General features: G+C 62.3%; 191 protein-coding genes, 3 tRNA genes and 2 pseudogenes (1 of these 196 cut by a window edge). 100 read left to right on the forward strand and 96 right to left on the reverse strand.

Annotation, left to right across the window (positions count from 1 at the left end; genetic code table 11):
• Nucleotides 1-128 precede the first annotated feature (128 nt).
• On the reverse strand, nt 129-1,328 hold the full coding sequence (gene tyrS / locus ABI582_RS09740) for a tyrosine--tRNA ligase (protein ID WP_016497737.1): 1,200 nt from the start codon (nt 1,326-1,328) through the stop codon (nt 129-131).
• 213 nt (nt 1,329-1,541) lie between these two features.
• Here tyrS and ABI582_RS09745 point away from each other — a divergent pair, with 213 nt between their 5' ends.
• Together ABI582_RS09745 and ABI582_RS09750 are read left to right on the forward strand one after the other, a co-directional pair.
• On the forward strand, nt 1,542-2,963 hold the full coding sequence (locus ABI582_RS09745; protein WP_442119062.1) for a peptidoglycan DD-metalloendopeptidase family protein: 1,422 nt from the start codon (nt 1,542-1,544) through the stop codon (nt 2,961-2,963).
• Nucleotides 2,964-2,967: 4 nt separating this feature from the next.
• Nucleotides 2,968-4,059, forward strand: coding sequence for an anhydro-N-acetylmuramic acid kinase (locus ABI582_RS09750; protein ID WP_442119063.1), 1,092 nt, complete (start codon nt 2,968-2,970; stop codon nt 4,057-4,059).
• A gap of 59 nt (nt 4,060-4,118) precedes the next feature.
• Here ABI582_RS09750 and erpA read toward each other — a convergent pair whose 3' ends face one another.
• Nucleotides 4,119-4,469 (reverse strand): iron-sulfur cluster insertion protein ErpA, encoded by a 351-nt coding sequence (gene erpA, locus ABI582_RS09755; RefSeq protein WP_086974427.1) that lies wholly within the window; start codon nt 4,467-4,469, stop codon nt 4,119-4,121.
• 145 nt (nt 4,470-4,614) lie between these two features.
• Complete coding sequence (argC, locus tag ABI582_RS09760; RefSeq protein ID WP_019472953.1) at nt 4,615-5,649, reverse strand: N-acetyl-gamma-glutamyl-phosphate reductase; 1,035 nt, start codon at nt 5,647-5,649, stop codon at nt 4,615-4,617.
• A 142-nt stretch (nt 5,650-5,791) separates the two neighbouring features.
• On the opposite strand from argC, the gene hemJ reads away from it, so the two are divergent.
• From hemJ to ABI582_RS09790, 6 genes are all read left to right on the forward strand, one after another.
• Nucleotides 5,792-6,217: a protoporphyrinogen oxidase HemJ gene (hemJ, locus tag ABI582_RS09765; RefSeq protein ID WP_338745906.1), complete on the forward strand. Its 426-nt coding sequence runs from the start codon at nt 5,792-5,794 to the stop codon at nt 6,215-6,217.
• Between the two features lie 28 nt (nt 6,218-6,245).
• Nucleotides 6,246-7,202, forward strand: a complete 957-nt coding sequence (locus ABI582_RS09770; protein WP_338745905.1) for an NAD(P)H-dependent flavin oxidoreductase — start codon at nt 6,246-6,248, stop codon at nt 7,200-7,202.
• 67 nt (nt 7,203-7,269) lie between these two features.
• The gene (locus ABI582_RS09775) at nt 7,270-8,052 is read left to right on the forward strand and encodes an SDR family NAD(P)-dependent oxidoreductase (protein WP_442119064.1); all 783 of its coding nucleotides are present in this window, start codon (nt 7,270-7,272) and stop codon (nt 8,050-8,052) included.
• A gap of 63 nt (nt 8,053-8,115) precedes the next feature.
• A complete protein-coding gene (locus tag ABI582_RS09780; RefSeq protein ID WP_016484636.1) occupies nt 8,116-8,454 on the forward strand; it encodes a histidine triad nucleotide-binding protein in 339 nt (112 codons plus the stop codon).
• A 65-nt stretch (nt 8,455-8,519) separates the two neighbouring features.
• A complete protein-coding gene (gene coq7, locus ABI582_RS09785) occupies nt 8,520-9,167 on the forward strand; it encodes a 2-polyprenyl-3-methyl-6-methoxy-1,4-benzoquinone monooxygenase (RefSeq protein WP_086974424.1) in 648 nt (215 codons plus the stop codon).
• A 10-nt stretch (nt 9,168-9,177) separates the two neighbouring features.
• Nucleotides 9,178-10,218, forward strand: a complete 1,041-nt coding sequence (locus ABI582_RS09790; protein WP_442119065.1) for a DUF2157 domain-containing protein — start codon at nt 9,178-9,180, stop codon at nt 10,216-10,218.
• A 122-nt stretch (nt 10,219-10,340) separates the two neighbouring features.
• Here ABI582_RS09790 and ABI582_RS09795 read toward each other — a convergent pair whose 3' ends face one another.
• Nucleotides 10,341-10,763, reverse strand: coding sequence for an OsmC family protein (locus ABI582_RS09795; protein WP_004376171.1), 423 nt, complete (start codon nt 10,761-10,763; stop codon nt 10,341-10,343).
• 189 nt (nt 10,764-10,952) lie between these two features.
• On the opposite strand from ABI582_RS09795, the gene crp reads away from it, so the two are divergent.
• A complete protein-coding gene (gene crp / locus ABI582_RS09800; protein ID WP_016497727.1) occupies nt 10,953-11,597 on the forward strand; it encodes a cAMP-activated global transcriptional regulator CRP in 645 nt (214 codons plus the stop codon).
• On the opposite strand, the gene ABI582_RS09805 is transcribed toward crp, so the two are convergent.
• The 4 genes from ABI582_RS09805 to ABI582_RS09820 form a co-directional block, all read right to left on the reverse strand.
• On the reverse strand, nt 11,594-12,298 hold the full coding sequence (locus tag ABI582_RS09805; RefSeq protein WP_442119066.1) for a lipoate--protein ligase family protein: 705 nt from the start codon (nt 12,296-12,298) through the stop codon (nt 11,594-11,596). The genes crp and ABI582_RS09805 overlap by 4 nt on opposite strands.
• A 149-nt stretch (nt 12,299-12,447) precedes the next feature.
• Nucleotides 12,448-13,281 (reverse strand): indole-3-glycerol phosphate synthase TrpC, encoded by an 834-nt coding sequence (trpC, locus tag ABI582_RS09810; protein ID WP_016497725.1) that lies wholly within the window; start codon nt 13,279-13,281, stop codon nt 12,448-12,450.
• Nucleotides 13,278-14,327: an anthranilate phosphoribosyltransferase gene (trpD, locus tag ABI582_RS09815; protein WP_442119067.1), complete on the reverse strand. Its 1,050-nt coding sequence runs from the start codon at nt 14,325-14,327 to the stop codon at nt 13,278-13,280. The genes trpC and trpD overlap by 4 nt, the downstream gene beginning before the upstream one ends.
• A 9-nt stretch (nt 14,328-14,336) precedes the next feature.
• Entirely contained in the window at nt 14,337-14,930 is a 594-nt protein-coding gene (locus ABI582_RS09820; RefSeq protein WP_442119068.1) for an aminodeoxychorismate/anthranilate synthase component II, read from the reverse strand.
• Nucleotides 14,931-15,298: 368 nt separating this feature from the next.
• Between ABI582_RS09820 and estP the strand changes: the two genes are divergently transcribed.
• Nucleotides 15,299-17,188: an esterase EstP gene (estP, locus tag ABI582_RS09825; protein ID WP_442119069.1), complete on the forward strand. Its 1,890-nt coding sequence runs from the start codon at nt 15,299-15,301 to the stop codon at nt 17,186-17,188.
• Nucleotides 17,189-17,323: 135 nt separating this feature from the next.
• Here the strand turns inward: estP and trpE are convergent, their stop codons facing one another.
• The 9 genes from trpE to ABI582_RS09870 all read right to left on the reverse strand — a co-directional run bounded on the left by trpE (nt 17,324) and on the right by ABI582_RS09870 (nt 28,240).
• Nucleotides 17,324-18,805, reverse strand: coding sequence for an anthranilate synthase component I (gene trpE / locus ABI582_RS09830; RefSeq protein WP_338745900.1), 1,482 nt, complete (start codon nt 18,803-18,805; stop codon nt 17,324-17,326).
• Between the two features lie 69 nt (nt 18,806-18,874).
• Entirely contained in the window at nt 18,875-19,693 is an 819-nt protein-coding gene (locus ABI582_RS09835) for a phosphoglycolate phosphatase (protein ID WP_442119070.1), read from the reverse strand.
• Nucleotides 19,690-20,364 (reverse strand): ribulose-phosphate 3-epimerase, encoded by a 675-nt coding sequence (gene rpe / locus ABI582_RS09840; RefSeq protein ID WP_049273746.1) that lies wholly within the window; start codon nt 20,362-20,364, stop codon nt 19,690-19,692. The genes ABI582_RS09835 and rpe overlap by 4 nt, the downstream gene beginning before the upstream one ends.
• Nucleotides 20,365-20,562: 198 nt before the next feature.
• Nucleotides 20,563-21,390 carry an ABC transporter permease gene (locus ABI582_RS09845; RefSeq protein ID WP_016497719.1) on the reverse strand — a complete coding sequence of 276 codons (828 nt, stop codon included), beginning with the start codon at nt 21,388-21,390 and terminating at the stop codon, nt 20,563-20,565.
• Nucleotides 21,391-21,401: 11 nt separating this feature from the next.
• Complete coding sequence (locus ABI582_RS09850) at nt 21,402-22,649, reverse strand: ABC transporter permease (protein ID WP_442119071.1); 1,248 nt, start codon at nt 22,647-22,649, stop codon at nt 21,402-21,404.
• Between the two features lie 66 nt (nt 22,650-22,715).
• A complete protein-coding gene (locus ABI582_RS09855; protein WP_338745895.1) occupies nt 22,716-23,750 on the reverse strand; it encodes an ABC transporter substrate-binding protein in 1,035 nt (344 codons plus the stop codon).
• Between the two features lie 40 nt (nt 23,751-23,790).
• Nucleotides 23,791-24,915 (reverse strand): ABC transporter ATP-binding protein, encoded by a 1,125-nt coding sequence (locus ABI582_RS09860; RefSeq protein WP_442119072.1) that lies wholly within the window; start codon nt 24,913-24,915, stop codon nt 23,791-23,793.
• Between the two features lie 297 nt (nt 24,916-25,212).
• On the reverse strand, nt 25,213-25,845 hold the full coding sequence (locus ABI582_RS09865; protein WP_442119213.1) for a response regulator: 633 nt from the start codon (nt 25,843-25,845) through the stop codon (nt 25,213-25,215).
• Nucleotides 25,846-25,852: 7 nt separating this feature from the next.
• Nucleotides 25,853-28,240 carry a PAS domain-containing sensor histidine kinase gene (locus tag ABI582_RS09870; RefSeq protein ID WP_442119073.1) on the reverse strand — a complete coding sequence of 796 codons (2,388 nt, stop codon included), beginning with the start codon at nt 28,238-28,240 and terminating at the stop codon, nt 25,853-25,855.
• Nucleotides 28,241-28,335: 95 nt separating this feature from the next.
• On the opposite strand from ABI582_RS09870, the gene ABI582_RS09875 reads away from it, so the two are divergent.
• Nucleotides 28,336-29,334 (forward strand): alpha/beta hydrolase family protein, encoded by a 999-nt coding sequence (locus ABI582_RS09875; protein WP_442119074.1) that lies wholly within the window; start codon nt 28,336-28,338, stop codon nt 29,332-29,334.
• 93 nt (nt 29,335-29,427) lie between these two features.
• Here ABI582_RS09875 and ABI582_RS09880 read toward each other — a convergent pair whose 3' ends face one another.
• The 3 genes from ABI582_RS09880 to ABI582_RS09890 are packed head-to-tail and all read right to left on the reverse strand — an operon-like array spanning nt 29,428 to nt 31,884.
• Nucleotides 29,428-30,195, reverse strand: a complete 768-nt coding sequence (locus ABI582_RS09880) for a TerB family tellurite resistance protein (RefSeq protein ID WP_442119075.1) — start codon at nt 30,193-30,195, stop codon at nt 29,428-29,430.
• Nucleotide 30,196: 1 nt separating this feature from the next.
• Nucleotides 30,197-30,868 (reverse strand): N-acetylmuramate alpha-1-phosphate uridylyltransferase MurU, encoded by a 672-nt coding sequence (gene murU / locus ABI582_RS09885; protein ID WP_338745890.1) that lies wholly within the window; start codon nt 30,866-30,868, stop codon nt 30,197-30,199.
• Nucleotides 30,865-31,884 carry an aminoglycoside phosphotransferase family protein gene (locus ABI582_RS09890; protein ID WP_338745889.1) on the reverse strand — a complete coding sequence of 340 codons (1,020 nt, stop codon included), beginning with the start codon at nt 31,882-31,884 and terminating at the stop codon, nt 30,865-30,867. Before ABI582_RS09890 ends, murU begins: the two co-directional genes overlap by 4 nt.
• A gap of 130 nt (nt 31,885-32,014) precedes the next feature.
• Between ABI582_RS09890 and ABI582_RS09895 the strand changes: the two genes are divergently transcribed.
• The 11 genes from ABI582_RS09895 to ABI582_RS09945 all read left to right on the forward strand — a co-directional run bounded on the left by ABI582_RS09895 (nt 32,015) and on the right by ABI582_RS09945 (nt 46,045).
• Nucleotides 32,015-34,822 carry an LPS-assembly protein LptD gene (locus ABI582_RS09895; protein WP_338745888.1) on the forward strand — a complete coding sequence of 936 codons (2,808 nt, stop codon included), beginning with the start codon at nt 32,015-32,017 and terminating at the stop codon, nt 34,820-34,822.
• The gene (surA, locus tag ABI582_RS09900; protein WP_422394556.1) at nt 34,803-36,122 is read left to right on the forward strand and encodes a peptidylprolyl isomerase SurA; all 1,320 of its coding nucleotides are present in this window, start codon (nt 34,803-34,805) and stop codon (nt 36,120-36,122) included. The genes ABI582_RS09895 and surA overlap by 20 nt, the downstream gene beginning before the upstream one ends.
• The gene (gene pdxA, locus ABI582_RS09905) at nt 36,119-37,108 is read left to right on the forward strand and encodes a 4-hydroxythreonine-4-phosphate dehydrogenase PdxA (protein WP_442119076.1); all 990 of its coding nucleotides are present in this window, start codon (nt 36,119-36,121) and stop codon (nt 37,106-37,108) included. The genes surA and pdxA overlap by 4 nt, the downstream gene beginning before the upstream one ends.
• Nucleotides 37,105-37,905 (forward strand): 16S rRNA (adenine(1518)-N(6)/adenine(1519)-N(6))-dimethyltransferase RsmA, encoded by an 801-nt coding sequence (rsmA, locus tag ABI582_RS09910; RefSeq protein WP_442119077.1) that lies wholly within the window; start codon nt 37,105-37,107, stop codon nt 37,903-37,905. The genes pdxA and rsmA overlap by 4 nt, the downstream gene beginning before the upstream one ends.
• A gap of 205 nt (nt 37,906-38,110) precedes the next feature.
• A complete protein-coding gene (gene apaG / locus ABI582_RS09915; RefSeq protein WP_016497705.1) occupies nt 38,111-38,491 on the forward strand; it encodes a Co2+/Mg2+ efflux protein ApaG in 381 nt (126 codons plus the stop codon).
• Nucleotides 38,491-39,357, forward strand: coding sequence for a symmetrical bis(5'-nucleosyl)-tetraphosphatase (locus ABI582_RS09920; RefSeq protein ID WP_442119078.1), 867 nt, complete (start codon nt 38,491-38,493; stop codon nt 39,355-39,357). The genes apaG and ABI582_RS09920 overlap by 1 nt, the downstream gene beginning before the upstream one ends.
• A gap of 14 nt (nt 39,358-39,371) precedes the next feature.
• A complete protein-coding gene (gene glpE / locus ABI582_RS09925; protein WP_016484609.1) occupies nt 39,372-39,704 on the forward strand; it encodes a thiosulfate sulfurtransferase GlpE in 333 nt (110 codons plus the stop codon).
• A 285-nt stretch (nt 39,705-39,989) separates the two neighbouring features.
• Nucleotides 39,990-41,912, forward strand: a complete 1,923-nt coding sequence (locus tag ABI582_RS09930) for a PrkA family serine protein kinase (RefSeq protein ID WP_063424405.1) — start codon at nt 39,990-39,992, stop codon at nt 41,910-41,912.
• A 131-nt stretch (nt 41,913-42,043) separates the two neighbouring features.
• Nucleotides 42,044-43,318: a YeaH/YhbH family protein gene (locus ABI582_RS09935; protein ID WP_019470207.1), complete on the forward strand. Its 1,275-nt coding sequence runs from the start codon at nt 42,044-42,046 to the stop codon at nt 43,316-43,318.
• A complete protein-coding gene (locus ABI582_RS09940; protein WP_241799534.1) occupies nt 43,315-44,883 on the forward strand; it encodes a SpoVR family protein in 1,569 nt (522 codons plus the stop codon). The genes ABI582_RS09935 and ABI582_RS09940 overlap by 4 nt, the downstream gene beginning before the upstream one ends.
• Before the next feature lie 55 nt (nt 44,884-44,938).
• Nucleotides 44,939-46,045 carry a multifunctional CCA tRNA nucleotidyl transferase/2'3'-cyclic phosphodiesterase/2'nucleotidase/phosphatase gene (locus ABI582_RS09945; protein WP_442119079.1) on the forward strand — a complete coding sequence of 369 codons (1,107 nt, stop codon included), beginning with the start codon at nt 44,939-44,941 and terminating at the stop codon, nt 46,043-46,045.
• Between the two features lie 109 nt (nt 46,046-46,154).
• Here ABI582_RS09945 and folK read toward each other — a convergent pair whose 3' ends face one another.
• Nucleotides 46,155-46,664 carry a 2-amino-4-hydroxy-6-hydroxymethyldihydropteridine diphosphokinase gene (folK, locus tag ABI582_RS09950; RefSeq protein WP_338745881.1) on the reverse strand — a complete coding sequence of 170 codons (510 nt, stop codon included), beginning with the start codon at nt 46,662-46,664 and terminating at the stop codon, nt 46,155-46,157.
• Nucleotides 46,655-47,011, reverse strand: coding sequence for a dihydroneopterin aldolase (gene folB / locus ABI582_RS09955; protein WP_442119080.1), 357 nt, complete (start codon nt 47,009-47,011; stop codon nt 46,655-46,657). Before folB ends, folK begins: the two co-directional genes overlap by 10 nt.
• Before the next feature lie 74 nt (nt 47,012-47,085).
• Between folB and plsY the strand changes: the two genes are divergently transcribed.
• Nucleotides 47,086-47,655, forward strand: a complete 570-nt coding sequence (gene plsY / locus ABI582_RS09960) for a glycerol-3-phosphate 1-O-acyltransferase PlsY (RefSeq protein WP_442119081.1) — start codon at nt 47,086-47,088, stop codon at nt 47,653-47,655.
• A gap of 17 nt (nt 47,656-47,672) precedes the next feature.
• Here plsY and tsaD read toward each other — a convergent pair whose 3' ends face one another.
• Nucleotides 47,673-48,698 carry a tRNA (adenosine(37)-N6)-threonylcarbamoyltransferase complex transferase subunit TsaD gene (tsaD, locus tag ABI582_RS09965; protein WP_442119082.1) on the reverse strand — a complete coding sequence of 342 codons (1,026 nt, stop codon included), beginning with the start codon at nt 48,696-48,698 and terminating at the stop codon, nt 47,673-47,675.
• Between the two features lie 204 nt (nt 48,699-48,902).
• Here tsaD and rpsU point away from each other — a divergent pair, with 204 nt between their 5' ends.
• From rpsU to ABI582_RS10000, 7 genes are all read left to right on the forward strand, one after another.
• On the forward strand, nt 48,903-49,118 hold the full coding sequence (gene rpsU / locus ABI582_RS09970) for a 30S ribosomal protein S21 (RefSeq protein ID WP_003255575.1): 216 nt from the start codon (nt 48,903-48,905) through the stop codon (nt 49,116-49,118).
• A gap of 303 nt (nt 49,119-49,421) precedes the next feature.
• The gene (gene dnaG, locus ABI582_RS09975; protein ID WP_019471278.1) at nt 49,422-51,404 is read left to right on the forward strand and encodes a DNA primase; all 1,983 of its coding nucleotides are present in this window, start codon (nt 49,422-49,424) and stop codon (nt 51,402-51,404) included.
• A gap of 67 nt (nt 51,405-51,471) precedes the next feature.
• A complete protein-coding gene (gene rpoD / locus ABI582_RS09980; protein ID WP_368976529.1) occupies nt 51,472-53,322 on the forward strand; it encodes an RNA polymerase sigma factor RpoD in 1,851 nt (616 codons plus the stop codon).
• Between the two features lie 228 nt (nt 53,323-53,550).
• Entirely contained in the window at nt 53,551-57,294 is a 3,744-nt protein-coding gene (locus ABI582_RS09985) for an EAL domain-containing protein (RefSeq protein WP_442119083.1), read from the forward strand.
• A 16-nt stretch (nt 57,295-57,310) separates the two neighbouring features.
• Nucleotides 57,311-57,387, forward strand: a tRNA-Ile gene (locus ABI582_RS09990).
• Between the two features lie 601 nt (nt 57,388-57,988).
• Nucleotides 57,989-60,346, forward strand: coding sequence for a membrane-bound PQQ-dependent dehydrogenase, glucose/quinate/shikimate family (locus tag ABI582_RS09995; protein WP_442119084.1), 2,358 nt, complete (start codon nt 57,989-57,991; stop codon nt 60,344-60,346).
• A 114-nt stretch (nt 60,347-60,460) separates the two neighbouring features.
• Nucleotides 60,461-61,753: a carbohydrate porin gene (locus tag ABI582_RS10000; protein ID WP_442119085.1), complete on the forward strand. Its 1,293-nt coding sequence runs from the start codon at nt 60,461-60,463 to the stop codon at nt 61,751-61,753.
• On the opposite strand, the gene ABI582_RS10005 is transcribed toward ABI582_RS10000, so the two are convergent.
• Nucleotides 61,737-62,297, reverse strand: a complete 561-nt coding sequence (locus ABI582_RS10005; RefSeq protein ID WP_338745872.1) for a serine acetyltransferase — start codon at nt 62,295-62,297, stop codon at nt 61,737-61,739. The genes ABI582_RS10000 and ABI582_RS10005 overlap by 17 nt on opposite strands.
• A 159-nt stretch (nt 62,298-62,456) precedes the next feature.
• Between ABI582_RS10005 and ABI582_RS10010 the strand changes: the two genes are divergently transcribed.
• The 10 genes from ABI582_RS10010 (at nt 62,457) to ABI582_RS10055 (ending at nt 73,369) form a co-directional block, all read left to right on the forward strand.
• The gene (locus ABI582_RS10010; protein ID WP_019471265.1) at nt 62,457-62,918 is read left to right on the forward strand and encodes an Lrp/AsnC family transcriptional regulator; all 462 of its coding nucleotides are present in this window, start codon (nt 62,457-62,459) and stop codon (nt 62,916-62,918) included.
• A 189-nt stretch (nt 62,919-63,107) separates the two neighbouring features.
• Entirely contained in the window at nt 63,108-64,790 is a 1,683-nt protein-coding gene (locus tag ABI582_RS10015; protein WP_442119086.1) for a flavin monoamine oxidase family protein, read from the forward strand.
• A 14-nt stretch (nt 64,791-64,804) separates the two neighbouring features.
• Entirely contained in the window at nt 64,805-65,599 is a 795-nt protein-coding gene (locus ABI582_RS10020; RefSeq protein WP_442119087.1) for a carbon-nitrogen hydrolase family protein, read from the forward strand.
• Nucleotides 65,600-65,742: 143 nt separating this feature from the next.
• Nucleotides 65,743-68,031: a pyrroloquinoline quinone biosynthesis protein PqqF gene (pqqF, locus tag ABI582_RS10025; protein ID WP_442119088.1), complete on the forward strand. Its 2,289-nt coding sequence runs from the start codon at nt 65,743-65,745 to the stop codon at nt 68,029-68,031.
• Nucleotides 68,032-68,202: 171 nt separating this feature from the next.
• Nucleotides 68,203-68,274, forward strand: coding sequence for a pyrroloquinoline quinone precursor peptide PqqA (gene pqqA / locus ABI582_RS10030; RefSeq protein WP_008365141.1), 72 nt, complete (start codon nt 68,203-68,205; stop codon nt 68,272-68,274).
• A gap of 79 nt (nt 68,275-68,353) precedes the next feature.
• Complete coding sequence (pqqB, locus tag ABI582_RS10035) at nt 68,354-69,265, forward strand: pyrroloquinoline quinone biosynthesis protein PqqB (RefSeq protein ID WP_442119089.1); 912 nt, start codon at nt 68,354-68,356, stop codon at nt 69,263-69,265.
• A gap of 155 nt (nt 69,266-69,420) precedes the next feature.
• Complete coding sequence (gene pqqC / locus ABI582_RS10040) at nt 69,421-70,176, forward strand: pyrroloquinoline-quinone synthase PqqC (RefSeq protein WP_012270176.1); 756 nt, start codon at nt 69,421-69,423, stop codon at nt 70,174-70,176.
• Nucleotides 70,173-70,448, forward strand: a complete 276-nt coding sequence (pqqD, locus tag ABI582_RS10045) for a pyrroloquinoline quinone biosynthesis peptide chaperone PqqD (RefSeq protein WP_338745867.1) — start codon at nt 70,173-70,175, stop codon at nt 70,446-70,448. Before pqqC ends, pqqD begins: the two co-directional genes overlap by 4 nt.
• Complete coding sequence (pqqE, locus tag ABI582_RS10050) at nt 70,420-71,580, forward strand: pyrroloquinoline quinone biosynthesis protein PqqE (protein WP_442119090.1); 1,161 nt, start codon at nt 70,420-70,422, stop codon at nt 71,578-71,580. The genes pqqD and pqqE overlap by 29 nt, the downstream gene beginning before the upstream one ends.
• On the forward strand, nt 71,546-73,369 hold the full coding sequence (locus ABI582_RS10055) for a prolyl oligopeptidase family serine peptidase (protein ID WP_442119091.1): 1,824 nt from the start codon (nt 71,546-71,548) through the stop codon (nt 73,367-73,369). The genes pqqE and ABI582_RS10055 overlap by 35 nt, the downstream gene beginning before the upstream one ends.
• 126 nt (nt 73,370-73,495) lie before the next feature.
• On the opposite strand, the gene ABI582_RS10060 is transcribed toward ABI582_RS10055, so the two are convergent.
• Together ABI582_RS10060 and ABI582_RS10065 are read right to left on the reverse strand one after the other, a co-directional pair.
• Nucleotides 73,496-73,654 carry a YqaE/Pmp3 family membrane protein gene (locus ABI582_RS10060; protein WP_003177654.1) on the reverse strand — a complete coding sequence of 53 codons (159 nt, stop codon included), beginning with the start codon at nt 73,652-73,654 and terminating at the stop codon, nt 73,496-73,498.
• Between the two features lie 152 nt (nt 73,655-73,806).
• A complete protein-coding gene (locus ABI582_RS10065; RefSeq protein WP_442119092.1) occupies nt 73,807-75,087 on the reverse strand; it encodes an aspartate aminotransferase family protein in 1,281 nt (426 codons plus the stop codon).
• 210 nt (nt 75,088-75,297) lie between these two features.
• Between ABI582_RS10065 and ABI582_RS10070 the strand changes: the two genes are divergently transcribed.
• Nucleotides 75,298-76,221 carry a LysR family transcriptional regulator gene (locus tag ABI582_RS10070; RefSeq protein ID WP_016484586.1) on the forward strand — a complete coding sequence of 308 codons (924 nt, stop codon included), beginning with the start codon at nt 75,298-75,300 and terminating at the stop codon, nt 76,219-76,221.
• A 373-nt stretch (nt 76,222-76,594) separates the two neighbouring features.
• On the opposite strand, the gene ABI582_RS10075 is transcribed toward ABI582_RS10070, so the two are convergent.
• The 9 genes from ABI582_RS10075 to bioB all read right to left on the reverse strand — a co-directional run bounded on the left by ABI582_RS10075 (nt 76,595) and on the right by bioB (nt 87,089).
• Entirely contained in the window at nt 76,595-78,373 is a 1,779-nt protein-coding gene (locus tag ABI582_RS10075) for an acyl-CoA dehydrogenase C-terminal domain-containing protein (protein ID WP_442119093.1), read from the reverse strand.
• A gap of 124 nt (nt 78,374-78,497) precedes the next feature.
• Nucleotides 78,498-79,781 carry a GGDEF domain-containing protein gene (locus ABI582_RS10080; protein ID WP_338745862.1) on the reverse strand — a complete coding sequence of 428 codons (1,284 nt, stop codon included), beginning with the start codon at nt 79,779-79,781 and terminating at the stop codon, nt 78,498-78,500.
• Nucleotides 79,782-80,047: 266 nt separating this feature from the next.
• On the reverse strand, nt 80,048-81,853 hold the full coding sequence (locus ABI582_RS10085) for a phenylacyl-CoA dehydrogenase (RefSeq protein ID WP_442119094.1): 1,806 nt from the start codon (nt 81,851-81,853) through the stop codon (nt 80,048-80,050).
• A gap of 288 nt (nt 81,854-82,141) precedes the next feature.
• Nucleotides 82,142-82,438, reverse strand: coding sequence for a pyrroloquinoline quinone biosynthesis protein PqqE (locus ABI582_RS10090; protein ID WP_174370944.1), 297 nt, complete (start codon nt 82,436-82,438; stop codon nt 82,142-82,144).
• Nucleotides 82,439-82,630: 192 nt separating this feature from the next.
• Nucleotides 82,631-83,311 carry a dethiobiotin synthase gene (gene bioD, locus ABI582_RS10095; protein ID WP_019472548.1) on the reverse strand — a complete coding sequence of 227 codons (681 nt, stop codon included), beginning with the start codon at nt 83,309-83,311 and terminating at the stop codon, nt 82,631-82,633.
• A 10-nt stretch (nt 83,312-83,321) separates the two neighbouring features.
• Nucleotides 83,322-84,140 carry a malonyl-ACP O-methyltransferase BioC gene (gene bioC, locus ABI582_RS10100; protein ID WP_442119095.1) on the reverse strand — a complete coding sequence of 273 codons (819 nt, stop codon included), beginning with the start codon at nt 84,138-84,140 and terminating at the stop codon, nt 83,322-83,324.
• Nucleotides 84,133-84,864, reverse strand: coding sequence for an alpha/beta fold hydrolase (locus ABI582_RS10105; RefSeq protein WP_442119096.1), 732 nt, complete (start codon nt 84,862-84,864; stop codon nt 84,133-84,135). The genes bioC and ABI582_RS10105 overlap by 8 nt, the downstream gene beginning before the upstream one ends.
• Nucleotides 84,857-86,029: an 8-amino-7-oxononanoate synthase gene (gene bioF / locus ABI582_RS10110; RefSeq protein ID WP_442119097.1), complete on the reverse strand. Its 1,173-nt coding sequence runs from the start codon at nt 86,027-86,029 to the stop codon at nt 84,857-84,859. The genes ABI582_RS10105 and bioF overlap by 8 nt, the downstream gene beginning before the upstream one ends.
• 1 nt (nt 86,030) lies before the next feature.
• Entirely contained in the window at nt 86,031-87,089 is a 1,059-nt protein-coding gene (bioB, locus tag ABI582_RS10115; protein ID WP_016497669.1) for a biotin synthase BioB, read from the reverse strand.
• 89 nt (nt 87,090-87,178) lie between these two features.
• Here bioB and ABI582_RS10120 point away from each other — a divergent pair, with 89 nt between their 5' ends.
• The 4 genes from ABI582_RS10120 to rarD all read left to right on the forward strand — a co-directional run bounded on the left by ABI582_RS10120 (nt 87,179) and on the right by rarD (nt 90,825).
• Entirely contained in the window at nt 87,179-87,910 is a 732-nt protein-coding gene (locus ABI582_RS10120) for a ComF family protein (RefSeq protein WP_442119098.1), read from the forward strand.
• Between the two features lie 59 nt (nt 87,911-87,969).
• Nucleotides 87,970-88,734 carry a TOBE domain-containing protein gene (locus tag ABI582_RS10125; RefSeq protein WP_442119099.1) on the forward strand — a complete coding sequence of 255 codons (765 nt, stop codon included), beginning with the start codon at nt 87,970-87,972 and terminating at the stop codon, nt 88,732-88,734.
• Between the two features lie 164 nt (nt 88,735-88,898).
• A complete protein-coding gene (locus tag ABI582_RS10130) occupies nt 88,899-89,873 on the forward strand; it encodes a serine/threonine protein kinase (RefSeq protein WP_442119100.1) in 975 nt (324 codons plus the stop codon).
• A gap of 64 nt (nt 89,874-89,937) precedes the next feature.
• Nucleotides 89,938-90,825 carry an EamA family transporter RarD gene (gene rarD / locus ABI582_RS10135; RefSeq protein WP_442119101.1) on the forward strand — a complete coding sequence of 296 codons (888 nt, stop codon included), beginning with the start codon at nt 89,938-89,940 and terminating at the stop codon, nt 90,823-90,825.
• Between the two features lie 334 nt (nt 90,826-91,159).
• Here the strand turns inward: rarD and ABI582_RS10140 are convergent, their stop codons facing one another.
• Nucleotides 91,160-91,678, reverse strand: coding sequence for a glycine cleavage system protein R (locus ABI582_RS10140; RefSeq protein WP_016484572.1), 519 nt, complete (start codon nt 91,676-91,678; stop codon nt 91,160-91,162).
• 449 nt (nt 91,679-92,127) lie between these two features.
• Here ABI582_RS10140 and ABI582_RS10145 point away from each other — a divergent pair, with 449 nt between their 5' ends.
• The gene (locus ABI582_RS10145) at nt 92,128-94,305 is read left to right on the forward strand and encodes a malate synthase G (RefSeq protein WP_442119102.1); all 2,178 of its coding nucleotides are present in this window, start codon (nt 92,128-92,130) and stop codon (nt 94,303-94,305) included.
• A gap of 120 nt (nt 94,306-94,425) precedes the next feature.
• Here ABI582_RS10145 and ABI582_RS10150 read toward each other — a convergent pair whose 3' ends face one another.
• Nucleotides 94,426-94,965, reverse strand: a complete 540-nt coding sequence (locus ABI582_RS10150) for a response regulator (RefSeq protein ID WP_132843001.1) — start codon at nt 94,963-94,965, stop codon at nt 94,426-94,428.
• Nucleotides 94,966-95,081: 116 nt separating this feature from the next.
• On the opposite strand from ABI582_RS10150, the gene ABI582_RS10155 reads away from it, so the two are divergent.
• The 8 genes from ABI582_RS10155 to ABI582_RS10190 all read left to right on the forward strand — a co-directional run bounded on the left by ABI582_RS10155 (nt 95,082) and on the right by ABI582_RS10190 (nt 106,252).
• Nucleotides 95,082-97,019 (forward strand): DUF294 nucleotidyltransferase-like domain-containing protein, encoded by a 1,938-nt coding sequence (locus ABI582_RS10155; RefSeq protein ID WP_442119103.1) that lies wholly within the window; start codon nt 95,082-95,084, stop codon nt 97,017-97,019.
• On the forward strand, nt 97,016-97,726 hold the full coding sequence (locus ABI582_RS10160) for a 3'-5' exonuclease (RefSeq protein WP_442119104.1): 711 nt from the start codon (nt 97,016-97,018) through the stop codon (nt 97,724-97,726). Before ABI582_RS10155 ends, ABI582_RS10160 begins: the two co-directional genes overlap by 4 nt.
• Nucleotides 97,727-97,838: 112 nt before the next feature.
• Nucleotides 97,839-98,357 carry an RNA polymerase sigma factor gene (locus ABI582_RS10165; RefSeq protein WP_019470547.1) on the forward strand — a complete coding sequence of 173 codons (519 nt, stop codon included), beginning with the start codon at nt 97,839-97,841 and terminating at the stop codon, nt 98,355-98,357.
• On the forward strand, nt 98,354-99,310 hold the full coding sequence (locus tag ABI582_RS10170; RefSeq protein ID WP_442119105.1) for a FecR domain-containing protein: 957 nt from the start codon (nt 98,354-98,356) through the stop codon (nt 99,308-99,310). Before ABI582_RS10165 ends, ABI582_RS10170 begins: the two co-directional genes overlap by 4 nt.
• 219 nt (nt 99,311-99,529) lie before the next feature.
• The gene (locus ABI582_RS10175) at nt 99,530-101,962 is read left to right on the forward strand and encodes a TonB-dependent siderophore receptor (RefSeq protein WP_442119106.1); all 2,433 of its coding nucleotides are present in this window, start codon (nt 99,530-99,532) and stop codon (nt 101,960-101,962) included.
• A 141-nt stretch (nt 101,963-102,103) separates the two neighbouring features.
• Entirely contained in the window at nt 102,104-103,216 is a 1,113-nt protein-coding gene (locus ABI582_RS10180) for a PepSY-associated TM helix domain-containing protein (protein ID WP_442119107.1), read from the forward strand.
• Nucleotides 103,213-103,398 (forward strand): hypothetical protein, encoded by a 186-nt coding sequence (locus tag ABI582_RS10185; protein ID WP_019470543.1) that lies wholly within the window; start codon nt 103,213-103,215, stop codon nt 103,396-103,398. Before ABI582_RS10180 ends, ABI582_RS10185 begins: the two co-directional genes overlap by 4 nt.
• A gap of 67 nt (nt 103,399-103,465) precedes the next feature.
• Nucleotides 103,466-106,252: a dermonecrotic toxin domain-containing protein gene (locus ABI582_RS10190; RefSeq protein ID WP_442119108.1), complete on the forward strand. Its 2,787-nt coding sequence runs from the start codon at nt 103,466-103,468 to the stop codon at nt 106,250-106,252.
• Nucleotides 106,253-106,270: 18 nt separating this feature from the next.
• Here ABI582_RS10190 and ABI582_RS10195 read toward each other — a convergent pair whose 3' ends face one another.
• The 8 genes from ABI582_RS10195 to glnE form a co-directional block, all read right to left on the reverse strand.
• Nucleotides 106,271-107,713: a lipopolysaccharide kinase InaA family protein gene (locus ABI582_RS10195; RefSeq protein WP_442119109.1), complete on the reverse strand. Its 1,443-nt coding sequence runs from the start codon at nt 107,711-107,713 to the stop codon at nt 106,271-106,273.
• Nucleotides 107,713-108,465, reverse strand: coding sequence for a lipopolysaccharide kinase InaA family protein (locus ABI582_RS10200; RefSeq protein WP_338745850.1), 753 nt, complete (start codon nt 108,463-108,465; stop codon nt 107,713-107,715). The genes ABI582_RS10195 and ABI582_RS10200 overlap by 1 nt, the downstream gene beginning before the upstream one ends.
• The gene (locus ABI582_RS10205) at nt 108,462-109,196 is read right to left on the reverse strand and encodes a lipopolysaccharide kinase InaA family protein (RefSeq protein WP_442119110.1); all 735 of its coding nucleotides are present in this window, start codon (nt 109,194-109,196) and stop codon (nt 108,462-108,464) included. The genes ABI582_RS10200 and ABI582_RS10205 overlap by 4 nt, the downstream gene beginning before the upstream one ends.
• Entirely contained in the window at nt 109,196-110,002 is an 807-nt protein-coding gene (gene rfaP, locus ABI582_RS10210; protein ID WP_442119111.1) for a lipopolysaccharide core heptose(I) kinase RfaP, read from the reverse strand. Before rfaP ends, ABI582_RS10205 begins: the two co-directional genes overlap by 1 nt.
• Complete coding sequence (locus ABI582_RS10215) at nt 109,999-111,123, reverse strand: glycosyltransferase family 4 protein (protein WP_442119112.1); 1,125 nt, start codon at nt 111,121-111,123, stop codon at nt 109,999-110,001. Before ABI582_RS10215 ends, rfaP begins: the two co-directional genes overlap by 4 nt.
• Entirely contained in the window at nt 111,123-112,181 is a 1,059-nt protein-coding gene (gene waaC / locus ABI582_RS10220) for a lipopolysaccharide heptosyltransferase I (RefSeq protein WP_016497648.1), read from the reverse strand. Before waaC ends, ABI582_RS10215 begins: the two co-directional genes overlap by 1 nt.
• Complete coding sequence (gene waaF / locus ABI582_RS10225) at nt 112,182-113,231, reverse strand: lipopolysaccharide heptosyltransferase II (RefSeq protein WP_086976890.1); 1,050 nt, start codon at nt 113,229-113,231, stop codon at nt 112,182-112,184.
• 226 nt (nt 113,232-113,457) lie between these two features.
• Nucleotides 113,458-116,391: a bifunctional [glutamate--ammonia ligase]-adenylyl-L-tyrosine phosphorylase/[glutamate--ammonia-ligase] adenylyltransferase gene (gene glnE / locus ABI582_RS10230; protein WP_442119113.1), complete on the reverse strand. Its 2,934-nt coding sequence runs from the start codon at nt 116,389-116,391 to the stop codon at nt 113,458-113,460.
• 383 nt (nt 116,392-116,774) lie between these two features.
• On the opposite strand from glnE, the gene aceE reads away from it, so the two are divergent.
• The 5 genes from aceE to ABI582_RS10255 all read left to right on the forward strand — a co-directional run bounded on the left by aceE (nt 116,775) and on the right by ABI582_RS10255 (nt 125,543).
• Nucleotides 116,775-119,420, forward strand: coding sequence for a pyruvate dehydrogenase (acetyl-transferring), homodimeric type (gene aceE / locus ABI582_RS10235; protein ID WP_016497645.1), 2,646 nt, complete (start codon nt 116,775-116,777; stop codon nt 119,418-119,420).
• A gap of 13 nt (nt 119,421-119,433) precedes the next feature.
• Nucleotides 119,434-121,077, forward strand: a complete 1,644-nt coding sequence (aceF, locus tag ABI582_RS10240; protein WP_442119114.1) for a dihydrolipoyllysine-residue acetyltransferase — start codon at nt 119,434-119,436, stop codon at nt 121,075-121,077.
• Between the two features lie 314 nt (nt 121,078-121,391).
• Nucleotides 121,392-124,079 carry a putative bifunctional diguanylate cyclase/phosphodiesterase gene (locus ABI582_RS10245; protein WP_442119115.1) on the forward strand — a complete coding sequence of 896 codons (2,688 nt, stop codon included), beginning with the start codon at nt 121,392-121,394 and terminating at the stop codon, nt 124,077-124,079.
• Between the two features lie 168 nt (nt 124,080-124,247).
• Complete coding sequence (msrA, locus tag ABI582_RS10250; RefSeq protein ID WP_338745842.1) at nt 124,248-124,916, forward strand: peptide-methionine (S)-S-oxide reductase MsrA; 669 nt, start codon at nt 124,248-124,250, stop codon at nt 124,914-124,916.
• Between the two features lie 3 nt (nt 124,917-124,919).
• On the forward strand, nt 124,920-125,543 hold the full coding sequence (locus ABI582_RS10255) for a glutathione S-transferase (RefSeq protein WP_041167498.1): 624 nt from the start codon (nt 124,920-124,922) through the stop codon (nt 125,541-125,543).
• A 148-nt stretch (nt 125,544-125,691) separates the two neighbouring features.
• Here the strand turns inward: ABI582_RS10255 and creD are convergent, their stop codons facing one another.
• The 4 genes from creD to rloA2 all read right to left on the reverse strand — a co-directional run bounded on the left by creD (nt 125,692) and on the right by rloA2 (nt 129,972).
• On the reverse strand, nt 125,692-127,020 hold the full coding sequence (creD, locus tag ABI582_RS10260; RefSeq protein ID WP_442119116.1) for a cell envelope integrity protein CreD: 1,329 nt from the start codon (nt 127,018-127,020) through the stop codon (nt 125,692-125,694).
• A 107-nt stretch (nt 127,021-127,127) separates the two neighbouring features.
• Nucleotides 127,128-128,564, reverse strand: coding sequence for a two-component system sensor histidine kinase CreC (creC, locus tag ABI582_RS10265; protein WP_060518016.1), 1,437 nt, complete (start codon nt 128,562-128,564; stop codon nt 127,128-127,130).
• A complete protein-coding gene (creB, locus tag ABI582_RS10270) occupies nt 128,564-129,244 on the reverse strand; it encodes a two-component system response regulator CreB (protein WP_442119117.1) in 681 nt (226 codons plus the stop codon). Before creB ends, creC begins: the two co-directional genes overlap by 1 nt.
• A gap of 227 nt (nt 129,245-129,471) precedes the next feature.
• The gene (gene rloA2, locus ABI582_RS10275; RefSeq protein WP_019470186.1) at nt 129,472-129,972 is read right to left on the reverse strand and encodes a retropepsin-like aspartic peptidase RloA2; all 501 of its coding nucleotides are present in this window, start codon (nt 129,970-129,972) and stop codon (nt 129,472-129,474) included.
• 182 nt (nt 129,973-130,154) lie between these two features.
• Between rloA2 and ABI582_RS10280 the strand changes: the two genes are divergently transcribed.
• Together ABI582_RS10280 and ABI582_RS10285 are read left to right on the forward strand one after the other, a co-directional pair.
• Nucleotides 130,155-131,042, forward strand: a complete 888-nt coding sequence (locus ABI582_RS10280) for an acyltransferase (RefSeq protein WP_442119118.1) — start codon at nt 130,155-130,157, stop codon at nt 131,040-131,042.
• 243 nt (nt 131,043-131,285) lie between these two features.
• Nucleotides 131,286-132,635, forward strand: coding sequence for an APC family permease (locus ABI582_RS10285; RefSeq protein WP_442119119.1), 1,350 nt, complete (start codon nt 131,286-131,288; stop codon nt 132,633-132,635).
• A gap of 109 nt (nt 132,636-132,744) precedes the next feature.
• Here ABI582_RS10285 and ABI582_RS10290 read toward each other — a convergent pair whose 3' ends face one another.
• A complete protein-coding gene (locus ABI582_RS10290) occupies nt 132,745-133,326 on the reverse strand; it encodes a DUF2780 domain-containing protein (RefSeq protein WP_442119120.1) in 582 nt (193 codons plus the stop codon).
• A gap of 194 nt (nt 133,327-133,520) precedes the next feature.
• On the opposite strand from ABI582_RS10290, the gene ABI582_RS10295 reads away from it, so the two are divergent.
• On the forward strand, nt 133,521-134,276 hold the full coding sequence (locus tag ABI582_RS10295; protein WP_442119121.1) for an RHS repeat-associated core domain-containing protein: 756 nt from the start codon (nt 133,521-133,523) through the stop codon (nt 134,274-134,276).
• A gap of 189 nt (nt 134,277-134,465) precedes the next feature.
• Here ABI582_RS10295 and fdhA read toward each other — a convergent pair whose 3' ends face one another.
• From fdhA to ABI582_RS10330, 7 genes are all read right to left on the reverse strand, one after another.
• A complete protein-coding gene (fdhA, locus tag ABI582_RS10300) occupies nt 134,466-135,665 on the reverse strand; it encodes a formaldehyde dehydrogenase, glutathione-independent (protein WP_442119122.1) in 1,200 nt (399 codons plus the stop codon).
• A gap of 189 nt (nt 135,666-135,854) precedes the next feature.
• Nucleotides 135,855-136,712, reverse strand: coding sequence for a formyltetrahydrofolate deformylase (purU, locus tag ABI582_RS10305; protein WP_016484540.1), 858 nt, complete (start codon nt 136,710-136,712; stop codon nt 135,855-135,857).
• A gap of 12 nt (nt 136,713-136,724) precedes the next feature.
• Nucleotides 136,725-137,357, reverse strand: coding sequence for a sarcosine oxidase subunit gamma (locus tag ABI582_RS10310; RefSeq protein ID WP_012270121.1), 633 nt, complete (start codon nt 137,355-137,357; stop codon nt 136,725-136,727).
• Nucleotides 137,358-137,499: 142 nt separating this feature from the next.
• Nucleotides 137,500-140,514: a sarcosine oxidase subunit alpha gene (locus ABI582_RS10315; RefSeq protein WP_016497630.1), complete on the reverse strand. Its 3,015-nt coding sequence runs from the start codon at nt 140,512-140,514 to the stop codon at nt 137,500-137,502.
• Nucleotides 140,511-140,846, reverse strand: a complete 336-nt coding sequence (locus ABI582_RS10320; protein WP_016484537.1) for a sarcosine oxidase subunit delta — start codon at nt 140,844-140,846, stop codon at nt 140,511-140,513. The genes ABI582_RS10315 and ABI582_RS10320 overlap by 4 nt, the downstream gene beginning before the upstream one ends.
• Nucleotides 140,847-140,860: 14 nt before the next feature.
• Nucleotides 140,861-142,111, reverse strand: coding sequence for a sarcosine oxidase subunit beta family protein (locus tag ABI582_RS10325; protein ID WP_016484536.1), 1,251 nt, complete (start codon nt 142,109-142,111; stop codon nt 140,861-140,863).
• Nucleotides 142,112-142,126: 15 nt separating this feature from the next.
• On the reverse strand, nt 142,127-143,380 hold the full coding sequence (locus ABI582_RS10330; RefSeq protein WP_016484535.1) for a serine hydroxymethyltransferase: 1,254 nt from the start codon (nt 143,378-143,380) through the stop codon (nt 142,127-142,129).
• Nucleotides 143,381-143,704: 324 nt separating this feature from the next.
• Between ABI582_RS10330 and ABI582_RS10335 the strand changes: the two genes are divergently transcribed.
• Nucleotides 143,705-144,745: a threonine aldolase family protein gene (locus ABI582_RS10335; protein ID WP_019470190.1), complete on the forward strand. Its 1,041-nt coding sequence runs from the start codon at nt 143,705-143,707 to the stop codon at nt 144,743-144,745.
• A 106-nt stretch (nt 144,746-144,851) separates the two neighbouring features.
• On the opposite strand, the gene mcpH is transcribed toward ABI582_RS10335, so the two are convergent.
• From mcpH to ABI582_RS10350, 3 genes are all read right to left on the reverse strand, one after another.
• The gene (gene mcpH, locus ABI582_RS10340; protein ID WP_442119123.1) at nt 144,852-146,789 is read right to left on the reverse strand and encodes a methyl-accepting chemotaxis protein McpH; all 1,938 of its coding nucleotides are present in this window, start codon (nt 146,787-146,789) and stop codon (nt 144,852-144,854) included.
• Between the two features lie 188 nt (nt 146,790-146,977).
• Nucleotides 146,978-147,280, reverse strand: a complete 303-nt coding sequence (locus tag ABI582_RS10345) for a cell division protein ZapA (RefSeq protein ID WP_016484532.1) — start codon at nt 147,278-147,280, stop codon at nt 146,978-146,980.
• The gene (locus ABI582_RS10350; protein ID WP_338745828.1) at nt 147,277-147,507 is read right to left on the reverse strand and encodes a hypothetical protein; all 231 of its coding nucleotides are present in this window, start codon (nt 147,505-147,507) and stop codon (nt 147,277-147,279) included. Before ABI582_RS10350 ends, ABI582_RS10345 begins: the two co-directional genes overlap by 4 nt.
• Before the next feature lie 291 nt (nt 147,508-147,798).
• On the opposite strand from ABI582_RS10350, the pseudogene ABI582_RS10355 reads away from it, so the two are divergent.
• Both ABI582_RS10355 and ABI582_RS10360 read left to right on the forward strand, forming a co-directional pair.
• A pseudogene (locus tag ABI582_RS10355) lies at nt 147,799-148,554 on the forward strand (MCP four helix bundle domain-containing protein); the annotation flags it as partial.
• The gene (locus tag ABI582_RS10360) at nt 148,546-149,409 is read left to right on the forward strand and encodes a methyl-accepting chemotaxis protein (RefSeq protein ID WP_406669825.1); all 864 of its coding nucleotides are present in this window, start codon (nt 148,546-148,548) and stop codon (nt 149,407-149,409) included. The pseudogene ABI582_RS10355 and the gene ABI582_RS10360, both read left to right, overlap by 9 nt.
• 132 nt (nt 149,410-149,541) lie before the next feature.
• On the opposite strand, the gene gbcB is transcribed toward ABI582_RS10360, so the two are convergent.
• A complete protein-coding gene (gbcB, locus tag ABI582_RS10365; RefSeq protein ID WP_086976911.1) occupies nt 149,542-150,642 on the reverse strand; it encodes a glycine-betaine demethylase subunit GbcB in 1,101 nt (366 codons plus the stop codon).
• 308 nt (nt 150,643-150,950) lie between these two features.
• Between gbcB and gbcA the strand changes: the two genes are divergently transcribed.
• Nucleotides 150,951-152,243, forward strand: a complete 1,293-nt coding sequence (gene gbcA / locus ABI582_RS10370; RefSeq protein WP_442119124.1) for a glycine-betaine demethylase subunit GbcA — start codon at nt 150,951-150,953, stop codon at nt 152,241-152,243.
• A gap of 48 nt (nt 152,244-152,291) precedes the next feature.
• Here gbcA and ABI582_RS10375 read toward each other — a convergent pair whose 3' ends face one another.
• Nucleotides 152,292-153,038 (reverse strand): RHS repeat-associated core domain-containing protein, encoded by a 747-nt coding sequence (locus ABI582_RS10375; RefSeq protein WP_442119125.1) that lies wholly within the window; start codon nt 153,036-153,038, stop codon nt 152,292-152,294.
• Nucleotides 153,039-153,649: 611 nt separating this feature from the next.
• On the opposite strand from ABI582_RS10375, the gene ABI582_RS10380 reads away from it, so the two are divergent.
• Nucleotides 153,650-153,859, forward strand: a complete 210-nt coding sequence (locus ABI582_RS10380; protein ID WP_442119126.1) for a hypothetical protein — start codon at nt 153,650-153,652, stop codon at nt 153,857-153,859.
• A gap of 111 nt (nt 153,860-153,970) precedes the next feature.
• Here ABI582_RS10380 and etfB read toward each other — a convergent pair whose 3' ends face one another.
• The 6 genes from etfB to ABI582_RS10410 all read right to left on the reverse strand — a co-directional run bounded on the left by etfB (nt 153,971) and on the right by ABI582_RS10410 (nt 161,805).
• Nucleotides 153,971-154,741 (reverse strand): electron transfer flavoprotein subunit beta, encoded by a 771-nt coding sequence (gene etfB, locus ABI582_RS10385; RefSeq protein ID WP_016484524.1) that lies wholly within the window; start codon nt 154,739-154,741, stop codon nt 153,971-153,973.
• Between the two features lie 10 nt (nt 154,742-154,751).
• Nucleotides 154,752-155,984: an electron transfer flavoprotein subunit alpha gene (gene etfA, locus ABI582_RS10390; protein ID WP_338745823.1), complete on the reverse strand. Its 1,233-nt coding sequence runs from the start codon at nt 155,982-155,984 to the stop codon at nt 154,752-154,754.
• Complete coding sequence (gene dgcB, locus ABI582_RS10395; RefSeq protein ID WP_442119127.1) at nt 155,984-157,936, reverse strand: dimethylglycine demethylation protein DgcB; 1,953 nt, start codon at nt 157,934-157,936, stop codon at nt 155,984-155,986. The genes etfA and dgcB overlap by 1 nt, the downstream gene beginning before the upstream one ends.
• A 207-nt stretch (nt 157,937-158,143) precedes the next feature.
• The gene (gene dgcA, locus ABI582_RS10400) at nt 158,144-160,204 is read right to left on the reverse strand and encodes a dimethylglycine demethylation protein DgcA (RefSeq protein ID WP_016484521.1); all 2,061 of its coding nucleotides are present in this window, start codon (nt 160,202-160,204) and stop codon (nt 158,144-158,146) included.
• A gap of 15 nt (nt 160,205-160,219) precedes the next feature.
• Complete coding sequence (locus tag ABI582_RS10405; RefSeq protein WP_016497619.1) at nt 160,220-160,750, reverse strand: DUF5943 domain-containing protein; 531 nt, start codon at nt 160,748-160,750, stop codon at nt 160,220-160,222.
• A gap of 77 nt (nt 160,751-160,827) precedes the next feature.
• Nucleotides 160,828-161,805 carry a dipeptidase gene (locus ABI582_RS10410; RefSeq protein WP_009682902.1) on the reverse strand — a complete coding sequence of 326 codons (978 nt, stop codon included), beginning with the start codon at nt 161,803-161,805 and terminating at the stop codon, nt 160,828-160,830.
• Nucleotides 161,806-162,089: 284 nt separating this feature from the next.
• Between ABI582_RS10410 and ABI582_RS10415 the strand changes: the two genes are divergently transcribed.
• Nucleotides 162,090-162,491 carry a lysozyme inhibitor LprI family protein gene (locus ABI582_RS10415; RefSeq protein ID WP_442119128.1) on the forward strand — a complete coding sequence of 134 codons (402 nt, stop codon included), beginning with the start codon at nt 162,090-162,092 and terminating at the stop codon, nt 162,489-162,491.
• A gap of 166 nt (nt 162,492-162,657) precedes the next feature.
• On the opposite strand, the gene ABI582_RS10420 is transcribed toward ABI582_RS10415, so the two are convergent.
• Nucleotides 162,658-163,602 carry a GlxA family transcriptional regulator gene (locus ABI582_RS10420; RefSeq protein ID WP_442119129.1) on the reverse strand — a complete coding sequence of 315 codons (945 nt, stop codon included), beginning with the start codon at nt 163,600-163,602 and terminating at the stop codon, nt 162,658-162,660.
• Between the two features lie 147 nt (nt 163,603-163,749).
• Between ABI582_RS10420 and choX the strand changes: the two genes are divergently transcribed.
• From choX to ABI582_RS10440, 4 genes are all read left to right on the forward strand, one after another.
• The gene (gene choX, locus ABI582_RS10425; protein ID WP_442119130.1) at nt 163,750-164,694 is read left to right on the forward strand and encodes a choline ABC transporter substrate-binding protein; all 945 of its coding nucleotides are present in this window, start codon (nt 163,750-163,752) and stop codon (nt 164,692-164,694) included.
• Between the two features lie 107 nt (nt 164,695-164,801).
• Nucleotides 164,802-165,686 (forward strand): 3-keto-5-aminohexanoate cleavage protein, encoded by an 885-nt coding sequence (locus tag ABI582_RS10430; protein WP_442119131.1) that lies wholly within the window; start codon nt 164,802-164,804, stop codon nt 165,684-165,686.
• A gap of 18 nt (nt 165,687-165,704) precedes the next feature.
• Entirely contained in the window at nt 165,705-166,670 is a 966-nt protein-coding gene (locus ABI582_RS10435) for an L-carnitine dehydrogenase (RefSeq protein WP_442119132.1), read from the forward strand.
• Between the two features lie 10 nt (nt 166,671-166,680).
• Entirely contained in the window at nt 166,681-167,151 is a 471-nt protein-coding gene (locus ABI582_RS10440; RefSeq protein WP_442119133.1) for a thioesterase family protein, read from the forward strand.
• 75 nt (nt 167,152-167,226) lie between these two features.
• On the opposite strand, the gene ABI582_RS10445 is transcribed toward ABI582_RS10440, so the two are convergent.
• Together ABI582_RS10445 and ABI582_RS10450 are read right to left on the reverse strand one after the other, a co-directional pair.
• Nucleotides 167,227-168,822 carry a M12 family metallo-peptidase gene (locus ABI582_RS10445; RefSeq protein ID WP_442119134.1) on the reverse strand — a complete coding sequence of 532 codons (1,596 nt, stop codon included), beginning with the start codon at nt 168,820-168,822 and terminating at the stop codon, nt 167,227-167,229.
• A gap of 369 nt (nt 168,823-169,191) precedes the next feature.
• Nucleotides 169,192-171,195 carry a hypothetical protein gene (locus tag ABI582_RS10450; protein ID WP_442119135.1) on the reverse strand — a complete coding sequence of 668 codons (2,004 nt, stop codon included), beginning with the start codon at nt 171,193-171,195 and terminating at the stop codon, nt 169,192-169,194.
• Nucleotides 171,196-171,594: 399 nt separating this feature from the next.
• On the opposite strand from ABI582_RS10450, the gene ABI582_RS10455 reads away from it, so the two are divergent.
• The gene (locus ABI582_RS10455; protein ID WP_012316666.1) at nt 171,595-171,852 is read left to right on the forward strand and encodes a hypothetical protein; all 258 of its coding nucleotides are present in this window, start codon (nt 171,595-171,597) and stop codon (nt 171,850-171,852) included.
• A 198-nt stretch (nt 171,853-172,050) separates the two neighbouring features.
• Here ABI582_RS10455 and ABI582_RS10460 read toward each other — a convergent pair whose 3' ends face one another.
• From ABI582_RS10460 to ABI582_RS10490, 7 genes are all read right to left on the reverse strand, one after another.
• Entirely contained in the window at nt 172,051-173,718 is a 1,668-nt protein-coding gene (locus ABI582_RS10460) for an ABC transporter ATP-binding protein/permease (RefSeq protein WP_442119136.1), read from the reverse strand.
• Complete coding sequence (locus tag ABI582_RS10465; protein WP_442119137.1) at nt 173,715-176,498, reverse strand: insulinase family protein; 2,784 nt, start codon at nt 176,496-176,498, stop codon at nt 173,715-173,717. Before ABI582_RS10465 ends, ABI582_RS10460 begins: the two co-directional genes overlap by 4 nt.
• Before the next feature lie 25 nt (nt 176,499-176,523).
• The gene (locus tag ABI582_RS10470) at nt 176,524-179,355 is read right to left on the reverse strand and encodes a secretin and TonB N-terminal domain-containing protein (protein WP_442119138.1); all 2,832 of its coding nucleotides are present in this window, start codon (nt 179,353-179,355) and stop codon (nt 176,524-176,526) included.
• 252 nt (nt 179,356-179,607) lie between these two features.
• A complete protein-coding gene (locus ABI582_RS10475) occupies nt 179,608-180,570 on the reverse strand; it encodes a FecR family protein (protein WP_442119139.1) in 963 nt (320 codons plus the stop codon).
• Between the two features lie 88 nt (nt 180,571-180,658).
• Complete coding sequence (locus tag ABI582_RS10480) at nt 180,659-181,159, reverse strand: sigma-70 family RNA polymerase sigma factor (protein ID WP_442119140.1); 501 nt, start codon at nt 181,157-181,159, stop codon at nt 180,659-180,661.
• Nucleotides 181,160-181,350: 191 nt separating this feature from the next.
• Entirely contained in the window at nt 181,351-182,457 is a 1,107-nt protein-coding gene (locus tag ABI582_RS10485) for a GlxA family transcriptional regulator (protein WP_085625951.1), read from the reverse strand.
• 383 nt (nt 182,458-182,840) lie between these two features.
• Nucleotides 182,841-184,217 carry an L-serine ammonia-lyase gene (locus tag ABI582_RS10490; protein ID WP_259139819.1) on the reverse strand — a complete coding sequence of 459 codons (1,377 nt, stop codon included), beginning with the start codon at nt 184,215-184,217 and terminating at the stop codon, nt 182,841-182,843.
• Between the two features lie 453 nt (nt 184,218-184,670).
• Here ABI582_RS10490 and ABI582_RS10495 point away from each other — a divergent pair, with 453 nt between their 5' ends.
• The 3 genes from ABI582_RS10495 (at nt 184,671) to choV (ending at nt 187,723) form a co-directional block, all read left to right on the forward strand.
• Entirely contained in the window at nt 184,671-185,618 is a 948-nt protein-coding gene (locus ABI582_RS10495; protein ID WP_063423977.1) for a choline ABC transporter substrate-binding protein, read from the forward strand.
• 81 nt (nt 185,619-185,699) lie between these two features.
• A complete protein-coding gene (gene choW / locus ABI582_RS10500; RefSeq protein WP_169725175.1) occupies nt 185,700-186,548 on the forward strand; it encodes a choline ABC transporter permease subunit in 849 nt (282 codons plus the stop codon).
• The gene (gene choV, locus ABI582_RS10505; protein ID WP_012270095.1) at nt 186,545-187,723 is read left to right on the forward strand and encodes a choline ABC transporter ATP-binding protein; all 1,179 of its coding nucleotides are present in this window, start codon (nt 186,545-186,547) and stop codon (nt 187,721-187,723) included. Before choW ends, choV begins: the two co-directional genes overlap by 4 nt.
• Nucleotides 187,724-187,842: 119 nt before the next feature.
• Here the strand turns inward: choV and hisF are convergent, their stop codons facing one another.
• The 6 genes from hisF to ABI582_RS10535 all read right to left on the reverse strand — a co-directional run bounded on the left by hisF (nt 187,843) and on the right by ABI582_RS10535 (nt 192,765).
• A complete protein-coding gene (gene hisF, locus ABI582_RS10510) occupies nt 187,843-188,613 on the reverse strand; it encodes an imidazole glycerol phosphate synthase subunit HisF (protein WP_027594274.1) in 771 nt (256 codons plus the stop codon).
• A 10-nt stretch (nt 188,614-188,623) separates the two neighbouring features.
• Nucleotides 188,624-189,361 carry a 1-(5-phosphoribosyl)-5-[(5-phosphoribosylamino)methylideneamino]imidazole-4-carboxamide isomerase gene (gene hisA, locus ABI582_RS10515; RefSeq protein WP_016484508.1) on the reverse strand — a complete coding sequence of 246 codons (738 nt, stop codon included), beginning with the start codon at nt 189,359-189,361 and terminating at the stop codon, nt 188,624-188,626.
• A gap of 27 nt (nt 189,362-189,388) precedes the next feature.
• Nucleotides 189,389-189,649: a DUF2164 domain-containing protein gene (locus ABI582_RS10520; protein ID WP_043203968.1), complete on the reverse strand. Its 261-nt coding sequence runs from the start codon at nt 189,647-189,649 to the stop codon at nt 189,389-189,391.
• The gene (gene hisH, locus ABI582_RS10525) at nt 189,650-190,288 is read right to left on the reverse strand and encodes an imidazole glycerol phosphate synthase subunit HisH (RefSeq protein ID WP_016497603.1); all 639 of its coding nucleotides are present in this window, start codon (nt 190,286-190,288) and stop codon (nt 189,650-189,652) included.
• A complete protein-coding gene (gene hisB, locus ABI582_RS10530; protein ID WP_023532883.1) occupies nt 190,289-190,882 on the reverse strand; it encodes an imidazoleglycerol-phosphate dehydratase HisB in 594 nt (197 codons plus the stop codon).
• A gap of 221 nt (nt 190,883-191,103) precedes the next feature.
• Nucleotides 191,104-192,765, reverse strand: a complete 1,662-nt coding sequence (locus ABI582_RS10535) for an OFA family MFS transporter (RefSeq protein ID WP_442119141.1) — start codon at nt 192,763-192,765, stop codon at nt 191,104-191,106.
• 386 nt (nt 192,766-193,151) lie between these two features.
• On the opposite strand from ABI582_RS10535, the gene ABI582_RS10540 reads away from it, so the two are divergent.
• The 4 genes from ABI582_RS10540 (at nt 193,152) to ABI582_RS10555 (ending at nt 196,909) form a co-directional block, all read left to right on the forward strand.
• Complete coding sequence (locus ABI582_RS10540) at nt 193,152-195,410, forward strand: AsmA family protein (protein WP_197898354.1); 2,259 nt, start codon at nt 193,152-193,154, stop codon at nt 195,408-195,410.
• Nucleotides 195,407-196,474: an A/G-specific adenine glycosylase gene (gene mutY / locus ABI582_RS10545; protein WP_442119142.1), complete on the forward strand. Its 1,068-nt coding sequence runs from the start codon at nt 195,407-195,409 to the stop codon at nt 196,472-196,474. The genes ABI582_RS10540 and mutY overlap by 4 nt, the downstream gene beginning before the upstream one ends.
• A complete protein-coding gene (locus ABI582_RS10550) occupies nt 196,471-196,743 on the forward strand; it encodes an oxidative damage protection protein (protein ID WP_016484501.1) in 273 nt (90 codons plus the stop codon). The genes mutY and ABI582_RS10550 overlap by 4 nt, the downstream gene beginning before the upstream one ends.
• A 90-nt stretch (nt 196,744-196,833) precedes the next feature.
• Nucleotides 196,834-196,909, forward strand: a tRNA-Phe gene (locus ABI582_RS10555).
• 134 nt (nt 196,910-197,043) lie between these two features.
• Here ABI582_RS10555 and ABI582_RS10560 read toward each other — a convergent pair.
• On the reverse strand, nt 197,044-197,346 hold the full coding sequence (locus tag ABI582_RS10560) for an addiction module antidote protein (protein WP_442119143.1): 303 nt from the start codon (nt 197,344-197,346) through the stop codon (nt 197,044-197,046).
• 190 nt (nt 197,347-197,536) lie between these two features.
• Between ABI582_RS10560 and ppk2 the strand changes: the two genes are divergently transcribed.
• Nucleotides 197,537-198,517: a polyphosphate kinase 2 gene (gene ppk2, locus ABI582_RS10565; RefSeq protein ID WP_442119144.1), complete on the forward strand. Its 981-nt coding sequence runs from the start codon at nt 197,537-197,539 to the stop codon at nt 198,515-198,517.
• 104 nt (nt 198,518-198,621) lie between these two features.
• Nucleotides 198,622-199,065, forward strand: a complete 444-nt coding sequence (locus ABI582_RS10570; protein ID WP_132842886.1) for a hypothetical protein — start codon at nt 198,622-198,624, stop codon at nt 199,063-199,065.
• Between the two features lie 195 nt (nt 199,066-199,260).
• Here ABI582_RS10570 and gabP read toward each other — a convergent pair whose 3' ends face one another.
• On the reverse strand, nt 199,261-200,646 hold the full coding sequence (gene gabP / locus ABI582_RS10575) for a GABA permease (RefSeq protein ID WP_016497595.1): 1,386 nt from the start codon (nt 200,644-200,646) through the stop codon (nt 199,261-199,263).
• Nucleotides 200,647-201,285: 639 nt separating this feature from the next.
• Between gabP and ABI582_RS10580 the strand changes: the two genes are divergently transcribed.
• The 5 genes from ABI582_RS10580 (at nt 201,286) to ABI582_RS10600 (ending at nt 205,592) form a co-directional block, all read left to right on the forward strand.
• Nucleotides 201,286-202,059, forward strand: a complete 774-nt coding sequence (locus ABI582_RS10580; protein WP_016484496.1) for an ABC transporter ATP-binding protein — start codon at nt 201,286-201,288, stop codon at nt 202,057-202,059.
• An 11-nt stretch (nt 202,060-202,070) separates the two neighbouring features.
• Nucleotides 202,071-202,823, forward strand: a complete 753-nt coding sequence (locus ABI582_RS10585; RefSeq protein ID WP_063423983.1) for an ABC transporter substrate-binding protein — start codon at nt 202,071-202,073, stop codon at nt 202,821-202,823.
• A 54-nt stretch (nt 202,824-202,877) separates the two neighbouring features.
• The gene (locus ABI582_RS10590; RefSeq protein WP_016497593.1) at nt 202,878-203,570 is read left to right on the forward strand and encodes an ABC transporter permease; all 693 of its coding nucleotides are present in this window, start codon (nt 202,878-202,880) and stop codon (nt 203,568-203,570) included.
• Nucleotides 203,570-204,259, forward strand: a complete 690-nt coding sequence (locus ABI582_RS10595) for an ABC transporter permease (protein ID WP_259139838.1) — start codon at nt 203,570-203,572, stop codon at nt 204,257-204,259. The genes ABI582_RS10590 and ABI582_RS10595 overlap by 1 nt, the downstream gene beginning before the upstream one ends.
• A 127-nt stretch (nt 204,260-204,386) precedes the next feature.
• Complete coding sequence (locus tag ABI582_RS10600) at nt 204,387-205,592, forward strand: methyltransferase (RefSeq protein ID WP_442119145.1); 1,206 nt, start codon at nt 204,387-204,389, stop codon at nt 205,590-205,592.
• A 364-nt stretch (nt 205,593-205,956) separates the two neighbouring features.
• On the opposite strand, the gene ABI582_RS10605 is transcribed toward ABI582_RS10600, so the two are convergent.
• Nucleotides 205,957-206,226 (reverse strand): DUF3077 domain-containing protein, encoded by a 270-nt coding sequence (locus tag ABI582_RS10605; protein ID WP_016497590.1) that lies wholly within the window; start codon nt 206,224-206,226, stop codon nt 205,957-205,959.
• A 519-nt stretch (nt 206,227-206,745) separates the two neighbouring features.
• Here ABI582_RS10605 and ABI582_RS10610 point away from each other — a divergent pair.
• The 3 genes from ABI582_RS10610 (at nt 206,746) to ABI582_RS10620 (ending at nt 207,702) form a co-directional block, all read left to right on the forward strand.
• Nucleotides 206,746-206,994, forward strand: a complete 249-nt coding sequence (locus ABI582_RS10610) for a hypothetical protein (RefSeq protein WP_258911051.1) — start codon at nt 206,746-206,748, stop codon at nt 206,992-206,994.
• Between the two features lie 98 nt (nt 206,995-207,092).
• Nucleotides 207,093-207,168 (forward strand) — tRNA-Thr (locus tag ABI582_RS10615).
• A 69-nt stretch (nt 207,169-207,237) separates the two neighbouring features.
• On the forward strand, nt 207,238-207,702 hold the full coding sequence (locus tag ABI582_RS10620) for a hypothetical protein (RefSeq protein ID WP_442119146.1): 465 nt from the start codon (nt 207,238-207,240) through the stop codon (nt 207,700-207,702).
• A gap of 249 nt (nt 207,703-207,951) precedes the next feature.
• Here ABI582_RS10620 and ABI582_RS10625 read toward each other — a convergent pair whose 3' ends face one another.
• Both ABI582_RS10625 and ABI582_RS10630 read right to left on the reverse strand, forming a co-directional pair.
• Nucleotides 207,952-208,404 carry a DUF2442 domain-containing protein gene (locus tag ABI582_RS10625; protein ID WP_019471290.1) on the reverse strand — a complete coding sequence of 151 codons (453 nt, stop codon included), beginning with the start codon at nt 208,402-208,404 and terminating at the stop codon, nt 207,952-207,954.
• Nucleotides 208,392-208,622: a DUF4160 domain-containing protein gene (locus tag ABI582_RS10630; RefSeq protein WP_081237919.1), complete on the reverse strand. Its 231-nt coding sequence runs from the start codon at nt 208,620-208,622 to the stop codon at nt 208,392-208,394. Before ABI582_RS10630 ends, ABI582_RS10625 begins: the two co-directional genes overlap by 13 nt.
• Nucleotides 208,623-209,542: 920 nt before the next feature.
• On the opposite strand from ABI582_RS10630, the gene ABI582_RS10635 reads away from it, so the two are divergent.
• Together ABI582_RS10635 and ABI582_RS10640 are read left to right on the forward strand one after the other, a co-directional pair.
• Nucleotides 209,543-210,523 carry an integrase domain-containing protein gene (locus ABI582_RS10635; RefSeq protein WP_442119147.1) on the forward strand — a complete coding sequence of 327 codons (981 nt, stop codon included), beginning with the start codon at nt 209,543-209,545 and terminating at the stop codon, nt 210,521-210,523.
• Nucleotides 210,520-210,852, forward strand: a complete 333-nt coding sequence (locus ABI582_RS10640; protein ID WP_442119148.1) for a hypothetical protein — start codon at nt 210,520-210,522, stop codon at nt 210,850-210,852. The genes ABI582_RS10635 and ABI582_RS10640 overlap by 4 nt, the downstream gene beginning before the upstream one ends.
• Before the next feature lie 66 nt (nt 210,853-210,918).
• On the opposite strand, the gene ABI582_RS10645 is transcribed toward ABI582_RS10640, so the two are convergent.
• Nucleotides 210,919-211,641 carry a retron Ec48 family effector membrane protein gene (locus tag ABI582_RS10645; RefSeq protein WP_442119149.1) on the reverse strand — a complete coding sequence of 241 codons (723 nt, stop codon included), beginning with the start codon at nt 211,639-211,641 and terminating at the stop codon, nt 210,919-210,921.
• 11 nt (nt 211,642-211,652) lie between these two features.
• Complete coding sequence (locus tag ABI582_RS10650; protein WP_442119150.1) at nt 211,653-212,849, reverse strand: reverse transcriptase family protein; 1,197 nt, start codon at nt 212,847-212,849, stop codon at nt 211,653-211,655.
• 870 nt (nt 212,850-213,719) lie between these two features.
• Between ABI582_RS10650 and ABI582_RS10655 the strand changes: the two genes are divergently transcribed.
• The 3 genes from ABI582_RS10655 (at nt 213,720) to ABI582_RS10665 (ending at nt 217,830) form a co-directional block, all read left to right on the forward strand.
• Nucleotides 213,720-214,235, forward strand: a complete 516-nt coding sequence (locus ABI582_RS10655; RefSeq protein ID WP_219735896.1) for a sigma-70 family RNA polymerase sigma factor — start codon at nt 213,720-213,722, stop codon at nt 214,233-214,235.
• Nucleotides 214,232-215,215 (forward strand): FecR domain-containing protein, encoded by a 984-nt coding sequence (locus ABI582_RS10660; RefSeq protein WP_442119151.1) that lies wholly within the window; start codon nt 214,232-214,234, stop codon nt 215,213-215,215. Before ABI582_RS10655 ends, ABI582_RS10660 begins: the two co-directional genes overlap by 4 nt.
• 98 nt (nt 215,216-215,313) lie before the next feature.
• Nucleotides 215,314-217,830: a TonB-dependent siderophore receptor gene (locus ABI582_RS10665; RefSeq protein ID WP_442119152.1), complete on the forward strand. Its 2,517-nt coding sequence runs from the start codon at nt 215,314-215,316 to the stop codon at nt 217,828-217,830.
• Between the two features lie 165 nt (nt 217,831-217,995).
• On the opposite strand, the pseudogene ABI582_RS10670 reads toward ABI582_RS10665, so the two are convergent.
• Nucleotides 217,996-218,070: pseudogene (locus ABI582_RS10670) on the reverse strand (helix-turn-helix domain-containing protein); the annotation flags it as partial.
• A gap of 79 nt (nt 218,071-218,149) precedes the next feature.
• Between ABI582_RS10670 and ABI582_RS10675 the strand changes: the two are divergent.
• Complete coding sequence (locus tag ABI582_RS10675) at nt 218,150-218,356, forward strand: DUF3079 domain-containing protein (protein ID WP_191087164.1); 207 nt, start codon at nt 218,150-218,152, stop codon at nt 218,354-218,356.
• 335 nt (nt 218,357-218,691) lie between these two features.
• On the opposite strand, the gene ABI582_RS10680 is transcribed toward ABI582_RS10675, so the two are convergent.
• The gene (locus tag ABI582_RS10680) at nt 218,692-220,989 is read right to left on the reverse strand and encodes a TonB-dependent siderophore receptor (RefSeq protein ID WP_442119153.1); all 2,298 of its coding nucleotides are present in this window, start codon (nt 220,987-220,989) and stop codon (nt 218,692-218,694) included.
• A 140-nt stretch (nt 220,990-221,129) separates the two neighbouring features.
• On the opposite strand from ABI582_RS10680, the gene ABI582_RS10685 reads away from it, so the two are divergent.
• The 3 genes from ABI582_RS10685 (at nt 221,130) to ABI582_RS10695 (ending at nt 225,158) form a co-directional block, all read left to right on the forward strand.
• Nucleotides 221,130-221,852, forward strand: a complete 723-nt coding sequence (locus tag ABI582_RS10685; RefSeq protein ID WP_442119154.1) for a response regulator — start codon at nt 221,130-221,132, stop codon at nt 221,850-221,852.
• A gap of 1 nt (nt 221,853) precedes the next feature.
• Nucleotides 221,854-223,221, forward strand: a complete 1,368-nt coding sequence (locus tag ABI582_RS10690) for an ATP-binding protein (protein WP_442119155.1) — start codon at nt 221,854-221,856, stop codon at nt 223,219-223,221.
• Nucleotides 223,222-223,490: 269 nt separating this feature from the next.
• Nucleotides 223,491-225,158 (forward strand): FMN-binding glutamate synthase family protein, encoded by a 1,668-nt coding sequence (locus ABI582_RS10695; RefSeq protein ID WP_442119156.1) that lies wholly within the window; start codon nt 223,491-223,493, stop codon nt 225,156-225,158.
• Between the two features lie 30 nt (nt 225,159-225,188).
• Here the strand turns inward: ABI582_RS10695 and ABI582_RS10700 are convergent, their stop codons facing one another.
• Nucleotides 225,189-226,508: an OprD family porin gene (locus ABI582_RS10700; protein WP_059394988.1), complete on the reverse strand. Its 1,320-nt coding sequence runs from the start codon at nt 226,506-226,508 to the stop codon at nt 225,189-225,191.
• Between the two features lie 475 nt (nt 226,509-226,983).
• Between ABI582_RS10700 and ABI582_RS10705 the strand changes: the two genes are divergently transcribed.
• A complete protein-coding gene (locus ABI582_RS10705) occupies nt 226,984-229,059 on the forward strand; it encodes a TonB-dependent receptor (protein ID WP_442119157.1) in 2,076 nt (691 codons plus the stop codon).
• A 177-nt stretch (nt 229,060-229,236) separates the two neighbouring features.
• Here the strand turns inward: ABI582_RS10705 and ABI582_RS10710 are convergent, their stop codons facing one another.
• Together ABI582_RS10710 and aguA are read right to left on the reverse strand one after the other, a co-directional pair.
• Nucleotides 229,237-229,434: a hypothetical protein gene (locus tag ABI582_RS10710; RefSeq protein ID WP_442119158.1), complete on the reverse strand. Its 198-nt coding sequence runs from the start codon at nt 229,432-229,434 to the stop codon at nt 229,237-229,239.
• A gap of 184 nt (nt 229,435-229,618) precedes the next feature.
• Nucleotides 229,619-230,686 carry the 3' portion of an agmatine deiminase gene (aguA, locus tag ABI582_RS10715; RefSeq protein WP_016497575.1) on the reverse strand. Its footprint extends 39 nt past the window's final position, so only the last 1,068 of its 1,107 coding nucleotides appear in the window; its start codon lies off the right edge, out of view; it ends in the stop codon at nt 229,619-229,621.

Raw genomic sequence — 230,686 nt, forward strand, 5'->3', positions numbered from 1 at the left:
CTTTAATTTCAGTTATTTGGAATATTCCTGGCGAAGGCCGTGTCAAGGCCCCAAGGCGAACACCCCCAAAAACAAAGCGGGGAGGCCTTTCGGCCTCCCCGCTTCTATATAGCTACACCTGAAAGCACTCACTCAGCCTTGAGGGTAACCCGCGCAAATGACTTCTTGCCCGCCTGGCACACATGGGTCGCACCCAGCGCAAACACGAAGTCACGATCAACTACCGCACCGTCGACCTTAACAGCGCCGCCACTCAGCAGGTCCCGCGCCTGAGCCGAGTTCTTCACCAGGCCAGCCCGGTTCAACACGGCCGCAATCGGCAAGTCTTCCGCTGCAGCCACTTCGACTTCCGGCAGGTCTTCCGGCAACTCGCCTTCTTTCATGCGGTTACCTGCACCACGGTGAGCGTTGGCCGCAGCCTCCTCACCATGGAAGCGCGCAACGATCTCTTCGGCCAGCTTGATCTTGATGTCGCGCGGATTGGCACCCTTGGCGACGTCAGCACGGAACTGCTCGATCTCTTCCATCGAACGGAAGCTCAGCAGCTCGAAGTAACGCCACATCAACGTATCCGGGATCGAGACCAGCTTGCTGTACATCACCCCCGGCGCTTCCTGGATACCTACGTAGTTGCCCAGCGACTTGGACATCTTCTTCACGCCGTCGAGCCCTTCGAGCAACGGCATGGTCACGATGTTCTGCGCTTCCTGGCCATAGGCACGTTGCAGCTCGCGCCCCATCAGCAAGTTGAACTTCTGATCGGTACCCCCCAGCTCGACGTCCGCCTTCAGCGCCACCGAGTCATAGCCCTGCACCAGCGGGTAGAGGAACTCGTGAATGGCGATCGGCTGGTTGGTGGTGTAGCGCTTGTCGAAGTCATCGCGCTCAAGCATGCGCGCCACGGTGTACTGCGACGCCAGGCGAATGAAGTCGGCCGGGGTCAGCTTGTCCATCCAGGTGGAGTTGAACGCAACCTCGGTCTTGGCCGGGTCGAGAATCTTGAACACCTGCTGCTTATAGGTCTCGGCATTGTCCAACACCTGCTCACGGGTCAGCGGCGGGCGCGTTGCGCTCTTGCCGCTGGGGTCACCGATCATGCCGGTGAAGTCACCGATAAGGAAGATGACCTGGTGGCCAAGCTCCTGGAACTGACGCAGCTTGTTGATCAGCACCGTATGGCCAAGGTGCAGGTCAGGCGCAGTCGGGTCAAAGCCGGCCTTGATGCGCAGAGGCTGGCCGCGCTTGAGCTTCTCCACCAGTTCCGACTCGACCAGTACTTCTTCCGCGCCGCGCTTTATAAGCGCCAGCTGCTCTTCAACCGACTTCATAGACAAACCCGCAAGGCTCAGATTCAGGGGGAGCCAACCATACAAGATCGGCCGTCAAATACAAGTTTCGCAAAGGAATGTGACCCGGGCACCGGCTTGCGGCGTCTACGCGCCCTTGCGTGAAAATGGATTTGGTTATATTTTATACAGTTATTTCATCTTCATCATGTCATTCATCTTTTCCATTTCACTTTTTTCAAAGTCACCTTACCCATGACCAACGAACCGCCTAAAGCGCCCCCGCTTTATCCGAAAAGCCATCTGTTGGCCGCCAGCGGCATTGCCGCCCTGCTCAGTCTGGCTCTGCTGGTATTCCCTTCAAGCGAAGTGGAAGCCAAGAAAACCACCCTCAACCTCGAGCTGGAGAGCCCTGCCGAGCAACTGAAAGACGAATCCCGCGCTGCGCCGCTGGTGCAGGCCGAAGGTGAGCAAGGCTCGCCATTCGCCCAGATCGAACAGGCCGCCCCCGAGACCCAGAAGGCCGAGCAATCAACCCCTGCCGCCGAGCCTGTCGCCGAAGCCGCCAAGGAGCCTGGCCACCGCGAGGTGACCGTAGCCCGTGGCGACACACTGTCCACCCTGTTCGCCAAGGTCGGCCTGCCGAGCAATGCCGTGCACGACCTGCTGGCAAGTAACAAGCAGGCCAAGCAGTTCAGCCAGCTCAAGCACGGCCAGGTGCTGCAGTTCGAGCTCGACAAAGATGGCCAGCTGGCCAGCCTGCACAGCAAGGTCAGCAACCTCGAAACCATTCGCCTGACCAAGTCCGCCAAGGGCTACACCTTCAACCGTGAAATCAGCAAGCCGGTGGTGCGTACCGCCTACGCCCACGGCGTGATCAAGAGCTCGCTGTCGGCCTCGGCCCAGCGCGCCGGCCTGTCCCACAGCATGACCATGGACATGGCCCGGGTGCTGGGTTACGACATCGACTTCGCCCAGGATATTCGCCCGGGCGACGAGTTCGACGTGGTCTATGAGCAGAAGGTGATGGACGGCAAGGTGGTCGGCACCGGCAACATCCTGTCCGCCCGCTTCACCAACCGCGGCAAGACCTACACCGCCGTGCGCTACACCAACAAGCAGGGCAACACCACCTACTACACCGCCGACGGCAACAGCCTGCGCAAGGCCTTCATCCGTACGCCGGTGGACTTCGCCCGTATCAGCTCGCGCTTTTCCGCCGGCCGCAAACACCCGATCCTGAACAAGATCCGCGCCCACAAAGGCGTCGACTACGCCGCCCCGCGCGGTACGCCGATCAAGGCTGCCGGTGACGGCCGCATTGAACTGGCCGGGCGCCGTGGTGGTTACGGCAACACCGTGATCATCCAGCACGGCAACCGCTACAAGACGCTGTACGGCCACATGCAGGGCTTTGCCAAAGGCATCAAGACTGGCAGTTCGGTGAAACAAGGCCAGATCATCGGCTACATCGGCACCACCGGCCTGTCCACCGGCCCGCACCTGCACTACGAGTTCCAGGTCAACGGTGTGCACGTCGACCCGCTGAGCCAGAAAGTACCGATGGCCGACCCGATCACCAAGGGCGAACGCCAGCGCTTCCTGCAGCAGAGCCAGCCCCTGATTGCCCGTATGGATCAGGAAAAGGCCACCCTGCTCGCAGCGAACAAGCGCTAAGGCCATGGCGCTCTACCTAGGGGTGATGTCCGGCACCAGCCTCGATGGGCTGGACATTGCCCTGATCGAACAAGGCGAGCAGCTTGAACTGCTCGCCACCCATTACCTGCCAATGCCCGGCGATTTGCGTCAGGACCTGCTTGCACTGTGCAGCAGCGGCCCTGACGAGATCGCGCGCGCGGCGCTGACAGAAAACCGCTGGGCCAGCCTGGCAGGTGAAGGTATCCGCCAACTGCTGGCCCGTCAGGGGCTGCAGGCCGATGCCATCCGCGCCATCGGCAGCCATGGCCAGACCATCCGCCACGAACCCGCACGCGGTTTTACCGTACAGATCGGCAACCCGGCGCTGCTCGCAGAACTTACAGGCATCAGCGTGGTTGCCGACTTCCGCCGGCGCGACGTGGCTGCTGGTGGCCAAGGTGCCCCCTTGGTACCGGCCTTTCACGAAACCCTGTTCGGCCACCTGGGCCAGCGCCTGGCAGTCCTGAACGTGGGGGGTTTCAGCAACCTCAGCCTGATCGAGCAGGACAAGCCGGTCCACGGCTTCGATTGTGGCCCAGGTAACGTGCTGCTGGATGCCTGGATAGAGCGCAAGCGCGGCCAGGCCTACGATGCCGATGGTGCCTGGGCGGCCTCGGGCGTGGTGCAGGCGGGCTTGCTCGGTGTATTGCTGGCCGACCCGTTCTTCGCTGGCAGCGGCCCGAAAAGTACAGGCCGCGAGGTGTTCAACCTGCCTTGGCTGGATGGTCACCTGGCGGGCCTGCCCGCTTACCGGGACGAGGATGTCCAGGCGACGCTGCTGGAGCTTACCGCTCGTAGCATCATCGACTCGCTGAGCAATGCCCAGCAAGGCACCAAGGCGTTGCTGGTGTGTGGTGGTGGCGCGCGTAACGGCGCCCTGATGGCCCGCCTCGGCCAGCTGCTACCCGAGGCCCGTGTCGCCAGCACCGGCGCCCATGGCGTAGACCCTGACTGGGTCGAGGCCATGGCCTTTGCCTGGCTGGCTCATTGCTGCCTCGAAGGCATCAGCGCCAACCGCCCAAGCGTCACAGCGGCCAAGGGCCTGCGGGTGCTGGGCGCAATCTACCCGGCATAACCGCTACACCTGAAAGCAAAACGCCGCGCATTTGCGCGGCGTTTTCGTGTGGCCAGGCCTCAGATCGAGAACGAGGACCCGCAACCGCACGTAGTAGCAGCGTTAGGATTCTTGATCACAAAGCGCGATCCCTCCAGACCTTCCTGGTAGTCCACCTCAGCACCAGCCAGATACTGGAAGCTCATCGGGTCGACCACCAGCGACACGCCTTCGCGCTCGACGATGGTGTCGTCTTCGGCCACATCCTCATCGAAAGTGAAGCCGTACTGGAAGCCCGAGCAACCACCACCGGTCACGAACACCCGCAGTTTCAGACGCTCATTGCCTTCCTCATCGACCAGGTTCTTCACTTTCTGGGCTGCCCCATGGGTGAATTCCAGACCGGTAGGGGTGAAGGTTTCGACGCTCATGTTGACTCTCCCGGCGCAGTTGCCGCCTTAAAACTCGATGACGCGCATTATCCGCTTTCCCGAGAAAATCGGTCAACAATTGTGCGGCTTTAGTCGCGACAACAAATTGGCCCGCACGAGGCGGGCCATTTCGACAGCGGCTTGCTTACGGCAACAAGCCCGCGTGGGACAGGCCCATGCGCTCATCCAGACCAAACAGGATGTTCAGGTTCTGTACCGCCTGGCCCGACGCGCCCTTGACCAGGTTGTCGATCACCGACAGCACCACCACCAGGTCACCACCCTGCGGGCGATGGACGGCAATGCGGCAGACGTTGGCGCCGCGCACACTGCGGGTTTCCGGGTGGCTGCCCGCTGGCATCACATCGACGAACGGTTCGTCGGCGTAACGCTTTTCGAACAGCGCCTGCAGGTCTACCGAGGTGTCGACAACGTTCGCGTACAGGGTGGCGTGGATGCCACGGATCATTGGCGTCAAGTGCGGCACGAAGGTCAGCCCGATGTCCTTGCCAGCGGCCAGGCGCAGGCCCTGGCTGATTTCCGGCAGGTGACGATGGCCCTTGACCGCATAGGCCTTCATGCTTTCGCCGGCCTCGCAGAACAGCGAACCGACTGCGGCACCACGACCCGCGCCACTGACACCCGACTTGCAGTCGGCAATCAGGCGCGACGGGTCGGCCAGGCCCGCTTCCAGCAGCGGCAAGAAGCCCAGCTGGGTGGCGGTCGGGTAGCAACCCGGCACGGCGATCAGGCGCGCCTGGCGAATCTTCTCGCGGTTGACTTCAGGCAGGCCATATACCGCGTCCTTGAGCAGTTCTGGCGCGCCGTGCGGCTGGCCGTACCACTTGCCCCACTCGGTAGCATCCTGCAGGCGGAAGTCGGCCGACAGGTCGATCACCTTGGTACCGGCCGCCAGCAGTTCGCCAGCCAGGGCATGGGCAACACCGTGCGGAGTGGCGAAAAACACCACATCGCAGGCGGCCAGGGCCTTGCTGTCCGGCACGCTGAACGCCAGCCCGTCATAGTGGCCGCGCAGGTTCGGGTACATGTCCGCCACAGCCACGCCCGCCTCGGAGCGCGAAGTGATGACCGCCACTTCGGCCTGTGGATGCTGTGCCAGCAGACGCAACAGTTCGACGCCGGTGTAACCCGTGCCGCCGACGATACCGACCTTGATCATAACGCTTGCCCCTTATCAACGAGCCGTCTGGAAAGCGCACGATAATAGGGGCGCGAAGCGCCTGTAACAACTCTTCGGGTGACCCTTCGGGCGCTTGACCACTACTATCTGACGACCGTGAATACCTGAAGGAACTCCCTCCATGCTTTACCTATGGATCAAAGCGCTGCATATCGTCAGCGTGGTCTGCTGGTTCGCCGGCCTGTTCTACCTGCCGCGGCTGTTCGTCTACCACGCCCAGAGCGAGGACAGCATCAGCAAGGACCGCTTCGTCACCATGGAACGCAAGCTGTACCGCGGCATCATGAACCCGGCAATGATCGCCACCTACGTGTTCGGCGCCTGGATGCTTTACCTCACCCCCGGCTGGCTCAGCCAGGGCTGGCTGCATGCCAAGCTGACCCTGGTCATCCTGCTGACCGGCTACCATCACATGTGCGGTGCCCAACGCAAACGCTTCGCCAACGGCAACAACACCCGCAGCCATGTCTACTATCGGTGGTTCAACGAAGTGCCCGTGCTGTTCCTGCTGGGCATCGTAATTCTGGTGGTGGTCAAACCGTTCTGACATAGCCACCCGTTCAAGGAGCCTTGCCATGTCGCTACCTGCCTCGCTCGAACAACGCCTGCGCCTGCCTGTGGTTGCGGCGCCGATGTTCCTGATCTCCAACCCGACACTGGTGCTGGCGTGCTGCGCCAGCGGCGTGGTCGGCAGTTTCCCGGCCCTCAACCAGCGCGACAGCGCCGGCTTCAAGGCCTGGCTGGAGGAGATCGAGGCAGGCTTGGCGCAATTGCAGGCGCCAGCCCCCTATGCCGTCAACCTGATCGTGCACCCGACCAACCCACGCCTGCAGGCCGACCTGGCTTTGTGCGTGGAACATCGCGTGCCGATCGTCATCACCAGCCTGGGGGCGGTCAAGGAAGTGGTCGATGCCGTGCACGGCTACGGCGGCCTGGTGTTCCACGATGTCACCACCCGCCGCCATGCCGAGAAAGCCGCCGAAGCGGGTGTCGACGGGCTGATCGCCGTCGCTGCCGGCGCAGGCGGCCATGCAGGCACCTGGAGCCCGTTCGCCCTGGCCGCAGAGATTCGCCAGTTCTTCGACAAGACCCTGCTGCTGGCCGGCTGCCTCAACCACGGCCACGAAATCCTCGCCGCACAATTGCTGGGCGCCGACCTGGCTTACATGGGCACGCGCTTTATCGCTACTACAGAAAGCCAGGCTCAGGATGCCTACAAGCAGATGCTGCTCGATGCGCACGCCGCCGACATCATTCACACCCCGGCGGTGTCCGGCATCCCTGCCAGCTTCCTGCGCCCGAGCCTGGAGCAGGCTGGCTACGACATGAACGCCCTCAAAGGCGGCCACGAGCAAGGCAAGCTCAAACCTATCGACGACGAAGCCAAAGCCTGGAAGACCGTATGGTCGGCGGGCCAGGGCGTCGGCGAAATCCATGACCTGCCCAGTGCCAGTGCATTGATCGAACGGCTCCACAGTGAGTACCGGGAAGCCCTTGAGCGCTGCCAGATTCTGCGCGCCCGCACCTTGTAGCAAAACGCAACACCTTGCCCGGCCAAGCTGTACACTAGGCGCCCTCTTTCGCCCCCAGGAGCCCAGCATGACCCGTTACGCCATGATCACTGGTGCTTCCAGCGGCCTGGGCCTGGCCCTGGCGGAAGCGCTGGCACGGCGCGGGCGCAACCTGATCCTGGTGGCACGTCAGCGTGAAACGCTGGAACCCGTGGCCATCGAACTTACCCAGCGCTTCGGTGTCGAGGTGCTGTTCCGCGCCTGCGACCTCAGCCAGCCGCTGCGCCTGTCGGGCTTCGTGCTGGAACTGGAAGAAGGCGAACGGCGTATCGACCTGCTGGTCAACTGCGCCGGCTTGCGCACCTACGGGCCTTTTCTGGCCCATGAGTGGGCCGACGAACAGGACCTGCTGGAGGTCAACGTTCTGGCCCTGAGCCGCCTGTGCCACGCCATCGGCAACCTGATGGCCGTGCAGGGTGGCGGGCAAATCCTCAACGTCGCTGGCCTGGCCGGGGTGGCACCGGGCCCGTGGATGGCGGCCTATGCCGCCAGCAAGGCGTACGTGCTGAGCTTTTCCCAGGCACTGCGCGAAGAGCTCAAGCGTGCCGGCATCAAGGTCTCGGTGCTGTGCCCCGGGCCGGTACGCTCCCCGCGCCGGCGCATTGCCCGCCTCGACGGCAAACCCCGCTGCCTCAGCCCCGAGGAAGTCGCGCTGTACACAGTACGTGCGCTGGACAAGAACCGCGCGCTGATCATGCCCGGCCGGCGCAACCGCTGGCTGGCATTCGTCCCGCGCCTGCTGCCGCGCTGGCTGGTGTGCAAACTGGCCGGCGCCATCCACCGCCGCTATTGCCCGGCCGGCATGGAATAGCCACTGGGCGAGCGGCGCTCGGCTGAGTACACTCGGCCCGACCCTCACCATGGAGCAAGTGCTGTGGACGATCTATTCCTCAAAATCATCAACCGGGAAATCCCGGCGGATATCATCTACGAAGACGACCAGGTCCTGGCCTTCAAGGACATTGCACCCGCGGCACCGGTACATTTTCTGGTCATCCCGAAAAAACACATCCGCACGCTCAATGACCTGACCGAAGAAGACAAGGCCCTGGCTGGCCACATCCTGTTCACCGCCCAGCGCCTGGCTGTGGAGCAAGGCTGCGAGGAAGGTTTCCGCGTGGTCATGAACTGCAACCCGAAAGGCGGCCAGACCGTCTATCACATCCATATGCACGTGCTTGGCCAGCGCCAGATGAACTGGCCACCGGGCTGATCCACGGCAAGCGACCCCGCCGCTATTGCGGTAAACTGTCGGGCACATTCTTGCGGAGGTGCCCGATGGCTACCGAACGTCACTACTCGCCGCTCGACCGCTTGTTGCTGCAGGCCGATACCGCCATGCGCACCCTGCTGCCCTTCAGCGGCCAACCCGCCCGGCCATCACCGGCCATTGTCCAGCCGGACGCAGATCTGGACGAGCAGCAGACCCGCCACATCGCCGGGCTGATGCGTATCAACCACACCGGTGAAGTGTGTGCCCAGGCGCTGTACCAGGGCCAGGCGCTGACCGCCAAGCTGCCCCAGGTACGCAAGGCCATGGAGCATGCTGCCGAGGAAGAAGTGGACCACCTGGCCTGGTGCGAGCAACGCATTCGCCAGCTGAACAGTCACCCAAGCGTGCTCAACCCCCTGTTCTACGGCATGTCGTTCGGCATCGGCGCACTCGCCGGCCTGGTCAGCGACAAGGTCAGCCTGGGCTTCGTCGCCGCCACCGAGCACCAGGTGTGCAAGCACCTCGACGAGCACCTGGAGCAGATCCCGCACGAAGACGAAAAGTCCCGGGCCATTCTCGAGCAGATGCGCATCGACGAAGAGCAGCACGCCGAGTCTGCACTGGAAGCCGGTGGTTATCGCTTCCCGGCCCCTGTCCGCTTTGGCATGAGCTTGCTGGCCAAGGTCATGACCAAGAGCACCTACCGTATCTGAAGGCATCGCCATGACGGACCGTTTCGACGCCAAGGACCTGGCGCGCGCCGTGCAAGCCGGCATTCTCCAGCCGGGCCAGGACCAGGCCCTGCTGGTGTTCCTGCGCCAGGAACCGGCACACCGGGGCAGCTTCCAGCTGGCCCATGTCGCTTTCTATTTCGGCGCCATGCTGATCATGGCGGCCATGGGCTGGTTGCTCACCGAAGCCTGGATGAGCATCGGTGACAGCGCGCTGTTGGTCATCGCCAGCCTCTATATCCTGCTGATCACCTTGTTCGCCCTCAACCTGCAGCGCCGCGGCCAGCCCGTGGCTGCAGGGGTGCTGGCGGCCGTCGCTGTCAGCATCGTGCCACTGGCAGTGTTCGCCATCGAACGCCTGGTGGGCTGGTGGCCACTGGACGACGCGCAAGCCAACTATCACCAGTACTACACCTACGTGCAGGGCGGCTGGCTGGCGATGGAGGCGGCCACGGTGCTCGCCGGGCTGCTGATGCTGCGGCTGATCCCCTACCCGTTCGTCGTGATGCCGATAGCCGTGGCCTTGTGGTTCATGTCGATGGACCTGAGCGAATGGTTCTTCGGCTCGCCGTTCAGCTGGGAGCAGCGCCGCGAGGTTTCGCTGTGGTTCGGGTTGGCTTTGCTGGTGGTGTTCCTGGTGATAGACGGCCGCACGCGAGAGGACTATGCCCGCTGGGGCTACCTGGCCGGGCTGGCGGCATTCTGGGGCGGGCTGACGCTGATGGACAGTGGCAGTGAGTTGGGCAAGGCCCTGTACTGCCTGATCAACATCGTGCTGATGGGCATGGCGGTGCTGCTGCGCCGGCCGGTGTTCATGGTGTTTGGTGCGCTGGGGGTGGCGGCTTACCTGGGGTACCTGTCGTACGAGGTGTTTGCCCAGTCGCTGCTGTTCCCGGTGGTGGTGACCTTGATCGGGCTGGGGGTTATCTGGCTGGGGCTGGTTTACCAGAAGCGGCGGGAGCGGTTGAGCCAAGTGATGCGAGGATGGCTGCCAGGGTGGGTGCAAGCTGCACTGCCCGCGCTTCGGAGCTGACATTGTCGGGGCTGCTTCGCAGCCCATCGCGACACAAGGCCGCTCCTACAAGGGAGCGCGTACTTCCTGTAGGAGCGGCCTTGCGTCGCGATGGGCCGCGAAGCGGCCCCAAAATTTCAGCTTTAACCCAGCTCTACAATCTCGTACCCATGGGTAATCTCCACCCCGGCACGTTCGAGCATGATCGAAGCCGAGCAGTACTTCTCTGCCGACAGCTCCACCGCCCGCTTTACCTGCGCTTCTTTCAGCCCACGCCCCTTCACCACGAAGTTCATGTGAATCTTGGTGAACACCTTCGGGTCTTCGCTGGCGCGCTCGGCTTCCAGAAACGCCTCGCAGCTTTCAACCGCCTGGCGCGACTTCTTCAGGATGCTCACCACGTCAAAGCTGCTGCAGCCACCCAGGCCCAACAGCAACATTTCCATCGGGCGCACACCCAGGTTGCGGCCGCCGGCCTCGGGCGGGCCGTCCATCACGACGACATGACCACTCCCCGATTCGCCGAGGAACATGGCCTCACCGGCCCACTGGATACGTGCCTTCATCTACCCGGACTCCTGATATTCGGAAAAGGGTGTCAGCTTAGACCTTGTGCGGCTGTGGGAAAAGCACGAGACGTGTCGGTTTAGTACCGAAACATCCGGTGACGTCTGATAAGCTGGCGCCAAATGAATGGCGCTTGCGCCAGACAGCCTTATAAAAAGCCTACGGGTCGTATCGAACAGGATTTCGTGATGGTTGCCTCCGCCCTACCCGCCAAGATCAAGAACATCGACAAGCTGCTGGTACACTGCCAGCGCCGCCGCTATACCGCCAAGAGCAACATCATCTGCGCCGGCGACCGGGCCGAGACACTGTCGTTCATCATCAAGGGGTCGGTGACCATCCTCATCGAAGACGACGACGGCCGTGAAATGATCATTGCCTATCTCAACAATGGCGATTTCTTTGGCGAGCTGGGGTTGTTCGAGCCGGTTGACGGCGAACAGCAGCGCAGTGCCTGGGTGCGAGCCAAGACTGAGTGCGAAGTGGCCGAGATCAGCTACGAGAAGTTTCGCGAACTGGCGCGCCAGGACCCGGAAATCCTCTATGCCCTGGGCAGCCAGATGGCCCAGCGCCTTCGCAACACTACACGCAAGGTCGGCGACCTGGCATTTTTCGACGTCACCGGGCGGGTTGCCCGTTGCCTGCTGGAATTGTGCAAGCAACCCGATGCCATGACCCACCCCGACGGCATGCAGATCAAGATCACCCGGCAGGAAATCGGGCGAATCGTCGGTTGCTCCCGGGAAATGGTCGGCCGCGTCCTCAAGGACCTTGAAGAGCGCAGCCTGGTGCAGGTCAAAGGGAAGACCATGGTGGTCTACGGCACCCGTTAATCTTTGGGCAGGTCTGCAAGCACCTTGGCGTAGGCCTGCGACAAGCGCTCGAACCAGGGCGCCGCAGGCGCCACTTCATGCAAGGCGATGTGTGCATCGGCGCGGCAGCGTTGCTCCAGCTCGCAGCACTCGTTGAAGCGGTTGACCGCCGCCACCATCGACTCACGCTCGTTGTCCAGCAGCAACGCACCGTGCACCAGCACTACCGGGCGCTTGCCACCCAGGCCCTGACGCCAGCGCTGGGCGGTGCCCACCAGCTTGCGGCCATTGAGGTTGACGTTGTAACGGCCATCGCAGAACGCCCCGTCGATTTCACCCACCGACGCCACCCCGCCCCACTCGCGCAATACATCGCACAGCGGAAGGCACAGGCGCTCGTAGGCGCTTTCGATACGGCCGTGATCGCCTTCGCTGCGCGGGGCAACGTAGACCAGTGCAACGTTCACGGTGGAATGGGATTGAGGCACCGGCTCACCGCCAGTCTCGCGCAGCAGCACCGGCCAGCCGGCAATCGCCAGCTCCGAGCAGGCGGCTTCGAAGTTGTCCAGGCGGCTCATGCGCCGGGGCATGACCAGGGCATGGTCGGTAGGGCGCCAGAACAGCACGCCACTTTCGCGTTCGCCGCGGCACACTGCGGCCAGCAGGTCCTGTTCGGCGTGCAGGCCTTGCTCGACGGTCATGGCCAGGGGTTGATCGGTCATTGATCCACCTTTGATGTTGTTTTTGATGGCCTCTTCGCGGGCATACCCGCTCCCACATGTCTAGCACAGGGCTTAAGCGTGGTGAAGCACCCGCGAAAGGGCCATGTCAGGCATACAAAAAAGCCGGCAAAAACGCCGGCTTCATTTGATCAGTCCAGGTGCTGAACTGTCTTCTTCACTTGTTCGGGGAAGAACAACCGCTGCAACTCCAGCCCAGGCTGCTCAGCGCGCATGAACGCCTCGCCCACCAGGAACGAGTAAACCTCGTTGATTGCCATCAGCTCGACATCGGCCCGGTTGAGAATACCGCTCTCGGTAATCGCCAGGCGATCACGCGGAATGCGCGGTAGCAGGTCAAGGGTGGTTTCCAGGCTGACCTCGAAGGTGTGCAGGTTGCGGTTGTTCACCCCCACCAGCGGCGTATCCAGGGTTTTCAACGCGCGCTCAAGCTCATCGCCATCGTGCACTTCCACCAGCACGTCGAGGCCGACGTCTTTTGCGGTCGCGGCCAGTTCGGCCATTTTCACGTCGTCCAGCGCCGAGACGATCAGCAGCACGCAGTCCGCGCCCAAGGCCCGGGCTTCGACGATCTGGTAAGGGTCGACCATGAAGTCCTTGCGGATCACCGGCAGCGAAACGGCAGCGCGTGCCTGCTGCAGGTACTCATCGGCACCCTGGAAGTAATCGACATCGGTCAGCACCGAGAGACAGGTAGCGCCGCCCTTCTCGTAGCTGACAGCGATTTCCGCCGGCACGAAGTGCTCGCGGATCACGCCCTTGCTCGGCGAAGCCTTCTTGATCTCGGCGATCACCGCTGGCTGCTTGCGCTTGGCCTGCTCGATCAGCGCATTGGCGAAGCCCCGCGGGGCATCGGCAACCTTGGCCAGGCCTTCCAGTTCGGCGAGGCTGACGCGCGCGCTGCGCTCGGCCACTTCCTGGAACTTGCGGGCAATGATCCTTTCCAGCACCGTCGGCACACTCATGCTTCGTTCTCCACCTTGAATACTGCAGTAAAGGCACCCAGTTCCTGCAGCTTCTCCCAGGCCAGCCCGGTGTGCAGTACGTCGTGGGCCAGTTCCACACCTTGAGCCAGGGTCATTGCATGATCGGCGGCATACAGTGCCGCGCCTGCGTTGAGCACGATCATTTCCGCAGCCTTCTGGCCGTTTTCGGTCTTGCGCCGGCCCAGCGCATCGCGGATCAACTCCAGCGACGCCTGCGGGTTCTCGACGGCAAGGCCATGCAAGCTCTGGCTCTTCATGCCGAGGTCTTCCGGTTCGACCCAGTATTCAGTAATTTCGTCGTTTTTAAGTTCGGCAACGAAGGTGGGTGCAGCCAGGCTGAACTCATCCAGGCCGTCCTTCGAGTGCACCACCAGTACATGCTTGCTGCCCAGGCGTTGCAGTACCTCGGCCAACGGGCGGCACAAGGCCTGGGCGAACACGCCGACCACCTGGTGCTTCACTCCGGCCGGATTCGTAAGCGGGCCGAGCATGTTGAACAGGGTACGCAACCCCAGGTCGCGACGCGGGCCAGCGGCATGCTTCATGGCCGAGTGATGGCTTTGTGCGAACATGAAGCCGATGCCGAGGCTGTCAATGCAGCGGGCCACCTGGGTTGGCGTCAGGTTCAGATAAATGCCTGCAGCTTCCAGCAGGTCGGCACTGCCGCTCTTGCCCGACACTGCGCGGTTGCCGTGCTTGGCCACGGTGCAGCCCGCCGCCGCCAGGACGAACGAAGACGCGGTGGACACGTTGAAAATATTGGCGCCGTCACCGCCGGTGCCGACGATATCCACCACGCCATCCAGGCTTTTCAGTTCAACCTTGTCGGCCAGCTCACGCATCACCGACACCGCGCCGACGATTTCGTCGATGCTTTCACTCTTCATGCGCATGCCCATCAGGAAGGCGCCGATCTGCGCCTCGCTGCACTGGCCGGTCATGATCTGGCGCATGACATCGCGCATTTCTTCGGTAGACAGGTCCAGCTGGCCGACGATACGGCTCAACGCGCTCTTGATATCCATGTTCGATCCTTAGCGGCGGCCGCCGGTCTGCTTGAGGAAGTTGGCGAACAGCTCGTGGCCCTGCTCGGTCAGGATCGACTCGGGGTGGAACTGCACCCCTTCGATATTCAGCGTTTTGTGGCGCAGGCCCATGATCTCGTCGACCGAACCGTCTGCATGAGCGGTCCAGGCAGTTACTTCCAGGCAATCGGGCAAGGTTTCGCGCTTGACCACCAGCGAATGGTAGCGGGTCACGGTCAGCGGTTTGTTGAGGCCGGCGAATACGCCCAGGTCACGGTGGTGTACCGGGCTGGTCTTGCCGTGCATCACCTGGCGGGCACGCACCACGTCACCGCCAAAGGCCTGGCCGATGGACTGGTGCCCCAGGCACACGCCCAGGATCGGCAGCTTGCCGGCAAAATGCAGGATGGCCTCGATGGACACACCCGCTTCGCTGGGCGTGCACGGGCCTGGGGATACGACGATGCGCTCGGGGTTGAGGGCTTCGATCTGGGCGATGGTCATTTCGTCATTGCGAATGACCTTGACCTCGGCACCCAGCTCGCCAAGGTACTGAACGACGTTGTAAGTGAATGAGTCGTAATTGTCGATCATCAGTAACATGGTGTTAAACCTCTTGAATTTACTGACTTCAAAATTCGAACCTTCTTGCAGCCGCCACAGGCACGGCTTCGCCACAAAGGGCTGTAAAGAAGAAGGCAAACAGGGGCGGGCCGGGCGGGCCGGCAGGGGATAGAGTCAGGCGCGCCAACGCCAGCGGGCGTGGGCCTTGATTACGCGCATCAAGAGTTTACTGACGATCAACACAGGATAGGTCTCGCTCATACGTCCCGGCACAGTAGCTTACCGGGGCGGCGGGCGCAATATGCCTGTAAACACGGGGAAACGAATGGACTTGGGAGGGATGCACTGCGATTTGCTAAGGTCGATTGCGCAGCCCTTCATAAAAACAAAGAAAAGGATGTTCCCTGATGCGAAAAGCCCCGTTATTGCGCTTTACCTTCGCTTCACTGGCCCTGGCCTGCAGCCAGGCGTTCGCCGCACCCTCGCCCTACTCAACCCTGATCGTGTTTGGCGACAGCCTCGCCGATGCGGGGCAGTTTCCCGACCTGAGCGGCGGTACCTCAGGCCTACGGTCCACCAACCGCGGTGCCGATGGCAACTTTGCCCCGGTGTCACCGATGATCCTCGGTGGCCGACTGGGGGTCACACCAGACGACCTGAACCCTTCAACATCGATAGGCATCCGCCCCGATGGCAACAACTGGGCTGTCGGCGGCTATACCACCCAGCAGATCCTGGATTCGATCACGACCACGTCCAAGACCGTCATCCCGCCAGGGAACCCCGGCGGCGGGCAGGTACTGCGAGAAAAACCCGGCTATCTGGCCAACGGCCTGCGCGCCGACCCCAATGCTTTGTACTACCTGACTGGCGGCGGCAACGATTTCCTGCAAGGCCTGGTGAACAGCCCGACCGACGCCGTAGCCGCCGGTGCCCGCCTTGCGGCCAGCGCCCAGGCGCTGCAACAAGGTGGCGCCCGCTACATCATGGTCTGGCTGCTGCCCGACCTCGGCCAAACGCCCAACTTCAGCGGCACGCCGCAGCAAAACCCGCTATCACTGCTGTCTGGCGCGTTCAACCAGTCACTGATCAGCCAACTGGGTCAGATCGATGCCGAGATCATCCCGCTGAACATCCCCGTGCTGCTGAGCGAGGCATTGGCCAGCCCCACCCAGTTCGGCCTGGCCAGCGACCAGAACCTGGTCGGTACCTGCTACAGCGGCGCCAGCTGCGTGGAAAACCCGGTGTACGGTATCAATGGCACAAGCCCAGACCCGACAAAGCTGCTGTTCAACGACTCGGTGCACCCGACCATCGCTGGCCAGCAACTGATTGCCGACTACGCCTATTCGATCATCTCCGCCCCGTGGGAACTGACGCTACTACCGGAAATGGCCCACGCCAGCCTGCGCGCCCACCAGGACGAACTGCGCAACCAATGGCAGACGCCCTGGCAGGCCGTTGGCCAATGGCAGGCCTTCGTCGCCACCGGTACCCAGGACTTGGACTTCGACAGCCAGCGCAGCTCAGCCAGCGGCGATGGCCGCGGCTATAACCTGACCGTGGGCGGCAGCTATCGCCTGAACGACGCCTGGCGTTTGGGCCTGGCCGGCGGCGCATATCGGCAAAAGCTGGAGGCCGGCGCCAATGATTCGGACTACAAACTGAACAGCTACCTGGCCAGCGCCTTCGCCCAGTACCGCCAGGACCGCTGGTGGGCCGATGCTGCGCTGACCGCCGGGCACCTGGACTACAGCGACCTCAAGCGCACCTTCGCCCTCGGCGTGAACGAGCGCAGCGAAAAGGGCGACACCGACGGCGAGGCCTGGGCGATGTCCGGGCGGCTGGGCTACAACCTGGCGGCAGACAGCAGCAGTTGGCAGCTGGCGCCATTCATCAGTGCCGACTATGCGCGCGTGAAGGTGGATGGCTACAACGAGAAGAGCGGGCGCTCGACAGCACTGGGCTTCGACGACCAGGAACGCACGTCACGCCGCCTGGGGGTGGGGCTGTTGGGCAGTGTCCAGGTGCTGCCAGGCACTCGGCTGTTTGCCGAGGTAGCGCAGGAGCATGAGTTCGAGGATGACCAGCAGGATGTGACGATGCACCTGACCAGCTTGCCGGCCAACGACTTCACCCTGACCGGTTATACCCCGAACAGCGACCTGACCCGGGCGAGCCTGGGGGTGAGCCATGAAGTGGTGGCAGGGGTGCATTTGCGCGGGAACTATAACTGGCGCAAGAGTGATGAGTTGACGCAGCAGGGGGTGAGCCTGGGGGTGAGCGTGGACTTCTGAATTGCTGGGGCCGCTTTGCGGCCCTTTCGCGGCACAAGGCCGCTCCTACAGGGACCGCGCAGGTCCCGGGATTTGCGCGATTCCCTGTAGGAGCGGCCTTGTGCCGCGAAGGGCTGGACAGCAGCCCCAATCTGTTTATTCAGCCGACGTCTGCTCTGCAAGCGCCACCGCACGGAACATGGCCCGGCGCTTGTTGATGGTTTCTTCCCATTCCAGCGCCGGCACCGAGTCGGCAACAATGCCGCCCCCGGCCTGTACATGCAGTTCGCCATCCTTGATCACGGCAGTACGGATGGCAATCGCGGTGTCCATGTTGCCGTTCCAGGCAAAGTAGCCGACTGCACCACCGTAAACCCCACGTTTGACCGGCTCCAGCTCGTCGATGATTTCCATCGCGCGAATCTTCGGCGCACCCGACAGGGTGCCAGCCGGCAGGATCGCCCGCAGCGCATCCATCGCCGTCAGCCCTTCACGCAGCTGGCCGGTGACGTTGGAGACAATGTGCATCACGTTGGAGTAACGCTCGATCACCATCTTCTCGGTCAGGCGCACACTGCCGGTCGAGGACACACGGCCGACGTCGTTGCGGCCCAGGTCGATCAGCATCAGGTGTTCGGCGATTTCCTTGTCGTCCGACAGCAGGTCGTCTTCCAGCGCGCGGTCGGCTTCTTCGGTCGCGCCACGCGGGCGGGTACCGGCAATCGGGCGCACGGTGACCAGGTTGTCCTCGACCCGCACCAGCACCTCGGGCGAGCTGCCGACCACATGGAAGTCGCCGAAGTTGAAGAAGTACATGTACGGCGTCGGGTTGAAGCAGCGCAGCGCACGGTACAGGTCGATGGGCGCAGCCTTGAAGTCGATCGACATGCGTTGCGACGGCACCACCTGCATGCAGTCGCCGGCCAAGATGTACTCCTTGATACGGCCAACCGCGTTCTCGTAGTCGTCGCGGGTATAGCTGGAGCGGAATTCCGGCTCGGCGGCCTGCGGGCCACTCAGGTCCAGGCCGCGGCGCGGGGTGATCGGCTGACGCAGGGTTTCCAGCAGGCCTTGCAGGCGTGCATGCCCCTGTTCAAAGGCCTGATCTTCAGCCGGGTCGACCAGCACGATGGCGTGCATCTTGCCTGCCAGGTTGTCGAACACCACCACCGCATCGGACACCATCAGCAGGATATCCGGCACGCCCAGCGGGTCCGGGTTGGGGCTGGCGCCCAGGCGCTTTTCCACATAGCGCACGCAGTCATAGCCGAAATACCCTACCAGGCCGCCATTGAAACGCGGCAGGCCGGGGATGTCGGCAACCTTGTAGCGGTCCTTGAAGGTTTCAACAAACGCCAGCGGGTCTTCGACATCGTGGCTTTCAACCTCGATGCCATCCTGCAGGATGCTGACGTGGTAGCCGTGCACACGCATCACGGTGCGCGACGGCAGGCCGATCATCGAATAACGGCCCCATTTCTCGCCACCCTGTACCGATTCGAGGAGGTACGAGTTGGGCTGGTCAGCCAGTTTCAGGTAGATCGACAGCGGCGTGTCGAAGTCGGCCAGGGTTTCGCAGGCCAGGGGGATGCGGTTGTAGCCGGCAGCGGCCAGGCGCAGGAATTCTTCGCGGTTCATGAGTAGCCTCGTGGCAAGCAGCAATAGGTCAGGCAAACGGACGGGCCGGCACGCGCCGGCAGGCTGAAGTCAGGCGCGCCAACGCCAACGGGCCAGGGCCTTGATGACTTTCATCCAGAATTTGCCAGTAACCACCACGGTGGGCTCTCTGTCTTGTGAGGCTTGAAGGTTGGCCAACGTTATCCCAGTGGCCGGGTCTGCGCAACCGGGCAACAATGCGCGCAGGTCGTCGATCACCAGGTTGGGAGATTCATCGTGGATCGGCCGGCCATGGTTGTAGCCGTAGGTCAGCCCCACGCACTGCACGCCAGCCGCCTTGGCCGCCAGTACGTCACTGCGCGAATCGCCGATGAACAGCGACTGCTGCGGGGTAACGCTGGCCATCTGCATGACAAACAGCAAAGCCGCCGGGTCTGGCTTTTTCTGCGGCAGGGTGTCGCCGCCAATGATCCAGCGGAAGTAGTTGCCGATTTTCATCTGGTCCAGCAGCGGGCCGACGAAGCGCTCGGGCTTGTTGGTGATCAGGGCCATTTCAACGCCCCGCTTGCGCAGCCAGCGCAGGGTGTCTTGCACACCGGGGTAGACCACGGTCAGCTCATGGCTTTGCGCATAAGCGTCCATGAACAGCGCCAGCGCCTGATCAGCCAGCGCATCGTCCACGGCGGCGTGGTCTATGCCACCCGCCAGTGCACGGCGCACCAGCACCTGGGCGCCATTGCCAACCCAGTGGCGTACTGCCTCAAGGCCGGCGGGCGGGCGCCCCAGTTCGAGCAGCATGCGGTCCACGGCGGCGGCCAGGTCTGGCACGGAATCGATCAGGGTACCGTCCAGATCGAACATCACCAGCTTCGGCAGCGTCCCCGGGAACAGCTGCTCGAAGCCACTCATGGGCGGGCCTGAGCCAGTTCGGCGCGCATCTTGGCGATGACTTCCTGGTAGTCCGGGGCGTTGAAGATTGCCGAACCGGCCACGAAGGTGTCGGCGCCAGCGGCAGCGATCTCGCGGATGTTGTTGACGTTCACGCCACCGTCGATTTCCAGGCGGATATCACGGCCACTGGCGTCGATCAGCGCACGCGCCTCGCGCAGCTTGTCGAGGGTGCCCGGGATGAACTTCTGCCCGCCAAAGCCTGGGTTGACGCTCATCAGCAGCACCATGTCGACTTTGTCCATCACGTACTTCAGGGCATCCAGGCTGCTGGCCGGGTTGAACACCAGGCCGGCCTTGCAGCCGCCGTCCTTGATCAGTTGCAGCGAACGGTCGACGTGCTGCGAGGCTTCCGGGTGGAAGGTGATGTAGGTGGCGCCGGCTTCGATGAAGTCGCCGATGATGCGGTCGACCGGGCTGACCATCAGGTGCACGTCGATCGGCGCGGTAACACCGTACTTGCGCAGGGCGGTGCAGACCATCGGGCCAATGGTCAGGTTGGGAACGTAGTGGTTGTCCATGACATCGAAGTGGACGATGTCGGCACCCGCAGCCAATACCTTGTCGACGTCCTCACCCAGGCGGGCGAAATCGGCGGAGAGGATGGAGGGGGCAATAGCGTAGGGCTGCATGGCGCACCTGTTGGCAGAATCACGGTGGCGCGCATTGTAACCCAGGCGAACGGGTAGAGGCTGATTGGTATCAATTGGTGTCGACCAGCTGTTTCAACCTGTGCCGGCCTCTTCGCGGCTAAAGCCGCTCCCACAGGGGCCGCACAATCCTGTGGGAGCGGCGTTAGCCGCGAAGAGGCCGGAGCAGGCGACCCATCATCAGGCCGGTTGCTGGGTTCTCAGCTTCTCGCTGCGCCCACGCAACCACTCCAGGGTCAGCAGCAACACCACCGAGAACGCAATCAGCAAGGTCGCCGCCGCAGCAATGGTCGGGCTCAGGTTTTCGCGGATACCACTGAACATTTGCCGCGGCAGGGTCGCCTGCTCCGGCCCGGCCAGGAACAGTGTCACCACCACCTCGTCGAACGACGTCGCAAAGGCAAACAGCGCCCCCGAGATCACCCCGGGCGCAATCAGCGGCAGGGTCACCCGACGGAAGGCCAGCAGCGGCGACGCACCCAGGCTGGCAGCGGCCCGCACCAGGTTGTAGTTGAAGCCCTGCAAAGTTGCCGACACGGTAATGATGACGAACGGTACACCCAGCACCGCATGCACCAGAATCAGCGAGGTGAAGCTGTTACCCATACCCAGCGGGGCAAAGAACAGGTAGCTGGCCACACCGATGATCACTACAGGCACCACCATCGGTGAAATCACCAGCGCCATTACCAGCGACTTGCCGGGGAAATCGCCACGGGTCAGGCCAATGGCCGCAAGGGTGCCGAAAACCATGGCCAGCACCGTGGCCGCCGGGGCGACGATGATGCTGTTTTTAAGTGCCCGCATCCATTCGGCCGAGCCGAAGAAGTCCTGGTACCACTGCAACGAAAAGCCCTGCAGCGGGTAGACCAGGAAGCTGCCACTGTTGAACGACAGCGGCACGATCACCAGCACCGGCAAGATCAGGAACAGCAAAACCAGTCCGCAAAGAATGCGCAGGCTGTAGAACCAGACCCGCTCCACGGGCGACATATAGGGGCTCAACATGGCAAGGCTCCTCAGCTCAGGCGCAGGCGGCTGGCGCCGACCAGCCAGCTATAGATCAGGTACAACAGCACGGTAGCCAAAAGCAACAGCCCACCCAGCGCGGTGGCCATGCCCCAGTTGATGCTGGTGTTGGTGTAAAAGGCCACGAAGTAGCTGACCATCTGGTCGTTCGGGCTCCCCAGCAGCGCCGGGGTGATGTAGTAGCCGATGGCCAGGATGAACACCAGCAGGCAACCCGCGCCAACACCGGCATAGGTCTGCGGGAAATACACCCGCCAGAAGCTGGCGAACGGGTGGCAGCCCAGCGAGATCGCCGCACGCATATAGCTGGGCGAAATGCCCTTCATCACGCTGTACAGCGGCAGGATCATGAACGGCAGCAGGATGTGCACCATGGAGATGTACACACCGGTGCGGTTGAACACCAGTTCCAGCGGCTGGTCGATGATGCCCATGGCCATCAGTGCACTGTTGATCAGGCCACCCGACTGCAGCAGCACGATCCACGCTGCCACCCGCACCAGGATCGAGGTCCAGAACGGCAGCAGCACCAGAATCATCAGCAGGTTGCTCTGCCGGGTCGGCAGGTTGGCCAAGAGGTAGGCCAGCGGGTAAGCCAGCACCAGGCAGATGGCGGTAATCACCACACCCATCCACAGTGTGCGGGCAAAGATATCCAGGTAAATGGCTTGGTCCGGCGTGGCCTTGGCCAGCTCGCCCAGGTCGTCGATGCGGTGGTCGACGGAAGCCAGCAGGTAGAACGAGGTCACCGTACTGGTATTGCGGCGTATCGCCTGCCAGTAGGCTGGGTCGCCCCAACGCTCGTCGACGGCCTGCAGGGCGTCTTTATAAGAGGCAGGCTCGGCCTTGAATGGCAGTGCGCGGGCGGTCTTGGTCAACAAGCTGCGGTAGCCGGCCAGTTCCATGTTCAGGCGCTTGGAAAGGTCGCCAAGGGTCTGGTTCTTGCGCGACTCGGCCAGGTCCTGGCTCAGCGCCTTGTACACATCCTCGCCCGGCAAGCTCTTGCCATCCCACTGGCTGATGATGTCTACCGTGCGTGGCAGGCCGGCGGCCACTTCCGGGTTGCCGACGCTCTTGTACAGCAGCGCCGCGATCGGCACCAGGAACACCAGCAGAAGAAACAGCGCCAGCGGCGCGATCAACGCCTGCGCCTTCCAGCGGTTGACCCGTTCGGCGTGTTTCAGGCGCTGCTTGAGACTAGGACCTGCGCCTTCGTTGAGGGGCACTGCAATGGCCATGGCGAACTCCGCAAAACAGGGAAACGGGGAGCACCGGCCCAAAGGCCAGCGCCCCTTTGATGCGCCTTACTTCTTCGCCGCCCAGGCGTTGAAGCGTTGCTCCAGCTGCTCGCTGTTGTCGGCCCAGAAGGCCACGTCGATCTGCACCTGGTTGGCAATGTTCTCAGGCGTGGTCGGCATGTCCTTCTTCACCTCATCCGACAGCAGGCTTACGGCCTTGGAGTTGGCCGGGCCGTAGGCGATGTTCTCGGAGTAGATCTTCTGCTGCTCGGGCTTGACGCTGTAGGCGATGAACTTCTTCGCCTCTTCGACGTTCTTGGCACCTTTAGGGATCGCCCAGGCGTCAAAGTCGTAGATACCGCCGTTCCACACCACCTTGAGGTTGCTCTCTTTCTGCACAGCGGCAATACGGCCGTTGTAGGCAGAGCTCATGACCACGTCGCCTGAAGCCAGGAACTGCGGTGGCTGTGCACCCGCTTCCCACCACTGGATGCTGGGCTTGAGTTCATCGAGTTTCTTGAAGGCGCGGTCCTGGCCTTCTTTGGTCGCCAGCACCTTGTAGACGTCCTTGGGCGCAACGCCATCGGCCATCAGTGCAAATTCCATCGTGTACTTGGCGCCCTTGCGCAGGCCACGCTTGCCCGGGAACTGCTTGGTGTCCCAGAAATCGGCCCAGCTGGTAGGTGCGGTCTTGAGCTTGTCGGCGTTGTAGGCCATGACCGTGGACCAGACGAAGAAGCCCACGCCGCAAGGTTGGATGGCACCAGGCACGTAATCGGCCTCGCTGCCGAACAGGGCTGGGTCAAGCTCTTCGAACATGCCCTCATCGCACCCGCGCGCCAGCTCTGGCGACTCAACCTCTACCAGGTTCCACGACACGCTCTTGGTGTCGACCATCGCCTTGACCTTGGCCATTTCGCCGTTGTACTCACCGGCGACGATCTTGCCATTACCCGCCTTCTCCCATGGCTCGTAGAACGCCTTTACCTGGGCAGCCTTGTTGGCGCCCCCGAACGAAATCACGGTGAGGTCTGCGGCCATGGCCTGGCCAGCGGCGAACAGCCCCAGGGCCAGGGCGGTCAGTTTCAACGGCTTGCGCATTCTTGTTCTCTCCACAGTACAGGGTTGGTGAAGCAATCCATCAATGGGCTTCGGCAATCGGATCGAGCGCGCGGGCGTGCTCCACCTCCCAGCCCAGCGGTACCACATCGCCCACGGCCAGGGCCGGGTCGAGCTCGGCAATCGGCTGTTTCACGAAGAAATCGGCCTTGCCGCAAACTTCCAGGCGCACCCGCACGTGGTCGCCCAGGTAAATGAATTCGGCCACCCGGCCAGAGAAGCGGTTGACGCAGCGCTCGCTGTGGCCATTCAGGCGCACACGCTCCGGGCGAATCGACAGGGTTACCGGCTCGCCGGCCTGGCCGACGTTCACCGCCAGCGCTTCGACCCGCTCGCCGCGCGGCAGCTGCACCTGGCAGCGCTTGCCATCGCTGGCCAGCAGGGTGCCGTTGATACGGTTGTTCTCGCCGATGAAGTTGGCGACGAAGGTATTGCAGGGTTCTTCGTACAGCGTGCGCGGGTCGGCGATCTGCTGGATCTCGCCCTGGTGGAACACTGCCACGCGGTCGGACATGGTCAGCGCTTCGCCCTGATCGTGGGTCACGTACACCACGGTCACGCCAAGGCGCTGGTGGATGTGCTTGATCTCCATCTGCATGTGTTCACGCAGCTGCTTGTCCAACGCGCCGAGCGGTTCGTCCATCAGCACCAGCTGCGGCTCGAACACCAGCGCACGGGCCAGGGCCACACGCTGCTGCTGGCCACCGGAAAGCTGGCCGGGGTAGCGCTTGGCAAACGCATCGAGCTGGACCATGTTCAGCACGCGCTTGACCCGCTCGCTGATGTCGGTCTTGCTCAGGTTGCGCACGCTCAGCGGAAAGGCCAGGTTCTCGGCCACAGTCATGTGCGGGAACAGCGCGTAGTTCTGGAACACCATGCCGATGTCGCGCTTGTGCGGCGGCACGTTGTTGATCGAGCGCCCGGCCAGCTGGATTTCACCGGCAGTAGGGGTTTCGAAGCCGGCCAGCATCATCAGGCTGGTGGTCTTGCCCGAGCCGGACGGGCCAAGCAGGGTAAGGAACTCGCCCTTGCGGATGTCCAGGTTGAGGTCTTTGACGATCAGCGACTCGCCGTCGTAGCTCTTCTGCACACCACGGAAGCTGACCAGCGTTTCGCTGCTTGCAGCGTTCGACTTCGCCTCGCTCATGCCTGCACCTTCTTGTTGGATGACTGCGTAGGCAAAAGAGTAGAAGAGCCGCAAGCGCCCGAAAATCGGGGGCACTGAGAGAATGCCATCATCCGGATGGAAGATTCGTTGTAGGGATTGCCCTACAAAGATGGCGGGATTTGAATACTCGTCCTGAGCATCACACTGTCCCCTGTGGGAGCGGGTTCACCCGCGAAAGGGCCAGGCCTGCCATGTGAGGTGCCTGGGCAGGCCTCTTCGCGGGTGAACCCGCTCCCACACGAGGCTGGTGCAGGCGGCGAAAAGCCTATGTCGCAATCAGACCAGCTTGTGTTCCATGGCGTACTTCACCAGCTCCGCCAGCGAGTTCACTTTCAGCTTTTGCATCAAGCGCGCCTTGTGGGTGCTGATGGTCTTGCTCGACAGCGCCAGCTGCTGGGCAATGTCGTTGACGTTGGCGCCCTGGGCCAAGCGCTCGAACACCGAAAATTCCCGCTCCGACAGCAGCGTGTGCAATGGCCGGGACTCGGTCAGCCCCACTTCGAACACCATGCGGTCGGCCAGTGACGGGTCGATGTAACGCCCGCCACTTGCCACCCGACGTATCGCGGTCAGTAGCAGCGCCGGGTCACTGTCCTTGGTGGCATAGCCCGCCGCACCAGCCTTCAGCGCCCGCGCCGCCATCTGTGCCTCGTCGTGCATCGACAGCATCAGGATTGCCGGCGCATCGTGCAGGGCACGGATCCGCGGGATCGCCTCCAGGCCGTTCACCCCCGGCATCGAGATATCCAGCAGCACCACTTCGCACGGCGTGTGGCGCAGGGCTTCGAGCAACTGCTCACCATTCCCGGCCTCCCCCACCACCTGCATGTCCTTGGCCAGGCCAATCAACTGCTTGATGCCTTCACGGACAATGGTGTGGTCTTCGGCCACCAGTACTCGAATCACGATTGCTCTCCTACTCCAACGGAATGGCCACACTCAGGCTGGTGCCTTCGCCCGGTTCACTGTCCAGCGCCATGCTGCCCCCCAGCATCAGCACCCGCTCGCGTACACCCACCAGGCCAAATGAAGTGGGCCGGGTCTGCTCGCGGCAAAAGCCTTGGCCATCATCGCTGACGGTCATGCGCAATCGCCCTTCCTCACGCACCAGTTCGATCTCCACGCTGTGCGCCTGGGCATGACGCATCACGTTGGTCAGCGCCTCCTGCAGGATACGGAACAGGCCGGTGGCCTTGGCATCACTCAATGCGGGCAGATTATCCGGCACTTGTACCAGGCAGGGGATCTGCGTGCGTGCTTCAAAGCGCCGTGCCTGCCATTCGATGGCCGAGGCAATGCCGGCATCGAGGATCGGCGGACGCAAGGCAGTGGCAACATCACGCACCAATTGGAACAGCTGGGCAATCAGACGTTTCATGCTTGCCAGGCGCTCATGCAGGCCGGGGTCCAGCTCGGCAAACGCCAGCTCGCACATCGACACCTCCAGCTTGAGCACAGTCAGCATCTGCCCCAGCTCATCATGCACTTCCCGGGCGATGCGCGCCTTTTCTTCCTCGCGCACGCTTTCCAGGTGGGCCGACAGCTCGCGCAGCTGCTCCTGGGATTTCGCCAACGCCAACTCGGCCCGCTTGCCCTGGGTGATGTCCCATACCACGCCATCCCACACCACCTGGCCGTTGGCCAGGCGCCGGGTGCTAGCCTTGATGTCGGCCCAGCGTTGCTCACCCTGGCGGGTCAGGATGCGCCCCTGCCAGGACCAGTCCTGGTCGCTGGCCAAGGCCAGGTCCTGGACCCGGTGGTAATCGGCGCGGTCTTCGGGGTGAACCAGGTTGCGCAGGCCCATCTGTGGGTGCTGGATCTCGACAGGCGCATAGCCCACCAACGCCTCGCTGCCCTCACTGATATAGGGGAACTCCAGCTCGCCCTCGGCCGGGTCACGCTCTAGGCGGAACACCAGCCCCGGTACGTTGCCGGCAATGCCCTTGAGCCTCGCCTCGCTCTCGCGCAGTGCCGCCAGGGCGCGGTGGCGCTCGGTGACATCGGCGAGGTAGACCACCAGGTATTCGGAATCTCGAAAACGCAGAAAACTCAGTGATAGCTCGACCGGCAGCAGGCTGTTGTCGGCCCGTCGGCACTGCGCCTCGAACTGGCCAACACCGCCCTCACCCGTGCGTGCGCCTTTCCACAACTCCAGCCAGCGGTCCATGTTCAGGCTCGGCTCGAAGGTGCTCAACGGCCGCTCCAGCAGTTCGCCATCGCCATATCCCAGCATGCGCTCGGCGGCGTGATTGGCGTAGCGTACGTGGCTGTCCCAGTTGACCCAGAGAATGCCCACCGTGCTCTGGTCGATGGCGAACTGGCTCAGGCGCAGGGCCTCTTCACGCACTTGCCGCTCCACCAGGCTTTCCCGCGTGGTCAGCAGGCTGCGCTCCAGCTGGCGCTGCTGGCGGCGTTGCCACACCAGGGTGGCCAAGGCACACAACAGCAACAAACCGAACAGCAAGGCCAGGTTCTGCCAAAAGCCTGGCGACTCGCTAAGGCGTGGGTACTTGGGCTGCAACCAGCGTTGGTGCAGTTGCTCCAGCTCCTTGGCCGGCAGCGCCTGCAGGCCGCGTTCGAGCACATCGGCCAGCAGCGGCCAGTCGCGCCGCGAGCCGATGCGCAACAACTGCGGCAGGCCGATATCGCCGACCACCGCCAGCTCACTGAACTCGCTCTCGCGTGACAAGCGGCTGAGCTGGGCTTCATCCAGCACCGCGAAACTGGCCTGGCCACCTATCACCAGTTGCAAGGCCTCACGTTCGTTGGGCACCCCCTGCAGGTTGAGGTTGCCGTAGTTGCCGCGCAGGTAATCGGCCAGCTGGCTGGGCATGCGCACTGCCACCCGCTGCTCAGCTTCAAGCTTTTCCAGCTCCACGGCCATGGCCCCGGTGCGCGGCCCTACCACCAATTGCGGCACGCGCATGTACGGGTCGCTGAACAGCCACAGCCGCAGGCTGGCCGGCGTCTGGGTAAGGCCGGGGGCGAAGTCGATTTCGCCGCTCTGCAGGGCATGTTCCAGGCTGGCCTGGTCGCTGAAGTTGCGCCAGGTAAGGTCCAGGCGCAGCGCCTGCGCCAGGCTGTTCACCAGTTCTACGTTGGCCCCGTACAGTTGCTGCAGGCGCCGGTCGAACTGGGCATAGGGTGCCTGCAGCACCAGGCCGACGCGCAAGCTGCGGTGCGCGTCCAGCCACTGCTGCTGCGCAGGCTCCAGCGTAACGGTGGGCACCGCCTCGGGCCTGGCCAATGCAATCAAGGGCAGCCACAAGCAGCCGATAACCAACAGGCGACGCACTCGCTTCATCTAAACGCTCGTCTTGGCAAAGGCGGCCATGCAGCATGGCCGTCGCGGGCAAATACTATTAGGCTGCCGGTATCATTCTGGCCTTGGGTTGACTCATGTCCACACTTTATCGCACGACGCTGGCAATGTGCTGCCTGGCCTCGATCCTTCCACTCGGCGCCTTGGCCGCCGATGCCGAAAAAACCACCACCACCGAAGCTCCAGCCGCCGAAGCCCCTCGCCCGCCCCTGCTGGAGCGCAGCCAGGAAGATGCACAGGCGCTGCAGCGGCTGGTGCCAAAGGCCGAGCAGCAGACCCTGCAGGCCGGTGCCGACAGCTTCCTGGCCCTGTGGAAACCGGCCAACGACAACGACCCGCAAGGGGCAGTCATCATCATCCCGGGTGCAGGCGAAACCGCCGACTGGCCAAATGCGGTCGGCCCACTGCGGCAGAAATTCCCGGATGTCGGCTGGCACAGCCTGAGCGTGAGCCTGCCCGACCTGCTCGCCGACAGCCCGCAGGCAAGGGTCGAGGCCACACCGCCTGCCGATCCTGCGAAAGAGCAAGGCGAAAGCGCCCCGGCCAAGGATGTGCCGGCCGATGCCAATGCCAACGTCGCCCAGGCCACGGCGGCCGATGCCGATGCGGCAGAAAGCACTGACGCCGAACAGGCCAGCGAGCAGGCGGACCCGGCAGATGCCGAACGTATCTTCGCCCGCCTGGATGCCGCCGTGGCGTACGCCCAGCAACACAACGCCCGCAGCATCGTGCTGATCGGCCATGGTAGTGGTGCGTATTGGGCGGCCCGTTACCTGAGCGAGAAGCAGCCACCACCCCAGGTAGAAAAACTGGTGATGGTCGCCGCACAGACACCGGCGCGCGTTGAGCATGACCTGGAAAGCCTGGCGCCGACCTTGACGGTGCCAACTGCCGATATCTATTACGTCACCCGCAGCAGCGACCGCAACGCGGCCGAGCAGCGCCTGCAGGCCAGCAAGCGGCAGAAGAACAGCCAGTACCGGCAGTTGTCGTTGATTGCCATGCCGGGGAACAAGGCGGCGGAACAAGAGCAGTTGTTCCGCCGGGTACGGGGGTGGATGAGCCCGCAGGGTTGAGTTAGCTTGATTCTTGTGGTGGGGCATGAACCGAGCGCCGCGCGGGCGGCGCTCGATATACGCATCACCTCAGCACTCAAGACAGCCACCCTGTTACAGGCCCCGCCGCTTACGAATCATGGCATAGGCCTGATGCAACTCACGGGTACGCTCGGTCGCTTCACGCACCTGCGCCTCGCTGGCACCGGTACCCGCCAGCTTGTCCGGGTGATGCCGGCTCACCAGCCGGCGATAAGCCTGCTTGACCTTGTCGGCCTCGGTGTCCCCCTCAACCGCCAGCAAGCGCAACGCCGCGGCATAGGTCATGGCCACCCCTTCCGTTCCGGCTGCCTTGCGCGGCTCGTACTCCAGCGACATCGCCTGCACCTGGCGCCGGCTCAGGCCCAGCTTCTGGCCCCAGTCCAGCAGCAGCTCACGTTCCTTGTTGCCCATCTTGCCGTCTGCCCAGACCATGCGCCAGCAGGCGCGCAAGGTGCCTTCCGCCGCATGCGGCTGCTGGCGAATGCGGCGCAAATGGCTGCCCAGCCGGTCCTTGCCCGCCTTGCCGCGGTTGAACGCGGCTATCGCGCGCAGCCGGGCCGCTTCGGCCAGGTCCAGGCGCACCATTTCCTGGCGCGCCTGGCGGATATGCTGCTCAGCCACGCGGCCATCGCATTTGGCCAGGCGCCCGAGCATCACGAACAGCAATTCGTCGTCACGCAAGGCCGAGCGACCGCCCAGGCGTTCGCGCATGTCTTCCCAGCCCTGCAAGCGCAGGCGGCGGTCCATGGCCTGCCCGAGCAACCCACCCAGCAAGGCCCCCGGAATGCTGGCAACAGCAAAACCGGCACCCACACCAATCAGCGTGCCTGGCCACCACATATCAGGCGCGCTCGCCAATCAAACGCTCAGCCTCGGCCAGGCGCTCAGGCGTGCCAACATCCACCCAGTGCCCACGGTAGTGTTCGCCAGTGACCTTGCCATCCGCCATGGCCTGACGCAGCAGCGGCGCCAGCTTGAAGGCACCGGGCTGGCAACCGTCGAACAATGCCGGGTGCAGCACTGAAAGCCCACTGAAGGTGAGCGTGCCCGGTGCATCATCGCCATCGACGACCTGCTGGCCTACCAGGCGGAAGTCACCACGGCCGTGATGGCCAGGGTTATCGACCAGTACCAGGTGAGCAAGACCTTGCAAGGGGCCCGGCAGGCATGTGAAGTCGTAATCGCTCCAGACATCGCCGTTAACCAGCAGGAACGGCGCGTCGCCCAGCAATGGCAGGGCCTTGAAGATGCCACCACCGGTTTCCAGCGGCTCGCCCTCAGGTGAATAGCGGATGCTCAGCCCGAAGCGGCTGCCGTCGCCCAGGTGGACTTCGATCTGCTGGCCGAGCCAGGCATGGTTGATCACCACCTCGGTAACACCCGCCGCCGCCAGGGCGTGCAGGTGGTACTCGATCAGCGGCTGGCCGGCGACCGGGATCAGTGGCTTGGGGGTATGCAGGGTCAACGGGCGCATGCGCTCACCCTTGCCCGCTGCCAGGATCATTGCCTTCATGCACGCGCTCCGGCCTGCAACTCGGCAATCAGCTCACCCAGCTCCGCCAATTCGGGCCGGCGGCCGATCACTTCTTCTATATAGGCGAAGAAACGCGGCACGTCGCCCAGGTAGCGCGGTTTGCCATCACGGTGGCAGATACGGGCAAAAATGCCGATAACCTTCAGGTGGCGCTGCACACCCATCAGGTCGCTGGCACGCTGGAATGCTTCAAAGTCGTCCTGCACCGGGATGCCCTGCGCCTTGGCCTGCTGCCAGTAGTCTCGCAGCCAGCCTTCTACCCGTGCCTGCGGCCAGCTGAGGAAGGCGTCCTTGAACAGGCAGGTGATGTCGTAGGTCACCGGGCCATACACCGCATCCTGGAAGTCCAGCACACCAGGGTTGGGGGTGCTTTGCATCAGGTTGCGCGGCATGTAGTCGCGGTGCACCAGCACCTTGGGCTGCGCCAGGGCACTGTCGATCAGCAACTGGCTGACGCGCTGCCAAGTGGCTTTCTGCGCTTCGCTCAAGGCCAGGCCGAGCTCACGCCCCACGTACCACTCGGGGAACAGCTCTACTTCACGGCGCAGCAGGGCATCATCGTAGCTGGGCAGCGGCGCACCCGTTGGCAGGCGCTGCAAGGCCAGCAAGGCCTCGATGGCGTCGGCAAAAAGGCCATCAGCGTTGTCGGCATCAATAACATCAAGATATGTCTGGTGGCCCAGATCACCCAGCAGCAGGAAGCCGCGCTCCAGGTCCTGGGCATGGATCAGCGGCACATGCACACCCGCGCTGGCCAGCAGGTGATCAATGGCGACGAACGGTCGGCAGTTTTCTTGCGGGGGGGGTGCGTCCATGATCACGAAGCTACGGCCCGCGCCCTGCCAGCGGAAGTAGCGGCGGAAGCTGGCATCGCTGCTGGCGGCGGTCAGGCTCCCTGCGGGCACTTCGCCCCAGGCGTTGTTGCGGAAAAGATCACTGAGCTGCTCATCGAGCCACACCGTCAGTTGTTGCAGGCGTACATCGTGTTCAGGCATTACAAGGGTCTCCGACGGCCCTAGCCGTCAAGCGGGTCATGCTTTATTATCCAGCATCTTTTTCAGACCATCGAGAGGCGTGCGGCCCCACACGCGGGCAGATGGCACGCAGGAAGCCCGGACTAATAAGATGGCATTGAAATCCCCCGCGTTTCGTAGAAAGTTTCCGTTGCTGGTAACCGGCGGTCTGCTGGCCCTGCAACCTTTGGCCACCTCATATGTAGTGGCAGCCGAACAATTCGACTGCCAAGTGTCCGCCTCCGGTGGTTGGGACTGCAAGCCCAAAGCGCCAGTCAACAACCTGCCGCCGCGCCCGGTGCACGAGGGTGCGGCCGTCAGCTCCGGCACAGAAGCCGCGAGCGAAGCCGACACCGCGGACCGGCCGATGCTGGTTACCGAGGCCAAAGGCCGTGGCCTGAAGTCGCGCAGCGAAGACTACAGCCACCTGGACTGGGTGCCGCGTGAAAAGCTCACCGCCGCGCAACTGGCCGAAACCGGCCCGTACTGCGGTGGCGCCTATATCGAGCCAACCCGCCCAGGCATGGCCGATACCACGCCGAAGGATGAGTCGCCGACCTACATCAATGCCAAGGTGTCCAAGTACCAGCAAGAGCAGCAGATCGCTACCCTCGCCGGTGACGTTGTAATGCGCCAGGGCAGCATGCAGGCCGAGGCCGACGAGGCCAACCTCTATCAGACCGAAAACCGTGGCGAGCTCAAGGGCAACGTCAAGATCCGTGACAACGGTTCGCTGGTGGTCGGTGATGAGGCACAGATTCAGCTCGACACCGGCGAAGCCCAGGTCGACAACGCCGAATACGTGATGCACAAGTCGCACATCCGCGGCAGTGCCCTGTACGCCAAGCGTGGCGAAAACGCCATCATCCGCCTGAAGGACGGTACGTACACCACCTGCGAACCGGGCAGCAATGCCTGGCAGCTGAAGGGCAACAACATCACCCTTAACCCGGCCACCGGTTTCGGTACTGCGACAAACGTTACCCTTCGGGTCAAGGATTTCCCGGTGTTCTACACACCGTATATCTACTTCCCGATCGACGACCGTCGCCAGTCCGGCTTCCTGCCGCCATCGTTCAGCACCAGCAGCGATACCGGCTTCATGCTGGTCACGCCGTACTACTTCAACCTGGCGCCCAACTACGACGCCACGTTGTACCCGCGTTACATGACCAAACGCGGCCTGCTGATGGAAGGCGAGTTCCGCTACCTGACACCTTCCAGCGAAGGCCAGTTTGGCGGCGCGTACCTTAACGACAAGGACGACGACCGCAAAGACCAGACTGACTACAAAGAACAGCGCTGGATGGTCAACTGGCAGCACAAGGGCGGCCTGGACGAGCGCCTGATGACCGAGGTGAACTACACCGACATCAGCGACCCGTTCTACTTCCAGGACCTGGAATCCGACCAGATCGGCGTTGAAAACAAGGACTTCCTCGATCAGCAAGGTGCGTTGACCTACCGCGGCGACAGCTACACCGCGCGGTTGAACGTGCATGCCTACGAGGCGGCGACCATTTCGCAGATCACGCCTTACGATCGGCTGCCGCAGATTACCTTCAATGGTGTGCTGCCCTATCAGCCGGGTGGTTTGAACTTCGCTTACGAAACCGAGGCTGCACGCTTCGAACGTGACTTGAAGAACGACTTCGTTCGTGACAAAGATGGCAACCCGGACTTCTCTGCCGGGGTGGCCGGTCGCCGGCTTGATGAGAACATCCAGGGTATTGAACGTGCCAACGGAACACGTCTGAACATCGCGCCGTCGATCAGCTACCCGATGAGAGCCAGCTACGGTTTCCTTACGCCCAAGTTGAAGTATGCCTACACCCAGTACGATCTCGACCTGGACAGTAAAGGGAAAGCCGACGCGATCGCCTTGCAAAACGCGAACCCAAGCGCCTACGGCAGCTACGACAGCTCTCTGAATCGCGACGTTCCGATCTTTAGCGTGGACAGCGGCCTGTATTTCGACCGCAACACGTCGCTGTTCGGTACCAATTACAAGCAGACCCTCGAGCCGCGCCTGTACTACCTCAACGTCCCGTACAAGGACCAAAAGGACATTCCGCTGTTCGATACCGGCGAAACCCTGTTCAGCTACGACTCGCTGTTCCGGGACAACCGCTTCAGTGGCACCGACCGCATCGGCGACGAGAACAAGCTTTCGCTGGGCGTGACCACCCGCTGGATCGAAGACAACGGTTTCGAGCGCCAGAATTTCAGCATTGGCCAGGCTTACTACTTCAAGGACCGCAAGGTCCAGTTGCCAGGTATCGACTACCGCACCCGCAAAGATTCGCAGTCTGACGTGTCGCCGTATGCACTGGTTTACAACTACTACTTCAACCGCGACTGGCGCTTCAATTCGGACTTCAACTGGGACCCGGACAGCCGCAGCACCCGCTCGGGCAGCGCGATGTTCCACTACCAGCCTGAAGACAACCCGAACAAGGTGGTCAACCTCGGCTATCGCTACCGCAACGACACCATTGCCTTCGACTCGACCACAGGTACCTGGAAAGTGGGCGGCGGCGACTATGGCACGCCGGGCGATCCGAACTACATCAAGGACTACTACAAGATCCAGCAGCATGACTTCTCGGTCATTTGGCCGATCGTTCCGCAGTGGAGCGTCATCGCTCGCTGGCAGCATGACTACAACCGCAACCGCACCCTGGAAGCCATGGGTGGTTTCGAGTACGACAACTGCTGCTGGAAGCTGCGTCTGATCAACCGCTACTGGATCGATTACGACGACTTCAGCCAGGCGCTTCCGCAGAACGAAAAAGGCGACCACGGCATCTTCCTTCAGATTGTTCTGAAAGGTCTCGGTGGCGTAGTGGGCAACAAGGTCGAATCTTTCCTCGACCAAGGCATTCAAGGTTACCGTGAACGTGAAGACCAAGCTTATTGATCGTCTGCGCCCAGTGTTGCTGGGCGCCGCATTGCTGAGTGGCGCGGTGCATGCCGCGGTACAACCTCTTGACCGCGTAGTGGCCATCGTCGACAACGACGTGGTCATGCAAAGCCAGCTGGACCAGCGCGTCCATGAGGTACAGCAGACCATCGCCAAGCGCGGCGGCGGCGTTCCGCCGACCAGCGCCCTTGAACAGCAGGTACTGGAACGCCTTATCGTCGAAAACCTGCAGCTGCAGATCGGCGAGCGCTCCGGCATCCGCATTACCGACGAAGAGCTGAACCAGGCCATCAGCACCATTGCCCAGCGCAATGGCATGTCGCTGGACCAGTTCCGTGCAGCCCTGGCCCATGACGGCCTGTCGTTCGACGACGCTCGCGAGCAGGTCAAACGCGAGATGATCATCAGCCGCGTGCGCCAGCGCCGCGTGGCCGAACGCATCCAGGTGTCGGAGCAGGAAGTGAAGAACTTCCTCAACTCCGACCTGGGCAAAATGCAGATGTCGGAAGAGTACCGCCTGGCCAACATCCTCATCCCGACCCCGGAAGCCGCCAGCTCGGATGATATCCAGAAGGCTGCGCGCAAGGTGGGTGACGTGTACCAGCAACTGCGCCAGGGCGCCGACTTCGGCCAGATGGCAATTGCCAACTCGGCCAGTGAAAATGCCCTGGAAGGCGGCGAGATGGGCTGGCGTAAAGCCGGCCAGCTGCCACCAGACTTCGCCAAGATGCTCAGCAGCATGCCGGTCGGTGAAATTACCCAGCCTATTCGCATCCCCAACGGCTTCATCATCCTCAAGCTCGAGGAGAAGCGCGGTGGCAGCGAGAACGTGCTGCGGGACGAAGTGCATGTACGCCACATCCTGATCAAGCCAAGTGAAATCCGCAGCGAAGCAGCCACCGAGCAACTGGCCGAGCGCCTGTACGATCGCATCAAGAACGGCGAAGATTTCGGCGAACTGGCGAAAAGCTTCTCGGAAGACCCGGGTTCGGCGCTCAACGGCGGCGACCTCAACTGGGTAGACCCGAACAGCCTGGTACCGGAGTTCCGCGAACAGATGGCCAACGCCCAGCAAGGCGAAGTGACCAAACCGTTCAAGACCCAGTACGGCTGGCACGTTCTGGAAGTGCTGGGCCGCCGCGCCACCGACAGCACCGAACAGGCACGTGAGCAACAGGCCCAGAGCGTCCTGCGCAACCGCAAGTACGACGAAGAGCTGCAAACCTGGCTGCGCCAGATTCGCGACGAAGCCTACGTTGAAATCAAGCTGCCTGGCGCTGACCAGGCCGCCCAGTGAAGCCCCAGCGCTTCGCCGTCACCCCTGGCGAGCCTGCCGGCATAGGTCCCGACCTGTGCCTGCTGCTCGCCGCAGACGCCCAGCCTCACCCCCTGATCGCCATCACCAGCCGTGACCTGCTCGCCGAGCGGGCCACGCAGCTGGGGCTGGCCGTCAGCCTGCTGCCAGTCGCCCCGGGCCAATGGCCCGACCGGCCAGCACCCGCGGGCAGCCTGTACGTGTGGGATACCCCTCTTGCAGCCCCGGTAGTGCCAGGCCAGCTCGACAAAGCCAACGCGGCGTTCGTGCTGGAAACCCTGACCCGCGCCGGGCAAGGCTGCCTCGATGGGCATTTTGCCGGGATGATCACCGCCCCCGTGCACAAGGGCGTGATCAACGAAAGCGGTATCGCCTTCTCCGGGCATACCGAGTTCCTTGCCGAGCTGACCCACACCGCGCAGGTAGTAATGATGCTGGCCACCCACGGCCTTCGTGTGGCCCTGGTGACCACGCACCTGCCGCTGCGTGATATTGCCAACGCCATCACTGCCGAGCGCGTCGAACGTGTAACCCGTATCCTGCATGCCGACATGCGCGACAAGTTCGGCATTGCCAACCCGCGCATACTGGTGTGTGGCCTCAACCCGCACGCGGGCGAGGGCGGCCACCTGGGCCGCGAAGAAATCGACATCATCGAGCCGACCTTGGCCCGCCTGCGCACCGAAGGCATGGACCTGCGCGGGCCGCTGCCGGCCGATACCCTGTTTACCCCCAAATATCTGGAGCACTGCGACGCGGTGCTGGCGATGTACCACGACCAAGGCCTGCCTGTACTCAAGTACAAAGGCTTCGGCGCTGCAGTCAACGTGACCCTGGGCCTGCCGATCATCCGCACGTCGGTCGACCATGGCACCGCCCTGGACCTCGCCGGCACCGGCAACGTCGACACCGGCAGCCTGCGCGTCGCGCTGGAAACCGCCTACCAGATGGCCGAGAACCGACCATGAACGAGCAATACCAACACCGGGCGCGCAAGCGCTTCGGCCAGAACTTCCTGCACGACGCCGGCATCATCGACCGCATCCTGCGTGCCATCAATGCCAAGGCCGGCGAACACCTGCTGGAAATCGGCCCGGGCCAGGGCGCCCTGACCGAAGGCCTGCTGGGCAGCGGTGCACAACTGGACGTGGTGGAACTGGACAAGGACCTGGTGCCGATCCTGCAGCACAAGTTCGCTGACCGCAGCAACTTCCGCCTGCACCAGGGCGATGCCCTGAAGTTCGACTTCAACCAGCTGGGTGTGCCACCGCGCAGCCTCAAGGTGGTAGGCAACCTGCCCTACAACATCTCCACCCCGCTGATCTTCCACCTGCTCAGCCATGCCGGCCTGATCCGCGACATGCACTTCATGCTGCAAAAGGAAGTGGTCGAGCGCATGGCCGCCGGCCCTGGTGGTGGTGACTGGGGCCGTTTGTCGATCATGGTGCAGTACCACTGCCGCGTCGAACACCTGTTCAACGTGGGCCCTGGCGCCTTCAACCCGCCGCCGAAAGTGGACTCGGCCATCGTCCGGCTGGTGCCGCACGAAGTGCTGCCGTTCCCGGCCAAGGACCACCTGTTGCTCGAGCGTGTGGTTCGCGAAGCCTTCAACCAGCGTCGCAAGACACTGCGCAACACCCTGAAAGGCCTGCTCGACAGCGCGGCCATCGAGACAGCCGGCGTGGATGGCAGCCTGCGCCCCGAACAGCTGGACCTGGCCGCCTTTGTGCGCCTGGCTGACCAGCTGGCTGATCAGCAAGCCTGATATCGCTTGTACCGGCCTCTTCGCGGGTTAACCCGCTCCCACAGGTACGCCACAGCCTTCAAATTCTGTGCAATCCCTGTGGGAGCGGGTTCACCCGCGAAGAGGCCGGCGCAGACAACAAAGGCCGCAAGCCCCACACCGCTGGCCCTCCCCCCTCACAATGGCCTAGACTGCATTATTGCGTCAGCTCGCCCAAGGCCATTGCATGTCCGATCCTCGCTATCTGATCGACGTCAGCGTCGTGACCCGCTACCTGAAAGAACAATCCGACCCCGAAAACAGTCGTTTCGCCTTCGCCTACACTATCACCGTGCACAACAGCGGCTCGCTCAAGGCCAAGCTGCTGTCACGCCACTGGCTGATCACCAATGGTGACGGCGAGGTCGAGGAAGTGCGCGGCTCCGGCGTGGTCGGCCAACAACCCAACATCGATCCGGGCCAGAGCCACACCTACAGCAGCGGTGCGGTAATCACCACCCGTGTGGGCACCATGCAGGGCAGTTACCAGATGTTCGCCGAGGACGGTAAGCGCTTCGACGCCGAGATCGCCCCCTTCCGCCTCGCGGTGCCCGGGGCACTGCACTGATGGCAACCTACGCCGTCGGTGACCTGCAGGGCTGCCTGCAGCCCCTCAAGTGCCTGCTCGAACGTGTCAGCTTCAACCCGGCCGTCGACCGCCTGTGGCTGGTCGGTGACCTGGTCAACCGCGGCCCCGAATCACTGGAAACCCTGCGTTTCCTGTATTCGATCCGCCAGTCGCTGGTCTGCGTGCTGGGCAACCATGACCTGCACCTGCTGGCCGCCTGGCACAACGTCGAGCGCCTGAAAAAAAGCGACACGCTGCGCGAGATCATCGAAGCACCGGACGCCGACCTGCTGTTCCACTGGCTGCGCCAGCAAAAACTACTGCATTACGACGAGGCACGTGGCATTGCCATGGCGCACGCGGGCATCCCGCCACAGTGGACGCTCGGCCAGGCCCTTGGTCTTGCGGCCGAGGTGGAAGAGGTACTGCGCGACGATGGCCGCCTGAAGCTGTACCTCGACGGCATGTACGGCAACGAGCCGAACAAGTGGAGCAAGCACCTCACCGGCATCGAACGCCTGCGGGTCATTACCAACTACTTCACACGCATGCGCTTCTGCACCGCCGAGGGCAAGCTCGACCTCAAGAGCAAAGAAGGCCTGGGCACCGCGCCCAAGGGTTACAAGCCCTGGTTTGCCCACAAGGACCGCCGCTCGCGGCATGTGAAGATCATCTTCGGCCACTGGGCTGCCCTCGAAGGCCGCGTCGACGAGCCAGGCGTCATCGCCCTGGACACCGGTTGCGTGTGGGGCGGCGCCATGACCCTGTACAACGTCGACAGCGGCGAATACCACCGCTGTGACTGCGCCGACGACGGCACCCTGCGCCCGCCGGCACAACCCACTACACTCAACGACCACACCTGAAGGAAGTAGTACCCATGAGCGAATTCAAGCGCATCCCTCCCGAGCAGGCCTTGGAGCTTCGCAAGCAAGAAGGTGCGGTCGTCGTCGACATTCGTGACTCGCAAGCCTTCGCTGCGGGCCACATCACCGGTGCCCGGCACCTGGATAACCATTCGGTTGCCGATTTCATCCGCAATGCCGACCTCGACGCACCCACCCTGGTGGTCTGCTACCACGGCAACTCCAGCCAGAGCGCTGCCGCCTACCTGGTAGGGCAGGGCTTTTCCGACGTATACAGCGTGGACGGCGGCTTTGAACTGTGGCGCGCTACCTACCCGGCCGAGACCGCCCAAGGCACCGCCGAATAAATATTTTCATTTTTACTGCAGCCCGCGCCCTGTGCGGGCTTGCGGCTTATCGGACGAACGGTCGTTCGCAACTTCTCCGCCCCGCCCCCTTGAACTTACCGATAACCAACTATTCTTAAGCGCAGGCCATCCAGAAAAAGGGGAGAGCCGGTACACCGGCGTGCGGGTCATCGGTAGCGTTACAGGGTGTTCTGGGGGGTATACAGCAGCCGGCCAAAACCGGTTGCATGCCAGCATCAGCTGACTGATCCGGCGTCGTCTCCACGTATCGAGCGAGGTGACGTCATGAGTATTTTTAGCCACTTCCAACAACGTTTCGAGTCCACGCGCCAGGAAGAGCTCTCGCTGCAGGAGTACCTCGAGCTGTGCAAAGAGGATCGCAGTGCCTACGCATCGGCGGCCGAACGGCTGTTGCTGGCCATAGGTGAGCCAGAGCTGATCGACACCTCTACCAACTCCAGGCTGTCGCGCATCTTCTCCAACAAGGTTATCCGCCGCTATCCGGCCTTTGCCGACTTCCATGGGATGGAAGAGTGCATCGACCAGATCGTGTCTTATTTCCGCCACGCCGCCCAAGGCCTGGAAGAAAAGAAACAAATCCTCTATCTGCTGGGCCCGGTCGGCGGCGGCAAGTCGTCTCTGGCCGAGAAACTCAAGCAGCTGATGGAAAAGGTACCGTTCTACGCCATCAAGGGCTCGCCGGTATTCGAGTCGCCGCTGGGGCTGTTCAACGCCACCGAAGACGGGGCCATCCTCGAGGAAGAGTTCGGCATCTCGCGGCGCTACCTGAACACCATCATGTCGCCCTGGGCCACCAAGCGCCTGCAGGAGTTCGGCGGCGACATCAGCAAGTTCAAAGTGGTCAAGCTGTACCCGTCGATCCTCAACCAGATCGCCATCGCCAAGACCGAACCTGGCGACGAGAACAACCAGGACATTTCCGCCCTGGTCGGTAAGGTCGATATCCGCAAGCTCGAAGAATTTCCGCAGAACGACGCCGATGCCTACAGTTATTCGGGCGCGTTGTGCCGGGCCAACCAGGGCCTGATGGAATTCGTCGAGATGTTCAAGGCGCCGATCAAGGTCCTGCACCCACTGCTCACGGCCACCCAGGAAGGTAATTACAACAGTACCGAGGGGCTGGGTGCCATTCCCTACACCGGCATCCTGCTGGCCCACTCCAACGAATCGGAGTGGCACACCTTCCGCAACAACAAGAACAACGAGGCGTTCATCGACCGGATCTACATCGTCAAGGTGCCGTACTGCCTGCGCGTCAGCGATGAGATCAAGATCTACGACAAGTTGCTGATCAACAGCTCGCTGGCCAAGGCCCATTGCGCGCCAGACACCCTCAAGATGCTCGCCCAGTTCACTGTACTCTCGCGCCTCAAAGAGCCAGAGAACTCCAACATCTACTCCAAGATGCGCGTCTACGATGGCGAGAACCTCAAGGACACCGATCCGAAGGCCAAGTCGATCCAGGAGTACCGGGACTCGGCAGGCGTCGACGAGGGCATGAACGGCCTGTCGACCCGTTTCGCCTTCAAGATCCTTTCCAAAGTCTTCAACTTCGACCCACACGAGATTGCGGCCAACCCGGTTCACCTGCTGTATGTGCTTGAACAGCAGATCGAACAGGAACAGTTCCCTGCCGAAGTGCGCGAACGCTACCTGCGCTACCTGAAGGAGTACCTGGCACCGCGCTATATCGAGTTCATCGGCAAGGAAATCCAGACTGCCTACCTGGAGTCCTACAGCGAATACGGCCAGAACATTTTCGACCGCTACGTGCTGTACGCCGACTTCTGGATCCAGGACCAGGAATACCGCGACCCGGAGACCGGCGAAATCCTCAACCGTATCGCTCTCAACGAAGAGTTGGAGAAGATCGAGAAACCGGCGGGCATCAGCAACCCGAAAGATTTCCGCAACGAAATCGTCAACTTCGTGCTGCGTGCCCGTGCCAACAACAACGGCAAGAACCCGAGCTGGCTCAGCTATGAAAAGCTGCGGGTGGTGATCGAGAAGAAAATGTTCTCCAACACCGAGGACCTGCTGCCGGTCATCAGCTTCAACGCCAAGGCCAGCAAGGAGGACCAACAGAAGCACAACGACTTCGTCACGCGCATGGTGGAGCGTGGCTACACCGACAAACAGGTTCGTCTGCTGTCGGAATGGTACCTGCGGGTCAGGAAATCGCAATAAAGCGACAAGCTACACACTGCGCGCCCAAGGCTGGCAAGCCAGCCTTGGGCGGCAGCAGCTGCCTTGCTGCCATTAGGTGCAGCGAGCCCGTAGCTTGAAGCGTGCAGCTGTTCCCAGCTACCGGAGGGACCATGAGCTACGTTATAGACCGACGCCTGAACGGCAAGAACAAGAGCACGGTCAACCGCCAGCGCTTCCTGCGGCGGTACCGTGAACACATCAAGAAGGCCGTCGAAGAGGCGGTAAGCCGCCGTTCCATCATGGACATGGAACATGGCGAGCAGATCAGCATTCCGGGGCGCGACATCGACGAACCCGTGCTCCACCACGGTCGCGGCGGCAAACAGACCGTCGTGCACCCGGGCAACAAGGAATTCACTGCCGGCGAACATATCCCCAGGCCGCAAGGTGGTGGCGGAGGTGGCGGCGGCCGCGGCAAAGCGGGCAACTCCGGCGACGGCATGGACGACTTCGTCTTCCAGATCACCCAGGAAGAATTCCTCGAATTCATGTTCGAGGATCTCGAACTGCCCAACCTGGTCAAACGTCACCTGACCGGCACCGACACCTTCAAGACCGTGCGTGCGGGCATCGCCAACGAGGGCAACCCGTCACGCATCAATATCGTGCGCACCCTGCGCTCGGCCCATGCCCGGCGTATCGCCCTGACCGGCAGCAGCCGCGCACTGCTGCGCGAAGCACAAAAGGAACTCGACCGCCTGCGGGTCGAGGAGCCGGACAACTTCACAGATATCCAGGAAGTCGAACAGGAAATCGAACGCCTGAAGGCACGCATCAACCGCTTGCCCTTCCTCGACACCTTCGACCTCAAGTACAACCTGCTGGTCAAGCAGCCCAACCCCAGCTCCAAGGCAGTGATGTTCTGCCTGATGGACGTGTCCGGCTCCATGACCCAGGCCACCAAGGACATCGCCAAGCGCTTCTTCATCCTGTTGTACCTGTTCCTCAAGCGTAACTACGACCGCATCGAAGTGGTGTTCATCCGCCACCACACCAGCGCCCGGGAAGTCGACGAGGAAGAGTTCTTCTACTCGCGGGAAACCGGCGGCACCATCGTCTCCAGCGCCCTCAAGCTGATGCAGGAGATCATGGCCGAACGCTACCCGGCCAGCGACTGGAACATCTACGCCGCTCAGGCTTCTGACGGCGATAACTGGAACGACGACTCGCCGATCTGCCGCGACATCCTGTCCAAGCAGATCATGCCGCACGTGCAGTACTACACTTACGTCGAGATCACCCCCCGTGAGCACCAGGCGCTGTGGTACGAATACGAACGCATCGGCGAAGCCTTCCCCGACACGTTCGCCCAGCAGCAGTTGGTATCGGCCGGCGATATCTACCCGGTCTTCCGTGAACTCTTCCAGCGCAGGTTAGCCACATGACCGCCAGAGCACAGAGACGCCAACCCATTTCCACCGGGTCCGAGTGGACGTTCGAGCTGATCCAGACCTACGACCGGGAAATCGGCCGCCTGGCCGAACGGTACGCCCTGGACACTTACCCCAACCAGATCGAGGTGATCACGGCAGAGCAGATGATGGACGCCTATGCCTCGGTCGGCATGCCACTGGGTTACCACCACTGGTCCTACGGCAAACAGTTCCTCAGCACAGAAAAGTCCTACAGCCGTGGCCAGATGGGCCTGGCCTACGAAATCGTGATCAACTCCGACCCCTGCATCGCCTACCTGATGGAAGAAAACACCATGTGCATGCAGGCACTGGTGATTGCCCACGCCTGCTATGGCCATAACAGCTTCTTCAAAGGCAACTACCTGTTCCGCACCTGGACCGACGCCAGCTCCATTATCGATTACCTGGTGTTTGCCAAGCAGTACATCGCCCAGTGCGAAGAGCGCCACGGCATCGACGCCGTGGAAGACTTGATCGACTCCTGCCATGCCCTGATGAACTACGGCGTGGACCGCTACAAGCGCCCCTACCCCATCTCCGCAGAAGAGGAACGGCGGCGCCAGAAGGAACGTGAGGAGCACCTGCAGCGCCAGATCAACGACCTGTGGCGCACCATCCCGAAAAGCGCCGAAAGGGGCAATGAACGCGATGAGGGGCGCTTCCCCGCCGAACCACAGGAGAACATCCTGTATTTCATCGAGAAGAATGCACCGCTGCTCGAACCCTGGCAGCGTGAAGTGGTGCGCATCGTGCGCAAGATCGCCCAGTACTTCTACCCGCAGCGCCAGACCCAGGTTATGAACGAAGGCTGGGCAACCTTCTGGCACTACACGCTCATGAACGACTTGTACGACGAGGGGCTGATCACCGAAGGCTTCATGATGGAATTTTTGACGTCGCACACCAGCGTGGTGTTCCAGCCCGGGTTCGACAGCCCCTACTACAGCGGCATCAACCCCTACGCACTGGGCTTTGCGATGTACACCGACATCCGCCGCATGTGCGAAAACCCAACCGATGAAGATCGCCACTGGTTCCCCGACATTGCCGGCAGTGACTGGCTTTCTACCATCAAGTTTGCCATGAGCAGTTTCAAGGACGAGAGCTTCATCCTGCAGTACCTTTCGCCCAAGGTGATGCGCGACCTCAAGCTGTTCAGCATCCTTGATGACGACCAGCGCGACGACCTGCTGGTGCCCGCCATTCACGATGAAGCTGGCTACCGGGTCATTCGTGAGCTGCTGGCCGCGCAGTACAACCTGGGCAACCGTGAGCCGAACGTGCAGATCTGGAGCGTCGACCGTCGCGGTGACCGCTCGCTGACCCTGCGCCACCAGCAACACAACCGCAAACCGCTGGGCGACTCCACCGAGGAAGTGCTCAAGCACCTGCATCGCCTGTGGGGCTTCGATATCCACCTGGAAACCGTGCAGGGCGAGCAAGTGATGAAAACCCACCACATGCCACCCCGTGGCGAGCACGGCGAAAGCGCCGACTACGGGCGCATGGACCTGGCTGTCATCCACCACCTCTAGTGCACCGCCATAACCGCCGACGGGTTATCCTGTCGGCAGTTATGGAGAGCTGCACATGCACATTTACAAAGTCGGCGGCGCCGTGCGCGACCGCCTGCTCGGCCGCCCCGTCAGCGACATCGACTGGCTGGTGGTAGGCGCCACCGTCGAAGAAATGCACGCCAAGGGCTATCGGCCGGTGGGCGCCGATTTTCCGGTGTTCCTGCACCCGAAAACCGGCGAGGAATACGCCTTGGCTCGTACCGAGCGCAAAAGCGGGCGCGGTTATGGCGGGTTCACTTTTCACGCCAGCCCTGACGTCACCCTGGAAGAAGACCTGATCCGCCGTGACCTGACCATCAACGCCATGGCCGAGGACGAGGCGGGCCAAGTGTACGATCCCCACCATGGCCAAGACGATCTCGAAAAGCGCATTTTGCGCCACGTTTCTCCGGCATTTGCCGAAGATCCCTTACGCGTTCTGCGCGTTGCACGCTTTGCCGCCCGGTATGCACCGCTGGGTTTCAGGGTTGCCGAAGAAACGCTGGAACTGATGCGCCAGATCAGCGCCTCTGGCGAACTGCAGGCGTTGACTGCCGAGCGCAGCTGGAAGGAAATCGAGCGGGCGCTGATGGAAGCACAGCCCCAGGTGTTCTTCCAGGTGCTGCGCGATTGCGACGCGCTGCCGGCTCTGCTGCCTGAACTTGTTGACGATGCCAAGGCGTTAGCGGCGCTGGAGCAGGCAGCGGCGCATGAACAGCCCCTTCACGTGCGCTGGGCCTGCCTGCTGCGCGGGCTGGCACCGGCATCGATCAAAGCCGTCAACCAGCGCCTGAAAGCGCCACGGGAATGCCAGGAACTGGCCCTGCTGACAGGCGAATGCCTGGCGCAGGCCAATCAGGCGCTGGAACTGCCTGCCACGGCACTGCTGGAGCTTTTGCAGAAGTTCGATGTTTACCGACGACCGCAACGGTTCGAGGATTTTGTGGCGGTATGCAAGATGGCATCGCTTGGCGAAGGCAAGCAGGGTTATCCACAGGCCGATTACCTGCGCGGCGCAGCAACAGCGGCGCGAGCGGTGGATGTGAAGCCGTTGGTGCAGGCCGGGCTGACTGGGCAGGCACTGGGCGAAGCGCTCAAGGCTGCGCGGCTGAAAGCGCTTGAGGCTTACCAACTCGACTGACCATACCGGCCCCTTCGCGGCTAAAGCCGCTCCCACAGGTACAGCGTGGGCCCGAAACCTGCGCGGTACTTGTGGGAGCGGCTTTAGCCGCGAAAGGGCCGGAACAGGCTTAAGCAGGAGTCAGCTGCAACCCGCGCCACTCAAAGGGGACCGGGGCCAGCACTTGGTCAATCTGTGCCTCTTGCCACAACTGGGCCATGGTCTTGCCCGCGCCCGGATGCATCAGGTGAGGGGCCAGCAGCGACAGCGGCCATAGCACGAAAGCGTTCTTCAGGATCTCGGCCCGGGGCAACACCAGCCCATCGAACGTGCCGTGCAGATCGTCATACATCAGCACATCGATATCCAGCGGCAGCCCTTTGCGGTCCGGCGCATAACGGCCGTTTTCGGCCTCGATGAACTTCAATCGACGGTCCAGCTCGATCAGCGGCAGCGCGGTTTGCCCGGTCACCACGAAATTGATGAACGGCCCGCTCTTGATCCCCACCGCCTGGCTTTCGAACACCGGCGAGCAGCGCATGTCGGTGAGGATGCCCGCCAACGCATCGAGCCCCGCGCACAAATGCGCCTCACGGTCGATGTTGCTGCCAAGGCCGAGGTAAACCGTGCTCAGAGACATCCGCGCTCGATCTCCACGCCAACACCGCCACGGGCCGCCGGTACCGCACCCGGCTTGGTCAGTTTCAACCGCACCCAGGGGATATTGAATTCTTCCATCAAGGTTGCCACCAGGCGCTCGGCAAAGGTTTCCACCAACTCGAAACAGGCCTGCTCGGCAAACGCCTGGATACGCGCCGAGACGCTGGCGTAGTCCAGCGCCAGGTTCAGGTCGTCACCCGCTGCGGCCGGGCGGTTGTCCCAGGCAAAGCTCAGGTCCAGGCGCAAGCACTGGCGAATATCCCGCTCCCAGTCATAGGCACCGATGACGGTATCGACTTCCAGGCCTTCGATGAACACTCTGTCCAAGCACTTCTCTCCACAGCACGACAAGGGCGACTGGCGCCGTTAGAATCAGGGCGTCCTCGCCCGGAATAGTTAGCATGTTTTGGTTACTGGCGTTGTTCGCCTACCTGCTCGGCTCGCTGTCCTTCGCCATTCTCCTCAGCCGCATTTCGGGCAGCCCGGACCCGCGTTCCAGCGGCTCAGGCAATGCCGGCGCCACCAACATGCTACGCCTGGCAGGCCGCAAAATGGCGATCCTGACCCTGCTTGGCGACCTGTGCAAGGGCCTTTTGCCGGTATTGCTCGCCCGCTTTGCCGGGCTGGACCTGCAAGCGCAGGCCTGGGTGGGCGTATGCGCGGTGCTGGGCCACCTGTTCCCCCTGTACTTCCGCTTCAAGGGCGGCAAGGGCGTGGCGACGGCTGCCGGCATGCTCATGGGCCTGTATTTCCCGGCCGCGCTGCTGGCCATCGGCGCCTGGCTGCTGACGTTCTACCTCACCCGCACCAGCTCGCTGGCGGCGCTGATTGCCACGCCGCTGACCTTGCCATTGCTGGCCTGGCGCGAGCCCGAAGCCCTGCTGCCGATCACCGTACTGACCGTGATGATCGTATGGCGCCACCGCAAAAACCTGCGCGACCTGGTCGCCGGGCGCGAACGGCACTTCTGAGCTTTGGGCTTCACACGTTACAGCGGCGGCAACTGCTCCATCGGCCAGCGTGCCTGCACGCTGATCGCCAGGTCCTGGTGCTGCCCCGCCAGCAGGCGCTGGCAACCGGCGTAGGCGATCATTGCGCCGTTGTCGGTACAGAACTGCGGGCGCGCGTAGTACACGTTGCCCTTGATGCTGGCGAGCATGTCTTCGAGGGACGCGCGCAAAGCCTTATTGGCACTCACACCACCCGCGATGACCAGGCGCTTGAGGCCGGTCTGCTTGAGCGCCCGCTTGCACTTGATGGTCAGAGTCTCCACCACCGCCTGCTGGAATGCCAGGGACAGGTCGCAACGGGTTTGCTCACTGTCGTCGCCAGCGTTCTTGCATTGCTGCCAGGTGTTGAGGGCGAAGGTCTTGAGGCCACTGAAGCTGAATTCCAGGCCCGGGCGGTCGGTCATCGGCCGCGGGAACACGAAGCGCCCAGGTGCGCCCTGCTCGGCCAGGCGCGCGATTTCCGGGCCGCCGGGGTAGTTGAGGCCGATCAGCTTGGCGGTCTTGTCGAACGCTTCGCCGGCGGCATCGTCCAGGCTCTCGCCCAGCAATTCGTATTGACCGATGCCATCGACGCGTACCAGCTGGGTGTGTCCGCCTGAAACCAACAAAGCGACGAACGGAAACTCAGGTGGGTTTTCTTCCAGCATGGGCGCCAGCAAGTGGCCTTCCATGTGGTGCACGCCAATCGCCGGAATGTCCCAGGCAAAGGCAAGCGCCTGGGCGCAGGAGGCGCCCACCAGCAATGCGCCGACCAGGCCAGGACCCGCGGTGTAGGCTATGGCGTCGATCTCGGTGGCGACGCAACCGGCCTCGTCCAGCACCTGGCGGATGAGCGGCAACATGCGCTTCACGTGGTCACGCGAGGCAAGCTCGGGCACCACCCCGCCAAACACGCGGTGCAGGTCGATCTGGCTGAACAGTGCGTCGGCCAACAAGCCGCGCTCACTGTCGTATAATGCGACGCCAGTTTCGTCGCAGGATGTTTCCAATCCCAGTACTAGCATGGGTTCGTCCCTTGTGGGGGCTGAATTCGAAGGCGCGCATGATAGTCCCCGTGTCGGATGCCGACCAGCGGTTTTCGATCAGAGGCTTTGCATTCCGGCTTGCTAAGGGTTAACATCCGCAACCCTTGAAAACCGACGTTCTCCAGCACACCTTTGTTTTGCCAGGAGCACGTCTACCCCGGTAATGAATTAAGGTAGCCCTGGATGCCAGCCGTCAAAGTTAAAGAGAACGAACCCTTCGACGTAGCTCTGCGTCGTTTCAAGCGCTCCTGCGAAAAAGCCGGTGTACTGGCTGAAGTTCGTAGCCGCGAGTTTTACGAGAAGCCGACCGCCGAGCGTAAGCGCAAAGCAGCTGCTGCTGTTAAGCGTCACGCCAAGAAAGTACAGCGCGAACAGCGCCGCGCCGTTCGTCTGTACTAATACAGACGTTCTACGCAAAGCTTCTGCCCTGCCCGGCTAACCGCCGGGTGATGGCAGCGGTTGTTTCAAACTTGAGCAGCTAGCTCAAGGCCCCGCACAAGCTTCACGCGAAGTGCACAGGGGCAACCTGCCTGAAACGTCAGAGCTGGTCTTTCTTGCTGTATGACCAGACGTGCACGTCCGACTGACGGGCCCTTAGGGGCTGGCGACGAGCACACATTCCCTCGCACTTCCCCAAGCATCACCTGCCCCATTCGGCGCGCGAGCGATTAGACTTGCCAGTTGCCAGATGACGAGACTGCCATGGCCGGGCTGATTCCCCAGAGTTTCATTGACGACCTGATCAACCGCCTCGACATCGTCGACGTGGTGAGTTCGCGCGTCCAGCTGAAAAAAACCGGCAAAAACTACTCAGCCTGCTGCCCGTTCCACAAGGAGAAGACCCCTTCCTTCACAGTCAGCCCCGACAAGCAGTTCTACTACTGCTTCGGCTGCGGTGCCGGCGGCAACGCCCTGGGCTTCGTCATGGACCACGACAACCTGGACTTCCCCCAGGCTGTCGAAGAACTGGCCCGCGCCGCTGGCATGGAAGTGCCCCGCGAGCAAGGCCGCCGCGACCAGAAGCCTCGCCAGCCAACAGACTCGCCGCTGTACCCGCTGCTGGATGCTGCCTCGGAGTTCTATCGCCAGGCGCTGCGCAGCCACCCGACCCGCAAGGCCGCAGTGGACTACCTCAAGGGCCGTGGCCTGTCCGGGGAGATCGCCCGCGATTTCTGCCTGGGTTTCGCCCCGCCCGGCTGGGACAACCTGCTCAAGCACCTGGGCGCCGACACCCTGCAGCAAAAGGTGATGATCGATGCCGGCCTGCTGATCGAGAACGCCGAAAGCGGCAAGCGCTACGACCGTTTCCGCGACCGGGTAATGTTCCCCATCCGCGACAGCCGCGGGCGCATCATCGCCTTCGGCGGCCGGGTCCTGGGCGATGACAAGCCCAAGTACCTGAACTCCCCGGAAACCCCGGTGTTCCACAAGGGCCAGGAACTGTACGGGTTGTACGAAGCGCGCAAGCACAACCGCAACCTCGACGAAATCATCGTCGTCGAGGGCTACATGGACGTCATCGCCCTGGCTCAACAGGGCCTGCGCAATGCCGTGGCTACCCTTGGCACCGCCACCAGCGAAGAGCACCTCAAGCGCCTGTTCCGGGTAGTGCCCAGCGTGCTGTTCTGCTTCGACGGCGACCAGGCCGGGCGCAAGGCCGCCTGGCGTGCGCTGGAATCGACGCTGCCCAACCTGCAGGACGGCCGCCGTGCGCGTTTCCTGTTCCTGCCCGAAGGCGAAGACCCGGACAGCCTGGTGCGCGCCGAAGGCACCGATGCCTTCAGGGCCCGCATCAATCAGCACGCGCAGCCGCTGGCCGATTACTTCTTCGAGCAACTGGGCGTGGAAGCCGACCCGCGATCACTGGAAGGCAAGGCGCACATGGCGACCCTGGCCGCACCGTTGATCGAAAAAATCCCCGGTGCCAACCTGCGCCAACTGATGCGCAACCGCCTGAAGGAAATCACCGGCCTGGACCCGCAACAGGTCGAGCAACTGGCGCAACAAGCTCCGCCAGCCAGTAGCGTGCCCGACTACGACCCTGGCTACGACTACGACGCCATGGCCAGCTACACCCCTGACTACGGCGACATGCCGCAGCACGACTTCGCCCCCGTTCAGCAGGAACAGGCGTGGAAGCCGAACAAGGGCGGTGGCAAAAAGCAGTGGAGCGACAAACCCTGGGACAAGAACCGCAAGGGCGGCAAGCCCTGGCAGCAACGGGACGAAGCGCCACCGCGTGTACCAGCGCCGGTCGAACCGCCCACCCTCGCCGCCCTGCGCACCCTGCTGCACCACCCGTTGCTGGCCGGCAAAGTAGAAGATGCCAGCCACTTTGCCGACGAAGAACACCTGTACAGCCAGCTGTTGGTGGCATTGATCGAAGCCGCACAGAAAAATCCTGGGCTAAGCTCAATGCAACTGATCGCACGTTGGCATGGCACCGAACAGGGCCGCCTGCTGCGGGCCCTGGCCGAAAAGGAATGGCTGATCGTGGCCGACAACCTTGAACAACAGTTTTTCGACACTATAACTAGCTTGTCCGCCCGCCAACGCGAGCGCAGCCTGGAACAACTGCTCAGGAAATCACGTCAAAGTGAATTGACCAGCGAGGAAAAAACCCAGCTCCTCGCCCTGCTGAGCCGGAATGTTCCCGCACAAACGCCGACCTCATCTGGCGCGTGAGGCCCATGCTCGGGTATAATCCTCGGCTTGTTTTTTGCCCGCCAAGACCTTCAGTGGATAGGGTGTTATGTCCGGAAAAGCGCAACAGCAGTCTCGTATCAAAGAGTTGATCACCCGCGGTCGTGAGCAGGGCTACCTGACTTACGCGGAGGTCAACGACCACCTGCCTGAGGATATTTCAGATCCTGAACAGGTGGAAGACATCATCCGCATGATCAACGACATGGGGATCAACGTATTCGAGAGTGCTCCGGATGCGGATGCCCTTCTGTTGGCGGAAGCCGACACCGACGAAGCCGCGGCCGAAGAAGCCGCTGCTGCGTTGGCGGCAGTTGAAACCGATATCGGCCGCACGACCGACCCGGTGCGCATGTACATGCGCGAAATGGGTACCGTCGAGCTTCTGACCCGCGAAGGCGAAATCGAAATCGCCAAGCGTATCGAGGAAGGCATCCGTGAGGTGATGGGCGCCATCGCTCATTTCCCGGGTACTGTCGATTACATTCTCGGCGAATATGACCGCGTCACCACCGAGGGTGGCCGTCTGTCCGACGTGCTCAGCGGTTACATCGACCCTGACGACAACATCGCCGCGCCGACCGAAGAGGTGCCGATTCCTGGCGCCAAGGCCGCAGCCGCGAAGGAAGAGTCCGACGACGAAGAGGAAGAGTCCGAAGGCAGTGACGACGAGGAAGAGACCGAGAGCGGTCCGGACCCGGTAGTTGCGGCCCAGCGTTTCGGCGCGGTATCCGACCAGCTTCAGGCGACCGTCAAGGTCGTGAAGAAGAACGGTCGTGCCCACAAGGAAAGCATCGAGGCCCTGCAAGCCCTTGCCGACCTGTTCATGCCCATCAAGCTGGTACCCAAGCAGTTCGAGGTGCTGGTAGAGCGCGTTCGCGATGCACTGAACCGTCTGCGTCAGCAAGAACGCGCCATCATGCAGCTGTGTGTGCGTGATGCCCGCATGCCGCGTGCCGACTTCCTGCGCATGTTCCCGAGCAACGAAACCGACCAGACCTGGAGCGGTGACCTGGCCAAGCGCAACACCAAATGGGCTGCCGCCCTGGGTGAAAAGGACGCCGCCATCGTTGCTTGCCAGCAGAAGCTGATCGACCTTGAGACCGAAACCGGCCTGACCGTTGCCGAGATCAAGGACATCAACCGTCGCATGTCGATCGGTGAAGCCAAGGCCCGTCGCGCCAAGAAAGAAATGGTCGAGGCGAACCTGCGTCTGGTGATCTCCATCGCCAAGAAGTACACCAACCGTGGCCTGCAGTTCCTCGACCTGATCCAGGAAGGCAACATCGGCTTGATGAAAGCGGTGGACAAGTTCGAATACCGTCGCGGCTACAAGTTCTCGACCTACGCCACCTGGTGGATCCGTCAGGCGATCACCCGTTCGATCGCCGACCAGGCACGCACCATCCGTATTCCGGTGCACATGATCGAGACGATCAACAAGCTCAACCGTATTTCCCGCCAGATGCTGCAGGAAATGGGTCGCGAACCGACCCCGGAAGAGCTGGGCGAGCGCATGGAAATGCCTGAGGACAAGATCCGCAAGGTACTGAAGATCGCCAAAGAGCCGATCTCCATGGAAACCCCGATCGGTGACGACGAAGATTCGCACCTGGGCGACTTCATCGAGGACTCGACCATGCAGTCCCCGATTGATGTGGCCACGGTCGAAAGCCTCAAGGAAGCCACCCGTGACGTGCTCTCGGGCCTGACTGCACGCGAAGCCAAGGTGCTACGCATGCGTTTCGGTATCGACATGAACACCGACCACACCCTCGAAGAGGTGGGCAAGCAGTTTGACGTAACGCGTGAGCGGATCCGTCAGATCGAAGCCAAGGCGTTGCGCAAACTGCGCCACCCGACTCGCAGCGAGCATCTGCGCTCCTTCCTCGACGAGTGATGACGAACCCCGGCCCAGGCCGGGGTTTTTCTTTTCTGCCTTTTGAAACACTCGCGGTCCCTGTAGGAGCAGCCTTGTGCTGCGAAGAGGCCATACGGGCCACCGAACACCTGGGCCCATACCGGCCCTTTCGCAGCAAAAGACTGCTCCTACACGTATCTCGCTTCCCCCACGCTTGCGCAATGCCCGTCTACACTCGACGTCAGACCCCAAGAATGCGAGGCTGCTATGCCACTTATGCCGGCCATTCTGTTGCTGCTCCTGGTTTTGTGGAACACGACGGCCGGCGCCCTGACCCTGACAGACGAGGAAAAAGCCTGGTTGGCTGCCCACCCGCAGCTGAGCCTGGGCGTAGACGCCTCTTGGCCACCGTTCGAGTTTCGCGACCAGGAGGGCCGGTACCAGGGATTGGCCGCCGATTACATCGCTGCGATCCAGCAACGCCTTGGCGTGACGCTCAAACCGGTCGAACCCAGCAGCTGGACCGAGGTGCTGGCGCAGGCGCGCGAAAGCCACATCGACCTGCTGCCCGGCATCATGTCCACCCCCGAACGCCAGGGCTACCTGGCCTTCACCCGTCCGTACCTCGACTTCCCCATTGTCATCCTTGCCCACAAAGGCGGCGCACAACCACGCAAGCTGGATGACCTGTACGGGCTGAAAATCGCCGTAGTCGAGAACTACGCGCCGCATGAACTGCTGCGTACCCACCACCCGGACCTCAACCTGGTGGCCATGCCCAACGTCAGCTCCACGCTGCAGGCCCTGGCCACCGACCAGGTAGACGCCGTGGTCGGTGATCTGGCGTCCAGTATCTGGAGCCTGCGCCAACTCAAGCTCGACGGCCTTTACGTCAGCGGCGAAACGCCTTACCGCTACCAGCTGGCGATGGCCGTTCCCCGCGACAAGAACGTGCTGGTCGGCATTCTCGACAAAGTGATGGCCGACATGAGCAGCAGCGAAATCAGCCAGATCCAACAGCGTTGGGTGGGTAATGTGGTCGACCAACGGATGTTCTGGTCCGACCTGCTGGTGTATGGCCTGCCAACGGTACTGTTGCTGATGGCCGTGCTGGCCGTGGTGATCCGTATCAACCGTCGGCTCAGCTCGGAAATTTCCCGGCGTATCGCCCTGGAGCAGGAGCTGCGCAGCAGCGAGTACCACTACCGCGGCCTGGTCGAGAGCCTGTCCGCCATCGCCTGGGAAGCCGATGCCAACGACTTCACCTACAGCTACGTCTCCCCACATGCCGAAGACCTGCTTGGCTACCCGCTGAGCGACTGGCTCAGGCCGGGCTTCTGGCGCAGCATCCTGCACCCGGAGGACGCCCTCTGGGCCCAGGCCTACTGCGACAGCGAAACCGCAGCCGGACGCGACCATAGCCTGGACTATCGGGTAATACGCGCCGACGGCCAGCCACTGTGGATACGCAACATCGTCAGCATGATCGAACACGGGCACCAGCCCGTAATGCGCGGGCTGATGATCGACATCAGCGAAACCAAGCGTACCGAGGACGCCCTGCGCCTTTCCGAGCAAAAGTTTGCCTCGGTATTCCAGCAGTGCCCCGACATACTGCTGATTGCCCGCCACAGCGACGGCTGCCTGCTGGAGGTGAACGAAGCCTTCGAAGAGCAGATTGGCATGACCCCGGACCAGGTGCTTGGCCGCAGCGCCACCGACCTCAACCTGTGGGGCGTCGAAGGCTCCGGCCCGCCGCTGCTCGAGCGCCTGCACCAGGGCGGCATCCGTAACCTGGAAATGAGCTTCCGCCGCAGCAACGGCCAACTCTTTACTGGCCTGACTTCGGCCGAAACCTTCGAGCTGGACGGCACCCCCGCACTGGTAGTGGCAGTACGCGACATCAGCCAGCTCAAGGAGACCCAGCAGCAGCTGCAAACTTCGGAAGAAAAGTTCGCCAAGGCCTTCCACGCCTCGCCCGACGGCCTGCTGCTGTCGCGCCAGAGCGACGGTTTGCTGCTTGAGGTGAACGAAGGCTTCTGCCGCCTGACCGGCTACGACCTCAACCCGACCATCGACCAGACCTCGCTGGATCTGGGTATCTGGGTCGACCTCAACGAACGCAAACGCATGGTCGACCAGCTCAACCGCGACGGCTTCGTGCGAGACTTCACTTGCCACATCCGCCGCAGCGACGGGCAGATCCGCCTGTGCGAGCTGTCCGCCAGGCCTCTGCCAATTGGTGGCATCGATTGCATGCTGACCATCGCCCGCGACATCACCGAGCGCCACCTGATGCAGGAAAAACTGCAGCTGGCCGCCACCGTGTTCGAGAACACCGCCGAAGGCGTGCTGATCACCGACATCGACCAACGCATCAGTGCCGTCAACCGCGCCTTCAGCGAAATCACCGGCTACAGCGAGATCGAAGCCCTCGGCCAGACCCCGCGCCTGCTTGCCTCCGGCCAGCACGACAGCGCCTTCTATGCCGCCATGTGGCACCAGCTTACCGCCGAGGGCCACTGGCAAGGCGAGATCTACAACAAGCGCAAGAACGGCGAACTGTACCCCGGCTGGCTGACCATCAGTGCCGTGCGCAACAGCGAACGCGAGATCACCCACTTCGTTGCCGTGTTCGCCGACATTTCCAGCCTCAAGCACGCCCAGGCCAAGCTCGACTACCAGGCCCACCACGACCCGCTGACCGGCCTGCCCAACCGTGCCTTGTTCGAGAACCGCCTGCAGGCCGTGCTCACTTGCGCTCAGGTGTCCAACCGCCAGGGCGCGGTGCTGTTCCTTGACCTCGACCGCTTCAAGCACATCAACGACAGCCTCGGCCACCCGGTCGGCGACCTGCTGCTCAAAGGCATTGCCCAGCGCCTGAAAGAACAGGTGCGGGACGTCGACACCGTGGCCCGCCTGGGCGGCGACGAGTTCATCATCCTGCTGCCCGGCCTGCACAAGCCCAGTGATGCCAGCACCATCGCCAACAAGCTGCTGGCCTGCTTCGTCGCACCGTTCCAGGCCGGTGAACACGAGTTCTTCACCAGCGCCAGCATCGGCATCAGCCTGTATCCGCAGGACGGCACCGACGTGGCTACGCTGATCCGCAACGCCGACGCTGCCATGTACCGCTCCAAAGCCAAAGGCCGCAACCGCGTCGAAGCCTACACCCGCGACCTGACCGCCCAGGCCAGCGAGCGCATCGCCCTGGAGCACGAGCTGCGCCGTGCCGTGGAACGCAACGAAATGAGCCTGTGCTTCCAGCCCAAGCTCAGCCTCAAGACGCAGAGCCTGGTCGGCGCCGAGGCGCTGATCCGCTGGAGCCACCCAACCTTTGGTGAAGTGCCTCCGGAGCACTTTATCCACCTTGCGGAGGAGAACGGCACCATCCTCCAGCTTGGCGACTGGGTACTGGAACAAGCCTGCCGGCAAATGCAGGCCTGGAAGCAGCACTACCAGCCCTTCGGCCCATTGTCGATCAACCTCGCCGGCGCCCAGCTACGCCAGCCTCACCTGGCCCGGCGCATCGAACAGTTGCTCAAGCACTACCAGCTCAAGGCGGGTGACCTGCAGCTGGAGATCACCGAAAACTTCATCATGAGCCAGGCTGAAGAAGCCCTGGCCGTGCTGTACCAGTTGAAAAAACTGGGCGTGCAACTGGCTATCGACGACTTCGGCACCGGCTATTCATCGCTGAGCTATCTCAAGCGCCTGCCGCTGGACATTCTCAAGATCGACAAGTCGTTCATCCGCGGCCTGCCGGACGACCCCCACGACGCCGCCATCGCCCGTGCGATCATTGCCCTGGGCCGCAGCATGCAACTGACCATCATTGCCGAGGGCGTGGAAAACCAGGCTCAGCAACGCTTCCTGGCGGCCGAGGGCTGCGAGCAGATCCAGGGCTACATCGTCAGCCTGCCGCTGCCACCAGGCGAGTTCGCGGCAACGTTTCTTCGCATAGCACTATCGGATCTTTCAGATGGCACAGGTGCGAAACCCTCGTTATAATCCGGCCACTTACTGAGGGCCTATAGCTCAGTTGGTTAGAGCAGAGGACTCATAATCCTTTGGTCCACGGTTCAAGTCCGTGTGGGCCCACCAAATACGAAAGCCGCGCAAATGCGCGGCTTTTTCGTTCTCGCGTCTTCCCTACAGGGCTCTCCAAGACCACGCCACTCTCACTAAGTGCTCCCTGCAAAAACGGGCGGTGAGGCAGCTTGGCGAAAATCCATTCCGGCATCCGCGCGCCGAGGGCAACAGCAGCGGCCCACACAAATTGTTACCAATTCAAAAATACTCTTTTCCAGCCTGCTTGATTTATCCGGTCCGTACAGCGCTTTAAACTAAAAACAACGCCAACATGCTCTACCCGGCACCGGGTATCGAACGCCTCGTCAAACTTTGTTTTAACCCACCACGGAACACCACCGTGCTTACCTGCAGCCAGGATCATTGGCATGCCTTCTATCGCACTGACGTCCATGGCGAACTTTGCCTTTGGCGCAACCGTGCACCGCGTTCTAGTACGCACCACCCGCAACAACTGAAAACGGCCCACTTCCTGGCCTGCTTGCTCGCACCCTGAGGGAACAGCCATGTACTCACCAACTGAGCTTACACAACTATGACGGATGACAATTATTCCAACGCCGGGAGGCGCTCGTTAAGCAATGCCGCGCGACTGCTTTTTTCGCTACTTGTAATGGGTGTAGCGGTGGCATTGATTTACGGCGGCTCCAAACTTCTGGCACTGGGCGGTTCAAGTTACTACTTGCTAGCGGGACTTGCCTACGCCGTGCTGGCCGTACTGGTATTCCTGCGCAAGCGCATCAGTATTGTAATTTCCATCCTGATATTCCTTGCTACCTGCGCCTGGGCATTTTACGAGGTGGGCCAGTTCAGCTATTGGCAACTGCTGCCCCGCCTGGTCGTTCCAGCCATCATCCTGACCCTGAGCCTGTGGGTGGGTGGTGCACTGCCCAACACCGCTTCGGGCACACGCCGAGCTGCCAATCGCTGCGGCTTTGCCGTGTTTCTGGCATTGATCGCTACGTTCGTCGCCGCCTTCTTCCCGCATGGCGGCATTTCGAACCCGATTGCAGCAGTCAGCCAGCCAAACGCGGACGCAATGCCCACAGCCCCGGAAAACTGGGAGTTCTTCGGGCGTAACGCCTCGGGGACCCGCTTTGCCCCCTACACCCAAATCACCCCGGAAAACGTGAAGGACCTGCAAGTTGCCTGGACCTACCGCACCGGCCGCAGAACCACCGGTGCTGGTGCTGGTGTCGACGAGAACACGCCTTTGCAGATCGGCAACGTCCTGTACTCGTGCACACCGGAAAACCTGATCACTGCGCTTGATGGCGATAGCGGCAAACCCCTCTGGAAGTTCGACCCTCACGCCAAAAGCGCAGAGCACGTTACTTGCCGTGGCGTGGGCTATTACGACATCGATAGCGACGACAGCCTGAGCGCCGAGGTAAAAGCCTCTCACGCCAGCGAGCAGCAATGCCGCCAGCGCATCCTTGTGTCGTCGGTCGATGCCCGGCTGTTTGCCCTGGATGCACACACCGGCGCCCTGTGCCCCAACTTCGGCGAGGCCGGTTACGTCGACCTCAAGAAAGGCATGGGGCCAACGGAAAACAGCAAGCGCTACCACCCTACCTCTCTGCCTGTAGTCATGGGCCACCTCACGGTGGTGGGTGGTTGGGTGCGTGACATCGTTGCCGGCGAGCCTTCCGGTGCCGTGCGCGCATTCGATGTGCTGACCGGCGCGCTGGTATGGGCCTGGGATGTCGGTGCCCCCGATGGCGCGGACACAGCGGCGGCTGACCATCAGTTCGCGCTTGAAACACCAAACGTATGGACCATTCCCACCTACGACAAAGAACTGAACCTGGTCTACCTGCCCACCGGTAATGGCCCTCCTGACTATTGGGGCGGCGACCGTAACCAGGTGAAAGAAAAGTTCGGTACAGCCATTGTCGCGGTAGACGCTTCGACAGGTAAGGCTAAGTGGGTTTACCAGACTGTCCATCATGATGTCTGGGACTATGACCTGCCTTCGCAACCCGTGCTTTACGAGATGAAGAACGCACAAGGGGTGAAGACCCCGGTCCTGATCCAGACCACCAAGACCGGCCATATCTTCGTGCTGGACCGCCGCACTGGCGAGCCAGTCACTGAAGTGCAGGAGCGCCCTGTTCCGACTTCACCGGCTGCAGAAGGTGAACACTTGTCACCGACCCAACCTTATTCGGCTGGCATGCCAGTGATTGGCGCAGATCCGCTGACCGAACAGTCTATGTGGGGCGTATCCACGTTCGACCAGCTCTACTGCCGCATCATGTTCAAGGACTCGGTGTACGTCGGCCCGTTCACGCCGCCTACTGAAAAGCCGTACATCGAATGGCCCGGGCTGTTGGGTGGCATGAACTGGGGTGGCATTTCGATTGATGAAAACACCGGCATGATGTTCGTCAACGACATGCGCATGCCGCTGCGCATGTCGTTGGTGACCAAGGAAAACACCCGCAAATACAAAGTGTCGACCGATGAAGTACCTGGCTTCATGGGCACTATCCGCCCACAGGTCGCGGGTATCTACGGCGGTGTGAAAATCGACATCCTCCAGTCTCCGCTGGGCGTGCCTTGCAATACGCCACCCTTTGGCAGCATGAGCGCCATTGACCTCAATACCCAGAAGCTGGTGTGGCAGGTGCCACTGGGCACGGTTGAGGATACCGGGCCCCTTGGGATCAAGACCCACATGCAAATCCCGCTGGGTATGCCGACACTTGGCGGCCCAACATCGACTGCATCGGGCCTGGTGTTCTTCGCTGGCACCCAGGATTACTACCTGCGCGCCCTCGATTCGGCCACCGGCAAAGAAGTGTGGAAGGCCCGCTTGCCAGTAGGTGCCGTAGCAGCACCGCTGATCTACAAGTCCCCCGCGACCGGCAAGCAGTATGTGGTGATCTCTGCGGGCGGCATGAGCCATTCGCCAGATGTGGGCGATTACATCATCGCCTACGCCCTGCCTGACAGCATCAAGCCGTAACGGCTCGTTGCATGACGAAAAATCCCCGCTCGCGGGGATTTTTTTCTGCCAATGCCCCATCACGCAAATGCCTGAACTGCTCAACCATTTCTCAAGCAAGGGAGCCCGCCCAAAATGTCATTACCCTTCCGCGCCGCGCTGACCAGCAGCCTGTGCAGCGGTTTGTCTCTCTGCCTTCTGCCTGTGTCCTGCGCACTGGCCGATACTGCCAACCTGATGACCCAACCTACACTCACCGGCAACTGGGGCGGGCAGCGCCAGAAGCTGGCAGACCAGGGCATAAAGCTGACGGGCGACTACACCTCGGAAACCCTTTCCAACCTGCATGGCGGTATCAAGCGCGGTACCCGCTATGCCCAACAGATACGTTTGGGCGCGCAGTTTGACTTGAGCAAACTGCTCGACATTCCAGATGCCGGGCGCGTGCAAGTGCTGATCAACGATCGCCGCGGCCATAGCGCCACGGAAGACCTGATTGGCAATCGCATGTCCGCGCAAGAAATCTACGGGGGCGAATACACTCGGCTGACTGAACTGAGTTACCAACGCAATCTGTTTTCGCCAGACCTGTCCGCCAAAGTCGGCTACATGGTCATGGGTACCGATTTCGGCGGCATGCCGATCCTGGCAAACTTTGTCAGTGCCGGTTTTTGTGCCCATCCGCTTACCATGTCCAGCGGCAGTGGCTGGGGCAACTACCCGACAGCACACTGGGGTGGCGAGTTGCGCTATGACGTCAACCCAGCGCTGACGCTGCAAACGGCTCTGTTCCAGGTAAACCCGGATTACAACGCTCGCGTCTCCAAAGCGTTCGCCATGCCCAGCAACGGCACAACCGGCGCTATCCTGCCACTGGAGGCGATCTTCAATAACCGCGCATTCCTTGATGGCCAGTATAAAGTTGGCTGGTACTACGACACGTCCGACTACCCCAAGATTGGCGGCACTGATAAAAGCAGCAGTCGCACCGGTGCTTACCTGCTGGTCGACCAGGCGATCTGGCGTAATGAGCAGGACCCGGCGAGTGTCCTGAGGTTGTTCGGGCAAGCAGCCACCAGTAATGCCGCGACATCGCCAATGCGCCGCTGGTACTCGCTGGGTCTGGTCAAACAGAAGCCGTTTGCCAGCCGCCCGCATGACTCCATTTCCTTCGGCTATGGCCGCGCCGTCATCAACCCGCGGACGCGGGATGCCCAGGAAGCTGCTGCAGCATCCACAGAAGACTTTACCGTCGTTGCCGGCTTAGATAGCGGCGAGCAAGTGCTGGAACTCAACTACGGTGCGCAAGTAACACCGTGGCTACTGCTGCGCCCGGACCTTCAGTACTACATCGAGCCAGGGGCGTTCTTTGGCAAGCAAAGGGGCAATGCGCTAGCGGCTGGTTTGCAGATCAAGATGACGTTCTGACTGGCCGCATCTCGACCTGCCGCGGGTTGTAGAAGGTCATGCCCGCCGGAATATCCCGCGTAACCAGCGACATGGCGCCAATCACCACGTCGTCACCGATGTCGATGCGGTCGGCGACGATGCAGCTGTTGGCGCCCATGCTCACATTGTCGCCAATGCGCAGCGCGTATTCCGTCAACCCGAGGGTCTTGATGCCGATCGAGCAGTTCTGCCGAACAAAGAAATTGCGCCCGATGCTCACGTACCGGGTGATCACCACCCCCGGCAGGTGCGCGATGCGCAGGCCGGGCGCGATCTGTGCGCCGATGTCGATGTCCACCGCGTACTTGAGGTTGAGCCGCTGTTGCATGCGCTGGGCGTGACGCCGGAGCAGGCCGCCGCGGGCGTCGAGGTACTGGGCCAGGCGAAAGGCAAACAGAAAGCGCAGCTTGTTGTCCTTGCGTACACGGCGCAGCAGGTTGAACAGAAGGCTGGTACGGCGTGTGGGCCCTTTTTTGTTAGAGACTTCCAGTCGCCAACATTCGAGCAGGTGGTCGAGGTTCACACTGAGGTTTCCGGTGGACTAGCGCTTCATCATGCCGAAGGCACAGCCACCAGGCCAGCGCAGTCGTTGTAGGAGCGCGTCGGATTGGTCAGCTGTGCCCGGCCTTGCCCTGATTGGCACTCGCTGGCTAGGCTAGCGGGCCAACCGTAGAGACTCGCCATGTCGGATTCCCGCTCCATCACGCTGGATGAAATCGATCGCCAGCTGATCGCCCTGCTGCAAATCAACGCCCGCGAAAGCGTCGCCACCCTCGCACGCCAGCTGGGCATCGCCCGCACCACCGTGAACTCGCGCCTGGAACGGCTGGAGAAGAACAAGGTCATCTCAGGCTATGGCGTGCGCTTGGGTCAGAGTGTGATAGGTGGCGGGCTGCAAGCGTACGTGGGGATCAAGGTGCAGCCGCGCTCCGGGAAGGAAGTGGTACGGCGCCTGAGTGCCATGGGCCAGGTGCAGCAGCTGTGTGCGGTGAGCGGCGAATTCGACTATGTGGCCTGGCTGCGTACAGACTCGCCCGAGCAACTGGACCAGCTGCTCGACCAGATCGGCAGTGTTGACGGGGTGGAGAAAACCACCACGTCGATCATTCTCAGCAGCAAGGTGGATCGCGGTCAGCCAATCTGATTGGAACACGTGGCACCTCTGCCCTTACTCGTCATAATTGATCTTCTACTAGTAAATATGACGACATAAGCTACATTCAGACACCACTCTGAACCTTAATTACGAACGCCCTACTCCCTAAAATGACCGCCAGGCATCTCCTATACTCAGGCTCCGCTCCCTGCGCAGCCTCTCTGGCAAGGTCACTTCATGAACAAGAAAAACCGCCACCCCGCCGACGGCAAGCAGCCCATCACCATCTTTGGCCCGGACTTCCCCTTCGCCTTCGACGACTGGCTGGAACACCCCGCAGGCCTGGGCAGCATTCCAGCAGACCGCCATGGTGAAGAAGTGGCCATCGTGGGTGCCGGTATCGCCGGACTGGTGGCGGCTTACGAGCTGATGAAGCTGGGCTTGAAGCCGGTGGTGTACGAGGCGTCCAAGCTGGGTGGCCGGCTGCGTTCGCAAGCCTTCAACGGCACCGACGGGATCATCGCCGAACTTGGTGGCATGCGCTTCCCGGTGTCATCCACTGCCTTCTACCACTACGTGGACAAGCTGGGCCTGGAGACCAAGCCCTTCCCCAACCCGCTGACCCCGGCCTCGGGCAGTACGGTGATCGACCTGGAAGGCCAGACCTACTACGCGGAAAAAACCTCCGACCTGCCCAGGCTGTTCCACGAAGTGGCCGACGCCTGGGCCGATGCCCTGGAAAGTGGCGCCCAGTTCGCCGACATCCAGCAAGCCATCCGCGACCGGGATGTACCGCGGCTCAAGGAGTTGTGGAACAAGCTGGTGCCGCTGTGGGACGACCGCACCTTCTACGACTTCGTGGCCACCTCGCGCTCGTTCGCCAAACTGAGCTTCCAGCACCGCGAAGTGTTCGGCCAGGTCGGTTTTGGCACCGGCGGTTGGGACTCGGACTTCCCCAACTCGATGCTGGAAATCTTCCGCGTGGTGATGACCAACTGCGACGACCACCAGCACCTGGTCGTAGGCGGTGTGGAGCAGGTGCCGCAAGGTATCTGGCGCCATGTGCCGGAGCGCTGCGCCCACTGGCCGGAGGGCACAAGCCTGAGCGGCCTGCACGGCGGCGCGCCGCGCACCGGGGTCAAGCGCATTGCCCGTGCCGCCGATGGCCGCCTGGCGGTCACCGACAACTGGGGCGACACCCGGCACTACGGCGCCGTGCTCGCCACCTGCCAGACCTGGCTGCTGACCACCCAGATCGACTGCGAGGAATCGCTGTTCTCGCAGAAAATGTGGATGGCCCTGGACCGCACCCGCTACATGCAGTCGTCGAAGACATTCGTCATGGTCGACCGGCCGTTCTGGAAGGACAAGGATCCGCAAACCGGCCGCGACCTGATGAGCATGACCCTCACCGACCGCCTCACCCGCGGCACCTACCTGTTCGACAACGGCGACGACAAGCCGGGGGTGATCTGCCTGTCCTACGCCTGGATGAGCGACGCGCTCAAGATGCTGCCGCACCCGGTGGAAAAGCGTGTGCAGCTGGCCCTGGATGCGCTGAAGAAGATCTACCCCAAGACCGATATCGCCGGGCACATCATCGGCGACCCGATCACCATTTCCTGGGAGGCCGACCCGCACTTCCTCGGCGCCTTCAAGGGCGCACTGCCGGGCCACTACCGCTATAACCAGCGCATGTACGCGCACTTCATGCAGCAGGACATGCCTGCCGAGCAGCGCGGCATGTTCATTGCCGGTGACGACGTGTCGTGGACCCCGGCGTGGGTGGAAGGCGCGGTGCAGACGTCGCTGAATGCGGTGTGGGGTATCATGAACCACTTCGGTGGCCAGACCCACCCGGACAACCCCGGCCCGGGAGATGTGTTTGACGAGATCGGCCCGATCGCCCTGGCAGACTGACACAAGGAGGCACCATGCGCATTGCTCTGTTCCAGGGCGCCCCCCAGCCATTGGACGTGCCCGGCAACCTGCAACGGCTGCGCCACCAGGCGCAGCTGGCAGCCGAACGCGGCGCTCAGCTGCTGGTGTGCCCGGAAATGTTCCTGACCGGCTACAACATCGGCCTGGCCCAGGTCGAGCGGCTGGCCGAAGCCGACGATGGCCCGGCGGCGATGGACGTGGTGGAAATAGCCCAGGCGCACCGCATCGCGATCGTCTATGGCTACCCCGAGCGTGGTGATGATGGGGCGATCTACAACAGTGTGCAGTTGATCGACGCGCACGGGCGCAGCCTGAGCAACTACCGCAAGACCCACCTGTTCGGCGAGCTGGACCGCGCGATGTTCAGCGCGGGGCCAGACCACTTCCCGGTGGTGGAACTGGACGGTTGGAAAGTCGGCCTGCTGATCTGTTACGACATCGAGTTCCCGGAGAACGCCCGACGCCTGGCGCTGGGTGGTGCCGAACTGATCCTGGTGCCAACGGCGAACATGGCCCCGTACGACTTCGTCTGCCAGGTGACCGTGAGGGCGCGGGCGCAGGAAAACCAGTGCTACCTGGTGTATGCCAATTATTGCGGCTCGGAAGACGAGATCCAGTATTGCGGGCAGAGCAGCATCATAGGCCCGGATGGCAGCCTGCTGGCCATGGGTGGGCGGGATGAATGCCTGCTGCTGGCGGAGCTGGAGCATGAACGGGTGGTGCAGGGGCGGGAGGCATTTCCTTACCTGACAGACCTGCGCCAGCAACTGCACCTGCGTAAAAGCTGACGTCCCATTCGCGGGCATGCCCGCTCCCACAGGATTGGTGTCAGTCTGCAAGCGACACCATACCTGTGGGAGCGGGCGCGCCCGCGAAGAGGTCGGGCCTGCTCATGCAAATGGGTTAGCATGAACACCTAACCGGAGTTTCCATGCCTGACGCCACCCGCCACCTCACCCTCGCCAACGGCCTGCAGCTGACCCTGCGCCACGCTCCGCGCCTGAAGCGCTCGGCCGCCGCATTGCGGGTGCACGCGGGCAGCCATGACGCTCCCGTCGGGTGGCCCGGCCTGGCCCACTTCCTCGAACACCTTTTCTTCCTCGGCACCGCGCGGTTCCCCCTGAACGACGGCCTGATGCGCTACGTCCAGGCCCTCGGTGGCCAGGTCAACGCCAGCACCCGGGAACGCGCCACCGATTTTTTCTTCGAAGTGCCGACCAATGCCTTGGCCGGGGGCCTTGAGCGCCTGTGCCAGATGCTGGCCGAACCGGACCTGGGCATCGAGCGCCAACGCCGCGAACGCGAAGTGATCCACGCCGAGTTCATCGCCTGGTCGCGCAACCCGCAGGCTCAGCAACAGTTCGCCTTGCTGCAATCGGTGTCGCCGGGCCATCCGCTAGGGGCTTTTCACGCCGGTAACCGGCACACCCTGGCCTTGAAGAATCCTGCCTTTCAGCAAGCCCTCGAAGGTTTTCACCAACGCTATTACCAGGGCGGCCAGATGACCCTGAGCCTGTGTGGCCCACAGTCACTGGATGAACTGGAACAGCTGGGCAGGCAGCATGCCAGCCTGTTCGCACCGGGCACGCAGGCGCCACAAACGCTGCCGCCGCCACTGTCGCCACCGAACGCGCGCCTGGTGTTCACCCATGAAAAGCTCCCGGCAGGTGCCGAGCAGGCCCTGGAATTACTGATCAGTTGCCTGGGCGACAACCGCCCGGGTACCTGGCTGCATGCGCTGCGCCAACGCGGCTGGCTGCAAAGCTTCAAGGCCGAGATGCTGTACAGCTTCGCCGGGCAGTTACTTTGGCACATAGACCTGCAGCTCAGCGCCAGCGCCAACCCGGACGCAGCAGATGCCCTGCTGCAAGGTTGGTTCAGCTTCATCCGCCAAGCCGACCTTGAGCAGATGAACCACGCATTCGGCCTGCTGCAGCGCAGCCGCGAACGCAGCGTCGGCGCGCTTGAGCTGGCTCGCCGGGACAGCACGGGCCAGCCGTTCGCCAAGCTGGATGCGCAAGGTCTGCAGGCCCTGGGCGCACTGCTGAAAGGCCTGCCGGGCCACGTGCATGGGCAATGGCAACTGCCCCCCGTCGACCCCTTGCTCATGGCTGATTTGCCCATTGCCTCGGCGCAGCCTCCACCGGCGGCCCTGAAGACCAGCGACCTGCTGCCTGGTACCCGTCAGTACGCCGCGCTGTACCTGCGCTGGCACGTGCCTTCGCCCTTGCGCCAGCGCTTGCAGGGCGTGCTGGAACAGGCGCTCGCCCCACTGCAGGAGCGCTGCGAACGCGCGTCGGTGCAACTGTTGTTCAGTGCCGTTGGCGAATACTGGCAATTGCGCTGCGCCGGGCAACCGGCAGCAGTGCTTCGGGCAGTGGAGCAGGCCTTGGCCCTGATGCTCAAGCCGGCAGCCAGTTGCTGGCAGCCCAGCACGGCGACGCCACCGCCACTGATCCCCATCAGGGCTTTGCTCAAGCAACTGCCCGACGGGGTATTGGGCGCCCACCCCGCGAGTGCGCCTGCCGGCATGCCGACGCAGTCGCAACTCGACAGCCTTTGGCAGCACGCCCACTGGCATGGCCTTGCCACGGGTTTCGACGATGCTGCTTTGGCCGCCTTGGGGGCTGCGTTGCAGCACTGCCCTGGGCAAGGCTCGTTGCCTGGCCCCCCGCCCACATGGGCCAGCCACCGTTGGCAGCACGCCGAAGTACCCGGCAGTGAACACGCCCTGTTGCTGTTCTGCCCGCTCCCTGCGGCCAGCGAAGCCAGCGGCCGCGTGCTTGCGCAATTGCTGCAAGGGCCGGTTTACCAACGGCTGCGGGTAGAGCTGCAACTCGGCTACGCGGTGTTCAGTACCTTTCGTCAGGTCGAGGGTGTCGGCGGCCTGTTGTTCGGGGTGCAGTCGCCACATACCCGCCAAGCGCAGATTCTCGACCACCTGCTCACCCTGCTGAGGCAAGGCATCACGCTGGATCCGGGCGCTCGCATGGCTTTGGCCGAGCAATTCGACGAGCCCGCCATGGCTAACGCCGACGTTGCCGAATGGGCATGGCAGACACACCTGGCTACACAACCCGGCACGCTGGATGCGCTGCGCAAGGCTATCTTGAAGACGCGGCAGACGGATCTGGACCAGCTGCTGGGCACCCTGCTCGATAAGGATTGCCCTTGGCTCTGCTTGGCCAACGCTGCCGCGCCATCCCTTGAATGGCAGTGAACAACCTCCCGATTGTTACGCCAATTGCAACGGCGCTTTTCGAATAATTAACCTTTCGGTACAAATTTTTCTTGTAAGATAGCGCAATCCCAGTTTCAGGGAACTGCCGGCCCATGGCGGTACCCAAGTAGTAGCTGAGCAACCCAACCCTCATTCGGAAGGAGTAATTCCATGTGGACCAAACCTGCTTACACTGACCTGCGTATCGGTTTCGAAGTCACCATGTACTTCGCAAGCCGCTAAGCCAGGCTTGCGCCTCAACGCCTCGGCCCGCCGGGGCGTTTTCGTTTTTACGACACGGTTTTCTGCATAGAGAGTGGCCATGTACATCCAGGTTCTCGGCTCCGCCGCCGGTGGCGGGTTCCCGCAGTGGAACTGCAACTGCGTCAACTGCAAGGGCTACCGTGACGGCACCCTGCGGGCCACGGCGCGCACCCAATCGTCCATCGCCCTGTCCGACGACGGCGTGCACTGGGTGCTGTGCAATGCCTCGCCCGACATCCGCGCCCAGCTCCAGGCCTTTGCGCCGATGCAGCCGGCCCGGGCGCTGCGCGACACCGGCATCAACGCCATCGTGCTGCTGGACAGCCAGATCGACCACACCACCGGCCTGCTCAGCCTGCGTGAGGGCTGCCCGCACCAGGTGTGGTGCACCGACATGGTCCAACAGGACCTCACCACGGGTTTCCCGCTGTTCAACATGCTCAGCCACTGGAACGGTGGCCTGCAGTGGAACCGCATCGAGCTGGAAGGCAGCTTCGTGATCGACGCCTGCCCCAATCTCAAGTTCACCCCATTCCCGCTGCGCAGCGCCGCGCCGCCCTACTCCCCGCACCGCTTCGACCCGCACCCGGGCGATAACCTGGGTTTGATGGTCGAAGACACCCGCACCGGCGGCAAGCTGTTCTATGCCCCGGGCCTGGGCCAGGTAGACGAAAAGCTGCTGGCGATGATGCACGGTGCCGACTGCCTGCTGGTGGACGGCACACTGTGGGAAGACGACGAAATGCAGCGCCGTGGCGTGGGCACCCGCACCGGCCGCGAGATGGGTCACCTGGCCCAGAACGGCCCTGGCGGCATGCTGGAAGTGCTCGACGGCTTCCCGCGCCAGCGCAAGGTACTTATCCACATCAACAACACCAACCCGATTCTCGACGAAGACTCACCCGAGCGCGCCGAAGTCCTGCGCCGGGGCGTCGAAGTTGCCTTTGATGGCATGAGCATCGAGTTGTAACACCCAGATCGCACAAGCAACAAAGTCCCCCTGTGGGAGCGGGTTCACCCGCGAAGAATCCAACACAGTGTATGGCACCGGCTTCGCCGGTGTTCGCGGGTAAACCCGCTCCCACAGGGATCGAGCCGAGACTCAGCTTTACAGGAGCCAGCCGAATGAGCGACGCACTGCCAATGTCCCCTGCCGAATTCGAGCAGGCCCTGCGCGCCAAGGGCGCCTATTACCACATCCATCACCCGTACCACGTGGCGATGTACCAGGGGCGCGCCACCCGCGAGCAGATCCAGGGGTGGGTAGCCAACCGCTTCTACTACCAGGTCAACATCCCGATGAAGGATGCCGCGATCCTGGCCAACTGCCCGGACCGCGAAGTACGCCGCGAGTGGATCCAGCGCCTGCTCGACCACGACGGCGCACCCGGCGAGGACGGTGGCATCGAAGCCTGGCTGCGCCTTGGCCAGGCGGTCGGCCTCGATCCGGACCAGTTGCGCTCCCAGGAACTGGTACTGCCTGGCGTACGCTTTGCCGTGGACGCCTACGTCAACTTCGCCCGCCGCGCCAGCTGGCAGGAAGCGGCCAGCAGCTCGCTGACCGAGCTGTTCGCCCCGCAAATCCACCAGTCGCGCCTGGACAGCTGGCCGCAGCACTACCCGTGGATCGACCCGGCAGGCTACGAGTACTTCCGCACCCGCCTGGGCCAAGCCCGGCGTGACGTGGAGCACGGCCTGGCGATTACCCTGCAGCACTACACCACCCGCGCGGGCCAGGAGCGTATGCTGGAGATCCTGCAGTTCAAGCTGGATATCCTCTGGAGCATGCTCGACGCCATGAGCATGGCCTACGAGTTGAACCGCCCGCCTTATCACTCCGTCACCCAGGACCGGGTGTGGCACAAGGGGATCACCCTATGAGTCTTGATCGCAAGCAGGTGCCGAACTGGCGCCCTGGCTACCGCTTCCAGTACGAGCCGGCGCAAAAGGGCCATGTATTGCTTTACCCCGAGGGCATGATCAAGCTCAACGAAAGCGCCAGCCTGATCGGTGGCCTGATCGACGGCCAGCGTGACGTGGCAGCAATCATCAGTGAACTCGAACAGCAATTCCCCGATGTCCCGGAAGTAGCCGAAGACATCGAGCAGTTCATGGAGGTGGCCCGTGCCGAACACTGGATCGTCCTCGCCTGAAGTACCGCCCACGCCCGAGGTCGGCCTGCCCCTGTGGCTGCTGGCCGAGCTCACCTACCGTTGCCCGCTGCAGTGCCCGTACTGCTCCAACCCGCTGGACTTTGCCGCCCAGGGCCAGGAGCTGAGCACCGAACAGTGGTTCAAGGTGATGGCCGAAGCGCGGGAAATGGGCGCCGCGCAAATCGGCTTTTCCGGCGGTGAACCGCTGGTGCGCCAGGACCTTGCCGAGCTGATAGGCGAAGCCCGCCGCCTGGGTTACTACACCAACCTGATCACCTCGGGTATCGGCCTGACCGAAGCGCGCATTGCCGATTTCAAGAAGGCCGGCCTGGACCATATCCAGATCAGCTTCCAGGCCAGCGACGAGCAGGTCAACAACCTGCTGGCCGGCTCGAAGAAGGCCTTTGCGCAAAAGCTGGCGATGGCCCGTGCCGTAAAGGCCCACGGCTACCCGATGGTGCTCAACTTCGTCACCCATCGGCACAACATCGACAAGACCGACCGCATCATCGAGCTGTGCATTGCCCTGGAAGCCGACTTCGTCGAGCTTGCCACCTGCCAGTTCTACGGCTGGGCGCACCTCAATCGCCTGGGGCTGCTGCCAACCCGCGAGCAACTGGAGCGGGCCGAGCGCATCACCAACGAGTACCGGGAAAAGCTCAAGGCCGAGGGCAACCCGTGCAAGCTGATCTTCGTCACCCCGGACTACTACGAAGAGCGCCCCAAGGCCTGCATGAAAGGCTGGGGCAACCTGTTCCTCACCATTACCCCGGACGGCACCGCGCTGCCCTGCCACGGCGCCCGTCAGCTGCCCGTGCAGTTCCCCAATGTACGCGACCACGACCTGCACCATATCTGGTATGAGTCGTTTGGCTTCAACCGCTTCCGTGGTTATGAGTGGATGCGCGAACCGTGCCGCTCGTGTGACGAAAAAGAAAAGGACTTCGGCGGCTGTCGCTGCCAGGCCTTCATGCTGACCGGCGATGCCAGCAACGCCGACCCTGTGTGCGCCAAGTCGGCCGAGCACGGCATCATCCTCAAGGCCCGCGAGGAGGCGGAAACCGCCCATCTCGCCATTGAACAGATGACCTTCCGCAATGATCGAAACTCCCGTGTCATCGCCCGCGGCTGAATTCAGCGCGGCCCAGGCAGTTGCCGCCGGTACCGACTTCGCCGAACTCAAGGTCAGTGCCGACGGGCTGTTCTGGGTCGAATTTCGCCCCGCCGACGGTGCTTGCCGTATCTGGCACTGGCTGTACCACCAGGCCCGCTGCCTGACCCCGGATGGCTTCAGCGTGCGCAGCCGGGTCTACGAGTACGGCGGTGGCAGCTTTTGCCTGGGTGGCGACGGGCTGGTGTTCGTCAACGAAAAGGACCAGCAGGTCTACACCCAGCCGCTGGACGATGTGCCACCGCGTGCGCTTACCCAGGATGCCAGCTGCCGCTACGGCGATGTGCAGTGGCACGATGGCCAGGTGCTGGCCGTCGAGGAACGCCATGCCGAGCAGGTGGAGCATCGCCTGGTGGCTTTGGCTGAGAGCAGCCGCGAAGTGCTCGCCGAGGGCGCCGATTTCTACGCCTCACCCACGGTGAGTGCCGATGGCATGCGCCTGGCGTGGGTCGAATGGGACCGCCCGGCGCAGCCCTGGACCCTCACCCGATTGATGTGCCGCGTACGCGACAGCAGTGGCCACTGGGGGCCCGCGCAGTGCGTGGCCAGCGATGATGAGTCGCTGCAACAGCCGCGCTTCGATGCCGAAGGCCGGCTCTACTGCCTGTCCGACCGCAATGGCTTCTGGCAGCCCTGGGGTGAAGTCGATGGCCACTGGCAGGCGTTGCCTGCCGGGCCTGCGGACCACGCGGCTGCGCCTTGGCAACTGGGCACCTGTACCTGGTTGGCGCTGGGGCCGCAAAGCTACCTGGCCAGCTGGTTCAAAGATGGCTTCGGGCAATTGGGGCTGCGTGCTGAAGATGGCCGCATGGCGCGTTACGCCAGTGCCTACACACGCTTTCGCAGCCTGGCCATGGACAGCGAGCACCTGTATGCCATTGTCGCCTCGCCCATCAGCCCGCCGGCAGTGATTGCCATCGACCGCCGCAACCACGAGGTACGCGTGCTGGCCGGTGGTGCCGAGGTGCTGCCGGCAGCCCAGATCAGCCTGCCGCAGTCGATCCACTATGGCAGGGACGGCGAGCAGGCCCATGGTTTCTTTTACCCGCCAGCGCAGGGGCAAGGCGCCGCACCGCTGGTGGTGTTCATCCACGGCGGGCCGACGTCGGCCTGCTATCCCGTGCTGGACCCACGCATCCAATACTGGACCCAACGCGGCTTTGCCGTGGCCGACCTGAACTACCGGGGCAGCACCGGCTATGGCCGGGAATACCGCCAGGCATTGCACCTGCGCTGGGGCGAGAGCGATGTGGCCGATGCCTGCGCGGCGGTCGAATACCTGGCTGCTCAAGGCCTGGTCGACAAGCACAAGGCGTTTATCCGCGGCGGTAGCGCCGGTGGCTACACCACCTTGTGCGCCTTGGCGTTCCATGACGTGTTCCGCGCCGGCGCCAGCCTGTACGGGGTCAGCGACCCGGTTGCCCTGGGCCGTGCCACCCACAAGTTCGAAGGGGATTACCTGGACTGGCTGATCGGCGACCCGCAGCAGGATGCCGAACGCTATCGCCAGCGCACGCCGCTGCTGCATGCAGGGCAGATCAAGGTGCCGGTGATTTTCTTCCAGGGTGAGCTTGATGCTGTGGTGGTGCCAGAGCAGACCCGCGCGATGCTGGCGGCGCTCCAGGCCAACGGTATCGAGGCTGAAGGGCACTTCTATGCGGGTGAGCGGCATGGGTTCCGCCAGGCTCAGAACCTGGCGCATGCGTTGGAAGAAGAGTGGAAATTCTATTGCCGGGTTTTGGCGCAGTAAGCCGAGCTAGCCCTTTGTAGGAGCAGCCTTGTGCTGCGAAAGGGCCGTCACAGGCAGCGCATTTGCTGCGCCTGTAATGGCCTCTTCGCAGCACAAGGCTGCTCCTACAGGGACCGTGTTCGCCGCTTACCGTTTGGCGATGATGTACACCGCGTGCACGATCCCCGGAATGTAACCCAGCAAGGTCAGCAGAATATTCAGCCAGAACGCCCCGCCAAACCCCACCTGTAGAAACACGCCCAGCGGTGGCAGAAGAATGGCGATGATGATGCGAATAAAGTCCATGCGAGTCTCTCCTGAAGGGTTACATCAAAGACTAGCCGCCCGCCACAGAGGTTCCACAGGCAAAAAAAAACGCCCCGGGCCGAATGAAACAGGCCAGGGGCGATGCGCAGGAACGCCAGACGGTTCGTAGAATTCTCGGTCTTGCCAAACAGCTACGCCGGCATTTCGCGGCGGGCCTGCTGCTGGGCATGCAGGCGGGCAAAGGCGCGGGCCAGGCGCAGCAGCATTTCGTCGATGTTGCCCTTGCTCACGGTCAGCGCTGGCGACAAACGCAACACATCCGCTTGCGGTGCATTGAGCAGCAGGCCTTCATGCAGGGCCGCTGCCACCAGCTCTTTGGCCAGGTTTTCTTTCAGTTGCAGTGCCCACAGCAGGCCTTGCCCGCGCACCTCACCCTGCCCATAGCGCCCAGCCAGGCGGCTCAGGCCTTCACGCAGATGGCGGCCGTTATCCTGCACCTGGGCAAAGAAGCCAGGCTCCAGCACGGTGTCCAGCACAGCCAGGCCGGCGGCGCACATCAGCGCATTGCCATGGTGGCTGCCTTCCAGTTCGCCAGGCTCGGCGCAACATGCCGTGCCCCGGGCGAGCAAGGCAGCCAGGGGCACACCGCCGCCCAGGCCCTTGCCCAAGGTGATGATGTCGGCGCGCACGCCATACAGCTCCTCGGCCAGCAGCGCGCCACAGCGGCCAATACCGGTCTGCACCTCATCGAGGATCAGCAGGATGCCCAGTTCACGGCACAGTGTTTCCACGCCCTTGAGGTATTCCTGGGTGGCGGGGATAACACCCGCCTCGCCCTGGATTGGCTCAAGCATGATGGCCACGGTGCGCGAATCCACGGCGGCGTGCAGGGCCGCCAGGTCATTGAACGGCACCTTGCTGAAGCCCGGCAGGCCAGGCTCGCAGCGGTTGCACGGCAGTGGGTCGGACGCCGACAGCGCGCCCAGGCTACGGCCGTGGCAGGCCTGGGTGGCAGTGATGATGTGGTAGGCGCCGTTGCGGTGCAGCTGGCCCCACTTGCGCGCCAGTTTGATCGCACCTTCACAGGCCTCCGCACCGCTGTTCAGCAGGTAGGCTTGCTCGCTGCCGGTGCTCTGGCACAGGCGGTTGACCAGCCCCAACAGGCCACGGCTGTGGAAGCCCGAGCCCGGGTTGATCAGCGCCTGGGCCTGGTTGCCCAGTGCCTTCACCAGCACGCTGGGGCTATGGCCCAGGCTGTTGACTGCACCACCCTGGGTAAAGTCCAGATAGGCACGCCCTTCGTTGTCCCACAACCAGGAGCCCTGACCACGCACGAACACCTGCGGTGCCCGTTCGGCGCTGGGCATCAGGCGATCACGCGACAACTCATCAGCGTGCGGCACGATCACCGGCGCGCGCTTGGGCTCGGCGACAGCGGCAGGGGCCGAGCGGCGCAGGTTGAACAGGTTCATCAGGGCTCCAACCAATCACGGTAAAGGGCGGCTACGGTGCGGTCTTGGTGCCGACACTCGATATTTTGCCTTGCCTATCAAAAGTGTTTTTCATCCGGGGTAACAATCGACCTAATGATCGCTGTAACCCGTTGGAATACGGCGATAGACTAGGCCTCGCGAGGGTTTTCGACCATTTCGTTTTTCCAGCATTTTCGATAAGTGTTACTTATGGATTTCCGCCAACTGCGTTATTTCGTCGCGGTGTACGAAGAAGGCCACGTGGGCCGCGCCGCCGAGCGCCTGTCACTGTCCCAGCCGGCACTCTCCCAGCAGATCCGCCAACTGGAACACAGCCTCGACCTGAGCCTGTTCGAGCGCAGCAACAAGCGCCTGCTGCCCACCCTGGCTGCCCACACCCTGTACAACCACGCCTTGCCATTGCTCGATGGCTTGCAGCGGGCCCACGAGGCCATGCGCAACTTCAAGGGCCAGTCGCTTCGCACCCTGGCTATCGGCGTGTTGCAGACCGTGCGGCCAAGCCTGGTGCCACAACTGCTCGAACGGCTGCGCAAGGCACAGCCGCACCTTGTCGTGCAGATCTACGAGTTGTCGGGGCTGGAGATCGAGCGTCGGCTGCTCAACGGCAGCCTGGACATCGGCATCAGCTACCTGCCACCGCGCCAACCTGGGCTGCATGGCCTGCTGCTGTACGAAGACGAGCTGCAGCTGGTGATCCCCGATACCCACCCGCTGAAGGATTTCAAGAAGGTGTCCATCCGCCAGGCCGCCGAGTTACCCATGCTGATGCTGGGCGAAGAGTTCCAGATCCGCCAGATCTGGCAGGCGCAGCTGGCCAGCCAGGGGCGGCGGCCACACGTGCAGGCAGAGATGAACAACATGGCGGGGATTCTCGACAGCTTGGCGCACACCGCACTGGCCACCATCCTGCCGGGCCGGGCCAAAGAAGCCGCCGAGGATGATCAGGGCCTGCTGTGGAAGCCGTTGAGCGAGCCGCGGGTGCCGCTGAAGGTTGGCCTGGTGTTTCGCGATGCCCAGCGCCAGCAGGCGTCTGTGGAGCTGCTGCGCACCCTGCTGGAGGAAGAGACTGACGCCCGCCTGTTGGGCGCATCGCCGCTGGATGTGCTGGCCTGAAAAAATACGCGCACAAAGAAAACCCCGCCGAAGCGGGGTTTTCCAGACTGTTTCCCTGTGACATCCGTATCGCCCCGCCATCCTGGCAGGTGGTCCTTCGTCGTCTTCCTTGATCTGTCCTTTGCGCTTCCTGCGCAACGTCCATGTGGTAAAGATTAACCGTGGATCCAATCTGAGAACAGTGGTGAAAAGTCACCACGTCGTGTAGGAAAATGCTTACAAAGAGGATTCATGCCGTGAATTGGGGCTGCTGCGCAGCCCATTCGCGGCACAAGGCCGCTCCTACAGCGACCGCACAATCCTTACGACGCGCGCGGTGACTGTAGGAGCGGCCTTGCGCCGCGAATGGGCCGCAAAGCGGCCCTAAAATCTGTCAGAACTGCTCAGCATCCAGCAGGTACAGCGACTCACTCCCCGCCTTCACCGAAGCCACCAGCGAATCCACCCGTGGCAGCAACCGCGCAAAGTAGAAGCGCGCCGTCCCCAGCTTGCCCGAGTAGAACGCCTCGTCCCCCTCACCCGCCTTGGCCGCCCGCGCCATCAGCGCCCACATGTAGGCATAGGCCACATAACCAAAGGCATGCAGATACTCGACCGACGCCGCGCCGATTTCATTCGGGTTGCCCTTGGCCTGTTCCAGCACCCATTCGGTCAGCCCGTCGAGCTGGTCGAGGCTGGCAGCCAACGGCTTGGCAAACTCGTCCAGTTCGCTGCCCGCACTGGCAATGAACTGGCGGATCTCATCAGAGAACAGCCTGTAATACGCCCCACCGCTGGCCACCACCTTGCGCCCCATCAGGTCGAGGGCCTGAATGCCGTTGGTGCCTTCGTAGATCTGCGTAATGCGCACATCACGCACCAGCTGTTCCTGCCCCCACTCACGGATATAGCCATGCCCACCGAATACTTGCTGCCCGTGCACCGTGCTCTCCAGCCCCAAGTCGGTGAGGAAGGCCTTGGCCACCGGGGTCAGCAGTGCCACCAGCTCTTCGCTGCGCTTGCGCACGGCAGCGTCTTCGCTGTACTTGGCACTGTCCAGCTGCATGGCTACATAGGTGGAAAAGGCGCGGCCACCCTCGATCTGTGCCTTCATGGTCAGCAGCATGCGGCGCACGTCCGGATGGACGATGATCGGGTCGGCGGCTTTTTCCTTGGCTTGCGGGCCGGTCGGGGCGCGGCTCTGCAGGCGGTCGCGGGCATATTCCACCGCGTTCTGGTAGGAGCGTTCGGCCGAGGCCAGGCCCTGGATGCCAACGCCCAGGCGCTCGTAGTTCATCATGGTGAACATGGCCGCCAGGCCCTTGTTCGGCTCACCGACGATGTAGCCGACTGCCTCGTCGAAGTTCATCACGCAAGTAGCCGAGGCCTGGATGCCCATCTTGTGCTCGATCGAGCCGCAAGTAGCCGGGTTGCGCGCCCCCAGGCTGCCGTCTTCGTTGACCAGGAACTTCGGCACCAGAAACAGCGAAATGCCTTTCGCCCCTGCCGGTGCATCCGGCAGCTTGGCCAGCACCAGGTGAATGATGTTCTCGGTCAGGTCGTGCTCGCCACCGGTGATGAAGATCTTGGTGCCGCTGACCTTGTAGCTGCCGTCGGCCTGCGGCTCGGCCTTGGTGCGGATGATGCCCAGATCGGTACCGGCATGCGGCTCGGTCAGGCACATCGAACCTGCCCAAACGCCGGCGTACATGTTCGGCAGGTACTTTTCCTTCAGTGCTTCGCTGGCGTGGGCATTGATCGACAGGCAGGCGCCAGCGGTCAGCATCGGGTACAGGCCAAACGCCAGGCTGGAGGCGTTGACCATTTCCTCGACCTGGGCCGAGATGGCCTTGGGCATGCCCATGCCGCCGAACACCGGGTCGCCGCCCACGCCTACCCAGCCGCCTTCGGCGTAGGTGTTGTAGGCCTCGATGAAACCGGCCGGTGTGCTTACCGCACCGTTGTCCCAGTGGCAGCCTTCTTCATCGGCGGCGCGGCTGAGCGGCGCGATGCTCTTGGCGGTGACCTTGCCGGCTTCTTCCAGCACGGCCATGGCCGTATCGGCATCGACTACCTCAGCCAGCCCGGGCAACTGCGCCCACTGCTCGGCCACATTGAAGACTTCATTCAGTACGAAGCGCATGTCGCGCAGCGGCGCTTTATAGTCAGCCATGACAACCTCTCGCTAGTCGGGTCGGGGCGGTCTCGGGGAACCGCGACACTGGGGTTACTGGCAGTGTAACCGAACAACTTTTACGAGACATAGGGTCATCAACTGACCGATCAGTCTTACCCAGTCACGCCGTACGCACTGCACCACGCTGCGATTGTTGCCCATGCACCATCACACAATTGCGCCCCGCCCCTTTGGCGCTGTACAGCGCCTGGTCAGCAGACTTGAGCACCGCCTCTGGGTTACGGTGGTCAACCTGGCGCTCGGCCACCCCGATGCTGATGGTGACCGACACCGTCCCGCCGCTGTTGCCCGCCCGGCGCTGGCGCCCGCTTGTATCGTCCTGTGGGCGGCTGCTCTGGTCGCGCAGGTGCATCACATAGTTGGCAATCACCTCGCGCACGGCCTCCACGTGGGGCACACATTCCTCGGCGGTCTTGCCGGCGAACACCAGGGCGAACTCCTCACCACCATATCGATAAGCGCGCCCACCGCCGGTCACCTTGGACAAGCGGCTGGCGACCAGGCGCAGCACCTGGTCGCCCACGTCGTGCCCGTGGGTATCGTTGAATTTCTTGAAGTGGTCGACATCGGTCATGGCGATCACGTAGTTGCGCCCCAGGCGTTGCATGCGCTCGTTGAGCGCACGGCGCCCCGGCAGGCCGGTCAGCTCGTCACGGAAGGCCATCTGGTAGGCCTCGTGGGCAACCGCAGCGGCGATCATCAACATCACCTGGCTGCACATGATGTTCAGGGTGAACGGCAGGATGAAGGTTTGCGGCAGCATCCAGAAAATACCCACCAGGCCCGTTATCAACGCGGCGTGCAGCGGCCGCGGTGCGCGCAGGTATTGCACCACCAGCAGGATGAACACGCCGAGGAACAAGGGGTAGACCATCTGGATCAGGCTCATCCACTGGCCATGCAAGGTTGGCCAGCGGATCTCCGCCAGCCAGGTCAGCAGCGCTTCGGGGTAGCTTTGTTCGAGGGCTACCGCCACGCTGCCCACGGCGAACAGCACGGCGCCGCGGGCGACCATGTCCTGCAGCAGGTGGGTACGTTCCTGCCAGGCACCGTACAGCCCGAACAGGGCGGGCAGCAGCAGGCACACCAGGTGGAAGATCACGGCCGCGTCCTCGCGCACGCGGCCATGGTCACGGTAGAAGTCGGTCTGGGTGTCGAGCAGGTAGTAGGCGATGTACACCGTGAGCATCATGAACAGCTCACGCTGGCGGCGGTACACCGCGCAGTAGGCACCGCCCAGCAGCAGCACCAAGGTAGGCAGGACGTTGAACAGCGATGTGAAAAAGACACTGAGGTCTCTCACATAGGCTGCGGCGAGCCCTGCCAGCAACAGGATCAGCGAAGGCAGGAAGTGGCTTGCGCGAACAGCGTTAAGACGAAACAAGGGTAATCTCCAACCCGGCAGATCAATAGTGGCATTGTGCCCTTACTTCATCGGCAGTGCACATGAACAGTTGAATTTCGGTTCCGACGCGGCCCCTGTAGGAGCAGCCTTGTGCTGCGAAAGGGCCGGTATGACAGAAGGTTTGCTTTGGCAGTTATGGCCTCTTCGCAGCACAAGGCTGCTCCTACAAGGGATGGCATCCGGCTGCAGAATGAAAAAACCCGCCTGCCGGTAAGGGCAGGCGGGTTTTGGGTACAGCGGGTGAATCAGTACGACAGGCCGAAGTGCTCTTCGTCCATCGCCATCAGGTTGTTGGCACCCGACAACATGGTCGCCACATGCGTACGGGTACGCGGCAGGATGCGCTGGAAGTAGAAGCGCGCAGTCTGCAGCTTGGCGGTGTAGAAGGCCTCTTCGCTGGTGCCGGCTGCCAGCTTCTCGGCGGCCAGGCGGGCGATATCGGCCCAGAAGTAGGCCAGGCAGGCGTAGCCGGAGTACATCAGGTAATCCACCGAGGCAGCACCCACTTCTTCGCGGTCCTTCATGGCGGCCATGCCCACTTTCATGGTCAGCTCGCCCCACTCCTTGTTGATGGCCGCCAGCGGTTCAACGAACTCCTTGACCGCTTCATTGCCTTCTTGCGCCTGGCAGAACTTGTGCACGATCTTGGTGAAGCCCTTCAGAGCCTCGCCCTGGGTCATCAGCACTTTGCGGCCGAGCAGGTCCAGCGCCTGGATGCCGGTGGTGCCTTCGTACAGCATGGAGATACGGCTGTCGCGCACGTTCTGTTCCATGCCCCACTCGGCGATGAAGCCATGGCCGCCGTAGATCTGCACGCCGTGGTTGGCCGCTTCGAAACCGACTTCGGTCATGAACGCCTTGGCGATCGGGGTCAGGAACGCCAGCAGGGCGTCAGCCTTTTTGCGCTCTTCTTCGTCCTGGCTGTACTTGACGATGTCCACCTGCTTGGCAGTGAAGTACACCATGGCGCGGTTGCCTTCGGCAAAGGCCTTCATGGTCAGCAGCATGCGGCGCACGTCCGGGTGGACGATGATCGGGTCAGCAGCCTTGTCCGGTGCTTTCGGGCCGGTCAGGGAGCGCATTTGCAGGCGCTCGCGGGCGTACTTCAGGCCACCCTGGAACGCCACCTCGGCGTGGGCCAGGCCTTGCAACGCAGTACCCAGGCGAGCCGTGTTCATGAAGGTGAACATGCAGTTCAGGCCTTTGTTGGCCGGGCCGATCAGGTAGCCAGTTGCCGCATCGAAGTTCATCACGCAGGTGGCGTTACCGTGGATGCCCATCTTGTGCTCGATGGAACCGCAGCTCACGCCGTTGCGCTCACCCACGCCGCCTTCGGCATTGGGCAGGAACTTCGGCACGATGAACAGCGAAATGCCTTTGGTGCCGGCTGGTGCGTCCGGCAGACGGGCCAGGACGATATGGACGATGTTGTCGGCCATGTCGTGTTCACCGGCCGAAATGAAGATCTTGGTGCCGGACACTTTGTAGCTGCCGTCGGCCTGTGGTTCGGCCTTGGTGCGCAGCATGCCCAGGTCGGTACCGCAGTGCGGTTCGGTCAGGCACATGGTGCCGGTCCACTCGCCGGACACCAGTTTGGTCAGGTAGGTGTGCTGCTGATCGGCAGTGCCGTGCGCGGAGATGGTGTTCATCGCTCCATGCGACAGGCCTGGGTACATGCCCCACGACCAGTTCGAACCGCCGACCATTTCGCTCAGGGCCAGGCCCAGCGATTCCGGCAGGCCTTGGCCGCCATGCTCGACGTCATGCGCCAGGCTCGGCCAGCCGCCTTCGACGAACTGCTCGTAGGCCGCTTTGAAGCCAGTCGGGGTTTTAACGCCCGATTCGCTCCAGGTGCAGCCTTCCTGGTCACCGACGCGGTTCAGCGGCGACAGCACCTGCTCACAGAACTTTGCGCCCTCTTCGAGGATCGCGTCGACCATGTCGGGCGTGGCGTCCTGGCAGCCCGGCAGGCTCTGATAGTGCGCCTCATAGCCAAGCAGTTCGTCGCGAACGAAGCGGATATCACGCAAGGGGGCTTTGTAATCAGGCATTGCGATGAACCTCTGGGTCAGTTCTGTGGGGGTGACCAGCTCTTGGCGGCCGTCTATCAAACAGTTGTTTGAAACTTACGTTTAGCTCCGGCTTATGTCAAGGAGGGACTATGGTGCCATTTACGCCACGAAAAATGGCGTTTGCGCCAAGGCAAGGCGCAACCCCTGTGGGAGCGGGTTTACCCGCGAATAGGCCCGCGCCAGAAAAATAAGTTGTCTGGGCTGACGCATTCGCGGGTAAACCCGCTCCCACAGAGATAGCGGTAGATTTAGGGGAGAGGCCAACAATCAGGCGTAGGTGTCGATGATCCGGCCGAGCATTTCGTCGGATGCCTTGACTACCTTTGCGCCAAGCTCGACTTCGGTTTTGCCAACAGCCATTTGCACGGTGCTGGTGGCCAGGTCCATCTGCTGGCTGCGATCTACTGCGCGCAGGCGTTCAGCCTGAAAATCGCTGGACTGGCTGGTGGCCGTACGTTCGGCTGTGGTGTTGGCGATCTGACCGGCGGCCTGATCGACGCGGTTCTGGCCGGTTTGAATAGCACTCAGGCCCGCGTAATACGCGGAGCTACCGGTGATTTCCATGTCAGGACTCCATTGATGCTGGATGACGAACAGGCCTAATTAAAGCAGGCTGGGCGCGAAAAGGCCCGTTTAAAAGCCTAATGGCCTGGTGCCAGTTGATAGGCCTTGGGTATTCCTGCTCCGGCCCTATCGCCGGCAAGCCAGCTCCTACAAGAGCGGTTTCCCCCGCGAGGGGGCCGGGCGTGGAAACGGCTAATCCAGCAGATCCAGCTGAAGGTGCTCAGCCACCATGTCGGCACTGGCCTGCTTCAGTTTGGGCACCCGCCCAAGGCAAGGCGCCGGCAAGCGCTCTGCCAGGCTGGCAAGGTTCTCTTCAAGACGCGAAGTACGCGGCTCGATGATGTTCGCCACCCACCCGGCCAATTGCAGCCCATCCCGCTCGATCGCTTCGGCGCTGAGCAAGGCATGACTGATGCAACCCAACCGCACCCCCACCACCAGAATCACCGGCAACTGCAGGGCAACGGCGAGGTCGGAAAGATTCTCCAGGCCCGACAGCGGCACACGCCAGCCACCGGCCCCTTCGACCAAAGTGAAATCGGCATTTTGTTGCAGCACATTGCGCATTGCCGCCAGCAGCTCCGGAACCGCCAGCGTCACCCCCGCCTCGCGCGCCGCCACATGCGGGGCAATGGCAGGCTCGAAGGCAAACGGGTTGACCTGCTCGTATGGCAACTTGATCGTGCTTTCGTCGATCAGCGCCTGGGCATCACTGTTGCGCAAGCCCTTCGGTGTCATGGTGCAGCCCGAGGCCACCGGTTTGGCCCCCAGTGTGCTCATGCCCTGCAAGCGCGCCGCGTGCAAAAGCCCGGCGGCGATGGTGGTCTTGCCGACATCGGTATCGGTACCGGCAATGAAATAGGCCTGACTCATCTCGCTCCCCTTACGCCTGTGGCTTGCGCAACACACCATAGACCACCTGATAGGTGGCTGGCAGCCCCTCGGGCTGGCGAAATGCTTCGTAGGCCTGCAACAGGCCCTGCATACGGGCCCGACCGGTGAGGCCTGAAGGGCGGCCCGGGTTTAGGTTGTGCGCACCCAGCGCCTTCAGCTCATGGGTCAGGCTGCGAACATCCGGGTAGTGCAGCACATGCGGGCAGCGCTGCAGCCCAAGTTGTTCAAAGCCGCTGTCGGCACACAGGCGCTGGTAATCCTCAAAGCGGCGGAAGCGGTTTACATGCACCAGGCCATCCACGGCCTGCCAGCTGGCACGCAACTCGTCGAGCGTACCCACGCACAGGCTGCTGAAAGCCAGCACGCCACCCGGGCGCAGTACCCGCAACGCCTCGGCCAGCACACTGGCGAACTGGTCGCACCACTGCACCGCCAGGCTGGTAAACACCAGGTCCACACTTGCATCGCGCAGCGGCAAGCGCTCGGCGTCGCCGGCCACGTGGTAGAGCGCCCCACCTTGTTCATCCCGCGCGTGGCGCAGCATGCCTTCGGCGATGTCCACTGCCACACCGCTGGCCTGCGCGAAACACTCGGCCAGCTTTCGGCTGAAATGGCCGGTGCCGCTGCCCAGGTCCAGCCAGTGCGAGGGTTGCAAGCCGGCCGGCAACTGCTCCAGCAGGTTCAAACCTACGGCGCGCTGCAATGCCGCCACGCTGTCGTAGCTGGCCGCAGCGCGGGAGAACGAAGCCGCCACCTGGCGTTTGTCGGGCAAGGCGCCGGGCAGGGTCGGACGGGAAAGGTCAGTCATCGCCACTCTCATGCAGAAAACTCTTGATGCCCGCCGCCAGCTCCTGCGGGTACTCCAGCAGGAACGCGTGGGAACTGTCTTCAACCAGGCCCACTTCCACATCCGGCAGCAGCTCGCTCAACGCCTTGGCTGCCTCTGCCGGCACCAGCGCATCGCTGCCGGCGAACAGGTGCAATTGCGGGCCGCCATAGGCCTGCAATGCTTCGCGGGTGTCGAGCTGGGCCAGCACCTCAAGGCCGGTTGCCAGATACAGCGGGTCGGTGTCCGGCACCCCGACACCCAGTTGGCGCAGCAACGTGCGTGGCTGTTGGGCGCCATCACTGCACAAGGTACGGAAGCGCTTGAGGGTGACTTGTGTATGGCTGCGGCAGCCGTCGAGGAAGGTGCCGAAGGTGTCTTCGGGCATGCCGTGGGGCCAGTCTGGCCGGGCGACGAAGCTGGGGTTGCTGGCCAGGGTCAGCAGGCCACAGCAGTGGTCGCCGCGCTGGTGCGCCAGCGCGCTGGCCAGCATGCCACCCAGCGACCAGCCACCCAGCCAGACATCGCTGGGCAGCTTGCGGTCCAGGTGGTCGACCCAACCCTGCACATCGCTGTGGTCCAATTCGGGCAGGGGCATCAGCTCTACCTGCAGGCGGGCATCCTGGGCGCGCAGGCTGGCTGCCAGCGGCTCCAGTGAAGCAGTGCCCAGGCCCCAGCCGGGCAGCAAGACAAGACGATTACGCATCGGCGTTCTCCAACTGTGGATAACACTCGGCCAATGCATTCAACAATAGCTGCACCTGCGCCTCGCTGTGCGCGGCGCTCAGGGTCACCCGCAGGCGTGCGCTGCCAACTGGCACGGTGGGTGGGCGGATGGCCGTCACCAGCAAGCCGCGCTCGCGCAACATGCGTGACAGGCGCAGGGCCTGTGCGCTGTCGCCGATCATGATCGGCTGGATCGGCGTCGGGCTGTCCATCAACGCCAGCCCGATCTGCTGCGCGCCTTCGCGGAACTGGCGAATCAACGCTGCCAGGTGCTCACGACGCCAGGTTTCGCGGCGCAGCAGCTCCAGGCTCTTGAGCGTGGCGCAGGCCAGCGCCGGTGGCTGGCTGGTGGTGTAGATGTAAGGGCGGGCGAACTGCACCAGCGCCTCGATCAGCTCTTCGCTGCCGGCAACAAAGGCACCCGCAGTACCGCAAGCCTTGCCCAGCGTGCCGATCAGCACCGGTACGTCATCCACGCCCAGGCCGAAGTGCTCGACGATGCCACCGCCCTGTGCGCCAAGAGTGCCCAGGCCATGGGCGTCGTCGACCATCAGCCAGGCGCCGCGGGCACGGGCGACCTCGGCCAGCGCCGGCAGGTTGGCCAGGTCACCGTCCATGCTGAACACGCCATCGGTCACCACCAGCGTATTGCCAACGGCCTTGTCCAGGCGGCTGGCCAGGCTGGCTGCGTCGTTGTGCAGGTAGCGGTTGAAGCGGGCACCGCTGAGCAGCCCGCCATCCAGCAGCGAGGCGTGGTTCAGGCGGTCTTGCAACACCGTATCGCCCTGCCCCACCAGCGCGGTGATGGCGCCCAGGTTGGCCATGTAGCCCGTGGAGAACAACAATGCACGCGGGCGCCCGGTCAGTTCGGCCAGCGCCTCTTCAACCTGGTGATGCGGCGTGGTGTGGCCGACCACCAAGTGCGAGGCACCGCCACCGACACCCCAGCGCTCGGCGCCGGCCTGCCAGGCGGCGATGACTTCGGGGTGGTTGGCCAGGCCCAGGTAGTCATTGCTGCAGAAGGCCAGCAACCGCTGGCCGTCGACCACCACTTCCGGCCCCTGCGGGCTCTCCAGCAGTGGCCGCTGCCGATACAGGTCTGCGGCGCGCCGTTCGGCCAGGCGCGCCGCCAGGTCGAAGGCCATGTCAGGCCGATGCAGCGTTGTAGAACATCTCGCTGCTGCGCTGTTCGACCAACGCCTGCTCGATGGCCGCCTGATGCACTTCGTCGGCGTGCTCTTCACGCGCTTCGGGCTTGATGCCCAGGCGTGCGAACAATTGCATGTCCTTGTCGGCCTGCGGGTTGGCGGTGGTCAGCAGTTTTTCGCCGTAGAAGATCGAGTTGGCACCCGCCATGAACGCCAGGGCCTGCATTTGCTCGTTCATCTGCTCACGGCCGGCGGACAGGCGCACGTGCGACTTGGGCATCAACAGGCGGGCGACGGCCAGCATGCGGATGAAGTCGAACGGGTCGACGTCCTCTTCTTCGGCCAGCGGCGTGCCGGCAACCTTGACCAGCATGTTGATCGGCACCGACTCCGGGTGCTCGGGCAGGTTGGCCAGCTGGATCAGCAGGCCGGCGCGGTCGTCCAGCGACTCGCCCATGCCCAGGATGCCGCCGGAGCAGATCTTCATCCCCGCATCGCGCACGTAGGCCAGGGTCTGCAGGCGCTCGCTGTAGGTGCGGGTGGTGATGATGCTGCCGTAGAACTCCGGCGAGGTGTCGAGGTTGTGGTTGTAGTAGTCAAGGCCAGCCTGGGCCAGGGCTGCGGTCTGCTCCTGGTCGAGCTTGCCGAGGGTCATGCAGGTTTCCAGGCCCATGGCCTTTACACCTTTGACCATCTCCAGCACGTAGGGCATGTCTTTGGCCGACGGGTGCTTCCACGCCGCGCCCATGCAGAAGCGGGTGGAACCGATGGCTTTGGCGCGGGCAGCCTCTTCCAGCACCTTCTGCACTTCCATCAGCTTCTGTTTTTCCAGCCCGGTGTTGTAGTGGCCGGACTGTGGACAATATTTGCAATCTTCCGGGCAGGCGCCGGTCTTGATCGACAGCAGGGTCGAAACCTGCACCCGGTTAGGGTCGAAATGCGCGCGGTGCACGGTCTGCGCCTGGAACAGCAGGTCATTGAACGGTTGCTGGAACAGCGCCTTGACCTCGGCCAGGGACCAGTCGTGACGTGTTGTTGCAGTTGTGCTGGCGCTCATCGGCGTTTCCTTGTTTAGGCTGTAGCTGGCGCCGGGACAGGAAAGCCCACAAGCGCATCACGGATAGCTGGCATAGTTACGGAAGGCCCATGAACTGTCAACCACACTGGAAAAGATTGGTTTACAAGTGCTCACTTATTAACCAACTGTGTTTATTGTGTGATGAACCGGCCGAGCAGCACTACCCATTGTGCACCGCCTGCGAGCAGGAACTGCCCTGGCTGGCTGATCACTGCCTGCAATGCGCCCTGCCCTTGCCCATGGCCGGCCTGATCTGCGCCCAGTGTTCCCGCCGCTTGCCGCCCTTCGAACAGGTCATTGCACTGTGGCAATTCGGTTTTCCGGTAGACACGCTGATCAGCCGCTTCAAGCACAATCGTCAATGGCCGTTGGGGCGCCTGATGGCTGAACTGCTGGGGTATGGGCTGCTGCATCGCTTTGCAGAAGGCCTACCCCGCCCTGACCTGCTGTTGCCTGTGCCCTTGGCCAAGCGTCGACTGCGCGAGCGCGGGTTCAACCAGGCCGGGATGCTCGGGCGGTGGTTGTCCACGCAACTTGGGCTACCGTGCGATGAGCGATTGTTGCTGCGCACGCGCGAGACGCCTGCGCAGCAACAGCTGGATGCCCGGGCAAGGCGGCGCAATTTGCGGCAAGCGTTTGCGCTCTCGGGTGAACTGACGGGCAAACATGTCGCTATTGTCGATGATGTGTTCACCACCGGTGCCACCGCGCAGGCCATCGCCGAGGTGCTGCGCAAGGCCGGAGCGCGGCGGGTGGATGTGTATTGCCTGGCGCGCACGCCCAAGCCGGGGTATGCATGACCCTGCGCAGTCCTCCACAATCCGCTTTCAGGACCTTCACCTACAACGACTCAATGCCCATGCCCCTACCCACCCTGCTTACCCAGCACATCGCCCGCCGCCCCCAGCGCATCGCCCTGCTGCAGCACATTGCCGAGCAAGGCTCGATCACCCGAGCCGCCAAAGCCGCAGGCATTAGCTACAAAGCCGCCTGGGATGCCATCGACGAGCTGAATAACCTGGCCAGCCAGCCCTTGGTCGAGCGCAGTACCGGTGGCCGTGGCGGTGGCGGTGCGCGTTTGTCGCCGGAAGGCGAGCGGGTGTTGCGTCTGTATCAGAGGTTGCAGGCCCTGCAGGCGCAAATTCTCGAGGCCGCCGAAGAATCCAGCGACCTCGACCTGCTCGGTCGCCTGATGCTACGTACCAGTGCGCGCAACCAGCTCCAGGGCCAGGTCAGCGGCCTGCGCCGCGAGGGCCGGTATGACCGCGTCAGCCTGGCATTGGGCGGTGGGCTGGAGATTGATGCGCTGATCACCCACGACAGTACCGCGCGGCTGGAGCTGACACTGGGGACGATGGTGGTGGCGCTACTCAAAGCCGGGTGGGTAAGGTTGCTGGCGGAGGGGGAAGCAGCCGACGCGGGCAGCAACTGCATGAGTGCAACGGTGGAAGAAGTGTTGGCAGAGGATGAGGGGCCCAGTGAGGTGCGGCTGGCGTTGGGCAATGGGCAGACGTTGTGTGCCATCGCCGAGGCGGATTGGTTGGCTGGGCAGCCGGTGGCGGCGGGCAGTGCGGTGCGGGTGCAGTTTCATCCGTCCTATGTACTGATTGGAGTTCCTGCATAGCCTGGCCGCGCTTCAGCGCGGTTCGCGGGTAAACCCGCTCCCACAGGGAACGCGCCGCCTGAGACATGTGCACAAACCCTGTGGGAGCGGCTTTAGCCGCGAAGAGGCCGGTACAGGCATAACGCGTTACCATGGCCCCACGCTGCTTACCCTCCGGAGCCACCATGTCCCACCCCTTCGACACCCTCACCCCCGACCTGGTCCTGGACGCAGTGGAAAGCATCGGCTTTCTCAGCGATGCCCGGGTGCTGGCACTGAACAGCTACGAGAACCGCGTCTATCAGGTCGGCATCGAAGACGCGCAGCCGCTGATCGCCAAGTTCTACCGCCCAGGCCGCTGGAGCGATGCGGCGATCCTCGAAGAACACAGCTTCACAGCCGAACTCGCCGAGTGCGAGGTGCCGGTGGTTGCGCCGATGCAGCACGACGGCCGCACCTTGTTCGAGCACCAGGGCTTCCGTTTCACTCTGTTCCCCCGCCGCGGCGGCCACGCTCCGGAGCCGGGCAACCTCGACCAGCTCTACCGCCTTGGCCAGTTGCTCGGCCGCCTGCATGCCGTGGGCGCCACCAAACCATTCGAGCACCGTGAGGCCCTGGCTGTGGACAACTTCGGCCACGCCTCGCTGAACACCCTGCTGGACGGTGGTTTTGTCCCTCGCGAACTGTTGCCCGCCTTCGAGTCCGTGGCCCGCGACCTGTTAAAACGTGTCGAGGATATCTACGCCCGCACACCGCACCAGCTGATCCGCCTGCACGGCGACCTGCACCCCGGCAACCTGATGCACCGTGACGAGGTGTACCACGTGGTCGACCTCGACGACTGCCGCATGGGCCCGGCGGTGCAAGACCTGTGGATGATGCTGGCCGGCAGCCGCGAGGAGCGCCTGGGGCAACTGGCCGAGCTGATCGACGGCTACAACGAGTTCCACGACTTCGACCCGCGCGAACTGGCCCTGATCGAGCCCCTGCGCGCCCTGCGCCAGCTTCACTACAGCGCATGGCTGGCACGGCGCTGGAGCGACCCGGCGTTCCCGCCCAGCTTCCCGTGGTTCGGCCAACCCCGCTACTGGGGCGACCAGATCCTCGCCTTGCGCGAGCAAATGGCCGCGCTGGATGAAGCACCGCTGAAATTGTTCTAGAAGCATGCCTGCCTCTGTCTACAATAGGCGTCGCTTTATTTAGCTACCTAAGCAAGGATTCTGCATGCACGCCGCAAACCCGCGTCGCGGGTACATCCTGGGCCTGAGCGCCTACATCATCTGGGGCCTGTTCCCCATCTATTTCAAGGCAATCCAGAACGTTCCGGCGGTCGAGATCATTGTCCACCGGGTGCTCTGGTCGGCGCTGTTCGGCTCGCTGCTGCTGCTGGTGTGGAAACACCCCGGCTGGTGGCGCGAACTGCGCGACAACCCGCGCCGGCTGGGCATCCTGGCGCTGAGCGGAGCATTGATTGCGGGTAACTGGCTGACCTATGTGTGGTCGGTAAACAACGGCCGAATGCTCGAAGCCAGCCTGGGTTACTACATCAACCCGCTGATCAATGTGGTACTGGGCATGCTGATTCTTGGCGAGCGACTGCGCCGCCTGCAATGGCTGGCGGTGGGCATGGCCGCCGTAGGTGTAGCCCAGCAGGTGTGGCAGGTAGGCAGCCTGCCTTGGGTGTCGCTGGTGCTGGCGCTGAGCTTCGGCTTCTACGGGCTGATTCGCAAACAGGCGCCAGTGGCGGCATTGCCGGGCCTGGTGGTGGAAACCTGGATGCTGGTGCCGCTGGCCCTTGGCTGGCTACTGCTGCACCCGGCGGCGATGAGCGCCCAGGGGGCGTTCTACTCCAGCAGCGAAGCACTGTGGCTGATGGCCGCGGGGCCGGTAACGCTGGTACCGCTGGTGTGCTTCAACGCTGCAGCACGGCACCTGCCGTATACCACCCTGGGCTTTCTGCAGTACCTGGCACCGACGCTGGTATTGCTGCAGGCAGTGCTGTTGTTCGATGAGCACCTGTCCTCAAGCACCTTGGTCGCGTTCATGTTCATTTGGGCAGGCTTGGCAATTTACAGCGTCGACGCGTGGATGAATTTACGCAAGCGGCGCTGATCAAAAAACGATCAAAACCCTGCAAGCCATACGGCTCGTGGCCTACAGCGACATCTCCAAAGGTTATCCACACCCTCGTCCCCGTGCTTTGTGCACAAGCTGCTGATTATTGGGTGTTTTTTGATCAAGAGCGTGCAAGGCATGTGGGATCTGGGCTGGAGAGGTACACCCCCAAGTTATCCACAGGGCCTTCCCCGTGATATTGGGATAACCGCAAGGGGCTGCGATGCAGCCCGTTCGCAGCACAAGGCTGCTCCTACAGGGAATTGCATAACGCCTGTAGGAGCAGCCTTGTGCTGCGAATGGGGCGCAAAGCGGCCCCGGCAATATCGGATCAATCCTCCGCCCGCAACTTCAACTCCACCATCAAATCATCCGCCAGGCTCTCCAGCTTCTGCTGCAGTTCATCCAGCGAAAGGGTCAACGGCAGCGCCAGCAAAGCATCTGCATGAAACAGCGGCTCGCTGCTCATCGGTGCCGGCCGCACCTCAGTGGTAAACCGCTCAAGGTTCACCCCCAGATCCGCCAGCAGCCGGGTAATGTCCCGCACGATGCCCGGTCGGTCATTACCCACCAGCTCCATGGCAATCGGCTTCCAGGTACACGACGGCTCGATGCCGCTCTCGGCAATCAGCACGCGAATGTCATACCGGGCCAGCCCCTGCAACGATGCCACCAGTTCAGCGTAATTCTCAGCCGGCACCGCCACCCGCAAGATGCCGGCAAACTGCCCGGCCATACGCGACATGCGGCTTTCCAGCCAGTTGCCACTGTGGTCGGCGATGCACTGGGCAATGCGTTCGACCTGGCCGGCCTTGTCAGGGGCGATAACAGTCAGTACAAGATGATCCACAAGCCCTTCCTCGTGTCGGGCCGCGCCCGGCGGCAGAAAATCGGGGGATCGAGTCAGTATAGGCAAGGCGCGGCAACCTGCCGCAGGGCGGCCAGCACAACGAATCGTGTACTGTTTCAAGATTTATCTGGAACAATCCACCTGTTTTTTGCGAACATACCCACTCCCAGCGTGACCATACGCGACCAACGGGTCGCATAACGGCGCTTTTAGTCTGATTTTGCCCCGCCTACTGCTTCATGTAGTATCCCGTGGCGCGGACTACAAAACGTCGTTTGGATGTCTGCCAAGGCGCCTGTGAAAATACGCACACTGCCTGCCGGCCTGTCTGGCAAGCCGCACCCAGCCGCGCCCGGTACAGCCCGGGGGCACGCACTGGTGCCGTGTTTAGAGAAGCGCTACAGGCTTAATACAGAAGAGCGAAATAGCTGAGCAGAGTGAGGCAAGCAATGACTGGATACGTTCAAGTCGGTGGCCTTCAGGTCGCCAAGGTCCTGTACGACTTCGTGAACAACGAAGCCATCCCCGGGACCGGCATCGTCGCCGAGCAGTTCTGGGCGGGTGCAGAGAAGATCATCAATGACCTCGCTCCAAAGAACAAAGCCCTGCTCGCCAAGCGCGACGAGCTGCAAGCCAAGATCGACGCCTACCATCAGGCACGCAAAGGCCAGGCCCACGACGCCGTCGCCTACAAAGCATTCCTCCAGGAAATCGGCTACCTGCTGCCACAAGCCGACGATTTCCAGGCCACCACCCAGAACGTGGACGAAGAAATCGCCCACATGGCCGGCCCGCAGCTGGTGGTGCCGGTAATGAACGCCCGCTTCGCCCTGAACGCCGCCAACGCCCGCTGGGGTTCGCTGTATGACGCCCTGTACGGCACCGACGCCATCAGCGATGAAGGCGGCGCCGAAAAAGGCCAGGGTTACAACAAGGTCCGTGGCGACAAGGTCATCGCCTTCGCCCGCGCCTTCCTCGACGAAGCCGCGCCACTGGCCGCCGGTTCGCACGTCGATTCCACCGGCTACCGCATCGAAGGCGGCAAGCTGGTTGTTGCCCTCAAAGGCGGCAGCAACAGCGGCCTGCGTGACGACGCCCAGCTCATCGGCTTCCACGGTGACGCCGCCGCACCAACCGCCGTGCTGCTCAAGCACAATGGCCTGCACTTCGAAATCCAGGTCGATGCGAGCACCCCGGTCGGCAGCACAGACGCCGCTGGCGTCAAAGACATCCTGATGGAATCGGCACTGACCACCATCATGGACTGCGAAGACTCGGTCGCTGCCGTCGACGCCGACGACAAGGTAATCGTCTACCGCAACTGGCTGGGCCTGATGAAAGGCGACCTGGCCGAAAGCGTTAGCAAGGGTGGCAAAACCTTCACCCGCACCATGAACCCGGACCGCGAGTACGCCGCGCCCAATGGCGGCAGCGTTACCCTGCATGGCCGTTCGCTGCTGTTCGTGCGCAACGTTGGCCACCTGATGACCAACCCGGCGATCCTCGATGCCCAGGGCAACGAAATCCCCGAAGGTATTCAGGACGGCCTGTTCACCAACCTGATCGCCCTGCACAACCTCAACGGCAACACCAGCCGCAAGAACACCCGCACCGGCAGCGTGTACATCGTCAAGCCGAAGATGCATGGCCCGGAAGAAGTCGCTTTCGCCGCCGAAATCTTCAGCCAGGTCGAAGACCTGCTGGGCATGCCACGCAACACCGTCAAGGTCGGCATCATGGACGAGGAGCGCCGGACCACGGTCAACCTCAAGTCCTGCATCAAGGCTGCCGCCGAGCGCGTGGCGTTCATCAACACCGGTTTCCTCGACCGCACTGGCGATGAAATCCACACCTCGATGGAGGCCGGCGCCGTGGTGCGCAAAGGCGCCATGAAAAACGAGAAGTGGATCGGTGCCTACGAAAACAACAACGTCGACGTTGGCCTGGCCACCGGGCTGCAGGGCCGCGCGCAAATCGGCAAAGGCATGTGGGCCATGCCCGACCTGATGGCTGCCATGCTCGAGCAGAAGATCGCCCACCCGCTGGCCGGTGCCAACACCGCCTGGGTGCCGTCGCCGACTGCCGCCACCCTGCACGCCCTGCACTACCACAAGGTGGACGTGCAGGCGCGCCAGCGTGAGCTGGCTTCGCGTACCCCGGCATCGGTGGACGACATCCTCGCCATCCCGCTGGCCGCCGACACCAACTGGTCGGACGAAGAAATCCGCAACGAGCTGGACAACAACGCCCAGGGCATCCTCGGCTACGTGGTGCGCTGGATCGACCAGGGTGTGGGTTGCTCGAAGGTGCCGGACATCAACAACGTCGGCCTGATGGAAGACCGTGCCACCCTGCGCATTTCTGCCCAGTTGCTGGCCAACTGGCTGCGTCATGGCGTGGTCAGCCAGGAGCAGGTGCTGGAAAGCCTCAAGCGCATGGCCGTGGTGGTCGACCAGCAGAACGCCGGTGACGCCCTGTACCGCCCGATGGCGCCGAACTTCGACGACAACGTCGCGTTCCAGGCGGCTGTAGAGTTGGTGGTGGAAGGTGGCAAGCAGCCGAACGGCTACACCGAGCCGGTACTGCACCGCCGCCGCCGCGAGTTCAAGGCGCGTAACGGGTTGTAAACCGCAAGGGGCCGCTTTGCGGCCCATTCGCGGCACAAGGCCGCTCCTACAGGGGAATGCATAACCCTTGTAGGAGCGGCCTTGTGCCGCGAATGGGCTGCAAAGCAGCCCCTTTCTGCATCACTCTATTTTCAGTTCTTTCTTCACCAGTTCCAGCAGCTTGCCCAGGTCCACCGGCTTGAGCAGGAAATCCACCACTCCCAGGTGCATCACGTCCACCGCCTCTTTCACATCGGTGTCGCCCGACACCACGATGATCGACAACGCTGCGCGCTCCGACTCGCGAATCTGCCGGATCAGGTCCAGGCCGTCCTCTGGCTGCATGCGCAAATCGGTGATCATCAAAGCAATCCGTTGCTGGTAATGCAGGTACAACCTGGCTTCTTCGGCCCCGTCCGCCCCTACGGCATCAATACCCCGGCTTTTCAGGTAAAGGATCAGTGCCTCGCGGTTCACCGCGTTGTCATCCACCACAAGCACCAATGGCTTGGGGGCGGCAGGCGCACTCACTATGGCCAAGGCCTCGCGCTCGGCGTCACTCAGGATGTCGGTGTGCTCAGGCATGCTTGTCTCGTCAAAATAATTCCGCTTCAGCCTTAGGACCACATTACTCGCGTAACCCGTTTCGCCTTTCGTCGGGTCTTTGACAGGGGCGTTCATAGACTTACGTCCAATGGGCACCACCCCGCCGCGAGCCGACCATGGAGGCAGAGAACAACAAGGCCGGCACCTATATATAGATATATATAGTTCGGCGTAGCGATACGGTCAGTTTCATGAGCAAAAAGGACGCCTACAACCAGGCGGGCAGGACAGCAGTACTGCAGAACATCCAAGGCACCCTGCAGTTCCTGCAGCGCTTTCCGCCGTTCAACCAGATGGAGCACAGCCACCTGGCCTACCTGGTCGAGCAGTGCCAGCTGCGCTTCTATGCCTGCGGCGAGAGCATCGTCAAACCTGCCGACGGGCCGGTCGAGCACTTCTACATCGTCAAGCAGGGCCGCGTGGTTGGCGAGCGCCAGCACCTGGTCAAGCCTGGCGTGGAAACCACCTTCGAAATCACCAGTGGCGAGTGCTTCCCGCTGGCCGCCCTGCTGGGCGAGCGAGCCACCCGCACCGAGCACCTGGCCGGTGAAGATACCTTCTGCCTGCAGTTGAACAAGGCCGCGTTCATCCGCGTGTTCTCGATGTCTGAAGTGTTTCGGGATTTTGCCCTGCGCGGGGTCAGCAGCCTGCTCGACCAGGTCAACCAGCAGGTACGACAGCGCGCTGTGGAAACCCTCGGCACCCAGTATTCGCTGAACACGCCCTTGGGTGAGCTGGCCATGCGTCACCCGGTGGTGTGCGCTGGCGACACGTCCCTGCGCGAGGCCGTGCGGCTGATGCACGAGCAGCAGGTCGGCAGCATCGTGGTGGTCGACGCGCAGCGCTACCCCACCGGCATCTTCACCCTGCGCGACCTGCGCCAGGTGGTGGCCTCGGCGGATGCCGACCTGGGCGCGCCCATCGAGCGGCACATGACCGTCAAACCCTTCTACCTCAGCCCCCAGGCCAGCGCTTTCGACGCGGCCATGGCCATGACCGAGCGGCATATCGCCCACGTGTGCCTGGTGGAAAACCGGCGCTTGTGCGGGGTGGTTTCCGAACGTGACCTGTTCTCGCTGCAACGGGTCGACCTGGTGCACCTGGCGCGCACCATCCGCCATGCGCCCCGGTTGGACACCCTGGTTTCGCTGCGCGGGGAAATCAGCCAGCTGGTCGAGCGCATGCTCGCCCACGGCGCATCGTCCACGCAGATTACCCAGATCATCACCCTGCTCAACGACCACACCGTGTGCCGGGTGATCGAGCTGGCGCTGGCCGAGCGCGGCGACCCGGGCGTGCCGTTCAGCTGGTTGTGCTTTGGCAGCGAAGGGCGCCGCGAGCAGACCCTGCACACCGACCAGGACAACGGCATCCTCTTCGAAGCCGCCGACAGCACCGAAGCCGACGCCATCCGTGCCCGCCTGCTGCCGCTGGCGCAGTACATCAACCAGTGCCTGGCCCAGTGCGGCTTTACCCTGTGCAAGGGCAACGTCATGGCCGGCAACCCTGACTTGTGCCTGTCGCGCAGCGAGTGGGCACGGCGCTTTGCCGGCTTTGTTCGTGAAGCCAGCCCGGAAAACCTGCTGGGTTCGAGCATCTACTTCGACCTGCGCGTGGTGTGGGGCGATGAGCAAGGTTGCGAGCAACTGCGCCAGGGCCTGCTGGACCAGGTGGCCGACAACCGCATCTTCCAGCGCATGCTGGCTGACAATGCCCTGCGCCAGCGCCCGCCGGTGGGTCGCCTGCGCGAGTTCGTGCTGACCCGCCAGGGCAACGACAAGGCCGCCACCCTCGACCTCAAGGTCCAGGGCCTGACGCCCTTCGTCGACGGTGCCCGGCTATTGGCGTTGGCCAATGGCGTCGGCGCCTGCAATACCCTGGAGCGGCTGCGCCAGCTGGTGGCCAAGGGCGTGATCGAGCCACTGGATGGCGCGGCCTATGAAGAGGCTTACCACTTCATCCAGCAAACCCGTATGCAGCAGCACCAGCGCCAGGCTCGCGACAACCTGCCTTACTCCAACCGCCTCGACCCGGACAGCCTCAACCACCTGGACCGGCGCATCCTGCGCGAGGCGCTGCGCCAGGCCCAGCGCCTGCAAAGCAGCTTGAGCCTGCGGTACCAGCTATGAGCCTGTTCGCCTGGCTGCGCCCCAGCGCGCCCGAACTGGACCACGCCACACGCCAGCGCCTGGCCCGGCTGCCCAAGCCCGCGCCGCTGGGGGTATGTACCCTGCGCGAACAGCGCTGGGTGGTGCTGGACCTGGAAACCAGCGGCCTCAACCCCAACCGTGACCAGGTATTGTCGATCGGGGCAGTGGCTATCGAGGACGGTGCCATCGACTTTGCCCAGCAGTTCGAGCGTACGCTGCACCGGCCTTTGCAGAAGACCAACGCCAGCGTGCTGATCCATGGCCTGGGCCCCAGCGCCCTGGCCGCCGGTTGCGACCCGGCCGAGGCCTTGCTCGATTTGCTCGATTTCATTGGTAACAGCCCGGTGCTGGCGTTTCATGCGCCCTTCGACCAGCGCATGCTGGCCCGGGCGTTGAAGGAGAGCCTTGGGCATCGCTTGCAGTCACTGTTCCTCGACGTTGCCGAACTGGCGCCGATGCTCAACCCCGACACAGTGCTGCGCGAGGCCGGGCTGGATGACTGGGTGGCGCGGTTTGGCTTGCAGGTGGAAGAGCGCCACCATGCCAGTGCCGATGCCCAGGTGACCGCAGAGCTGGCGCTGATCCTGTTCAGCCAGGCCCGGCGCCAGCAGCTGGACAGCCCGTTGCAGGTTGAGCAGCGGTTGCGCGGGTGGCGGCGGCGCCAAGCACAGAGCCATGGGTTGTAGGGCTTTTCCATGATGGCAATCCGATAAGCGTCCATTGCACCCACCCCCTCCCCTCTGCAACAATCGCGAATAGTTATCGTTAGTTAATGCATTCGTTCCGGGGGGACGCTGCTTGTCTTCTGCACACAGCCCACACGCCGATCTGGTCGGTGCGCTATACCGCGACCACCGCGGCTGGTTGCTCGCCTGGCTGCAGCGCAGCATGGCCTGCCGCCAACGTGCCGAAGACCTGAGCCAGGACACCTTCGTGCGCCTGCTCGGCCGTGAGCAGCTGGACACGCCCCGCGAACCTCGCGCTTTTCTGGCCGCCGTGGCCAAGGGGCTGATGTTCGACCACTTCCGCCGCGCCGCGCTGGAACAGGCCTACCTGGCCGAGCTGGCGCTGATCCCGGAAGCCGAACACCCTTCACCAGAAGTGCAGCACCTTATCCTCGAAGACCTCAAGGCCATCGACCGCCTGCTCGGCAAGCTGTCGAGCAAAGCCCGCGCAGCGTTCCTGCACAACCGCCTGGACGGCATGGGCCATGCCGAAATCGCCGAGCGCCTGGGCGTTTCGGTATCGCGGGTGCGCCAGTACATCGCCCAAGGCATGCGCCAATGCTATGTGGCCCTGTACGGGGAGCCGACGTGAGCAATGCACCGGTTTCGTCCCAGGTACTGGAAGACGCCATCGCCTGGAAACTCAGCCTCGGCGACGCCAGCGGCACGGCCGATGAACGCAGCGAATTCATGCGCTGGCATGCCGCCAGCGAAGAACACGCGCGTGCCTGGCGCCAGCTCGGCGCCATGGACCAACGCGTCAGTGCGGCAGCCGGCCCGGCACGCCAGGCCTTGTTGCAATCACGCGCCGGCCTGCGTCGACGCATCGGCAAGGTGGGCGGCGGGCTGGCCGGCATGTTCCTGCTCGGCTCGCTGCTGGCGTGGGTCGGTGCCCCGGCGCTGGCCCCCAGCTACTGGCTGGCCGACCAGCGCACGGCCACGGGCGAACTGCGTACCCTGCGCCTGGAAGACGGCACACTGCTGAGCCTGAACACCCACACCGCCGTGGACATCGACTACGCGGGCGAGCAGCGGGTAATCGTGCTGCACCAGGGCGAGATCTCGGTCGAAACCGGCCACCAGGACCCGCGCCCGCTGCTGGTACGCACCGACGACGGTCGCCTGCGCCCCCTTGGCACGCGCTTCCTCGTGCGCCGCGAAGCCGCCGGTACGCGCCTGGAAGTACTGCAAGCCTCGGTCGCAGCCATGCCGCACAACAGTGGCGACGAGCAAGTGCTGCGCGAAGGCCAGCAGGTGCTGATGAATGCCAACGGCCTCGGCCAGGTCGGCACGGTGCCTGCCGGCGCCGATGCCTGGACCCGCGGCATGCTGGTAGTGGACAACGTGCGCCTGGGCGACCTGCTGGCCGAACTTGGCAAATACCGCAGCGGCTACCTGGGGGTAGACGAGCAAGTCGCCGACCTGCGCGTGACCGGCAGCTTCCCGCTGACCAACACCAACCTGGCGCTGGAGTCGCTGGTCCCGGCCTTGCCGGTGAAGATCGAGCGGCATACCCAGTGGTGGGTGAACGTCGTTCCCAAATAAACCTTCTCTGGCCTCTTCGCGGGCTCGCCCGCTCCCACAGGTGTTTCACAGTGCCTGGCCCCGTGGGGTCCCTGTGGGAGCGGGTTCACCCGCGAAGAGGCCAGTGCAGGCAAATATTCATTTCAAATAATTCTCAATATTTTTCAGATTCACCCTGTCACTTTTCAATTCTCGCTCGGCAAGGAAGCAGCAAGCACTTACCCGTCGAGGAACCGCCGCATGTCCCGTGCCGTTGATCGTATCCTGCGCCCCAGTTTGATGGCCCTGGCCATCGGCCTGGCTGCCCCGCTGGCAAGCCCCGCCTTGTTCGCCGCCGAGCAATCCACTGCCCGCGCCTACAACCTGCCCAGCGCGCCGCTAGCCACCACCCTCAACCAGATCGCCAGCCAGGCCGGCATTGCCCTGGCCATCGATCCGGCACTGGTCAGCGGCCGCACCTCGGCCCCGGTAAGCGGCCAGTACGACGGCCTTGGCGCCCTGCAAGCAGCCCTGCGCGGTACCGGCCTGCAGTTGCAACAGAGCAGCGTGGGTAGCTACAGCCTGGTGGCTGTGCCGGATGGCACCCTGGCGCTGCCGGAAACCACCGTGGACGCCGCCAGCGTTTCTGAAAGTGCCTGGGGCCCGGTAGAGGGTTACCTGGCCAAGCGCACTGCCGCTGGCACCAAGACCGACACCGCGCTGGTGGAAGCCCCCCGTTCCATCTCCATCGCCACCCGCGAGCAGATGAAAGACCGCGGTGTGCACAGCCTGGATGACGCCGTGCGCTACATGCCCGGCATCGTGTCGGCCAGCTTCGGCAGCGACACGCGCTATGACTGGATGCGCGTGCGCGGCTTCGAGCCCACCCAGTTCCTCGATGGCCTGCCGCTGCCACGCGGCGTGTACGCCAACCCCAAAGCCGAAACCTGGAACCTCGACCGCCTCGCCCTGCTGCGTGGCCCGGCCTCCTCGATCTATGGCCAAACCCCGCCCGGCGGCCTGCTGGACATGGTCAGCCGTCGGCCGCAGGCCGAAAGCGAGCACGAGATTGAACTGCAGTACGGCAGCGACAACCACCGCCAGATCAACTTTGCCAGCACTGGCAAGATCGACGATGAAGGCCGCTTCCTTTACGGCGTCAGCGGTGTGATCCGCGACGGTGGCACGCAGATCGACCACATCGACGACAAGCGCTACAACATCGCCCCAAGCCTGACCTGGAACATTGACGAAGACACCACTCTGACCTTCCTCACCCAGTTCACCCGCGACGATACCGGCGCCACCAGCCAGTTCCGGCCAATCCAGGGCACCAAGATCGACATGCCGTTCGGCAAGATCTCGCACCACAAGAACCTGGGTGACCCTGATTACGAGTTCTACGACCGCACTTATTACGCACTGGGCTACGCCTTCGAACACCGCATCAACGACGTGTGGCAGTTCCGTCAGAACCTGCGCTACACCAAGTCGGACCTGGCGTTCCAGACCATCACACCAGGCAGCTACTACCAGCCCGGTGGCCCGGTGAAAGACGATGGCACGGTAAGCCGCATGTCCACCAACACTGACGAAGACATCAGCCAGTTCGCCGTGGACAACAACTTCCAGGCCGACTTCGCCACCGGGGACATTACCCACACCCTGCTGATCGGCCTGGACCACCAGCGCGTCAATACCAACTACCTGTCGATCTTCGGCTTCAACGTGCCGGACAGCAACGTCAACAATCCAGTCTACGGGCTGCCGATCACCCGCCCGGATCGGTCGACCGCGTTCTACGACTACAACCAGAAATCCCGCCAGACCGGCCTGTATGTTCAGGACCAGATGGCGCTCGGCAACTGGCGCCTGACCTTGGGCGGTCGTGAGGACTGGGTACATACCGGTACCAGGTATCTCAACCAAGGTGATGCCACCAATACCCAGCGCGACAAGAAGTTCAGCGGCAACGCGGCTCTCAGTTACGTGTTCGATTCGGGCTTCGTGCCGTACCTCTCGTATGCCGAGTCCTTCCAACCTGCCAGCAATGCCAGCGCTTCTGCGACCGAGTCGTTCAAGCCGACAGAGGGCCAGCAGTGGGAGTTGGGCGTCAAGTACCAGCCACCGGGCTCCAACACGCTGCTGTCGGCAGCTGTGTATGACCTGACCCAGAAGAACGTCTCGGTCACCAACAACGTGGGTGGCGTAACCGTCACCAGCCAGAGCGGCGAAGTGAAAGTCCACGGCCTTGAGCTTGAAGCGGTTTCCGACGTTACCGAAAACCTGAAAGTGATTGCCGCTTACACCCTGGCCAAATCTGAAGTGCAGGACGGCCTCTACAAAGGTAACCGCTTGCAATTGATGCCTAACCAGCAAGCCTCGGTATGGAGTGACTACACCTGGCACTCCGGCGTGCTCGACGGCTTCGGCATTGGCCTGGGCGCGCGTTATACCGGCAATACCTACGGTGACCAGGGCAATACCTACCTGGGCAAGGCCAAGGCCTACACCGTGTTCGATGCGTCGGTGCATTACGACCTGGGTCGCCTGAACAGCAGCCTGAAGGGCGCGTCGGTGGCGGTCAATGCCACCAACCTGCTGAACAAGGATTACCTCTCTACCTGTGACTCGTACTACTGCTACTACGGCGATGAGCGCAGCGTTGTCGCCAGCGCCACTTACAAGTTCTGAGTGAGCGGGGGCCGCTTTGCGGCCCTTTCGCGACACAAGGCCGCTCCTACAGGGGATCGCATTCTCATGTAGGAGCGGCCTTGTGTCGCGAAAGGGCTGCGCAGCAGCCCCACGATCCAACAGACAAAAATCGGTACCGTGATGAAAAGCCCAACCATCCGCCGCTGGTCCGTGATCCATACCTGGAGCAGCCTGGTCTGTACCCTGTTCCTGTTGCTGCTGGCACTCACCGGCCTGCCGCTGATCTTCCACCACGAACTCGAACAACTGCTCGGCGACGCCCCCGAACTGCGCGTAATGCCGGCAGGCACCCCGCACCTCGACCTGCAGCAGCTTGTAGTCAAAGCCGAACAGCACCGCCCCGGCGAGGTGATGCAGTACTTTGGCTACGACGAAGACGAACCCAACGGCGTGGTCGCCATAACCGCAGCCACGGCCGACACCGATCCCAACCTGTCGCACACCTTCATGCTTGACGCCCGCACCGGCGAAGCGGTGGCCATGCCGGCTGCCAATGGCGGTTTCATGATGATCATGCTGCGCCTGCACGTGGACATGTTCGCCGGCCTGCCCGGCAAGCTGCTGCTGGCCTTCATGGGCATACTGTTCATTGTCGCGATCGTATCCGGCACCGTGCTCTATGCGCCGTTCATGCGCCGCCTGGACTTCGGCACCGTGCGCCACGAAAAGTCGCGCCGCCTGCGCTGGCTCGACCTGCACAACCTGCTCGGCGTGGTCACCCTGGCCTGGGCGTTGACGGTGGGCGTGACCGGTGTGATCAGCGCCCTGTCCGACTTGGTCATCGCCGCCTGGCGCAACGACAGCCTGGCCACCATGGTCGCGCCTTACCGCGATGCCCCGCCGCTCACCGAGCGCGCGCCAGCCACACGCCTGCTGGAGATTGCCGAACAGGCCGCCCCCGGCATGCGCCCGGACTTCATCGCCTTCCCCGGTACGCGCTTCTCCAGCGAGCACCACTACGCGGTGTTCATGAACGGCTCCACCCATCTGACGTCGCACCTGTTCACGCCGGTGCTGATCGACGCCCGCACCCTTGAAGTGACTGCGGTAGGCGACCGCCCCTGGTACATGGACGCGCTGGGCCTGTCGCAGCCGCTGCATTTTGGCGACTACGGCGGCCGGCCGATGCAGATCCTCTGGGCCGTACTGGACGTGCTTACCATCATCGTGCTCGGTAGCGGCCTGTACCTGTGGTGGGGCAAGCAGCGCAAACCCAGAGAGGCGCGAACATGAGCCACAAGTCGCAATCCACTGCGCGCCTCTTCGCCTGGCCAGCGTTGATCGCCCTGCTGGGCTTTCTGGGGCTGTTCGCCGCCCTGCTGGGCGACGGAGGTTGGGATGTGCTGGCCTGGGCCGGTTTGGGCCTTCCGGCCCTGCTGAGCCTGCGCGGGCTTTTCTGGCGTCGGCGGCGCTAGCCGGCTACCACCGCGCAGCCACGGGTATTGCCAAGCATGGGGCTTTCCTCAACCAAGGATCAGCCCCATGCGCCCCCTCGAACTCCTGGAACAGATCGACCAACAGATTGGTGACCTGCTCGACGGCCTCCCCACCCTCGACCTCAAACAACCCATTACCCCCGCCACGCGCACCTGGCTGCACGGCGAACTGGCCAGTTTCTGGACCACGGCCGATGAGCAAGGCATCACACCCCGGCAGCAGCTGCTGACACTGCGCAAGGCGCTGATGCTGAGCGAGATCGAGTTGCGCCTGGCCGACCAGACCTTGAGCAACGGGCTGGCCGGGCAGTTGCGGGCCTGCCTGGAGCAGCCGCTGCCCTCCCAACGCCGGCACCTGCCCCTGGCCGAGCGGCCGCAGGTCTACCGCGTCCTGCTGGAAGACAGACAGCCCAACTGGCGCAGTTACCTGCCAGGCACGCTGGTCATCGTTGCCAGTACCACAGAGGGGCATATGCTCACGGCTGAAGACTCCACTGGCAGCGCGCTGCTGTGCAGCTTGTCACAGGGTATCGAGGCCTTCGATTCCCTTACCGCATTGCACAAAGAGCTCTGCGAACGCCTGGAGGATCCGCTCCAGAGCAGGCCACTGCTGCACCTGTACCTTGATGAACAGGCCGACCGCGCTCGCCGCTCACAACGCCTGCGCTATGACTGGTACGCCGACAGCCTGCTGGAAGCTCAGGTCGACTGCGTGATCGAGGCCCAGCGCCAGCGGTTGAGTGAACCTGGTTTGTGGGGCATCGATACAGCCGACCAGCACACCCGCTTGAGCAAGGCCATTGCGCTTGGAAACGAAGTCGGCGCCAAACCCATACTGCAGACACGCTACTCGCAACTGCTTGAAAAGAACCTGCCAAACTGGCTGCGCAATACCTCGGCACAAGGCTTGAGCCATATCATGCAGACTCTGCAGGAGCTGGTGGCCACCGCCGAGCGGGCTGCAGCACCCGGGGTGCTAAGCCTCAACGATTTCAAGCAACGCAACAGCCTGCTGGCCTGGGCCAATGCACGCTTGCGCGAGCGCCTGAGCCATGACCTGGGGTACGACACAGACCCTCGCGAGATTCAGGTCAGCATCGTCCGCGCCCGTCGCATCGGAGCCATCATGCATCCCTTCGCTACCTCCTCCTATGTCGCTTATGCCGGCATGCAACGGCTGGGGGACGAGATGGTGGAAATGGTCGAGGAAAGCAACACCCTCGAACAACTGGCGCTGAAGAACCTGCCATGGTTCGATACCGACTACTGGCTTACCGCACGCGTTGTCCATGCCCATGGGAATGTCATACCAGCTGGGCTCACGCCGCCCTATGTGAAAAGCATGATCCGGGAGCTGAACGTGGGCGACAGTTATGCAAAGTACCTGCACACCCAGCTGATCAGCTCTCGAGCGGGCAAGTGGCGCCAGACCGCACACAGCCGGGTAAACCTGGCGCGCATGCGCGCAGAAGCAGTCAAGGCGCGCTATGCCGGGCACTTCGGCGATGACCCCTTCGAGCATGGCTACAACTGGGTATGCGCAGTGCTGGACCAACCGCACAATGCCTTGCGCGCCCCGGTAGCGGGCTACCCGGTCACGGTTCGGCAACCGAACATCATGGGCCACACCCTGCAGGGCGTGCTGTTGCTAAATTGCCCCGCCTACAAGTCCCAGGCATGCGTGCTGTACACACCCGATGCCCCTGACCGCAGGGCCTGGCGCCGCTTTCGCACAACCCGCGACCTGCTTCGTACCTTGCGCCAGCAACCTGTGTTGAAAGCGTACGTGACACAGCGCCTGCCCTTGCTTCCCGCTGCCACGGTGCAGCGCCTGATGGACAAGGGGCGCCTGGGCACCCATGTGAAAACCCCTGCGGTCAACGACGACCTGTTCTTCGCCTGCTACCGGGCCGAGGTTCAGGCGCTGATTGCCCAGGCCGATGCCGACAGCATGACAACACGGGAAGTGAATGCTCAATCTGTCATCGCGCTGAGCTGGCGCCTGGTGGACTTCATCAGCCTGCTCCTGCCCAGTCGCGCCCTGCTGGCGTTGTCGATCGGCCGCATGGCCATCGACATCTGGGACGGCGCGCAGGCTTTCAAGCAGGAGGATGCCGAAGGGGTGATGCGACACGCCTACAACGCCCTCAGCCACCTCAATGATGCAGCGATCAGTTATGTAGGCTCCGGCCTGCTGCGACGCTCGTTGCGTGGCATGCCCAAACAACCGCCATTGCCATTGCCCGCGCGCTTACAGGCACAACCCGACAGCAGCAACCTGCGCTATCGCATAGACGGGATCTACGGTGAAGGGGTGTACGAACAGCGCTCGGCTTTTGGCGGGCTGTCGTTGTACTTCGTCAAGGATAACCACAACCGTTACTACAAAGTGAGCTTCGACGGCTACCGCTGGCGGGCCATCGACCCTGACCAGCCGGATGCCTACTTGCACCAGCCGCTCAAGCGCCAAGCCGACGGGCAATGGGTAATCGACTCTCCGTTGCACTGGTACGACGGGCTACCCGACCTGACGCAGTTGCTGCAGGCCTGTTACATGCAAGCGCCACTGGCGGGCACACCCCTGAACATCGAACAGGGGTTGTACCTGGCTGACGATCAGCTGTACCTGGCGCTCGAGGGCGGGCAGTTACCTTTACGCAGCCACCTGCTGCCGGACCGTTACCATTTGCAGATTGCTGTCGCCATCAATGCTGGCGTGGTGCCTTGGGCGGTGCTGCGCCATGAGAACGGCCAGTGGCTGATACGCGTTCGCCAAGCGGGGCGCAGCAGCGACTGGCTGGCATTGCCCGATCAGCCACTGCCAGCCCGCTGAATGGCCGAACTGCGGGCCTTACTCGCCCAGCTTGGGCAATAACCGGTCCAACCGTTGATGCAAGGCACTGCCACTCGGCCAGTTACGCAGCAGCCGTGCCCGGTCACGGGCATAGGCCGGGGCGAAGCTGAGCTGGGTGGCGTGCTGGCACATGGCATCAAGGTCGATCAGCGACCACCGGCCATTGTCCCAGAACAAGTTGTGGCCCTTGAAGTCGCCATGGCTGATGCGTTCGCGAATCAGCTGTTGCATCACATGCACCAGGGCATCCACCTGCTCTTCAGGTGCATCACCGTTTTCAACGTAGGGTGCAAAGCATGCCGTCAGGTCCGGGCCATCGACATACTCGGTGACCAGGTAGGCACGGCTGCGCAGCCCCATGACCCGTTGTTCCAGCACCGCCAACGGCTTGGGTGTGGCGATGTCGAGGAACTCCAGGCGGTGGCCTTCGATCCACGAATGCCAGGCCCGGCTCGGGCGCCAGAAGCGCTTGAACCAGTGCGCGGTGTTCTTGATGTTATAGCGCTTGAGCACCAGCTTGCGACCGTTCACCTCGATGCGCGCCACGCTGGCGGCACCACCGGTCTTGTACAGGTGGCCCTTGTCGATCAGCGCATCGGCCTGCTCCAGCACCGGCTGCATGGCGTCGACTTCGCTGCGGCGGATCGCCTGCAAGCCCGAGAGGCTGCGCTGGACGCTGAACAGGCTGCACTCGCGGCCCGCTTTGTCCAGGTAGTCCTTCTGGCGCCAGTTGCGCACCTTGTCCACCTGCTTTTGCAGGGCTTCCAGTGGCAACGCATGCTCGGCGTTGGCCAGCAGGTAGTGCACCAACAGCTCTTCGATAAACGGTTCCAGGCGCTTGGGCAGCTGGGCAAAGAAGATGCCGAGATTTTCCAGTACCCGTGGGCGTGACAGCTGCTGGCCCGGCGTTTCAGCCTTGATGCCGGCCCCATCGATCAGGTACAGCTTGCCGCCATGGCGCAGCAGGTTGTCCAGGTGCAGGTCTTCTTGCCACAGGCCCTGGGCGTGCATGTGCGCGACAGCAGTCAGCGCTTCGCCCAGCACCAGGTGTTGCTCGTCAGCCAGCACCGGCAGGTTTTCCACCGCCGCCCAGGCATCGGCCAGGCTTTCGGCACCGTCGAGGAACTCGAACAGCAGCCAGCCACCCTCGCCTTCCTTGAGGCCATCGGCCAACAGCTTTGGCGTGGTCAGGCCTTGCTCGGCCAGCAGTTTCACACCTTGCAGCTCACGCTGGAAATGCCGGGCGGCGTTACCGCCCACCAGCAGCTTGGCCAGCACCGGGGTACCGCGCCACACTCCGGCGCCAACATAGCGCTGGCCCGGCAACACGCGCAGCAGGCTGAGCAGTTGCAGCTCGGCGCTGCCGGCGGCATCCGCCAAAGTGATACTCAGGGGCAACGACGGGCTGCGCCCGGCATCTTTCAGTTCGGACAAACGCATCAGCGGGTCTCTTTTTCACGACGGCGTTGCGTCAGGCGTTGCAACCAGGTGTTGACCAGCGTGCTGTCAGCCGGCTGCGCCAGGTAGGTCGCCAGCATTGTGCGCACATCGGCCTCGCTCCAGGCCGGGGCGCGGCGCAGCAGCGGCTCCAGGTCCTTGAGGCGGTCACGCATGCCGAACAGCAATGGCCGGGTCTTTTCCAGGTCGATCAGTTGCGCGTCCCAGCCTTCACGGCGCTGGCGCAGGAAAATGTGCTTGGGGTAGAAGCAGCCATGCACCTGGCCGGCGCTGTGCAGGGTGCGCGCCAGCTGGCCGCACGCCTTGAGGATGCCATTGCGTTCGGCATCGCCCAGCTGTGGCCACTGGGCCAGCAGGCTGTCGAGGTCGGCCCACTCGTCCAGCGCGCGGGTCATCAGGATGGCCCGGTGCTTGCCGCCCTGCTTGCGCTCGCCATAGAACACCGCCTGCAAGGCCGGAATGTGCAGCTTCTGGTAGCGGCTGATGTTGCGGAATTCGCGGGCGAAGGTGGGCTCGCCAAACGGCCGGTGCAGGGTGCGGGTCAGGTAGTCGCTCTGGCGCTTGAGGTAGTAGCCCTTGCCTTCGAGCTCCAGGCGGAACACGCTGCTCCAGCCGCCACGGCCGGTGTTGGGTTCATCCACTGCCTCAAGTTGCAAGGCCCACAGCGCCTCGAAGTCGTCCAGGCCATGGCGTTTGAGCAGCGCGAGGTCCGCGCTGGCCAGGTAATCGGTCATTCCCTTCCCTCGAAAAAGCCCAGCACCTGGCGAATGCGCTTCTTGTCACGCTCATTCAGCCGGTCGCGGCCACGGTATTGCAGATAGAAACGCAGGCGCTGGGTGGCCGACAGATGGTATTTGGCCACTTTGTCCAGGCACGCCAGGTCCTTGATCATCCGGTGCCGCCACATGAAGCCGCGCCAGAAGTCGCCGGTGGGGCAGTCGATGAAGAATAGCGTGCCCTGGTCATCGACCAGCAGGTTGCGCCACTTCAGGTCATTGTGAGCAAAGCGGTGCTCGTGCATGACCCGGGTATGGCGCGCCAGCTGGCGGCTGAGGTGGTCGACCCAGACCCGGTCGGCCAAGCGCGCATCGTTGCGCTCGGCCAGCGCCGACAAGTCTTCTGTGTTCGGCAGCTCGCGGGTGATCATTGCCCCGCGAGCAAAGGCCAGGCCATTGCGCTCCAGGCCCCAGGCCACCACTTCGGCGGTAGGGATGCCCCACTTGGCGAATTGCTTGAGGTTCTGCCATTCGGCCTTGATGCGCGGCCGGCCCAGATAGCGGCGCATGTGCTTGCCGGCCCCGGTGTAGCGCTTGACGTAGTAGTTGACCCCATCACGCTCGATGCGCACCACCTCGCTGAGCGGGTCGCGGGTCAGGCGTTCGCCTTGCAGGGCAAATACCGCATCGAGGCTGCCGAAGTCCGTCGCCAGGTGTTCGTAACCCGGCGCCAGTGTCCAGCCCGCCATCAGAGCGCATCCCCGTAGCGTTGCTTGCGGTTGTAGAGTTTCTGCGCCTTGCGCTCCAGCCAGGCGAGCAACTGGGCTTCGTCCTTCAGCACTTGGCGCAGCGGGCGCTGGAAGTAACCCCGCAAAAAGCGCAGCTTGTCGCGCTGGGTCAGGCCGATGTCCAGCGCCGAGAAGTACAGCGCGGCCAGGTCCTTGTCGCGCCAGCGGCGGCTGATTGTCGGCCGGGTCTGAGCGCGGTGCAGGTCGATGACCGACAGCCTGAAGTCATCCGCCGTCACCGGGCGGTCGGTGTGCAGCAAGAAATGGCAGATGTAGCAGTCGCGGTGGTTGACCCCGGCGCGGTGCATGCCGCCGGTCATCTTTGCCACTTCGGCGATCAGCGCACGCTTCAGGCGCGGCTCGGGCGGCTGCTTGACCCAGTCGATACTGAAGTCTTCCAGGCTGATGGTCGGCGCCAATTCTTCGGTGATGATGAACGAGTGCTGCGTGGCCGGGTTGCTGCCACGCTCACCATAGGCCACTGCGGTCATGGTCGGCACACCCACCTCGTGCAGGCGCTGGATAGCCCGCCATTCCTGGCCGGCACCGAGCACCGGCAGCTTGGCGGTGAACAGGTTCTTGAAGATCTCGCCCCAGCCGATGCCGCGGTGGATTTTGACGAAAAAGCCCTCGCCAGCCACTACGGTACGCAGCGTGCGGCGCCCTTCCAGCTCGCGATAAACCTCGCCTTGCAGCGCTTCTACGGCATCGAAGGCATCACGCCCGGCCCACAGGCGCTTGAACGGTTCGGCCAGTATCAGCTTCATACGGTTTTCTGCCCCAGGATCACGTCGGCAGCATGCTGCGGCATGCTGTACAGATCGGCGGTTTCAGCAAAAGCCAGGCCGTTGCGCGACCAGCTGTCGCGGGCCTGCGGGTCTTCTAGCATGCGTTGCAGGTAGCCGTTGAGCTGGTCCTGTTCGAACGGTTCGTCCAGCACCAGGCCACAATCGGCCTCGGCAATGTAATGGGCGTAGCCGCACACCTTGGACACCAGCACCGGCAGGCCGGCCACCAGCGCTTCCAGCAGCACGGTGCCGGTGTTTTCGTTGTACGCCGGGTGAATCAGCAGGTCGGCACCCAGCAGGAAGCGCGGGATGTCGCTGCGGCCCTTGAGGAACTGCACCTGGTCGCCCAGGCCCAGGGTGGCGCTTTGCAGCTGGAACACCTTGGGGTCGTCCTGGCCGATCACCATCAGCTTCGTGCGTTTGCGCAGGGCCGAGGGCAGCGCGGCCAGCGCCTTGAGGCTGCGGTCGACACCCTTGGTCTTGAAGCCAGAGCCAATCTGTACCAGCAACAGGTCGTCATCGCCCAGGTTGAATTCCTTGCGGAACCCGGCGCGGATCTCGGCGGCATTGGTCGGCGCACGGCGGTCCTGGGAAATGCCCGGCGGGAGCAGGTGGAAGCGCTCCACCGGGGTGCCGTAATGCTTGATGAACAGCGGCTGCTGCACCTCGGAAATCATCAGCACTTCGGTGTGGGCGTCCTTGGCGAACACCGCACGCTCGTACTCGGCAAAGTGCCGGTAGCGGCCCCAGCGGCGGTACAGGCCGCCACGCAGGGTCTGCGCCTTGTCTTCGAAGCAGCCGTCGGCGGCGTAGTACACGTCCAGCCCCGGCATCTTGTTGAAGCCGATCAGGCGGTCGACCGGGCGCTTGGCCAGGTCGGCGGCCATCCAGGCGCTGAGCTTCTCGTTGCGACGGTGGTTGAAAATGGCCTTCACCGGCGCCACCAGCACTTCGAAGCCCGGCGGAATGTCACCCTCCCAGATCAGCGTGTACACACGGATCTGGTGGCCCCGCTTCTGGCATTCCAGGGCAATGCGCATGAAATCGCGCTGCAGCCCGCCAAAGGGGAAATATTTGTAAAGCACGAAAGCCAGTTGCATCAACGGACATCCTCAGCCAGCAGCAACGCGCTCAAGCGGCCCGCCACATGCTCGGGATTCAGGCGAGTGAAGCACAGCGGCCACTCGCGTTTCAGATCGAACCGGCGCAGGTCGTCAGCGCTCGGTTTATAGGTGCACTTCTTCTGCAGGCAGGGAGCGCAAGGCCAGTCACTGGCCTGGTGAATCTGGGTCCGTCCGTAGGCACCGGTCAGGCCCGGGTTGGTCGGGCCGAACAGCGAAATGGTCGGCACATCGAGTGCCGCTGCCAGGTGGCCAAGGCCGGTATCGACCGCCACACAGGCTTTTGCCGCCGCCAATACACGGGCAACGCCGGCAAGGTTCAATTTGGGGAGCACCTGGCAGTTGTTCAAGCCCTGTGCAATGCGCTCGGCGCGCGCCTTTTCGGCCGGGTTGCCCCAAGGCAGGCGCACTTCCAGCTTGCGCCGGCCCATGCGCTCGGCCAGCTCGCGCCAGTAGGCTTCGGGCCAGTGCTTGGTCGCCCAGGTGGTGCCATGCAAAAACACCACGTAAGGCGCGGCGGGCGGCAATTGCAGGCGCTCCAGGTCCAGCCCGTAGTCGCCAATGCCTTCTGGCAAGTCGTAGGCCAGGGCCATGGCGAACAGCTGGCGCACCCGCTCCACCGCGTGCTGGCCGGTGGCAACCGACAGGCGCCGGTCATAGAAGCGGCTGGCCCAGCCTTCGCGGGCCGAGTAACGGTCCAGGCCGGCGACCGGGGCCTTCACGTAGCGGGTCAGCCAAGCCGACTTGACCAGGCCCTGGGCGTCAATCACCAGGTCGTACTTGCGCTCGCGCACACGCTGCTTGAACGCCTTCCACTCGCCGCTCTTGAGGGTTTGCCAAAGGTTCTTGCGCCAGCGGCGGATGGCCACCGGGATAACCTGGTCGACCGCAGGGTGCCAACTGGGGATTTCGGCGAAGCCTTCTTCCACCACCCAGTCGAAACGAATGCCCGGGATGGCGTGGGCAGCATCGGTGAGCGCCGGCAGGGTGTGGATCACATCACCCAGCGACGAGGTCTTGATGATCAGTACCCGCACTTAGTCGACCTCAGCCACGGTATCGATCAGGTCCGGCCCGCTCAGGCTGTGCAGGGCGGCGATGACTTTGCCAGGTTCCAGCAGGCGCAGGCAGTTGTAGTGGCCGAAACGGCAGGTGCGGTCGAAGCATGGGCTGCACTCGATACCAGTGCGCACCACCTCTACCTGGTCGGCCAGCGGCGGGGTGAAGCCGGGCGACGTCGAGCCGTACACCGCCACCAGCGGGCGGTTCAGCGCGGCGGCCACGTGCATCAGGCCGGAGTCGTTGGACACCACGGCATGGGCACAAGACATCAGGTCGATGGCCTCGGCCAGCGAGGTTTCACCGGCCAGGTTGGACGATTCTTCGCGCAACCCCGGGATCAGCCGGTCACGGATCTGCTCGCCGACCGGGTGGTCGTTCTTCGAGCCGAACAGCCACACCTGCCAGCCCTGGCGGATCATCGCATCGGCCACGGCAGCGTAATGCTCGACCGGCCAACGCTTGGCTTCGCCGAACTCGGCGCCCGGGCACAGCGCCAGCACCGGGCGGTCCAGCTCCAGGCCGAACTTGGCCAGTGCGGCATCGCGGCTTTGCGCTTCGATCTGCAGGCTGGGGCGCGGGTACGGCTGCGGCAGCTCGGCGCCGGGCGCGTAGGCCAGGGCCATGAAGCGCTCGATCATCAGCGGGTAGCGGGCCTTGTCCAGCTTGCGCACATCGTTCAGCAGGCCGAAGCGCAGTTCACCGCGCCAGCCGGTACGCTTGGGGATGCCAGCGAAGAACGGCACCAACGCCGACTTCAGCGAGTTGGGCAGCAGGATGGCCTGGTCGTACTGGCCGACCAGGGATTTGCCGATGCGCCGACGCGTAGCCAGCTCCAGTGCGCCGTGGCCGAGCGGGAAGCTCAAGGCTTGGCGTACCTCGGGCATACGCTCCAGGATCGGCCGGCTCCACTCGGGGGCCAGCACGTCGATCACGCAGTCGGGGTGCTGCTGTTTCAGGCACTGGAACAAGGTCTGCGCCATCACCATGTCGCCGACCCAGCTGGGGCCAATGATCAGTATTCTCATGCTTAGTCCAGAAACGCTCGGGGAGGCTACAGGCTGCGGTACAGCCTGGCCTCCCCTCTTTATATTCAGGCTATGTGGCGGACAGTGTACCACCGGTGGTGAGGCATGAGCCTTTGGGGCTGCTTAGCAGCCCATTCGCAGCACAAGGCTGCTCCTACAAGGGATCGCGTTCCCCTGTAGGAGCAGCCTTGTGCTGCGAATGGGCCGCAAAGCGGCCCCAGCAATCTCAAGTCAACCCCAGTTCACCCCAGATCCGCCGCACTTCACGGCGTTCATCGGCAAACTGCGTCGCATCGATCACCCCGGCCTGTTTCTGCAGGGCCTGGCGGTGCGAGGCCGAGCGGAACGCCTTGTACACTTCACGCAACAGCACCGCGTCACTGGCCGGCATCAGGTTCGCCTGCTCCAGCTCTTCCAGAATGCGGATGTTATCGGTCCATCGCAGTATGGCCGGATGGTCGTGGGACCAGGCCAAAGCGGCGTATTGCACCATAAATTCGATATCGACGATACCGCCGGCATCCTGCTTGATATCAAACGGCACGCCGGCCTCGAAGGCGTTGGCCGCAGTCCCGGCAGCCGTGGCCTTGGTACCGAGGTTGCCGCGCATCTTGGCGCGCATTTCACTCACTTCGGTGCGCAGTTTCTCCAGGTCGCGTGCCTGGCCCAGCACCTTGGCGCGCACGCCTTCGAACGCCGCGCCCACCTGCTTGCAACCCACCAGCACGCGGGCCCGCACCAGCGCCTGGTGCTCCCAGGTCCAGGCTTCGTTCTGCTGGTAGCGCTCGAATGCGCCCAGCGAACTGACCAGCAGGCCGGAAGCACCGGACGGGCGCAGGCGCATGTCCACGTCATACAGCTGGCCGGAGTTGGTCTGGGTGGTCAGCAGGTGAATGATGCGTTGGCCCAGGCGGGTGAAGAATTGCGCACTGTCGATAGGCTTGGTGCCGTCGGTTTCCGCCTGCGGGTCGCCGTCGTGGATGAACACCAGGTCCAGGTCCGAGCCATGGCCCAGTTCCAGGCCGCCGACCTTGCCGTAACCAATGATGATGAACCCTGGGTCGCACAGGCTGCCGTCGCTGCGCTTGGGCTGGCCGTGGCGGGCCACGGTCTGGCGCCAGGCCAGGGCAAGCACCTGGTCGAGGATGGCTTCGGCCAGCCAGGTCAGGTAGTCGCTGACTTTCATCAGCGGCAGGTTGCCGCTGATTTCCGAAGCCGCCACGCGCAGGCTGTGCGCCAGCTTGAAGTGGCGCAGCGCTTCCATCTGCTGCTCCAGGTCGTCCTCGGGAATGCGCGTCAGGCGTTCGCGTAACTCGCTGGCCAGCTCTGGCGCCAGGGGCGGGCTGAACAAGCGGCCTTCATTGAGCAGTTCGTCGAGCAACAGCGGGTAGAGCGCAATTTGCTCGGCAATCCACGGGCTGGCGGCGCACAACGTCAGCAGGCGGCGCAAGGCGCCCGGGTTTTCGGTCAGCAGTACCAGATAGGCAGAACGCCGCGCCACGGCCTCGACCAGCGGCAACACACGCTCAAGCACCAGGTCAGGGTTGTCATGTTCCACCGCCTGGGCCAGCAGCCGTGGGATGAAGGCATCCAGGCGCTCACGGCCGATACGCTGCATCGAGCGCAGCTGTGGGCTGGAGCGCAACCCGGCCAGGCGCCGCAAGGCTTCGACGGGCTGCTTGAAACCGGCCTCTTCCAGCTGCCGGCCAGCGGCTTCCTCGTCCTGTGCCTGCTCCCACAGCGGCGACCATTCGCCGCCCACCACCAGTTCGCCCTCACCGTCTTCGTCATCCGGGTCGGCGATCACCTGGCGGAAGTGCCAGTCAATACGGCCACGCCAGTACATCAGCTGGTCGTGGAAGCTCTGCCAGTCGGCAAAACCGAGCATGTAGGCCACCCGCGCCTGGTCGGTCTCACCTTCCGGCAGCATTTGCGTCTGGCGGTCGGCGATGGCCTGGATGGCGTGCTCGGTGTAACGCAGAAACTCATACCCCTCGCGCAGCTCGGCGACCACTGCCGGCGGCAGGTAACCCTGGCCCTCGAGGGTGGCCAGCACCTTGAGCAATGGCCGCTGCTGCAGGCTGAGGTCGCGCCCGCCATGGATCAGCTGGAAGGCCTGGGCGATGAACTCCACCTCGCGGATGCCACCGGCACCCAGCTTGATGTTGTCGGCCATGCCCTTGCGCCGCACTTCCTGCTGGATCAGCTGCTTCATGGTGCGCAGCGCTTCGATCGCGGAAAAGTCCAGGTAACGGCGGTACACGAACGGCCGCAGCACCTCCTGCAACTGCGCCCCGGCCGCCTGGTCGCCCGCCACCACCCGCGCCTTGATCATCGCGTAGCGTTCCCAGTCGCGGCCCTGGTCCTGGTAATACTGCTCCAGGGCATTGAAGCTGAGCACCAGTGCGCCGGCCGAGCCATAGGGGCGCAGGCGCATGTCGACGCGGAACACGAAGCCGTCGACGGTCACCGGGTCCAGCGCCTTGATCAGCCGCTGGCCAAGGCGGGTGAAGAACTCCTGGTTTTCCAGCGAGCGCTTCACCCCTTCGGTTTCGCCACCTTCAGGGAAGCCGAAGATCAGGTCGATGTCCGACGACAGGTTCAGCTCCACCGCCCCCAGCTTGCCCATGCCCAGCACCACCATGTGCTGCGGCTGGCCGCTGCGGTTGCCGATGGGCGTGCCGAACTGCTGGCAATGGCGCGGATACAGCCACTGGTAGGCTTCGTCGATGGCGGCATCGGCAAGGTCCGACAGGTCGCGGCAGGTTTCGCCAAGCTCTGCCTGGCGGGTGATGTCGCGCCAGATGATGCGCAGCTGCTGGCGGTTGCGCGCGCGGCGCAGGTTACGTGCAAGCTCGTCGTCGCTCTGCGCAGCCTGGGCGGCCGCAGCGATTTGCCCACGCAGCTCACCCGGCGCATAACGCCGCTCCAGCTCGCCACTGGCCAGCAGCTCGAACAGCATGGCCGGCTCGCGCTGGGCCAGGCCCAGAACAAAGTCGCTGGCGGCGGCAACCTGGTCGAATTGTTGCCGGTGCACCGGGCTCCAGGCATTCAGGTCAAGGTCTGGGTGCGCGGCCACTGCATCGTTGAGGAATTGCTGGTTGCGAGCGACCAATGGCTGGAGGGTGGCGGGCAGATCGGACGGCAAAGGCAGGCGCATGGTCTATCCTTGATCGGCGTGAAATAGAAGGGAAAAAGCGGCCAAGGGGAAGCCGGACCACGGTTGGACTGTCGTACAAAAGTTGGAAATAGCTGAAAAAAACGAAAACTTGGCAACAAACATCAAGAAGTACCCGTTCGCGTCACAATGCCAACCACCATGAACGTTTTTCCTCACAAGCCAAGGTGCGACCAAACGTCGCAGAAATGTAGTTTTACTACTACCCATGTCGTGCAAAAGCATGAAATGCGCAAGCAAATGTAGTAAAACTACACGGCGCCGGATGACACCCCGGTAATCCAAGAATTCACGACGTCTGCCCATAAGGCCAGTCGCAATCTCAGGCAATCGATTCTGGTTGCCTTTCCGCCCTGGAGCAAGCCATGCAAGACCTCGATCCAATCGAAACCCAGGAATGGCTGGATGCCCTGGAGTCGGTCCTCGACAAAGAAGGCGAAGACCGCGCTCATTACCTGATGACCCGTATGGGCGAGCTGGCCACCCGCAGTGGCTCCCAGCTGCCGTATGCGATCACCACGCCATACCGCAACACCATCCCTGTCACCCACGAAGCACGCATGCCTGGCGACCTGTTCATGGAACGCCGCATTCGCTCGATGGTGCGTTGGAACGCCTTGGCCATGGTCATGCGCACCAACCTGAAAGACTCGGACCTGGGCGGACACATCTCCAGCTTCGCCTCCAGCGCCACCCTGTACGACATCGGCTTCAACTACTTCTTCCAGGCCCCGACCGAAGAACACGGCGGCGACCTGATCTTCTTCCAGGGCCACGCTTCGCCAGGCGTCTACGCCCGCGCCTTCATGGAAGGCCGCATCAACGAAGACCAGATGAACAACTTCCGTCAGGAAGTGGACGGCAACGGCCTGTCTTCGTACCCGCACCCATGGCTGATGCCTGACTTCTGGCAGTTCCCGACCGTATCGATGGGTCTGGGCCCGATCCAGGCCATCTACCAGGCGCGCTTCATGAAGTACCTGGAAGCCCGTGGCTTCATCCCGGCAGGCAAGCAGAAGGTCTGGTGCTTCATGGGCGACGGCGAGTGCGACGAGCCGGAATCCCTGGGCGCAATCGCCCTGGCCGGCCGCGAAAAGCTGGACAACCTGATCTTCGTCATCAACTGCAACCTGCAGCGCCTCGACGGCCCGGTTCGTGGCAACGGCAAGATCATCCAGGAACTCGAAGGCGTGTTCCGTGGCGGTGGCTGGAACGTCAACAAAGTGGTCTGGGGCCGTTTCTGGGACCCACTGCTGGCCAAGGACACCAACGGTGCCCTGCAGCGCCGCATGGACGAAGTCATCGACGGCGAGTACCAGAACTACAAAGCCAAAGACGGCGCGTACGTTCGTGAAAACTTCTTCAACACGCCAGAACTCAAGGCCATGGTCGAAGACCTGTCCGACGACGAGATCTGGAAGCTCAACCGTGGCGGCCACGACCCGTACAAGGTCTACGCGGCGTACCACCAGGCTGTGAACCACAAAGAGCAGCCGACCGTCATCCTGGCCAAGACCATCAAGGGTTATGGCACCGGTGCTGGCGAAGCCAAGAACACCGCGCACAACACCAAGAAGGTCGACGTCGACAGCCTGCGTCACTTCCGTGACCGCTTCGACATCCCGGTCAAGGATGCCGACCTGGAGAACCTGCCGTTCTTCAAGCCGGAAGAAGGTTCTGCCGAAGCCAAGTACCTGGCCGAGCGTCGCGCTGCCCTGGGCGGCTTCGTACCACAGCGCCGTGCCAAGAGCTTCAGCGTACCGACCCCATCCCTGGAAACGCTGAAAGCGATCCTGGACGGTTCGGGCGACCGCGAAATCTCCACCACCATGGCCTTCGTGCGTATTCTGGCGCAGCTGGTCAAGGACAAGGAAATCGGCCAGCGCATCGTGCCGATCATCCCGGACGAAGCCCGTACCTTCGGTATGGAAGGCATGTTCCGCCAGCTGGGTATCTACTCGTCGGTCGGCCAGCTCTACGAGCCAGTCGATAAAGACCAGGTGATGTTCTACCGCGAAGACAAGAAGGGCCAGATTCTCGAGGAAGGCATCAACGAAGCCGGCGCCATGTCGTCGTTCATCGCTGCCGGTACCTCGTACAGCTGCCACAACCAGCCGATGCTGCCGTTCTACATCTTCTACTCGATGTTCGGCTTCCAGCGCATTGGCGACCTGGCCTGGGCCGCTGGCGACAGCCGCACCCGTGGCTTCCTGATCGGCGGTACCGCCGGCCGTACCACCCTGAACGGTGAAGGCCTGCAGCACGAAGACGGTCACAGCCACATGATGGCGGGTACCATCCCGAACTGCCGCACCTACGATCCAACCTACGGCTACGAGCTGGCGGTGATCATCCAGGACGGCATGAAGAAGATGACCGAAGAGCAACAGGACATCTTCTACTACATCACCGTGATGAACGAATCCTACCAGCAGCCAGCCATGCCGGCCGGTGTCGAGGAAGGCATCATCAAGGGTATGTATCTGCTGGAAGAAGACACCCGCGAAGCTGCGCACCACGTACAGCTGATGGGCTCCGGCACCATCCTGCGCGAAGTCCGCGAAGCGGCGAAGATCCTGCGTGAAGAGTTCAACGTCGGTGCCGACGTGTGGAGCGTCACCAGCTTCAACGAACTGCGTCGCGACGGCCTGGCCGTAGAGCGCGCCAACCGCCTGAAGCCTGGCCAGAAGCCACAGCAGACTTACGTCGAAGAATGCCTGGCCGGCCGCAAGGGCCCGGTCATCGCCTCTACCGACTACATGAAGCTGTTCGCCGAGCAGATTCGCCAGTGGGTGCCGAGCAAAGAGTTCAAAGTCCTGGGTACCGACGGTTACGGTCGCAGCGACAGCCGCAAGAAGCTGCGTCACTTCTTTGAAGTCGACCGCCACTTCGTGGTACTGGCTGCCCTGGAAGCCCTGGCTGACCGTGGCGAGATCGAACCCAAGGTTGTGGCTGACGCCATCGTCAAGTTCGGCATCGACCCGGACAAGCGCAACCCACTGGACTGCTGAGGAGTATTTTTAAGTGAGCGAACTCATTCGCGTACCTGACATCGGCAGCGGTGAAGGTGAAATCATCGAGCTGTTCGTCAAGGTCGGTGACCGTATCGAGGCTGACCAGAGCCTGCTGACCCTGGAGTCCGACAAGGCCTCCATGGAGATCCCGGCCCCCAAGGCCGGTATCGTCAAAGAACTCAAGGTCAAGCTGGGCGACCGCCTGAAAGAAGGCGACGAGCTGCTGGTCCTGGAAGCCGAGGGCGCTGCGGCGTCCGAGGCTCCGGCCGCGGCCCCTGCACCTGCCGCTGCTCCGGCTGCCGCTGAAAAGCCGGCTGCCGAAGCTGCCCCTGCGCCAGCCGCAGCCCCGGCTGCTGCCAGCGTGCAGGACATCCACGTGCCGGACATCGGCTCATCGGGCAAGGCCAAGATCATCGAAGTGCTGGTCAAGGTCGGCGACACCGTCGAAGCCGACCAGTCGCTGATTACCCTGGAGTCCGACAAGGCCTCCATGGAAATCCCGTCGCCGGCTGCCGGCGTGGTCGAAGAAGTACTGTGCAAGCTGGAAGACGAAGTCGGCACTGGCGACCTGATCTTCAAGCTGAAAGTCGCGGGCGCTGCCCCGGCTGCTGCCCCGGCACCTGCTGCTGCACCGGCGCCAGCCAAGGCTGAGGCTGCTCCGGCCGCCGCGCCTGCCGCTGCTGCCCCTGCTGCTGCCCCTGCACCGGCTGCTACCGCACCGGCTGCTGGCAACAATGCCAAAGTTCACGCAGGCCCGGCTGTTCGTCAGCTGGCCCGTGAATTTGGTGTCGAGCTGGGCGCAGTGGCTGCCACCGGCCCGCACGGCCGTATCCTGAAGGAAGACGTGCAGGTTTACGTCAAGGCGATGATGCAAAAGGCCAAGGAAGCCCCGGCAGCCGCCGGTGCAACCGGTGGCGCTGGCATCCCGCCGATCCCGGTAGTGGACTTCAGCAAGTTCGGTGAAGTGGAAGAAGTGGCCCTGACCCGCCTGATGCAGGTCGGTGCCGCCAACCTGCACCGCAGCTGGCTGAACGTGCCGCACGTTACCCAGTTCGACTCCGCCGACATCACCGAGCTGGAAGCCTTCCGCGTTGCGCAGAAGGCCGTGGCCGAGAAAGCCGGCGTGAAGCTGACCGTGCTGCCACTGCTGCTCAAGGCCTGCGCCTTCCTGCTCAAGGAACTGCCGGACTTCAACAGCTCGCTGGCAGCAAGCGGCAAAGCCATCATCCGCAAGAAGTACGTGCACATCGGCTTCGCCGTGGACACCCCGGACGGCCTGCTGGTCCCTGTGATCAAGAACGTCGACCAGAAGAGCCTGCTGCAACTGGCTGCCGAAGCCGCTGCACTGGCCGAGAAGGCGCGTACCAAAAAGCTGTCGGCCGACGACATGCAAGGTGCCTGCTTCACCATCTCCAGCCTCGGCCACATTGGCGGCACCGGCTTCACGCCGATCGTCAACGCGCCTGAGGTGGCTATCCTGGGCGTCTCCAAGGCGACCATGCAGCCAGTGTGGGATGGCAAGGCCTTCCAGCCGAAGCTGATGCTGCCGCTGTCGCTGTCCTACGATCACCGTGTGATCAACGGCGCTGCCGCCGCGCGCTTCACCAAGCGCCTGGGCGACGTGCTGGGCGATATCCGCACCATGCTGCTGTAAGGCAGCCCGCTGCCCCTCCCTGGAGGGGCAGTACCCTTTTCGAGCTGCCACGCTCGTACCTCAACCCCGCCAATTGGCGGGGCTTTTTTTGTCCGCCGATAGGGTTTTGCCGCCTGGGAGATCGAGCGCCGCCCGCGCGGCGCTCGATCTCCCAGGCGCCAAAATTCTCGAGGCGAACTAACATTTCCGGCCCAACAGCCGATAACCTGTCCACAGCATCAAGCATGGCCGCTTGCCAGCCCTCGGGACATGATGCAACCTTGCCGAATCCGCCGCCGCTACAAGGCCGCGCTCCCTGTTCAAGCGAGTCTTCGATGAAAAGCCAACCCGATGCCGCCAGCCGTGTGGCGGCCGAGGTCGTCACGCCGTTACCCGTGCCCTCGCGGCTCGGTATGCTGCGTTTCGAAAGGCTCAACGAAGCGACCTGGGCCATGCTCTACCTTGACCCGGCCTGCGAGCGCCAGTTCGGCCTGCACGCCGCCGACCTGTGTGCCCTGGTGGACGCGCCCTACGCCAGCCTGATGGAGCCCGAGGCCCGCTACCGGCTGCACGACGAAATCCAGCTGCAACTGGCCCAGCGCGGCTACTACCGCGTGCGCTACTCCCTGCACACGCCAACCACCTCGCTGCGCCTGCTGGAAACCGGTGAAGCCTACAAGCAGCACAACCGCCAGCTGTTGCGCGGTTACCTGAGCGTGCTCGACGACCAGCCCGACGACGCAGGCGAGAGTGCCAGCGACCTGGAGTCGCGCAACAACCGCCTGCAACTGGCCCTGCAACTGAACCAGCGTGCCCAGCAGGAACAACTGGAACACCTGGAGCGGGTACGCGGCCAACAGGACCTGATCCTGCGCCTGGCGCGCCAGCGCTACAGCGCCGAGAACTCCCTGCTGGAAGCCGCCCAGCTGATCACCCAGAGCGCCTGCGAAATTTACAAGGTCGACAGCGCCAGCATCTGGCACCTGGACGACCAGCGCCTGGACCCGATCACCGCGTGGTACCGCGACGCGCAGGAGCATCGCCAGCCCGAAGCCATCGATGCCAGCCGCTTCCCCGACTACCTTGAAGCACTGCACGCCAGCCGCGCCATCGACGCCCACAACGCCGGCCACGACCCGCGCACCCGCGCCCTGACGCAAAGCCTGCGCCCCGAAAACAAGGCCATGCTCGATGCCAGTATCCGCGTCGATGGCCAGGTGGTCGGCGTGTTGTGCCTGGAGCAGAGTGGCCAGCCACGGGCCTGGCAATCGGACGAGATCGCCTTTGCCGGCGAGCTGGCCGACCAGTTCGCCCAGGTCATCACCAACCACAACCGGCGCGCCGCGGCCAGCGCATTGCACTTGTTCCAGCGTGCGGTGGAGCAAAGCGCCAGCGCCTTCTTGCTGGTCAACCGCGATGGCCGGGTGGAGTACGTCAACCCAAGCTTCACCGCCATCACCCAGTACAGCACCGACGAAGTGCAAGGCCGCCACCTGGGCGAGCTGCCTGCACTGGAAAACCTGAGCGAACTGCTGTTCGACTCACCCTCCAGCCTGGCCATGGGCAATAGCTGGCAGGGCGAATTCAAGAGCCGGCGTAAAAACCTGGAGCCCTACTGGGGCCAGTTGTCGATTTCCAAGGTGTACGGCGACAACCGTGAGCTGACCCATTACATCGGCATCTACGAAGACGTCACCCAGACCAAGCTGGCCCAGCAGCGCATCGAGCGCCTGGCCTACACCGACAACCTGACCAACCTGGGCAACCGGCCGGCGTTCATCCGCAGCCTGGACGAGCGCTTCGTCCGCGATGGCGAAAGCGCAATGTGCCTGCTGCTGGTAGACATCGACAACTTCAAGCGCATCAACGACAGCCTCGGCCACCAGACCGGCGACAAGCTGCTGATCAGCCTGGCCCGGCGCCTGCGCAACAGCCTGCACAGCGGTGGCATCCTGGCGCGCTTTGCCAGTAACGAGTTCGCCGTGCTGCTCGATGACACCAGCCTGGAAGATGGCCAGGGCGTTGCGCTGCAGTTGCTGAGCACACTCGACAAGCCGATGTTCGTCGACAACCAGCTGATCAACGTCACCGCCTCGGTAGGCCTGGCTTGTGCACCGCTGCACGGCGTCGACCCCGCCAGCCTGATGAAAAACGCCGGCCTTGCGCTGCACAAGGCCAAGGCCAACGGCAAGCACCAGGTACAGGTGTTTACCGAGGTGCTCAACGCCGAGGCCAGCTACAAGCTGTTCGTCGAGAACAACCTGCGCCGCGCCCTGACCCAGAACGAGCTGGAGGTGTTCTACCAGCCCAAGATCTGCCTGCGCAGCGGCCGCCTGCTGGGGCTGGAGGCATTGCTGCGCTGGAACCACCCCGAGCGCGGCATGATCCGCCCGGACCAGTTCATCAGCGTGGCAGAAGAAACCGGCCTGATCATACCCATCGGCAAGTGGGTGGTACGCCAGTCGTGCCGCATGAGCAAGCAACTGCGCGAGGCCGGGCTGGGCAACCTGCACGTGGCCATCAACCTGTCGCCCAAGCAGTTCTCCGACCCGGACCTGGTGGCGTCGATCAGCAGCATCCTCAACGAAGAAGCCCTGCCCCCGCACTTGCTGGAGCTGGAGCTGACCGAAGGCCTGCTGCTGGAAGCCAGCGAAGACACCCACCGCCAGCTGGACGAACTGAAGGCCCTGGGCCTGACCCTGGCCATGGACGACTTTGGCACCGGTTATTCGTCGCTGAGCTACCTGAAGAAGTTTCCGATCGACATCCTCAAGATCGACCGCAGCTTCATCAACGAAATCCCCGACAACCAGGACGACATGGAAATCACCTCGGCGGTGGTCGCCATGGCCCATAACCTCAAGCTGAAGGTGGTGGCCGAAGGTATCGAGACGCCGGAGCAGCTGGCGTTCCTGCGCCGGCACCGTTGCGACGTGGGCCAGGGCTACCTGTTTGACCGGCCGATTCCGGGGCGCGAGCTGGCCGAACGGCTGAAGCGTTATCCGCGCGGCCCGTTGGCCTGACAGCAGCGTAATCCTCGGGCAATATAGAACCCATTCGGGCCCTTTCGCGGGCGCGCCCGCTCCCACAGGAACACCACAATCGTTGAAACCTGTGCTGTACCTGTGGGAGCGGGCATGCCCGCGAATGCCCCAACACCTATCCCACTGAATAAACACAGAGGAACGGCCATGGTCCTGCGTTCGGAAATCCTGGTGAACAAAAACGTCATGCCAACTGCGGAACAGGCCCTGCCTGGCCGCGAAACGCCAATGAGCCTGCCTGAGTTCCACTACGTGTTCGAAGGCACCCCGCTGCTCGGCCCCTTCTTCGAAGGCGCCATCGACTTCGCCATCTTCGGCCTGGGTTGCTTCTGGGGCGCGGAGCGGCGCTTCTGGCAGCGTGAAGGCGTGGTCAGCACCGTGGTCGGCTACGCCGGCGGTTTCACCCCGCACCCTACCTATGAAGAAGTCTGCTCGGGCCTGACCGGCCACACCGAAGTGGTGCTGGTGGTGTTCGACAAAGACAAGGTCAGCTACCGCGAGCTGCTGGCGATGTTCTGGGAACTGCACAACCCGACCCAGGGCATGCGCCAGGGCAACGACGTCGGCACCCAGTATCGCTCGGCCATCTACTGCACCAGCCCTGAACAGCTGGACCAGGCCAAGGCCAGCCGCGACGCCTTCCAGGCGGAACTGAACAAGGCCGGCTTCGGTGAAATCACCACCGAAATCGACCAGGCACCGACCGTATACTTCGCCGAGGCCTACCACCAGCAATACCTGGCCAAGAACCCGCAAGGCTACTGCGGCATCGGCGGCACCGGCGTATGCCTGCCACCCAGCCTGCAGGGCAACTGAACCATGGCCACGATGACCCTGTTCCACTCGCCATTGTCGCCTTTCGTGCGCAAGGTCATGGTGGTGCTGCACGAGACCGCCCAGCTTGAGCGCGTGACGCTGCAACCGGTCAACATCAGCCCGGTCAGCGGTGACCCGCAGCTCAACCACGACAACCCGATCGGCAAGATCCCGGCCCTGCGTCTGGACGACGGCACCGTGCTGCATGACAGCCGGGTGATCTGCGAATACCTCGACCTGCAACATGTCGGCCTGCCATTGCTGCCCCGCGAGGGCTCGGCGCGCTGGCGGCGCCTGACGCTGGTGTCGCAGGCCGATGCGATCATGGATGCGGCGGTGTCGTCGCGCTATGAGAGCTTCCTGCGGCCAGAAGACAAACGCTGGGACGGCTGGCTGCAGGCGCAAGGCGACAAGATCCGCCGTAGCCTGGCCAACCTGGAGCAGGAGCACCTGCCCGAGCTGGTGTCCGGGTTCGACCTGGCGGCGATTGGCGTGGCCTGTGCCCTGGGGTATCTGGATTTGCGTCAGCCCGAGTTTGGCTGGCGTGAGCGCCAGCCAGGCCTGGCTGCCTGGTATGCCGAAGTGGCCAAGCGGCCGTCGATGGTCGCCACAGCACCGACAGCCTGACAGGGACATTCGCAGCACAAGGCTGCTCCTACAGGGGATGCGACCGCCTGTAGGAGCAGCCTTGTGCTGCGAATTCCTCACTTGGCTGTCACAGGAAACAGCTGCCCAATCCTGAGGGCCAGCCACCGCCCGATTTCTCTGTCCTCCCTCATGCCGACCTCCCCACCCGCGCCCAGTCCAGCCGCCGGGTCAGCACCATGAACCCCCCCAGCAAGCCAAAGCACAGCAGCGAGCCCATCAGCAGCGCATAGTCCTCGGCACTCAGCAGCCCGTACAGCAGCGCATACAGCGCCGCCAACCCCGCCGCAAACCCCACCCCTCGTGCCAGGCTGCGCAACACATGGCTGAGGTAGAAGCCGATCAGCAGCACACACGCCGAAGCCGACAGCCCGTACGCCAGGCCAAAGCCGATGTGCTCGGACAACGACAACAGCAGCAGGTAGAAGAACGCCAGCGCCACACCCACCAGGATGTACTGCACCGGGTGCACACTCAGGTTTTTCAACACTTCGAACAGGAAGAAGCCGGCAAAGGTCAGCGCGATGAACAGCAACGCGTACTTGATCGCCCGCTCGCTCTTCAGGTACTGGTCCACCGGGTCGACAAAGCTCACGCCGAAGCTGCGCTCGCTGAAGTCTTCGCACTGGCCGGCGGTGGCACATTGGCGCAGGGCATCTTCGAGGTTGGTGGCGAAGAACGACGTCTGCCAGTGGGCGCTGAAGCCTTGCGCATCGATGTCGCGGCGGTTGGGCAGATAGCTGCCGACGAAGCTCGGGTGCGGCCAGTTGGCACGCATGTCCACGCTGCTGGTGCGGCCCACCGGCACGATGTGCAACTGGCCGGTGCCTTGCAAAGCAAGGTCAAAGCCGTAGCTGAATTCCCGTGCCTGCATACCGTCCAGCCCCGGCAGGCTGGCATGCACGCCACCGCGCATCCAGTCGAGCTGGGTGCCGGCCTCGAACGGCACCTTGTGCTCGTCCATGCTCAGTTCCAGGCCATTCTCGATGCCGCGGATATCGCTGATGCCCACCACCAGGAAGGGTTTGTCGAAGCGGTAGTCGTCGAAGTCCTTGTCGATGCCCCAACGCTCCGGGAGCTTGAAGCGGCCGCTGATACGCCCCTTGGCGTGGAACAGCCGGGCCTGATAGATGCCGCGGGCACGCAGTTCGGTGTCCACGCCCAGGTCGGCGGCGAAGGTTTCCGGCAGGAAGTACAAGTGGCCGGCAATGGTGCTGGTTTCCTGGGTGCGCTCGCCGTCCTTTTCGATCCAGCGGCGCTGGTACTTGCGGTACGGCACCACCAGCAACGGGCCGCTGAGCTGTTGGTCGAAGCTGGCACTTTGGGCAATGTCGCGCAGCACGTTGTCGCGCAGAGCCTGGCGTTCATCGATCAGGCCGTTGATCAGCAGCAGCGGAATGAGCAGCAGCAATATGAGTACGGCGATCATGCCGAGTTTGTAACCGAGGGTCTTGGTCATGGGGCCTCCTGTGGCAGTGGGCGCAGTGTCTGCGCCTTGCGTGGAGGCCTTGGGGAGACTGTGTGGAGATTGTGTGTTTTTGGGGCTGCTTTGCAGCCCCGGCTATTTCAGCTGATACGCCGCACCGGCAGCCACAACCGCACCCGCACACCGCCATCGACGTTATCCACCGCCAGCGCCCCGCCATGCAGCTGCATCACCTCGGCCACAAAATTAAGCCCCAGCCCGGTGCTCTTGCGCCCGCTTCCCGGCCGCGGCAGCGAGTAGAAGCGCTCGCTGACCCGCCCGATGGCATACGCCGGTATCGCCTGCCCCTGGTTGAACAGGCTCAATGCCACCCGCTCGCCATCGCGCTCCAGGTCAAACAGCAGTGCGCCACCTGCGGGGGTGAAATCCAGGGCGTTATCCAGCAGGTTGGCCAGCGCCTGGCGCATCAGGAACGGATCACACAGCAAACGCAAACCCGCCGGCACCCGCTGCCGCACGTGCAAACCGGCGCCTTCGATCCGCGCCCCATGAGCCAACAGCAACTCGTCCACCAGCGCCGCCAGCGCCACCTGCTGTTCATCCTCCAGGGCCTGCATCTGCTCGACCCTGGCCAGGTTGAGCAGGCGCTCGACCATCTGCTGCAAGCGCTCGCTCTCGCGCTCGATATTGCCGGCGAAACGCGCGCGCTGGTCGGCGGGCATGCCCTCGTCCTGCAGCAGCTCGCAAGCCCCACGAATGGCCGCCAGCGGGCTTTTCAGTTCGTGCGTCAGGGTATGCACATAGCGCTCGACATAAGCCTTGCCCTCCAGCTGGGTGCGCATGCGTTCCACCGCCTGGGCCAGGTGCGCCAGCTCGCCGCCCTTGTAGTGCGGCAACGCAGCCCGCTCACCCTCACTGACCGCCTGGGCATAACGCGCCAGCCGGCGCAGCGAGCGCGCCAGCCACCACGAAAGCGCCGCGCCAATCAGCAAGCCCAGGCCGATCAGCCCCAGGCCCAGCGTGAGCAGGCGCCGCTCGGAACGGTCGATGTACGGCTGCAGCGAGCTGTTGGGTTTGGCCACGGTGACCACGCCGATGATCTTGCCGTCGTCGATGATCGGTGCGCCAACGTGCATCACCGAGGTGCTTTCATCATTGGGGTCGCTGCGGGTGGAGCGGGCGCCGTACTGGCCGCGCAGGGTCAGCAGCACGTCATTCCACTGCGAGTAATCCTTGCCCAACGCCTCACCGCTGGAGTCCAGCAGCACGATGCCCTTGGCGTCAGTCACATAGATGCGGTGGCTGACCTGGTTCTTGGCCAGGCCCCAGATCTGCGCACCCGGGCTGCGCGAGCCGTAGGCCTTGAGTACTTGCGGCAGGCGGCTCTGGCTCAAGGTGCCGGCCTTGACGTCATCGCGCAGGATCTCGGCCAGCAGGTTGGCGGTGTCGACCAGTGTTTCTTCGGAAGACTGGCGTACCACCGGGCGGATCTGTTCACGCACCGTGTTGAGCAAAAAGTAGCCCGCCAGGCCGACGAACAGGAAGTACACCAGGAAGATCCGGATGCCCAGGCGCATCAGGCATGGTCCGGGCTGTAGCTGTAGCCGAGGCCGCGGTGGGTCTGGATCGGCTCGGCGTCACCCGCGACCTGGCGCAGCTTGGCGCGCAGGCTTTTGATATGGCTGTCGATGGTGCGCTCGTACCCTGCATCGGAGGCCACCCCCAGGGCATCAAGCAGCTGTTCCCGGCTGAACACCCGCTGCGGCTGCTCCAGCAGCGATTGCAGCAGGCGAAATTCGTGGCGGGTCAGCGTGAGTGGCTGACCGCGATAGGTGATCTGCATGCGCAGGGTGTCGAGCTGGAACAATGCCGCATCGGTAGCCGGGTCGGCCCTGGGGCCCATGCGCTTGAGGATCGCCCGCACCCGCGCAGCCACTTCACGCGGGCTGAAGGGTTTGACCACGTAGTCGTCGGCACCGATTTCCAGGCCCACCACCCGGTCGATTTCACCGTCACGGGCGCTGAGGAACATCACCGGCACCTCGCTGAAACGGCGCAATTGCCGGCAGGTTTCGAACCCACTGATGTCGGGCAAGCCGATGTCGAGGATGATCAGGTCGGCCGGGCGCTGGCGCTGCTGGTCGAGGGCGGCGCTGCCCAGGGTCACCCATTCGGTACTGTGGCCGTCGGCCTGCAGGGCGTAGACCAGGGTGTCGGCGATGGCGGCTTCGTCTTCGACGATGAGGATATGGGGCATGGATGCGCGGCCTGTGCAGATGTCGATGGCGACGCACTATTGTGTAGGAGCGGCCTTGTGTCGCGAAAGGGCCGCAGAGCGGCCCCGGCAATATCTGCTTCAGCGCTGAGATCATGGGGCCGCTTTGCGGCCCATCGCAGGCAAGCCAGCTCCTACAAGTACGGCGACAGCGGCGTTATCCTGTGGGAGCGGGCATGCCCGCGAAGAGGCCAGCGCAGGCAACCTGATCAGCAGTCAGGCTTGCCAGCGGTAAACTTCTTGGCCGGGTTGACTGCGGCCTTGAACTCGCGCAGCGCCTTGGAACCCACCAGCAGCGGGTAGTTGAAGCTGCTGCGGTCCACCAGGTTCACTTCCACGGTGCGCTTCACGTCACCCAGGCAAAGCTCCAGGTCCACCACCGGGCGCTTGGAGATTTCCGGCGCATCGCCCTCTTCCTCCTCATCGGCACGGCCCTTGATCTTGCTGATGCGCGACACCTTGTGCTCGTACACCTTGCCGTCCGAGTCCTTGGTCGCCAGGCGGAAGCGTACCCACTCGTCGCCATCGCGGCTGAACAGCTCGATGTCCTTGGCCGACAGCGACGCGGTGAAGGCACCGGTGTCCATCTTGGCCTTCAGGGTTTCGCCTAGCTCGGGCAAGGCGATGTTCTCGTACCGGCCGTAGATCGTAGGTTCGGCGGCCATTACGGGTAGCGCCAACAGTGACAACATGGCAAACAGAGATTTCACAAGCAGGCTTCCTTGAGAAGGGTCAGTGCTTAGACTGCACTGGCAGGATAGGTTCGCTGTCCCAAGCCTAATCAACATAATGTGAAACATTTGTTGCCGCCGCAGGGCATTGGACATTTGGCGTAGGCCACTGCCCTGCTTATCATTGCCAGCCGTTTATCTCCCACAACAAGAGTCTCTTTATGCGTCGCCTGCTGACCGGCATTCTTACTACCACTCTGCTGCTGCTCAATACGGTGGTGTTGATCTGCCCGCTGCTGGTCTTTGCCCTGCTCAAGCTGGTGTTGCCCGGCCGTGGCCGAGACTATGCCTCGTGGGCAGTGATGTGGGTGGCCGAAACCTGGTCGGAAATCGACAAGGCCATCTTCGCCCTGTGTATTCCTACAAAGTGGGACATCCGCGGCGTAGAGAACCTGCGCAAGGACACCTCCTACCTGGCGGTAAGCAACCACCAGACCTGGGTCGATATCCCGGCGTTGATCGAAAGCCTCAACCGCCGCACGCCGTTCTTCAAGTTCTTCCTGAAAAAGGAACTGATCTGGGTGCCGCTGCTGGGCCTTGCCTGGTGGGGGCTGGATTACCCGTTCATGAAGCGCTACAGCAAGGCGTTTCTGGAAAAGCACCCCGAGCTCAAGGGCAAGGACCTGGAGATCACCAAGGCAGCCTGCGAGCTGTTCAAACGCCAGCCGGTGACCGTGGTGAACTACCTGGAGGGCACCCGCTTTACCGAAGCCAAGCGCCAGGAACAGCAGTCGCCGTATCGCTACCTTCTTAAGCCCAAGGCGGGTGGCGTGGCGTTCGTGCTGGCGGCGCTCGGCGAGCAGCTGGACGCACTGCTGGATGTGACCATTGTGTACCCCGGCAACCAGGCACCGGGGTTCTGGGCGTTGCTCAATGGCAGCATTAGCCGGGTGATTATCGACATTCAAGTGCGAGAGCTGGACCCGGCATTGTGGGCGGGGGATTACGAGAATGATCCTGAGTTCCGGCAGACCGTACAGGCCTGGGTGAACCAGCTGTGGTCGGCCAAGGACCAGCGGATCGAGCAGCTTAAGGCCGAAATGGGCTGATATGTTTATCGTCTGACCTGGCCTCTTCGCGGGTAAACCCGCTCCCACAGGGAGGGCGCCGCACTCTAAGGCAGTGCAGTACCTGTGGGAGCGGGTTTACCCGCGAAGAGGCCAGGACAGGCAAAGCACAATCCCCATTAAAACCCAGGCTAATAATCGACATTAGGATTACTTCTTTGTCACACCCCACCTAAGTGGATAAAAATCGATCAAAGCACAATTACAAAAAGCCTGGATCGATCAATGGCCAACCAACCTAGCTCCGCCCCGCCCCAGCTCCGCCGTGTCCTCGGCTTGCCCGCCCTGGTGTTCTTCGGCCTGGTCTACATGGTCCCGCTGACCATCTTCACCACATACGGCATCGTCACCGAACTCACTGGTGGGCGCACAGCCGGCGCATACCTGGTCACCCTGGTGGCCATGCTGTTCACCGCAGCGTCCTACAGCTTCATGGTCAAACGCTTCCCGGTGGCGGGCTCGGCGTATTCCTACACCAACATGGCCTTCGGCCCCAACATCGGCTTTCTCGCCGGCTGGTCGCTGCTGCTCGACTACCTGTTCCTGCCGATGATCAACTACCTGCTGATCGGCCTGTTCCTCAACATCGCCTTCCCGGCAGTGCCCGCCTGGGCCTTCGTGCTAGCCGGCATCGCCCTGGTGACAGTGCTGAACGTGGTCGGCATCAACTCGGTGGCCAAGACCAGCAACCTGATCGTCGGCGCGCAAATCGTGTTCATCGGCGTGTTTGTCGCGCTGTCCTGCCAAACGCTGGCCGGCCAGCCACTCGACCTGCTGTCGCCGCTGCTGGGTGACGGCAGCAAACCGGGCTTCGGCCACCTGATGGCTGGCGCAGCGGTGCTGTGCCTGTCGTTCCTCGGCTTCGACGCCGTATCGACCCTGGCCGAAGAATGCCGCGACGCACGCCGCGACGTGCCACGGGCGATCATCCTCACCACCCTGTTTGCCGGCTTGCTGTTCACCCTGCTGGCCTATGCCAGCCAACTGGTGCTGCCGGGCAGCAGCTTCGCCAATGCCGATGCAGCGGCCAACGAAGTGATGTTCAAGGCTGGCGGGCAGTTCCTTACCAACTTCTTCACCGCCGCTTATGTTGCAGGCAGCCTGGGTTCGGCGCTGGCCTCGCAGGCGGCGGTGTCGCGCATCCTGTTCACCATGGGCCGCGACAACGTGCTGCCACGCCGTAGCTTCGGCTACCTGTCGCCGCGCTTTGGCACGCCAGTGTTCGCGATCTTGCTGGTGTCGGCGTTCTCGCTGCTGGCGCTGGTGATCGACTTGGCTACCCTCGCCTCGCTGATCAGCTTCGGCGCGCTGGTGGCGTTCTCGGCGGTGAACCTGGCGGTGGTGAAGACACATCTGCTGGATGATGCCAGCCAGCGTAACGCCAAGGGGCTGTTGAGCTATGGCGTGGTGCCGCTGGTGGGCTTGGCGCTGACACTGTGGCTGTGGACCAGCCTGTCAGCGCTGACGCTGGTGATTGGCCTGTGCTGGTTTGCCTTGGGCCTGGCCTACTTGGCGGTACTGACCGCGGGCTTCCGCCGCCCAGTGCGCCTGGTGGACTTCACAGAAGCCGCCTGACCCAATATCCCGAGGCCTGCGCTGTCCCTTGCAGGGGCGGCCTTGTGCCGCTCCTACAGTTACAGCGCAAGTCTTCACAGACTGGGATGCCAGCGCTGCCCTACAGACCTCAGACTGAAGGTTGGGCCAACGGCGCCGGCGTCGTCCACAAACTCCCCAGGTTTTGCAACAGCGAACCAGCAATCCCCTGCTGCCCCAGGTACTGCAGAATCAACGGCGCAAACTGCCCGATCATCCCGGTATCCATCCCCAGCGCCTTGAACGCACTGTCCAGGTCGCTGCGGTTTTCCACGTTGTTGCCCAGTGCGTTGCTCAGGGCCGATTGGCTTTCGCTGTTCTTACCCAGCAAATCGCCCAAGCCACTCAAGCCACCCAGCGCATTTGCCCCGGCCAGCAGGTCTAGCCCCGGGACCGCCTTGGTCAGTTGGCCGTAGTCATCGCTGCTCAGGTTGTTACGGGCTAGCCCCAGCATTGCCCCTGCCCCGCCCACGGCCTGTTCGGGGGTGATCTTCAGTTCACTGCCCAAGGTATTGAGCAGATTCGCCTGGGCCTCGGGTGCCTGGACCTGGGCTTGCTGGCTCTGATTCTGGTTTTGCATCGCCGACACGGCGTTGGCGGCGTCGCTGAGGTTGAAGGCAAACACCGGGCTTGCGGCCAGGGTCATCAGGGTTGCCAGGGTGAATGCTTTCATCGGGAGGAACCTCATGGGCCGGGATGGCCGGGGAAACGAGGCTTTTGACTCGGCGTTCCGGGGTTTGTTCCAGGCCGGTGGTCGAGACTATCAAACGAACCTAGTCAGTGGCACCAACCTGTTATTTCTGCCAGTAGCGGCATGCGCTGGACGTAGGGATACTGCTATCACTAACCTACATCAAGCAGGCCACGATGATGAGGCAACAACCTGACTCTGCCCAAATCCGTCACTTCTCTGCGTACACGCCTTACGGCTATGCCATCAATGCACCCGAACAGGTAAGCCTGCTGGCATTCAATAGCCAGCACCGAGATTCTTTGACAGGCACCTATCTCTTGGGTAATGGTCATCGCTGCTACAACCCCGCCCTGCAGCGATTTCAAGCAGCTGATGTGTTGAGCCCCTTTGACGCAGGCGGTATCAATGCATATGCCTATTGTGGTGGGGACCCGATAAATCGCACGGATCCATCAGGCCGAAGCTGGATGGGTTTTTTTAACAGGATCGCCAACTTATTCCGGCGGACCAGAGGTCGAGATCGAGTCCCTGTAGCTCCAACAGCACCCACCGCCCATGAGCTACACAGGGCTCGACTCGAAGGCAGAATTCCACCATCCATTGAGCAAGCTGAATCTGAGGATCTACTGCTTCCAAACTATCAATACGTTGAAGACAACCTCCCCTCAAAGGTACAGCAGAGCCTTGCACAAATCCGGGAAGAAAGACGAATAATCAATGCCGACTTGAGATACATGAAAATTCGTCGCGCAAACGCTCCTGAGGATACGAAGCGTAAACTAGAGCGTCTCGACCAGAAATCGTTGCGCCTTCGCAGTCGTTCAGCCAACGATCTCACGCAACCGGTCAATTTCCCGCCAAATTATTCAACTGCCATTATTGAAACTGCGCCCCCAGCTCAAATAACTAGGCACATCAGACGTAGCTAGTAATCCGCAGGCAGGTTCACTGCGGAGCGTCCCCAAGAACTTGGTGCAAGAGCTCATAGCGTTGGGGCTGTTTCGCAGCCCTTTCGTGACACAAGGCCGCTCCTACATCGGGCGATGCATACTTTAAAATCGATAATGCGGCCGTAAAAAAGCCCCTCGATTGGAGGGGCTCTTGTTAGCAGAGGCTGATTACGCCGCGCCCCACATCTTGTGCGGGTCGATCACAAACTTCTTCGGCACACCCGCATCAAACTCGCCATACCCTTCCGGCGCCTGATCCAGGTTGATCACCTGCACCCCCACCACTTCAGCAATGTTGATACGGTCCCACATGATCGCCTGCATCAGCTGGCGGTTGTATTTCATGGTCGGGGTCTGGCCGGTGTGGAAGCTGTGCGATTTTGCCCAGCCCAGGCCAAAGCGAATGCTCAGCGCGCCAATCTTGGCGGCGGCATCTACCGCGCCCGGGTCTTCGGTCACGTAGAGGCCCGGGATACCGATGTTGCCGGCAACGCGGGTAACCTGCATCAGCGAGTTCAGCACGGTGGCCGGTGCTTCATGCTTGGCACCTTCGTGGCCATGGCCACGCGCTTCGAAGCCAACGGCGTCGACGGCGCAGTCCACTTCCGGCTCACCGAGAATGTCGATGATCTGCTCGTGCAGCGGGGTGTCCTTGGACAGGTCGACCACTTCGAAGCCCTGGGACTTGGCGTGGGCCAGGCGCGCGGGGTTGAGGTCGCCGACGATGACACAGGCGGCGCCCAGCAGGCGGGCAGAGGCAGCAGCGGCCAGGCCGACCGGGCCGGCGCCAGCTACATAAACGGTGCTGCCTGGACCAACGCCGGCAGTCACGGCACCGTGGTAGCCGGTGGGCAGGATGTCGGACAGGCAGGTCAGGTCACGAATCTTCTCCATGGCCTTGTCGCGGTCCGGCAGTTTCAGCAGGTTGAAGTCGGCGTATGGCACCAGCACGTATTCAGCCTGGCCGCCGGTCCAGTCGCCCATGTCGACGTAGCCGTAAGCACCACCGGCGCGGGCTGGGTTGACGGTGAGGCAGACGCCGGTGTGCATCTCTTTGCAGGAGCGGCAGCGGCCGCAGGCAACGTTGAACGGCACCGACACCAGGTCGCCGATTTTCAGGCGTTCGACGTCACGCCCGATCTCGACGATTTCACCCGTGATTTCGTGGCCCAGAACCAGGCCGACCTGGGCAGTGGTGCGGCCACGGACCATGTGCTGGTCGGAGCCGCAGATGTTGGTGGAGACCACCTTCAGGATGACGCCGTGCTCGATCTTCTTGCCACGCGGGTCCTGCATTTTCGGGTAGTCGATGTGTTGCACTTCGACCTTGCGGGCGCCGAGATATACCACTCCACGATTGCCAGACATGCTCTTACCTCGCTTGATTTTTATTTATGCAGCGGTGGTTGAACGCGCCGCCATCCATGGGCGGCTTGTGTTACTGGAATGCAGGGAATTGTGGGCCTGATGGGGCGAGATGCACTGACTGAAAACGACAGGGGGATACCTTTTTACGGCAGGCCAAAAGCTGGGGCCGCTTTGCGGCCCCAGAATGGTTCAGAGCACGACCGTGCGGTTGGCGTTGAGGAACACCCGCCGCTCGATGTGATACCCCACAGCCCGCGCCAGGGTCAGGCATTCGATATCCCGCCCCTTGGCAATCAGGTCTTCCGGATAGTGGCTGTGGTCCACCACCTCGACCCCTTGGGCAATGATCGGCCCTTCGTCGAGGTCGTTGTTGATGTAGTGCGCCGTGGCACCCACCATCTTCACGCCCTTGTTGTAGGCCTGGTGGTAAGGCTTGGCGCCCTTGAACCCTGGCAACAGCGAGTGGTGAATGTTGATCGCCCAGCCATCCAGGCGCCGGCACAGCTCGGGCGACAGCACCTGCATGTAACGGGCGAGGATAACCAGCTCGGCACCCGTCTCCTCGATCACCTGCAGCACCTTGCGCTCTTGCCCCGCCTTGTCGTTGGGGTCGAGGGCGAAGTGGTAGTAAGGGATCTTGTGCCAGTGCGCCAGGGGTTCGAGGTCGGGGTGGTTGGACACCACCGCAACCACGTCCATGCCCAGCTGGCCGATGCGCTGCCGGTACAGCAGGTCGTTCAGGCAGTGGTCGGCCTTGGACACCATGATCACCACCTTGGGGCGGTGATTGGGTGCGGTCAGCTCGAAGGCCATGCCGAACGCTTCGCTGCGCTCGGCCAGGCCCGCACGGAAGCCCGTTTCATCGAAATCGTCCGGCTGGCGGAATTCGACGCGAATGAAGAAGCGCCCCGACTGCCGGTCATCGAAGGAGTGGTGCTCCGTCACGTAGCAGCGCTGCTCGAAGAGGTAACGCGTCACCACGTCGACGGTGCCGAGCATGCTCGGGCAGTCGGCGGTGAGAATCCAGGTATCCGGTGCCCGACTCATGTTCTGCTCTCCTTAAGCTTCGATGCTCAGGCCGTATTCGGCCGAAGCGTCCTGCAGCCACAGCCACCAGTAGTCGGCGAAGCTGCGGCGAATCACCAGTTCCCAGGTGTCTTCGGCGGTTCGGCGGATCACCAGTTGCGACTTGGCGAACACGGTGCCTACGGCCTTGCCTACCGGGAAGTTGTTCGGGTGAACATCATAGCTGGTGGACTTCATCAGCACTTCGCGCACGTTCGGGCCGCGCAACTCCAGCAGGCTTTGCCCGCCGCTGACGTTGACCACCTGGATGTGCTGGCCATCAAGGGCCGCGCGCAGCTTTTGCTCGACCGCCAGTTCCTGGCCACCGGGCACGATCAGCAGCCACTCGTCGGGGCCGACCCATTGCAGCGACATGTCGTTGTTAGCGACCACGGTCAGGGCCACTGGCAGCTCCAGGCCCAGGGCCTTGTGCACGCCGGCGGCGAATTCCGGGTTGTGGCCATCGCCACGCAGGGTCAGGTGGCCAAGGAATTTGCGTTCACGCAGGGTCACGCCTGCGTTCTTGCGGCCTTTGCCAACCAGGCTGGCCAGGTCGGCGTGGTGCAGTGGCGACTGGGCCTTGGCCTCGGCGCCGGGGTTTTGCTGGAAGACGTTGATAGCGCTCATTTCTTACCTGCCTTGAATTCTGTAGTTCCGAGCAACGCCGAACCTGTGGGAGCGGGTTCACCCGCGAAGAGGCCAGTGAGGCCAACATCGCATTCGCGGATAAACCCGCTCCCAAAGGGTTCGGCGCCACCATCCGGGGGCCTTAGACGTTCTGCCGCTCACCCTTCGGATCGAAGAACACCGAAGACACGATTTCCGCCTCGATCACGCTGCCATCTGCCTGCGGCGAGTAGACACGCTCGCCCATGCGCTTGAGGCCGCCTTTGACCACACCCATGGCGAACGAATAGCCCAGGGAGTTGGACGCGTAGCTGGAGGTAACGTGGCCAACCATGTCCATCGGGATCGGCTGTTTGGGGTCGAACACCAACTGGGCACCTTCCGGCAGCCACTTGGTCGGGTCGACCGGCTTCAGGCCTACCAGCTGTTTGCGGTTCTCGCGCACGCAGTCTTCGCGGTTCATGCCACGCAGGCCGATCCACGAATAAGGCTTGTTGCGGCCCACACACCAGCTCATGTTCAGGTCGTCCGGGTTCATCGAACCGTCGGTGTCCTGGCCCACGATGATGAAGCCCTTCTCGGCACGCAGTACGTGCATGGTCTCGGTGCCATACGGGGTCAGGTTGTACTTCTTGCCCGCCTCGATGATCTGTTCCAGCACGCCCATGGCGTAGTTGGCCTGCACGTTGACTTCGTACGACAGCTCACCGGTGAACGAGATGCGGAACACACGGGCCGGCACGCCGCCGACGTTGCCTTCCTTCCAGGTCATGAACGGGAAGGCTTCCTTGTCCATGTCGATGTCGGTCAGCTCGCTGAGCAGCTTGCGGCTGTTGGGGCCGGACAAGGTCATGGTGGCCCAGTGGTCGGTGACCGAGGTGAAGTACACCTTCAGCTCCGGCCATTCGGTCTGGTGGTACAGCTCCATCCACTGCAGCACGCGGGCGGCGCCGCCGGTGGTGGTGGTCATGATGAAGTGGTTATCGCCAACGCAGGCGGTTACGCCGTCGTCGAAGACCATGCCGTCCTCTTTGCACATCAGGCCGTAGCGGGCCTTGCCCACGTCCAGCTTGGTCCAGGCGTTGGTGTAGATGCGGTTGAGGAACTCGCGCGCGTCCGGGCCCTGGATGTCGATCTTGCCCAGGGTCGAGGCGTCCAGCAGGCCCACGCTGTCGCGCACGGCCTTGCACTCGCGGGCGACGGCGGCATGGATGTCTTCACCGGCTTTGGGGAAGTACCAAGGGCGCTTCCACTGGCCGACATCTTCGAACTCGGCGCCGTTCTTCACGTGCCAGGCATGCAGGGCGGTGAAGCGCACGGGCTCGAACAGGTGACCACAGTGACGGCCCGCTACTGCGCCGAAGGTGACCGGCGTGTAGTTGGGGCGGAACATGGTGGTGCCCATTTCCGGAATGGTGATGCCGATCGAACGGGCGGCGATGGCCAGGCCGTTGATGTTGCCCAGCTTGCCCTGGTCGGTACCGAAGCCCAGCGCGGTGTAGCGTTTTACGTGCTCGACCGACTCGAAGCCTTCACGGGTGGCCAGCTCGATACCAGCGGCGGTCACGTCGTTCTGCTGGTCGACGAACTGCTTCGGCCCCTTGCTGCCTTTGTCGTGCGGCACCTGGAACAGCGCCACGGTGGCCTCTTCCTTGCGCGCCACGGTTTTTGGCAGGGTGCCGACAGAGGCTTTGAAGCCCGCCTCGGTGGCTGCGCGAACGCCGCCTTCGAAGCCATCGGCAATCACATCACCAAGGGCGTAGACGCCATTGATGCCACCCACGCACTCGCGTTTCTGCGGCGCATCCCCCGGTACGAAACCGAGGATGTCGTCACGCCATACCGGGCGACCGCCCAGGTGCGAAGCCAGGTGCACGATCGGGCTGTAACCACCGGAGGTTGCGATCAGGTCGCACTCAAGGGTTTCGCCTGGGCTGGTGACTTTGTGCGCCTGCACATCGATGGCCGCCACGCGGGCGCCGGTGACATGCTTGCTGCCTTTGGCCTCGACCACGGCGCTGGAGGTGAGGATGCGGATGCCTTTGGCACGCGCTTCTTCAACCAGCGAGCCACGTGGGTTGTGGCGGGCATCGGCGATGGCGACTACTTGCAAGCCTGCGTCGTGCCAGTCCAGCGCGGCGCGGTAGGCGTGGTCGTTGTTGGTCGACAGCACCAGTTTGCGGCCCGGGGCCACGCCGTAGCGGCGCACGTAGGTGGAAACGGCACCGGCCAACATGTTGCCCGGTACGTCGTTGTTGCCGTACACCAGCGGGCGCTCGTGGGCGCCGGGCGCCAGTACCACGCGTTTGGCGCGTACACGGTGCACACGGTGGCGTACTTGGCCGATCGGGGCGCGGTCGCCGAGGTGGTCGGTGAGGCGCTCGTGAATGGTCAGGAAGTTATGGTCGTGGTAGCCGTTGACCGTGGCGCGTGGCAGCAGGGTCACTTCCGGCAGGCCTTCCAGCTCTTTGATCACGGCGTTGACCCAGTCGGCGGCAGGCTTGCCGTCGAGGGTTTCGCGGCTGTCGAGCAGGCTGCCGCCAAACTCTTCTTGCTCGTCAGCCAGGATCACACGGGCGCCGCTGCGCGCAGCAGCCAGTGCAGCGGCCAGGCCAGCAGGGCCGGCGCCGACGATCAGCACATCGCAGTGCTGGTTCATGTAGTCGTAGCTGTCCGGGTCGTTCTGCAGCGGTGCACGGCCAAGGCCTGCAGCTTTGCGGATGTACTTCTCGTACGTCATCCAGAACGATTTGGGGTACATGAAGGTTTTGTAGTAGAAGCCCGGCGGCATCATGCTGCCGCCCACCTTGCCGAGGATGCCCATGACGTCGTTGTTGACGTTCGGCCAGCCGTTGGTGCTGGTGGCAACAAGGCCTGCGTACAGCGCCTGTTGGGTGGCGCGCACGTTCGGAATCTGGGTGGCTTCGCTGGATCCGATCTGCAGGATGGCGTTCGGCTCTTCGGTACCGGCAGCGATGATCCCGCGTGGGCGCGAGTACTTGAAGCTACGGCCAACGATGTCGACGCCGTTGGCCAGCAACGCAGCAGCCAGGCTGTCACCGGCATAACCCTGGTAGGTCTTGCCGTTGAAAGTGAAGTTCAGGACCTTGCTGCGGTCGATGCGGCCGCCGCTGGCGAGGCGATAGGTCTGGCTCATACTTTTTCCCCTTGGCCTTTGACGGTCGACGGTGCGTTTGCAGCTTTACCGTTGGCGGTCACTTGCGGCTTTTCGCCAATCTTGTAGGTTTCCAGAATTTCGTAGGTCACGGTGTCGCGGGTGACGTTGAAGTACTGGCGGCAACCGGCAACGTGGTCCCACAGTTCATGGTGAATACCGCGAGGGTTGTCACGGTAGAACATGTAGGTACCCCACTCCTCGTCGGAGCAGGCGGCAGGGTCCAGCGGGCGGGCGATGTGCGCCTGGCCAGAGGCGTGAAACTCTTCTTCGGAGCGCAGCTCGCCGCAGTGGGGACAGAAAATATGCAACATGACGGTGTCTCCGGTTAGTGGGCGACGGCGGCGGCGCCGTGTTCGTCGATCAGTGCGCCGTTGTAGAAACGGTCCATGGAGAACGGCGCGGCCAGTGGGTGCATTTCGCCCTTGGCCAGGCTCGCAGCGAAGACGTTGCCCGAACCCGGGGTCGCCTTGAAGCCGCCAGTGCCCCAACCGCAGTTGAAGAACATGTTCTTGACCGGGGTCTTGGTGATGATCGGGCAGGCGTCCGGCGAGGTGTCGACGATGCCGCCCCACTGGCGGTTCATGCGCACGCGCGAGAGGTTGGGGAACATCTCGACGATGGCCTGCAGGGTGTGCTCGATCACCGGGTACGAACCGCGCTGGCCGTAGCCGACCCAGCCATCGATACCGGCACCGATTACCAGGTCGCCCTTGTCGGACTGGCTGATGTAGCCGTGCACGGCGTTGGACATGATCACGCTGTCGATGATCGGCTTGATCGGCTCGGATACCAGCGCTTGCAGCGGGTGCGATTCCAGCGGCAGGCGGAAGCCGGCCAGCTTGGCCATGTGCCCGGAGTTACCGGCGGTGACCACGCCGACGCGCTTGGCGCCGATGAAGCCTTTGTTGGTTTCCACACCAATGACCGCGCCGTTTTCCTTGCGGAAACCGATCACTTCGGTCTGCTGGATCAGGTCCACGCCCAGGGCGTCGGCAGCGCGGGCATAGCCCCAGGCCACGGCGTCGTGGCGGGCTACACCACCACGGCGCTGAACGGTTGCGCCAAGGATCGGGTAACGGGTGTTCTTCGAGCAGTCCAGGTACGGGATTTCGGCCGCGACCTGGGCGGTGTTCAGCAGCTCGCCATCGACGCCGTTGAGGCGGTTGGCGCTGACGCGGCGCTCGGAGTCACGAATGTCCTGCAAGGTATGGCACAGGTTGTACACGCCGCGCTGGGAGAACATGACGTTGTAGTTGATGTCCTGGGACAGCCCTTCCCACAGCTTCATGGCGTGCTCGTACAGCTGCGCCGACTCGTCCCACAGGTAGTTGGAACGCACGATGGTGGTGTTACGGGCGGTGTTGCCGCCGCCCAGGTAACCTTTCTCGATCACGGCAACGTTGGTGATGCCGTGCTCTTTGGCCAGGTAGTAGGCCGTGGCCAGGCCATGGCCGCCACCGCCGACGATAACCACGTCGTACACCTTTTTAGGGGTTGGCGTGCGCCACATGCGCTGCCAGTTTTCGTGGTGGCTGAGGGAGTGTTTGAAGAGGCCGAAGCCCGAGTAGCGTTGCATGGTCGTTTACTCCACTCAGCGGTAAACAGGGAAGTCTGCGCACAGCGCCGCGACGTTTTTCGCCACATCGGCTTCGACGTCTGCGTCACCGAGGTTGTCGAGGATGTCGCAGATCCAGCCGGCCAGGGCCACGCACTGCGCAACCTTGAAGCCGCGGGTGGTGACGGCCGGGGTGCCGATGCGCAGGCCCGAGGTGACGAACGGCGACTGGGGGTCGTTCGGCACGGCGTTCTTGTTGACGGTGATGTGCGCGCGGCCCAGGGCGGCGTCGGCATCTTTGCCGGTGAGGCCCTGGCGGATCAGGCTGACCAGGAACAGGTGGTTGTCGGTGCCACCGGACACCACGTCGTAGCCGCGGTCGATGAACACCTGGGCCATGGCCTGGGCGTTTTCGATCACTTGTTGCTGATAGGCCTTGAAGCCAGGCTCCAGCGCTTCCTTGAAGCACACGGCCTTGGCGGCAATCACGTGCATCAGCGGGCCGCCCTGGGCGCCCGGGAATACAGCGGCGTTCAGCTTCTTCTCGATCTCTTCGTTGGACTTGGCCAGGATCAGGCCGCCACGAGGGCCGCGCAGGGTCTTGTGGGTGGTGGTGGTCACCACATCGGCGAACGGGATCGGGTTCGGGTACAGGCCAGCGGCAACCAGGCCGGCTACGTGGGCCATGTCGACGAACAGCAGCGCACCGACCTTGTCGGCAATGGCGCGGAAGCGTGGGAAGTCGAGGGTTTTAGAGTAGGCCGAGAAACCGGCAACGATCATTTTCGGCTTGTGCTCGACCGCCAGGCGCTCGACTTCGTCGTAGTCGATCAGGCCGGTGTCGGTGTTGATGCCGTACTGCACGGCGTTGTACAGCTTGCCCGAGGACGACACTTTGGCGCCGTGGGTCAGGTGGCCACCGTGGGCCAGGCTCATGCCGAGGATGGTGTCACCGGCCTGCAGCAGGGCCAGGTAGACGGCGCCGTTGGCCGACGAGCCGGAGTGCGGCTGGACGTTGGCGTAGTCGGCACCAAACAGCTGCTTGGCGCGCTCGATGGCCAGGGCTTCTACCTTGTCCACGTGCTCGCAGCCGCCGTAGTAGCGCTTGCCCGGGTAGCCTTCGGCGTACTTGTTGGTCAGGCCGCTGCCTTGGGCCTGCATGACGCGCTTGCTGGTGTAGTTTTCCGAGGCGATCAGCTCGATGTGATCTTCCTGGCGCTGTTCCTCGGCATTCATCGCCGCCAGCAGTGCGTCGTCGTAACCCTGGATCTGGTCTTGCTTGCTGAACATCGTGTATCTCCCGGCAGCGATCGTTTTTTGTCGTGGGGCACTGTGGCCCTTTGTGGCGATGGTATGACTGGCGGGGTCGGGTCAGATGCCTGCGCACGCCTTGCAATGGCGCGTTTACGACATTGCCTTTGGGTTGATGCTGCCGGCCTCTTCGCGGGGCAAGCCCGCTCCCACAGTGATTGGCGTGTGCACGACCATTGTGGGAGCGGGCGTGCCCGCGAAGAGGCCGGCACAGAATGAACAGAAATCGCTGTACGGGTTGTATAGGCAACCGCTGAATCGATGGTTTAGAGTGCTGCTCTGCGTCGTTCACAGGACCGTGTCATGACAGATAAGAGCCAACAATTCGCCAGCGACAACTATTCCGGTATCTGCCCCGAAGCCTGGGCGGCGATGGAGAAGGCCAACCACGGCCACGACCGCGCCTATGGCGACGATCAGTGGACGGAGCGCGCCTCGGAATACTTCCGCAACCTGTTCGAAACCGACTGCGAGGTGTTTTTCGCCTTCAACGGTACCGCCGCCAACTCCCTGGCCCTGGCCTCGCTGTGCCAGAGCTACCACAGCGTGATCTGTTCCGAGACTGCCCACGTCGAAACCGACGAATGCGGCGCGCCGGAGTTTTTCTCCAACGGTTCCAAGCTGCTGACGGCGGCCAGCGTCAACGGCAAGCTGACCCCGCAGTCGATCCGCGAAGTGGCACTGAAGCGCCAGGACATCCACTACCCCAAGCCGCGCGTGGTAACCATCACCCAGGCCACCGAGGTAGGTACGGTGTACCGCCCCGATGAGCTCAAGGCGATCAGCGCCACCTGCAAGGAGCTGGGCCTGAACCTGCACATGGATGGCGCGCGCTTTACCAATGCCTGCGCGTTCCTGGGGTGCAGCCCGGCCGAGCTGACCTGGAAGGCCGGCGTCGACGTGCTGTGCTTTGGCGGCACCAAGAACGGCATGGCGGTGGGCGAGGCGATCCTGTTCTTCAATCGCCAACTGGCCGAGGACTTCGACTACCGCTGTAAGCAGGCCGGGCAACTGGCGTCGAAAATGCGCTTCCTGTCCGCGCCGTGGGTGGGCCTGCTGGAAGATGGCGCCTGGTTGCGCCATGGCAACCACGCCAACCATTGCGCACAGCTGCTGGCGTCGCTGGTGAGTGACTTGCCGGGGGTGGAACTGATGTTCCCGGTAGAGGCCAACGGGGTGTTCCTGCAAATGCCGGAGCCTGCGATTGAAGCCCTGCGCGGCAAGGGCTGGCGGTTCTATACCTTTATCGGCAGCGGCGGGGCACGGTTCATGTGTTCCTGGGATACCGAGGAAGAGCGGGTGCGCGAGCTGGCTGCGGATATCCGCAGCATCATCACCGCCTGACAGGCCGCATTCGTGGGCATGCCCGCTCCCACATGGACCACACAAGGCTGAGGCCTGTGGCGATCCTGTAGGAGCTGGCTTTGCCGGCGATGAAGCCCACGCCGATCTAAAGCCTGAACCCACCCATCTGCCGCGCCAGGTCATCAGCCAAGCCACGCAACGCCTGGCACTCTTCTCGGCAGCCCTGCACCTCTGCCGCCGTCTCCCGCGCCAGGTCGGAGATACCCTGCACCGTGCGGTTGATCTCTTCGGTCACCGCCGACTGCTCCTCGGTCGCCGTGGCCACCTGATGGTTCATGTCGCTGATGTGTTCCACCTGGTCGGTAATCGCCCCCAGCGACGCCCCGGTACGCTGGCTCGATTCCACCCCACTGCCGGTCGCCTGCTGCCCCGCCTGCATCGAGCTCACCGCCGAACCCGCGCCCTGCTTCAGGCGCTGGATCATCTGTTGCACTTCGTCGGTGGACAGCTGCGTGCGCCGCGCCAGCGTGCGCACTTCGTCGGCCACCACAGCAAACCCGCGGCCCATTTCGCCTGCCCGCGCAGCCTCGATGGCGGCGTTCAACGCCAGCAAATTGGTTTGTTCGGAAATGCTGCGGATAACCGCCAGAACCTCATCGATAGAGGCGACTTCGTCGGCCAACTGGCTGACTGCATCGGCTGCCTTGCCGATGTCGCCCGACATGCCCTCGATGCCCTGAATCGAACGCCGTACCACCTCGCGCGCCTGCAAGGCCTCATCCCGTGCCGACTGCGAGGCCTGCGCCGCATCACCGGCATTGCGGGCAATATCCTGCACGGTCAGGCCCATTTCGTGTACGGCGGTGGCAACCATTTCGGTCATTTCCTGCTGCCGCCCGGAGCGCTCGGCCGTGTTGTCCACCACTTGGGTCACCTGCTCAACCGCCCGATGCAGCCGTTCGGAAGTCTGCAACACCTCGCCAATCAGGCTGCGCTGGCTGTCGAGAAAGCGGTTGAAGCCCCGGGCCAGGTCACCCAGTTCGTCTTCGCGCGAATCATCCAGGCGGTGGCTGAGGTCGCCTGCGCCACTGCCAATCTGTACCAGCGCAGCGGTAACGCGGCGCACAGGCCGCACCAGGCCCCGCGCCAGCAGCACCACCAGCAGCAGCGACACAAGCGCCACGGCGCCACCGATCAGGCTGGTCAGCCATACCGCCTGATGCATTTGTGCGTAGATTTCCGACTCCGGCACCTCGGCCACCAGCGTCCAGTTGAGGTCCCGCAGGGGCAGGCCGAGTGCCAGGTAACGTTCGCCGTCACGGCTGAAACGGCTGTTGCGCAGGCCTTCGCCGCCGGTCATCACGGCCTTGGCAGCGTCCGTGCCGAGCTGCTCGGCGAGCTGGCGCTTGCCGCTGAAAGCCGCGTCCGGGTGCACCTGGATCAGGCCGTCGTTGCGCACCAGGAAGACCTTGCCATGCTCACCAAAGCTGAAGTCGTGGATCAGCTGCGACAGCTCGGTCATGCGCAGGCCCATGCCGGCCACGCCCACCAGTTGGCCATTTTTTTCCACGCGGTAATCGATGAACAGCGCAAGCTCGCCGGTGGCACCGTCAATGTCGATATTGATAAACCGCTCGGCGCCGCTGTCGATGTAGCCGTAGAACCATTTGTCCTTGGGGTTGCTGCGGCTGAGGGTGCGGTCCAGGCCATTCTCGTTGTAGTAATGGCCGGTTTCGGTCGAGGCAAACAAGGTGGTGAAGGCGCGGTTGCGCTGTTTGGCGGCGTTCAGGTATTCGATGAATGCCGCGGCCTGGGCGGGGTCTTCACCAGCCGCTAGCCAGTCGCGCAGCAGGGTGTTGCCGGCAATATCCGCCGCGGCCACAAGTGGCTGGCCGAGCATACGCTCGATGTCGTTGCGGATGGCCTCGACACTGGCGGGAAGGGCAGTGTCGACCAAGTAGCGGTCGGTGAGGCGGTTGAGCGCCACGGTGAAAATGATGACCACCACCAGGATGCTGGCCAGCAGGGCGGCGCCCATGCTGGTGATCAACTGCCACTGGATGCTTTTACGCCAGATACGCATGCCCCTACTCCCCCGCACATTATTGTTTTGCGGGAAGTGTATACACTTGAGTATCCAGTTAATCCAGTGACCTGGGACAATGAGTTGGGGCTTTGGGGCTGCTGCGCAGCCCATTCGCAGCACAAGGCTGCTCCTACAGGGGAACGCATAACCCTTGGAGGAGCGGCCTTGGGCCTTTCAGCTATCGATCAGGACTCTGCAATGGTCCGCACGATGGCGTCCACCGTGGCGTCGATCTGCGCCTGGGTACGCGCAAGGGTCTGCTGGTGTTCTTTCTGCAGTTCAACCTGTTTGGAGCACAGGTTAAGGGCAGCCAGCACCAGCAATTTGTCACCGATCAGGGTCGGGTACTGACGCTTGGTTTCGTTCAGGGCGGTGTTGAGCATCCGCACCGCCTGGGCCAGGGTTTCTTCCTGGCCTTCGGGCGCCTTGATCGAATAGTCGATGCCGAGAATCGACACCACATTGACCGGCTGCTCTTGCAATCTCATGCGCCAACAACGCCAGCGCTGGCGCGATCAACCAGGGCCTGCAGGCGAGCGGCGGTGCTGCCGTTCTTCTCTTCCTGCTCCATCAGCGACAGCTGCAGGGTTTCGTTCTCTTCCTTGGCCTGGGCCAGTTGCGTGCCCAGGGCGGTGTTCTGCTCGGTGAGTTGAGCGTTCTTCTGCATCAGGTCGCTGACCAGTTGCTCGATTTGATTCAGGGAAGCTTCCAGCATGGGTCTATCTCAGGTTGTTGCGAGGGGCGCACACGATAAAGAAAAGCGCGGCCCATCGCCATTAAAAATCGGATTCACAAGGTGTCTGGCCCGCAGATTGACAGGGTAATCCCCCCCTTGTTCCGACTTGGGTCAACCGCCGGTCAGGAAAAGGTTAGCTGCCTCACAATTTTTGCGGGTTGCACTCAAGACTGGCCAGTCACGACCGATAGCCCGGCAAGTCATGTTTTGTCGCACTTTGCGCACTCTTTATCCCCTGCCTGGATCCTCCTCTCCATGTCTCTACGTAACATGAATATCGCCCCGCGCGCGCTGCTCGGCTTCGCGCTTATCGGCCTGCTGATGCTCGGCCTCGGTATCTTCTCGCTGGTGCAGATGGGCAACATCCGCCAGGCGGGCGTGGCCATCGAGCAAGTCAGTGTGCCCAGTATCAAGATCCTCGACGAAATCACCGCGCTCAACCTGCGCATGCGCACCCTCTCCTACCGCCTGCTGACCAACCGCGAGCCTGCAATCCAAAGCGATACCCTCAACCTGCTGGCCCAGCGCAACAGCCAGATCGACCGCGCACGCCAGGCCTACCTGCCAATGATCGGCGCCGCCGACGAACAGGCCGCGTTCGACCAGTACGGCCAGTTGCTTGAGCAGTACCGCCAACTGGAATCGCGCATGCGCAGCCTGAGCCAGGCCGACCGCGTCGACGAACTGCGCGACCTGCTTAACCGCGACCTGCTGGCCAATTCCGAGCAGATCAACAAGGTCATGGACACGCTGGTGCGTATCAACACCGACCAGACCCGCGCCACCAACGAGAAAGCCGCCAGCCAGTACGCTGCGGCATTCGCGCTGGTGATCGGCCTGCTGGTTGCCGCCACCGTGCTGACCTTCGCCTGCGCCTTCCTGCTGACCCGCAGCATCGTCAAGCCGATCGATGAGGCGCTCAAGTGCGCAGAGCAAGTCGCCGACGGTGACCTTACCCACGTCATCCGCGCCGAAGGCACCGACGAAGCCGCCCGCCTGCTGCGCGCCATGGCCCGCATGCAGGACAAGCTGCGTGACACCCTGCAGCAGATCGCAGGCTCTGCCACCCAGCTGGCCTCAGCCGCCGAAGAGCTGAATGCCGTCACCGACGAAAGTGCCCGTGGCCTGCAACAGCAGAACAACGAGATTGAACAGGCCGCCACCGCCGTCACCGAAATGACCAGCGCTGTAGAAGAAGTGGCGCGCAACGCCGTGAGCACCTCAGAAGCGTCCAGTGAAGCCAGCCGCTCCACCGGCGACGGCCGCGACCTGGTGATGGAGACCGTGGGGGCCATCGAGCGCATGAGCGGTGATGTGCAGGCCACTGCCAAGTTGATCACGCACCTGGCCGAACAGTCGCGTGACATCGGCAAAGTGCTGGATGTGATCCGTGGCCTTGCGGACCAGACCAACCTGTTGGCACTCAACGCCGCGATCGAGGCAGCCCGTGCCGGTGAAGCAGGCCGTGGCTTTGCCGTGGTGGCGGACGAGGTGCGCGCACTGGCGCACCGTACCCAGCAGTCGACCAGCGAGATCGAACGGATGATCGGCAGCATTCAAGGCGGTACGGAAGAGGCGGTGGAGTCGATGCGCACCAGCACCGAACGTGCCGAGTCGACACTGAACATTGCCCGTGGCGCAGGCATGGCGCTGGATACCATTGCCGGGGCCGTGGCGCAGATCAACGAGCGTAACCTGGTGATTGCCAGCGCGGCGGAAGAGCAGGCACAAGTGGCGCGGGAAGTGGACCGCAACCTGGTGAACATCAATGACCTGTCGGTGCAGAGTGCTACCGGGGCACATCAGACTAGTGCGGCGAGTGCTGAGCTGTCGCGCCTGGCGGTTGACCTTAATGGTCTGGTAGCCCGTTTCCGCACCTGAAAAAGTTGGGGCCGCTTTGCGGCCCATCGCCGGCAAGCCAGCTCCCACATCGACCACGTGTGCAGTACCTGTGGGAGCTGGCTTGCCGGCGATGGGCTGCGAAGCAGCCCCCAGCAATCTCGGATCAGTGGATCAGTAATCGATCCGCACATCCCCTTTCGGCACGCTGCAGCAGGACAGGATGTAGCCCTCGGCTTCGTCCTCTTCGGTGATGCCGCCGTTGTGCTCCATCTCCACTTCGCCACCCAGCTTCAGCACCTTGCAGGTGCCGCAGATGCCCATGCCGCAAGCTTTCGGGATCATCAGGCCAACCTTGGCTGCCGCCGCATGCACCGTCTCGCCAGGGGCAACGCGGATACTCTTGTCGCTGCCGATGAACTCCACCAGGTTGAGGTCGGAAACATCCAGCTCCGGTGCATCGGCCGCCTGCTCGGCGTGCTCCACTGCATCGGCCTTGGCCTCTGGTGGCGTCGCGCCGAACGACTCCTCGTGGTAGTTCTTCATGTCGAAGCCGACGGCTTCGAGCATGCGCTTGACTGCCGTCATGTAAGGCGTCGGGCCGCAGCAGAACACCACGCGCTCCATGTAGTCCGGCGCAATCAGCTCCATCAGCCGCTGGTTCAGGTAACCGCGGTACCCCGCCCATGGCTCGCCCAGGCCATGCTTTTCGCAAATGATGTGCAGGCTGAAGTTGGGGATGCGCGACGCCATCTGTTCCAGCTCGCGGTGGTAGATGATGTCTTTCGGTGAACGGGCGCTGTGCACAAACACCATGTCGACATTGGCGTTGGTGTCGTAGAACCAGCGCGCCATCGACATCACCGGGGTAATGCCCACACCGCCCGACAGGTACAGCGCCTTGCCCGCCGGGAAGTCGATGGCGTTGAACAGCCCCACCGGGCCGTGCACCGGCAGCTCGGCGCCTTCGTGCATGGTGTCGTGCAGGAAGTTGGACACCAGGCCGCCCGGCACACGCTTCACGGTGATCGAGAAGCTGTACGGCACCGACGGCGAACTGGAGATGGTGTAGGAGCGCATCACCGGCTTGCCTTCGATCTCCAGCTCCAGGGTGACGAACTGCCCGGGCTTGAAGAAGAACATGATCGGCTGATCAGCCATGAAGCAGAAAGTGCGCACGTCCCAGGTCTCCTGGATGACCTTGACACAGCGCACGATGTGGCGGCCGTTGGCCCAGGTCTGGGTGGTGACCGGATTGAGGAAGGTATCGGACATGTTCATCTCCAGCAGCCGACTATCGGGCTTTTTATGGCTTGGATAATGCGCAAGCTGAGAGCGACGTACATTCCTGCCAGCGACATCGGCGTGCTTATCGCGACCAGCCCCGCGCTACAAGGGCTGGCGCGTCGTAATTCAATTCGGCCATGTCGCCCATGGATACGGTTCGCGGCGTCTTCGGACGCACACTCCACGGCAAATAAACATGCCTGCTGTTTAAACCAAAAGCCGCTGATAAAAGCCTTGCGGCAACAACAACGATTAGCCACCTTTTGCCGGCCGCACACGGCCCCGAGGAATACACGATGGACGTCACCGCAACCCTGAGCCTGGGCGATCCACTGGAACCTGCACGCAAGGCCACCGCCGAGATGCTGCAGACCCGCGAGCGGACCTACTCGCTGCCCCAGCCTTTCTACACCGACGAGCGTCTGTTCCAGATCGACATGCAGGAGATCTTCCAGAAAGAATGGTTGATCGCCGGCATGACTTGCGAAATTCCGGCGAAAGGCAACTACATCACCCTGCAGATCGGCAAGAACCCGATTCTGGTTGTACGGGGTGCCGAAGGTAAGGTGCACGCCTTCCATAACGTTTGCCGCCACCGTGGTTCGCGTTTGTGCGTAAGCGACAAAGGCAAGGTGGCCAAGCTGGTCTGCCATTACCACCAGTGGACGTATGAACTGGACGGCCGACTGCTGTTCGCCGGCACCGAAATGGGCGCCGACTTCGACATGAAGGACTACGGCCTGAAGCCGGTACACGTGAAGGTGGCCGGCGGTTACATCTTCATCAGCCTGGCAGAAAACCCGCCTGCCATCGACGAGTTCCTGGCCACCCTGGAACACTACATGGAACCGTACGACATGGAGAACACCAAGGTGGCGGTGCACACCACCTTGATGGAAAAGGCCAACTGGAAGCTGGTGCTGGAAAACAACCGCGAGTGCTACCACTGCAGCGGTTCGCACCCGGAGCTGCTGCAAACCCTGCTGGAGTGGGACGACACCAACGACCCGCGCGCCAGCCAGGAATTCAAGGACCACGTGGCCGCTTCGGCCGCCGCCTGGGAAGCCGAAAAAATCCCGTACCTGCACAAAAGCCACGGCCTGCGTAACCGCATCGTGCGCATGCCGCTGCTCAAAGGCACGGTATCGATGACCATGGACGGCAAGCAGGCCTGCCAGAAGCTGATGGGCCGCATCAAGAACCCGGACCTGGGCTCGATGCGCATCCTGCACCTGCCGCACTCCTGGAACCACTGCATGGGCGACCACATGATCGTGTTCACCGTGTGGCCGATCAGCGCCCAGGAAACCATGGTCACCACCAAGTGGCTGGTGCACAAGGACGCCGTGGAAGGTGTCGACTACGACCCTGAGCGCATGCGCAAGGTGTGGGACGCCACCAACGACCAGGACCGCCGCCTGGCGGAAGAAAACCAGCGTGGCATCAACTCCACGGCGTACCAGCCTGGGCCTTACTCGAAGACTTACGAGTTTGGTGTGGTCAACTTCATTGACTGGTATAGCGGGCGGTTGCTGAACAACCTGGGGGCGGAGCCGGCGCCTTATTTGAAGGAAGTGCAGGCGCAGTAATACCTGCACACCCGCCATGCTTCGGCAGCAGTCCGAAGCATGGCGCCTTTACACCTCTGTCTCCTGCAGCTGTGCTCCGTTACGCACTTGATAAGCGGTCGGTCGTATGGGATAGCGCCGTTCGGCAGACGACGTTGCCAACCCATAAAGCTCATAAGCTGACAGGGCCGTCGCAACAGAGGCCACCCCAAAATCAACCCAGCCCAACACTTCGGCCTCCGGTGTGAACAGCCGTCCGCTAGCCGTGCCAATACTTACTGAGGCGGTGATGACCCCAGCGGCCGATAGTGCCTTTTCCTTCACAGTCCAGGGTGCGATGGGCTGCTCTGGCGTGCCGTACGTGACAATCCCAGCCCGGCTTGCCGGGAAACCACTCGACAAGGCGAAGTCTCGCTCTAGACGGTAGTTGCGGTACACCTTCACGGCACTGATGGCCAGGTTGATCACCCCCGAGACGATGCTCCTGATTGGCGCGATGATCGCGGGGAAACGACCACTTGGGTCAACAAAGTTGACAGGGTCGCCTTGGCAGTAGGCGTAAGCATTAAGCCCCCCTTTGCCGAACGGGCTTAGCGAGTCAGGGCGGATGAACCGCCTCAGGCGCGGGCTGTAGAAGCGGTGGCCATTGCCCAATGGATAACTGCCTGTCCGCAGATCCAGGTGTTGGCCGCAGAAAGCCAGCCCCGGTGGCGGGCATGCGCCCAGACCACCGTAAGGCGCGTAAGCACGCGGCTCGTAACGCCCCCTACCCAATACAGATTGCTGCCGGTCAATGTTAAGCAGGAATTTCGTCATGGTTATCCACAGTTCTTGCAAGTTGTGGAAAGGGTAATAGGTGACCGTCCGTTTGCGTACTGGCAAAAATAACAGGCCTACGACTGCTCACTATTCGACCAATCCCGTCAAGGCCGCACGCTTTCTGGGCTTCAGCGATGTTCATACACCTTGTCCACAGAGACACCAACAGAGTTTGTGAGCAGAACTCGAACGTCTAGAGCCTTGGTTGTGGATAAACGATTCAAGGCCTTGATAATCATGGATCAGGAGACATTCACCCCCATTTGATCATTTTCTGATCAACTCTCCACAAGCCTTGACCTGTGCGGCTTTCAGCTAGTGCCGAACAGATTATCCACAGACCCGCTAACAGCGATTGTGGGCAAAACCAGACAACGCCACGCCAATCTGTAGCTGATGAGCCGAGGCAGTGCTGATCACTTTCTGATCAAAACTCTGTAAGCCCCGCTATTCAAGGCCCACAGCCATGCGCCAACACTTTATCCACACCTTGGCGAACAGATTCCGTGGGCAAAACACAGGCCCACCTGACATTTCTGCCAGTTTCGTGAAATTCCGCGATGTGATGGGGTAATGGCTACTACTTTGGCATTATCCAGGAGTGACTTATGCACAGCCGCCAGGAGGGCACTGTGAAGTGGTTCGATGAAGGCACTGGAATTGGGGTTATCAGCGTCGAAGGTCAACCACGGGAATACCTGGTTCTACGCTGCGCAGCGGTGAATGTGGGGTTGTCGAAGGGGATGCGGGTGTCATTCAACCCTGTGACCGAGGCATTGGGCTGCTGGGCGTTCAATGTGGTCAGGGAACAACATTAGCCTGTCAGGGTTAATCGCCGGCAAGCCAGCTCCCACAGGTATTGCACTGAACCCGTAGGCAGTGGTGATCCTGTGGGAGCTGGCTTGCCGGCGATGAGGCCAGTAAACGCCTTAGCGCAGCACGCCTTCTTCCACCAGCAGCTTGAGAATTGCCTCAGCACCTTCCTGTGGCGAAACATCCTTCAGCACCTTGCCACCGCCGCCACTGGCCTTGGCCGTTGCTGCTTTCATGCGGTCTGCACCGCTCTTGGCCTTGATCACCTTCAGGCGCTTGGGCCGAGGACGGGCCGGTTGCAACTCGGCATCGGCCAACAACTCATCTTCGACAATGGCCACATTACGCGCCGCCAGCACACCACGTCGCGCGGGCCCGAATGCGCTCTGGCGCGGCTTGGGCGCAGCGTTATCCACAGTCGCCAGCAACGGCAGGCGCACTTTCAGCCGGCGCCGCTGACCACGCGGCAAGGCCTGCAATACCTGGGCGGTGCCGTTTTCTATCGACTCCACTTCGGCCAAACCCACGATCAACGGCCAACCGAGTTTTTCGGCCAGCAGAAATGGCAACATGCCCGACCCTTCACCCGTCTCGGCCTGGCTACCGGTCAGCACCAGCTGTGCCCCGGCGTCGCGCAGGTAATCCCCCAGCACGCCCAGCACATCGGCACCGGCCGGCTGCTCCAGCACGTCAAGATGGTCCAGGCCCATGCCCAGGTAGGCGCGCAGCGCTTCTTCCTGCGGGTTGCCGGCATGTACCACCTGCAAGTTATCCCCAGCCAGCTGCAAACCCAGCTCCACAGCGCGGGCATCCTGCTCGGCGCGGCGGGCGCGGCCGGAGCTTGGGTGGGCACCGATGGATACCAGGCTGATCACTTTCGTACTCATGCTCGTGCCCTTATGCCGCGTCGCGCTGGCCGCCGCTGCGGTAGTTGTCCACCGCCTCGATCAGTGCCTTGAGAATCGCCGAGCTGTCGCCAATCACCGACAGGTCGGCCCGTTTGATCATGTCGCAGCCCGGGTCCATGTTGATCGCCACCACCTTGTCGCAAGCGCCGATACCCTGCAGGTGTTGGATGGCACCCGAGATACCCACAGCCACGTACACGCGTGCGGTGACCCAGGTACCGGTGGCTCCCACCTGGCGGTTGCGCGGCATGAAGCCGTCGTCCACCGCCACCCGCGAGGCGCCTTCAGTGGCGCCAAGGGCTGCGGTGGCCTGGTGGTACAGGTCCCAGTCCTTGACCCCGTTGCCGCCCGAGATGATGAACTCGGCCTCGGCCATGGCAATGGTGGCCGGGTCCACGGCCACCGAGCCCAGGTCTTCGATGCGCGAAAGGCTGCGCGCTACGCCTGTGGACAACTCCACCGGCAACGCTTCGTGGCGGGTTTCGCTGACCGGCTCGGCACACTCGGCCGCTGCCAGGATCAGCCGTGGTACAGCGCGTTGCAGGTCTTGCTGGCCGGCACCGGCGCGGCCGATGCACTGGCCGTCCTTGACCTGCCACACCCGCGTGGCCGGGCGCTCGCCCAGCGCCGCGCCCAGGCGTCGACCCAGTTCGCCGCCACCGGTGCGGCTGTCGGGCAGCAGCCAGTGGCGCGGGGTGAACTGGTTATCCACAGCCCGCAGGCCCTGCACCAGTTGCTCCGGTGCATAACCCTCGAAGGCCTCGCCCTCGATGACCAGCAGGCGGTCGACACCGGCTGTGGAAAAGTTGCTTTCCTTGTGCTCGCCAAACACCACCGCCAGCACCGCGCCATCGCTGCCGGCCAGGCTGTGGGCCAGGCCGAGCAAGTCGCGGTCGTGGCTGCTCAGGCGGCCACCGACCATGTCCGGCACCACGGCGATGTAGAACGCCGGCGCCGCCACCTGGTGCAGCGGCAGCTTGACCTCTGCCGCCGCCGTGCGCCGCCCACCCACACCCGTGCCCTGCTGAGCGCCGCTGCGGTCGATGCGCTTGATGCCGGCCGGGCCGATAAAGCCTGCGGCAATCGCATGGGGGTTCTTGCGGATCAGGCCATTGGGCCCCATCCAGCTGGTCTGTTGCGTCTGCATGGCCGCATGCAGCGGGTGCAGGCGGTTACGGGCGATCCACTCGGCGCGTGGGTCGCGGCGGATAATGTCGCTCATCAGTGCACCTCCGCAGGTTCACGTTTAGCCGTTTGCGGCTTTGGGGCAGTGGGCGCGTCCTCTTCGATCAGCACGTCGGCCACCAGCTCGGCCAGGTCCTTGATCTGCGGGCGCGGCTCGACCACGCCTTCGAGCATGGCGGTGCACTGCGGGCAACCCACGGCCACCAGCTCGGCCTCGGTTTCGCGAATGTCGTCCATGCGCATGTCGGGGATACGCTGCTTGCCCGGGATGTCGGTGATCGGCGCACCGCCGCCACCGCCGCAGCAACGGGAACGGAAGCCCGAGCGCTGCATCTCGCGCACTTCGATACCCAGCGCCTTGAGCACTTCACGCGGCGCTTCGTACTCACCGTTGTAGCGGCCCAGGTAGCACGGGTCGTGGTAGGTGACGCTGCCGCCCTTGTGCTGGCCCAGGTTGAGCTTGTTGGCCGCGATCAGTTCGGCAATGTAGGTGCTGTGGTGCTGCACCTGGTACTCGCCACCCAATGCGCCGTACTCGTTCTTCAGCACATGGAAGCTGTGCGGGTCGCAGGTGACGATGCGCTGGAACTTGTACCTGGCCAGGGTCTGGATGTTGCGTTTGGCCAGTTGCTGGAAGGTCGCTTCGTCGCCCAGGCGGCGGGCAACGTCGCCACTGTCGCGTTCTTCCAGGCCGAGCACGGCAAAGTCCACGCCCGAGGCCTTCAGTACTTTGACAAACGAACGCAGGGTGCGCTGGTTGCGCATGTCGAAGGCACCGTCGCCAACCCAGAACAGCACTTCGGTGGTTTTCACCTCCGACAGCAGTTTCAGGTTGAGGTCGGCAGCCCAGTTCATGCGACCGCCCGGGGCGAAACCGCCGGGGTTGTCGGTGGCGATCAGGTTGTCCAGCACCTCGGCGCCCTTGTTTGGGGTGGCGCCCTTTTCCAGGGTGAGGTGGCGGCGCATGTCGACGATGGCATCGACGTGCTCGATCATCATCGGGCATTCCTCGACGCAGGCACGGCAGGTGGTGCACGACCACAGCGTTTCAGCGTCGACCAGGCCATTGACGATCGGCTGGTGCGGGTGGCCGCCGTGTTCACCGATCGGCTTGCCCGGGTAAGGGCTACCGGCGAACTTGGCGTCCGTGCCACCGGCCAGGCCGATGACCATGTCCTGAATGAGCTTTTTCGGGTTCAGCGGCTGACCAGCGGCAAAGGCCGGGCACATGGCTTCACATTTACCGCACTGCACGCAGGCATCGAAGCCCAGCAGTTGGTTCCAGGTGAAGTCCGCCGGCTTTTCCACGCCCAGCGGCGCGTTGGGGTCTTCGAGGTCCAGCGGCTTGAGGCCGGTGGAGCGGCCGCCGCCAAAGCGCTCGGCGCGGCGGTGCCAGGCCAGGTGCAGGGCACCGGCGAAGGCGTGCTTCATCGGGCCGCCCCAGGTCATGCCGAAGAACAGCTCCGACACACCCCACAGCACGCCCAGGCCGAGCACAGCAACCATCACCCAGCCACCCGTGTTGGCGGGCAGGATACCGGCGACCGGCAGGGTGGCAATGAAGAAGCTTGCGGCGAACACCAGCAGGCTCTTCGGCAAACGCATCCACGGGCCCTTGGACAGGCGTGCAGGCGGGTTGAGGCGGCGCTTGAAGACAAAGAGGGCGCCGGTAAACATGATCACCGTGGCTACCAGCAACGCGTAGCCGAGGATTTTGCTCTGCAGGCCAAAGCCATGCACCAGGATCGCCAAGGCAGCCGACAGCACGAAGCCGCCAGCGGTGGCCACGTGGGTCTTGGACATGTACTTGTCGCGCTCGACCACGTGGTGCAGGTCCACCAGGTAACGGCGCGGCATGGCCAGCAGGCCGCCGATCAGGTCGACCTTGGAGGCCCGGCCCCGCCGCCACATGCGCACCCGGCGCAGGGCGCCGAGCACCGCCAGGCCAAGGGCAGCGAACAGCAGAACGGGTAGAAGGGTGTTCAACATGGGAGGCTCCCACAACAGCTAAATTCTTGCGCCACCCCAAAGGCCAGCGCGGACCCCTGTAGGAGCGGCCTTGTGCCGCGAAAGGGCTGCGTAGCGGCCCCAGCATCCTTGATACCGATGAAATGCTGGGGGCCGCTTCGCGACCCTTTCGCGGCACAAGGCCGCTCCTACAGGGGGGCCAGTCCCGCCTCTAGAAAGACGGTGCGATCAGAAATCCTTGCACAGGCGCAAGGCGTCGTAGATCGCCGCATGCACGTTGCGCTGGGCCACGCAGTCGCCGATGCGGTACAGCAGGTAACCTTCGCCCGGCTGGCTGAGGATCGGCTGTGGCTTGATGGCAAACAGCGCCTCCACATCGATCTGGCCCTTGTTGCGCGAGCCGTCCTTCAGCGCGTAGTACAGCGCTTCATCAGGCCGCACGCCGTTCTCGATCACCACCTGGTCGACCACGCGTTCTTCCTTGGCGCCGGTGTATTCGTTCTCCAGCACCGCCACCAGCTTGTCGCCTTCGCGGTAGACCTTTTCCAGCATCATGTCGCCGGTCATGATCACTTCTTTCGGGTACATGCTGCGGTAGTAGGTCGGGAAGGTCGTGCCGCCCATGGCCACGCCCGGCTTGATGTCGTCGGTGACGATTTCAACCTGGCTGCCTTTGTCGGCAATGTAGTCTGCTGCCGACATGCCGGTGAATTCACAAATGGTGTCGTACACCAGCACGTTCTTGCCCGGCGCAACCTTGCCGTCGAGCACGTCCCAGCTGCTGACCACCAGCCCTTCGGCAGCGCCCCAATGCTCGTTCTGCTCGACGAACGGATGGCCGCCCACCGCCAGCACGATAACGTCCGGGCGCAGGTCCTGGATGGCGTCCACGCTGGCAGCGGTGCCCAGGCGCAGGTCCACTTTCAGGCGCGCCAGCTCCAGCTGGTACCAGCGGGTGATGCCGGCAATCTGGTCACGCTGCGGTGCCTTGGCGGCAATGGTGATCTGCCCGCCGATCTGGTCTTTCTTCTCGAACAGGGTCACATCGTGGCCACGTTCGGCAGCCACGCGGGCCGCTTCCATGCCGGCGGGTCCGGCGCCAACCACCACCACCTTGCGTTTGACGCCGGTGGTCTTCTCGATGATGTGCGGCACACCCATGTATTCACGGGAGGTCGCGGCGTTCTGGATGCACAGCACATCCAGGCCCTGGTACTGGCGGTCGATGCAGTAGTTGGCACCGACGCACTGCTTGATCTGGTCAATCTGGCCCATCTTGATCTTGGCGATCAGGTGCGGGTCGGCCATGTGCGCACGGGTCATGCCGACCATGTCCACGTAGCCGCCTTCAAGGATGCGCGTGGCCTGGTTCGGGTCCTTGATGTTCTGCGCGTGCAGCACCGGGACCTTGACCACTTCCTTGATGCCGGCCGCCAGGTGCAGGAATGGCTCTGGCGGGTAGCTCATGTTGGGGATGACGTTGGCCAGGGTGTTGTGGGTGTCGCAACCCGAGCCGACCACGCCAATGAAGTCGAGCATGCCGGTGCCGTCGTAGTAGGCGGCAATCTGCTTCATGTCCTCGTGGCTGAGGCCATCGGGGTGGAACTCGTCACCACAGATGCGCATGCCCACGCAGAAGTCGTCGCCCACTTCGGCGCGCACGGCTTTGAGTACTTCCAGGCCGAACTTCATGCGGCCTTCAAACGTGCCGCCCCATTCGTCGGTACGCTTGTTGACCCGCGGGCTCCAGAACTGGTCAATCATGTGCTGGTGCACGGCCGACAGTTCGACGCCGTCCAGGCCGCCCTCTTTGGCACGCCGCGCAGCCTGCGCGTAGTTGCCGATAACCCGCCAGATCTCTTCCACCTCGATGGTCTTGCAGGTGGCACGGTGCACCGGTTCGCGGATGCCCGACGGCGACATCAGGGTCGGCCAGTTGAAGCCGTCCCAGCGCGAGCGACGGCCCATGTGGGTAATCTGGATCATGATCTTGGCGCCATGCTTGTGCATGGCGTCGGCCAGGTTCTGGAAGTGCGGGATGATGCGGTCGGTCGACAGGTTGACCGAGGCCCACCATTCCTGCGGGCTGTCGATGGCGACGACGGACGAGCCGCCGCAGATCGCCAGGCCGATGCCGCCCTTGGCCTTCTCTTCGTAGTACTTCACGTAGCGGTCGGTCGTCATGCCGCCGTCAGTGGCGTAGACCTCGGCGTGCGCGGTGCTGAGCACACGGTTGCGGATGGTCAGTTTGCCGATCTGGATCGGCTGGAACATTGCTTCGAATGCCATGACGCTATCTCCGGCTTACAACGGCTTTGTAACGAACAGGCCATCTTCGTGGCCTTCTTCCGACCCGCCGTAGACCTGTTCGGCCACGGTGCGGATCGAGCTGCCGCGGGCAGCGAGAATCTGGTCCATTGCGCCGGCGAACCAGCCGGTGAACATGTAGTCGACCTTGCGGCCAACCTTGCCGTACACGTACACAAACGCCGAGTGCTTGAGCTTGACGCTGCAGGTGCCTTTGTCCAGGTCGATGTCCTGGATCTCGAACAGGCCCCAGCCACGCTGGGACAGGCGCTTCATGTAGTGCTCGAACACCGCCACGCCTTCCAGGCCATGGCACTCGGCTTCTTTTTCACACCAGTGCCAGGCGGACTTGTAGCCGGCTTTGTAGAGGATCTCGGCATAGGCGTCGGCGCCCAGCACTTCCTCGATGCCGATGTGGTTGTTGACGAAGAAATGGCGCGGCACGTACAGCATCGGCAAGGCGTCGCTGGTCCAGACACCGGTCTCGCTGTCGACTTCGATTGGCAATTGCGGGGCGATCTTGGCCATGGAAACTCAACTCCATACAAATTTTTATGTGGGTGCCCCGGCGTTGCTGGCAGGGGCTATCAGGCTTGGAGAGCGGCTTACTCGCCCCAGACGTCCTTGAGGACGTTGACCCAGTTCTCGCCCATGATCTTGCGCACCACACGCTCGGAGTGGCCGCGCTTGAGCAAGGTTTCGGTGAGGTTGGGGAATTCGCCCACGGTGCGGATGCCCAGCGGGTTGATGATCTTGCCGAAGTTGGTCAGGCGACGGGCATAGCCCTTGTCGTGGGTCAGGTACTCGAAGAAGTCCTGGCCATGGCCCTGGGTGAAGTCGGTGCCGATACCGATGGCGTCTTCACCGACGATATTCATGGTGTACTCGATAGCTTCGGCGTAGTCGTCGATGGTCGAGTCGATGCCTTTGGCCAGGAACGGCGCGAACATGGTTACGCCCACGAAGCCGCCGTGGTCGGCGATGAACTTCAGCTCTGCGTCCGACTTGTTGCGCGGGTGCTCTTTCAGGCCCGAAGGCAGGCAGTGCGAATAGCACACCGGCTTTTTAGATTCGAGGATGACTTCTTCGGAGGTCTTGGAGCCGACGTGGGACAGGTCGCACATGATGCCGACACGGTTCATTTCCGCGACGATCTCGCGGCCGAAGCCAGACAGCCCGCCGTCGCGCTCGTAGCAGCCGGTGCCCACCAGGTTCTGGGTGTTGTAGCACATCTGCACGATGCCCACGCCCAGTTGCTTGAACACGTCCACGTAGGCGATCTGGTCTTCGAACGCATGGGCGTTCTGGAAGCCGAAGAGGATGCCGGTCTTGCCCAGTTCCTTGGCCTTGCGGATGTCGGCAGTGGTACGCACCGGCATCACCAGGTCGCTGTTGTCGCGGATGAGCTTCTGGCTGGCGGCGATCTGGTCGACGGTTGCCTTGAAGCCTTCCCAGACCGACACTGTGCAGTTGGCCGCAGTCAGCCCGCCTTTGCGCATGTCCTCGAACAGCTCGCGGTTCCATTTGGCAATGATCAGGCCGTCGATGACGATGCTGTCGGCGTGAAGTTCGGCTGGGCTCATCAGGCTGTCCCCTTTTATTGAATGGTTGGCGCCAAACCTTGTGCCGGCGCTTTGGGGCCAGCATATGCCTGTGCCCAAAGGCGCCCCGATGCAAAAACGACAGGGGGTTTGCCGAAAGCGTCAATGCGCGACAACACGCCCTCTGGCACGCCGTCTGGCGATGAGAGACAGTCTCGATAACGACCTTTCCGGCGGCTTTATGAACATTTGGACAGGTAGCTACCACCGCGCCTTCGTCTGAGCGAGAATCCCTGCGATTCGTCAGCCTGTTGAGGAGAAAAGGGATGAAATCATTGGCATGGCTGGTATTGCTGGCCGTCGTATCGGGCGCCCAGGCCGGCGAGGAAGAAAGCACCCCGTGCGACAACGTCGACACCGACCAGCAGACCTACGCCTGCGCTGCGTTCAACAAGCAGACGGCCGAGCGGGAGCTGAAGTCGGCTTACGATGACTTGATCCAGCGCATCCGCGATCAATATGCCGACGAAGGCGACCAGGCCACTGCCCTGATCGGGCGCATGGATGCAGCCGAGAAGCTGTGGACGCAGTTGCGCGATGCTGATTGCAAGGTCGAAACCTATGCCGAAAAGGCGGGGAGCAAGGCGTTCCAGGCGGCCTTGGATACCTGCATGGCCCAGCGCAGTGATGACCGCTCGGAGTATTTGCAGTCTATTGGCCAGCAGTAATGGCTGACTGCAACGCTATCCCCTGTAGGAGCGGCCTTGTGTCGCGATAGGGGCGCGAAGCGGCCCCACATTTTCAGCTTCGCCGCGGAAATAGCCGGGGCCGCTTTGCGGCCCTATCGCGACACAAGGCCGCTCCTACAAAGGTCAGCGATCGGCTGCAAGAACCTCATACAACTCTGACCAGGCGGTCCTCCCGCGGGCAACGCTGGTACCGCGCCCGGTAACAGCGGGTAAAGTACGAAGCCGACTCGAACCCGCAAGCCACCCCCACCTCCAGCACACTCATGTCGGTCTGGCGCAACAACTGCCGGGCCTTGTCCAGCCGCAGTCGCAAATAGAAACCACTGGGCGTGTCGTTCAGGTGCACACGAAACAGCCGCTCCAGCTGCCGCCGTGTCACCTGCACCACTTCTGCCAGCACCTGGGTATTGAGTGGCTGCTCGGTATTGCGCTCCATTTCGCCAATCACCTTCACCAGCTTCTTGTTGCTGATGCCATAGCGGCTGGCGATCTGCATGCGCTGATGGTCCTGTCGCTGGCGGATACGCCCGAGCACGAATTGCTCCGACACCTGCACCGCCAGTTCACTGCCGTGGGCCTGGGCAATCAGGTCGAGCATCAGGTCAATGGACGCCGTGCCGCCAGCGCAGGTGATGCGCCGCCGGTCAATCTCGAACAGCTCCTGGGTCGCCTGCAGGCTCGGGTAGTTTTCCTTGAACGCTTCCAGCGCCTCCCAATGCACGGTGGCACGATGGCCGTCGAGCAGGCCCGCCTCGGCCAGCACCACTGCACCCGTGTCGATGCCGCCGAGTATCACCCCTTCATGATCCAGGCGGCGTAGCGCCTGTTGCAGCGCCGGGCCATAACAGGCCAGGGGATCGAAACCGGCCACGATCAGCACAATGCCGGCAGGCTCGCCCGCGGCCAGCGCCGCATCGGCGTTTACCGACATGCCGTTGCTGGCCTGCACCGCACCGCCATCCAGGCTCAGTACCTGCCAACGGTAGGACGGCCTCTTGAACCGGTTGGCTACCCGCAGGGGTTCCAGGGCACTGATGAAGCCCATGGCCGAGAACCCGGGCAACAGCAGAAAGTGAATGTTTTGCAGCATTGCATGCTCCACGGCAAAGGTGGTCGCCTCCGTGCAAGTGTTGGTCGCCAGGGTGCGATTTTTCACCCTGCGTGCAGCGTAGCGTGTTCACACGGCCCAGAGAGGTCCGAACCCCATAACAATATGCACTGCCGATGGAGAGCCACCATGCACAGCTTGATCCGCCGCAGCCTGTTGACCCTTGCCCTGAGCAGCATCGCCACCTCCCCGCTTTACGCCGCAGAGCCTGCGGCCTGCAAGAACGTCCGCCTGGGCGTGGTCAACTGGACCGACGTCATCGCCACCAGCGCCATGGCCCAGGTGCTGCTTGATGGCCTGGGCTACCAGACCAAGCAGACCAGCGCTTCGCAGCAGATCATCTTTGCCGGCATCCGCGACAAGCGCCTGGACATGTTCCTGGGTTACTGGAACCCGATCATGACCCAGACCATCACCCCGTTCATCGATGCCAAGCAGGTGAAGGTGCTGGAAAAGCCCAGCCTGGAAGATGCCCGGGCGACCCTGGCAGTGCCGAAGTACCTGTATGACAAAGGCCTGAAGACCTTCGCCGACATCCACAAATTCGAGAAGGAGCTGGGCGGCAAGATCTACGGCATCGAGCCCGGCTCCGGCGCCAACACCCAGATCAAGGCGATGATCACCAAGAACCAGTTCGGCCTGGGCAAGTTCCAGCTGGTCGAGTCCAGCGAGGCCGGCATGCTCGCTGCCGTCGACCGCGCCGTGCGCCGCAAGGAGGCCGTGGTGTTCTTCGGCTGGGCGCCGCACCCGATGAACGTGAACATCGACATGGCCTACCTGGGCGAGAGCCAGGACGCCCTGGGCCCGGACGAAGGCCGTGCGACGGTGTGGACGGTGACCGCGCCGGACTACGCCGATCGCTGCCCCAACGCCCACCGCCTGCTGGCCAACCTGAACTTCAGCGCCGAGGACGAGAGCCGCATGATGCAGCCGCTGCTCGACCACAAGGATGCGCTGGAATCGGCCCGCCAGTGGCTGAAAGACCACCCCGATGACAAGGCGCGCTGGCTTGAGGGGGTGACCACCTTCGATGGCAAGCCGGCTGCGGACAACCTCAAGCTTACTGCCAACTGATCCGGCCCTTTTCGCGGGCACGCCCGCTCCCACAGGGTTCACGCGGACCCTGTGGGAGCTGGCTTGCCGGCGATAGGGCCAGCACAGATAACACAAGGAACCCCGCCATGAACCACGACGTCATCATCACCTGCGCCCTCACCGGCGCCGGTGACACCGCTTCGAAAAGCCACCTGGTCCCGGTCACCCCCAAACAGATCGCCGAAGCCGCCGTCGAAGCCGCCAAAGCCGGCGCCACCGTGGTCCACTGCCACGTTCGCGACCCGCAAACCGGCCGTTTCAGCCGCGACGTAAACCTTTACCGCGAAGTCATGGAACGCATCCGCGAAGCCGATGTGGACATCATCGTCAACCTTACCGCCGGCATGGGCGGCGACCTGGAAATCGGCCCAGGCGAAACGCCACTGGAGTTCGGCCCGGGCACCGACCTGATCGGCCCGCTGGAACGCCTGGCCCATGTCGAGGCGCTGCTGCCGGAAATCTGCACCCTCGACTGCGGCACCCTCAACTTCGGTGACGGCAATTCGATCTACGTCTCCACCCCGGCGCAACTGCGCGCCGGCGCCAGACGCATCACCGAACTGGGCGTGAAAGCCGAACTGGAAATCTTCGACACCGGCCACCTGTGGTTCGCCAAGCAGATGATCAAGGAAGGCCTGCTCGAAGACCCGCTGTTCCAGCTGTGCCTGGGCATTCCATGGGGCGCACCGGCCGACACCACCACCATGAAGGCGATGGTCGACAACCTGCCCGCCAATGTCACCTGGGCCGGCTTTGGCATCGGCCGCATGCAGATGCCGATGGCCGCGCAAGCTGTGTTACTCGGCGGCAATGTGCGGGTCGGGCTCGAAGACAACCTGTATCTGGACCGTGGCGTGCTGGCCAGCAACGGCCAGTTGGTCGAGCGCGCGAGCGAGATCATCACCCGCATGGGTGGCCGCATCCTGTCCCCGGCAGAAGGCCGGGAAAAAATGAATCTCAAGCGCCGATGATCACTTCAGGAGACTGACATGCCCTTCATCACCGAGATCAAGACTTTCGCCGCTTTGGGTAGCGGCGTAATTGGCAGCGGCTGGGTTGCCCGCGCCCTCGCCCACGGCCTGGACGTGGTCGCCTGGGACCCGGCACCCGGTGCCGAGCAAGTACTGCGCAAGCGCATCGCCAACGCTTGGCCGGCGCTGGAAAAACAAGGCCTGGCCCAAGGTGCATCACAAACCCGGCTGAAGTTCGTCAGTACCATCGAAGAATGCGTACGCGACGCCGATTTCATCCAGGAAAGCGCGCCGGAGCGGCTGGACCTCAAACTCGACCTGCACGCAAAAATCAGCGCCGCCGCCAAGCCCGAGGCCATCATCGGTTCCAGCACTTCAGGCCTGCTGCCCAGCGAATTCTACGAGTCGGCTACCCACCCCGAACGCTGCGTGGTCGGCCACCCGTTCAACCCGGTGTACTTGCTGCCGCTGGTCGAGATCGTCGGCGGCAAGCGTACCGCGCCTGAAGCCATCGAGGCGGCAAAAACCATCTACACCGCACTGGGTATGCGCCCGCTGCATGTGCGCAAGGAAGTGCCCGGTTTCATCGCCGACCGCCTGCTCGAAGCGCTCTGGCGTGAGGCCCTGCACCTGGTTAACGACGGCGTGGCGACCACCGGCGAGATCGACGATGCCATTCGCTTCGGTGCAGGCCTGCGCTGGTCGTTCATGGGCACCTTCCTCACCTACACCCTGGCCGGTGGCGATGCTGGCATGCGCCACTTCATGTCGCAGTTCGGCCCGGCCCTCAAGCTGCCCTGGACTTACCTGCCGGCGCCGGAGCTGACCGACAAGTTGATCGACGATGTGGTGGACGGCACCTCCGAGCAACTGGGCGAACGTAGCATCGCCGCGCTGGAGCGCTATCGTGATGACACCCTGCTGGCGGTGCTGGAGGCAGTGAAGACCAGCAAGGCCACACACGGCATGGCCTTTGGCGATTGAGGAATAAGCAATGCCCGCACTGATCACCTACCGCACCCCAGTCCAGAAGGACTGGGTGGACTACAACGGGCATCTGCGCGATGCCTTCTACATGCTCATTTTCAGCTACGCCACCGATGCGCTGATGGAGCGCATCGGCCTGGATGCCGACAGCCGTGGGCAGAGCGGAAATTCCCTGTTCACCCTGGAAGCGCACATCAACTACCTGCATGAAGTAAAACTGGGTAGCGAGGTCTGGGTACAGACGCAGATCATCGGCTTTGATCGCAAGCGGCTGCACCTGTATCACACTTTGCACCGGGCCGATTTTGAGGACGCATTGGCTGCCAGTGAACAGATGCTGCTGCACATAGACTTGGCCGGCCCTAAATCGGCGCCATTTACCCAGAAGACCGAGGCGGCTCTGCAAAGCCTCCTGGATTCACAGATGGACATGGCGTCACCCGAGCACGTCGGCAGAGTGATGCGTTTCGCCCGGTAGAAGATTCGCCAGGCATTCAGGCGTGGTGCCTGTAGTGCCTGAATACCTGGCAGTGTCCAGTGCTACAAAATCACTTCACCGGGAGTTTGACAAGCGTTGCAGCAGGTCATCGGCACGCCCGCCCCATACGCGCTCTACACCTGCCGGGAAGTTAGGGGCCTTATTCATCGTAGGCACATCAAGTTCGCCGGTGAACGTCCTACTATAAATACGGGTCTGGCTTACACCATCTGGCCAAAGTTCAATAGTCAGCCCAGGTACAACACCGCCAATCCGCAGGGACGATACCTTACGGTCCCATCCACTGCCACACCGACTCGTTAAATAACTGGTTTCCATGTCACCGTGCATGATGGTGCAAGACTGGCCTTGATAGTTTTCATGTTCATACAACGTATAAGTCACGACGTGCGGATAGAAATTTTCCACCGTTTCCCGACGTTCATTGAAGCGGCGCGCCGCATCGTGGTGTTCGACAGTGCCCAAGGCCACCCCTTGATAGGTAATTCTAGGATTCGAATGATAAGGAACTTTCGGACAGGTCCCTCCTGAGCAATCGTAGGACATCTGTGTACGAAATCGCGGAGTACCTGTATAAGGATATCCAAACATATAAGGCGGGTTTCTCTCATTGTCTCCAGGCTCCCAGTTATGAGTTGCACCCAGATTGTGCCCCAATTCATGCCCCATCGAAGATAAGCAAGCAACCACCGAGAAGCCAGTTGTACGGCCAGATGTCAGATAGCCCATTCCGCAATAGGCTCTAGTGGTCGAATACATAGTGACCAAATCAGCTCTGAGCGCGTCGCGCACTGGCGCAACGGAGGCTCCCAATGGTCGAGAAGTCGCCTTCAAATCGCCTAGCTGACTACTTTTTCCTGTCTCCTCGTAGTCAGCATCGAAATAGCCGGCCAATTCATATGTGATATTCACACGACTGTTGGCCATGTAGGCATTGGCATCCTGCAACGCCCCTGCCATCGCCGCTCTGTAACTAGAGTTGGCGGCACGAGCCTCGTTGGTCGATACCATCAGCACCCGAATAATGCTATGTTCGGAGGCAGGGGTGACTGTGCGCGCCATCTTGTTGTTCTCAGACACCCCAACAAGCGGTTCTGCTTCTGGTGGCAATTTACTCTCGTCGACTTTGATAAAGGCATATTTTCCAGGAGCCAAAGTTTCAAGCCGGTAGCGTTGCCCGTCTATAATCACGCTACCCACTACCGTATTACCCTCTCGTACCAGCGACAGGTAATACAGTGGGTCAATATCAATTTCTGTAGGGCCTGAGCTGTGCTGCTTCTTCCATTCAGAGGATTTATAACCTACCCACCCATCAATACCTGGAGTGATAGTTTTGTAATCATGCAAGTTAAACTGCGCCGCCTTGCCATCCGGCAGTGTGACCATCAAGCTTTTGGTGTTATTGCTGACTACTGTCGGATCGACATCAACCAAGGTAATTTCCTGGTTCGCCGGATCCGCAAGTAAAGTGACCAAGTTTCCACTGGCTGTTTTTCGCAATATGCTGCGATCAGGGGTTGGTTCAGGCGTGAACAGTTGCCTAACCGTGCTTGACGTGTTGTTGTCCGATGCTGTCGATGACGAGCAAGCTGAGGTCATTGCCAGACTTGCCCCTAGCCCTATGACCACCCAGATATTCTTATTCACATTTTCCGCTCCTGTGGAAATCCATCCCCTCAAGAAGAGCAAAAAATTCTGCAGCCCGTCATCTGGCAAAAATGCTAGGTGTATGGTTGTACAGGTGGAACAAGCAGAATAAAAATAACCCCGCAAAGCCGTGAGCTAGCGGGGCCAAGAGCGAGCAACATCCACTGTGCATGAGCGAGGGTGACCAAACACTCAGGGTACCGTGAATGGCTTCAGTGTATGGGCTTGTCGGGCGGGGGACGGTGCGCCAGGCTCGCGACATGCAGCTGTTGCCGACCCTGTCGCGACGCGCCTGATTACTCCTGTTCCGGTTGGGTGGATGCTCCCCACAATGAGAGATTCAACGCTCAAGGGGCTCCATACAATGCCTTATCTGGCAGCTTGCGTGCCATTTTTTAGCCCTACGCCCTGTACCGTGTTTTGTACCACAGTGAAACGTCTATTTAACGACCACCCTGAATGGCTGCCATTATCGGAGCTTCTTGCACTAACAGTGTGGGTACCTAACGACAGGCCTGGAATCTTGACTTCCCAACGCCCCATGGCATTAGCGGTGGTCGTAGCCAAAAAATCGGAAGGTCTGCCTTGAGGCACTATAACAACAATCGCACCCGGCAAAGCAGTCCCCGACATGATCACATTATCCGCTTCAATTTCTGTGTTGGCCTCAGGGGCTTCAATTTCCGGGGCTTCCAGCGTGCTGATAACATTGAATTGTACATTGTCCCCCCATGCGGAAGTTTGCCCACCCCGTTTCTGCCTACCGGAAATCGAGTAACTACCTGCCGGAAGCGGCTCCGTTATTTTAACCGACCACTGGCCACGCTCATCAGCTTCTGTCCGCGCCAGGATCCGGTCGTCAAAACTTTTCGCCACGCTAACCTCAGCACCAGGAACCGCCCGTCCGGTGACTAAGGGATATCTTCCTACCTTCGCCCCAAGCAACGGCGCTGTGATCAACGCCTTGTTCAACTCAGAATGTTTGACTCGATACTTACGACTCTCAGAGTATTCGGATACCAGCATAGGGCCGAGAGCCTGCCTAACACGAAATGAGTATTCACCCTCCGGCCTGATCTCATTATCCACATAGCGCCAGTGCCCCTGCGCGTCAACAACGGTTGACGCCGTCTTTTCCGAAATACTAATTTCAACGCTAGCGCCGGGGATGCCAGTACCGGCGAACACTGGAGCAATCAATACATCTTCCCCTTGTTCTGGGGAAGCAACAAGCGGAACGTCTGGAGTCGCAGTGCATTCTGGCAATCGCTCATTGTTCACCGAAACCACAAAGAATCGGCCCTTCCCGGCGGTGATGCAGACACGCAATTTAACCCCGGCCGCCTCGTCAATCAACACTCTTGATGGAAGCAGTGCGGGCTTAGCAAACGTACCGTCTTCAGGGTTTGCATTCAGTAGAATGCTGTACACATTCGCACCAATAGTGGAATATCGTACCCAGACACCAATACTGCGATTATCATCTGCAGCAAAATCATACGGTGGATTTGCCTGCCGATGCTCCAACATTATGTACTCATTCTTCCCCGGCCTTCTAATCGCATACGACTGCGGGCCTGGCTCACCGAGTGCACTCAGCTTGTAAATTCCCGTTTTGGTAATTTGTGACGACTGTCTTTCGTCAAGCCATCCTGCAAAAGCTCTGTTAACAGCAGGATACAAGCCAGTGCCGCCTCCCACGGGATCGCCGGAGTCGGTAATTGACGATACGGTACAGCCCTCTGGCGCGTAAACAGTGTCGCCCGAACGACGGCAATCTGCATAAGTTCTGGGGTGATTGATACCAAGATTATGACCATACTCATGTAGAAAAACATGACTTGACCCGCCTTGCCCAAACAGGATCATCCTGTTTCCGGGCATAGTAGCATTCGCGCCACCTTGGCACGCGACTGCCACTATCAACTGATCATAATCATCCTTTTTTACGCCCGCTGCTTCTATGGCACGTTCTGCCCGCGAATAGATATCACTATTACTGCAGTTGCCGCTAGGCTTCTCACCAAAACTCGGAGTGAGAAAACTGATTTGTTCGAGGCTTAACTTATTGTCCGAGGACGCTAGCACAAAAGAACGCAATGACCGCGGATCACCAGAAAAAAGCTGCTGCCGGATCACAGCAGGGTCGACATTGCTGGAATTACTCCATTGACCGACCACCACCACAACTCGCCGCTTGCCCAGCACTGGAAATTTCGGGATCTCACCGTTGGTAAACACTGTGCTTGCAGGCAACGCCTCTACATCATCTAGAAAGTCGTCATTTCCAGCGCTGGCATTTACCGCCGCACAACCCAGAGATACCGCCAATGCCAAGCTCGTCAACAGCCTATTACACGTGTTGATATTCATCTCGTTCTGCTCCGCAGGCAAAGGATGTACCTCATCGGAGATACTTGCAGTAGAACATCAAAAATGAACTAGCCTGTCAGCTGGCAGAAATACCAGGTGGATGGATGAACAGGTCATGTCGCAGCAGCGTTCCCCAAAAAAATAACCCCGGAAAGCCGTGAGCATCCGGGGCCAAGAGCGAGCAACATCCACTGTGCATGAGCGAGGGTGACCAAACCCTCTGGTACCGTGAATGGCTTCAGTGTGCGGGCTTGCCGGGTTGGCGATTTAGCCGTAAACGACCTGTTCTTAGCCAAAGCAGTCATGGCGACATGTTGTTGTTGCGGGCATGTCGCGGTCGTCACAGAATCGGTCGTAAATCACAGCAGCACTCTCTTAGCGATAAAAGGGACAACAGCCATGATGCATGCGGATTTGATTGATCAGGACGACCTGGCAGGCCACCTGCGCGCACGCGGGTTCGAGATTCCGGCGGGCGCCAGTGCCGAGCAGGCTTGCGAAGCGGTGGTGCGTGGGCTGACAGAGCCTAATGCGCGGGCGCTGAAGGGTATGGTCGAGCAGATGTATACCGGGAGTGCGACGATTCTGCCGGCGGTGCGCCAGGCCATAGACAAACAGCTGTTGCCAGCGCTGGCGAGTTTCAACAAGCGGGCCTGATTCATTTTTCCTGTACTGGCCCTATCGCCAGCAAGCCAGCTCCCACAGGAATTATTCAAGGCCGAGGCCTGTGCAGTATCTGTAGGAGCTGGCTTGCCGGCGATAGGGCCAGGCCTGCCTTACAGGAATTACACAAAGCCCAAGGCCTGTGCAGTACCTGTAGGAGCGGGCTTGCCCCGCGAAAGGGCCAGGCCTGCCTTACACAGGCTCGGCCACCTTCTCCAGTTCTGCAGTCCGGTCAAACAGCCTTGCCAGCCCCTCCTGGTGTGTCACCCCCACCACCGTACACCCCGGCAACTCCCGCCTGAGCATTTCCAGCAAACCCCGGGCACTGCCCAGATCCAGCTGGCTGGTCGCCTCATCCAGGTACAAGGTATCCGGCCGGTACAGCAACGCCCGCGCCAGGCTCAACCGCTGCTGCTCCCCGCCGGAGAGCACGCGTTCCCACTCAGCCTGCTTGTCCAGTTGCCCAACCAGGGCTCCCAGCCCCACCTTGCCCAGCACACCGATCAACTGCACGTCGTCTATCGACTGCACCTGTGGATAAGCCAGTAACGCGCGCAGGCTCATGTGCGGCATGTAGGGCTTCTGCGGCAGCAGCAAGCTGCGCCCCGGTGGCAGCTGCCACTCGCCCAGGCAGTAGGGCCAAAGCCCCTGCAAGGTGCGCAGCAAAGTCGACTTGCCAACCCCACTGCGCCCACTCAGCCGTAACCACCGGCCCTGCCCTGCTTGCAGGTCTAGGTCGCGCAGCATGGCACTGCCATCCGGCCGGCAAAGCGTCAGCCCGCTTGTGCACAGGCAGTCACCCTTTGCAGCAGTAATTGCCTGCCCGCGGCTGGCTGCAATCGCTTGCTCGAACTGTTCCAGCCGCTGCAATGCAGCGCTCCAGCGCACCAGCTTGTGATAAAGCTTGATGAACCAGCTGAGCGAGCCGTGCACCGCGTTGAAGGCACTGCGGATCTGCATCAGCCCACCCAGGGTGATGGCCTTGGCCATGAAGGCTGGCAAGGCGGCAAACACCGGGATGATCAGGCTCAAGCGTTCGTAAGAGACGGTGAACAGGCTGAGATTGCGTTCACGCCCCATCAGCTGCCGCCAGTTGTCGGCGATGGCGCGAAAGCGCTCGGCCAGGTGCTCGCGCTCGACCGCCTCGCCGCGGTACAGCGCAATCTGTTCGGCATGGTCGCGCTTGCGCAGCAGGCTGGCACGAAAGTCCGCTTCGCGGTGTTCACGCTCATAATTCAACGCATGCAGTGGCTTGCCGATCAGGTGTGTCACCCAGCTGCCGGCCAACGTGTAGCCCAGCACGATCCACACCAGGTAGCCGTGAACCGTGAATGTCTCGCCCAACAGGCTGAAGGTTTGCACCCCCGACAGGTTCCAAAGGATCACCATGAACGCGCCGACCTGCGCCAGGTTGATCACCAGCGAGGCCACTAGCTCGATACTCAAGCCGACCATCAGGTCGATGTCCTGGGCAATGCGCTGGTCGGGGTTGTCTGGCTCGCCAGTCAGCCCCAGGCGGTAGAAGGCCTGATCGGCCAGCCAGGCATCGGTCAGGCGCCCGGTCATCGCCTGGCGCCAGCGCAGCTCCAGCCCTTTGCGGATGTAGTCCATGGCCACGACGATCAGCACATAGCTACCCAGATACAGCGCGTACTCGCCGACCAGGCCGTACAGCCCCGTGGTGTCGAACGCGGCCAGAGTGTCGTAGAAGACCTTGCTCCAGCTGTTGATCAGCACGTTGATCTGCACCACCAGCAACCCCAGGCCGATCACCGCCGCCAGCATGAGCCAGGCCAGCCATTGCCCACGGTCGTGCCAGAACGGGCGGCTGAGGCGGTAGAAGGTGCGCAGGGTTTTCACAGTGCCTGCTCCAGCGCCGCAGCAGAGGGCAACAGGCGCAACTGCACCTGGTTGCCCCGTGGGAACAGCTGCCGTGCCTGTTGTTGCAGCTCCGGCAGGGTCAGTGCCGCAGGCAACTGTGCCTGGGTCTGCAGGTAGCGTGGGTCGTGCCAGCGGCGGTCGCTGAGGACCAGGCGCTTGAACTGGGTTTGCGGGTCTTCGCGGCGTTTGCTCTCCTGGCGCAGCAGCTCACGGCGCTCGGCCACCAGCCACTCGGCATCTGGCTGCAGGCTGGCGAGGGTATTCTGCGCCATGGCCCACAGCTCATCGGCCCGGGCCGCGTCGCAGGTGAAGCTGAGGCTGCTCTCGACACGCTGCGTATCGGCATTCAGCTCGCTGTCGAAACGCAGGCGGTATACACCCGAGGCCTCGCCACGCAACTGCGCCTTCAGCCGCTGGTTGGCCAGGTCGCGCAACACCGATACCCGCACCGCCGCCTCCGGGCTCCAGGCTTGCGGCTGGAAGCTGCTGGCCTGCAACACCACACGCGGTTCCAGTGCGATGGCCAGGTCCTCACGGCGCTGGCCGGGCTGCTGCAAGGCCTGCTGGCTGGCCAGCGAAGAATTGCGCGGGAGGGTCGCGAGCATTTCACGGACCATTTTTTCCAGCGGTTCCGGCGCCGTATCCGCCATCAGGTAATAGGTCACCGGCGCACCGGCCAAAAGCTTCCAGTCGGCAGTCAGCTGTTCGGCGGTCAATTGTTCGAGGGCGCGGGTATCCGGCGACTGCCAGTGGTCCACACCGTACTTGAGCACACGCTGGCGGCTTTCCTGCACCCCGCGCACGTCATCCGGTCGGCTGCGCAGACGTTGCAGCAATTCGTCACGGGACTGGGTGAACAGCGCCTGGTCTACGCTGGCCAACTGACTCGTGCGGTAGCTTTGCATTAGCGCCAGCAAGTGTTCAGGTTCGGCGCCAAGGTTGAGCGTCAAACGCTGGGGCTGATGATCGAGGCTGAGCGTGGCGCGTTGCGTCTGGCGCCATGTGGCCAGTGCCTCTGGGTCCATACCCGGCAGGCCGCTGCGGGCACCAAGCTGCGCAGCCATTTGCAGGCGCCAGACCGGTACGCCCTCAAGGGAGTAGCCTGCTGACGAGTCGGCTTGCAGCAGCCATTTGCCGTCCGGGCCATTGCGCTTGAGCCAGACCAGGCGATCCCCGTTGCTCAGGCGCCAATGTTCCACGTGCTGTTCCGGGAAGGTCTTGCGCGCAACGATAGCGGCAGCGGGTGGCGCAGCGGGCATTTTCAGGATGGGTGCCGAAGCGATTTCCGGCGCTGTCTGCACGGGTGGCGTAAGCGATCTGCCGGCCAGTTCGACTTGCCGCGCCTCAACCTGCGCCACGTTCGGCAAGGCAACTACGGAGTTGCCCGCCGCGCTCACCTGCAATACCCGGTCAGGGCTGGCCAGCCAGCGACGCAGGCGGTCGTTCAGGTCATCACGCGAGATGTTCCCCAGCACTTCCAGATAGCGCGCAGCAGTGGCATGCCGCTCGGTGACGGCATTACCCTGCACGGCGGCATTGTTGAGTTGTTCCACCCACTGCTCGAAGGTGCGCGGGTCTTGCTTGGCCAGGGTCTTTTCGCCCAGCGCGTGGATATGCTCGCGCTCGCGTTGCAGGTCCGTTTCGCTGAAACCGTGCTGGCGCAGGCGCTCGATCTCGGTCAGTAGTTGCTGCAGCGCTTGGTCGTGAGCCTGGCCCTCGACGCCTGCGGCGATACCAAGCACGGTGGAGTGCTCACCGATCAGGGTTTTCTGCGCGGTAAGGCTGCGTACCCCGGCCGCTTGCGGTTGGCGACGCAGGCTGTCGAGCATGGCGGCGAGGGTCATGCGGTCGATAAGTCGCTCGCGCAATGCGGCGCGGGTGGTGCCGCGGCTATCCGGCTCATGCAAGCGGAACAGCATCGCTACCTGGTTGCTGCCCGATTGCGGGTCCTGCAGGCGGAACACTTTCAGCTTGTCGTCCAGCAGCAGCTCCCGTTGCTCTCGGCCCGGCACTTGGCCCGCCTTGGCCCCGCCGAAGGCCTGCTCGATCTGGGCGCGCATGGCCTCGGGGTCGAAATCGCCAACTGCCGACAGCACCATGTTGTTGGGCAGGTACCAGCGGTTCTGGAAGGCTTGCAGGTTCTGCAGGCTGGCCGAGCGGATCGCCGCTTCGTTGCCGATGGTGCGGTGCCCGGGGTAGCGCGAGCCCACCCGCTGCGAGGCAGTGCGCTGCTCGTTCATGCGTTGGGCCACGCCCAGGCCGCCGCGCCATTCCTCGATCACGATGGGCCGTTCGCGCTCCAGGTCCTGGGCGTTGTAGTCACGGGCGAACGCCAGGTCGGCCAGGGCCTGCAATGCCTGTGGCGCCTGGCGCACGCCAGCGGGTGGGCCAATCAGGTACTGGGTGCGTTCGTAGTTGGTCACGGCATTGAAGTGCCGGCCCTGCACCCAGCCCAGGTCGGTCATGCGCTGGCGCAGGTTTTGCTGGCGGCCGGCGCGGCTGTGAAAGGCCAGATGCTCGACCATGTGGGCAACGCCAACCTGGTCGTCTGCCTCGTCGACCGAACCGGCCTTGACGGTCAAACGCAGGTCCAGCCGCCCAGGCTGCGCAGTTTCACGCACCAGCCGGTAGGCAAGCCCGTTGGCCAGCTTGCCCTGGATAACCTGGCGGTCCCAGGGCAAGGGTGCGTCGGGTTCAGGTATCGACGCGCAGGCGCCGAGCAACAGCGGGCCGAGCAGGCCCGCGATGAGCTTTTTCATCAGGGTATCCACGGTTTTTATAGGGTCAGAAGCGGTAGCCGACTTCCAGCCAGTACTGGCGGCCGACTTCGTAGCGGGTCACGGCCTGGCTGCCGGAACTGACGGTGGGGTTGATCTTGTCGGCGACGTTGGTGATGTCGACCGAGGCAAACACGGCCTGGTCCTTGGCCGTAGGCAGCTCCCAGTACACCTGCATGTCCCAGGTCATGGCGCTGCCAACCGCTGCGGCCTCGTACACGCTAAGGGTTTCGTCATCGAGGTCGACCGTGCGCCCGGTATCGATGATCTGCTTGTACTTGCTGCGAAAACGCAGGAAGTTGCTGATGCTCATGTGCCAGGCGGGGATCTCGGTAATGGTCGTCAGCCGTGCGGTCCATGGGCGGTTGAAGTTGTTTGGCGGCAGTTGCACAAAGTCCATACGCTTGCCGTCGTACAACACCGCATTGCCGTCGTATTCCTCGCTGTTGAGGATCGAGTCGTAGTCGGTGTACGAGTCCTCACTCCGCTGCCAACCTGCGGCGAACTGCATGCTGGTGCTGCTGCCCAGCAACTTGAACTGCTGCTGCGGGGTGATTTCCAACGTCACCGTGTCGCTCTTGCTTTCGCCCTGGTTGGTATAGATGTAGTAATTGCTGGTATAGCCATCCAGTTCCGGCAGGCCTTCGACGCTGTGGTACGAGCGCACGATCTTGTCGCGACCTTTGCGGTTCACGTACTTGAGCTTGAACAGGGTATCGAGCCAGATTTGTTCCAGACCGACGGTCAGTTCATCGTCATAGGGTATGTTCAGGGTCGAGAAACGCGTGTCGTTCTTCGCACGTGACACTTCCACCCATGGCGAGTCCTGGCTGGACCGTGTGTAGCGAACGTTGTACTGGTCACGACCGTCGTTCAGACGCATCTTGAACAGGTTGCGACCGTAGTAGCGGTTGGCACCGAAGGTCAGCACGGTCGAGCGGTCGCCGAAAAAGTCGTAGTCGCCGGCAAAGCGCGGGGCGATGGTTTTGCGTTCCATGTAATCATCGCCTTCAAACCGCAGGCCCGGCCGCAGGCTCAGCTTGCCGAGCTGCAAAGTGTCCTGAAGGTAGAACGCATACTTGCTCTCTTCGACGCTGATATCAGCTGCCTTGTAAACGTTCATCGCCGAAGCCCATTGCCGGGTGCTGCCATTCAGCAACAGGCCTGTAGAGCAATAAGGGTCATTGCCACAGGCGGTCCCGCTGTCACGCTTGAACGTGGTGACACTACTGGCATCGCTGGGGCGCTCCCAGGTAGCGCGTTTGTAGGACAGGTCGATCCCGGTCACCAGCGAATGCGTCACGCCTCCGAGGGTGAACGGCAGCCACTGCGCTTTTACTGCATAGTCCAGACCTTTCTGGGTCTGCTCCAAGTCCCCGTAACCGCCTTCTGCGCTGCTGGAGGTGTTGCTCAGTGGCCGCCCCCAGTTCTTGGTTTCGGAGTAGTACCACTTGATGTAGTCATCCTGCTCCGAGTCTCTCGAGCTGGTCAGGTTGGTCAGCGCGAGGGTGTGGGTCCAGGTGGCACTCGGGGCCAGCCAGGTGGCCTTGATGGAGCCTTGATACCCTCCCTCCTCGGTCACGAAGGCCGAGCTGCGCTGATTGGCGCGAAAGTAGGTGTTCTCGCCTGGGCCGTAGACAAAGGATGAATCCAGGCTGAGCTGGTCGTTCACGCTCCAGTAGGTCTTGAGCATGTAGTTGGTCAGTTCGCGGGTCTGGTCCTTGCGGTTGGCTTCGGTCGGGCTGCTGTATCCGTCCGAGTAGGCGTTCAGTGGCAGCACCGAGCGTTTCTGCGAGAACGCCAGGATGGCACCGAAGTCATCGGTCAGGTGGCCTTCGAGCATGCCGCGCACGGTGGTTTTCTCGAACTCTGGCTGGTACTGCTCGTCCGAGGCCTGATCGAAGTTTTCCTGATCGGCTTCGGTGATGTGGTAGCGGGTCCACGCCGATCGGCTGAGGGCGTACGAGAGCTTGCCGTGAAAATCCTTGCTAGGACGGCGGGTGATCGCATCGACTACACCCCCGTTGAAGCCACCATACTCGGCCGGCACGTTGCTGTCGTAGACCTTCACTTCCTGCAGCAAGTCCGCATCCAGCGCAATACCGTGGGAGCGGCTGGGGGTGGAGTCGAACTGGCGCACATCGTTGAAGTCATGGGCGCCAGGGTCGAGGTCATTGTTGATCGAGATCCCGTCGATCATGAAGTTGTTCTGGTAGTACTTGGCGCCGTTGATGCTGATATCCGCCGGGGCAATTTCGCCCGGCGTGTTGGAGTTTTGCTGGCGGGTGCTGAATTGCACGCTGGGGTGCATCTGCAGCAGTGTGGTGATGTCGCCATTGGCGCCCGGGAAGGCTTTGATCGCCTTGCTGCCGATGACCGTAGCGCCCATGTAGCTGTTCTCTTCGGTCTGCCCCAGCACCACGGTGTTGTGCAACTCCAGCGGGCCTTGGCCGTCGCTGTGCAACAGGCGGAAGATGAACGTACCCGCCTCGAACTCCCACGTGATGCCACTGCTTTGCAGCAATCGCGACAGTGCAGCCTCGCTGCTGAAGTTGCCACTGACCGCGGTGGACTCCAGGCCCTCCAGCAGGTCCGGGTCGACGCTGACCTGCAGCCCGCTTTGCTGGCCAAAAGTGATCAGGGCGATGGCCAGGTCCTGGCTGGGGATGGTGAACGCATGTACCTGGGTGAGTTGGGCATGCTCAGCATCTGTCTGTGCATGGGCTGGCGGCTGATCCAGCAGGGCACACAGCCCCAACATGCCCGCGCCGCCAACATGCTTCAGGCGCAACGACCAACCCCGCGCACTGCGCGGCTTCCGGCTTGATGTTTCAGTCATCCCACATCCCCACCCCCGGCAATCGCCGGGCTGCAAAATAGAATACGAATCGGTATCAGTTGTTGCGCGCGGGGGAGAAGACGGGGCAGTGCGGGGATTTTTCAGAAATTTCGGAAATTATTTTTCAAACAATGAATTGGGGTTGCTGTACCGGCCTCATCGCCGGCAAGCCAGCTCCCACAGGTACTGCACCTGCCGCTCTTTGTGGGAGCTGGCTTGCCGGCGATGGGCTGCGCAGCAGCCCCGGCAATTTCAAGGTTTGCTCAACACCCACAGCCAAGGCCCATAGCTACGCACCTCGCCACCATGCGGCCGGATTACTGCGCGCAAGGCCGCCTCGGGCTTGCGCAGGTCATACACACCCGTCACCCGCTTGGCACCCAGTGCATCGTCACGCAGCATCACTTTGCCTGGCATATACGGCGCCAGCGCCTGCACCAGCTCGGCCACTGTCTGGTCGTCGGCAATCAGCTGCCCCTGCCGCCATGCGGCGGCTTGCGTGGGCACGAAGGCATGCAGTTGCACCCGACCATCGACATACCGCAGCCGCTGCCCGGCCGTCAGTGCAGCAGCCAGCACCTGCGCATCGGCAGTGTCTTCGACCCGTACCGAGCCATGCTGCACATCCACCCCTACCCGCCCAGGCCGCAGCTCGACATTGAACGCCGTGCCGGTCACCGTCACCCGCACATCCTCGGCACGCACATGGAACGGCTTGGCCTTGTCGGGCTTCACCTCGAAAAACGCCTGGCCGGCGAGCAGCTTCACATCCCGATGATCGCCGCTGTAGTCCACAGCGATGGCGGTATCGCTGTCCAGCTGCACCACGCTGCCATCAGCCAGGGTGATGTCGCGGGTCTCGCCCTGTGCGGTGCGGTAGTCAGCCTGAAAGCGCAGGCTCAGGGAAGGCGCGACAGCTACCAATAAACAGGCCGCCACCCCCGCCCCCAGCCACCAGCGCGGCCGGGGCTTGCGCTTGACCGGTAGCGGCAGCACTTCGGCCTTGGGCCACAGTTGGGTGGTGGTCGGCGCCAGCTGGCCGGTGAGCTGCCACACCCGTTCGGCCTTGTGGTAGGCCTGGGCGTTGGCCGTATCGCTGGCGCACCATTGCTCGAACTCACTCCGTAGCTGAGGGTCGTCAGGCGACTGCTGCAGGCGCAGGAGCCAGTCCAGGGCCTGCTCGCGGCGGCTGGATAGGGGGGCTGCGGACGTCATGCCGGGCAAGTCTCCTGAGGGCTGAAGGGCGCGCAGGGTCGCACAGAGCTGCCCTGCTCGGCAAAGGACGCACCAGCCTCGCGTTTTTTCACAGGTCATCCTCCAGGCGCGCCATGCAATGGCTCAGCGCATCGCGCACCAGCTGGTGCACCAGGCTGACGGACACATTCAGGTGGCTGGCCACCTCTTGCAGGGTGTGGCCGCCCAGGCGGTGCATTTCGAACGCGACGCGGGTGCGCTGGGGCAATTCCTCGAGGGCGCGGCTGATGGCGCTGAGTTCATCTTGCTGGGTGACCGCCTGCTCGGGCGACGCACTGGTCGAGGGCAGCTCGGCGAGAATCTCATCACCGTTGGGTTGGGCTTTTTCGGTGGCGGTACGGCGGGTCTGGTCGAGCGCCAGGTTGCGCACGATGCGGTACAGGTAGCTGGCCGGGTGGCGAATGTCGGCATGTTCCTGCTGGCGGCTGAAGCGCAGCCACGCTTCCTGCACCACGTCTTCGGCGCGGGCGCGGCAGCCGACGATCGGCGCGGCATAGTCAAGCAATGCCGCCCGGTGGGCCAGGTAGAGCTGGAGTTTTTCGTCCGCCACGGAGGGGTATGCCAGAGGGTTTCGGGGGCGGCGATGTTACCTGTAGTCGAGAATCATTATCAACAGGTGCATTTTTATTGCCAGTGCCGGCCTCTTCGCGGGTGAACCCGCTCCCACAGGGTAATCACAGTTTTCGAGACTTGTGATGCACCTGTGGGAGCGGGTTTACCCGCGAAGCAGGCGGCGCGGTGTCAGAGCCTTACGCTGGCAAAGGTCGACTCGTTGCGCGCCTGGCTCAGGGCCGCCATCGGCCCGCTGTGCGGCGACAGGGTCATGGCCTGCGGGATCGGCATCATCGCTACCTGCTGCGCGGTGTTGGAGCCCACGCGCTCGTCACGCGGCGGAATGCCAAAGTACTCGCGGTAGCACTTGGAGAAGTGCGGCGTGGACACAAAGCCGCACACCGACGCCACCTCGATGATCGACATCGGCGTTTGCTTCAGCAACTGCCGCGCACGGATCAGGCGCAGCTTCAGGTAGTAGCGCGATGGCGAGCAGTGCAGGTACTTCTGGAACAGCCGCTCAAGCTGGCGTCGCGACACCGACACGTACACCGCCAGTTCGTCTAGGTCGATCGGCTCTTCGAGGTTGGCCTCCATCAGCGCGACGATTTCCTGCAACTTTGGCTGGTTGGTACCCAGCATGTGCTTGAGCGGCACGCGCTGGTGGTCCTGCTCGTTGCGGATGCGCTCGTAGACGAACATCTCGGAAATGGCCGCCGACAGCTCGCGGCCATGGTCGCGGCTGATCAGGTGCAACATCATGTCCAGCGGCGCAGTGCCGCCGGAGCTGGTGAAGCGGTTACGGTCGAGGGTGAACAGGCGGGTGCTCATGTTCACTCGCGGGTAGGCCTCCTGCATGGCCGCCAGGCACTCCCAGTGCACACTGCAATCAAAACCGTCGAGCAGCCCGGCACAGGCCAGGGCCCAGCTGCCGGTACACACCGCGCCAAGGCGGCGCGACTGACGGGCCTGGGCCTGCAGCCAGGTGACATGCTCACGGGTAACAGTGCGCTGGATGCCCACGCCACCGCAGACGATCACGGTATCGATGGGCGGCGCGCTGTGCATGGCAGCATCGGGGGTGATCTGCAGGCCGTCGCTGGCCCAGACCTGGCCGCCGTCCACCGTCAGGGTGTGCCAGCGGTACAGCTCGCGGCCGGACAGCTGGTTGGCCATGCGCAGCGGCTCGACCGCCGATGCCAGGGAAATCAGGGTGAAATTGTCCAGTAGAAGAAACCCGATGGACTGGGGTGCTGTGCGGTTCTGGGTTGGGTTCCCGGAGGTGTACGACGTCATCGCGATTTCTCCTCACACAAATGCAGGGTGTGCCTCAGGCGGGCACTGATTTTTGTTATGGCCCCCGGTTCGGGGCTTATGCCAATCACAACGCAAACGCCGTGCCGGAAATTGAACAGCTATCCAAAAAAACCTGAAAACGACGCCTTCATTCGGCAAATCAGGGGCTTCCATCAAGCTGGCAGAGCTTCCGGAACCGCCGTGCTAGGCGTGCTACGTGTCACTGCTGAGCAGTTTGGTGACATGTACCTTGGTGGTTGCCCAGAAACGACACTTTTAAGTGTCACCGACAATGCCCACACTCATCGCGACATCTGACGGCCGGTCAAGCACAAACGCCCCAAGATGGGGCGTCGTGATGACTGCAGAGCCAGGTTAGCGCATCAGCACTCGATGGCACTGACCGCCAGGCCACCGCGCGAGGTCTCTTTGTACTTGTCGTGCATGTCGGCCCCGGTATCGCGCATGGTGCGGATCACCTGGTCGAGGGAAATGAAGTGCTCGCCGTCACCGCGCAGCGCCATCTGCACCGCGTTGATGGCTTTTACCGCAGCAATCGCGTTGCGCTCGATGCAAGGCACCTGCACCAGCCCGCCGACCGGGTCGCAGGTCAGGCCAAGGTTGTGCTCCAGGGCAATCTCGGCGGCGTTCTCTACCTGTGGCGGGGTGGCACCGAGCACTTCGGCAAGGCCCGCCGCGGCCATGGCGCAGGCTGAGCCGACTTCACCCTGGCAGCCCACTTCGGCACCGGAGATCGACGCGTTCTTCTTGCACAGGATGCCCACGGCAGCCGCAGCCAGGAAGTAATCGACAATGCTGGACTCGTTCACCTCATCACTGAAGCGCATGTAATAGTGCAGCACTGCCGGAATGATGCCGGCCGCGCCATTGGTGGGCGCGGTAACCATGCGGCCACCGGCGGCGTTCTCTTCGTTGACCGCCAGGGCGAACAGGTTGACCCACTCCATGGCGCTCATCGTCGAGCCGATCACGTTGGGCTTGCCGATCTCTTGCAGGCTGCGGTGCAGCTTGGCGGCGCGGCGGCGCACGTTCAGCCCGCCGGGCAGCGTGCCTTCGTATTTAAGGCCGTTGTTGACGCATTCCTGCATGGCTTCCCAGAGCTTGTGCAGGCCGGCGCGGATCTCTTCTTCGCTGCGCCAGACCTTCTCGTTGGCCATCATCAATTGCGACACGCTGAGGTCGTTTTGCTTGCACAGGCGCAGCAGTTCGGCGGCGCTGTTGAAGTCGTACGGCAGCACCGTCTGGTCGGCATCCAGCACGCCACTGGCGGCCTGGGCAGCGTCGACCACAAAACCGCCACCCACCGAGTAGTAGGTGTCGCGGTGCAACTCGCCCTGCTCGCCTTCGGCAACCAGGGTCATGGCGTTGGGGTGGTACGGCAGGTTTTCGTCCAGCAGCAGCATGTCGCGGGCCCAGACGAATTCGATGGGCAGGCGGCTGTCCAGCTGCAGGGTGTTGGTTTCGCGCAGGTCGGCAATACGCGGCACGATCTGGGTCGGGTCAATGGCGTCAGGCCACTCGCCCATCAGGCCCATGATGGTGGCGTTGTCGGTGCCGTGACCGATACCGGTGGCCGACAGCGAGCCATACAGGCGCACCTCGATCCGTTTCACACGTTCCAGCTCGCCGCGTTCGCGCAGGCCCTGAACAAACAGGGCGCCAGCACGCATGGGGCCGACGGTGTGGGAGCTGGAGGGCCCGACACCGATCTTGAACAGGTCGAACACGCTGATGGCCATTGTCGAATCACCTCTTGCTGGGCTTGTCTCTGCGCGCCATGCGCAGGGCGGGGCAGCTGCTAGGCTCAAACAGCGGGCCGCCTTGAATGCCAGCATCATCGGGCTTTTACCGCACCCCTCGCCGTCTGCAACCGACGTACTTTTGTCCAGCCGCGCCGCGCTGTTTTTGCTCAACGAGCGGCCCTCGCCACGCCGCTTTCCGGCGGCCAGGTGACGCAAAAATGCGGCCGAGGGGGTGGATAAACCCATAAGCGACATCGCCCTTACTGGATACGACCCGTTCCGTACTGGATACGACCCTACCAGTAGGCGATTGCCCGGCGCTGGAGGATTATCGAAAGCGACTCGTAAAGCACGGCCACGCATCCTGCCCTCTGCAGGCCTGGTCGACCGGACCCTCAGAAAGCCCGGCGACCCACGCGAACCCGAAGACAATATCTCAGGAGTCCATCCATGAAAGGTTCACCCTCGCTGTTGCTGGTTGCGTTGCTGTCCACGCCCTTGCTGGCCCAGGCCGCCGAACCCGAGCAGTGTCAGACGGTACGTTTCTCCGATGTCGGCTGGACCGACATCACAGTCACGACCGCGACCACCAGCGTTGTGCTCGAAGCCCTGGGTTACAAGACCCACACCACCATGATCTCGGTACCGGTGACCTACAAGTCGCTGGCCACCGGCAAGGACCTGGACGTGTTTCTCGGCAACTGGATGCCGACCATGGAGAACGACATCAAGCAGTACCGCGACGCCGGCACCGTGGAAACGGTGCGCGCCAACCTGGAAAACGCCAAGTACACCTTGGCCGTGCCCCAGGCGCTGTACGACAAGGGCCTGAAAGATTTCGCCGACATTCCCAAGTTCAAGCAGGAACTGGACGGCAAGATCTACGGCATCGAACCTGGCAACGATGGCAACCGCACCATCCAGAGCATGATCGACAAGAACGCCTTCGGCCTGAAGGACGCCGGTTTCAAGATTGTGCAATCGAGCGAGGCCGGCATGCTGTCGCAGGTCGACCGCGCGCAGAAACGTGGCGAGTCGGTCGTGTTCCTGGGCTGGGAACCGCACCCGATGAACACCCGCTTCAAGATGCAGTACCTGACCGGCGGGGATGAGTTCTTCGGCCCCGATTTCGGCAAGGCGACCGTATTGACCAATACCCGCAAGGGCTACGCGCAGGAATGCAGCAACGTTGGCCAACTGCTCAAGAACCTGTCGTTCGAGCTCAAGGATGAAAGCACCATGATGGGCTATGTCCTGGACGACAAGATGAAACCCGAAGCAGCCGCCAAGAAGTGGCTCAAAGACAACCCCGGCAAGCTGGACACCTGGCTTGCCGGCGTTACCACTGTTGATGGCAAACCCGGCCTTGAGGCGGCCAAGGCCAAGCTGGCGCAATAACGAACCACGCAATAGCGCTACCTCGGGGCAGGACCGTGCCTGCCCCGGGTTGATTTCAATCTATGCAGGTGGAAGCTCGCTATCATGCTTATCGATCAGAAAATACCCCTGGGCCAGTACATCGCGTCGTTCGTCGAGTGGCTGACCCAGAACGGCGCGAATTACTTCGACGCCATCGCGCAAGGCCTGGAATTCATGATCCATGGCGTCACCAGTGCCCTGACCTGGTTCAACCCTTTCGTCCTCATCGCCCTGTTCGCCGGCCTGGCGCACCTGATCCAGCGCAAGTGGGGGCTGACCGCATTCGTTGCCCTGTCATTCCTGCTTATCTTCAACCTGGGTTACTGGCAGGAAACCATGGAAACCCTGGCGCAGGTGACCTTCGCCACGGTGGTGTGCGTGGTGATTGGCGTGCCGCTGGGCATCCTCGCTGCGCACAAACCGATGTTCTATACCGCCATGCGCCCGGTACTCGACCTGATGCAGACGGTGCCCACCTTCGTCTACCTGATCCCTACCCTGACCCTGTTCGGCCTGGGCGTGGTACCGGGGCTGATCTCTACGGTGGTGTTCGCCATTGCGGCGCCAATCCGCCTCACCTACCTGGGCATCTGCGACGTCCCGCAGGAGCTGATGGACGCCGGCAAGGCCTTTGGCTGCTCGCGGCGCCAACTGCTCACCCGTATCGAACTGCCGCATGCGATGCCAAGCATCGCCGCCGGCGTCACCCAGTGCATCATGCTGTCGCTGTCGATGGTGGTGATCGCCGCCCTGGTGGGCGCCGACGGCCTGGGCAAACCTGTGGTCAACGCACTGAACACCGCCGATATTTCCCTGGGCTTCGAAGCGGGCCTGGCGATCGTGCTGCTGGCAATCATGCTCGACCGTATCTGCAAGCAACCGGAACTGCCGGTAAGGGGTGAGGCATGAGCATCATTCGTTTCGAAGACGTCGACGTCATTTTCTCCAACAAGCCGCGCGAGGCACTGTCGCTGCTGGACCAGGGCAAGACCCGCGAACAGATCCTCAAGCAGACTGGCCTGGTGGTCGGCGTCGAAAAGGCCAACCTTGATATCAACAAGGGTGAGATCTGCGTGCTGATGGGCTTGTCCGGCTCGGGCAAATCGAGCCTGCTGCGCTGCATCAACGGCCTCAACACCGTCAGCCGCGGCAAGCTGTTTGTCGAGCACGAAGGCAAGCACATCGACATTGCCCACTGCAGCCCGGCCGAACTGAAAATGATGCGCACCAAGCGCATTGCCATGGTGTTCCAGAAGTTTGCCCTGATGCCCTGGCTGACGGTGCGCGAGAACATCAGCTTTGGCCTGGAAATGCAGGGCCGCCCTGAAAAGGAACGGCGCAAGCTGGTGGACGAGAAGCTTGAGCTGGTGGGCCTGACCCAGTGGCGCAACAAGAAGCCGGACGAGCTGTCGGGCGGCATGCAGCAACGCGTGGGCCTGGCCCGGGCGCTGGCGATGGATGCCGACATCCTGCTGATGGACGAACCGTTCTCGGCACTGGATCCGCTGATCCGCCAGGGCCTGCAAGACGAGCTGCTGGGCCTGCAGGCCAAGCTGAGCAAGACCATCGTGTTCGTCAGCCACGACCTGGACGAGGCACTAAAGCTGGGTACCCGCATTGCGATCATGAAGGACGGGCGGATCATCCAGTACAGCAAGCCGGAGGAGATCGTGCTCAACCCGGCCGACGAGTACGTGCGTACCTTCGTCGCCCACACCAACCCGCTGAACGTGCTGTGCGGCCGCAGCCTGATGCGCAGCCTGGACAACTGCAAGCGGGTCAATGGCTCGGTGTGCCTGGACCCGGGTATCGATTCGTGGCTGGACCTGGGCGAAGGCGGCGCGCTCAAGCGTGCACGCCAGGGCCAGAACGGGCTGGACATGCAGAACTGGGCACCGGGGCAGGATGTGGAGCTGCTGGAGCGCAGGCCGACCGTGGTGCACGCCGACATCGGCATGCGCGAGGCGCTACAGATTCGTTACCAGACCGGCAACAAGCTGGTGTTGCAGGATAACGACAGGGTGGTGGGGATTCTTGGGGATACCGAGCTGTATCACGCGTTGCTCGGCAAGAACCACGGGTGATGCCCCGGGGCCCGCTTTGCGGGCCATTCGCAGCACAAGGCTGCTCCTACATGGGAATGCGTATCCCTGTAGGAGCAGCCTTGTGCTGCGAATGGAGGGCAAGCCCTCCCGGCAATCTGTCAGCGAACGACGATACCGCGCGATGCCATGTAGGCCTTGGCCTCCGGCACCGTGTACTCGCCAAAGTGGAAGATACTGGCCGCCAGCACCGCGCTGGCATGCCCTTCCAGAATGCCGTCAGCCAGGTGCTGCAGGTTACCCACACCCCCCGAAGCAATCACCGGAATGCCCAGCGCATCACTGATGGCGCGGGTAACACCCAGGTCGAAGCCGTTCTTCATGCCGTCCTGGTCCATGCTGGTCAGCAGGATCTCGCCAGCGCCCAGGCCTTCCATCTTCTTCGCCCACTCGACTGCATCCAGCCCGGTCGGCTTGCGCCCGCCGTGGGTGAAGATTTCCCAGCGCGGCGTTTCACCTGGCGCGGACACCTTCTTGGCATCGATGGCGACAACGATGCACTGCGAACCGAAACGGTCCGCCGCCTCGCCCACAAACTCCGGGTTGAACACCGCAGCCGTGTTGATCGAAACCTTGTCGGCACCGGCGTTGAGCAGGTTGCGAATGTCCTGCACGGTGCGCACGCCACCGCCCACGGTCAGCGGGATGAACACCTGGCTGGCCATGCGCTCGACGGTATGCAGGGTGGTGTCGCGGCCATCGACGCTGGCGGTGATGTCGAGGAAGGTGATTTCGTCGGCACCCTGCTCGTTGTAGCGACGGGCAATTTCCACCGGGTCGCCGGCATCACGGATGTTCTCGAACTTGACGCCCTTGACCACCCGGCCGTTGTCCACGTCCAGGCAAGGGATGATGCGCTTGGCCAGTGCCATGGTTCAGTCCTCAGCCTTGGTAGTTGTCGCAGAAGGCCTGGGCCTCGGCGACATCGAGGGTGCCTTCGTAGATGGCACGGCCGGTGATGGCGCCGATGATGCCGGGTGCCTTGGCGTCCAGCAGGGCCTTGATGTCGCCCAGGTTGTGGATGCCGCCCGAGGCGATCACCGGAATGCGGGTGGCTTCAGCCAGTGCCTTGGTGAAAGGCACGTTGCAGCCCTGCATCATGCCGTCCTTGGCAATGTCGGTGTAGACGATCGCCGAGACGCCATCGGCCTCGAAACGCTTGGCCAGGTCGATGACCTGCACGGTGCTCACTTCGGCCCAGCCGTCGGTGGCGACGAAGCCGTCCTTGGCATCCAGGCCAACGATGACCTTGCCCGGGAAGGCCTTGCACGCTTCTGCCACGAACTCTGGCTGCTTGACCGCCTTGGTGCCGATGATCACGTAGCTGACGCCAGCCTTGACGTAGTGCTCGATGGTTTCCAGCGAACGGATGCCACCGCCGATCTGGATCGGCAGGGTCGGGTAGCGTTTGGCAATGGCGGTAACCACTTCACCGTTGACCGGCTGGCCTTCGAAGGCGCCGTTGAGGTCGACCAGGTGCAGGCGGCGGCAGCCCCCCTCAACCCACTTGGCGGCCATGCTCACCGGGTCGTCGGAAAATACCGTGGAGTCTTCCATGCGGCCCTGGCGCAGGCGCACGCAAGCACCGTCCTTCAGATCGATAGCGGGGATAATCAGCATCTTGGGAACCTGTCTCTTCTTGGGGTTTCAGGGCTTTTCGAGCGCCCACAGATCGCTTTCGATGCTCTCGAACCGCTCCTTGAGGTGCAGCTGAACATCGGCAATCGCCCTGTTGTAGTAAAGGGGTGCAATTTCTTTGCTGAACAGCTCAAGTACCTCGGCCACCTCGAACGACCCCAGCTCCAGCTCGAAACGGTCTTCGAGGAAGCGCTTGAGCGTGTCGAGCGCATCGCGCTCCTGCTCGGGGGCCAGCGTGATGACCGGGGCCTTGGCTTTCGACCTGCTCATTTACCAGCGCCCGTCCCAGGCGACGAAGTTCTGCAGCAACTGCAGGCCATGGGTATGGCTCTTCTCCGGGTGGAACTGCACGGCAAAGCGCGAGCCGTCCGCCAGCGCAGCGGCGAAATCGACGCCATAGTGGCCGCGGCCGACTACCTGGCCCGGCTTGCCGGCATTGATGTAGTAGCTGTGCACGAAGTAGAAACGCGCCTGGTCGGGGATGTCATGCCACAGCGGGTGGTGGATGGTCTGGCTGACTTCGTTCCAGCCCATGTGCGGCACCTTCAGGTGCTCGCCGTCTTCTTGCAGGTCTTTGCCGAAGAAGCGCACCTGGCCCGGGAACATGCCGATGCAGTCGACACCGGCGTTTTCCTCGCTGTGTTCAAGCAGCGCCTGCATGCCCACGCAGATACCGAGAAACGGGCGGTCCTGGCTCACTTCGCGCACCAGGCTGTCGAAGCCCAGGCGGCGGATTTCGGCCATGCAGTCGCGGATCGCGCCCACACCCGGGAATACCACGCGGTCAGCTTCACGGATGACAGCAGCGTCGCTGGTGACCAGCACCTTGCCGGCACCGACGTGTTCGAGCGCCTTGGCCACCGAGTGCAGGTTGCCCATGCCATAGTCGATTACGGCTACCGTCTGCATTTACAGGCACCCTTTGGTCGACGGCATCTGCCCGGCCATGCGCTCGTCGAGGGTGACAGCCATGCGCAGCGCGCGGCCGAATGCCTTGAACACGGTTTCGATCTGGTGGTGGGTGTTGTGGCCACGCAGGTTGTCAATGTGCAGGGTTACCAGTGCGTGGTTGACGAAGCCCTGGAAGAACTCCTGGAACAGGTCGACATCGAAGCCGCCAACGCTGGCACGGGTATACGGCACGTGCATCTGCAGGCCTGGGCGGCCGGAGAAGTCGATGACCACGCGCGACAGCGCTTCGTCCAGCGGCACGTAGGCGTGGCCGTAACGGAAGATACCCTTCTTGTCACCGATGGCCTGGGCGAATGCCATGCCCAGGGTAATACCGACGTCCTCGACGGTATGGTGATCGTCGATATGCAGGTCACCCTTGCACTCGATATCCAGATCGATCAGCCCATGGCGGGCAATCTGGTCCAGCATGTGTTCAAGGAAAGGCACACCGATATCGAATCGGGCCTTGCCACTGCCATCGAGGTTGATCGAGCACTTGACCTGGGTTTCCAGGGTATTGCGCTCGACGGAAGCCTTACGTTCGACCATCACCAGCTCCGCAAAATCATTGGGCGAAAAGGGCTCCATTATAGGCCCAGAACGCGCCAGCTTGAAACGCGGATGACATATGGCAAAGCAAGCAATTACGGGGGCTGGATGCCGCTACAGGTCTATACAACCGTGCAATTGGGGCAGCCGCTCACCTGTGGGAGCGGCCTTGTGCCGCGAATGGGGCGCAAAGCGCCCCCGTGGGCCTGCCCAGGATTACATCAATGGAACAGCACCGCGGTCTTCTGCAAGGTAACCCACACACCCCAGGCCAGCGGCACGACCACCACCGCCCAGGCCAGCAACACCAGCGCCAGGCTGCCCGGGGCCGCCTTCCACTCCAGCGACCGCGCCCCATCGGCGCCCTTGTCATGGCTCAGCGCGCGCTCGGCCGCCAGTTCGGCATCACTCATGAAGTGCTTGTCGGCCACCGGGCGTACCAGCATGTTGCAGATAAAGCCCAGCACCAGCAGGCCCGCGAGGATGTACAAAGTCATGTCGTAAGCCGCTGCCCGCTCTACCCCCGCTGCCAACTGAGACTCGCGCAGGTAAGTGATCAATACCGGGCCCAGCACCCCCGCCGCTGCCCAGGCGGTCAGCAGGCGACCATGGATAGCGCCGACCATCTGCGTGCCGAACAGGTCAGCCAGGTACGCCGGCACGGTCGCGAAACCGCCGCCATACATCGACAGGATGATGCAGAACGCGGCCACGAACAGCGCCACGTTACCCAGGTGCCCCATGTTCGGCACCAGGCTGTAAAGGCCGACGCCCAAGGCGAAGAAGGCAAAGTAGGTGTTCTTGCGCCCGATGTAGTCGGAGAACGACGCCCAGAAGAACCGCCCGCCGATGTTGAACAGGCTCAATAGGCCGGTGAAGCCGGCGGCAATCGCGGCAATCTGTGCCAGCTGGGCCGCATTCAGCTGGCTGAAGGTCAGTTCGTTGCCCAGCAATTTGCCGGCGAACACTTCCTGCAGCAGGGGCGACGCCATGCCGAGAATACCGATGCCCGCCGACACGTTCAGGCACAGCACAAGCCAGATCAGCGCGAACTGAGGGGTTTTCCAGGCCACACTGACGTGCACATGGCGGTCGGTAACCATGGTGTTACCGGCTTTTTTCGCCGGGGCGCTCCAGCCTTCAGGCTTCCAGCCGGTCGGCGGTACGCGGTAAGCCAGGGCGCCGGCCGTCATGAATACGAAGTAGATCGCCGCCATCGCGACGAAGCTCTGCCATACGCCCACTTCGTGCTCGTTACCAAAATGCCCCATCAGTGCAGTGGCGAGCGGTGCACCCACCATCGCCCCGCCGCCGAAGCCCATGATCGCCATGCCGGTGGCCATGCCGCGTTTGTCCGGGAACCATTTGATCAGCGTGGATACGGGCGAGATATAGCCCAGGCCCAGGCCGATACCGCCGATCACGCCGGAGCCCAGCCACATCAGCCACAGCTGGTGGGTTTTTACGCCAATGGCCGAGATCAGCATGCCGCCGCACCAGCACAAGGCCGAAACCAGGCCGGCCTTGCGTGGGCCGGCGTGCTCCAGCCAACCGCCCAGCACCGCCGCCGAGCAGCCGAGGAAGACGAAGAACAAGGTGTAGATCCAGCTCAGCATCGAGATCGGCCAGTCGCATTCGGCGCTGAACATCCGGGCCATGAAGCCCATGTCTGGCGCACAGGCAACCGGGGCGGTGATGCCAAGGGCTTGCGACAAAGGCAGCCAGAACACCGAAAAGCCGTAGGCCATGCCGATGCACAGGTGGATGGCCAGGGCGGCTGGCGGGACCAGCCAGCGGTTGAAGCCCGGGCGGGCGATGATGCGCTCCTTCGACAGGAAGCCTGGCGCACTGGCCAAGGCCCCCGCCGCGACGGTACTGGTCATGGATCTGATCCTTCTTATAGGGTGGGTGCTCGCAAAGCGGCGCAAGATTAGCAGAGCCAAGTGGCGTGAAAGCAATCTGATATCGTGATTTTTTGCTCGGCTGAAACGGTCATGTTCGCTGTACCAGCCCTATCGCCGGCAAGCCAGCTCCCACAGGTACGGCACCGGCCTGGAAGGCTGTGAGCTGCCTGTGGGAGCTGGCTTGCCGGCGATAGGGCCGGTACAGGCCATACATTCGGAACTGGCAAAATCCTGGCTGTCGAAAGCCGTACCATCTGCTTCAACCGTAGGAAATGCCCTGTATCTCTAGTCGAATAAGCAGGGACAACCCCCGCGGCGTTATACTCTGCCGCCTGAATTCACTAACGGACTACAAGGACTCGCCCATGAAAGCGTTCGGCAAAATCCTGGGACTGGGGCTTCTCGGGTTGCTGCTGATCATCGTGGCGCTGGGCTTCGCCCTGACCCACCTCTTTGATCCCAACGACTACAAAGACGAGATTCGCCAGTTGGCACGGGACAAGGCTCACGTCGAGCTGACCCTCAACGGTGACATCGGCTGGAGCCTGTTCCCATGGCTGGGCCTGGAGTTGCATGAAGCAAGCATTGCCACCTTGGTCAAACCCAAAGAGCCGTTCGCCGACCTGCAGATGCTCGGCCTGTCCGTGCGTGTGCTGCCGTTGTTGCGCCGCGAAGTGCAGATGAGCGACGTGCGCGTCGAAGGCCTGAACCTGACCCTGGCCCGCGACGAGCAAGGCCATGGCAACTGGGAAGACATCGGCAAGCCGCTGCCCGCGCAGAACGCCACCCCTGCCGATGCGCAGGCCAATGCCCCCGCCCAGGCAACTGCCGAACAGAAGCCGGCGCCGGTGAACGGCAACGAGCGTGCCGTCAAGCTGGACATCGACAGCCTGACAGTGAACAACGCCCGCGTGCAGTACACCGATGCCAAGACCGGCCAGAGCTACAGCGCCGAGAGCATCCAGCTGAGCACGGGGCCGGTCCACGAAGGCGCCAACATTCCGCTCAAGGCCAGTGCCTTCATCAGCGCCAGCGAGCCGAACATCAAGGCCCGCACCGAGCTGGCCGGCGAGCTGCGTTTCGACCGCAAGCTCAAGCGCTACAACTTCGAAGACATGCGCCTGTCGGGCGAAACCTCGGGTGAGCCAACCGGCGGCAAGACCGTGACCTTTGCCGCCCAGGGCCAGCTGCTGGTCGACCTGGCAGCCAATGTCGCCTCGTGGAACGGCCTGAAAGTCTCGGCCAACCAGCTGCGCGCCCTGGGCGAGCTGAATGTGCGCGACCTGGACAAGGCACCACAGCTGAGCGGTGGCCTGTCCATCGCCCAGTTCAACCTGCGCACCTTCCTCGACAGCATCGGCCGCCCGCTGCCGGCCACCAACGACCCGGCGGCCTTCGCCAAGCTGGAGCTGGTGACCCGTCTGCAGGGCACGGCAAACAGCCTGGCCCTGGAAGACCTGGCCGTGAAGCTGGACGACAGTACCTTCAGTGGCCGTGTGGCCGTGGAAGACTTCGCCAAGCAGGCCCTGCGCCTGCAACTGAAGGGCGATACCTTCGACGCTGACCGCTACCTGCCCGCCAAGAGCGAAGAGGCCAAGGGCGCCACTGCCGCGCGCCAGGCCGAGGTGAAGCAGCAAGAAGCCAGCGCCGTGGCCGGTGCCGGCACTACACCGCTGCCCAACGCCCCGACCCAGGTGGCCTGGAGCGACGACAAGCTGCTGCCTGTCGACCGCCTGCGCGCCCTCGACCTGCAAGCCGACCTGGCCTTTGGCTCGCTGACCGTGGACAAGCTGCCGATCGAAGACGCCCAGCTCAAGGCCATCGGCCAGGGCGGCCTGCTGACCCTGCAAACCCTGCGCGGCGAACTGTACAACGGCACCTTCGAAGCCAAGGGCACGGTCGACGTGCGCCCTGCCGTACCGCAACTGGGTGTGAACACCAACATCCAGCGGGTGCCGGTAGAGCACTTCATCAAGACCGAAGGCAAGGACCAGGCACCACCTGTCAAAGGCCTGCTGACCCTGACCAGCGACCTGACCGCCAGCGGCAACAGCCAGAAAGCCCTGGTCGACACCCTGAACGGCAGCGCCAACTTCACTATCAATGACGGTGTACTGGTCAACGCCAACCTGGAACAGCAACTGTGCCAGGCCATCGCCACCCTCAACCGCAAGACCCTGAGCGGCGAACCTCGCGGCAAGGACACCCCGTTCCAGGAACTGCGCGGCAGCCTGGTGGTGCGCAATGGCGTTGCCAGCAACCCGGACCTCAAGGCGCGCATCCCGGGCCTGACCGTCAACGGCCATGGCGACCTCGACCTGCGCGTGCTGGGCATGGACTACAACGTCGGCGTGATCGTCGAAGGCGACCAGCGCGCCATGCCGGACCCGGCTTGCCAGGTCAACGAACGCTATGTGGGCGTTGAAGTGCCCCTGCGCTGCCGTGGCCCGCTGGAGCTGGGCGCCAAGGCCTGCCGCCTGGACCAGGGCGGCATGGGCAAAGTTGCCGCCAAGCTGGCCGGCAACCGCCTGAAAGACAAGATTGATGAAAAGCTCGAAGAGAAACTTGGAGATAAAGTGAGCCCGGAAGTAAAAGACGCACTCAAGGGGCTGTTCAAGCGATGAGCCCCGAGCAGTTCTCCAGCGCTGTGCTGGCCTGGTACGACGAGCACGGCCGGCACGACCTGCCTTGGCAACAGGGCACCACCCCGTACCGGGTGTGGGTGTCGGAAATCATGTTGCAGCAGACCCAGGTCAGCACCGTGCTCAACTACTTCGACCGGTTCATGCAGGCCCTGCCAACCGTGCAGGCCCTGGCCGAGGCGCCGGAGGACGAAGTGCTGCACCTGTGGACCGGGCTGGGCTACTACACCCGCGCACGTAACCTGCAAAAGGCTGCAAAGATCGTCGTCGCGCAACATGGCGGTGAGTTCCCGCGCAGTGTCGAGCAGCTCACCGAGCTGCCCGGCATCGGCCGCTCCACCGCCGGCGCCATCGCCAGCATCAGCATGGGTATTCGCGCGCCAATCCTGGACGGTAACGTCAAGCGCGTGCTGGCCCGCTTCACCGCCCAGGCCGGCTACCCTGGCGAGCCCAAGGTGGCCAACCAGCTTTGGGCCACGGCCGAGCGTTTTACCCCGCAGCAGCGCGCCAACCACTACACCCAGGCCATGATGGACATGGGTGCCACGCTGTGCACCCGCAGCAAGCCCAGTTGCCTGATCTGCCCATTGCAACGCGGCTGCGAGGCGCACCTGCACGGCGAAGAAACCCGCTACCCCGAGCCCAAGCCGCGCAAGGCGCTGCCGCAACGGCGCACGCTGATGCCACTGCTGGCCAACCACGAAGGCGCCATCCTGCTTTATCGCCGCCCCTCCAGCGGCCTGTGGGGTGGTTTGTGGAGCCTGCCGGAGCTGGACGACCTCGCCCAGCTCGACGACCTGGCCTATCAGCACGGCCTGCGCCTGGCAGGCAGCCGGGCCATGGCAGGCCTGACCCATACCTTCAGCCACTTCCAGCTGGCCATCGAGCCCTGGCTGGTGCACGTCGACTTGGTCGGCGAGCACGTGGCCGAGGCCGACTGGCTCTGGTATAACCTCGCCACCCCGCCGCGCCTGGGCCTTGCTGCCCCGGTGAAAAAGCTGCTTGAACGCGCGGCCGACGAACTGATTGCAGGAGACACCCGATGACCCGCACCGTGATGTGCCGCAAGTACAAAGAAGAACTGCCAGGCCTGGAGCGCCCGCCCTACCCCGGTGCCAAGGGCCAGGACATCTTCGAACACATCTCGCAGCAAGCCTGGGCCGACTGGCAGAAGCACCAGACCATGCTGATCAATGAAAAGCGCCTGAACATGATGAATGCCGAGGACCGCAAATTCCTCCAGGCAGAGATGGACAAGTTTTTCGCCGGCGAAGAATACGCCCAGGCGGAAGGCTACGTTCCACCGGCCGAATGACCCCAAAAATCGTAAGCGACGGAATTAATTTAAAATTTTTTCAAAAAGTCGTTGACGAGCGGTCCGGAAATCTATTTAATTCACCTCGTCGCCCAGATAGCTCAGTCGGTAGAGCAGAGGATTGAAAATCCTCGTGTCGGCGGTTCGACTCCGTCTCTGGGCACCACCTTCAGCTTCTGGTGGTTGCAAAGTTACCCGAAGCGACAACAAGAAACCCGCCTAGTGCGGGTTTTTTGTTGCCTGTGATTTGTGCTGTGGATTCGGCAGCTATCCCACCTGCTGCCAAACCCGAACATGGCTTTACCCGGTAGAGCGTGGCAACACCTCGGCATGCAGCCTCACCCCAAGCGCTGCCATCACTTTCATGATGGTTGCCAGGCTCGGGTTACCTTCAGCGGACAGCGCCTTGTACAACCCTTCCCGCGTCAGCCCGGTATCACGTGCCAGTTGGGCCATGCCACGCGCGCGACCGATATCACCCAACGCAGCAGCGAGCAGCGCCGGGTCGTTTTCTTCAAGACAGGCTTCAAGGTACAAGGCCATGTCCTCTTCAGTCTTCAAATGGTCCACAGCGTCCCATTTGGTCAGTTTGATAGTTGTCATGGTGGCCTCCTAGACAGCTTGATAGCAGATTGGATATCCCTGACTTCCAGTAAACCATAGTTAACACTTCAGCCAATTTGTAGCTGTTTCAAACTGTTTGTCAGCACGCCCTTGACCAGCATCAAATGGCCATCGCTCGCCACACCATAAGGTACTGAATGGACATCCGTATCGACCAGCAAGGACCTCCATGAGCGAAGAATCCCCCCTCCTGCTCCCCGCCCCCAGCGAACCCGCCATCACTCCAGTCCGCACGCGCCGCCCACGCCAGCGCAAGCCGGAACCGACGATCACCCGTATCAGCCAGCAACCCGCTGCACTGGAAGTTGCCACCGCCCCGAAGGGCAGCAACGAAGACAGCACCTCGGCCCGCCTGCCGACCAGCTACCCCTACCGTACCCGCCTGCGACGCCAGGACTACGAAAAGGCCAAGCACGCGCTGCAGATCGAGCTGTTGAAGGTACAAAGCTGGGTGAAGGAAACCGGCCAGCGTGTGGTGATCCTGTTCGAGGGGCGCGATGCCGCAGGCAAGGGCGGCACCATCAAGCGCTTCATGGAGCACCTCAACCCACGTGGCGCACGCATCGTCGCACTGGAGAAGCCTTCGGAGCAGGAACAGGGCCAGTGGTATTTCCAGCGCTACATCCAGCACCTGCCCACAGCGGGTGAAATGGTGTTCTTCGACCGCTCCTGGTACAACCGCGCGGGCGTCGAGAAGGTGATGGATTTCTGCACACCGCTGCAGTACCTGGAGTTCATGCGCCAGACACCAGACCTGGAGCGCATGCTGTGCAACAGCGGCATCCTGCTGTTCAAATACTGGTTTTCGGTGAACCGCGAAGAGCAACTGCGGCGCTTCATTTCACGCCGGGACGACCCGCTCAAACACTGGAAGCTGTCGCCCATCGACATCAAGTCGCTGGACAAGTGGGAAGACTACACCGCGGCCAAGGAAGCGATGTTCTTCCACACCGACACCGCCGATGCGCCGTGGACGGTGATCAAGTCCGATGACAAGAAGCGCGCACGAATCAACTGCATCCGCCACTTCCTGCATTCGCTGGACTACCCGGGCAAGGACCACAGCGTGGCCCACGCCCCCGATGCACTGCTGGTAGGTCGGGCATCGCGGGGATTCGAGGAGGATGAACCGATAGGCGTAGCCAGTTAGATTACCGGGGCTGCCTTGCAGCGGCACCTTTGCACAACACTTGGGTTTCCCCTGCAACTGCGCTTCAATACGCGCACTTTTCAGACACCCCAAGGACTCACCCCATGGCCACCCCTACCAAGCAACAGAAACGCGCCAAGCGCGCCGCCAGCAAGGCCAAGCAGAACCGCATGGTGCGCAGCGGCCAGGCGGTCAAGCCCAGTGCCGGCGACAGCGCCAGCGTCGAGCAGGTGTACAACAAGGCCATGGAGTCGGGCAGCTACGACGCGATGTTCGAGAAGATGAAGGAAGCTCAGGAAGGCGGCCTGGTGCCGATGATCTCGGTATTCCTGGTGGACCCGCTGCTGGCCCTGGTGCTCAAGGGGCACAAGGAAGAGCACGCCACCGACTACATCGTGCTGGTGTTCAACGCCTACCGCAAATGGCTGGACGGCGCTGACGAAGAGGCCACCATGGCCTGGCTGGAAAGCGATGAGTTCCAGGATGCCTACATCGCCGCATCTGAACTGGTGGCCAAGCAGCAGCAACAGCAGAAGCAGTTTGGCTGATACACCGCGGTGAGACCTGGGGCTGCTGCGCAGCCCTTTCGCGACACAAGGCCGCTCTTACAGGAGACAGCGATCCCCTTGTAGGAGCGGCCTTGTGTCGCGAAAGGGCCGCACAGCGGCCCCGGCAATCGCCCAGGCAACAAAAAAGGCCGCACCCTTCACAGGGCGCGGCCTTTTCATTTCAGCCAGCGCGGATCAGTTATCCAGCGCCACCCGCCCGGCAGCTTCGCGCTTGCGGTGCACCAGCAAGCCAGCCGCTACCACACCAATGCTCAGCAACGCCGTCGCGATGATCTCCGCACGGTGATCCTCACGCAGCGCCATGACCACCAGGATGGCAACGATGAAGGCAATGGTCGCCCAGGTCAGGCCCGGGAACAGCCACATCTTGAAGGCAATCTTCTCGCCACTGGCTTCACGCTTGGCACGCATGCGCAGCTGCGAAATGGCAATCACCAGATACACCAGCAGCGCAATGGCACCAGAACTGGCCAGCAGGAATTCGAACACCTGGGCCGGGGCCACGAAGTTGGCGAACACGCAAAGGAATGCCGCTGCAGTGGACAGCAATACCGCCACGTACGGGGTCGCCGCTTTGGTGGTGCGCTGGGCGATGGCCGGGGCGTCGCCACGCTTGCTCAGCGAGAACAGCATGCGCGAAGAGGTGTACAGCGCCGAGTTCAGGCAGCTGGTCACGGCAATCAGCACGACGATGTCGACAATCAGCTTGGCATTCGGCACGCCGATACGGCTCAGCACGGTCTGGTAGGAACCGGTTTCGGCAAGGGCCGGGTCGTTCCACGGCACCAGGGCAACGACCAGGAAGATCGACACCAGGTAGAACAGGCAGATACGCCAGATGACCGAGTTGGTGGCGCGGCTGATCTGCTTGCCCGGGTCCTTCGACTCAGCAGCGGCGATGGTGACAATTTCGGTACCCATGAACGAGAACATGGTGGTCAGCATGGCTGCCAGCACTGCGCCCAGGCCGTTAGGCATGAAGCCTTGGGTGTCGAACAGGTGGCTGGCACCGCTCACCTGGCTGCTCGGCACAAAGCCGAACAAGGCCGCACAGCCCACGGCGATGAAGCCGACGATCGCCAGTACCTTGAGCAGGGCGAACCAGAACTCGAACTCACCGTAGTTCTTCACGCTGCACAGGTTGGTCAGGGTAAGCGCCAGGGTAATGATGAGGGAGAACGCCCACAGGTCAACTGCAGGGAACCAGGCATGCAGAATGGCCGCAGCAGCGTTGGCCTCCAGCGGAATCACCAGCACCCAGAACCACCAATACAGCCAGCCAATGGTAAAACCGGCCCAACGCCCGATGGCGCGGTCGGCATAGGTCGAGAACGAACCGGTGTCTGGCGAGGCGACCGCCATTTCACCCAGCATGCGCATCACCAGCACGACCAGCGTACCGGCAGCGGCGTAAGCCAGCAGCACGGCCGGGCCGGCAGCTGCGATGGCGTGGCCGGAGCCTACGAACAGGCCGGCACCGATGACGCCAGCGATGGACAGCATGGTCACATGCCGTTGTTTGAGCCCCTGAGCGAGGTCATTGGAATTGTTACCGCTCATAAAACTACCTTTGTAAGGAGTGGACCACTCCGACTGCGGGTACAGAGCGCGCCTGGGGTTGACCTGGGCGTCGCTGCAATCGGCGGTTTCCTACTGGCAATAAGCGCGCCATCTGCTGAATGCATTCGTCAGAAAATTCTGCGGGCCTTTTAGCACGCGGTTTGGAGGGCTTTCGGCCAGACCATGACCGAAAGGGCGCCAAATCATCGGATTACTGAAATACCCACTTACAAACGCACCAAAGGTGCTCCCAGGTAACACCTGTGCACCACCGCAATGCCAAAAAGTGCAACCTTCAGGTACAACCTTTAGCCTGCCGATACATTTACAGGTAAACCTGCCCCCAATGAACACGTTTGACCTAAAGGTCGGGTTTACCCCTCGAATGGGGCAAAACCGCTTCCATGAGCGGGCTAAAGCTGGCACCATCGCGCCTTTTTTCATCAAGGCTCTGGTGCTGGGCGACACCTTCGCGGACATCTGCGCGACGTTACGCTGTAGCGATGCGACAAAGTGCCCCACCAGTGCCCACAGTCCCAAGCGACCCTGTTGGCCGCCATAATGCCGCTATGCTAGCTTGGCGCTCGCCAGGAAGGCCGCCAATAGCTGGGAACGCACCCGAACACATGAGGACCGCACATGGCTCAGGCCACGCCCGCGCTGGAAATCCGCAATCTGCACAAACGCTACGGCGAGCAGGAAATTCTCAAGGGCATTTCGCTGACCGCACGCGACGGTGACGTGATCTCCATCCTGGGGTCGTCCGGCTCCGGCAAGTCCACCCTGCTGCGTTGCATCAACCTGCTCGAGAACCCGCACCAGGGCGAAATCCTGGTGGCCGGCGAAGCCCTCAAGCTCAAGGCTGCCAAAAACGGCGACCTGGTCGCCGCCGACAACCGCCAGATCAACCGCCTGCGCAGCGAAATCGGCTTTGTCTTCCAGAACTTCAACCTGTGGCCGCACATGTCGATCCTCGACAACATCATCGAGGCGCCACGCCGCGTGCTCGGCCAAAGCAAGGCCGAGGCCATCGAAGCCGCCGAAGCGCTGCTGAACAAGGTGGGCATCTACGACAAGCGCCACAGCTACCCCGCCCAGCTTTCCGGTGGCCAGCAACAGCGTGCCGCCATTGCCCGTACTCTGGCCATGAAGCCTAAAGTGATCCTGTTCGACGAGCCCACTTCGGCCCTCGATCCGGAAATGGTCCAGGAAGTGCTAAACGTTATCCGCGCATTGGCCGAAGAAGGCCGTACCATGCTGTTGGTAACGCACGAGATGAGCTTTGCCCGCCATGTGTCCAGTGAAGTCGTCTTCCTGCACCAGGGCCTGGTCGAAGAGCAGGGATCGCCGCAGCAGGTCTTCGAGAACCCGAACTCGGCGCGTTGCAAGCAATTCATGTCAAGCCACCGCTAACGGAGCAATACATGCACACTTACAAGAAGTTTCTCCTGGCAGCTGCTGCCACGCTGGTGATGTCGGCAAACGCCATGGCCGCAGAAAAACTGCGCATGGGTATCGAAGCCGCCTACCCACCGTTCAACAATAAGGATGCCAGCGGTAACGTGGTTGGTTTCGACAAAGACATCGGCGACGCCCTGTGCGCCAAGATGAAAGTCGAATGCTCGGTCGTCACCTCCGACTGGGACGGCATCATCCCGGCCCTGAACGCCAAGAAGTTCGACTTCCTGGTGTCATCGCTGTCGATCACCGACGAGCGCAAGCAGGCGGTGGAATTCACCGAGCCGTACTACTCCAACAAGCTGCAGTTCATCGCCCCGAAAAACGTCGACTTCAAGACTGACGCAGCGTCGCTGAAAGGCAAGTCCATCGGCACCCAGCGCGCCACCCTGGCCGGCACCTACCTTGAAGACAACTTCAAGGGCGTCGACGTCAAGCTGTACGACACCCAGGAAAACGCCTACCTGGACCTGGTGTCCGGCCGCATCGACGGCATCCTGGCCGACAAATACGTGCAGTACGAGTGGCTGAAGAGCAAAGACGGCTCGAACTTCGAGTTCAAGGGCGAGCCGGTGATGGACAGCGACAAGATCGGCATTGCCGTGCGCAAAGGTGACACCAAGCTGCGCGACGAGCTGAACAAAGCCCTGGCCGAAATCAAGGCCGACGGCACGTACAAGAAAATCAACGACAAGTACTTCCCGTTCAGCATCGAATGACCCGCCCTGACCGGCGCGCCCACGTGGCGCGCCAGTCCCTAAAATGACCTGCCCATGAATATCGACCTGCACGGATTCGGTCCGGCCATGATGGCCGGCACCCTGATGACCGTAAAACTGGCGCTTTGCGCCTTGCTGCTGGGGCTGGTGCTGGGCCTGCTCGGCGCCCTGGCCAAGACCTCCCCGCTCAAGCCGCTGCAATGGCTTGGCGGCTTCTACTCCACCCTGGTTCGCGGCGTGCCCGAACTGCTGTGGGTGCTGCTTATCTATTTCGGCACCGTCGGGCTGATGAACAGCCTCGGCGAAGCCCTGAACATGCCGGGCCTGGAGCTTAGCGCCTTCGCCGCGGGTGTAATCGCCCTGGGCCTGTGCTTTGGCGCCTACGCCACCGAAGTGTTCCGTGGCGCCATCCTGGCGATCCCCAAGGGCCACCGTGAAGCTGGCCTGGCGCTGGGCCTGTCCAAGGGCCGCATCCTTTCGCGGATCATCCTGCCGCAGATGTGGCGCATCGCCCTGCCCGGCCTTGGCAACCTGTTCATGATCCTGATGAAGGACACCGCGCTGGTGTCGGTGATCGGCCTGGAAGAAATCATGCGTCACTCGCAAATTGGCGTGACCGTGACCAAGGAGCCGTTCACCTTCTACATGGTCGCGGCCTGCATCTACCTGGGCCTGACCGTCATTGCCATGACCGGCATGTACTTCATGGAAAAACGCGCCGCTCGCGGCTTTGCGAGGGCTGAATAATGAATTGGGAAGTCATCTTCAAATGGCTGCCACGCCTGGCCGAGGGTGCGGTCCTGACCCTGGAGCTGGTAGCCATTGCGGTGGTTGCCGGTTTGATCCTGGCCATCCCGCTGGGCATCGCCCGCTCCTCGCGCCGCTGGTACGTGCGCGCCGTGCCATTCAGCTACATCTTCTTCTTCCGCGGTACGCCGCTGCTGGTGCAGCTGTTTCTGGTCTACTACGGCCTGGCGCAGTTCGATGCGGTGCGTTCCAGCTCGCTGTGGCCGTACCTGCGCGACCCGTTCTGGTGCACGGTGCTGACCATGACCCTGCACACCGCTGCCTACATCGCCGAGATCCTGCGCGGCGCGCTGCAGTCGATCCCCAAAGGTGAGATCGAAGCGGCGCGGGCGCTGGGCATGTCGCGGGGCAAGGCGCTGGTCTACATCATGCTGCCCCGTGCTGCGCGCATCGGCCTGCCGGCGTACAGCAACGAAGTGATCCTGATGCTCAAGGCCAGTGCGCTGGCCAGTACCGTGACCCTGCTGGAACTGACCGGCATGGCCCGTACCATCATTGCCCGCACCTACCTGCCGGTGGAAATCTTCTTTGCCGCAGGCGTGTTCTACCTGGTGATCTCGTTCTTGCTGGTACAGGGCTTCAAGCTGCTGGAGCGCTGGCTGCGTGTAGATGCCTGCCAGGGTCGCTGAGACCTTACTGGCCCTTTCGCGGGTAAACCCGCTCCCACAGGGACATCACAGGCCTTGAAACCTGTGCTAATCCTGTGGGAGCGGGTTCACCCGCGAAGAGGCCCTCAAACCCAACACACATCTACCCATGCCCAGCCACCTCCACAGCCACCACCTAAGCACCCGCTTCAAGGCCCTCGACCAGTTCCTGATCGAGCACCAACAGCTGTGGAAACCGCGCCCCTTCACCACCCTGCAACTGGCCTGGGAAACCATCCACCCCGAACTCGCCACCCACCTGCGCCAATGTTCCCTGGCAGACGCCGAAGCCGACAGCGCCACTGACCGCTTGCCCGCGCCCTTCCCGCAACTGGCCGAACAAGCCCAAAAGCTCGCCGCCCTCGGCAGCCTCCCGAAAACCGACCTGCCACCCGCCGCCCACCGCCTGGACGTCGCCGTCCCCGGCCGCAAATGGCAGCAGATCGAAGCCTTCGCCAGCCACCTGGCCTTCCGCGCCCCGCCACATCACTGGCTGGACTGGTGCTCCGGCAAAGGCCACCTCGGCCGTCGCCTACTGCAACCCGGCCAACAGCTGACCTGCCTGGAGTACGACGCCGAACTGGTCGCCGCCGGCCAGGCCCTGAGCGCCCACCATCACTTGCCCGCACAGCACGTACATCAGGATGTGATGGCCAGCGACAGCGCCCGCCACCTGGCCGGCGACAAAAGCGTGGTGGCCCTGCACGCCTGCGGCGACCTGCATGTACGCCTGATGCAGCTGGCCAGCCAGCAAGGTTGCCGGCAACTCGCCGTAGCCCCCTGCTGCTACAACCGCATCGCGGCGCCGCAGTACCAGGCGTTATCCACAGCCGCGCAGGCCTCGAGCCTGCAGCTGTCGCTGGACGACCTGGGCCTGCCCCTGAGCGAAACCGTCACCGCCGGTGCCCGCGTGCGGCGCCAGCGCGACACCTCGATGGCCCGGCGCCTGGGCTTTGATCTGCTGCAACGCCAGCAGCGCCAAAGCAGCGAATACCTGCCAACGCCGTCGCTGCCGGTAGCCTGGCTGGAAAAGCCCTTCGAGCAGTACTGCCGCGACCTGGCCGACCTCAAACAACTGCCCTTGACCGGCAACCCGGACTGGGCCGCCCTGGAAGCAGCCGGCTGGCAGCGCCTGGCCGAGGTACGCAACCTGGAGCGGGTACGCAACCTGTTCCGACGGCCGCTGGAGTTGTGGCTGGTACTCGATCGCGCCCTGTTCCTCGAAGAACAAGGCTACGCCGTTCGCCTGGGCCTGTTTTGCGACTATCCACTGACCCCACGCAACCTGCTTATCCTCGCGGAACGCGACCGTTAGCCGCAGCACAACCTGTGGATAAGTCTGTGAACAAGCTTTTGATTACCTGTTGGATCCAAGCGCTATTTCAAGCGTTTGGCTTATTCCGGGTTGCAGCTCAAGGCCAGTAAAAACAGGCGTTTGCGCAAAGACCAGCGGCGCAGCGATCCGGCATGCCTTTCGCGCAAGTCCCAAATGCCACTTGTGCATAAACATTTCTTGTGGTTGGCGCAATCACTGTTCGCGCGGTCTTTGTAGGAGCGGCCTTGTGTCGCGAAAGGGCCGCAAAGCGGCCCCCGTTTTAGGTGCAATCTCAGAAATCGCCGGGGCTGCTTTGCAGCCCATTCGCGACACAAGGCCGCTCCTACAGTGACCGCGTGAACGCTTAATGCGCCTTGCCCTTGGCAATCTCGATATCGTTCATCAATGCCTTGGCCATGTCGCACAGGTAATCGGCTGCACCCAGGAATTTATGGTCGTCTTCCATATCCCCCTCGCGCACCAGGTGCTTGATATAGCCCATCAGGATCGAGACATGCTCATAGGCAGCATCCACCGGGACACCGGGCTCTACCCGCAGCAGATTGAGGGATGGGTTACCGGCTGCGAGGAAGGTTTCCACGCCTGCGGTGGTGACTGGCTCATCTTGTTTCATGGCAAATCCTCATTCACGAAAGGAGGCTGCCAAAAATCTTTCTCACGGATTTGGGGCGGCAGCCGTACGCGGGGTGAGAAACCGAGTGAATAAGGAAGCCCGGCCAGACCGAGGTCTGCCCACGTACGGCCACCATGACAGGTAGCGCTTATTCAAAGTCGGGCTCTCACACCCGGTCGCCTGAGCGACCCGAAAACGGTATCTGTGAGCCACTTCCCCGACAACAGCGATACTTCGGCGGCGCGCGTAGGATACTTCCGAAGCATCCAAACCCAGAAGCTTTTGGCCCCATGGTTCGGAATTTCCTTACGCAAATTGCCGCACTCACACGATCCCTGTGGGAGCGGGTTCACCCGCGAAGAGGCCCTCTCAGGCAACACAAGGCTAATGCCCCACCGCCGTAACGGTGTATCATCCGCCCCCCAAATCATTAAAAAGTGACGTCGCGCGCTGCCCGCCAGCCTCGCGGCCTTCTGGCGTTGCGCCAGAACCGACAATGGACCAACGGACCTGACCATCGTGACCCGAGCCAAACCCCTCGCCCTGTTGACCCTCGCCCTGTCCCTCACCGGCTGCGCCGGCGGCACCTCGCCTCACCCAAACAGCAACCTGGGCTGGAACCACCCCGGCATGCAACTGGGCGGCGACAACGGCCTGCCCCTGCGCACCGAAAGCCCCTGCCGCAAGCGCGGCTGCGACAACGACAAGCTGTTCTTCAACCCGGGCAAAAGCGAGCCAAACGTCAACACCATCCACCGCGGCTGGTAGGAAAATTCTCCTTTTAGGCCGGTGACTTAGGTCTTTTTCGAACATTCGCAAGGAAGTGGTTTACAGGCGCCAAACGATCGTTATAATGACGCCCCATTGCCGGTATAGCTCAGATGGTAGAGCAACTGACTTGTAATCAGTAGGTCCCGGGTTCGATTCCTGGTGCCGGCACCATACGCAGTATCAAAAAAGGCTCACCGAAAGGTGGGCCTTTTTTGTTTTCGGCTATGAGGTATGACTCAAATGGCGGATTCCCCCAGCCTTGCGCAAGACGTTGTGCATTCAGCTACGGCGTTCTCAAAGGCGTTCCGGCAAAAGCCTCCGCAGTGGTTTGCGTTCGGCCTGTTTTCCATGTTCCCCACTAACTGCTGCGAATTCGCAAGTTTACTGCTGGCTTGGTTTCTGTGTGAGGAGCACGAGGGCATTGCCATCGACGTGGTAACGGGCGAGTTGAAGGCAGATACGGAGCAACGGCACATCTGGCTGAGGCTCGAAGGGCACAATCTGGATATCACCGCTGACCAATTCGATGCAGCTCTCCCTCACACGCTCATCACCCAACCCGGGGGATGGCATGAGAGGTACGCCTTGCTTGACGCGGCGCCATTCCAAAGGGATTTTCACGAAGAATACGGGGATGATTGCAGGCAAGACATCATCGACGACTATAGGGCCTTGGCACATACCGCAAGGACCGAGCTCAAATAGTAGGAAACGAGCTTGCTCACGCTACGGGGCAATCGCCGTGGCGACTCGGCCGTAGAGCGGCCTCAACAATCCCATAGCGACACCCCGTGGCTCTGCCAGGCTGCACCGTCGCTGAGGAAAGACTCACAAGCACGCCGCGTCTCCTGTAGGAGCGGCCTTGCGTCGCGATGAGCCGCAAAGCGGCCCCGGCAATCTCAGGCCAGAATATAGAAAGCTCAAGCCCCCCCCGGCTGGGCTCAAAAAGCCCTGTCAGGCGGCTTTCCGCTCCAAACTCTCCCAACCCAGGCAAGCCAGCGCCAATGTGCGTGGTACCGCTTCACGACCACTGCTGTAGCGGCTGATGCTGCGGGCGCTGACTCCCAGCGCCTCGGCAGCCTGGTCGAGCGTCATCCGGTGCCGCAAACGCCAGCGAATGAAAACTCGGGTATTTTCATCAGGTGCGTTTTGGGCAAGCGCGTCCAGTAGCAGGGTGTCCGCACCAATCTGAATATCCAGCGCTGGCCACTCCACCGACCATCCTCCGTCGCCCAATACGACGCCTTCAAACGCTTTGCGCTTGGACAGCGGCGCCAAGCCAGGATACGTCTTGAGCGCATCGCTCATATCCAGGGTGAAATGCTGCCCATTGGTAAAGGTAAGCTCAAGGCTGGCGTCCGATCGAGGCTGTACACTCTTCAGACGGGGACGTTTCATCGATGCCATTTCATCCACTCCTTCAACAAATCGGCCTGATTGGCCGCCACCCAGGCCAGGGCTTCTTGCACCACTTTCGCAGGTGCCCTGCCTTGGCTAACAGTCACAGATTCCAGACTGATCACCACGTCCACCCCACCGCCGGTAAGGTGAACGTGGGGTGGTAGATGATCCCTTTCCCTTAGCTCAATGCGGTACTTGTCGCGAAATCGGTATTTGGTAGACATGGCATGATCGTATCGCCAATTTGGCGATACGGCAACCGCTACAAACCGGCTATGTAGATATCCACAGAACAGCATGGAGCGGTTCCGCGCAGCCACACTGCTGAGGGCCAACTAGATAAAAACTACAGGGACACGCAGGTCTGTGGAAAACCTGTGATGACTACGTAGGAATAGTTTTCTCCACAGGCGCTAAACACCTGAAACTGCATTTCCTGGCCGCCATTGTCCACAAGCGTTGACCGGTAATTTCAAATGCTACCGAGGCAGCAAAATGTGACCTAGAACCTGAAAAGCCACACCGCAACCGCAGTGGAGCAGCCCGAGTACGATCCGCTTCCGACAGCTCGTACGTTCACTCCCCATGTGATGGACACTCTTACCCGCATGGCGCTCGTGCGCCAGATACAACGTACTTTGCTGCCGAGCAGCAAGCTACCGGCTTGGCCGAATCGTGCGCCAACCTGTGCCCGTCTCTTTCCTCTGGAAAGAGACGGGCACTTCTACCACTGCTGCAGCCCTGATCGCACATGGCTTTGCGGCATTCCCCCTCGTGACAATCGGCGTGACAAACCCCGATGTCACCAGCAACAGCGCTGTAGATGATGGTGCCGCAGACCACGGAATGGACTGCACCTGACTGACAGTCAGGCATGCCCCGGTCATCGCATTGCTGCGTTCACCCAGCTCAGGATCTTCAGGCGCTGGTCTAGTCAGCCAGTGCTGCCTCCGCCCGCCCACCGGCAACGGTGTTCAGAAGGCCAAATCATGAGATGCCCTTGCTCCTGGTCGTAAGGAGCCGCCAGTCCCGCGTAGCGGACACTCCCCACAGGTCGCAGGGGCCTTGATCCCTGATACCACTCAGCATTCTTGGCGGGATGACGTGGGGCGAGGATCGGAGAACAGCAGATGAGGGGATCGACATGGCATTGGTGAGTAGACGCGATGGCCGCAATTTCGGTTACGGCAGGCAATTGAGCTACGCAGGGGCACAAGCGCTGAAAGATATGTTCGGCGGAGGCCACTACGGCACGGTCAAGGCACACTGTGATCGGTGGCGGGCATTCGTCAAATGGTGCCGTTCCGAACAGGGGCCCGGCATTAATGATGCGCGGCAGATTGATCGAAAAGTGTTGGCCGACTATGCGGCGCATCTGCGCGACGTGGTTGGGCGAGGTGATCTCGCCATCAGCACCGCACAAAACCGGCTATCCAGCGTTAACAGGACCATGGCGGCGCTTCGCGGTGATCAGTGCGTGAAATTGCCCAGTCCGAGCAAGGCACTGGGCATGCAGCGCACCGGGGTTCGCCAGTCGGTGCCGCAGGGCCAAAACCGCGAACAGGTTAAGCAGATCGTCGGTGCGCTTTGCCAGCAGCATCAGCTACGGGCTGCCGCGATCCTTCTGTTAGCGCGAGCCACCGGCATGCGTTTGCGCGAGGCCATCTTGGCTGACCTGCCGCGGCTAAGCCGTGAGGCTGACGACCTAGGCAGGATAAACATTCAGGATGGCACCAAAGGTGGCCGCGCCGGTGCATCGGCACCTCGCTGGATTGCGGTGGACGAACATGTTCAAAGCGCGCTTGAATTTGCACAGCGGGTGTCGCCCGGAAACAGCCGCAACCTGATTGCGCCAGACGAAAGCTATCTGAATGTTCTGCAGGCAATCATCCGCCCAGCGCGGGACGTCCTGCATGCACACAAGCTCAAAGGCTTCCATGAATTCCGAGCGGCGTACGCATGTGAACGCTATGAGCAAATCACCCAGCACCGGGCGCCTATCAACGGCGGCCAATGTCACCTGGCAGATAGGAAGCTTGATCGTGAGGCTCGGATGCAAATCAGCTACGAGCTTGGGCATGGTCGGATCGACGTAGTCGGGGCGTACATCGGAGGACGGACATGAGCGACCCATTCGATATGGAGTTGTTCTTAGCTGGCGTCCTGAACGGATCACACGCCACACGGCAACGCCATTTGCGGCAGGCTAAAATCATCCAGAGAGATATCGCGAAACGCTGGCAGCGAGAGACACCCTGGGTTTGGCAGAGAAAACATCTGGTGTGGTTCCTCGACCATCGCCTACGCTCAAGCAGTGAATGGACGCGCTATCAATACTATCTAACTTTAAAGCTGCTTACTCGAAAGCTAGACAAAGCATGGAAAATCAACCGCCCTGAAACTATCTGTCGGTCACTGCGGAAGCAAGAACTCAGACAATCCAAGAAAGGGTAATAATCCGCCAGATGCACTCAAAACTCTGCTTCTAGATCAACCCGACTCAAAAACACCTCTTAGTTATCACAGATATTTACGCCCTACGATTACAAACTGAGCCTCAGACTTACAGAACGACTTATTAATTGTATCAATTAAATCGAAAACTTGAGTTTCAACCTCGAAAAAGTCTAGCCTTGGCAAAGAGTGCAGGGTTATGCCTATACCTATTAAATGGCTCTTGATACGTTCCTGATGCTCCTTGTATCTAAAGCCACCAGCTTCCACCTTACCTACCAGGTGATTTGACTTAGTGACCAGCCGATTTAGTTCCTCAACAAAACCGTAATAAGTCGATGCCACATTTAGCTCACCTATGTTCGCACTACCATAAATACAGTTATACCACTTCAATGTATCGAAGGACGCTCTATTTAGCCTATCTCGCTTATCAATCTCACCGGCAATGTAGGCCGAAAAAATTGAAACATGTGATATATGATTACTTAAGGCCGACGATTTAACACTTGCCAAGTAGCTCATTAAGGCAACAACAATACCACCAAACGTGATCAATCCGCCAAGGACATTCCAAGTCAACTGAAGAATTAAACCTGAACTACTAAACCCTGAAATAAATGTATCTATACAAGAATTCGTAAAGCAAACATCACGTGAAAATAGCCCGTCTTTCACCCCCGTCGACATAAAGACAAGCAGTGCAAGCAAACCACCCACCGCCGAGACTATGGAAACACAAGCGATCAGCCAGGAAACTAATTTTCGCCGCTCTAACATCTTAGACATAAGCTAATCACTTATTCATAGTTCGGCCTAAGCTTTCTCAGCCGGTTGCGTAAAAGCAAAGTAATTCTTGGATAAGACCTTTTCAAGATATTTAAGCGCTCATGCGCCATATAAAATCTCTTGGCGTACCAATAGGTCGACGCTTTGGCGGATACGTCCCGTTCCAAACGCATGATTATTTGGATCGCCCTACTGATATCTCTTTTTGATGGGAGCGGGTAAACTTTCACCAGCCTAGCCACTAAAGCGGTATGCTGAGTGTGCCCCAGCCTTGCCAGTTTATTAACCTTCCCCATGCATCTATTGAAGTCATGCCGATAAGCATGAGTCAATCTATAACCACGTTCATTAGCTATAACTTCAATATTCTTAACTGACGCACGAATTCGCCTAACCTCGTCTGCCGGGAGGCGCGGCTCATTGAAGCAGATTCTCAAGCCATGTACCATCAACGGCTCAGACGATAAATACTGCGTCCTTGATTTACCCGAATTTAGAGGTAAATCTTTTGCGGTTAACATCTGCTCTACTACACCGCGAGCAAACCCAAAATCAAAATTTGATATCTTACTAGAGAGAGTTATGTCGTCCACGAAACGAGTGTATACAATTCCCTTTCGCGACAAACGATCCACAACATACGCTTCTACATCATGGAGACAAAGACTAGCTAGATAGCTTGAAGTCAGGGCGCCTTGAACCAAGTGAGACTTGAAGGTACATATATTTGTAAGCGCCCGCGACACTTCATCTGGGTATTTTAACAGATCTCTAAACACACCATAGACAATGTCGCCATGTACATTATCAAAGAAATTCTTCACATCAAGTTTAAGCAGCGATTTTGCACCACAGTGAGATGCAGCGCATGCTATATGATCCTTTGTTACTTCTTGGCCGCACTTGTCTTTATGATTGGGAATTGACCCAAATAAAAAATCTGGCCAAGTTATTACACGGCTATTTGAAAATATTCTTTTGTTAATCCTCCGCTGAATCAGTCTAATCCTATAATCGGGACTATAGACCGTCCTAATTCCACCATCAGACTTAGGCAGCTCAGATTTTTTATATCTATGCTCATCTGGAATCTGCAAGACTTCCTGCAAGAACGAAAGACTTATACCAAGAGCAGACGCTAGGTTTTCAATTGAAGATATCGAGTGGACCGAAGCTTTATAACGTTGGACCTCAGCAATCCCTGCCATTATTGCCCACCGATTAAGTGTAGGTGTCGCCAGCTCATACTATAGAGCGCTGAGGGAAAATGTCGCTTTCATTAACACAATACACTGATAGCTACCAAATTCCCTCTGGCTAACCTACCGTCATTCACTATTCCGGGACGGGAGAGGCGGACGGTGCCCCCCTCCGGACAAGCTCGCCGAGACATCAACGAGCGCCTTTTCAGGCGTGCTCAGTGTTGTTACATGTTAACTGCAGCAAGCAAGCGATACGCTTGCGTGATCTGAAGTTAGCGCAATTTTTTACCTATGGCAATGGGCCATTTATCAGGAATTTTTTACTGCGACCCGCCCTATCAGCCCTCAGCTTGGTGGAGTCAAAGCATCAGGCCATCTGAAATCGATGCACCAAAATATTTAAGCGCAGTTGCGTCCCAGCAAGCCCTCTGCGTGACATATGAGAGATCCCCGATTCGATTCCACTAAATGCCATAACTAGCTGATTTTTTTGTAGCTATCCTTTGAGGTACGCTCAAAAATCCATGAAATTCCAGCCCCGCGAATCCTCTGCCCTCACGGTAAGAAACCGTTCGTCTGGTGCCACCATACGCAGGATCAAAAAAGGCTCACCGAAAGGTGGGCCTTTTTTGTTTTCAACCACGCAGCCCTACTCACCTCTCGGCCCCGCCAGCCTCGTGTTCTTACAAATGCCCTGAAGCCACCACGATTCGTATAGGTGCTGGCTTGCAGCTTCCCCAAGCGCCGACCGATCGTTACCGGTCAAGCCAGAAGCAGGGCCCTGGATCACATCGTGATCCTTGTCAGGCACAATTCAGTCCAGATAGGATGAGATAAATTCTCAAACGCAATCCTATACCAACAAGAGGGCTGAAGTTGTCTACCCCGCCCGTGCCATCTGCAACGCAGGCTGATGTTCAGTCCCTCTACATCGACCACCACGCCTGGCTGGTGGACTGGCTGCGCAAACGCCTGCGCCAAGGGGATAACGCTGCCGACCTGGCTCAGGATACGTTCGTCAATGTGCTGGGCAAACTTGACCGGATACAGGATGTGCGCCAGCCGCGTGCCTGGCTGAGTACCATTGCCCGCGCCCTGGTGATCGATCGTGCGCGCCGCGATCGTGTCGAAAGGGCCTATCTGGATGCAGTGGCCAACCTGCCAGAGCCGTTGATGCCATCCCCGGAAGCCCAGATGATCCTGCTTGAAACCCTGGCCAAGGTGGATGCCCTGCTCGACGGCTTGCCGCCCAAGGTGCGCACGGCCTTTCTGCTGTCGCGCCTGGAGGGGTTGGGCTACAAGGAAATCGCCGCGCAACTGGGGGTCAGCCTGAGGTCGGTGGAGAGCTACATGGCGAAAGCTATCCGCCATTGCTACTTCGCTACCTCATGAGCCGCGCACCGCGACCCGAGCTACCCGATGACGTGCTCGACCAGGCGATCATGTGGATGGTGCGCCTACAGTCTGGTTACGCGGACGAGCATGCCCTGCAGGGTTGCCTGCATTGGCGCAAGCTTCATCCACTGCATGAAACCGCTTGGCAGGCATTGCAAAACAACGAATCTACATTCCACAACCTCGCCAGCCTGCCAGGTGTACCCGGCGGTGTCGCGCGTGACGCCCTTGAGCGCATGCAGCATCACCAGCTGGGTCGGCGGCGGCTGCTTCAGGTGCTGGGCACCGGCCTGGTCGTTGGCGCAACGGGGTGGCAGGGCCAGGAGCAGGTTCGGCGCTGGGGTGCCGACTACAGCACCCGCGTGGGCGAGCAACGAACAGTGATGCTTGCCGACGGTACACGGCTGCAGCTCAATACCAATAGCGCCGTCGATGTCTCATTTACCAGTAGCCAGCGCCTGATCAAGCTGTTGCAGGGTGAAATCTTCATCGATACCGGCGCTGACGAAGGTTCGCCCGCCGGCCGGCGCAGCTTCTGGGTGCACACTACCCAGGCACAATTGCAGGCGCTGGGTACGGCGTTTGCGGTGCGCCAGGAAGGTACGCGCACACGGCTGATGGTCGAACAGAGCAAGGTGCTTATCCATCAGCAGGCACGGCAGCAACTGGTGGCCGCAGGCGAGGAGTATTCGATCAGCGCCGAAGGTAGCCGCAAGCTCCAGCACAGCGAAATGGATGCCAGCGCCTGGACACGGGGCCAGCTGGTGGCACGCAGCCTGCCGTTGCAGACACTGATCGCGGAACTGGCACGCTATCAGCACGGCTGGCTTGGCTGCGCGCCACCGGTGGCGGGGTTGAAGGTATCGGGCGTTTTCCAGCTGGATGATATCGAGCAGGCACTGAATGCCCTCAGCGATTCAATGCCCGTCAGGGTTGAGCGTTTCACGCGGTTCTGGCGTCGCGTTGTTCCTCGCTAAGCATAAATTGCAAAAAGACGAGTTTGAGGCTGCGGGTTTTTTCGAGCACTTCGGCCAATAGGGAAAACACCCTGCCAAACGAATGGAGCTCGATTCACATGTCATCTGCGTTCTCACCTCGCCATATACCCAGGACCCGCCTTGCCGTAGCGCTGCGTGGCGTGTTGCTTGCCAGCGCAGCAAGCATTGCGCTGCCGATTTACGCGGTACATGCCGAACAGAGCGAAGTGCGCCATTACAATCTGCCTGCAGGCACGTTGGAGCAATCGCTCAGTGCGTTTGCACAGGTTGCCGCCATCAACTTGCCCTTTGACCCTGCGTTGGTCCGTGGCAAGCATGCGACCGCATTGAACGGCGACTACACCGTTCAGCAGGGCCTGGATGCACTTCTGCAGGGCAACGGCCTTGTTGCCACCCAAGCGGCCAATGGCAACTGGATCCTCGACCCAGTAGCCACCACCGGCGGCGCGGCGCTGGAGCTGGGAAGCACGCTGGTCAGCGGGCAGGGCATGGGCGAGATGACCGAGAATACCGGCTCGTACACCACCGGTGCGGTGAGCGTGGGCTCCAAGAGCCCGACCAGCCTGCGCGAAACGCCACAGTCGGTGTCGGTGCTGTCCAGCCAGCTGATTGAAGACCGCAGTATCACCAGCCTGCAGGACGCGCTGAAAATGGCACCCGGGGTCACGGTGCAAAAAACTACCAGCGACACCTACGAGTTCTACTCGCGCGGCTTCAACATCGACAGCATCCAGATTGATGGCGCAGCGCCCATGGCACTGTCCTCAGTGGCTACCAGCTTCTACTCCCGCCGGTTGTACAACCTGGCTGAATTCGACCACATCGAGGTATTACGGGGATCCGGTGCGCTGTTCGGCGGTGTGGGCGACCCCGGTGGCGTCATCAACCTGGTGCGCAAGCGCCCGCTGTCGGACTTCCAGTTGAAGTTCGAAGCCGCCGCCGGCTCCTGGGACAACTACCGTTCGCAAGTCGACGTGACCGGCCCGCTCACCGACAGCGGCAATGTTCGCGGCCGCCTGGTGACGGCATACACCGACCGCCAATACTTCACGGATAAACTGGCCACGCAAAAACCCACGGTATACGGGGTGTTCGAGGTCGACCTGGGCCCACAGACCATCTTCACCCTGGGTGGCATGTATGAAAGCACCCACTCCAACTCGTCGTTGGGGCTGCCACGCTATACCACGGGTAAAGACATCGGGCTGCCGCGCCACACCAACCTGGGGCAGAACTGGTCCTACATGGACAATATCTCCCAGGAGATCTTCACCAAACTCGACCACTACTTCGATAACGACTGGAAGCTGAACGTCTCGTATACCAATACCCGCGACGCCGGCAAGGCGCTGGCGGCAGTATCGGGCAACGCCGTCAACCCGGTGACCTTGGCAGGCCCGGTGTGGCGCGCCAGCTATAACGTCTACTCCACCAGCCAGGACCTGATAGACAGCAACCTTTCTGGCAGCTTCGATGCCTTTGGCCGCGAGCACCAGTTCGTGCTGGGCGCCGATTATCAGAAGGTCACCAGCCGCTGGCAGGGTTCTGGGGTGTTCACCGGCACCGGTGTCCCCATCGACGTGTTCGACCCTGGTTACTGGAAGCCCACCACAATTTCATTGCAGACCCCACGGGACTACAGCCCCAATACGCAGGAGCAGTACGGCCTGTATGGGCGCTTGACGCTGCAGGTGGCTGACCCGCTCAAGGTCATTCTGGGTGGCCGCGCGGCGCGTTACCACTTCGAGCAGGTGTATACCAATGCGGGTGTGGTGCAGAGCGACATCGACATGCGCGAACCGACGCGTTTCGTGCCTTACTTTGGCGCCATCTACGACCTTGATGAGCAGTGGTCGCTGTATGGCAGCTATTCGAAGATCTACAAGCCGCAGCAAAGCTACCTTCGCGGGCCGGTGGGCAGTAATGACGTGCTGGAGCCGTTGGAGGGCAAGACCTCCGAAGTGGGTATCAAGGGCGAACTGTTCGATGGCCGCTTGAACACCAGCCTTGCCGTGTTTTATACCAAGCGCAAGAACGGCGCGGTGCAGGATACCAACTTCCCGGCGGCCTCCGTGCTGTATGGCGGCAGTTGCTGCTACGTGAACCAGGGCGAGGTCGTCAGCAAAGGGATCGAGCTGGAAGCGACGGGCGAAATCCGTAAGGATTGGAACCTGATGGCCAGCTACGTGTACAACTACAACAAGAACGAGACAGACAGCACGGCCTTGAGCACCATCACGCCCAAGCATCAGTTCAAGGTGTGGACGACTTATCAACTGCCCGCAGCGCTTTCGGACTGGACCGTAGGCGGCGGCGTCGATCTGCAAAGCGCCACCTATGTCAGCGGAACCACGGTGCGCGTGGATGGCAATGGCAATGTGGTGGAGTCGAACATTCCGTTCGATTACAAGCAAAGTGGCTACGCGGTGTGGAACGCCCTGTTGAGGTACCGCGTGGATGACCACTGGACCGTGTCGCTCAATGCCAACAACCTGTTCGACAAGACTTACTACCAAACAGTCTCCAGCGCGGCGAACGGCAACTTCTATGGGGACCCGCGTAATTACATGCTGACCCTGAGGGGGACGTTCTAGTCGTCTCGGTCGGCGGGTATGCACTGCACCTGGTAGGCCGTCGCAAAAGGCGAGTCAAATAAGAAAAGCGGGCCGCTTTGCGGCCCATCGCAGGCAAGCCAGCTCCCACAGTGATCGCGCCAGCCTTCAGGTTTTGTGCAAGACAGTTGCTGCCAATCTTCGCTGTCAAACCATCCCATGCATGAAGAACTCGACCGATACGCTGAAAAACTCAGCAAAGCCCTTTATCTGGGCAACCGCCAATGGATTGATGTCGGTCAACCGAGGGGCTGGGCCAGGGGTTTACGTTCAAGCCAGGTAGCCCTAAGGGAGGATGAGCATGGCCAAGAGATTCCCTACAAACCCTCGCCACCCCGAGCGTATCTGCTGGGGTTGCGACCTGTACTGCCCGGCCAAGGCGCTAGCCTGTGGCAATGGCGCAGACCGGACCATGCATCCGGTGGAGCTGTTTGGCGAAGATTGGGATAGCTTCGAGGGCCATTTGGAGAAGCCGGTTGATGCAGGGCACGCGGCAGAGCCCAGCTGAGAGAGGGCCGCTTGCGAGCGGGCTTACCCCCGAAACACCGTGGTGGATGGCACGGGCTTCGCCCGTGTTCGCGGGCGAGCCCGCTCCCACAGTGATCGCGCTCGCTTTCAGATGTTTTGCAATTCAGTTGCCCCGACAGATACTGCATAAACCTGAGGTCTGCGCGGTACCTGTGGGAGCGGGCGTGCCCGCGAAGAGTCCAACGCGGTGCATGGCACCGGCTTCGCCGGTGTTCGCGGCTAAAGCCGCTCTCACAGTGATCGCGCTAGCGCTTAGGTGTTATGCAAGACAGTTGCTCCCACAGGGACCGCGCGCAGACCTGTGGGAACGGTTGGTCAGAACGCAGTACTTACCGTCAACGACAGGTTACGCGGGTCGCCGTAGATCGCTCCGGCATAGAACCCGTATTGGGTGTAGTAGTGCTTGTCGAACAGGTTGTTGGCGTTGAGGCTGACGCTGGTTTCATCGGTCAGCTGGTACTTGGCCATGGCATTCCAGATGGCATAACCGGACCAGTTCACATCAGTGGCCCCATTGCTCACACCGTTGGTGGGCTGGCCGGCCGGGCTGGAAATGGCGCGGATGTTGGTTTGCGCAGTCACGCCGGCGCCCAGGGTCAGGCGGTCGAGCGGGCCGCTGAGGCGGTAGGTGGTCGAGGCCTTGAACAAGTGCGACGGGTCGCTGCGGCCATCGCTGTCGACGCGACGGAAGTGCAGGTAGGTGTAGCCGGCATACACGTTCCAGTTGGGCGTCAGCGCGCCTGCCACTTCCAGGTCGATACCGTCGGTTTCCACGCCAGAGCCCGCCTTGTAGGCGCTGGCCCCGGTCGGTGTGGTCAGGTCGCCGTCCAGCACGGCTTTGTTTTCCTGCTTGGTGCGGAAGTACGCCGCCGAGGCGTTCAGGCGGCCATCGAACCACTCACCCTTGATACCTGTTTCGTAGCTTTGCCCACGAATCGGCTCGACCTTGCTGCCGCTGCTGGTTTCAGATGTTTGCGGGGTGAAGATGTCGGTGTAGCTGGCGTATACCGAGTAGTTGTCATTGAGGTCGTACACCGCGCCCAGGTAGGGGGTGACGATGCCGTTCTCTTCCTGACTGCTGCGCTCGCCGGCCACGCTGCGGGTGACCGAAGAATAGTTGCTGGTGCGCACGCCAACGATCACCGACAGCGGGTCGCTGATGCTCAGGCGGGTGGCGGCGTACATGCCCTGCAGGCGGGTGGTGGTCTTGCTGTGAAGGCCGGTGCGTGAGGCGATGATGTCGTAGTCGTCATCCACGCCATTGCGCCAGTCGGTGACCGGGAAGCCGTTATTGGCGCGGAACTGGCAACCCAGTGCAGGCGCGCTGGCCATGCCATCGCCGACCATGGTGCAGGTGTACTGGGGCGACCAGCCGACGGTGCGGCTGTCGTTGTAGCCGACCATGGCCTGGTGGGTGCGGCCGAACAGCTGGAACGGGCCGGACAGGTCGATCTGCGCCGACTGCTGGGTGGTGTCGCTGGAGCTGTGCAAACCGTTCAGCACCGCGCCGCTGCCGTCCTGGTCCCAATAGCCGCCGTAGCTGCCGCGCCCAGCAGAGTTCACCTTGGCAAGGCCGCGGTGGTTCAAGGCTTCGGTAGTCGCCTGGGCGGCTTTCAGGTCCAGGGTCCAGTCGTTGTCGAAGCGGTGCTGGAGCGAGCCGAACGCGGTACGGGTGGTGTACTCGCCAAAGCTCCAGCTGGGCACCACGTTGGTGCTGCGCGGCAAATCGGTCTTGCTACCGTCGCGGTACCAGATGGGGATGTTCGCCCCCCAGCCGCCGCCGACAACCTTGTTGTACTCATACTGGTAACCGGCGCCCAGGGTAGTGGCGTCGTCCAGGTCGAACTCGAAATTGGCCAACGCGGCGCGAGAGCGCTCGGACTGGTTGTCGCGGAACGAGTTGGCGTCCTGCTGGGTCATCACGAATCGCGAACGCAGGCGGCCATCCTCGGACAGGGGCAGGTTCAGGTCCGCACCCAGGCGACGCTTGTCCCAGCTGCCGTACGTGGCGTAGGCGCTGCCGCCGAATGTCTTGGTCGGTGCCTTGCGGATCAGGTTGACGGTGGCCGAGGGGTCGCCGGTGCCGCCCAGCAGGCCGTTGGCACCGCGCACGATGTCGATGCGTTCGTACAGGTCCATATTCAGTGCGTTGCCACTGCCGCTGAAGTCGGAACCGCCCTGGGTCTGCAGGCCGTCGACCTTCCAGTTGCTGATCGAATAGCCCCGGGCACGGTAGTCGGTACGCCCACCCACCTCGGACTTGTTGGCCGTTACGCCTGGCGTGGTTTCCAGCGCCTGCTCGATGGTGTGTATGTCGCGGTCATCCATCTGCTGGCGGGTAATGGTGGTGACCGATTGCGGCGTCTGGCGTGGCGTCAGCGCCAGGCCGGTGGAGCTACGGGTGCTCTCGACCGTGTAGCCTAGCTGGCCAGCATCGTCGGTCGGCAGCAGAGCGCTGTCTTCGATCTGTGTGGCGTCCAGCTCCAGGGGTTTGCCGTCGGCAGCGACGGCCCCGCCACTGATGGCGAGGGCAACGAAGAACGCCACCGGCTTGAGGCGATTGCCACTTTGGCTGATAGGGGTGAACACTTTCGGGATGCACTTGGGATTCATTTGGGAAGGCTTCGTATTTGCAGATGATTTTTTGTTAGGATTCTAGGGATCGGCCCTCCAGGCTCCAGACCCGACATGTACGGGCATGTAATTGAACGTAACGAGCGCCACCGGCCCTCACCGAACAGGTGTTTTTCCGCATGAGCACGACCTTGCTGGTTGTCGACGATGACGACGAGATCCGCGAACTTCTTTGTGATTACCTGACAGATGCCGGCTATAACGTGCTGGCTGCTGCCGACGGCGAGCAAATGCGCGAACAGCTGGCGCGGACGAAGGTGGACCTGGTGGTGCTCGACCTGATGCTGCCCGGCGAAGATGGCCTTAGCCTGTGCCGCCAGTTGCAGGCGACGCCAGGCCTGGCGGTGATCATGCTGTCGGCCAAGGGCAGCACGCTGGACCGCATCATCGGCCTGGAAGTGGGTGCCGACGACTACCTGGCCAAACCTTTCGAGCCGCGTGAGCTGATCGCCCGGATCAAGGCCGTGCTGCGTCGCCCGCAACGCCTGGACACTCCCGCCGAAGAGCCCGCCGTGGCGGACGCCCAGCTGTTTGCAGGCTTTCGCCTTGAACACGTCAAGCGTCTGCTCACCCGCCCCGATGGCGAAACCCTGACCCTGCCGCGCTCGGACTATCGCGTGCTGCGCGAACTGCTGGAAGCCAACAACCGGGTGGTTTCCCGCGACCAGCTGACCCGCAGCGCGTTTGGCCGCGACCACCTGCCCGACGACCGTTCGGTGGACATGTGCGTCAGCCGCCTGCGCCAGCAACTACGCCGTGCGCCGGCGGCGGCCGCGCAAATCCTCACCATCCGCAATGAAGGCTACCTGCTGAGTATCGCCAACCTCGCGGCCGATGCCTGACATGCGCTGGCTTCGCCGGCTGTGGCCGCGCACCCTGTTTGGTCAGCTGCTGCTGATCATGGTCAGCGGCACGCTGGTGATCCAGTTGATGTCGAGCAGCATCTGGTTCGATGTGCGTTTCGCCCAGGTGCTCGAGGCGCCCATTCGCCTGATCGCCGCGCGCAGTGCACCATTGATCGCCCAGGCCAGTTGCCACGCCGGCACGCTGAAGGTGCCCGCCCACTATCAGTTGCACTGCGCCGAAACGCTACCCACGCCCGAACATGACGAGCGACGGGGGCGCAGGCGCGTCGAGCTGTTGCTGCAGCAGGCCCTCAGGTACGAACTGGGGCATGCCCAGGACGTGCGCCTGCTGAAGGTGCGGCTGACCGATGAGCTGGGTCAGCCGATTGTCTGGCGCAGCCTGTTCGGCCTGCGCACGGCCCAGGCGCATGTGCAGTTCGCGGTGCCGTTGGCCGACGGCTGCTGGCTGACCATCGAGGGCCAGGAACTGCAGGGCTGGAGTGGCGAATCGGCCTGGGTGCTGATCAGCGACTACCTCTTGCGGGTGTATGCGCTGCGGATTGTCGCGGTATTGCTGGTGTGCCTGATTGCCGTGCGCCTGTGCCTGCGCCCGTTGCGACGGCTGGCCGACGCAGCGCGCGGCCTGGGCGGCAACCTCGAGCAGCCTCCCCTGGCGCTGGATGGCCCGGAGGAAGTGCGCCAGGCGGCCCAGGCGTTCAACGCCATGCAGCAGCGGCTGATTGCCATGGTCAATGACAAGGCCTACTTCCTGGCCGCCGTGTCCCACGACCTGCGCACCCCGCTGACCCGCATGCGGCTGCGCCTGGAGCGGCTACCGGACGACGAACATCGCCAGCGCCTGCGGCAGAACATTACGCAGATGGACGACATGATTGGCCAGGTACTCGATTACCTGCGCGCGGGCGAGCAGCTGAATTTGCAGCAGGTGGACCTGGACCGGCTGGTGGCACGCCAGTGCGCCGAGTTGGCCAGCGCCGAAGAACCGTTGGCGGTGCATGGCCAGGCGGGCAGCTTGCGGGCAGATGCTTTGCTGTTGCAGCGCTGCCTGCAAAATCTGTTGGTCAATGCGTTGCGCTACGCCAAGGATGTTTCGGTCACGCTGGAGCGGGCGGTAAGTGGAGTGTTCATCCATATCGACGACCGCGGGCCTGGGATCGCGCCGGAGCTGCTGGCAACCATCTCCGACCCGTTCGTGCGCGGGGAAGGCTCGCGTAACCAGGCCTCTGGCGGGTATGGGCTGGGGTTGAGCATTGCCCAGCGGATTGCCACCAGTCATGGGGGTGAGCTGATGCTGTCGAACCGCGATGGCGGTGGGTTGCGGGTCAGCATACTGCTGCCCATCTAGAGACCAGCGCGGTCCCCTGTAGGAGCGGCCTTGTGTCGCGATAGGGCTGCGCAGCAGCCCCAGATTTCAGTGTCACAGCATAAATCGCCGGGGCTGCTTCGCAGCCCGATCGCGACACAAGGCCGCTCCTACAAGGGACCGCACCGGGTTTACCGGGGCCGCGAACGCAGGAATACGCAATCAGGTAACAGTCTTTTACCGATTACCCAGGTTTTCCCCTCCGCGCCTTTGCCTATCCTATGCCCGGTCATCCTGCCTGCGATGGACCCATGAATCACTCTCTGCCCAGCCGCTACGCCTGCCTCGCCATCTGCCTGTTGTTCACCTTCGCCAGCCTGCCGCTGCTGCCCCAACATGCCTGGCTCTGGCCAATCACACTGATCACTGCCCTGCTCAGCCTGGTCGGGCTCAACGACCTGCGCCAGAGCCACCACGCCGTGCGCCGCAACTACCCGATCCTGGGCAATATCCGCTACCTGATCGAAACCATCCGCCCGGAAATCCGCCAGTACCTGATCGAGGGTGACGACGACAAGCTGCCGTTCTCCCGCTCGCAGCGCTCGCTGGTGTACGCACGCGCCAAGAACGAAAGCGCCGAGAAAGCCTTCGGCACCCTGAACGATGCCTACAAACCCGGCTTCGAATTCATCAGCCATTCGATGCTGCCAGTGGCCACGCCAGACCCGGCCTCGTTCCGCATCGCCATTGGCGGGCCGCAATGCCGCCTGCCCTACTCGGCCTCGATCTTCAATATTTCGGCCATGAGCTTTGGTGCCCTCAGCGCCAACGCCATCGCCGCCCTCAACCGCGGCGCGCGCATGGGCCGGTTTGCCCACGACACCGGCGAAGGCAGCATCAGCCCGTATCACCGTGAACACGGCGGTGACCTGATCTGGGAAATCGGCAGCGGCTACTTCGGCTGCCGCACCGCGGACGGTCGTTTCGACCCACAGCGCTTCGCCGAACAGGCCCGCTCGCCGCAGGTGAAGATGATCGAGATCAAGCTCAGCCAAGGTGCCAAGCCGGGCCACGGCGGTATTCTGCCGGGGCACAAGGTCAGCCCCGAAATTGCTGAGACCCGTGGCGTGCGCGTAGGTGAGGACTGCATCTCGCCGGCCGCGCATAGCGCCTTCCGCACACCGGTCGAGTTGCTGCAGTTCGTGGCCAGCCTGCGCGAGCTGTCGGGTGGCAAACCCGTGGGCTTCAAGTTCTGCCTGGGCCACCCGTGGGAGTTCATGGGCATTGCCAAGGCCATGCTGGCCACCGGCATCACCCCGGACTTCATCGTTGTCGATGGCAAGGAAGGCGGTACCGGCGCAGCCCCCCGCGAATTCAGCGACAACATGGGCGTGCCCATGCGCGAAGGCCTGATGTTCGTGCACAACACCCTGGTCGGCCTGAACCTGCGCTCCAGCATTCGCATTGGCGCTGCGGGCAAGATTGTCAGTGCCTTCGACATCGCCAGCGTATTGGCCATCGGCGCTGACTGGGTCAACTCGGCACGCGGCTTCATGTTCGCCATTGGCTGCATCCAGTCGCAAAGCTGCCACACCAACAAATGCCCGACCGGCGTGGCCACGCAAGACCCACTGCGCCAGCGCGCCCTGGTGGTACCGGACAAGGCCGAGCGGGTGGCCAGCTTTCATCGCAACACGCTGCACGCACTGGCCGAAATGCTGGCCGCTGCAGGCCTGGAGCACCCTTCGGAGCTCAAGCCCAAGCACCTGGCACGGCGTATCAGCCCCAGCGAAATCGGGCTGTTCTCGGACCTGCACACGTTCCTCAAGCCAGGCGAACTGCTCAGTGGGTCGATCGAAAGCGAGTTTTATGCGCGGATGTGGCGGATGGCACGTAGCGACAGTTTTGCGCCGGAAACGGGGGAACTGATGCCCGTTGCAGCAAAAGCCGTGCGCCGAAAAGAAACAGCCCCGGCATAAGCCAGGGCTGTTCGATGCTTCAGATCAGGATCAGAAGATGCTGATCGGGTACTCGACGAATACGCGGACTTCGTTGCCGTCGTCGTTGTAACCGTTCTGCTGTACGGCGTTGTTGGTACGCAGGAACGAGCTACGCAGCTTGATGGACAGGTCCTTGGCCGGGCCGTCCTGCACCACGTAACGGATCTGGTTGAAGATCTCGCGCTCTTTACCTTCGCCGAAGCCCTGTGGGTTGGCGACGTTGCGGGTGTTGATGTTGTCACCCACCACGTAGGCCAGCTTGTAGGTCAGGCCCGGAATGCCGTAGGCACCGAAGTCCAGGCCGTAGCCCAACTGCCAGGAGCGCTCGTCTTCGGCGTTGAAGTCGGACCAGTACGAGTTGGCCAGGTAGATGGTCGAACCACCGTCACCCACGCCACCGGCGTTCTGGTAGAAGCCGTAGTTGTAACCGGTGCTGCCGGTGCTGCGCTGATGCGCGAGGGTGAACGAGTGCGCACCGTACGCGTAAGTGGCTGCCAGGCTCCAGATGGTGTTGGAGTCGCCGTTCAGGCCAGCGGCTTGTACGTACTTGTTGTCGATGTCCGACTTGTAGCCGTTGAAGTCCAGGGTCAGGGACTGGTCGCTGGCGATCGGGAAGACGTAGTTCAAGCCCAGGTAGTGCTTCTTCATCACGTCTTCGTTGTCGGCGGTGTACAGCGAAGCGGTGAAGTTGTCGGTGAACTTGTAGCTGCCGCCGAAGACGTTGATCGACTTCAGGCCGCCACCGTCACGGCGCTCGGCGCTCTTGCGCGCTTCCTGAGTGAAGCGGCCGGCGTTCAGTTCCAGGCCCTCGATCTCTTTCGAGGTGATCAGGGTACCGGTGAAGCTTTCTGGCAGCAGACGCGCGTCGTCGTACTGCAGCACTGGCAGTGCTGGCATCTGGTCACCGTACTTCAGCACGGTGTTGGAGATGCGGAATTTTACTGCTGCACCACCACGGGCCAGGTTGTGTGGCGAGCTGGCGTTGCCTTCGGCGTTGGTGGTTTCGTGCGGTTTGAAGAAGTCGACGCCGCCGCCACCGTTGTGGCCTTTGCCGCCATCAAGGCGCACGGCGTACAGGCCGAATGCGTCGACGCCGACGCCCACGGTGCCCTGGGTGAAGCCGGAGGAGAAGTTGGCGATGAACGCCTGGCCCCATTCGATCTGGTCGTCGGTGCCGTGCTTCTTGTCACGGTTGATGTAGGCGTTGCGCAGAAGGACGTTGGCGTGGCTGTCCTCGATGAAGCCCTTGCTGTCGGCCTGGTCATTGGCCTGTGCCTGGGTCGCGGCGATCATCGCCAAGGCGACCAGGCTGATCCTGGTTTTCAACATGTTATTTTCCTTATTTCTTAATCAAAAACGCTCTGCACTATGACGCCAGGAACCAACGCCCCTTCGTAGGTTCGACGCTATGCGGATCCCGCCGGGTGGGTCAGCCGGTAAGTACACGGCAGCCCTCGGCAGCAGCATGGCCAAGAACATGGCCAGCAGGCGTTGGCCGAATCCTAGCCGTGTGCGATTACAAATGTCAAAAAATCGTGAAATGCAGGTTGATATAACCAAAATTATCGGCAGAGCCGGTGCATTTCCACGCAGGTTTGCGCTGTCAGCGGGCATTTTATCTTGTGTGGGAAATTGCCTTTTGATCGGTCAGACAATTTCCCGAGAGCAGGCAAACCGAGGCCGCAGAGGCTGTTACAAAGAGATACATATGTAAAGACAAGCCTTTACAAATACCCAAGCAAGAGTAAATAGCAAGCATTACCATTCGCGCCTTCTTTTTCACTTGCCCGGTCCGGATGTGCCCATGCTTGTACCCTGCCGCCTTTCCCCCATGACGCTTGGCCTGTCGCTGCTGTTCAGCGCCAGCCTGGCCAGTGCCGCCACCACCACGCTGCCAGAGTCGTCGGTTACCGCCGACAGCGAACGCGAAAAGGACAACCCGCGCGTCAAGGAGGTGAGCACCGCCACCCGCACCTCGACGCCGGTACGCTATGTGCCGCAGGCCATCGACACGGTGAAAACCGCCAATGTGCTGGACTACGGCAGTAACACCCTCGGCAAGGCGCTGGAGGGTATCCCCAACGTCAGCAGCGGCGCCGACACCCGCTTCGACAGCGTGCGCATCCGCGGCTTCGAGGCCAGCAACGACTTCTACCTGGACGGCATTCGCGACGACAGCCAGTACATCCGCGACCTGCACAACATCGAGCGGGTCGAGGTGCTGAAGGGGCCGGCGGCGGTGCTGTATGGCCGTGGCAGCCAGGGCGGCATCGTCAACCGGGTCAGCAAGGCTCCGGAGCAGGGCCGCCGTTCGAGCATCGAAGCACAGGCCGGTAGCGAAGACCTGCGCAGCCTGTATGCAGACCTCAGCGCCGACCCCAGCGACACTGTCAGCCTGCGCCTGAACATGGGCAACCAAGACAACAACAGCTTCCGCGATGGTATCGACGGCAGCCGCCAGCTGTTCGCCCCGTCGGTCAGCTGGCAAATCACCCCCGACCTGAACTGGCTGGTGCAGTACGAATACAGCCGCTACAACCGTACGCCCGACCGGGGCATCCCCGGGGTGAATGGCCGCCCGGCCGACGTCAGCCGCAGCACCACCTACGGCGACCAGCGCGACTACATCGATGATCGCGCTCAGTCCCTGCGCTCACGCCTGAACTACCAGCTGAACGAAACCTGGCAGCTGCGCCATACTCTGGGCCTGTTCAAGCTCGACAGCGAGTTCGACAACACCTACGTCACGGGCTACAACGCCAGCACCAATATCCTGACCCGCCAGCGCTGGCAGCAGGACCTGAACACCCGCAACCTGTTCAACAACCTGGAGGCCGAGGGCGACTTCGACACCCTGGGCCTGGAGCACAAGCTGCTGCTGGGCCTGGAGATTGGCAACCAGAAGCGAGACCCTGTGCTGTATACCGCTGGTAGCCAGACGCTGCCGGGCTTGAGCCAACCCAACCGTAGTCAGCAGCACAACGGCCGCCTGGTGCTGTCGAGTGACAACCACACGGTGGTCGATAGCCGCGGTATTTATCTGCAGGACCAGATCCGCCTGAACGATCAATGGCAGATCCTTGCCGGGGTGCGCTTCGACCAGTTCGAGGTTGAAACCACCAACATGCGCAACCTGTCCGAGTCGCAGGACAGCAACAGCACCAGCCCACGCCTGGGCGTGGTGTACACACCGTGGCGTGACCATTCGTTCTACGCCTCGTGGAGCAAGACCTTCTCGCCGGTGGGCGGCGGCCTCATCGGCATTACTCCGGGTTCGCAGGGCAACACCAACGACACCAAGCCGGAGGAAACGCGCCAGAAGGAAATCGGGGTGAAGAGCGACTGGCTCGACCAGCGCCTGAGCACCACGGTGGCCATCTACGAGCTGGAGCTGTACAACCGCCGCACCCGCGACCCGCTCATCCCGGAAAACATCTTGCTCAGCGGCCTGCAGCGTTCGCGCGGCATCGAGTTGACGGCCACTGGCAACATCGTCGGCAACTGGTATGTACGCGGCGGCATCGGCCTGCAGGATGCGATCATCGTCAAGGACAACAACGGCCAGGAAGGCAACCGTATCAACGACGTGGCCAAGCGCAACGCCAGCCTGTTCGTGACCTGGAAACCAGAGCTGGGCTGGTACGCCGAAACCGGCGTTACGCTGGTAGGTGAGCGTTATGCGGACAACCAGAACACCACGGTGTTGCCAGGGTACGGCCGTTGGGATGCGCTGGCGGGGTACCGTACCCATGACTGGGATGTGCGGGCGGCGTTGAGCAATATTGCCGACAAGACCTACTACAGCTCGGCGACCAGTGCGGCGCAGATTCAGGTGGGGGACCCGCGTAGCCTGGTGGTCACGGGTAGCTACAGCTTCTAGCCCTCCCATGGAATGACAGGGTCAATTGTAGGAGCGGCCTTGTGTCGCGATGGGCTGCACAGCAGCCCCAGCAATCTGTGCTGAGATTGCGATATTGGGGCTGCTGCGCAGCCCATCGCGACACAAGGCCGCTCCTACACGATTGCGTGCAACCTTCAGGCATTGACGGTATCGATGTCAGTGCCACACCGCCATCAGCGCCTGCATTTCTGCTTCGCTGATCAGCCCTTGGGGGTAGCGCCCGGCAAGCAGACGTCGTGGGTCGGTCGTCCTGCCCCTGATGCTTCCATGGTGTTTCAACCACTTCGCCACAACCTTGAGCGACTGGTGATTCACTGCCGATGGGCGCAAAGCCGACTCACTTGCTGCGTTCATGTCTACACGTACTCCCTGGCCCGTGAGCGGCTAATTTACGTAGGTAATGTTACAGATCCGAGAGCGCGGCCCGGCCGAGCTATCTGCTTGAAAAACAATACAAAACGTATGCCAGCCTGGGCGCCGGATGTCGCCCGAAAAAAAAGGCCCGTCAAATGACGGGCCTTTTTCATTCAAGATGCGTTCAACGCTTGACCGGCGCCGGCTGCTGCTGAGTCAGGCAGTGGATGTTGCCGCCACCCAGCAACAATTCGCGACCAGGGATCATCACCACTTCGTGGTCAGGGAAGATCTTTGCCAGGATCGCTCTGGCTTCGGCATCTGCCGGGTCGTCGAAGCTTGGCGCAATGATGCCGCCGTTGACGATCAGGAAGTTCACGTACGAACCGGCCAGGCGCACCGACGGGTCTCGCTCCTGGCTGCCGGCCACCTGATCGACACCGGCACACTCTTCAGCGGTGGCAAACAGCGGGCCCGGGATCGGCATCTTGTGCACGATGAACTCGCGGCCCTTGGCATCGCGGGTGTTCTTCAACACCTCCATGGCCGCGTGGCAGCGCGCATAGTTGGGGTCGTTGGAATCATCGGTCCAGGCCAGTAACACTTCACCCGGGCGCACGTAACAGCAGAAGTTGTCGACGTGGCCGTCGGTTTCGTCGTTGTACAGGCCATCCGGCAGCCACACGACGGTGTCGACCGCCAGCTGATCGCGCAGCACCGCTTCGATCTGTTCGCGGTTCAGGTGCGGGTTGCGGTTACGGTTGAGCAGGCATTCCTCGGTGGTGATCACGGTGCCCTCACCGTCCACGTGGATCGAACCGCCTTCCAGCACGAAGCCCTCAGTCTGGTAGCGCTGGCAGCGCTCCATTTCCAGCACCTTGGCGGCCAGTTCCTCATCGCGGTTCCACGGCGCGTACAGGCCGCCGTCGAAGCCGCCCCAGGCATTGAAGCCCCAGTCCACACCACGCACCTCACCCTGGTCGTTGATGACGAAGGTTGGGCCGGTATCACGCACCCAGGCGTCGTCGTTGCTGATTTCGACCACGCGAATGTTTGGCTGGTCGAGCTGGCGACGGGCATTTTCGTACTGGCCGGCGGAGGCCGCGACGGTCACAGGTTCGAAGCGGGCAATGGCCTTGGCCAGGGTCACATGCGCAGCCTGCGCCGGCTTGCCGCCCAGGCGCCAGTTGTCCGGGCGCTCCGGCCAGACCATCCACACCTGGGTTTGCGGGGCCCACTCGGCGGGCATGTG

This window comes from Pseudomonas sp. SAS7 (assembly GCF_052112345.1).
GTDB lineage: Bacteria > Pseudomonadota > Gammaproteobacteria > Pseudomonadales > Pseudomonadaceae > Aquipseudomonas > Aquipseudomonas putida_Q.

Excerpts from the sequence above, each read along its gene's own strand:
- tyrS (WP_016497737.1), bottom strand. The coding sequence starts at position 1,328 with ATGAAGTCGGTTGAAGAGCAGCTGGCGCTTATAAAGCGCGGCGCGGAA.
- ABI582_RS09745 (WP_442119062.1), top strand. The coding sequence starts at position 1,542 with ATGACCAACGAACCGCCTAAAGCGCCCCCGCTTTATCCGAAAAGCCAT.
- ABI582_RS09750 (WP_442119063.1), top strand. The coding sequence starts at position 2,968 with ATGGCGCTCTACCTAGGGGTGATGTCCGGCACCAGCCTCGATGGGCTG.
- erpA (WP_086974427.1), bottom strand. The coding sequence starts at position 4,469 with ATGAGCGTCGAAACCTTCACCCCTACCGGTCTGGAATTCACCCATGGG.
- argC (WP_019472953.1), bottom strand. The coding sequence starts at position 5,649 with ATGATCAAGGTCGGTATCGTCGGCGGCACGGGTTACACCGGCGTCGAA.
- hemJ (WP_338745906.1), top strand. The coding sequence starts at position 5,792 with ATGCTTTACCTATGGATCAAAGCGCTGCATATCGTCAGCGTGGTCTGC.
- ABI582_RS09770 (WP_338745905.1), top strand. The coding sequence starts at position 6,246 with ATGTCGCTACCTGCCTCGCTCGAACAACGCCTGCGCCTGCCTGTGGTT.
- ABI582_RS09775 (WP_442119064.1), top strand. The coding sequence starts at position 7,270 with ATGACCCGTTACGCCATGATCACTGGTGCTTCCAGCGGCCTGGGCCTG.
- coq7 (WP_086974424.1), top strand. The coding sequence starts at position 8,520 with ATGGCTACCGAACGTCACTACTCGCCGCTCGACCGCTTGTTGCTGCAG.
- ABI582_RS09790 (WP_442119065.1), top strand. The coding sequence starts at position 9,178 with ATGACGGACCGTTTCGACGCCAAGGACCTGGCGCGCGCCGTGCAAGCC.
- ABI582_RS09795 (WP_004376171.1), bottom strand. The coding sequence starts at position 10,763 with ATGAAGGCACGTATCCAGTGGGCCGGTGAGGCCATGTTCCTCGGCGAA.
- crp (WP_016497727.1), top strand. The coding sequence starts at position 10,953 with ATGGTTGCCTCCGCCCTACCCGCCAAGATCAAGAACATCGACAAGCTG.
- ABI582_RS09805 (WP_442119066.1), bottom strand. The coding sequence starts at position 12,298 with ATGACCGATCAACCCCTGGCCATGACCGTCGAGCAAGGCCTGCACGCC.
- trpC (WP_016497725.1), bottom strand. The coding sequence starts at position 13,281 with ATGAGTGTGCCGACGGTGCTGGAAAGGATCATTGCCCGCAAGTTCCAG.
- trpD (WP_442119067.1), bottom strand. The coding sequence starts at position 14,327 with ATGGATATCAAGAGCGCGTTGAGCCGTATCGTCGGCCAGCTGGACCTG.
- ABI582_RS09820 (WP_442119068.1), bottom strand. The coding sequence starts at position 14,930 with ATGTTACTGATGATCGACAATTACGACTCATTCACTTACAACGTCGTT.
- estP (WP_442119069.1), top strand. The coding sequence starts at position 15,299 with ATGCGAAAAGCCCCGTTATTGCGCTTTACCTTCGCTTCACTGGCCCTG.
- trpE (WP_338745900.1), bottom strand. The coding sequence starts at position 18,805 with ATGAACCGCGAAGAATTCCTGCGCCTGGCCGCTGCCGGCTACAACCGC.
- ABI582_RS09835 (WP_442119070.1), bottom strand. The coding sequence starts at position 19,693 with ATGAGTGGCTTCGAGCAGCTGTTCCCGGGGACGCTGCCGAAGCTGGTG.
- rpe (WP_049273746.1), bottom strand. The coding sequence starts at position 20,364 with ATGCAGCCCTACGCTATTGCCCCCTCCATCCTCTCCGCCGATTTCGCC.
- ABI582_RS09845 (WP_016497719.1), bottom strand. The coding sequence starts at position 21,390 with ATGTTGAGCCCCTATATGTCGCCCGTGGAGCGGGTCTGGTTCTACAGC.
- ABI582_RS09850 (WP_442119071.1), bottom strand. The coding sequence starts at position 22,649 with ATGGCCATTGCAGTGCCCCTCAACGAAGGCGCAGGTCCTAGTCTCAAG.
- ABI582_RS09855 (WP_338745895.1), bottom strand. The coding sequence starts at position 23,750 with ATGCGCAAGCCGTTGAAACTGACCGCCCTGGCCCTGGGGCTGTTCGCC.
- ABI582_RS09860 (WP_442119072.1), bottom strand. The coding sequence starts at position 24,915 with ATGAGCGAGGCGAAGTCGAACGCTGCAAGCAGCGAAACGCTGGTCAGC.
- ABI582_RS09870 (WP_442119073.1), bottom strand. The coding sequence starts at position 28,240 with ATGAAGCGAGTGCGTCGCCTGTTGGTTATCGGCTGCTTGTGGCTGCCC.
- ABI582_RS09875 (WP_442119074.1), top strand. The coding sequence starts at position 28,336 with ATGTCCACACTTTATCGCACGACGCTGGCAATGTGCTGCCTGGCCTCG.
- ABI582_RS09880 (WP_442119075.1), bottom strand. The coding sequence starts at position 30,195 with ATGTGGTGGCCAGGCACGCTGATTGGTGTGGGTGCCGGTTTTGCTGTT.
- murU (WP_338745890.1), bottom strand. The coding sequence starts at position 30,868 with ATGAAGGCAATGATCCTGGCAGCGGGCAAGGGTGAGCGCATGCGCCCG.
- ABI582_RS09890 (WP_338745889.1), bottom strand. The coding sequence starts at position 31,884 with ATGCCTGAACACGATGTACGCCTGCAACAACTGACGGTGTGGCTCGAT.
- ABI582_RS09895 (WP_338745888.1), top strand. The coding sequence starts at position 32,015 with ATGGCATTGAAATCCCCCGCGTTTCGTAGAAAGTTTCCGTTGCTGGTA.
- rsmA (WP_442119077.1), top strand. The coding sequence starts at position 37,105 with ATGAACGAGCAATACCAACACCGGGCGCGCAAGCGCTTCGGCCAGAAC.
- apaG (WP_016497705.1), top strand. The coding sequence starts at position 38,111 with ATGTCCGATCCTCGCTATCTGATCGACGTCAGCGTCGTGACCCGCTAC.
- ABI582_RS09920 (WP_442119078.1), top strand. The coding sequence starts at position 38,491 with ATGGCAACCTACGCCGTCGGTGACCTGCAGGGCTGCCTGCAGCCCCTC.
- glpE (WP_016484609.1), top strand. The coding sequence starts at position 39,372 with ATGAGCGAATTCAAGCGCATCCCTCCCGAGCAGGCCTTGGAGCTTCGC.
- ABI582_RS09930 (WP_063424405.1), top strand. The coding sequence starts at position 39,990 with ATGAGTATTTTTAGCCACTTCCAACAACGTTTCGAGTCCACGCGCCAG.
- ABI582_RS09935 (WP_019470207.1), top strand. The coding sequence starts at position 42,044 with ATGAGCTACGTTATAGACCGACGCCTGAACGGCAAGAACAAGAGCACG.
- ABI582_RS09940 (WP_241799534.1), top strand. The coding sequence starts at position 43,315 with ATGACCGCCAGAGCACAGAGACGCCAACCCATTTCCACCGGGTCCGAG.
- ABI582_RS09945 (WP_442119079.1), top strand. The coding sequence starts at position 44,939 with ATGCACATTTACAAAGTCGGCGGCGCCGTGCGCGACCGCCTGCTCGGC.
- folK (WP_338745881.1), bottom strand. The coding sequence starts at position 46,664 with ATGTCTCTGAGCACGGTTTACCTCGGCCTTGGCAGCAACATCGACCGT.
- plsY (WP_442119081.1), top strand. The coding sequence starts at position 47,086 with ATGTTTTGGTTACTGGCGTTGTTCGCCTACCTGCTCGGCTCGCTGTCC.
- tsaD (WP_442119082.1), bottom strand. The coding sequence starts at position 48,698 with ATGCTAGTACTGGGATTGGAAACATCCTGCGACGAAACTGGCGTCGCA.
- rpsU (WP_003255575.1), top strand. The coding sequence starts at position 48,903 with ATGCCAGCCGTCAAAGTTAAAGAGAACGAACCCTTCGACGTAGCTCTG.
- dnaG (WP_019471278.1), top strand. The coding sequence starts at position 49,422 with ATGGCCGGGCTGATTCCCCAGAGTTTCATTGACGACCTGATCAACCGC.
- rpoD (WP_368976529.1), top strand. The coding sequence starts at position 51,472 with ATGTCCGGAAAAGCGCAACAGCAGTCTCGTATCAAAGAGTTGATCACC.
- ABI582_RS09985 (WP_442119083.1), top strand. The coding sequence starts at position 53,551 with ATGCCACTTATGCCGGCCATTCTGTTGCTGCTCCTGGTTTTGTGGAAC.
- ABI582_RS09995 (WP_442119084.1), top strand. The coding sequence starts at position 57,989 with ATGGGTGTAGCGGTGGCATTGATTTACGGCGGCTCCAAACTTCTGGCA.
- ABI582_RS10000 (WP_442119085.1), top strand. The coding sequence starts at position 60,461 with ATGTCATTACCCTTCCGCGCCGCGCTGACCAGCAGCCTGTGCAGCGGT.
- ABI582_RS10010 (WP_019471265.1), top strand. The coding sequence starts at position 62,457 with ATGTCGGATTCCCGCTCCATCACGCTGGATGAAATCGATCGCCAGCTG.
- ABI582_RS10015 (WP_442119086.1), top strand. The coding sequence starts at position 63,108 with ATGAACAAGAAAAACCGCCACCCCGCCGACGGCAAGCAGCCCATCACC.
- ABI582_RS10020 (WP_442119087.1), top strand. The coding sequence starts at position 64,805 with ATGCGCATTGCTCTGTTCCAGGGCGCCCCCCAGCCATTGGACGTGCCC.
- pqqF (WP_442119088.1), top strand. The coding sequence starts at position 65,743 with ATGCCTGACGCCACCCGCCACCTCACCCTCGCCAACGGCCTGCAGCTG.
- pqqB (WP_442119089.1), top strand. The coding sequence starts at position 68,354 with ATGTACATCCAGGTTCTCGGCTCCGCCGCCGGTGGCGGGTTCCCGCAG.
- pqqC (WP_012270176.1), top strand. The coding sequence starts at position 69,421 with ATGAGCGACGCACTGCCAATGTCCCCTGCCGAATTCGAGCAGGCCCTG.
- pqqD (WP_338745867.1), top strand. The coding sequence starts at position 70,173 with ATGAGTCTTGATCGCAAGCAGGTGCCGAACTGGCGCCCTGGCTACCGC.
- ABI582_RS10055 (WP_442119091.1), top strand. The coding sequence starts at position 71,546 with ATGATCGAAACTCCCGTGTCATCGCCCGCGGCTGAATTCAGCGCGGCC.
- ABI582_RS10060 (WP_003177654.1), bottom strand. The coding sequence starts at position 73,654 with ATGGACTTTATTCGCATCATCATCGCCATTCTTCTGCCACCGCTGGGC.
- ABI582_RS10065 (WP_442119092.1), bottom strand. The coding sequence starts at position 75,087 with ATGAACCTGTTCAACCTGCGCCGCTCGGCCCCTGCCGCTGTCGCCGAG.
- ABI582_RS10070 (WP_016484586.1), top strand. The coding sequence starts at position 75,298 with ATGGATTTCCGCCAACTGCGTTATTTCGTCGCGGTGTACGAAGAAGGC.
- ABI582_RS10075 (WP_442119093.1), bottom strand. The coding sequence starts at position 78,373 with ATGGCTGACTATAAAGCGCCGCTGCGCGACATGCGCTTCGTACTGAAT.
- ABI582_RS10085 (WP_442119094.1), bottom strand. The coding sequence starts at position 81,853 with ATGCCTGATTACAAAGCCCCCTTGCGTGATATCCGCTTCGTTCGCGAC.
- ABI582_RS10090 (WP_174370944.1), bottom strand. The coding sequence starts at position 82,438 with ATGGAAATCACCGGTAGCTCCGCGTATTACGCGGGCCTGAGTGCTATT.
- bioD (WP_019472548.1), bottom strand. The coding sequence starts at position 83,311 with ATGAGTCAGGCCTATTTCATTGCCGGTACCGATACCGATGTCGGCAAG.
- bioC (WP_442119095.1), bottom strand. The coding sequence starts at position 84,140 with ATGACTGACCTTTCCCGTCCGACCCTGCCCGGCGCCTTGCCCGACAAA.
- ABI582_RS10105 (WP_442119096.1), bottom strand. The coding sequence starts at position 84,864 with ATGCGTAATCGTCTTGTCTTGCTGCCCGGCTGGGGCCTGGGCACTGCT.
- bioF (WP_442119097.1), bottom strand. The coding sequence starts at position 86,029 with ATGGCCTTCGACCTGGCGGCGCGCCTGGCCGAACGGCGCGCCGCAGAC.
- bioB (WP_016497669.1), bottom strand. The coding sequence starts at position 87,089 with ATGAGCGCCAGCACAACTGCAACAACACGTCACGACTGGTCCCTGGCC.
- ABI582_RS10120 (WP_442119098.1), top strand. The coding sequence starts at position 87,179 with ATGAACTGTCAACCACACTGGAAAAGATTGGTTTACAAGTGCTCACTT.
- ABI582_RS10125 (WP_442119099.1), top strand. The coding sequence starts at position 87,970 with ATGCCCCTACCCACCCTGCTTACCCAGCACATCGCCCGCCGCCCCCAG.
- ABI582_RS10130 (WP_442119100.1), top strand. The coding sequence starts at position 88,899 with ATGTCCCACCCCTTCGACACCCTCACCCCCGACCTGGTCCTGGACGCA.
- rarD (WP_442119101.1), top strand. The coding sequence starts at position 89,938 with ATGCACGCCGCAAACCCGCGTCGCGGGTACATCCTGGGCCTGAGCGCC.
- ABI582_RS10145 (WP_442119102.1), top strand. The coding sequence starts at position 92,128 with ATGACTGGATACGTTCAAGTCGGTGGCCTTCAGGTCGCCAAGGTCCTG.
- ABI582_RS10150 (WP_132843001.1), bottom strand. The coding sequence starts at position 94,965 with ATGAACGCCCCTGTCAAAGACCCGACGAAAGGCGAAACGGGTTACGCG.
- ABI582_RS10155 (WP_442119103.1), top strand. The coding sequence starts at position 95,082 with ATGAGCAAAAAGGACGCCTACAACCAGGCGGGCAGGACAGCAGTACTG.
- ABI582_RS10160 (WP_442119104.1), top strand. The coding sequence starts at position 97,016 with ATGAGCCTGTTCGCCTGGCTGCGCCCCAGCGCGCCCGAACTGGACCAC.
- ABI582_RS10175 (WP_442119106.1), top strand. The coding sequence starts at position 99,530 with ATGTCCCGTGCCGTTGATCGTATCCTGCGCCCCAGTTTGATGGCCCTG.
- ABI582_RS10180 (WP_442119107.1), top strand. The coding sequence starts at position 102,104 with ATGAAAAGCCCAACCATCCGCCGCTGGTCCGTGATCCATACCTGGAGC.
- ABI582_RS10185 (WP_019470543.1), top strand. The coding sequence starts at position 103,213 with ATGAGCCACAAGTCGCAATCCACTGCGCGCCTCTTCGCCTGGCCAGCG.
- ABI582_RS10190 (WP_442119108.1), top strand. The coding sequence starts at position 103,466 with ATGCGCCCCCTCGAACTCCTGGAACAGATCGACCAACAGATTGGTGAC.
- ABI582_RS10195 (WP_442119109.1), bottom strand. The coding sequence starts at position 107,713 with ATGCGTTTGTCCGAACTGAAAGATGCCGGGCGCAGCCCGTCGTTGCCC.
- ABI582_RS10200 (WP_338745850.1), bottom strand. The coding sequence starts at position 108,465 with ATGACCGATTACCTGGCCAGCGCGGACCTCGCGCTGCTCAAACGCCAT.
- ABI582_RS10205 (WP_442119110.1), bottom strand. The coding sequence starts at position 109,196 with ATGGCGGGCTGGACACTGGCGCCGGGTTACGAACACCTGGCGACGGAC.
- rfaP (WP_442119111.1), bottom strand. The coding sequence starts at position 110,002 with ATGAAGCTGATACTGGCCGAACCGTTCAAGCGCCTGTGGGCCGGGCGT.
- ABI582_RS10215 (WP_442119112.1), bottom strand. The coding sequence starts at position 111,123 with ATGCAACTGGCTTTCGTGCTTTACAAATATTTCCCCTTTGGCGGGCTG.
- waaF (WP_086976890.1), bottom strand. The coding sequence starts at position 113,231 with ATGAGAATACTGATCATTGGCCCCAGCTGGGTCGGCGACATGGTGATG.
- glnE (WP_442119113.1), bottom strand. The coding sequence starts at position 116,391 with ATGCGCCTGCCTTTGCCGTCCGATCTGCCCGCCACCCTCCAGCCATTG.
- aceE (WP_016497645.1), top strand. The coding sequence starts at position 116,775 with ATGCAAGACCTCGATCCAATCGAAACCCAGGAATGGCTGGATGCCCTG.
- ABI582_RS10245 (WP_442119115.1), top strand. The coding sequence starts at position 121,392 with ATGAAAAGCCAACCCGATGCCGCCAGCCGTGTGGCGGCCGAGGTCGTC.
- msrA (WP_338745842.1), top strand. The coding sequence starts at position 124,248 with ATGGTCCTGCGTTCGGAAATCCTGGTGAACAAAAACGTCATGCCAACT.
- ABI582_RS10255 (WP_041167498.1), top strand. The coding sequence starts at position 124,920 with ATGGCCACGATGACCCTGTTCCACTCGCCATTGTCGCCTTTCGTGCGC.
- creD (WP_442119116.1), bottom strand. The coding sequence starts at position 127,020 with ATGACCAAGACCCTCGGTTACAAACTCGGCATGATCGCCGTACTCATA.
- creC (WP_060518016.1), bottom strand. The coding sequence starts at position 128,564 with ATGCGCCTGGGCATCCGGATCTTCCTGGTGTACTTCCTGTTCGTCGGC.
- creB (WP_442119117.1), bottom strand. The coding sequence starts at position 129,244 with ATGCCCCATATCCTCATCGTCGAAGACGAAGCCGCCATCGCCGACACC.
- ABI582_RS10280 (WP_442119118.1), top strand. The coding sequence starts at position 130,155 with ATGCGTCGCCTGCTGACCGGCATTCTTACTACCACTCTGCTGCTGCTC.
- ABI582_RS10285 (WP_442119119.1), top strand. The coding sequence starts at position 131,286 with ATGGCCAACCAACCTAGCTCCGCCCCGCCCCAGCTCCGCCGTGTCCTC.
- ABI582_RS10290 (WP_442119120.1), bottom strand. The coding sequence starts at position 133,326 with ATGAAAGCATTCACCCTGGCAACCCTGATGACCCTGGCCGCAAGCCCG.
- ABI582_RS10295 (WP_442119121.1), top strand. The coding sequence starts at position 133,521 with ATGATGAGGCAACAACCTGACTCTGCCCAAATCCGTCACTTCTCTGCG.
- fdhA (WP_442119122.1), bottom strand. The coding sequence starts at position 135,665 with ATGTCTGGCAATCGTGGAGTGGTATATCTCGGCGCCCGCAAGGTCGAA.
- purU (WP_016484540.1), bottom strand. The coding sequence starts at position 136,712 with ATGAGTCGGGCACCGGATACCTGGATTCTCACCGCCGACTGCCCGAGC.
- ABI582_RS10310 (WP_012270121.1), bottom strand. The coding sequence starts at position 137,357 with ATGAGCGCTATCAACGTCTTCCAGCAAAACCCCGGCGCCGAGGCCAAG.
- ABI582_RS10315 (WP_016497630.1), bottom strand. The coding sequence starts at position 140,514 with ATGAGCCAGACCTATCGCCTCGCCAGCGGCGGCCGCATCGACCGCAGC.
- ABI582_RS10320 (WP_016484537.1), bottom strand. The coding sequence starts at position 140,846 with ATGTTGCATATTTTCTGTCCCCACTGCGGCGAGCTGCGCTCCGAAGAA.
- ABI582_RS10325 (WP_016484536.1), bottom strand. The coding sequence starts at position 142,111 with ATGCAACGCTACTCGGGCTTCGGCCTCTTCAAACACTCCCTCAGCCAC.
- ABI582_RS10330 (WP_016484535.1), bottom strand. The coding sequence starts at position 143,380 with ATGTTCAGCAAGCAAGACCAGATCCAGGGTTACGACGACGCACTGCTG.
- ABI582_RS10335 (WP_019470190.1), top strand. The coding sequence starts at position 143,705 with ATGACAGATAAGAGCCAACAATTCGCCAGCGACAACTATTCCGGTATC.
- mcpH (WP_442119123.1), bottom strand. The coding sequence starts at position 146,789 with ATGCGTATCTGGCGTAAAAGCATCCAGTGGCAGTTGATCACCAGCATG.
- ABI582_RS10345 (WP_016484532.1), bottom strand. The coding sequence starts at position 147,280 with ATGAGATTGCAAGAGCAGCCGGTCAATGTGGTGTCGATTCTCGGCATC.
- ABI582_RS10350 (WP_338745828.1), bottom strand. The coding sequence starts at position 147,507 with ATGCTGGAAGCTTCCCTGAATCAAATCGAGCAACTGGTCAGCGACCTG.
- ABI582_RS10360 (WP_406669825.1), top strand. The coding sequence starts at position 148,546 with ATGCAGGACAAGCTGCGTGACACCCTGCAGCAGATCGCAGGCTCTGCC.
- gbcB (WP_086976911.1), bottom strand. The coding sequence starts at position 150,642 with ATGTCCGATACCTTCCTCAATCCGGTCACCACCCAGACCTGGGCCAAC.
- gbcA (WP_442119124.1), top strand. The coding sequence starts at position 150,951 with ATGGACGTCACCGCAACCCTGAGCCTGGGCGATCCACTGGAACCTGCA.
- ABI582_RS10375 (WP_442119125.1), bottom strand. The coding sequence starts at position 153,038 with ATGACGAAATTCCTGCTTAACATTGACCGGCAGCAATCTGTATTGGGT.
- ABI582_RS10380 (WP_442119126.1), top strand. The coding sequence starts at position 153,650 with ATGCACAGCCGCCAGGAGGGCACTGTGAAGTGGTTCGATGAAGGCACT.
- etfB (WP_016484524.1), bottom strand. The coding sequence starts at position 154,741 with ATGAGTACGAAAGTGATCAGCCTGGTATCCATCGGTGCCCACCCAAGC.
- etfA (WP_338745823.1), bottom strand. The coding sequence starts at position 155,984 with ATGAGCGACATTATCCGCCGCGACCCACGCGCCGAGTGGATCGCCCGT.
- dgcB (WP_442119127.1), bottom strand. The coding sequence starts at position 157,936 with ATGTTGAACACCCTTCTACCCGTTCTGCTGTTCGCTGCCCTTGGCCTG.
- dgcA (WP_016484521.1), bottom strand. The coding sequence starts at position 160,204 with ATGGCATTCGAAGCAATGTTCCAGCCGATCCAGATCGGCAAACTGACC.
- ABI582_RS10405 (WP_016497619.1), bottom strand. The coding sequence starts at position 160,750 with ATGGCCAAGATCGCCCCGCAATTGCCAATCGAAGTCGACAGCGAGACC.
- ABI582_RS10410 (WP_009682902.1), bottom strand. The coding sequence starts at position 161,805 with ATGAGCCCAGCCGAACTTCACGCCGACAGCATCGTCATCGACGGCCTG.
- ABI582_RS10415 (WP_442119128.1), top strand. The coding sequence starts at position 162,090 with ATGAAATCATTGGCATGGCTGGTATTGCTGGCCGTCGTATCGGGCGCC.
- ABI582_RS10420 (WP_442119129.1), bottom strand. The coding sequence starts at position 163,602 with ATGCTGCAAAACATTCACTTTCTGCTGTTGCCCGGGTTCTCGGCCATG.
- choX (WP_442119130.1), top strand. The coding sequence starts at position 163,750 with ATGCACAGCTTGATCCGCCGCAGCCTGTTGACCCTTGCCCTGAGCAGC.
- ABI582_RS10430 (WP_442119131.1), top strand. The coding sequence starts at position 164,802 with ATGAACCACGACGTCATCATCACCTGCGCCCTCACCGGCGCCGGTGAC.
- ABI582_RS10435 (WP_442119132.1), top strand. The coding sequence starts at position 165,705 with ATGCCCTTCATCACCGAGATCAAGACTTTCGCCGCTTTGGGTAGCGGC.
- ABI582_RS10440 (WP_442119133.1), top strand. The coding sequence starts at position 166,681 with ATGCCCGCACTGATCACCTACCGCACCCCAGTCCAGAAGGACTGGGTG.
- ABI582_RS10450 (WP_442119135.1), bottom strand. The coding sequence starts at position 171,195 with ATGAATATCAACACGTGTAATAGGCTGTTGACGAGCTTGGCATTGGCG.
- ABI582_RS10455 (WP_012316666.1), top strand. The coding sequence starts at position 171,595 with ATGATGCATGCGGATTTGATTGATCAGGACGACCTGGCAGGCCACCTG.
- ABI582_RS10465 (WP_442119137.1), bottom strand. The coding sequence starts at position 176,498 with ATGAAAAAGCTCATCGCGGGCCTGCTCGGCCCGCTGTTGCTCGGCGCC.
- ABI582_RS10470 (WP_442119138.1), bottom strand. The coding sequence starts at position 179,355 with ATGACTGAAACATCAAGCCGGAAGCCGCGCAGTGCGCGGGGTTGGTCG.
- ABI582_RS10475 (WP_442119139.1), bottom strand. The coding sequence starts at position 180,570 with ATGACGTCCGCAGCCCCCCTATCCAGCCGCCGCGAGCAGGCCCTGGAC.
- ABI582_RS10485 (WP_085625951.1), bottom strand. The coding sequence starts at position 182,457 with ATGACGTCGTACACCTCCGGGAACCCAACCCAGAACCGCACAGCACCC.
- ABI582_RS10490 (WP_259139819.1), bottom strand. The coding sequence starts at position 184,217 with ATGGCCATCAGCGTGTTCGACCTGTTCAAGATCGGTGTCGGGCCCTCC.
- ABI582_RS10495 (WP_063423977.1), top strand. The coding sequence starts at position 184,671 with ATGAAAGGTTCACCCTCGCTGTTGCTGGTTGCGTTGCTGTCCACGCCC.
- choV (WP_012270095.1), top strand. The coding sequence starts at position 186,545 with ATGAGCATCATTCGTTTCGAAGACGTCGACGTCATTTTCTCCAACAAG.
- hisF (WP_027594274.1), bottom strand. The coding sequence starts at position 188,613 with ATGGCACTGGCCAAGCGCATCATCCCTTGCCTGGACGTGGACAACGGC.
- hisA (WP_016484508.1), bottom strand. The coding sequence starts at position 189,361 with ATGCTGATTATCCCCGCTATCGATCTGAAGGACGGTGCTTGCGTGCGC.
- ABI582_RS10520 (WP_043203968.1), bottom strand. The coding sequence starts at position 189,649 with ATGAGCAGGTCGAAAGCCAAGGCCCCGGTCATCACGCTGGCCCCCGAG.
- hisH (WP_016497603.1), bottom strand. The coding sequence starts at position 190,288 with ATGCAGACGGTAGCCGTAATCGACTATGGCATGGGCAACCTGCACTCG.
- hisB (WP_023532883.1), bottom strand. The coding sequence starts at position 190,882 with ATGGTCGAACGTAAGGCTTCCGTCGAGCGCAATACCCTGGAAACCCAG.
- ABI582_RS10535 (WP_442119141.1), bottom strand. The coding sequence starts at position 192,765 with ATGACCAGTACCGTCGCGGCGGGGGCCTTGGCCAGTGCGCCAGGCTTC.
- ABI582_RS10540 (WP_197898354.1), top strand. The coding sequence starts at position 193,152 with ATGAAAGCGTTCGGCAAAATCCTGGGACTGGGGCTTCTCGGGTTGCTG.
- mutY (WP_442119142.1), top strand. The coding sequence starts at position 195,407 with ATGAGCCCCGAGCAGTTCTCCAGCGCTGTGCTGGCCTGGTACGACGAG.
- ABI582_RS10550 (WP_016484501.1), top strand. The coding sequence starts at position 196,471 with ATGACCCGCACCGTGATGTGCCGCAAGTACAAAGAAGAACTGCCAGGC.
- ABI582_RS10560 (WP_442119143.1), bottom strand. The coding sequence starts at position 197,346 with ATGACAACTATCAAACTGACCAAATGGGACGCTGTGGACCATTTGAAG.
- ppk2 (WP_442119144.1), top strand. The coding sequence starts at position 197,537 with ATGAGCGAAGAATCCCCCCTCCTGCTCCCCGCCCCCAGCGAACCCGCC.
- ABI582_RS10570 (WP_132842886.1), top strand. The coding sequence starts at position 198,622 with ATGGCCACCCCTACCAAGCAACAGAAACGCGCCAAGCGCGCCGCCAGC.
- gabP (WP_016497595.1), bottom strand. The coding sequence starts at position 200,646 with ATGAGCGGTAACAATTCCAATGACCTCGCTCAGGGGCTCAAACAACGG.
- ABI582_RS10580 (WP_016484496.1), top strand. The coding sequence starts at position 201,286 with ATGGCTCAGGCCACGCCCGCGCTGGAAATCCGCAATCTGCACAAACGC.
- ABI582_RS10585 (WP_063423983.1), top strand. The coding sequence starts at position 202,071 with ATGCACACTTACAAGAAGTTTCTCCTGGCAGCTGCTGCCACGCTGGTG.
- ABI582_RS10590 (WP_016497593.1), top strand. The coding sequence starts at position 202,878 with ATGAATATCGACCTGCACGGATTCGGTCCGGCCATGATGGCCGGCACC.
- ABI582_RS10595 (WP_259139838.1), top strand. The coding sequence starts at position 203,570 with ATGAATTGGGAAGTCATCTTCAAATGGCTGCCACGCCTGGCCGAGGGT.
- ABI582_RS10600 (WP_442119145.1), top strand. The coding sequence starts at position 204,387 with ATGCCCAGCCACCTCCACAGCCACCACCTAAGCACCCGCTTCAAGGCC.
- ABI582_RS10605 (WP_016497590.1), bottom strand. The coding sequence starts at position 206,226 with ATGAAACAAGATGAGCCAGTCACCACCGCAGGCGTGGAAACCTTCCTC.
- ABI582_RS10620 (WP_442119146.1), top strand. The coding sequence starts at position 207,238 with ATGGCGGATTCCCCCAGCCTTGCGCAAGACGTTGTGCATTCAGCTACG.
- ABI582_RS10625 (WP_019471290.1), bottom strand. The coding sequence starts at position 208,404 with ATGGCATCGATGAAACGTCCCCGTCTGAAGAGTGTACAGCCTCGATCG.
- ABI582_RS10630 (WP_081237919.1), bottom strand. The coding sequence starts at position 208,622 with ATGTCTACCAAATACCGATTTCGCGACAAGTACCGCATTGAGCTAAGG.
- ABI582_RS10635 (WP_442119147.1), top strand. The coding sequence starts at position 209,543 with ATGGCATTGGTGAGTAGACGCGATGGCCGCAATTTCGGTTACGGCAGG.
- ABI582_RS10640 (WP_442119148.1), top strand. The coding sequence starts at position 210,520 with ATGAGCGACCCATTCGATATGGAGTTGTTCTTAGCTGGCGTCCTGAAC.
- ABI582_RS10645 (WP_442119149.1), bottom strand. The coding sequence starts at position 211,641 with ATGTCTAAGATGTTAGAGCGGCGAAAATTAGTTTCCTGGCTGATCGCT.
- ABI582_RS10650 (WP_442119150.1), bottom strand. The coding sequence starts at position 212,849 with ATGGCAGGGATTGCTGAGGTCCAACGTTATAAAGCTTCGGTCCACTCG.
- ABI582_RS10660 (WP_442119151.1), top strand. The coding sequence starts at position 214,232 with ATGAGCCGCGCACCGCGACCCGAGCTACCCGATGACGTGCTCGACCAG.
- ABI582_RS10665 (WP_442119152.1), top strand. The coding sequence starts at position 215,314 with ATGTCATCTGCGTTCTCACCTCGCCATATACCCAGGACCCGCCTTGCC.
- ABI582_RS10675 (WP_191087164.1), top strand. The coding sequence starts at position 218,150 with ATGGCCAAGAGATTCCCTACAAACCCTCGCCACCCCGAGCGTATCTGC.
- ABI582_RS10680 (WP_442119153.1), bottom strand. The coding sequence starts at position 220,989 with ATGAATCCCAAGTGCATCCCGAAAGTGTTCACCCCTATCAGCCAAAGT.
- ABI582_RS10685 (WP_442119154.1), top strand. The coding sequence starts at position 221,130 with ATGAGCACGACCTTGCTGGTTGTCGACGATGACGACGAGATCCGCGAA.
- ABI582_RS10690 (WP_442119155.1), top strand. The coding sequence starts at position 221,854 with ATGCGCTGGCTTCGCCGGCTGTGGCCGCGCACCCTGTTTGGTCAGCTG.
- ABI582_RS10695 (WP_442119156.1), top strand. The coding sequence starts at position 223,491 with ATGAATCACTCTCTGCCCAGCCGCTACGCCTGCCTCGCCATCTGCCTG.
- ABI582_RS10700 (WP_059394988.1), bottom strand. The coding sequence starts at position 226,508 with ATGTTGAAAACCAGGATCAGCCTGGTCGCCTTGGCGATGATCGCCGCG.
- ABI582_RS10705 (WP_442119157.1), top strand. The coding sequence starts at position 226,984 with ATGCTTGTACCCTGCCGCCTTTCCCCCATGACGCTTGGCCTGTCGCTG.
- ABI582_RS10710 (WP_442119158.1), bottom strand. The coding sequence starts at position 229,434 with ATGAACGCAGCAAGTGAGTCGGCTTTGCGCCCATCGGCAGTGAATCAC.